At 65.3% G+C, this 230,686-nt stretch carries 211 protein-coding genes, 3 tRNA genes and 2 pseudogenes (2 of these 216 running past the window's edge); 113 read left to right on the top strand and 103 right to left on the bottom strand.

Features of this window, described 5'->3' with window-relative positions; all coding sequences use genetic code 11:
- The 4 genes in view from ACVWWW_RS09925 to ACVWWW_RS09910 are tightly spaced (at most 38 nt apart) and all read left to right on the top strand, a layout consistent with a single transcriptional unit that may run on beyond the window.
- Positions 1-245 carry the end of an MraY family glycosyltransferase gene (locus ACVWWW_RS09925; RefSeq protein ID WP_081671959.1) on the top strand. The gene continues 772 nt to the left of window position 1, outside the view, so only the last 245 of its 1,017 coding nucleotides appear in the window; its start codon lies beyond the left edge, outside the window; it ends in the stop codon at positions 243-245.
- Between the two features lie 13 nt (positions 246-258).
- Positions 259-2,166 carry a nucleoside-diphosphate sugar epimerase/dehydratase gene (locus ACVWWW_RS09920; protein WP_036141401.1) on the top strand — a complete coding sequence of 636 codons (1,908 nt, stop codon included), beginning with the start codon at positions 259-261 and terminating at the stop codon, positions 2,164-2,166.
- 30 nt (positions 2,167-2,196) lie between these two features.
- Positions 2,197-3,108: a UTP--glucose-1-phosphate uridylyltransferase GalU gene (galU, locus tag ACVWWW_RS09915; RefSeq protein WP_036141405.1), complete on the top strand. Its 912-nt coding sequence runs from the start codon at positions 2,197-2,199 to the stop codon at positions 3,106-3,108.
- Positions 3,109-3,146: 38 nt separating this feature from the next.
- Positions 3,147-4,451 (top strand): NAD(P)/FAD-dependent oxidoreductase, encoded by a 1,305-nt coding sequence (locus ACVWWW_RS09910; RefSeq protein WP_027082175.1) that lies wholly within the window; start codon positions 3,147-3,149, stop codon positions 4,449-4,451.
- Positions 4,452-4,560: 109 nt separating this feature from the next.
- Here the strand turns inward: ACVWWW_RS09910 and ACVWWW_RS09905 are convergent, their stop codons facing one another.
- Genes ACVWWW_RS09905 through ACVWWW_RS09895 form a run of 3 tightly spaced genes read right to left on the bottom strand, consistent with a single transcriptional unit; the run spans position 4,561 to position 8,863 of the window.
- Positions 4,561-5,772 carry an acetyl-CoA C-acyltransferase gene (locus tag ACVWWW_RS09905; protein WP_027082176.1) on the bottom strand — a complete coding sequence of 404 codons (1,212 nt, stop codon included), beginning with the start codon at positions 5,770-5,772 and terminating at the stop codon, positions 4,561-4,563.
- Positions 5,773-5,828: 56 nt separating this feature from the next.
- Complete coding sequence (locus ACVWWW_RS09900) at positions 5,829-8,198, bottom strand: 3-hydroxyacyl-CoA dehydrogenase/enoyl-CoA hydratase family protein (RefSeq protein ID WP_027082177.1); 2,370 nt, start codon at positions 8,196-8,198, stop codon at positions 5,829-5,831.
- Between the two features lie 26 nt (positions 8,199-8,224).
- A complete protein-coding gene (locus ACVWWW_RS09895) occupies positions 8,225-8,863 on the bottom strand; it encodes a TetR family transcriptional regulator (protein ID WP_027082178.1) in 639 nt (212 codons plus the stop codon).
- A gap of 215 nt (positions 8,864-9,078) precedes the next feature.
- Between ACVWWW_RS09895 and ndk the strand changes: the two genes are divergently transcribed.
- From ndk to tadA, 12 genes are all read left to right on the top strand, one after another.
- Positions 9,079-9,504: a nucleoside-diphosphate kinase gene (gene ndk / locus ACVWWW_RS09890; RefSeq protein WP_027082179.1), complete on the top strand. Its 426-nt coding sequence runs from the start codon at positions 9,079-9,081 to the stop codon at positions 9,502-9,504.
- A gap of 15 nt (positions 9,505-9,519) precedes the next feature.
- Entirely contained in the window at positions 9,520-10,764 is a 1,245-nt protein-coding gene (rlmN, locus tag ACVWWW_RS09885; protein WP_081671960.1) for a 23S rRNA (adenine(2503)-C(2))-methyltransferase RlmN, read from the top strand.
- Positions 10,751-11,566, top strand: coding sequence for a type IV pilus biogenesis/stability protein PilW (gene pilW / locus ACVWWW_RS09880; protein ID WP_027082181.1), 816 nt, complete (start codon positions 10,751-10,753; stop codon positions 11,564-11,566). Before rlmN ends, pilW begins: the two co-directional genes overlap by 14 nt.
- A complete protein-coding gene (locus ACVWWW_RS09875) occupies positions 11,566-12,342 on the top strand; it encodes a helix-turn-helix domain-containing protein (RefSeq protein WP_456998687.1) in 777 nt (258 codons plus the stop codon). Before pilW ends, ACVWWW_RS09875 begins: the two co-directional genes overlap by 1 nt.
- Before the next feature lie 87 nt (positions 12,343-12,429).
- The gene (locus ACVWWW_RS09870; protein WP_027082183.1) at positions 12,430-13,053 is read left to right on the top strand and encodes a tetratricopeptide repeat protein; all 624 of its coding nucleotides are present in this window, start codon (positions 12,430-12,432) and stop codon (positions 13,051-13,053) included.
- Positions 13,054-13,064: 11 nt separating this feature from the next.
- Complete coding sequence (gene bamB / locus ACVWWW_RS09865; protein ID WP_027082184.1) at positions 13,065-14,264, top strand: outer membrane protein assembly factor BamB; 1,200 nt, start codon at positions 13,065-13,067, stop codon at positions 14,262-14,264.
- Positions 14,265-14,341: 77 nt separating this feature from the next.
- Positions 14,342-15,739, top strand: coding sequence for a ribosome biogenesis GTPase Der (der, locus tag ACVWWW_RS09860; RefSeq protein ID WP_027082185.1), 1,398 nt, complete (start codon positions 14,342-14,344; stop codon positions 15,737-15,739).
- A gap of 48 nt (positions 15,740-15,787) precedes the next feature.
- Complete coding sequence (gene moeB / locus ACVWWW_RS09855) at positions 15,788-16,915, top strand: molybdopterin-synthase adenylyltransferase MoeB (RefSeq protein WP_081671961.1); 1,128 nt, start codon at positions 15,788-15,790, stop codon at positions 16,913-16,915.
- Between the two features lie 36 nt (positions 16,916-16,951).
- A complete protein-coding gene (gene folD, locus ACVWWW_RS09850; protein WP_027082187.1) occupies positions 16,952-17,827 on the top strand; it encodes a bifunctional methylenetetrahydrofolate dehydrogenase/methenyltetrahydrofolate cyclohydrolase FolD in 876 nt (291 codons plus the stop codon).
- 132 nt (positions 17,828-17,959) lie between these two features.
- Positions 17,960-19,417: an IMP dehydrogenase gene (gene guaB, locus ACVWWW_RS09845; protein ID WP_027082188.1), complete on the top strand. Its 1,458-nt coding sequence runs from the start codon at positions 17,960-17,962 to the stop codon at positions 19,415-19,417.
- Positions 19,418-19,511: 94 nt separating this feature from the next.
- On the top strand, positions 19,512-21,080 hold the full coding sequence (gene guaA / locus ACVWWW_RS09840) for a glutamine-hydrolyzing GMP synthase (RefSeq protein WP_027082189.1): 1,569 nt from the start codon (positions 19,512-19,514) through the stop codon (positions 21,078-21,080).
- 118 nt (positions 21,081-21,198) lie between these two features.
- Positions 21,199-21,681: a tRNA adenosine(34) deaminase TadA gene (gene tadA / locus ACVWWW_RS09835; RefSeq protein ID WP_027082190.1), complete on the top strand. Its 483-nt coding sequence runs from the start codon at positions 21,199-21,201 to the stop codon at positions 21,679-21,681.
- Here tadA and ACVWWW_RS09830 read toward each other — a convergent pair.
- Positions 21,678-22,070: a DUF2721 domain-containing protein gene (locus ACVWWW_RS09830; RefSeq protein WP_456998686.1), complete on the bottom strand. Its 393-nt coding sequence runs from the start codon at positions 22,068-22,070 to the stop codon at positions 21,678-21,680. The genes tadA and ACVWWW_RS09830 overlap by 4 nt on opposite strands.
- Positions 22,071-22,196: 126 nt before the next feature.
- Between ACVWWW_RS09830 and orn the strand changes: the two genes are divergently transcribed.
- Both orn and ACVWWW_RS09820 read left to right on the top strand, forming a co-directional pair.
- Positions 22,197-22,766, top strand: a complete 570-nt coding sequence (orn, locus tag ACVWWW_RS09825; protein ID WP_027082192.1) for an oligoribonuclease — start codon at positions 22,197-22,199, stop codon at positions 22,764-22,766.
- Between the two features lie 129 nt (positions 22,767-22,895).
- The gene (locus tag ACVWWW_RS09820) at positions 22,896-23,411 is read left to right on the top strand and encodes a hypothetical protein (RefSeq protein ID WP_155914161.1); all 516 of its coding nucleotides are present in this window, start codon (positions 22,896-22,898) and stop codon (positions 23,409-23,411) included.
- A 36-nt stretch (positions 23,412-23,447) separates the two neighbouring features.
- On the opposite strand, the gene ACVWWW_RS09815 is transcribed toward ACVWWW_RS09820, so the two are convergent.
- From ACVWWW_RS09815 to ppsR, 4 genes are all read right to left on the bottom strand, one after another.
- A tRNA-Glu gene (locus tag ACVWWW_RS09815) sits at positions 23,448-23,523 on the bottom strand.
- A gap of 78 nt (positions 23,524-23,601) precedes the next feature.
- Positions 23,602-23,677: transfer RNA gene (locus ACVWWW_RS09810), tRNA-Ala, on the bottom strand.
- A 43-nt stretch (positions 23,678-23,720) separates the two neighbouring features.
- A complete protein-coding gene (locus ACVWWW_RS09805) occupies positions 23,721-24,227 on the bottom strand; it encodes a DUF1249 domain-containing protein (RefSeq protein WP_027082194.1) in 507 nt (168 codons plus the stop codon).
- 86 nt (positions 24,228-24,313) lie between these two features.
- Positions 24,314-25,135 carry a posphoenolpyruvate synthetase regulatory kinase/phosphorylase PpsR gene (gene ppsR, locus ACVWWW_RS09800; RefSeq protein ID WP_027082195.1) on the bottom strand — a complete coding sequence of 274 codons (822 nt, stop codon included), beginning with the start codon at positions 25,133-25,135 and terminating at the stop codon, positions 24,314-24,316.
- A gap of 130 nt (positions 25,136-25,265) precedes the next feature.
- Here ppsR and ppsA point away from each other — a divergent pair, with 130 nt between their 5' ends.
- Positions 25,266-27,641, top strand: a complete 2,376-nt coding sequence (gene ppsA / locus ACVWWW_RS09795; protein ID WP_027082196.1) for a phosphoenolpyruvate synthase — start codon at positions 25,266-25,268, stop codon at positions 27,639-27,641.
- 69 nt (positions 27,642-27,710) lie between these two features.
- Here the strand turns inward: ppsA and ACVWWW_RS09790 are convergent, their stop codons facing one another.
- From ACVWWW_RS09790 to ACVWWW_RS09745, 10 genes are all read right to left on the bottom strand, one after another.
- The gene (locus ACVWWW_RS09790; RefSeq protein ID WP_456998685.1) at positions 27,711-28,706 is read right to left on the bottom strand and encodes a tetratricopeptide repeat protein; all 996 of its coding nucleotides are present in this window, start codon (positions 28,704-28,706) and stop codon (positions 27,711-27,713) included.
- Positions 28,706-29,155, bottom strand: a complete 450-nt coding sequence (locus tag ACVWWW_RS09785; RefSeq protein WP_027082198.1) for a cytochrome c-type biogenesis protein — start codon at positions 29,153-29,155, stop codon at positions 28,706-28,708. The genes ACVWWW_RS09790 and ACVWWW_RS09785 overlap by 1 nt, the downstream gene beginning before the upstream one ends.
- Positions 29,148-29,699, bottom strand: a complete 552-nt coding sequence (locus ACVWWW_RS09780) for a DsbE family thiol:disulfide interchange protein (RefSeq protein ID WP_027082199.1) — start codon at positions 29,697-29,699, stop codon at positions 29,148-29,150. Before ACVWWW_RS09780 ends, ACVWWW_RS09785 begins: the two co-directional genes overlap by 8 nt.
- Positions 29,696-31,663 carry a heme lyase CcmF/NrfE family subunit gene (locus ACVWWW_RS09775; protein WP_027082200.1) on the bottom strand — a complete coding sequence of 656 codons (1,968 nt, stop codon included), beginning with the start codon at positions 31,661-31,663 and terminating at the stop codon, positions 29,696-29,698. The genes ACVWWW_RS09780 and ACVWWW_RS09775 overlap by 4 nt, the downstream gene beginning before the upstream one ends.
- Positions 31,664-31,675: 12 nt before the next feature.
- Entirely contained in the window at positions 31,676-32,179 is a 504-nt protein-coding gene (gene ccmE, locus ACVWWW_RS09770) for a cytochrome c maturation protein CcmE (protein WP_027082201.1), read from the bottom strand.
- Positions 32,176-32,346: a heme exporter protein CcmD gene (gene ccmD, locus ACVWWW_RS09765; protein WP_081671963.1), complete on the bottom strand. Its 171-nt coding sequence runs from the start codon at positions 32,344-32,346 to the stop codon at positions 32,176-32,178. Before ccmD ends, ccmE begins: the two co-directional genes overlap by 4 nt.
- Positions 32,343-33,092, bottom strand: a complete 750-nt coding sequence (locus ACVWWW_RS09760) for a heme ABC transporter permease (protein WP_027082202.1) — start codon at positions 33,090-33,092, stop codon at positions 32,343-32,345. Before ACVWWW_RS09760 ends, ccmD begins: the two co-directional genes overlap by 4 nt.
- 96 nt (positions 33,093-33,188) lie before the next feature.
- Positions 33,189-33,878 carry a heme exporter protein CcmB gene (gene ccmB, locus ACVWWW_RS09755; protein WP_027082203.1) on the bottom strand — a complete coding sequence of 230 codons (690 nt, stop codon included), beginning with the start codon at positions 33,876-33,878 and terminating at the stop codon, positions 33,189-33,191.
- A complete protein-coding gene (gene ccmA / locus ACVWWW_RS09750; protein WP_027082204.1) occupies positions 33,872-34,510 on the bottom strand; it encodes a heme ABC exporter ATP-binding protein CcmA in 639 nt (212 codons plus the stop codon). Before ccmA ends, ccmB begins: the two co-directional genes overlap by 7 nt.
- Before the next feature lie 32 nt (positions 34,511-34,542).
- Positions 34,543-35,028 (bottom strand): DUF3293 domain-containing protein, encoded by a 486-nt coding sequence (locus tag ACVWWW_RS09745; protein WP_196804327.1) that lies wholly within the window; start codon positions 35,026-35,028, stop codon positions 34,543-34,545.
- A 57-nt stretch (positions 35,029-35,085) separates the two neighbouring features.
- Here ACVWWW_RS09745 and ACVWWW_RS09740 point away from each other — a divergent pair, with 57 nt between their 5' ends.
- Entirely contained in the window at positions 35,086-36,234 is a 1,149-nt protein-coding gene (locus ACVWWW_RS09740) for a pyridoxal phosphate-dependent aminotransferase (RefSeq protein WP_027082205.1), read from the top strand.
- 7 nt (positions 36,235-36,241) lie between these two features.
- On the top strand, positions 36,242-37,069 hold the full coding sequence (locus ACVWWW_RS09735; protein WP_051234822.1) for an amidohydrolase: 828 nt from the start codon (positions 36,242-36,244) through the stop codon (positions 37,067-37,069).
- Positions 37,070-37,081: 12 nt separating this feature from the next.
- Here the strand turns inward: ACVWWW_RS09735 and ACVWWW_RS09730 are convergent, their stop codons facing one another.
- Complete coding sequence (locus tag ACVWWW_RS09730; RefSeq protein WP_027082207.1) at positions 37,082-38,485, bottom strand: GntP family permease; 1,404 nt, start codon at positions 38,483-38,485, stop codon at positions 37,082-37,084.
- A gap of 165 nt (positions 38,486-38,650) precedes the next feature.
- Here ACVWWW_RS09730 and ACVWWW_RS09725 point away from each other — a divergent pair, with 165 nt between their 5' ends.
- Positions 38,651-40,894 (top strand): TonB-dependent receptor, encoded by a 2,244-nt coding sequence (locus ACVWWW_RS09725; protein WP_027082208.1) that lies wholly within the window; start codon positions 38,651-38,653, stop codon positions 40,892-40,894.
- 166 nt (positions 40,895-41,060) lie between these two features.
- A complete protein-coding gene (locus ACVWWW_RS09720; protein ID WP_027082209.1) occupies positions 41,061-44,381 on the top strand; it encodes a hybrid sensor histidine kinase/response regulator in 3,321 nt (1,106 codons plus the stop codon).
- Here ACVWWW_RS09720 and ACVWWW_RS09715 read toward each other — a convergent pair whose 3' ends face one another.
- Both ACVWWW_RS09715 and ACVWWW_RS09710 read right to left on the bottom strand, forming a co-directional pair.
- Positions 44,382-45,047, bottom strand: a complete 666-nt coding sequence (locus ACVWWW_RS09715; protein WP_027082210.1) for a response regulator transcription factor — start codon at positions 45,045-45,047, stop codon at positions 44,382-44,384.
- Entirely contained in the window at positions 45,047-45,826 is a 780-nt protein-coding gene (locus ACVWWW_RS09710) for a 3-hydroxybutyrate dehydrogenase (RefSeq protein ID WP_027082211.1), read from the bottom strand. The genes ACVWWW_RS09715 and ACVWWW_RS09710 overlap by 1 nt, the downstream gene beginning before the upstream one ends.
- 96 nt (positions 45,827-45,922) lie before the next feature.
- On the opposite strand from ACVWWW_RS09710, the gene ACVWWW_RS09705 reads away from it, so the two are divergent.
- Positions 45,923-47,707, top strand: a complete 1,785-nt coding sequence (locus ACVWWW_RS09705) for a 3-hydroxybutyrate oligomer hydrolase family protein (RefSeq protein WP_081671964.1) — start codon at positions 45,923-45,925, stop codon at positions 47,705-47,707.
- Between the two features lie 92 nt (positions 47,708-47,799).
- Here the strand turns inward: ACVWWW_RS09705 and ACVWWW_RS09700 are convergent, their stop codons facing one another.
- From ACVWWW_RS09700 to ACVWWW_RS09690, 3 genes are all read right to left on the bottom strand, one after another.
- Complete coding sequence (locus ACVWWW_RS09700; RefSeq protein WP_027082212.1) at positions 47,800-49,572, bottom strand: pseudouridine synthase; 1,773 nt, start codon at positions 49,570-49,572, stop codon at positions 47,800-47,802.
- Positions 49,565-50,566, bottom strand: coding sequence for an SMC-Scp complex subunit ScpB (scpB, locus tag ACVWWW_RS09695; protein WP_027082213.1), 1,002 nt, complete (start codon positions 50,564-50,566; stop codon positions 49,565-49,567). The genes ACVWWW_RS09700 and scpB overlap by 8 nt, the downstream gene beginning before the upstream one ends.
- Positions 50,567-50,667: 101 nt before the next feature.
- Positions 50,668-51,585: a segregation and condensation protein A gene (locus tag ACVWWW_RS09690; protein ID WP_027082214.1), complete on the bottom strand. Its 918-nt coding sequence runs from the start codon at positions 51,583-51,585 to the stop codon at positions 50,668-50,670.
- Positions 51,586-51,872: 287 nt separating this feature from the next.
- Between ACVWWW_RS09690 and ACVWWW_RS09685 the strand changes: the two genes are divergently transcribed.
- On the top strand, positions 51,873-52,172 hold the full coding sequence (locus ACVWWW_RS09685) for a YciI family protein (RefSeq protein WP_027082215.1): 300 nt from the start codon (positions 51,873-51,875) through the stop codon (positions 52,170-52,172).
- Entirely contained in the window at positions 52,169-52,453 is a 285-nt protein-coding gene (locus ACVWWW_RS09680) for a BolA family protein (protein ID WP_027082216.1), read from the top strand. The genes ACVWWW_RS09685 and ACVWWW_RS09680 overlap by 4 nt, the downstream gene beginning before the upstream one ends.
- Positions 52,454-52,487: 34 nt before the next feature.
- Here the strand turns inward: ACVWWW_RS09680 and ACVWWW_RS09675 are convergent, their stop codons facing one another.
- Positions 52,488-53,243: a 6-phosphogluconolactonase gene (locus ACVWWW_RS09675; RefSeq protein ID WP_051234824.1), complete on the bottom strand. Its 756-nt coding sequence runs from the start codon at positions 53,241-53,243 to the stop codon at positions 52,488-52,490.
- Positions 53,244-53,391: 148 nt separating this feature from the next.
- Between ACVWWW_RS09675 and smc the strand changes: the two genes are divergently transcribed.
- From smc to ACVWWW_RS09645, 6 genes are all read left to right on the top strand, one after another.
- Entirely contained in the window at positions 53,392-56,895 is a 3,504-nt protein-coding gene (gene smc / locus ACVWWW_RS09670; RefSeq protein ID WP_027082217.1) for a chromosome segregation protein SMC, read from the top strand.
- A 19-nt stretch (positions 56,896-56,914) separates the two neighbouring features.
- The gene (zipA, locus tag ACVWWW_RS09665) at positions 56,915-57,643 is read left to right on the top strand and encodes a cell division protein ZipA (protein WP_027082218.1); all 729 of its coding nucleotides are present in this window, start codon (positions 56,915-56,917) and stop codon (positions 57,641-57,643) included.
- A gap of 59 nt (positions 57,644-57,702) precedes the next feature.
- A complete protein-coding gene (locus ACVWWW_RS09660; protein WP_081671974.1) occupies positions 57,703-57,900 on the top strand; it encodes a PspC domain-containing protein in 198 nt (65 codons plus the stop codon).
- A 49-nt stretch (positions 57,901-57,949) separates the two neighbouring features.
- Entirely contained in the window at positions 57,950-58,441 is a 492-nt protein-coding gene (locus ACVWWW_RS09655) for a hypothetical protein (protein WP_036141503.1), read from the top strand.
- 90 nt (positions 58,442-58,531) lie between these two features.
- A complete protein-coding gene (locus tag ACVWWW_RS09650; protein ID WP_027082220.1) occupies positions 58,532-58,783 on the top strand; it encodes a hypothetical protein in 252 nt (83 codons plus the stop codon).
- Positions 58,784-58,854: 71 nt separating this feature from the next.
- Positions 58,855-59,070 carry a hypothetical protein gene (locus tag ACVWWW_RS09645; protein ID WP_155914163.1) on the top strand — a complete coding sequence of 72 codons (216 nt, stop codon included), beginning with the start codon at positions 58,855-58,857 and terminating at the stop codon, positions 59,068-59,070.
- Positions 59,071-59,111: 41 nt separating this feature from the next.
- Here the strand turns inward: ACVWWW_RS09645 and ppk2 are convergent, their stop codons facing one another.
- From ppk2 to metX, 8 genes are all read right to left on the bottom strand, one after another.
- Positions 59,112-59,978 carry a polyphosphate kinase 2 gene (gene ppk2 / locus ACVWWW_RS09640; RefSeq protein ID WP_027082221.1) on the bottom strand — a complete coding sequence of 289 codons (867 nt, stop codon included), beginning with the start codon at positions 59,976-59,978 and terminating at the stop codon, positions 59,112-59,114.
- Entirely contained in the window at positions 59,975-61,660 is a 1,686-nt protein-coding gene (locus tag ACVWWW_RS09635) for a SulP family inorganic anion transporter (RefSeq protein ID WP_051234826.1), read from the bottom strand. The genes ppk2 and ACVWWW_RS09635 overlap by 4 nt, the downstream gene beginning before the upstream one ends.
- On the bottom strand, positions 61,657-61,935 hold the full coding sequence (locus ACVWWW_RS09630) for a hypothetical protein (RefSeq protein WP_027082223.1): 279 nt from the start codon (positions 61,933-61,935) through the stop codon (positions 61,657-61,659). Before ACVWWW_RS09630 ends, ACVWWW_RS09635 begins: the two co-directional genes overlap by 4 nt.
- Positions 61,936-62,243: 308 nt before the next feature.
- Complete coding sequence (locus ACVWWW_RS09625; protein WP_027082224.1) at positions 62,244-62,957, bottom strand: hypothetical protein; 714 nt, start codon at positions 62,955-62,957, stop codon at positions 62,244-62,246.
- A 153-nt stretch (positions 62,958-63,110) separates the two neighbouring features.
- Positions 63,111-63,197 (bottom strand) — tRNA-Leu (locus tag ACVWWW_RS09620).
- A gap of 24 nt (positions 63,198-63,221) precedes the next feature.
- Positions 63,222-63,674 carry a DUF2214 family protein gene (locus ACVWWW_RS09615; RefSeq protein ID WP_036141419.1) on the bottom strand — a complete coding sequence of 151 codons (453 nt, stop codon included), beginning with the start codon at positions 63,672-63,674 and terminating at the stop codon, positions 63,222-63,224.
- A gap of 2 nt (positions 63,675-63,676) precedes the next feature.
- Positions 63,677-64,276: a cysteine dioxygenase gene (locus ACVWWW_RS09610; RefSeq protein ID WP_027082226.1), complete on the bottom strand. Its 600-nt coding sequence runs from the start codon at positions 64,274-64,276 to the stop codon at positions 63,677-63,679.
- The gene (metX, locus tag ACVWWW_RS09605; protein WP_051234833.1) at positions 64,273-65,442 is read right to left on the bottom strand and encodes a homoserine O-acetyltransferase MetX; all 1,170 of its coding nucleotides are present in this window, start codon (positions 65,440-65,442) and stop codon (positions 64,273-64,275) included. The genes ACVWWW_RS09610 and metX overlap by 4 nt, the downstream gene beginning before the upstream one ends.
- 124 nt (positions 65,443-65,566) lie before the next feature.
- On the opposite strand from metX, the gene ACVWWW_RS09600 reads away from it, so the two are divergent.
- The 12 genes from ACVWWW_RS09600 to ACVWWW_RS09545 all read left to right on the top strand — a co-directional run bounded on the left by ACVWWW_RS09600 (position 65,567) and on the right by ACVWWW_RS09545 (position 81,838).
- Positions 65,567-66,358, top strand: coding sequence for a hypothetical protein (locus tag ACVWWW_RS09600; protein ID WP_051234835.1), 792 nt, complete (start codon positions 65,567-65,569; stop codon positions 66,356-66,358).
- Positions 66,359-66,795: 437 nt separating this feature from the next.
- On the top strand, positions 66,796-67,806 hold the full coding sequence (locus tag ACVWWW_RS09595) for an ATP-binding protein (RefSeq protein ID WP_027082228.1): 1,011 nt from the start codon (positions 66,796-66,798) through the stop codon (positions 67,804-67,806).
- Positions 67,807-67,975: 169 nt separating this feature from the next.
- Positions 67,976-68,644 (top strand): response regulator, encoded by a 669-nt coding sequence (locus ACVWWW_RS09590; RefSeq protein WP_036141422.1) that lies wholly within the window; start codon positions 67,976-67,978, stop codon positions 68,642-68,644.
- 119 nt (positions 68,645-68,763) lie between these two features.
- The gene (locus tag ACVWWW_RS09585) at positions 68,764-69,225 is read left to right on the top strand and encodes a response regulator (RefSeq protein ID WP_027082229.1); all 462 of its coding nucleotides are present in this window, start codon (positions 68,764-68,766) and stop codon (positions 69,223-69,225) included.
- A gap of 230 nt (positions 69,226-69,455) precedes the next feature.
- Entirely contained in the window at positions 69,456-70,427 is a 972-nt protein-coding gene (locus ACVWWW_RS09580) for a formylglycine-generating enzyme family protein (protein ID WP_027082230.1), read from the top strand.
- 4 nt (positions 70,428-70,431) lie between these two features.
- Positions 70,432-71,709, top strand: coding sequence for a hypothetical protein (locus tag ACVWWW_RS09575; RefSeq protein WP_051234837.1), 1,278 nt, complete (start codon positions 70,432-70,434; stop codon positions 71,707-71,709).
- A gap of 115 nt (positions 71,710-71,824) precedes the next feature.
- The gene (locus ACVWWW_RS09570; protein WP_155914165.1) at positions 71,825-72,577 is read left to right on the top strand and encodes a transporter family protein; all 753 of its coding nucleotides are present in this window, start codon (positions 71,825-71,827) and stop codon (positions 72,575-72,577) included.
- Positions 72,578-72,629: 52 nt separating this feature from the next.
- On the top strand, positions 72,630-73,439 hold the full coding sequence (locus tag ACVWWW_RS09565) for a DUF2092 domain-containing protein (protein ID WP_196804328.1): 810 nt from the start codon (positions 72,630-72,632) through the stop codon (positions 73,437-73,439).
- Complete coding sequence (locus tag ACVWWW_RS09560; protein ID WP_051234838.1) at positions 73,436-73,951, top strand: hypothetical protein; 516 nt, start codon at positions 73,436-73,438, stop codon at positions 73,949-73,951. Before ACVWWW_RS09565 ends, ACVWWW_RS09560 begins: the two co-directional genes overlap by 4 nt.
- Before the next feature lie 18 nt (positions 73,952-73,969).
- Positions 73,970-76,240, top strand: coding sequence for a patatin-like phospholipase family protein (locus ACVWWW_RS09555; RefSeq protein WP_027082233.1), 2,271 nt, complete (start codon positions 73,970-73,972; stop codon positions 76,238-76,240).
- A gap of 56 nt (positions 76,241-76,296) precedes the next feature.
- The gene (locus ACVWWW_RS09550) at positions 76,297-77,448 is read left to right on the top strand and encodes a response regulator (RefSeq protein WP_027082234.1); all 1,152 of its coding nucleotides are present in this window, start codon (positions 76,297-76,299) and stop codon (positions 77,446-77,448) included.
- A gap of 4 nt (positions 77,449-77,452) precedes the next feature.
- Complete coding sequence (locus ACVWWW_RS09545) at positions 77,453-81,838, top strand: response regulator (RefSeq protein ID WP_051234840.1); 4,386 nt, start codon at positions 77,453-77,455, stop codon at positions 81,836-81,838.
- Between the two features lie 16 nt (positions 81,839-81,854).
- Here the strand turns inward: ACVWWW_RS09545 and ACVWWW_RS09540 are convergent, their stop codons facing one another.
- Positions 81,855-82,430: a DUF4136 domain-containing protein gene (locus ACVWWW_RS09540; protein WP_196804330.1), complete on the bottom strand. Its 576-nt coding sequence runs from the start codon at positions 82,428-82,430 to the stop codon at positions 81,855-81,857.
- Positions 82,431-82,651: 221 nt separating this feature from the next.
- Here ACVWWW_RS09540 and ACVWWW_RS09535 point away from each other — a divergent pair, with 221 nt between their 5' ends.
- Together ACVWWW_RS09535 and ACVWWW_RS09530 are read left to right on the top strand one after the other, a co-directional pair.
- Positions 82,652-82,933: a UBP-type zinc finger domain-containing protein gene (locus ACVWWW_RS09535; protein WP_027082236.1), complete on the top strand. Its 282-nt coding sequence runs from the start codon at positions 82,652-82,654 to the stop codon at positions 82,931-82,933.
- Between the two features lies 1 nt (position 82,934).
- A complete protein-coding gene (locus tag ACVWWW_RS09530; RefSeq protein ID WP_027082237.1) occupies positions 82,935-84,611 on the top strand; it encodes an FAD-dependent oxidoreductase in 1,677 nt (558 codons plus the stop codon).
- 609 nt (positions 84,612-85,220) lie between these two features.
- On the opposite strand, the gene ACVWWW_RS09525 is transcribed toward ACVWWW_RS09530, so the two are convergent.
- Positions 85,221-85,964 (bottom strand): SseB family protein, encoded by a 744-nt coding sequence (locus tag ACVWWW_RS09525; RefSeq protein ID WP_051234842.1) that lies wholly within the window; start codon positions 85,962-85,964, stop codon positions 85,221-85,223.
- 111 nt (positions 85,965-86,075) lie between these two features.
- Positions 86,076-87,008 (bottom strand): DNA-binding protein, encoded by a 933-nt coding sequence (locus tag ACVWWW_RS09520; protein ID WP_027082238.1) that lies wholly within the window; start codon positions 87,006-87,008, stop codon positions 86,076-86,078.
- A gap of 124 nt (positions 87,009-87,132) precedes the next feature.
- Between ACVWWW_RS09520 and ACVWWW_RS09515 the strand changes: the two genes are divergently transcribed.
- Positions 87,133-88,176 carry a site-specific integrase gene (locus tag ACVWWW_RS09515; RefSeq protein WP_456998684.1) on the top strand — a complete coding sequence of 348 codons (1,044 nt, stop codon included), beginning with the start codon at positions 87,133-87,135 and terminating at the stop codon, positions 88,174-88,176.
- Positions 88,177-88,356: 180 nt separating this feature from the next.
- Here ACVWWW_RS09515 and ACVWWW_RS09510 read toward each other — a convergent pair whose 3' ends face one another.
- Positions 88,357-89,355 (bottom strand): integron integrase, encoded by a 999-nt coding sequence (locus ACVWWW_RS09510; RefSeq protein WP_051234844.1) that lies wholly within the window; start codon positions 89,353-89,355, stop codon positions 88,357-88,359.
- Positions 89,356-89,528: 173 nt separating this feature from the next.
- On the opposite strand from ACVWWW_RS09510, the gene ACVWWW_RS09505 reads away from it, so the two are divergent.
- The 25 genes from ACVWWW_RS09505 (at position 89,529) to ACVWWW_RS09385 (ending at position 110,398) form a co-directional block, all read left to right on the top strand.
- On the top strand, positions 89,529-90,383 hold the full coding sequence (locus tag ACVWWW_RS09505; RefSeq protein WP_027082241.1) for a hypothetical protein: 855 nt from the start codon (positions 89,529-89,531) through the stop codon (positions 90,381-90,383).
- A 76-nt stretch (positions 90,384-90,459) separates the two neighbouring features.
- Complete coding sequence (locus ACVWWW_RS09500; RefSeq protein ID WP_456998683.1) at positions 90,460-90,900, top strand: hypothetical protein; 441 nt, start codon at positions 90,460-90,462, stop codon at positions 90,898-90,900.
- A gap of 16 nt (positions 90,901-90,916) precedes the next feature.
- On the top strand, positions 90,917-91,297 hold the full coding sequence (locus ACVWWW_RS09495; protein ID WP_027082243.1) for a hypothetical protein: 381 nt from the start codon (positions 90,917-90,919) through the stop codon (positions 91,295-91,297).
- A 68-nt stretch (positions 91,298-91,365) separates the two neighbouring features.
- The gene (locus ACVWWW_RS09490) at positions 91,366-91,854 is read left to right on the top strand and encodes a contact-dependent growth inhibition system immunity protein (protein ID WP_027082244.1); all 489 of its coding nucleotides are present in this window, start codon (positions 91,366-91,368) and stop codon (positions 91,852-91,854) included.
- A 579-nt stretch (positions 91,855-92,433) separates the two neighbouring features.
- Positions 92,434-93,252 (top strand): hypothetical protein, encoded by an 819-nt coding sequence (locus tag ACVWWW_RS09485; protein ID WP_027082245.1) that lies wholly within the window; start codon positions 92,434-92,436, stop codon positions 93,250-93,252.
- Between the two features lie 1,024 nt (positions 93,253-94,276).
- Positions 94,277-94,990 carry a hypothetical protein gene (locus tag ACVWWW_RS09480; RefSeq protein WP_155914167.1) on the top strand — a complete coding sequence of 238 codons (714 nt, stop codon included), beginning with the start codon at positions 94,277-94,279 and terminating at the stop codon, positions 94,988-94,990.
- Positions 94,991-95,010: 20 nt separating this feature from the next.
- Positions 95,011-95,538, top strand: coding sequence for a hypothetical protein (locus ACVWWW_RS09475; RefSeq protein ID WP_456998682.1), 528 nt, complete (start codon positions 95,011-95,013; stop codon positions 95,536-95,538).
- 122 nt (positions 95,539-95,660) lie between these two features.
- On the top strand, positions 95,661-96,062 hold the full coding sequence (locus ACVWWW_RS09470) for a hypothetical protein (RefSeq protein ID WP_456998681.1): 402 nt from the start codon (positions 95,661-95,663) through the stop codon (positions 96,060-96,062).
- Positions 96,063-96,224: 162 nt separating this feature from the next.
- Complete coding sequence (locus ACVWWW_RS09465; RefSeq protein ID WP_196804374.1) at positions 96,225-96,893, top strand: HAD-IA family hydrolase; 669 nt, start codon at positions 96,225-96,227, stop codon at positions 96,891-96,893.
- Positions 96,894-96,912: 19 nt separating this feature from the next.
- Positions 96,913-97,377 carry a DUF4262 domain-containing protein gene (locus ACVWWW_RS09460; RefSeq protein ID WP_027083196.1) on the top strand — a complete coding sequence of 155 codons (465 nt, stop codon included), beginning with the start codon at positions 96,913-96,915 and terminating at the stop codon, positions 97,375-97,377.
- 110 nt (positions 97,378-97,487) lie between these two features.
- The gene (locus tag ACVWWW_RS09455) at positions 97,488-97,910 is read left to right on the top strand and encodes a hypothetical protein (RefSeq protein WP_155914321.1); all 423 of its coding nucleotides are present in this window, start codon (positions 97,488-97,490) and stop codon (positions 97,908-97,910) included.
- A gap of 86 nt (positions 97,911-97,996) precedes the next feature.
- Positions 97,997-98,524 carry an MAPEG family protein gene (locus ACVWWW_RS09450; protein ID WP_027083195.1) on the top strand — a complete coding sequence of 176 codons (528 nt, stop codon included), beginning with the start codon at positions 97,997-97,999 and terminating at the stop codon, positions 98,522-98,524.
- Between the two features lie 548 nt (positions 98,525-99,072).
- On the top strand, positions 99,073-99,768 hold the full coding sequence (locus tag ACVWWW_RS09445; RefSeq protein WP_081672113.1) for an ankyrin repeat domain-containing protein: 696 nt from the start codon (positions 99,073-99,075) through the stop codon (positions 99,766-99,768).
- Between the two features lie 1,067 nt (positions 99,769-100,835).
- Positions 100,836-101,273 (top strand): hypothetical protein, encoded by a 438-nt coding sequence (locus ACVWWW_RS09440; RefSeq protein ID WP_027083192.1) that lies wholly within the window; start codon positions 100,836-100,838, stop codon positions 101,271-101,273.
- 395 nt (positions 101,274-101,668) lie between these two features.
- Complete coding sequence (locus ACVWWW_RS09435) at positions 101,669-102,166, top strand: lysozyme inhibitor LprI family protein (RefSeq protein WP_027083191.1); 498 nt, start codon at positions 101,669-101,671, stop codon at positions 102,164-102,166.
- A 687-nt stretch (positions 102,167-102,853) separates the two neighbouring features.
- Positions 102,854-103,300 carry a hypothetical protein gene (locus ACVWWW_RS09430; protein ID WP_027083190.1) on the top strand — a complete coding sequence of 149 codons (447 nt, stop codon included), beginning with the start codon at positions 102,854-102,856 and terminating at the stop codon, positions 103,298-103,300.
- Positions 103,301-103,324: 24 nt separating this feature from the next.
- On the top strand, positions 103,325-103,732 hold the full coding sequence (locus ACVWWW_RS09425; RefSeq protein WP_027083189.1) for a hypothetical protein: 408 nt from the start codon (positions 103,325-103,327) through the stop codon (positions 103,730-103,732).
- A 407-nt stretch (positions 103,733-104,139) separates the two neighbouring features.
- Complete coding sequence (locus ACVWWW_RS09420; RefSeq protein WP_155914317.1) at positions 104,140-104,277, top strand: hypothetical protein; 138 nt, start codon at positions 104,140-104,142, stop codon at positions 104,275-104,277.
- A gap of 58 nt (positions 104,278-104,335) precedes the next feature.
- Positions 104,336-104,524 carry a hypothetical protein gene (locus ACVWWW_RS09415; RefSeq protein ID WP_027083188.1) on the top strand — a complete coding sequence of 63 codons (189 nt, stop codon included), beginning with the start codon at positions 104,336-104,338 and terminating at the stop codon, positions 104,522-104,524.
- Positions 104,525-104,582: 58 nt separating this feature from the next.
- Positions 104,583-104,849: a hypothetical protein gene (locus ACVWWW_RS09410; protein ID WP_027083187.1), complete on the top strand. Its 267-nt coding sequence runs from the start codon at positions 104,583-104,585 to the stop codon at positions 104,847-104,849.
- Between the two features lie 37 nt (positions 104,850-104,886).
- Positions 104,887-105,153, top strand: a complete 267-nt coding sequence (locus tag ACVWWW_RS09405; protein ID WP_027083186.1) for a hypothetical protein — start codon at positions 104,887-104,889, stop codon at positions 105,151-105,153.
- 244 nt (positions 105,154-105,397) lie between these two features.
- Positions 105,398-106,033 (top strand): hypothetical protein, encoded by a 636-nt coding sequence (locus tag ACVWWW_RS09400; RefSeq protein ID WP_155914315.1) that lies wholly within the window; start codon positions 105,398-105,400, stop codon positions 106,031-106,033.
- A 598-nt stretch (positions 106,034-106,631) separates the two neighbouring features.
- The gene (locus ACVWWW_RS09395; protein ID WP_036142022.1) at positions 106,632-107,399 is read left to right on the top strand and encodes a hypothetical protein; all 768 of its coding nucleotides are present in this window, start codon (positions 106,632-106,634) and stop codon (positions 107,397-107,399) included.
- A gap of 15 nt (positions 107,400-107,414) precedes the next feature.
- Positions 107,415-108,269, top strand: coding sequence for a hypothetical protein (locus tag ACVWWW_RS09390; RefSeq protein WP_027083183.1), 855 nt, complete (start codon positions 107,415-107,417; stop codon positions 108,267-108,269).
- An 848-nt stretch (positions 108,270-109,117) separates the two neighbouring features.
- The gene (locus tag ACVWWW_RS09385; protein ID WP_155914313.1) at positions 109,118-110,398 is read left to right on the top strand and encodes a hypothetical protein; all 1,281 of its coding nucleotides are present in this window, start codon (positions 109,118-109,120) and stop codon (positions 110,396-110,398) included.
- Positions 110,399-111,067: 669 nt separating this feature from the next.
- Here the strand turns inward: ACVWWW_RS09385 and ACVWWW_RS09380 are convergent.
- Positions 111,068-111,793: an HNH endonuclease gene (locus tag ACVWWW_RS09380; RefSeq protein ID WP_027083180.1), complete on the bottom strand. Its 726-nt coding sequence runs from the start codon at positions 111,791-111,793 to the stop codon at positions 111,068-111,070.
- A gap of 789 nt (positions 111,794-112,582) precedes the next feature.
- Here ACVWWW_RS09380 and ACVWWW_RS09375 point away from each other — a divergent pair.
- A complete protein-coding gene (locus ACVWWW_RS09375) occupies positions 112,583-113,377 on the top strand; it encodes a hypothetical protein (protein WP_027083179.1) in 795 nt (264 codons plus the stop codon).
- Positions 113,374-114,909, top strand: coding sequence for a hypothetical protein (locus tag ACVWWW_RS09370; RefSeq protein WP_155914309.1), 1,536 nt, complete (start codon positions 113,374-113,376; stop codon positions 114,907-114,909). The genes ACVWWW_RS09375 and ACVWWW_RS09370 overlap by 4 nt, the downstream gene beginning before the upstream one ends.
- Before the next feature lie 305 nt (positions 114,910-115,214).
- Here the strand turns inward: ACVWWW_RS09370 and ACVWWW_RS09365 are convergent, their stop codons facing one another.
- The 8 genes from ACVWWW_RS09365 to ACVWWW_RS09330 form a co-directional block, all read right to left on the bottom strand.
- Positions 115,215-115,889, bottom strand: coding sequence for a hypothetical protein (locus ACVWWW_RS09365; RefSeq protein WP_027083177.1), 675 nt, complete (start codon positions 115,887-115,889; stop codon positions 115,215-115,217).
- Positions 115,890-116,070: 181 nt separating this feature from the next.
- On the bottom strand, positions 116,071-117,006 hold the full coding sequence (locus ACVWWW_RS09360; RefSeq protein ID WP_027083176.1) for an SOS response-associated peptidase family protein: 936 nt from the start codon (positions 117,004-117,006) through the stop codon (positions 116,071-116,073).
- Between the two features lie 82 nt (positions 117,007-117,088).
- Positions 117,089-120,163: an error-prone DNA polymerase gene (locus tag ACVWWW_RS09355; protein ID WP_027083175.1), complete on the bottom strand. Its 3,075-nt coding sequence runs from the start codon at positions 120,161-120,163 to the stop codon at positions 117,089-117,091.
- Entirely contained in the window at positions 120,160-121,572 is a 1,413-nt protein-coding gene (locus ACVWWW_RS09350) for a Y-family DNA polymerase (RefSeq protein WP_027083174.1), read from the bottom strand. Before ACVWWW_RS09350 ends, ACVWWW_RS09355 begins: the two co-directional genes overlap by 4 nt.
- Before the next feature lie 9 nt (positions 121,573-121,581).
- Positions 121,582-122,196, bottom strand: coding sequence for a translesion DNA synthesis-associated protein ImuA (gene imuA / locus ACVWWW_RS09345; RefSeq protein ID WP_027083173.1), 615 nt, complete (start codon positions 122,194-122,196; stop codon positions 121,582-121,584).
- Positions 122,197-122,805 carry a transcriptional repressor LexA gene (gene lexA / locus ACVWWW_RS09340; RefSeq protein ID WP_027083172.1) on the bottom strand — a complete coding sequence of 203 codons (609 nt, stop codon included), beginning with the start codon at positions 122,803-122,805 and terminating at the stop codon, positions 122,197-122,199.
- A gap of 333 nt (positions 122,806-123,138) precedes the next feature.
- On the bottom strand, positions 123,139-123,273 hold the full coding sequence (locus ACVWWW_RS09335) for a hypothetical protein (protein ID WP_456998680.1): 135 nt from the start codon (positions 123,271-123,273) through the stop codon (positions 123,139-123,141).
- A gap of 284 nt (positions 123,274-123,557) precedes the next feature.
- Positions 123,558-124,064 (bottom strand): helix-turn-helix domain-containing protein, encoded by a 507-nt coding sequence (locus tag ACVWWW_RS09330; protein ID WP_456998679.1) that lies wholly within the window; start codon positions 124,062-124,064, stop codon positions 123,558-123,560.
- A 138-nt stretch (positions 124,065-124,202) separates the two neighbouring features.
- Here ACVWWW_RS09330 and ACVWWW_RS09325 point away from each other — a divergent pair, with 138 nt between their 5' ends.
- The gene (locus ACVWWW_RS09325; RefSeq protein ID WP_155914307.1) at positions 124,203-124,937 is read left to right on the top strand and encodes a hypothetical protein; all 735 of its coding nucleotides are present in this window, start codon (positions 124,203-124,205) and stop codon (positions 124,935-124,937) included.
- Between the two features lie 58 nt (positions 124,938-124,995).
- Here the strand turns inward: ACVWWW_RS09325 and ACVWWW_RS09320 are convergent, their stop codons facing one another.
- The 6 genes from ACVWWW_RS09320 to ACVWWW_RS09295 all read right to left on the bottom strand — a co-directional run bounded on the left by ACVWWW_RS09320 (position 124,996) and on the right by ACVWWW_RS09295 (position 132,601).
- Positions 124,996-125,589 (bottom strand): hypothetical protein, encoded by a 594-nt coding sequence (locus tag ACVWWW_RS09320; RefSeq protein WP_027083171.1) that lies wholly within the window; start codon positions 125,587-125,589, stop codon positions 124,996-124,998.
- Between the two features lie 32 nt (positions 125,590-125,621).
- On the bottom strand, positions 125,622-125,807 hold the full coding sequence (locus ACVWWW_RS09315) for a hypothetical protein (protein ID WP_155914305.1): 186 nt from the start codon (positions 125,805-125,807) through the stop codon (positions 125,622-125,624).
- Between the two features lie 539 nt (positions 125,808-126,346).
- Complete coding sequence (locus ACVWWW_RS09310) at positions 126,347-126,580, bottom strand: type II toxin-antitoxin system prevent-host-death family antitoxin (RefSeq protein ID WP_155914303.1); 234 nt, start codon at positions 126,578-126,580, stop codon at positions 126,347-126,349.
- A 144-nt stretch (positions 126,581-126,724) separates the two neighbouring features.
- Positions 126,725-127,318, bottom strand: a complete 594-nt coding sequence (locus ACVWWW_RS09305; protein ID WP_027083169.1) for a DUF938 domain-containing protein — start codon at positions 127,316-127,318, stop codon at positions 126,725-126,727.
- Between the two features lie 557 nt (positions 127,319-127,875).
- On the bottom strand, positions 127,876-129,096 hold the full coding sequence (locus ACVWWW_RS09300; protein WP_456998678.1) for an RHS repeat-associated core domain-containing protein: 1,221 nt from the start codon (positions 129,094-129,096) through the stop codon (positions 127,876-127,878).
- Entirely contained in the window at positions 129,062-132,601 is a 3,540-nt protein-coding gene (locus ACVWWW_RS09295) for a DUF6531 domain-containing protein (RefSeq protein ID WP_456998677.1), read from the bottom strand. The genes ACVWWW_RS09300 and ACVWWW_RS09295 overlap by 35 nt, the downstream gene beginning before the upstream one ends.
- A gap of 411 nt (positions 132,602-133,012) precedes the next feature.
- Between ACVWWW_RS09295 and ACVWWW_RS09290 the strand changes: the two genes are divergently transcribed.
- Both ACVWWW_RS09290 and ACVWWW_RS09285 read left to right on the top strand, forming a co-directional pair.
- A complete protein-coding gene (locus ACVWWW_RS09290) occupies positions 133,013-133,900 on the top strand; it encodes an MBL fold metallo-hydrolase (protein ID WP_027083165.1) in 888 nt (295 codons plus the stop codon).
- Between the two features lie 191 nt (positions 133,901-134,091).
- Positions 134,092-134,580 carry a DinB family protein gene (locus ACVWWW_RS09285; protein WP_051235179.1) on the top strand — a complete coding sequence of 163 codons (489 nt, stop codon included), beginning with the start codon at positions 134,092-134,094 and terminating at the stop codon, positions 134,578-134,580.
- 407 nt (positions 134,581-134,987) lie between these two features.
- On the opposite strand, the gene ACVWWW_RS09280 is transcribed toward ACVWWW_RS09285, so the two are convergent.
- The 7 genes from ACVWWW_RS09280 to ACVWWW_RS09250 form a co-directional block, all read right to left on the bottom strand.
- A complete protein-coding gene (locus ACVWWW_RS09280) occupies positions 134,988-135,857 on the bottom strand; it encodes an alpha/beta hydrolase-fold protein (protein ID WP_051235178.1) in 870 nt (289 codons plus the stop codon).
- A complete protein-coding gene (locus tag ACVWWW_RS09275) occupies positions 135,854-136,285 on the bottom strand; it encodes a GFA family protein (RefSeq protein ID WP_027083163.1) in 432 nt (143 codons plus the stop codon). Before ACVWWW_RS09275 ends, ACVWWW_RS09280 begins: the two co-directional genes overlap by 4 nt.
- 24 nt (positions 136,286-136,309) lie before the next feature.
- Positions 136,310-136,945 (bottom strand): LysE family translocator, encoded by a 636-nt coding sequence (locus tag ACVWWW_RS09270; protein ID WP_027083162.1) that lies wholly within the window; start codon positions 136,943-136,945, stop codon positions 136,310-136,312.
- Between the two features lie 10 nt (positions 136,946-136,955).
- Positions 136,956-137,921 carry an alpha/beta fold hydrolase gene (locus ACVWWW_RS09265; RefSeq protein ID WP_027083161.1) on the bottom strand — a complete coding sequence of 322 codons (966 nt, stop codon included), beginning with the start codon at positions 137,919-137,921 and terminating at the stop codon, positions 136,956-136,958.
- 124 nt (positions 137,922-138,045) lie between these two features.
- Positions 138,046-138,471 carry a PaaI family thioesterase gene (locus ACVWWW_RS09260; protein WP_036142014.1) on the bottom strand — a complete coding sequence of 142 codons (426 nt, stop codon included), beginning with the start codon at positions 138,469-138,471 and terminating at the stop codon, positions 138,046-138,048.
- Positions 138,471-138,950: a cupin domain-containing protein gene (locus tag ACVWWW_RS09255; RefSeq protein ID WP_027083159.1), complete on the bottom strand. Its 480-nt coding sequence runs from the start codon at positions 138,948-138,950 to the stop codon at positions 138,471-138,473. Before ACVWWW_RS09255 ends, ACVWWW_RS09260 begins: the two co-directional genes overlap by 1 nt.
- Entirely contained in the window at positions 138,947-139,828 is an 882-nt protein-coding gene (locus tag ACVWWW_RS09250) for a dienelactone hydrolase family protein (RefSeq protein WP_051235462.1), read from the bottom strand. The genes ACVWWW_RS09255 and ACVWWW_RS09250 overlap by 4 nt, the downstream gene beginning before the upstream one ends.
- Positions 139,829-140,050: 222 nt before the next feature.
- Here ACVWWW_RS09250 and ACVWWW_RS09245 point away from each other — a divergent pair, with 222 nt between their 5' ends.
- On the top strand, positions 140,051-141,076 hold the full coding sequence (locus ACVWWW_RS09245) for a helix-turn-helix domain-containing protein (protein WP_051235177.1): 1,026 nt from the start codon (positions 140,051-140,053) through the stop codon (positions 141,074-141,076).
- Positions 141,077-141,078: 2 nt separating this feature from the next.
- Positions 141,079-141,822 carry an SDR family oxidoreductase gene (locus ACVWWW_RS09240; protein ID WP_027083158.1) on the top strand — a complete coding sequence of 248 codons (744 nt, stop codon included), beginning with the start codon at positions 141,079-141,081 and terminating at the stop codon, positions 141,820-141,822.
- 11 nt (positions 141,823-141,833) lie between these two features.
- Here the strand turns inward: ACVWWW_RS09240 and ACVWWW_RS09235 are convergent, their stop codons facing one another.
- A complete protein-coding gene (locus ACVWWW_RS09235) occupies positions 141,834-142,325 on the bottom strand; it encodes a DsbA family protein (protein ID WP_051235176.1) in 492 nt (163 codons plus the stop codon).
- A gap of 163 nt (positions 142,326-142,488) precedes the next feature.
- On the bottom strand, positions 142,489-143,082 hold the full coding sequence (locus ACVWWW_RS09230) for a LysE family translocator (RefSeq protein ID WP_027083157.1): 594 nt from the start codon (positions 143,080-143,082) through the stop codon (positions 142,489-142,491).
- Between the two features lie 252 nt (positions 143,083-143,334).
- Here ACVWWW_RS09230 and ACVWWW_RS09225 point away from each other — a divergent pair, with 252 nt between their 5' ends.
- On the top strand, positions 143,335-143,709 hold the full coding sequence (locus ACVWWW_RS09225) for a nuclear transport factor 2 family protein (protein WP_027083156.1): 375 nt from the start codon (positions 143,335-143,337) through the stop codon (positions 143,707-143,709).
- A gap of 42 nt (positions 143,710-143,751) precedes the next feature.
- The gene (locus ACVWWW_RS09220) at positions 143,752-144,636 is read left to right on the top strand and encodes an NAD(P)-dependent oxidoreductase (protein ID WP_027083155.1); all 885 of its coding nucleotides are present in this window, start codon (positions 143,752-143,754) and stop codon (positions 144,634-144,636) included.
- Between the two features lie 32 nt (positions 144,637-144,668).
- Here ACVWWW_RS09220 and ACVWWW_RS09215 read toward each other — a convergent pair whose 3' ends face one another.
- The gene (locus ACVWWW_RS09215) at positions 144,669-145,205 is read right to left on the bottom strand and encodes a GNAT family N-acetyltransferase (protein WP_196804369.1); all 537 of its coding nucleotides are present in this window, start codon (positions 145,203-145,205) and stop codon (positions 144,669-144,671) included.
- Positions 145,206-145,625: 420 nt separating this feature from the next.
- Here ACVWWW_RS09215 and ACVWWW_RS09210 point away from each other — a divergent pair, with 420 nt between their 5' ends.
- The 3 genes from ACVWWW_RS09210 to ACVWWW_RS09200 all read left to right on the top strand — a co-directional run bounded on the left by ACVWWW_RS09210 (position 145,626) and on the right by ACVWWW_RS09200 (position 147,469).
- Positions 145,626-145,805: a DUF3606 domain-containing protein gene (locus ACVWWW_RS09210; protein ID WP_027083154.1), complete on the top strand. Its 180-nt coding sequence runs from the start codon at positions 145,626-145,628 to the stop codon at positions 145,803-145,805.
- A 113-nt stretch (positions 145,806-145,918) separates the two neighbouring features.
- Entirely contained in the window at positions 145,919-146,833 is a 915-nt protein-coding gene (locus ACVWWW_RS09205) for a DUF72 domain-containing protein (protein WP_027083153.1), read from the top strand.
- Positions 146,834-147,121: 288 nt separating this feature from the next.
- Positions 147,122-147,469 carry a hypothetical protein gene (locus tag ACVWWW_RS09200; protein ID WP_036142005.1) on the top strand — a complete coding sequence of 116 codons (348 nt, stop codon included), beginning with the start codon at positions 147,122-147,124 and terminating at the stop codon, positions 147,467-147,469.
- 619 nt (positions 147,470-148,088) lie between these two features.
- Here the strand turns inward: ACVWWW_RS09200 and ACVWWW_RS09195 are convergent.
- From ACVWWW_RS09195 to ACVWWW_RS09185, 3 genes are all read right to left on the bottom strand, one after another.
- Entirely contained in the window at positions 148,089-148,535 is a 447-nt protein-coding gene (locus ACVWWW_RS09195) for a hypothetical protein (protein ID WP_036142002.1), read from the bottom strand.
- 203 nt (positions 148,536-148,738) lie between these two features.
- Positions 148,739-149,269 (bottom strand): hypothetical protein, encoded by a 531-nt coding sequence (locus ACVWWW_RS09190; protein ID WP_027083149.1) that lies wholly within the window; start codon positions 149,267-149,269, stop codon positions 148,739-148,741.
- Positions 149,270-149,271: 2 nt separating this feature from the next.
- A complete protein-coding gene (locus ACVWWW_RS09185) occupies positions 149,272-149,673 on the bottom strand; it encodes a hypothetical protein (RefSeq protein ID WP_155914299.1) in 402 nt (133 codons plus the stop codon).
- 236 nt (positions 149,674-149,909) lie between these two features.
- Between ACVWWW_RS09185 and ACVWWW_RS09180 the strand changes: the two genes are divergently transcribed.
- The 3 genes from ACVWWW_RS09180 (at position 149,910) to ACVWWW_RS09170 (ending at position 153,155) form a co-directional block, all read left to right on the top strand.
- Positions 149,910-150,068: a hypothetical protein gene (locus tag ACVWWW_RS09180; RefSeq protein ID WP_155914297.1), complete on the top strand. Its 159-nt coding sequence runs from the start codon at positions 149,910-149,912 to the stop codon at positions 150,066-150,068.
- 472 nt (positions 150,069-150,540) lie between these two features.
- Positions 150,541-152,109 (top strand): TOPRIM nucleotidyl transferase/hydrolase domain-containing protein, encoded by a 1,569-nt coding sequence (locus tag ACVWWW_RS09175; protein ID WP_027083148.1) that lies wholly within the window; start codon positions 150,541-150,543, stop codon positions 152,107-152,109.
- The gene (locus tag ACVWWW_RS09170) at positions 152,094-153,155 is read left to right on the top strand and encodes a hypothetical protein (protein ID WP_051235172.1); all 1,062 of its coding nucleotides are present in this window, start codon (positions 152,094-152,096) and stop codon (positions 153,153-153,155) included. The genes ACVWWW_RS09175 and ACVWWW_RS09170 overlap by 16 nt, the downstream gene beginning before the upstream one ends.
- A 199-nt stretch (positions 153,156-153,354) precedes the next feature.
- On the opposite strand, the gene ACVWWW_RS09165 is transcribed toward ACVWWW_RS09170, so the two are convergent.
- Positions 153,355-154,287, bottom strand: a complete 933-nt coding sequence (locus ACVWWW_RS09165) for a hypothetical protein (RefSeq protein ID WP_155914295.1) — start codon at positions 154,285-154,287, stop codon at positions 153,355-153,357.
- Between the two features lie 150 nt (positions 154,288-154,437).
- On the opposite strand from ACVWWW_RS09165, the gene ACVWWW_RS09160 reads away from it, so the two are divergent.
- The 7 genes from ACVWWW_RS09160 to ACVWWW_RS09130 all read left to right on the top strand — a co-directional run bounded on the left by ACVWWW_RS09160 (position 154,438) and on the right by ACVWWW_RS09130 (position 162,425).
- On the top strand, positions 154,438-154,740 hold the full coding sequence (locus ACVWWW_RS09160; RefSeq protein ID WP_051235170.1) for a hypothetical protein: 303 nt from the start codon (positions 154,438-154,440) through the stop codon (positions 154,738-154,740).
- 164 nt (positions 154,741-154,904) lie between these two features.
- Positions 154,905-155,150, top strand: coding sequence for a hypothetical protein (locus ACVWWW_RS09155; RefSeq protein ID WP_027083146.1), 246 nt, complete (start codon positions 154,905-154,907; stop codon positions 155,148-155,150).
- A gap of 89 nt (positions 155,151-155,239) precedes the next feature.
- Positions 155,240-155,974: a hypothetical protein gene (locus ACVWWW_RS09150; protein ID WP_027083145.1), complete on the top strand. Its 735-nt coding sequence runs from the start codon at positions 155,240-155,242 to the stop codon at positions 155,972-155,974.
- On the top strand, positions 155,967-157,835 hold the full coding sequence (locus ACVWWW_RS09145; protein WP_036141998.1) for a hypothetical protein: 1,869 nt from the start codon (positions 155,967-155,969) through the stop codon (positions 157,833-157,835). Before ACVWWW_RS09150 ends, ACVWWW_RS09145 begins: the two co-directional genes overlap by 8 nt.
- Before the next feature lie 73 nt (positions 157,836-157,908).
- Positions 157,909-158,928: an AAA family ATPase gene (locus tag ACVWWW_RS09140; protein ID WP_081672104.1), complete on the top strand. Its 1,020-nt coding sequence runs from the start codon at positions 157,909-157,911 to the stop codon at positions 158,926-158,928.
- 1,788 nt (positions 158,929-160,716) lie between these two features.
- A complete protein-coding gene (pgaC, locus tag ACVWWW_RS09135) occupies positions 160,717-161,967 on the top strand; it encodes a poly-beta-1,6-N-acetyl-D-glucosamine synthase (protein WP_051235166.1) in 1,251 nt (416 codons plus the stop codon).
- Positions 161,964-162,425 carry a hypothetical protein gene (locus tag ACVWWW_RS09130; protein ID WP_027083141.1) on the top strand — a complete coding sequence of 154 codons (462 nt, stop codon included), beginning with the start codon at positions 161,964-161,966 and terminating at the stop codon, positions 162,423-162,425. The genes pgaC and ACVWWW_RS09130 overlap by 4 nt, the downstream gene beginning before the upstream one ends.
- 126 nt (positions 162,426-162,551) lie before the next feature.
- Here ACVWWW_RS09130 and ACVWWW_RS09125 read toward each other — a convergent pair whose 3' ends face one another.
- Positions 162,552-162,746: a hypothetical protein gene (locus tag ACVWWW_RS09125; RefSeq protein WP_027083140.1), complete on the bottom strand. Its 195-nt coding sequence runs from the start codon at positions 162,744-162,746 to the stop codon at positions 162,552-162,554.
- A gap of 279 nt (positions 162,747-163,025) precedes the next feature.
- Here ACVWWW_RS09125 and ACVWWW_RS09120 point away from each other — a divergent pair, with 279 nt between their 5' ends.
- Positions 163,026-163,739, top strand: a complete 714-nt coding sequence (locus tag ACVWWW_RS09120) for a TMEM175 family protein (protein ID WP_196804368.1) — start codon at positions 163,026-163,028, stop codon at positions 163,737-163,739.
- A 193-nt stretch (positions 163,740-163,932) separates the two neighbouring features.
- On the opposite strand, the gene ACVWWW_RS09115 is transcribed toward ACVWWW_RS09120, so the two are convergent.
- Positions 163,933-164,343 carry a GNAT family N-acetyltransferase gene (locus ACVWWW_RS09115; RefSeq protein WP_196804367.1) on the bottom strand — a complete coding sequence of 137 codons (411 nt, stop codon included), beginning with the start codon at positions 164,341-164,343 and terminating at the stop codon, positions 163,933-163,935.
- A 377-nt stretch (positions 164,344-164,720) separates the two neighbouring features.
- On the opposite strand from ACVWWW_RS09115, the gene ACVWWW_RS09110 reads away from it, so the two are divergent.
- The 6 genes from ACVWWW_RS09110 to ACVWWW_RS09085 all read left to right on the top strand — a co-directional run bounded on the left by ACVWWW_RS09110 (position 164,721) and on the right by ACVWWW_RS09085 (position 175,633).
- Positions 164,721-165,800, top strand: a complete 1,080-nt coding sequence (locus tag ACVWWW_RS09110) for an aromatic ring-hydroxylating dioxygenase subunit alpha (protein ID WP_027083137.1) — start codon at positions 164,721-164,723, stop codon at positions 165,798-165,800.
- Positions 165,793-167,070: an amino acid permease gene (locus ACVWWW_RS09105; protein WP_456998676.1), complete on the top strand. Its 1,278-nt coding sequence runs from the start codon at positions 165,793-165,795 to the stop codon at positions 167,068-167,070. The genes ACVWWW_RS09110 and ACVWWW_RS09105 overlap by 8 nt, the downstream gene beginning before the upstream one ends.
- Positions 167,071-167,714: 644 nt before the next feature.
- Positions 167,715-170,471: an Orn/Lys/Arg family decarboxylase gene (locus ACVWWW_RS09100; protein WP_051235163.1), complete on the top strand. Its 2,757-nt coding sequence runs from the start codon at positions 167,715-167,717 to the stop codon at positions 170,469-170,471.
- A gap of 27 nt (positions 170,472-170,498) precedes the next feature.
- Positions 170,499-172,202 (top strand): aspartate-alanine antiporter-like transporter, encoded by a 1,704-nt coding sequence (locus ACVWWW_RS09095; RefSeq protein WP_027083134.1) that lies wholly within the window; start codon positions 170,499-170,501, stop codon positions 172,200-172,202.
- Positions 172,203-172,359: 157 nt separating this feature from the next.
- A complete protein-coding gene (locus tag ACVWWW_RS09090) occupies positions 172,360-173,838 on the top strand; it encodes an OprD family outer membrane porin (protein WP_027083133.1) in 1,479 nt (492 codons plus the stop codon).
- 100 nt (positions 173,839-173,938) lie between these two features.
- The gene (locus tag ACVWWW_RS09085) at positions 173,939-175,633 is read left to right on the top strand and encodes a SulP family inorganic anion transporter (RefSeq protein WP_051235161.1); all 1,695 of its coding nucleotides are present in this window, start codon (positions 173,939-173,941) and stop codon (positions 175,631-175,633) included.
- A gap of 9 nt (positions 175,634-175,642) precedes the next feature.
- On the opposite strand, the gene aqpZ is transcribed toward ACVWWW_RS09085, so the two are convergent.
- From aqpZ to ACVWWW_RS08990, 19 genes are all read right to left on the bottom strand, one after another.
- The gene (gene aqpZ / locus ACVWWW_RS09080) at positions 175,643-176,374 is read right to left on the bottom strand and encodes an aquaporin Z (RefSeq protein WP_027083131.1); all 732 of its coding nucleotides are present in this window, start codon (positions 176,372-176,374) and stop codon (positions 175,643-175,645) included.
- A gap of 97 nt (positions 176,375-176,471) precedes the next feature.
- Positions 176,472-177,380, bottom strand: a complete 909-nt coding sequence (locus ACVWWW_RS09075) for a DUF2950 domain-containing protein (RefSeq protein ID WP_196804366.1) — start codon at positions 177,378-177,380, stop codon at positions 176,472-176,474.
- The gene (locus ACVWWW_RS09070; protein ID WP_081672103.1) at positions 177,377-178,780 is read right to left on the bottom strand and encodes a DUF3300 domain-containing protein; all 1,404 of its coding nucleotides are present in this window, start codon (positions 178,778-178,780) and stop codon (positions 177,377-177,379) included. Before ACVWWW_RS09070 ends, ACVWWW_RS09075 begins: the two co-directional genes overlap by 4 nt.
- Positions 178,781-178,897: 117 nt before the next feature.
- Positions 178,898-179,587, bottom strand: coding sequence for a potassium channel family protein (locus tag ACVWWW_RS09065; protein WP_155914291.1), 690 nt, complete (start codon positions 179,585-179,587; stop codon positions 178,898-178,900).
- Positions 179,588-179,590: 3 nt separating this feature from the next.
- Complete coding sequence (gene cax / locus ACVWWW_RS09060) at positions 179,591-180,667, bottom strand: calcium/proton exchanger (RefSeq protein WP_027083129.1); 1,077 nt, start codon at positions 180,665-180,667, stop codon at positions 179,591-179,593.
- Positions 180,664-182,124, bottom strand: coding sequence for a TolC family protein (locus ACVWWW_RS09055; RefSeq protein ID WP_027083128.1), 1,461 nt, complete (start codon positions 182,122-182,124; stop codon positions 180,664-180,666). Before ACVWWW_RS09055 ends, cax begins: the two co-directional genes overlap by 4 nt.
- Before the next feature lie 3 nt (positions 182,125-182,127).
- A complete protein-coding gene (locus ACVWWW_RS09050) occupies positions 182,128-183,342 on the bottom strand; it encodes an efflux RND transporter periplasmic adaptor subunit (protein WP_027083127.1) in 1,215 nt (404 codons plus the stop codon).
- The gene (locus ACVWWW_RS09045) at positions 183,342-183,899 is read right to left on the bottom strand and encodes a DUF3302 domain-containing protein (RefSeq protein ID WP_196804365.1); all 558 of its coding nucleotides are present in this window, start codon (positions 183,897-183,899) and stop codon (positions 183,342-183,344) included. The genes ACVWWW_RS09050 and ACVWWW_RS09045 overlap by 1 nt, the downstream gene beginning before the upstream one ends.
- Positions 183,900-184,379: 480 nt before the next feature.
- Positions 184,380-184,673: a hypothetical protein gene (locus ACVWWW_RS09040; RefSeq protein WP_027083126.1), complete on the bottom strand. Its 294-nt coding sequence runs from the start codon at positions 184,671-184,673 to the stop codon at positions 184,380-184,382.
- A 71-nt stretch (positions 184,674-184,744) separates the two neighbouring features.
- Positions 184,745-185,095 (bottom strand): HU family DNA-binding protein, encoded by a 351-nt coding sequence (locus ACVWWW_RS09035; RefSeq protein ID WP_036141991.1) that lies wholly within the window; start codon positions 185,093-185,095, stop codon positions 184,745-184,747.
- A gap of 100 nt (positions 185,096-185,195) precedes the next feature.
- Positions 185,196-186,032, bottom strand: a complete 837-nt coding sequence (locus ACVWWW_RS09030; RefSeq protein ID WP_036141989.1) for a substrate-binding domain-containing protein — start codon at positions 186,030-186,032, stop codon at positions 185,196-185,198.
- Positions 186,008-187,831, bottom strand: coding sequence for a PQQ-dependent catabolism-associated beta-propeller protein (locus tag ACVWWW_RS09025; protein ID WP_155914289.1), 1,824 nt, complete (start codon positions 187,829-187,831; stop codon positions 186,008-186,010). The genes ACVWWW_RS09030 and ACVWWW_RS09025 overlap by 25 nt, the downstream gene beginning before the upstream one ends.
- Entirely contained in the window at positions 187,828-188,175 is a 348-nt protein-coding gene (locus tag ACVWWW_RS09020) for a hypothetical protein (RefSeq protein ID WP_027083122.1), read from the bottom strand. The genes ACVWWW_RS09025 and ACVWWW_RS09020 overlap by 4 nt, the downstream gene beginning before the upstream one ends.
- Entirely contained in the window at positions 188,166-188,771 is a 606-nt protein-coding gene (locus ACVWWW_RS09015; RefSeq protein WP_027083121.1) for a cytochrome c oxidase subunit 3, read from the bottom strand. Before ACVWWW_RS09015 ends, ACVWWW_RS09020 begins: the two co-directional genes overlap by 10 nt.
- Positions 188,771-190,666, bottom strand: a complete 1,896-nt coding sequence (gene ctaD, locus ACVWWW_RS09010; protein ID WP_036141986.1) for a cytochrome c oxidase subunit I — start codon at positions 190,664-190,666, stop codon at positions 188,771-188,773. Before ctaD ends, ACVWWW_RS09015 begins: the two co-directional genes overlap by 1 nt.
- The gene (coxB, locus tag ACVWWW_RS09005; RefSeq protein WP_036142617.1) at positions 190,666-191,667 is read right to left on the bottom strand and encodes a cytochrome c oxidase subunit II; all 1,002 of its coding nucleotides are present in this window, start codon (positions 191,665-191,667) and stop codon (positions 190,666-190,668) included. The genes ctaD and coxB overlap by 1 nt, the downstream gene beginning before the upstream one ends.
- 8 nt (positions 191,668-191,675) lie before the next feature.
- Positions 191,676-192,248 carry a c-type cytochrome gene (locus ACVWWW_RS09000; protein WP_027083118.1) on the bottom strand — a complete coding sequence of 191 codons (573 nt, stop codon included), beginning with the start codon at positions 192,246-192,248 and terminating at the stop codon, positions 191,676-191,678.
- A complete protein-coding gene (locus ACVWWW_RS08995) occupies positions 192,226-194,016 on the bottom strand; it encodes a methanol/ethanol family PQQ-dependent dehydrogenase (RefSeq protein ID WP_027083117.1) in 1,791 nt (596 codons plus the stop codon). Before ACVWWW_RS08995 ends, ACVWWW_RS09000 begins: the two co-directional genes overlap by 23 nt.
- A 296-nt stretch (positions 194,017-194,312) precedes the next feature.
- Complete coding sequence (locus tag ACVWWW_RS08990; protein ID WP_155914285.1) at positions 194,313-194,711, bottom strand: DUF4124 domain-containing protein; 399 nt, start codon at positions 194,709-194,711, stop codon at positions 194,313-194,315.
- A gap of 142 nt (positions 194,712-194,853) precedes the next feature.
- On the opposite strand from ACVWWW_RS08990, the gene ACVWWW_RS08985 reads away from it, so the two are divergent.
- The gene (locus ACVWWW_RS08985; protein ID WP_051235153.1) at positions 194,854-196,146 is read left to right on the top strand and encodes a nucleotide sugar dehydrogenase; all 1,293 of its coding nucleotides are present in this window, start codon (positions 194,854-194,856) and stop codon (positions 196,144-196,146) included.
- Between the two features lie 10 nt (positions 196,147-196,156).
- A complete protein-coding gene (locus ACVWWW_RS08980) occupies positions 196,157-197,161 on the top strand; it encodes an NAD-dependent epimerase (RefSeq protein WP_027083114.1) in 1,005 nt (334 codons plus the stop codon).
- 45 nt (positions 197,162-197,206) lie between these two features.
- Here ACVWWW_RS08980 and ACVWWW_RS08975 read toward each other — a convergent pair whose 3' ends face one another.
- The 5 genes from ACVWWW_RS08975 to ACVWWW_RS08955 form a co-directional block, all read right to left on the bottom strand.
- Positions 197,207-198,568, bottom strand: a complete 1,362-nt coding sequence (locus ACVWWW_RS08975; RefSeq protein WP_027083113.1) for a replication-associated recombination protein A — start codon at positions 198,566-198,568, stop codon at positions 197,207-197,209.
- A gap of 44 nt (positions 198,569-198,612) precedes the next feature.
- Complete coding sequence (locus ACVWWW_RS08970) at positions 198,613-199,320, bottom strand: hypothetical protein (RefSeq protein WP_027083112.1); 708 nt, start codon at positions 199,318-199,320, stop codon at positions 198,613-198,615.
- A gap of 213 nt (positions 199,321-199,533) precedes the next feature.
- Positions 199,534-200,157 carry an outer membrane lipoprotein chaperone LolA gene (lolA, locus tag ACVWWW_RS08965; protein WP_051235151.1) on the bottom strand — a complete coding sequence of 208 codons (624 nt, stop codon included), beginning with the start codon at positions 200,155-200,157 and terminating at the stop codon, positions 199,534-199,536.
- Positions 200,158-200,252: 95 nt separating this feature from the next.
- A complete protein-coding gene (locus ACVWWW_RS08960; RefSeq protein WP_081672097.1) occupies positions 200,253-202,553 on the bottom strand; it encodes a DNA translocase FtsK in 2,301 nt (766 codons plus the stop codon).
- Between the two features lie 211 nt (positions 202,554-202,764).
- Positions 202,765-203,832 carry an alanine dehydrogenase gene (locus ACVWWW_RS08955; RefSeq protein WP_027083109.1) on the bottom strand — a complete coding sequence of 356 codons (1,068 nt, stop codon included), beginning with the start codon at positions 203,830-203,832 and terminating at the stop codon, positions 202,765-202,767.
- A gap of 227 nt (positions 203,833-204,059) precedes the next feature.
- Here ACVWWW_RS08955 and trxB point away from each other — a divergent pair, with 227 nt between their 5' ends.
- The 4 genes from trxB (at position 204,060) to infA (ending at position 207,214) form a co-directional block, all read left to right on the top strand.
- The gene (gene trxB / locus ACVWWW_RS08950; protein ID WP_036141982.1) at positions 204,060-205,013 is read left to right on the top strand and encodes a thioredoxin-disulfide reductase; all 954 of its coding nucleotides are present in this window, start codon (positions 204,060-204,062) and stop codon (positions 205,011-205,013) included.
- A 21-nt stretch (positions 205,014-205,034) separates the two neighbouring features.
- Positions 205,035-206,165, top strand: a complete 1,131-nt coding sequence (locus ACVWWW_RS08945) for a GNAT family N-acetyltransferase (RefSeq protein ID WP_027083107.1) — start codon at positions 205,035-205,037, stop codon at positions 206,163-206,165.
- Positions 206,162-206,908 carry a leucyl/phenylalanyl-tRNA--protein transferase gene (gene aat, locus ACVWWW_RS08940; RefSeq protein WP_027083106.1) on the top strand — a complete coding sequence of 249 codons (747 nt, stop codon included), beginning with the start codon at positions 206,162-206,164 and terminating at the stop codon, positions 206,906-206,908. Before ACVWWW_RS08945 ends, aat begins: the two co-directional genes overlap by 4 nt.
- 87 nt (positions 206,909-206,995) lie before the next feature.
- Positions 206,996-207,214, top strand: coding sequence for a translation initiation factor IF-1 (infA, locus tag ACVWWW_RS08935; protein ID WP_027083105.1), 219 nt, complete (start codon positions 206,996-206,998; stop codon positions 207,212-207,214).
- Positions 207,215-207,286: 72 nt separating this feature from the next.
- Here the strand turns inward: infA and clpA are convergent.
- Positions 207,287-209,567 (bottom strand): annotated as a pseudogene (gene clpA / locus ACVWWW_RS08930) (ATP-dependent Clp protease ATP-binding subunit ClpA).
- A 62-nt stretch (positions 209,568-209,629) separates the two neighbouring features.
- A complete protein-coding gene (gene clpS, locus ACVWWW_RS08925) occupies positions 209,630-209,962 on the bottom strand; it encodes an ATP-dependent Clp protease adapter ClpS (protein ID WP_027083103.1) in 333 nt (110 codons plus the stop codon).
- A 175-nt stretch (positions 209,963-210,137) separates the two neighbouring features.
- Between clpS and ACVWWW_RS08920 the strand changes: the two genes are divergently transcribed.
- The 6 genes and pseudogenes from ACVWWW_RS08920 (at position 210,138) to ACVWWW_RS08895 (ending at position 218,332) form a co-directional block, all read left to right on the top strand.
- Entirely contained in the window at positions 210,138-210,614 is a 477-nt protein-coding gene (locus ACVWWW_RS08920) for an NUDIX hydrolase (RefSeq protein WP_027083102.1), read from the top strand.
- The gene (mnmA, locus tag ACVWWW_RS08915) at positions 210,614-211,729 is read left to right on the top strand and encodes a tRNA 2-thiouridine(34) synthase MnmA (protein ID WP_027083101.1); all 1,116 of its coding nucleotides are present in this window, start codon (positions 210,614-210,616) and stop codon (positions 211,727-211,729) included. The genes ACVWWW_RS08920 and mnmA overlap by 1 nt, the downstream gene beginning before the upstream one ends.
- Positions 211,726-212,376 carry a high frequency lysogenization protein HflD gene (hflD, locus tag ACVWWW_RS08910; RefSeq protein WP_051235149.1) on the top strand — a complete coding sequence of 217 codons (651 nt, stop codon included), beginning with the start codon at positions 211,726-211,728 and terminating at the stop codon, positions 212,374-212,376. The genes mnmA and hflD overlap by 4 nt, the downstream gene beginning before the upstream one ends.
- Before the next feature lie 122 nt (positions 212,377-212,498).
- Positions 212,499-215,180 (top strand): annotated as a pseudogene (gene acnA / locus ACVWWW_RS08905) (aconitate hydratase AcnA); the annotation flags it as partial.
- A gap of 460 nt (positions 215,181-215,640) precedes the next feature.
- The gene (locus ACVWWW_RS08900) at positions 215,641-217,323 is read left to right on the top strand and encodes a long-chain fatty acid--CoA ligase (RefSeq protein ID WP_027083098.1); all 1,683 of its coding nucleotides are present in this window, start codon (positions 215,641-215,643) and stop codon (positions 217,321-217,323) included.
- Positions 217,324-217,474: 151 nt separating this feature from the next.
- Positions 217,475-218,332: a crotonase/enoyl-CoA hydratase family protein gene (locus ACVWWW_RS08895; RefSeq protein WP_027083097.1), complete on the top strand. Its 858-nt coding sequence runs from the start codon at positions 217,475-217,477 to the stop codon at positions 218,330-218,332.
- Between the two features lie 2 nt (positions 218,333-218,334).
- On the opposite strand, the gene ACVWWW_RS08890 is transcribed toward ACVWWW_RS08895, so the two are convergent.
- The 9 genes from ACVWWW_RS08890 to carB form a co-directional block, all read right to left on the bottom strand.
- A complete protein-coding gene (locus ACVWWW_RS08890) occupies positions 218,335-220,509 on the bottom strand; it encodes an ATP-binding protein (protein ID WP_027083096.1) in 2,175 nt (724 codons plus the stop codon).
- Positions 220,506-221,558 carry an HD domain-containing phosphohydrolase gene (locus ACVWWW_RS08885; RefSeq protein ID WP_027083095.1) on the bottom strand — a complete coding sequence of 351 codons (1,053 nt, stop codon included), beginning with the start codon at positions 221,556-221,558 and terminating at the stop codon, positions 220,506-220,508. The genes ACVWWW_RS08890 and ACVWWW_RS08885 overlap by 4 nt, the downstream gene beginning before the upstream one ends.
- Before the next feature lie 126 nt (positions 221,559-221,684).
- Positions 221,685-223,202: a lysine--tRNA ligase gene (lysS, locus tag ACVWWW_RS08880; RefSeq protein ID WP_027083094.1), complete on the bottom strand. Its 1,518-nt coding sequence runs from the start codon at positions 223,200-223,202 to the stop codon at positions 221,685-221,687.
- A 97-nt stretch (positions 223,203-223,299) separates the two neighbouring features.
- A protein-coding gene (gene prfB / locus ACVWWW_RS08875; protein ID WP_155914283.1) for a peptide chain release factor 2 occupies positions 223,300-224,428 on the bottom strand; the annotation gives its coding sequence in 2 pieces (ribosomal slippage) (positions 223,300-224,352 and positions 224,354-224,428; 1,128 coding nt in all).
- A 93-nt stretch (positions 224,429-224,521) separates the two neighbouring features.
- Positions 224,522-225,160 carry a YkvA family protein gene (locus tag ACVWWW_RS08870; protein WP_051235147.1) on the bottom strand — a complete coding sequence of 213 codons (639 nt, stop codon included), beginning with the start codon at positions 225,158-225,160 and terminating at the stop codon, positions 224,522-224,524.
- Positions 225,161-225,255: 95 nt separating this feature from the next.
- Positions 225,256-226,977 carry a single-stranded-DNA-specific exonuclease RecJ gene (recJ, locus tag ACVWWW_RS08865; RefSeq protein ID WP_027083092.1) on the bottom strand — a complete coding sequence of 574 codons (1,722 nt, stop codon included), beginning with the start codon at positions 226,975-226,977 and terminating at the stop codon, positions 225,256-225,258.
- On the bottom strand, positions 226,974-227,918 hold the full coding sequence (locus tag ACVWWW_RS08860; RefSeq protein ID WP_027083091.1) for a hypothetical protein: 945 nt from the start codon (positions 227,916-227,918) through the stop codon (positions 226,974-226,976). The genes recJ and ACVWWW_RS08860 overlap by 4 nt, the downstream gene beginning before the upstream one ends.
- A 3-nt stretch (positions 227,919-227,921) precedes the next feature.
- On the bottom strand, positions 227,922-228,398 hold the full coding sequence (gene greA, locus ACVWWW_RS08855; protein WP_027083090.1) for a transcription elongation factor GreA: 477 nt from the start codon (positions 228,396-228,398) through the stop codon (positions 227,922-227,924).
- A 139-nt stretch (positions 228,399-228,537) separates the two neighbouring features.
- On the bottom strand, positions 228,538-230,686 hold the 3' portion of the coding sequence (gene carB, locus ACVWWW_RS08850; RefSeq protein ID WP_027083089.1) for a carbamoyl-phosphate synthase large subunit. 1,094 nt of this gene lie beyond the right edge of the window; 2,149 of the gene's 3,243 nt are visible here — the last part of the coding sequence; its start codon lies beyond the right edge, outside the window; it ends in the stop codon at positions 228,538-228,540.

Genomic DNA, 230,686 nt, shown 5'->3' with positions numbered 1-230,686 from the left:
GACGCGAGCGATGGTGGGAGGCGCATGCGCAACATCTGTATCAGGCGCTCGCGCGGCGCTACGGGCACGGCCGGGTGACGAGCGGCTATGCGCTGTTCACGCTTTGTGCTTCCGCTGTCGCATATGAGGTGTCTTCACGGGTCGTGGGCTTTACCATGGCGTCCGTGGCCCTGTGGTATACGGGCGCGGCTGTGACGTGGCTGCTGGCGCAACGCTGGATCGCGCACGCGGCCGACAGGGAATAACCGAGAAGGATCGATGGCCGGAACGTTGTCCCCATGGCAGGCCCGCCTGCCACGCGTCGCGATCGCCGCGCATGACCTCTCGATGGTGTGGTTCGTCTGGTACGGACTGCAGTGGATGCGGTATGCGGTCGAGCCGAATCCGCCGAGCCTTCCGCTGTGGTCGATCGAGACGGCGCTGGTACTGCTCGTGCAGGGCGCTGCGTTCTGGCACGTCGGTCTCTACCGCGGGCTTTGGCGGTTCGCGAGCGTCCCCGATCTCTGGAACATCCTGAAGGCTGCGGTGATCGGCGTCATCGGCGTCGTTGCCGCGCTGTTCCTCTACAACCGCATGGATACGGTGCCGCGCGTCGTGCTGGTGCTGTACCCGGTGGTGCTGGCCGCCATGCTTGGCGCGCCACGCCTGATATATCGCGCGTGGAAGGACGCGCAGTCCGACAGTCGACGTGTTTCGTCGACGCGCGTTCTGGTCCTCGGCGCGGGGCAGGCCGCGGAAGCACTTGTTCGTGACCTACGCCGCTTCGGAACGTATCAACCGGTCGGTTTCCTCGACGATGCGCCTCGCCTGCGCGGCTCGAAGATGCATGGCGTTCCGGTGCTCGGCGCGATCGAGCAACTCCCGGCGATCGCGCGCGAAACCGCCGCGCAACTCGTCGTCATCGCGATCCCGTCGGCGGACGCCACGGAGCTGCAGCGCATCGTCACCATCTGCGAGCGCAGCGGCCTTCCGTTCCGCATGGTGCCGCGCCTGCAGGACGTGCTCGAAGGCCGCTCGATGCCGGGCGAGCTCAAAGAGGTCGCGATCGAGGACCTTCTGGGACGCAAGCCCGTGCTGCCGGACTGGAAAGCGATCCGCAGCTGGCTTGGCGGTCGTTCGATGCTGGTGACCGGCGCGGGCGGTTCCATCGGCGCCGAACTCTGCAGGCAGTGCGCGCGCCATGGCGCGCGTCGTATCGCGCTCGTCGAAATGGACGAGCTCGCGCTAATGACGACCGAAGCTGCGCTTCGTCGCGACTTTCCCGAGATCGAGATCATCCCAATCCTCGGCGACTGCGGCGATCGCGCGGTGATCGCTTACGCCATCGACCGTGCGCAGCCCGAAGCGGTATTCCACGCCGCCGCTTACAAGCAGGTTCCGGTTCTCGAGTCGCAGCTGCGCGAGGCCGTGCGCAATAACGTCGTTGCGACGTATAACGTCGCGCGCGCATGTCGCGATTCATCCGTCGGTACGTTCGTTCTGATCTCGACCGACAAGGCAGTCGACCCGGTCAACGTGCTCGGTGCGACAAAGCGCATGGCGGAAATGATCTGCCAGGCGCTGGCGGATTGCCCGACGCGCTTCGTGACCGTGCGCTTCGGCAATGTCCTCGATTCGGCGGGCAGCGTCGTTCCGCTGTTCCGCGAGCAGATTCGCGCGGGTGGGCCGGTCACCGTCACCGACCCCGAAGTCACGCGATTCTTTATGACAATTCCGGAAGCCTGCCAGCTCATCCTGCAGGCCTCCGCGATCGGTACGCACGAAGCGGTGTACACGCTCGATATGGGCGAGCCCGTGCCGATCCGTCTTCTCGCCGAGCAGATGATCCGGCTCGCAGGCAAGCAGCCCGGTCGCGACGTCGCGATCGTGTACACCGGCCTACGTCCTGGCGAAAAGCTGCACGAGACGCTCTTCCATGCGGACGAGCGCTACCGCCCGACGCAACATCCCAAGATCCTGCAGGCCGAGCCGCGCAAGGTCGTTGCGACGAACGTCATCGACGCGGTCAACATGTTCAACGAGGCCTGCGGACGATACGACCTCGTGGCGCTCGCGCGATTGCTGCGGGATGCGGTGCCGGAATTCGAACCGCTGACGACTACCGCCAATGGCACGTCGAACGCGACTGTCGTCGCATTTCCTGCACGGCATTCCCGGAAAATCTGATCGGTTTCCGGCTCCCACATTCGAATCTCGATGACATCCACGCCCCCGCGTCGCATCCGCAAAGCCGTATTCCCCGTTGCCGGGCTCGGCACCCGATTCCTTCCGGCGACCAAGACCGTGCCGAAGGAGATGCTTCCGGTCATCGACAAACCGCTGATCCAGTACGCGGTCGATGAAGCGATCGAAGCCGGTTGCGACACGCTGGTGTTCATCACCAACCGCTACAAGCACGCCGTCGCGGATTATTTCGACAAGGCCTACGAGCTCGAACAGAAGCTCGAACGCGCGGGCAAGTTCGAGCAGCTCGATCTCGTGCGCCACGTGCTGCCGGCGGGCGTCAAGACGATCTTCGTGACGCAGACCGAAGCGCTCGGGCTCGGTCACGCTGTGCTCTGCGCGAAAGAAGTGATCGGCGACGAGCCGTTTGCGGTCGTGCTGCCTGACGACCTCATCTGGAACCGTGGCCCCGGCGCGCTCAAGCAGATGGCGGACGCATCCGCGCAGACCGGTTGCAGCGTTATCGCGGTGCAGGACGTGCCGCCGGAAAAGACGGCGAGCTACGGCATCGTCGCGACGCAGGATTTCGCGAATCGCCAGGGCCGCATCACGCGCATCGTCGAGAAGCCGGCACCGCAGGATGCGCCGAGCAGCCTCGCGGTGGTCGGTCGCTACGTGCTGTCGCCGCGCATTTTCTCGCTGCTCGAATCGACCACGCCGGGGGCGGGTGGCGAGATCCAGCTGACCGACGCCATCGAGCGCCTGCTGGCCGAGGAATGCGTCGACGCCTATCGTTTCCGCGGCACGCGCTTTGACTGCGGCACGCACATCGGCCTCATCGAGGCGACCATCCGTTACGCGCTCGACCACGAGAAGCTGAGCGACGCCGCGGCCGAGATGATGCGCAGCGCACTGGTCGAACTGGGCGTCGTCGAAATCAGCTGACGCTGGACAGCCCGCACGCGCCGCGCCACGCTGGCGCGATGCCGCGATATCTAGGCGATTACTACAACGCGAGTGCTGGCCCGCCGCCGGCAGCACGACCTTTGTCGGGGGCCGTCGACTGCGACGTCTGCGTCGTAGGCGGCGGTTTTGCGGGACTCAATACGGCGCTGGGGCTCGTCGAGCGCGGACATCGCGACGTCGTTCTGCTCGAAGCCAAGCATGTCGGCTACGGCGCGTCCGGTCGCAATGGCGGCTTTGTATTCGGCGGCTATTCGCGCGGCGAGGATCGGCTGCTCGCGGACCTCGGCCCAGACGTCGCGCGAGACGTCTACGGCTGGACGCTCGATGCCGTCCGCACTATTCGTTCGCGCATCAACGACTACGGCATCGCCTGCGACGTGGTCGACGGCGGCGTGATCTGGGCGAACTGGTTCGGTGATCCGGCGCCGCTGAAGGCGCGGCAGTCGCTGCTTGCAGGTCAGTACGGCATCGACTGGGCGTGGCTCGACCGCGAAGAAATTCGTCGTCGCATCGTGAGCGAGCGCTACTCCGAAGGCCTTTACGAAGGCGCCGCATTCCACTTCCATCCGCTGCGTTACGCGCGCGGGCTCGCCGGCGTGCTGCAAGACGCGGGTGTGCGAATCCACGAATCAACGCCAGCGCTTGCACTCGATCGGGACGGCCCGGGTTGGCGTGTGCGCACGCCGAATGGCGAAGTTCGCGCACGCACAGTAGTACTGGCCTGCGGTGGCTACCTCGCGAAGCTGCGTAGTCGCGTCGATGCCGCGGTGCTACCCATCGCCACCTACGTGATGGTCACGGAGCCACTCGGCGATCGCGTGCAAGACGTGCTGCGCACGCAGGCCGCGGTGTACGACACGCGTTTCGCGTTCGACTACTACCGCCCGCTGCCGGACACACGACTGCTCTGGGGTGGACGCATCTCCGTCCGCGACCGCGCGCCGGGCGAGGTCGAGAAGCTCCTCGTCGGCGACATGCTGCGCGTGTTTCCGCAGCTTCGCGGCGCCGCCATCGACTACGCCTGGTCGGGTCTGATGAGCTACGCGCCGCACGAGATGCCGCATGTCATGGAGGCGGAGCCCGGCCTGTGGATCGCGCAGGCGTTCGGCGGGCATGGTGTTGCGCCGACGACGGCTGCGGGCGAGCTCGTCGCGTCCGCGATCGCGGAAGGCGATACACGTCACCGCCATCTCTCTCGCTACGGCCTGCAGCCAGCGTTCAAGCCATTCGGTTTCGCGGCGGCACAGGCCAGCTACTGGTGGGCACAGTCGAAGGACGGGCTGAAGGATCGGCTTGCGCGGGGATTGTTCGACCGGACGTAGGCAACCCGCAACGCAGCCGATGCGCATACCCGACGCCGTGCCTTGGCATGGATGGGTGGGAGCCAAAAAAACGGGGCCCGTAGGCCCCGTCGATTCGAAACTCGGACGATCACACCGCTTCGAGAATGCCCGCAGCGCCCATGCCGGTGCCGATGCACATCGTCACCATGCCGTACTTCTGCTGGCGACGACGCATGCCGTGCACGATGGTTGCCGTGCGCACCGCGCCGGTCGCCCCGAGCGGATGGCCGAGCGCGATCGCGCCGCCGAGCGGGTTGACCTTGGACGGATCGAGTTCCGAATCCTTGATCACCGCCAGCGCCTGCGCCGCGAACGCTTCGTTGAGTTCGATCCAGTCGATCTGATCGCGCGTCAGGCCGGCCTGCTTCAGCGCTTTCGGAATCGCCGCATTCGGGCCGATGCCCATGATGTGCGGCGGGACGCCGGCGACCGAGAAGCTGACGAAGCGGGCGAGGGGCGTGAGGCCGTACTGCTTGATCGCCGATTCCGACGCGATCAGCACCGCTGCCGCGCCGTCGCTCATCTGCGATGCGTTGCCGGCGGTGACCGAGCCGCCGAACTGGCCGTTCTTGAACACGGGACGCAGCTTGGCCAGGCCTTCCATCGAGGTATCAGCGCGGGGGCCTTCGTCGGTGTCGACCAAACGCTTGCGCAGCTGGATCGTGTTGCCGGCGAGCTCGGGCACGTGCGACACGACTTCGTACGGCGTGATTTCGTCGCGAAACTCGCCGTTCGCTATCGCGGCGAGCGCCTTGCGATGCGAGGCGACGGCGAACTCGTCCTGCGCTTCGCGCGAGATGTTCCACTGCTTCGCGACGTTCTCGGCGGTGATGCCCATGCCGTAGGCGATCGCGATCTGGTCCTCGTCCTTCGAGAACACGCGCGGATTCAGCGCGATCTTGTGGCCCATCATCGGCACCATCGACATCGACTCGGTGCCGCCGGCGAGGATCAGGTCGGCATTGCCGAGACGCACCTGGTCCGCGGCCAGAGCGACGGCCTGCAGGCCGGACGAGCAGAAGCGATTGATGGTCTGCGCGGCGACGGTGTGCGGCAGGCCGGCCAGCAGCACGCCGATGCGCGCCACGTTCATGCCTTGCTCGGCCTCGGGCATCGCGCAGCCGATGATGGCGTCGTCGATCTGGCCGAGGTCGATGCCCGGCGCCTGCGCCACTACGCTTCGCAGCACGTGCGCGAGCATGTCGTCGGGGCGGGTATTGCGGAAGACGCCGCGCGGGGCCTTGCCCACCGGCGTGCGGGTGGCGGCGACGATGTAGGCGTCCTGGATCTGCTTGCTCATGTCTGTTTTTCTCGGTTCGAGGTCGAAGCGGATTCGGAAGGTCGTGCCTTCGAACCTCAGTTCCGCAGCGGCTTGCCGGTCTGCAGCATGTGCGCGATGCGCTGCTGCGTCTTTTCCATCTGCGCGAGCTCGACGAAGTGCTGGCGCTCGAGCTTGAGCAGCCACTCCTCGTCGACCACCGAGCCGCGATCGACCATGCCGCCGCACATGACGGTGGCGATGCGCGTCGCGATCTCGTAGTCGTGCGCGGAGATGAACATGCCTTCGAGCATGTTGATCAGCATCATCTGCAGCGACGCGATGCCGACGTCACCTGCAACAACCACGTTGCGTGCGGGCAGCGGCGGACGATAGCCACCTTCCGCCAGCGCGCGAGCCTGCGCCTTGGCGACGTGCAGCAGCTCGTGGCTGTTGAATGTCACGGTGTCGCTTTCGCGCGCAAGCTTCAGCGACTTCGCCTCGAATGCGGACGTCGAGACCTTCGCCATCGCGACGCTTTCGAACGGCGCCTTGAGCTGCGCGAACACGTCGCCGCCCGGACCGGCGGCCTGCGACGCACGCACTGCGAATTCCTTGAGGCCGCCACCTGCCGGCAGCAAGCCGACGCCCGCCTCGACGAGGCCGACATAGCTTTCCAGCCCGAACACCGTGCGCGCCGCATGCATCTGGAACTCGCAGCCACCGCCGAGCGCGAGGCCGCGAACGGCCGCGACCACCGGCACCAGCGAGTACTTGATGCGCTGGCTGGTGCGCTGGAAGTTCTCGACCATCGCCTCGAAGCCCGCGACGTTGCCGGCCTGCAGCAGGCCGAGCGCGCCGGCGAGATCGGCACCGGCGGAGAAGGGCTCCTTCGGCTGCCAGATCACCAGCCCGCCGAAGTCACGCTCGGCGATCGAGATCGCTTCCTGCAGGCCGTCGAGCACCTTGTCCGACACCGTGTGCAACTTGGTCTTGAAGCTGACGACCGCGATGTCGTCCTCATCCGCCCACAGGCGCAGGCCGTCGTTCTCGAACAGCGTCTTGCCGGGCGCGAACTTCTCGCCGAGCAGCGCATCGGGGAAGCGCTGGCGCGCATAGACCGGGTTCGACGAGCGCGCGACCGCTCCGTTCTGCGCCGGGCTGAAGCTGCCCGTCGCCTCGTGCACGCCATCGCGTGACGCGACCCATGCCGGCAGCGGCGCATTCGCCATCGTCTTGCCCGCGGCGACGTCTTCCGCGATCCACTGCGCGACCTGCTTCCAGCCCGCCGCTTGCCACGTCTCGAACGGGCCCTGCGACCAGCCGTAACCCCAGCGCATCGCGAAGTCGACGTCGCGCGCCGTGTCGGCGATGTCCTGCAGGTGGAAGGCGCTGTAATGGAACGTGTCGCGGAACACGGACCATAGGAGCTGCGCCTGCGGGTTGTCGCTGGCGCGCAGCGCGGCGAACTTCTTCGCCGGGTCGCGTTCCTCGAGGATCGCTGCGACGTCCGGATCGAGATCGCCCGCGGTCGGCCGGTAATCGCGCGCCGCGACGTCGAGCACCAGGATGTCCTTGCCGCGCTTGGTGTAGAAACCCGCACCGGTCTTCTGGCCCAGCGCGCCCTTCTCGACGAGGCCGGTCAGCCACACCGGCGCCTTGAAGAACGCATGCCACGGGTCGTCCGGCAGCGTGTCCGCCATCGTCTTGATGACGTGCGCCATCGTATCGAGGCCGACCACGTCCGCGGTGCGGTACGTCGCCGACTTCGGGCGACCGATCGCCGGGCCCGTCAGCGAATCGACGGCGTCGAAGCCGAGGCCGAGGCGCTCGGTGTGATGCATCGCGGCCAGCATCGAGAACACGCCGATGCGGTTGCCGATGAAGTTGGGCGTGTCCTTCGCGATCACGACGCCCTTGCCGAGCGTGGTGGTCAGGAACGTTTCGAGGCCTTCGAGGACTTCGGCATCGGTCGTTGTCGCCGGAATCAGCTCCGCGAGATGCATGTAGCGCGGCGGGTTGAAGAAGTGCACGCCGAGGAAACGATGGCGCATCTCTTCCGGCAGCACGCCGGCGAGCGCGTTGATGCCCAGGCCCGACGTGTTGCTCGCGAGCACCGCATGCGCCGGCACGAAAGGCGCGATCTTCTTGTAGAGGTCCTGCTTCCAGTCCATGCGTTCGGCGATCGCTTCGATCACCAGGTCGCAGCCGCGCAGCAGCTCAAGCCCGGTCTCGTAGTTCGCCGGCGTGATGCGCTCGGCGAGCGCCTTGTCGGCAAGCGGGGCAGGGCTGAGCTTGGCGAGGTTCGCGATCGCCCTGGTCACCACGCCGTTGGGGTCGCCTTCCTTCGCGGGAAGGTCGAACAGCACGGTGTCGACACCGGCGTTGGTGAGGTGCGCGGCGATCTGCGCTCCCATGACGCCGGCACCCAGCACGGCGGCGCGGCGGACGAGCAGTTTCTTCGACATGTCGGTGGTAGTCCCGGGTTGGGAGATCAGGAAAGTTCGGCCGGACGGCAGCGGAAGCCGGCGGCGGCGAAACGGATCAGTTCCCGCGCCGCGCGGGCACGGTGGGCAGCCTCGGACGTGCCCGAAGGCCGCTTGATGAGGCCGAAATCGGACATCGCATAGGTCAGCGCGCCGGCGAGGAAGTCCAGGCGCCAGTACAGCTCTTCCTTGGTCAGCTCGGGCACCACGGTCGAGATCGCCTTCGCGAATTCGCGCAGCACGTGGCCGTAGTGGTCCGACAGGAACTTGCGCAGCGCGTCGTTCTTCTCGGCGTAAGCGCGGGCGATGACACGCATGAACGACGCGCCGCCGTGGCGGTCCTGCGCCATAGCCAATGCGGGCTCGACGAACGCGCCAAGGATGGGTTCGAGATCGCTGGTGCCGGACGCGACCGCAGCCTTCAGCGCATCCAGCCGGCGCTCGCTCATCTCGTCCATGCGGCGACGGAAGACCTCGTTGACGAGGTTCTCCTTGCTGCCGAAGTGGTAGTTCACCGCCGCGATGTTCACGTCCGCGCGGCTGGTGACCTGCCGCAGCGACGTGCCGGCGAAGCCGTACTGCGCGAACAACTCCTCGGCGGCGCCGAGAATGCGGTCCTTGGTGGAGAAGGGAGCGGGGGTGGACATGCGGACTACCGAATCAAACGCTTGTTTGATGGTAGACCCGGACCATACGGGGGTCAATGGTCCAGCGGCCGGGCGCGCCCGCCGCTTTCATCGATAGGGCCTGAACGCGTAGAATCTACGGCTGCCAGTTCGGCTAAACCCGCGTAACTACGCGGGTTTTTCTTGTTATCTTGGGCGTCGAGACAGATCGCGCCCGCCAACCCGGAGAGATTCACATGGCGCTGGAGCGCACGATTTCGATCATCAAGCCCGACGCGGTCGCCAAGAACGTGATCGGCCAGATCTATACCCGCTTCGAGCAGGCCGGCCTGAAGGTCATCGCCGCCAAGATGAAGCAGCTCTCGCGCCAGGAAGCGGAAGGTTTCTACGCCGTCCACCGCGAGCGCCCGTTCTTCAACGCGCTGGTCGAGTTCATGGTCTCGGGCCCGGTGATGATCCAGGTGCTCGAAGGCGACAACGCCGTCGCCAAGAACCGCGAGCTGATGGGCGCCACCAATCCGAAGGACGCCGCGCCGGGCACGATCCGCGCCGACTTCGCCGCCAGCATCGACGCCAACGCCGTGCACGGCTCGGACAGCCTGGAGAACGCCGCGATCGAGATCGCGTACTTCTTCGCGCAGACCGAAGTCTCCGCACGCTGATTTGAAGTGAGTGAAATGACCGACACGCCGCGCAACATCGACGCAACGCTCATCGAAACGGCATCCGCCGTCGCGACGAACGCGGCTGCGCGCGCGGACGTGGCGGTCGCCGCGTCGGGGTCGAAGAAGACGAACCTCTTCGACCTCGAACGCGTGCAGCTCGAAGATTTCTTCGAGCAGGTGCTGGGCGAGAAGCGTTATCGCGCGCACCAGGTGATGAAGTGGATCCACCACCGCTACGTCACCGATTTCGCGGACATGACCGACCTCGGCAAGGCGCTGCGCGCCAAGCTCGAGCAGCGCGCGCACATCCACGCGCCGTCGGTGGTGTTCGACAAGGCGTCCGAGGACGGCACGCACAAGTGGCTGCTCGGCATGGACCCGAAGAACGCGATCGAGACGGTCTACATCCCGGACAAGGGTCGCGGCACGCTCTGTGTGTCGTCGCAGGTGGGCTGCGCGCTCAACTGCCAGTTCTGTTCGACCGCAACGCAGGGTTTCAACCGCAACCTGTCGACCGCCGAGATCATCGGCCAGGTCTGGGTCGCGGCGCGGCATCTCGGCAACGTGCCGCACCAGCAGCGCAAGCTCACCAACGTCGTCATGATGGGCATGGGCGAGCCGCTGGCGAATTTCGACAACGTCGTGCGCGCCATGAGCATCATGCGCGACGACCTCGGCTACGGCCTCGCGAACAAGCGCGTCACGCTGTCGACCGCCGGCATGGTGCCGATGATCGACAAGCTCGGCGAGCTGAGCGACGTGTCGCTCGCGGTGTCGCTGCATGCGGCGAATGACGAGCTGCGTAGTGAGCTCGTGCCGCTCAACAAGAAGTACCCGATCGACATGCTGATGGACGCGTGCGTGCGCTATGCGCTGCGCAAGCCCGGCACTTCGGTCACCTTCGAATACACGCTGATGAAGGGCGTCAACGACCAGCCGCAACATGCGCGCCAGCTGGTGCAGCTCATGAAGGCGTTCGATCGCTCCGTGCAGATGAAGGGCGCCGCGAAGGTCAATCTCATTCCGTTCAATCCGTTCCCGGGCACGCGTTTCGAGCGCCCGACGGACCAGGCGATTCGCGCGTTCCAGAAGCTGCTCAACGAAGCCGGCATGATCGCGCCGGTGCGCCGTACGCGCGGCGACGACATCGACGCGGCCTGTGGCCAGTTGAAGGGGCAGGTGATGGATCGCACGCGTCGCAACGCGGAATTCCGCAAGCAACTTGCTCAAAAGGAGCGTGGTGATGCCGCAGCGTGAGCTGTTGAAGGCGACGACGATCCTGGTCGTTCTCGGGTCGCTCGTCTTCGCATCCGCCTGCAGTCGCCTCACCTTCGTACGACAGGACACCGGTCGCGGTGACTACAGGCAGGTCGCGCCCGAAGTCCACATCGATTCCAAGAACAACGCGCGCGATACCGCATACACGATGACGCAGGTCGCGCAGTCGCGACTGGTCAGCGGCAACGCGCAAGGCGCTGTCGACGCCGCGGAGCGCGCGCTCAAGGCCGACCCGCATTCCGTCGAAGCGCACAGCCTTCTCGCACTCGGGCTGGACATGCTCGGCCGCAGCAGTGAGGCCGGCCCGCATCACAAGCGCGCCGCCGAACTCGCACCGGATCGCGGTGCGCTGCTCAACAACTACGGCATCTGGCTGTGCTCGAACGGGCAGGCGGCGGCTTCGCTGGACTGGTTCGATCGTGCCGCCGTCGCGCAGGGCTACGAAACGCCGGACTCCGCGCTCGCGAATGCCGCCGCGTGTGCGTTGCAGGCCGGGCAGGGCGCCCGCGCCGAGAAGGACGCACGCCAGGCGCTCGCGGTCGCGCCGGCCAATCCCTTGGCGCTGCAGACGCTCGCACGCATCCAGCTTTCGTCCGGACATGCGATGGAAGCGCGCGCTTTCATCGAAAGGCGCCTAGCCGCCGGCCCGGCGGACGCGGAAACGTTGCAGCTCGCGTCACAGATTGAACAATCCCTCGGCGACACGGCTGCAGCCGCGCGCTACGGTCAACGCCTGCGGACGGAGTTTCCCCCGGACTCCCGTCCCGTTGGGGAAAAATGATGACGACTACGCACTCGGCCGGCACTGCCGCCGGCGAGCGTTTGAAGCGGGCACGTGAAGCGAGCGGATCGAGTCTGGCCGAGATTTCGGCACGGACCCGGCTTCCGCTGCATGTCCTTACCTCGCTCGAATCCGGCGATTGGGATCGCCTGGGTCCGCCCGTGTTCGTTCGGGGCCAGGCCCGCGGCTACGCCCGCGCGCTCGGCATCTGCATCGACGACGAGACGCTGCCCAGTCCGTTCACGACGACGCAGATCCCGACACTGGTCAGCCACGCCCATGTGCCGCGCTACCGCTACGTCGCCGAGAACCTCGCGCGCCGGGCGGTGTACGCCGTGTTGACGGTCGCGCTGGTGGTGCCGGTCTGGCTGGCGACGCGCAGCCACACCGACGGCGTCCCGCCGGTCGAATCGCTGGATGTTTCGCCTTCGCAGGCGCAGGCCGCCGACCCCGCCGCACGCACGCCGATGGTGGCCTCGCTGGCACCGATCGCGCAGCCGACGCAGGCCATCGCGCCGCTGCGCGTCGAAGTCAGCGGTGACAGCTGGGTGCAGTTGTTCGGCACCGACGGCACCGTCGTCGAGAAGGGCCTGCTGCACGCGGGCGAGTCGCGCGACGTCGAACCGAACCAGATCGCGCGCCTCGTGCTGGGCAACGCGTCGGCCGTACAGGTCACGCTGCACGGCCAGCCTGTCGACCTGACGCCGTATATCCGAGCGAACGTCGCACGCTTTACGTTATCCTCTGACGGTTCCCTCGCGCCGTCCGCGCCCTGATTCCGCCATTCGGCCGGATCATCCGGCCGACACCGCGCGAGGCCCAGTCCTCCAGCGGTCCTTGCGCCCGGCGCAGGGCGAGACAGCATGGCGATCGACGAACTTTTCGACGAACACGAACAGAGCCGGCGCGTCCAGGAATGGCTTCGCCGTAATGGCGGCGGCCTGATCGGCGGCGTCCTCCTCGGCTTGGCCGCAGTAGGCGGCTGGAAGTTCTGGCAGCAGCGCGAAGCGCAGGCCAGGATGAAGCAGGCCGACAGCTACCAGGCTGCGAACGATGCGGTGGATCGCGACGGCGCCAAGGCCGCATCGCGCGTCAACGCGTTGCCGCAGGGCATCTATCGCAGCCTCGCGGCGTTGCGCCTAGCCAAGGCGCAGGCGGACGCGAAGGATTCGGCGGGCGCAATTGCCACGCTTCGCGCGTCGATGCCGGATGACCCGTCGTTGCGCGCGATCGCGCAGCGTCGGATCGCGCAGCTGCAGATCCAGTCGGGCAAGGCCGCCGATGCACTCGCATCGCTGACCGCGAACGACGGCCCGACCGTCGAGCTCCGCGGTGACGCGCAGTTCGCTCTCGGTCAGGTCGACGCGGCGCGCGAGTCGTACCGTAAGGCGCTCGCGCTGACCGAGGTCGGCGCGCCCGAGCGCAAGCTGATCGAACTCAAGTACACCCAGGTCGGTGGCGAGCCCGCCCCGTCGCAGACACCGTGAGGCCCCATTTGATGAAGTCAGTCCACACCTTCTCCCCGTCCGGTCCCGTCGTTCGCGTCGCGCTGCTGGCGGCCGCGCTCGTTGCGATCTCGGGTTGCTCGACGATCGGTGGCTGGTTCAGCGGCAAGGATTCGAGCAAGAAGGCCGCAAAGCCGACCGAACTCGTCGCGATCACGCCGACGATGACCGTTGCGCAGTTGTGGAGCACCTCGGTCGGCGGTGGCGAAGGCCATCTCGGCCTGAAGCAGGGCCCCGTCGTCGACGGCGGCCACGTCTACGCGGCGGCGGTGAAGGGCGGCGTCTACGCGCTCGACCTGCAGACCGGCAAGGCCGTGTGGCACCACGACACCAAGATCCAGGTGTCGGGCGGCCCGGGCGTCGGCGAAGGTCTCGTCGTCGTCGGTGGCCTCGAAGGTGAAGTGATCGCGCTCGACGCCACAAGCGGCGCGGAGAAGTGGCACGCGAAGGTCGGCAATGAAGTCATCGCTGCGCCGACGATCAACCAGGGCCGCGTCTTCGTGCGCTCGGTCGACGGCCGCGTCACCGCGTTCGACGCCGCCACCGGCGAGCGTCGCTGGTTCTGGAACCACGACCTGCCGACGCTCACCGCGCGCGGCAACGACGGCGTTGCCCCGGGCCCGGGCGTGGTCTTCGTCGGTAACGACGACGGCACGCTGACGATGCTGTCGGTCACCGACGGCACGCCGCTGTGGAGCCTGCCGATCGCGCAGCCGGAAGGCCGCAACGAGCTCGAGCGCGTCGCTGACGTCGACGGCACCCCGGTGCTCGAGGGCGGCACGCTGTTCGCCACCAGCATGAAGAAGACGACGGCCGCCATTGATGCGCCGAACGGTCGCCCGATCTGGAGCGCCGAGCACGGCGGCCCGGGTCGTCCAGCGGTCGCCAGTGATCGCGTCGTAGTGACCGAGGCCGACGGTGGCGTGTTCGCGCTCGACAAGCAGAGCGGCGGCGCGTTGTGGCAGCAGCCGGCGCTCCTGCGTCGCGATGTCACGGCGCCTGCGATCGCGGGTGACGCGGCAGTCGTCGGCGACCTCGACGGCTATGTCCACTGGCTGCGACTGTCGGACGGCGCGTTCGCCGCCCGCATGCGCGCCGGCGGTGACGCGATCCTCGCGGCGCCGGTGGTGTCCGACGGCATCGTGCTCGTGCAGAACACCGACGGCCGCCTGACCGCGTTCCGCGCGCAGTAACCTTTGCAGCGGGCCGCGCAGGTGGCGATGCCACCGCGCGGCCCGTTTCGTTTTCCAGGCCCATCCGAGGTCGCACCATGCTCCCGCTCGTCGCCCTCGTCGGTCGTCCCAATGTCGGTAAATCGACGCTTTTCAACGTGCTGACGCGCACGCGCGATGCCCTTGTCCATGACGAGCCCGGCGTGACGCGCGATCGCAACTACGGCGTTGCACGCCCGGAGGGCCGCCCGCCGTTCGCCGTGGTGGACACCGGCGGCATTGCGGGCGAGGACGAAGGCCTTGCAGGCGCCACCGCACGTCAGGCGCGTTCCGCGGCCGAAGAAGCCGATCTCGTGCTGTTCGTGGTCGACGGCCGCGAAGGCCCGTCGTCGCTGGACGACGAGATCGTCGCGTGGCTGCGTCGCATCGGCCGCCCGACACTGCTCGTCGTCAACAAGACCGACGGCATCGACGCGCAGCAATCGCTCAACGAATTCGTGCAATACGGCCTGCAGGACAGCATCGCGGTCGCGGCTGCGCATCGCCATGGCGTGGACGCGCTGCTCGCGCGCGTCTACGAGAAGCTGCCGGAAGAGGGCGCAACGCCGATCCTCGATGACGATCCGACGCGCGTGCGTGTCGCGTTTATCGGTCGCCCCAACGTGGGCAAGTCGACGCTGGTGAATCGCGTGCTGGGCGAGGAACGCATGATCGCGTCCGAAGTGCCGGGCACGACGCGCGATTCGGTGTCGATCGACATGGAACGCGACGGTCGGCGTTATCGACTGATCGACACGGCGGGGCTGCGTCGCAGGTCGCGTGTCGACGAGGCGGTCGAAAAGTTCTCGGCGTTCAAGACGCTCGCGGCGATCGAGCAGTGTCAGGTCGCGGTCGTGCTTCTGGACGCGTCCGAAGGCATCACCGACCAGGACGCGACGGTGCTCGGCTATGCGCTCGACGCGGGCCGTGCGCTCGTCATCGCGCTCAACAAGTGGGACGGCCTGACCGACTATCAGCGCGAGCAGGCGCTGTCGGTGCTGTCGCGCAAGCTCGGCTTCGTCGAGTGGGCGGAGTCCGTGCGCATCAGTGCCAAGCACGGCACAGGCATGCGCGAACTGTTCGCCGCGGTGCATCGCGCACACGCGTCGGCCACGCGCCAGTTCAGCACTAGCGAAGTCACGCAGGCGGTCGAGATCGCCTATGAAACGAATCCGCCGCCGGTCGTGCGCGGGCATGTCGCGAAGATGCGGTTCGCGCATCCGGGCGCGAGCAATCCGCCGACCTTCATCATCCACGGCACGCGACTTCGCACGATCAGCGACACGTATCGTCGCTATCTCGAAAACTTCTTCCGCAAGCGGTTCAAGCTGGTCGGCACGCCAGTGCGCTTCATCTTCCGTGAAGGCAACAATCCTTACGAAGGCAAGAAGAACCCGCTGTCGGAACGGCAGGTCGCGAAGAAGCGCCGCCTGATCCGGCACGTCAAGCGGAAGTAATCAGCGCGCGGCACGTCGTTCCGGTCGCGTATCTGCGAGCGGCGTGCACTGCGGGACAATGCACTCATGATCCCGACCATCGCTCCGTCCGAAGCCCTTGAACGCCAGCGCGCAGGCGCGGTGCTGGTCGACGTGCGCGAGCGACACGAGCGTGCATCGGGCATGGCGACCGGCGCCATCGCATGCGCTTCCGCCGACCTTGCATCGACGCTCACGGACCGCACGCGCGAGATCGGCGTGATCTGCGAATCGGGCGTGCGATCGGCGAAGGCGGCGTCGCAGCTCCTCGAACTCGGCTACGTGCACGTGTTCTCCGTCGACGGTGGCACGCGGCGCTGGCGTGCGGACGGTTTACCGCTCACGCAGCCCGAAGGCGACGCCGATTTCTTCGATCGCTACTCGCGCCACCTGCGGCTGCCGGAGGTGGGTGTCGACGGGCAGGAACGGCTGCAGCATTCGCGCGTTCTCGTGATCGGCGCCGGCGGACTCGGTTCGCCGGTGGCGTATTACCTCGCTGCTGCGGGCGTCGGCACGTTGCGCATCGCGGACGACGACATCGTCGACCGCAGCAACCTGCAGCGGCAGATCCTGCATACCGATGCGCGCGTCGGCGTGCCTAAAGTCGAATCGGCGACGGTGGCGCTGCAGGCGCTCAATCCGCGACTGAAGATCGAAGGCGAGGTCACGCGGGTCACGTCCGACAACGTGGATGCGCTGCTCGATGGCGTCGACGTCGTCATCGACGGTGCCGACAACTTCCCGGCGCGCTACCTGCTCAACGATGCGTGCGTCCGCCACGCCAAGCCGCTGGTCTATGGCGCGGTGCATCGCTTCGAAGGCCAGCTGTCCGTGTTCGACGCCGGCGGCCATCGCGGCGAACGCCCTTGCTATCGCTGCCTGTTTCCCGAACCGCCGCCCGCCGAAGCCGCGCCGAACTGCGCTGAAGCGGGCGTGCTCGGCGTGCTGCCGGGCGTGATCGGCCTGCTGCAGGCGACCGAAGCCATCAAGCTGCTGCTCGGCATCGGCGAGCCGCTGGCGGGCCGCCTGCTGTATTTCGACGCGCTGGCCATGCGCTTTCGCGAAACACGGCTGCGGCCCGACCCCGGTTGTGCTGTCTGCGCGCCGGGCCGCTCGTTCACTGGCTACATCGACTACGCCCGGTTCTGCGCGGGCTGAGGCGATAATGCGCGCCCGCTCCCACGCCGCGCGCCGATGACCGACGATCGCCCGACCGCCCGCATCCTCGACGGCAAGCGCATCGCCGAGACGCTGCTCGACGAGCTGAAGGCGCGCGTCGACGTTCGCCTCGCGGCCGGCAAGAGCGCGCCCGGGCTCGCGGTGATCCTCGTTGGCGATGACCCGGCGTCATCCGTCTATGTGCGCAACAAGCGCCGCGCCGCGCAGAAGGTCGGCATCCGGGCAGTCGACCACGACCTGCCGGCGGACACGTCGGACGCGGACCTGCTCGCACTGATCGATCGGCTCAACGCCGACCCCGCGATCCACGGCATCCTGCTGCAGCTGCCGCTGCCGGATCGTCGCGATGCGTCCGCGCTGATCAACCGCATCGACCCGCGCAAGGACGTCGACGGCTTCCATCCGCAGAACGTCGGGCACCTCGTGCTGCGCGAGTTCGGGCTGCGGCCGTGCACGCCGCGCGGCATCACCACGCTGCTCGGCTATACCGACCAGCCCGTCCGCGGTCGCAGCGCGACGATCGTCGGCGTCAGCAACCACGTGGGCCGGCCCATGGCGCTGGAGCTGCTGATCGCCGGCTGCACGGTCACGTGCTGCCACCGGTTCACGCCGGCCGAAACGCTCGAGGCCGCGGTGCGCGGCGCGGACGTTCTCGTCGTCGCCGTGGGCAAACCCGGGTTGATTCCAGGCGAATGGGTGAAGCCCGGCGCAGTGGTGATAGACGTCGGCATCAACCGGCTGGATGACGGTCGCCTCGTCGGCGATGTCGGCTTCGCCGCGGCGGCGCAGCGCGCGAGCTGGATCACGCCGGTGCCGGGCGGAGTGGGGCCGATGACGGTCGCCACGCTGATGGAAAACACGCTGGACGCGTCCGAAGCGCTCGATCCCTGACGGCGATCGAAGTGCTGGCGGAGAGCTGGCAACTCGGAATTCCTCCCGCGCGCCGGCGCGTTCCAATTATTCGCCTGTGAAGGCGAGCGCGGCGGCGGTACAATGACGCGCTTCATCTTCCCGGGGCCGCCCATGCTGCGCATCCAGGCTGAAGCGCTCACCTTCGACGACGTCTCGCTCGTCCCCGCGCACTCGACAGTCCTGCCCAAGGACGTCTCGCTCGCGACCCGCCTCACCCGTGACCTCACCATCCGCCTGCCGATCGTTTCGGCGGCGATGGACACCGTGTCGGAAGCCAGCCTCGCGATCGCGATGGCGCAGCTCGGCGGCATCTCGATCATCCACAAGAACATGTCGGTCGAGCAGCAGGCCGCGCAGGTCGGGCAGGTCAAGAACTTCGAAGCCGGCGTCATCCGCGAGCCGTTCACCGTCGGCCCGGATACGACCATCGCGGAAGTGCTGAAGCTGACGCGCGCGCGCAACATTTCCGGCGTGCCGGTGGTCGACGAGAATGGCCAGCTGGTCGGCATCGTCACCAGTCGCGACATGCGTTTCGAAACGCAGCTCGCTGATCCGGTGCGCAACATCATGACGCGCAAGGATCGGCTCGTGACCGTGCGCGAAGGCGCGACGGACGACGAAGTACTCGGTCTTCTGCATCGCAACCGCATCGAGAAGGTGCTGGTCGTCAACGACGAGTTCGCGCTGCGCGGCCTGATCACCGTCAAGGACATCCAGAAGAAGCGCGACAACCCGAGCGCGGGTTACGACGCGGGCGGGCGACTGCTCGTCGGTGCGGCGGTCGGTGTCGGCGGTGATACCGAAGCGCGCATCGAAGCGCTTGTTGCTGCGGGCGTCGACGTAATCGTCGTCGACACCGCGCATGGCCATTCGCAGGGCGTGCTCGAGCGCGTGAAGTGGGTCAAGACGAAGTTCCCGAAGTGCCAGGTCATCGGCGGCAACATCGTCACCGGCGATGCGGCGCTCGCGCTGATGGATCACGGCGCGGATGCGGTGAAGGTCGGCGTCGGCCCCGGTTCGATCTGCACGACACGCATCGTTGCCGGCGTCGGCGTGCCGCAGATCACCGCGGTCGACATGGTCGCAGAGGCGCTGCAGGATCGCATTCCGCTGATCGCCGATGGCGGCATCCGCTATTCGGGCGACATCGGCAAGGCGATCGTGGCCGGCGCATCGAGTGTGATGATCGGTGGCCTGTTCGCGGGCACCGAGGAATCGCCAGGCGAAACCGAACTGTTCCAGGGCCGCAGCTACAAGAGCTACCGCGGCATGGGCTCGCTGGGCGCGATGGAGAAGGGGTCGAAGGACCGCTATTTCCAAGACGCGAGCGACGCCGACAAGCTCGTGCCGGAAGGCATCGAAGGCCGCGTGCCGTATCGCGGCCCGCTGCGTGGCGTCGTCCATCAGCTCGCCGGCGGTTTGCGCGCGACGATGGGTTACGTCGGCTGCGCGACTATCGAGGAGATGCGCAAGAAGCCGAACTTCGTACGCGTCACCAGCGCGGGCACGCGCGAGAGCCACGTGCATGACGTGCAGATCACGAAGGAACCGCCGAACTACCGTTCGTAGTTCGCAGCGGCCGCAACACGATGTCGACGGCCGCGATGTCGCGCCGTCGAAGTTCACCGTCCCGCGTGCCGGGACGCACCGGAAGACCGAGCGCGTGCACGACATCCACAGCGACAAGATCCTGATCCTCGACTTCGGCGCGCAGTACACGCAGCTCATCGCGCGCCGCGTGCGCGAACTCGGCGTCTACTGCGAGATCTGGGCGTGGGACCACGACCCCGCGGAGATCGCCGCGTTCGCGCCGAAGGGCATCATTTTATCGGGTGGTCCGGAATCGACCACGCTTCCGGGTGCACCGCGCGCGCCGCAGCAGGTATTCGACTCGGGCCTGCCGATCCTCGGCATCTGCTACGGCATGCAGACGATGGCCGCGCAGCTCGGCGGCGCGACCGAAGCCGCGGATGCGCGAGAGTTCGGACATGCGACCGTCGAACTGGTTGCAGCAGATTCGCTATTCGGCGATCTCAAGGATCATCCGGGCGCGCCGCCGCGCCTCGACGTGTGGATGAGCCACGGCGATCACGTGTCGAAGGCGCCGCCCGGATTCGTCATCACCGCACGCACGGATCGCATTCCGGTCGCCGCGATGGCGAACGAGGAGAAGCGCTGGTACGCGGTGCAGTTCCATCCGGAAGTGACACACACCAAGCAGGGGCAGGCGCTACTGCGACGCTTCGTCGTCGACATTTCGGGCTGCGCCACGTTGTGGACCGCGGCCGGCATCATCGAAGACCAGATCGCGCGCGTGCGTGCGCAGGTCGGCAGCGATGAAGTGATTCTTGGTCTTTCTGGTGGCGTTGATTCGTCGGTGGTCGCTGCGCTGCTGCATCGCGCGATCGGCGACCAGCTGACGTGCGTTTTCGTCGATACGGGCCTGCTGCGTTTCGAGGAAGGCGACCAGGTGATGGCGATGTTCGCCGAGCACATGGGCGTGCGCGTGATCCGCGTCAACGCGCGGGATCGCTATTTCGCCGCGCTCGAAGGCGTGGCCGACCCCGAAGCCAAGCGCAAGATCATCGGCGGCCTATTCGTCGACATCTTCGATGAGGAATCGACGCGGCTCACGAATGCGCGTTGGCTCGCGCAGGGCACGATCTATCCTGACGTGATCGAGTCGGCCGGCAGCAAGACCGGCAAGGCGCACGTGATCAAGAGCCACCACAACGTGGGTGGTCTGCCGGAGCACATGAAGCTCGGTCTCGTGGAACCGCTGCGCGAACTGTTCAAGGACGAAGTGCGCCGCCTCGGCCTCGAACTCGGACTGCCGCGCGAGATGGTGTATCGCCATCCGTTCCCGGGCCCAGGCCTTGGCGTCCGCATCCTCGGTGAAGTGAAGGCGGAATACGCGGAGATCCTCGCCAAGGCCGACCACATCTTCATCGACGAACTGCGGCGCCACGATCTGTACGACAAGGTCAGTCAGGCGTTCGCCGTATTTCTGCCGGTGCGGTCGGTCGGCGTTGTCGGTGACGCGCGTGCGTACGAATGGGTGATCTCGCTACGCGCCGTCGAGACGATCGACTTCATGACCGCGCACTGGGCACATCTACCGCACGAGTTCCTCGGTCACGTGTCGAGCCGGATCATCAACGAAGTGCGCGGCGTATCGCGCGTGGTTTACGACATCAGCGGCAAGCCGCCGGCCACGATCGAATGGGAATGAACCGCCTGCTTGCGAGCCATCGGCTCGCAGGCGGTTCATTGCCCGGCCCGCTGGGCCGGGCCGGGAGTTCGCAAAATCCGGTGCGCGACGCAACGCCTTTGAACACTCCCCGCACCGCATGACCACCCCGGCCACCACCGACGAACACTTCATCCGCGAAGCCCTAAACCTCGCGACACACGCCCGCGACGTCCACAACGAAATCCCGGTCGGTGCGCTGGTCGTCGACGCATCCGGCGCTATCATCGGCCGCGGCTTCAACCGCAACATCAACGACCACGATCCCAGCGCGCACGCCGAGATCGTCGCGATGCGCGAAGCGGGCAGGGCGGTCGGCAACCATCGTCTGATCGGCGCGACGCTCTACGTGACGCTCGAACCCTGTGCGATGTGCGCGATGGCGATGATCCATGCGCGCATCGCACGCGTCGTGTTCGGTGCGTTCGATCCGAAGACGGGCGCCGCAGGAAGCGTGTTCGACCTGCTCGCCGATCCGCGCCACAACCACCGCATCGACGTCACCGGCGGCGTTCTCGCCGACGAAGCCGGCAGCATGCTCACCGCATACTTCCGCGCGAAACGCGGACGACCCCCGGCCTAGGTGCGATGCCGCTGGATCTCGTGGTCCAGTTCTTCGTCGAAGCTGCGCACGGCCAAGCTGACTTCCATACCGAGAAGCAGGCTGGCGCCGAGCAGGAACGCGACGCCGAGAATTGCCAGCACTGTCGGCAACACGTCGAGGTGGTAACGCAGAAATGCGTCGATCGCGAGCGTCAGGCTGGTGCCGACGAAGCACCCCAGCGCGACGTAGAGCATCTGGCAGGCACGCAACACCAAGTGCGCGCGACGGCGATGACGGAGAACGCGCAGGTCACGCGCGGCGGGATCGGGCGCGACGTGCTGCCATTCCACGATCAAGGCGCGCAGGCGATCGACCACCCGCGCGAGCCGCGCATTGGCCGAGACCAGCATCGAGCCCGTGGCTGTCATCAGCAGCGCGCGGGGCGAGCATGGTGGTAAGGATCGCGTAGTGGCCGGCGTTGAGGATCGGGTTCATCGCGTCGTGCTCCGTGATCGCTGGATTATGATGCGCACGACACCGCAAGGACCACGCGCATGAGCGATCTCCGCACCCAGGGCCAGCGCCTCATCTGGATCGACCTCGAGATGACCGGCCTCGACACCGACAACGATTCGATCCTCGAGATCGCCACTGTCGTCACCGATGCGGAGCTCAACATCCTCGCCGAAGGGCCCGAACTGGCCATCGCGCATCCGGTCGAGCGCCTTGAAGGCATGGACGACTGGAACCGCAACCAGCATCGACGCTCGGGGCTGTGGGAGCGCGTGGTTACGCAGGGCGTATCGATGGCTGACGCCGAAGCGCGCACCGTCGAATTCCTCAACCAGTGGGTCGCACCGAGCGCGTCGCCGATGTGTGGCAACTCGATCTGCCAGGATCGCCGCTTCCTGCATCGCTTAATGCCGCGCGTGGAAAAGCATTTCCACTATCGCAACCTAGACGTCAGCACGATCAAGGAACTCGCGCGCCGCTGGGCGCCGCAGGTTTCGTCCGGCGTCCACAAGGAATCCGCGCATACCGCGCTGAGCGACGTCCGCGACTCGATCGCAGAGCTGCGTCATTACCGTCAGTTCATGGGACCGCTCGGCGGCAACGCCGCATAACGCGGAACTTCCGCCGCCGCATCGCATCGAACCCGCGGGATTCGTTGCAGGGATGTGGCGATGGAGCGAACAGACCGACGTGACCGTTTGCTTGCGCTGGTGCTCGCTGCACTGGCGCAGCTTGCATTCGTGGTGATGCTGCTGCGCTTCGTGCCGATGTCGAGTGTGCGGGCCACGAAGGACGATGCGCTGGTCGTCGAATACCTGCCGCGAAAAGAGCGTGTGCCGATCGCGCGAGAAGTTGCATCACACGAGATCGCATCCATCGTGACCGCGCGTCACAGGCATGCCGCCCAGGTCACCGTCGAATTTGATGCGCAGCGCGCCCCGGCCGCACGCGACAGTGAGGAGGTCGCAACCGCGGCAGCGCCGCTTGATCTGCGTGTTCCGGAACCGTCAGTGACCGATCACTTCGCGACGCGTGAGAAACTCAGAGCGCCGCCGATCGACGGGAGACGAACCCGCTTCGCGGATGCTTGGCAAGGCGGCGGTACCCTGCTGGACGAGGCGCGGGCACGATCGGGCGTCGTGCGTATCGCGACGTCGCTGTTCGGCGGGCCGCCGCGTCACTGCAACGAAGTCGAGCGTCGACTCCGCAAGCCGAACTGCCTGCCGGAGCCGGAAGACGAGCCGGTCGACCCCTGAAACGAGCGAAGCCCGCTTTCGCGGGCTTCGAGATAGTGGCGTCCCCACGGGGATTCGAACCCCGGTCGCTACCGTGAAAGGGTAATGTCCTAGGCCTCTAGACGATGGGGACGCTGTAGCAAACTTCGCTAGGCGCGACACCGGGCGTGTTACATCGGCCTATGCCCGGCCTCTAATTTTTACTTCCAGATGGTGGAGCCAGCCGGGATCGAACCGGCGACCTCTACAATGCCATTGTAGCGCTCTCCCAGCTGAGCTATGGCCCCACGCGCTGGAGAGCCGGCATATTAGTGAGCGACCCCGGCACCGTCAAGCATCGTCGACGATTTCTTCACGTTCTTCGACCGGAATCGCGCCTTCGAATCGCAGCGTCGTCGGGCCATGGCCACGTTCGCCGAGGTACTGCAGCCACTTGCCGAGAAACGTGTTCATCCGCATGCGGTGACCGAGCAGCCGTTCGGGCGTCGGGTTGAGCCCGATCACGTCCTGCCAGCGGCGACCGACATAGCAATGGGTCGCTTCCGCTTGTTTGGCGTCGTGATAGAGCCGCACGTAGGCGGACGGATCGGATTCACCAGTGACCGGGTCGCGCATCGCGTAGGTCAGGCGGATTTCGCTCGTGTACGGATGCTGGCCCATCACGTCGACGCGGACGGGCACGCCGTCACCGATATCCGATACCCAGCGACCTTCGCCCAGGTTACGGATATCGAAAAGCCGCCCCAGGCGGCCGTGGTTTTCGGCGTACAGGGCCATCAGCCAGGCGAAGCGGCTGAGTCGCGGAACGAGGCGTTTGCGGGCGACGAGCTGGGACATGGATCGACTCTACACGCCCGTTGTCCACGAGAGTGCGACGGCGTCCGACCCGTTCAGCGAGCGACGGGAACACCGTCACAGCGCAGCTAGAACATCTCGCGCTGCAGGCCGAGCGTGGTCAGCACCTTGCTCGCGATCTCCTCGATCGAGGTGTGCGTCGTACTCAGCGTGGGGATGCGTTCGGCGCGGAACATGGCTTCCGCCGCAGCGACTTCGCGACGGCAGGTTTCCAGCTGCGCATAGCGCGAATTCGGGCGACGTTCCTGGCGGATCTGCTGCAGGCGCGCGGGATCTATCGTCAACCCGAACAATTTGTGCCGATAGGGACGCAGACGCGGCGGAAGACGGTCGTGCTCGAGGTCTTCCTCGGTCAGCGGATAGTTCGCTGCACGCACGCCGTAATGGAGCGCGAGGTAGATGCAGGTTGGCGTCTTGCCTGCGCGCGACACTGCGACGAGCACCAAGTCCGCATCGGCGTAGTCGAGGCTCTGGCCGTCGTCGTGCGTCAGCGTGAAATTGATGGCGTCAATTCGGCGGTGATAGCGCTCAAAATCGACCATGCCGTGCGCGCGGCCGACGTGGCGCTGTCGCGTCTGCTCGAGTTCGCGCTCCAGCGGCTCGATGAAGGGCGCGAACACGTCGAGCATCAGCGCGCCGCTCTCGATCAGCGCGGCGCTGATTTCCGGGTCCACGCACGAGTTGATCACGATCGGTCGGACACCATGGCGTGCTCCGGCCTCGCGGATGCGCGCCACCGTGTCCTGCGCGCGCTCGAGCGAATCGACGAACGAAATGCGCGTGGTGTCGAACCGCGTCTCGGTGAACTGGGTGAGCACGCTGTGGCCGATGGTCTCGGCGGTGATGCCGGTGCCGTCGGAGACGTAGAAAACGGGGCGGACTTCGCTCATCGAGATACGCGCCAGACGTTGGTCGGACAGGAAAAACCCCGGCAAATCAAGCTTGTATGCGCGGGACGCAGCGGCGATCATATCCGCTATTCGCCGGCGGTCGCGCCCGAAAACACCCTTGGAGACGGTCTTGAACGAGAACATCCTGTGGTTGCACGCGCTTCGCCTGTCGGACCTGGCGCGCGTCGGCGGCAAGAACTCCTCGCTCGGCGAGATGATCGGCAACCTGGCCGGGCTCGGTGTGTCGGTGCCCGGCGGCTTCGCGACCACCGCGGAGGCGTTCAAGGATTTCATCGCGCATAACGACCTGCACCAGCGCATCTTCGATCGACTGGCCACGCTCGATGTCGAGGACGTGCACGCATTGACCGCGGCCGGCGGCGAGATCCGTGGCTGGGTGATCGATGCGCCGCTGCAGCCCGAACTTGATCGCGACATCCGCGCGGCGTATCGCCAGCTGTGCGGCGAGAACGGCGGCGGCGATGTCGCCGTCGCGGTGCGTTCGTCGGCGACGGCGGAAGACCTGCCGGATGCGAGCTTCGCGGGCCAGCAGGAGACCTTCCTCAACGTGACGGGCGAGGACGACGTCGTCCACAAGGTCAAGGAAGTTTTCGCGAGCCTCTACAACGACCGCGCGATCGCGTATCGCGTGCACCACGGCTTCAAGCACGAAGACGTGTTCCTGTCCGCTGGCGTGCAGTTGATGGTGCGTTCGGACGTCGGTTCGTCCGGCGTGTTGTTCACGCTCGACACCGAGTCCGGTTTCCGCCAAGTGGTGTTCGTCACCGCGAGCTACGGCCTCGGCGAGATGGTGGTGCAGGGCGCTGTGAATCCCGACGAGTTCTACGTCTACAAGCCCACGCTGCGCGACGGCAAGAAGGCGATCCTGCGCCGCACGCTCGGTGCGAAGCAGTTGCGCATGGTCTATTCCGACGTGGCGGGTGAGCGCGTGCGCACCGAGCCGACGCCGGACGAACTGCGCAACCGTTTCTGCGTCAGCGACGAAGACGTGCAGGAGCTGTCGAAGCAGGCGCTCGTCATCGAACAGCATTACGGCCGCCCGATGGATATCGAGTGGGCGAAGGACGGCGTCAGCGGCAAGCTCTTCATCGTGCAGGCGCGCCCCGAGACCGTGAAGTCGCGCGCGCATGCCACGCAGATCGAGCGTTACCAGCTGATGCAGCGCGGGCCCGTGGTGTGCGAGGGGCGTGCGATCGGCCAGAAGATCGGCACCGGCGTCGCCCGCGTCGTGCGTTCGCTCGACGACATGAGCCGCGTGCAGCCGGGCGACGTGCTCGTCGCTGACATGACTGACCCCGACTGGGAGCCGGTCATGAAGCGTTCGGCTGCGATCGTCACCAATCGCGGTGGCCGTACCTGCCACGCCGCGATCATCGCGCGCGAACTCGGCGTTCCGGCGGTCGTCGGTACCGGCAACGCGCTCGATACGATCAAGGACGGCCAGCAGGTCACCGTGAGCTGCGCCGAAGGCGATACCGGTTTCATCTACGACGGCGAACTGCCGTTCGATCGCAATGTTGCCGACCTCGAGCACATGCCGCCAGCGCCGCTCAAGGTGATGATGAACGTCGCTAACCCCGAGCGCGCGTTCGACTTCGCGATGCTGCCGAACGCGGGTGTCGGTCTTGCGCGCCTCGAGATGATCATCGCCAGCCACATCGGCGTGCATCCGAAGGCGTTGCTCGAATACGGCCGCCAGGATGCGGAAACCAAGAAGAAGATCGACGCGAAGATGGCCGGCTATTCCAGCCCGGTCGACTTCTACGTCGATCGTCTCGCCGAAGGCATCGCGACGATCACGGCGTCGGTCGCGCCGAACCCGGTGATCGTGCGTCTGTCGGACTTCAAGTCGAACGAGTACGCCAATCTCATCGGCGGCGCGCGTTACGAGCCGCATGAAGAGAACCCGATGCTCGGCTTCCGCGGTGCGAGCCGTTACGTCGATCCGTCGTTCGCAGAAGCCTTCGCGCTCGAGTGCCGCGCCGTGCTTAAGGTGCGCAACGAGATGGGCCTGAAGAACTGCTGGGTCATGATCCCGTTCGTGCGCACGCTGGACGAAGGCCGCAAGGTGGTCGAAGTGCTGCGCAAGAACGGCCTCGTGCAGGGCGAGGACGGCCTGAAGATCATCATGATGTGCGAGGTTCCGTCGAACGCGCTGCTGGCGGACGAGTTCCTCGAGATCTTCGACGGCTTCTCGATCGGTTCGAACGACCTCACGCAGCTGACGCTCGGCCTCGATCGCGACTCGGGCATCGTCGCGAACCTGTTCGACGAACGCGATCCGGCGGTCAAGAAGCTGCTGTCGATGGCGATCCAGGCCGCCAAGCGAAAGGGCAAGTACGTCGGCATCTGCGGGCAGGGCCCGAGCGACCATCCTGACCTCGCGCAGTGGCTGATGGAGGAGGGCATCGAGTCGGTGTCGCTGAATCCGGATACGGTGGTCGATACGTGGCTGCGGCTTGCTAAGGCGAAGGCCGCGGGCTGATTTGCAGCGTCGTCGCGATAAGAAAAAGCCCCGCTTCGGCGGGGCTTTTCGTTGCAGCGCATGCGGTGATCAGGGGCGCGCGTGGTCGATCGTCAGTGCGGTCTTTGCGTCGGACGCGACCTGCAACGCGGGTGATTCGAGATCGCCCGATTGTGCATTGGCGACACCGCTTCGGGACGCGCGCGCGATGATTTCAACGTTCTGCAGCTGCGAAAGTCTGCGTGTTGGCATCGGGCTGTCGGCGTCGGATAGCGTGATCGTGGTCGGCAGGTCGCCGACGATAAGGCGCTTGGCCGCGACGGGCATCGGCATCCCGCCGGGTTCGCGCGCAAGCACGAAGACCGCGGCGTCGGCGGGGAGATCGCGACGCAGTGCCGGTGCGATGTCGACGCGGATCGTCAGCACGCGTGCCTTCGGAACGGCGGACTCCGGCAGCGGCGGCAGGCCTGCTTCGCGGCGTGCGTCGTCGATCTGCGTGCGCAGTGCGCCTGCAGTGGCCGGGTCGACCGCGGCGAGCAGTGGTTGCCACGTCACTGCTGCATCCGCAGCAGCACCGGCCTGGCGTTGCGCGACACCGAGGAACCATCGCGAACGCTGGTGTGTCGGCTGGATTTCGAGGGCGCGACGCAGCATCGCGATCGATTCCGGGTCGAAGCGTCGGCCCGGCGCAGCGATCGCGCGCGCTTCGGCGGCCTGTGCGAGCAGGTCGGGATCGCGCGGCGCGTAACGCAACGCCTGTGAGTACGCGCGCACGACGTCGGCTGGGCGGCCTTCGGCGCGGTACGCATCGGCAAGCAGTCGCCAGCCGTCCGGCTGCACGGGATTGCCGGCGAGTTCGCGTTCGAGGCGGTCGACCGCGGACGATAGCGTGTCGACCGGATGCACGTTGGCCGGATCAAGCGCGGCCGGCGTACCGACGAGGAGGTACAAGGCCGACACCGAGACGAGCGCCGCGCCGGCAACCACACCACCCAACGTAGGACGTCGACGGATCAGCGGCCAGAACGCGAACACGAGGACGACGAGACCGAGCGCGAGCGCCGCGACGATGAAAGCGTTCGACATCACCATTCGCCGTTGTCCTCGGAAGCTGCCACGGGCGTGTCGACGCGCGCACGCGAACGATCACGGGCGACGCGCCAGACGATGCCGCCCCCCGCGAGCAGAATGAGCACCGGGCCGAACCACAGCAGCCACGTCGACGGTTCGACTTCGGGGTTGTAGAGCACGAACTGTCCGTAGCGGTCGACCAGGAAGCGACGGATCTCGTCGTCGCTGCGGCCTTCGCGCATCAGCTGCAGGATCTCGCGACGTAGATCGATTGCGATGAGGGCTTCGGAATCGGCGATCGACTGGTTCTGGCACATCACGCAACGCAGCTGATGCGTGAGGTCGCGGAAACGCGTTTCCTCGGCCGCATCGCGGAACTGCAGCGGACGACGGTCGGCGACCTGTGCGGTCGCAGTCCCGATGACGAGCAACGCGGCGAGCAGCGCGAACAGGACCCTACGCACCACGTTCGGTCTCCAGACCCTGCAGCTGCGGGAGCAGTTCGTCGCGGATGATCGCGTCGGTGAGCGGGCCGACGTGCTTCCAGCGCACGCGGCCCTGTGCATCGATCAGAAAGGTTTCAGGCGCGCCGTAGATGCCGAAGTCGATCGCCGTCGTGCCGGCTTCGTCGGCGATGACCAGCCAGTACGGATTGTTGAACTGCTCGAGCCAGCGCAGCGCGTCCTCTCGCGTGTCCTTCACGTCGTAGCCGATCACACGCACGCGTTTGGTTTCCGCGAAGTGCGTGATCACTGGATGCTCTTCACGGCACGCGGGGCACCAGCTGCCCCAGACGTTGAGCACGTACGGCGCGCCGCGCAGGTCGGCTGCGCGCACGATGCGCTGCGGCTGATGCAGCGAAGGAAGTGCGAACTCGGGCGCGGCCTTGCCGACCAGCGGAGACGGCAGTGCTTCGCGATCGGGCTTGCGGCTGAGCCACACGCCGGCGGCGAGGAGCACGGCGAGCACGGCGAACACGGCGAGCGGTATCCAGCGGGCACGCGTCACGGGGTGGCTCCGGCTGTCGCTGCGTCGTCCGCAGGCACGGCAGTCGGCGCGCGTGCGTTGCGGAACCGTCGATCGAACGCCGCTGCGAGTCCGCCCAGCGCCATCAGCAGCGCGCCGCCCCAGATGAAGCGAACGAACGGCTTGACGTGCACGCGCACCGCCCACGAGCCGCCGCCGAGCGATTCACCGAGCGCGACGTAAAGATCGCGCGCAACCCCCGGGCGGATCGCCGCTTCCGTCATGACCTGTCCGCCGCTTGCGTAGGTGCGCTTCTCGGGATGCATGGTGTCGATCGCGCGGCCACCGTCCGAGACGATGACCGTGCCCCGGTCGGCAACGTAGTTCGGGCCTTGGCGACGTTCGACGCCGTCGAAGCGGAATTCATAGCGACCCAGCGCGACGGTTTGCCCCGGCTTCAACGCGAGTTCGTGCTGCTGCGCCATGCCTTCGACAAGCAGTGCGCCCGCAAGGAAGACACCCAGCCCTGTGTGCGCGAGGATCATGCCGACCATTTCGCCGGTGAACCGTCCGCCGGTATTCCGGACGCGCTGCACGACGAAGCGCACAGTGCCGAGCACCACCCAGACGACGCCGACCAGCGCGAGCGCCGACTTCCACCCGCCCTGCGGCAGCAGGACGAAGGCCGCGACGCCCGACAGCACCGCAAGCACCGCGAGCGGCGCAAGGAGCCTTGCGGGCCGCGACGGTTCCTCGCGCTGCCAACGCGTCAGCGGGCCGAACGGAAGCAGCAACGCGAGCAGCGCGACGAGCGGGATGAAGAACGAGGCGAAGTAGGGTGGGCCGACCGAAATCTTGCCCATGTCCAGCGCATCAGCCAGCAGCGGGTACAGCGTGCCGAGCAGCACCATCGCGCACGAGGCGCTGAGCAGGACGTTGTTCACCAGCAGCAGCGTCTCGCGCGAGTACATCGCGAAGTAGCGCGGCGGCGCGGCGCTGTTATCGGGCGCCTTCAACGCGTAGAGCAGCAGCGAGCCGCCGACCACGATGCCGAGGAAGATCAGCACGAACGTGCCGCGCGTCGGGTCGGCCGCGAACGCGTGCACGCTGGTCAATACGCCGGAGCGCACGAGGAACGTGCCGAGCAGCGACAGCGAGAACGCTGCGATCGCGAGCAGCAACGTCCAGCCGACGAAGCCGCCGCGCTTCTCGGTCACCGCCTGCGAATGGATGAGCGCGGTGCCGGCGAGCCACGGCATGAACGACGCGTTCTCGACCGGGTCCCAGAACCACCAGCCGCCCCAGCCGAGTTCGTAGTACGCCCACCACGAACCGAGCGCGATGCCGACGGTGAGGAAGGCCCAGGCGATGTTCGTCCACGGACGCGTCCAGCGCAGCCAGCGCGTGTCGACATCGCCTTCGAGCAGCGCGGCGATCGCGAATGCGAAAGGCACCGAGAATCCGACGTAGCCCGTGTAGAGCATCGGCGGGTGGATGATCAGGCCCGGATCCTGCAGCAGCGGATTGAGGTCGCGACCTTCGATCACCGCCGGCAGCAGCCGAACGAACGGGTTGCTGGTAAAGATCAGGAACGCGAGAAAGCCGACCGCGACGATGCCCATCACGCCGATCACGCGCGCGACGACGTGGCGCGGCAACGCGCCGGAGAACGTCGCGACCGCGCCGGTCCACAGCGCGAGCACCAGTGCCCAGAGCAGCAGCGAGCCTTCGTGCGAACCCCAGACCGCCGAGAAGCGATAAGGCATCGGTAGCAGCGAATTGCTGTTCGAGGCGACGTACTTGACCGAGAAGTCCTGCGTCACGAACGCATAGGTGAGCACGCCGAACGCGATCGCGATGCAGCCGAGCTGCGCGTACGCCGTTGGCCGCGCGAGGTCCATCCACGCGCCGATGCCGCGATGCGCGCCGATCAGCGGAAGCGTCGCCTGTGCGATCGCAACGACGAATGCCAGCAGCAGCGCTAACTGGCCGATTTCAGGCAGCATCGAAATATTCCGTCACTGCATCGCTTCGGCGGGCGCCGACTGTGATGGCACCGCCGCGTTGTCGGCTACGTCATGCTTGCGGTGCGCCTTGCCCATCTTCTCGGCGACTTCCTTCGGCATGTAGGTCTCGTCGTGCTTGGCGAGCACCTGCTCCGCGACGAAACGGTCGCCCTGCATGTGGCCCGTCGCGATCACCGCCTGGTCCTCGCGGAACAGGTCGGGGAGGATGCCGGTGTAGACGACCGGCATGACGCGATCGCCGTCGGTGACGTCGAAGTGCGCTTCCATCGAGCCCTGCGCACGCTTGAACGAACCGCGCGCGACCATGCCGCCGAGGCGGAACTTGCTGCCGCCATCGCGCACCTGCGCACCGGCTTGCCCGCCGAAGATTTCCGACGGCGTATAGAGGTAGGCCACGTTGCGCTGCAGCGCCATCGCGACGAGCGTGGCCGCGAGGCCGGCGCCCAGCACGAGCGCGACGAGCCACATCAGGCGGCGACGACGGATCGGGTTCATTGCGTTTCCATGGAACGTTTCGGACGCGCACGGGCGGCGTCGCGCGATTCGCGTCGCTTGGCGGCGCGAAGGTGACGAATGATCTGCACGCGCGTCGACAGGAAATCCCAGCCGAGCACGACGGCGAAGACGGCGTAGGCCGCAGCGACGTAGTTCGCGTACGTCATCGCGCAGCTCCCGCGGCCTGTGCGACCCAGTGCTTGCCGGACTCGCGACGCAGGTTGTCCGCGCGCGCACGCGCCAGCAGTGCGCCGACGAACCAGATGTGCGTGCCGATCGTCATCCAGATCAGCGGCGCCATCATCGACGCATCCATCGACGACTTGCCGAACAGTCGGATCGTCTGGCCCTGGTGCAGCGAGTTCCACCAAACCACCGAGTAATGAATGATCGGCAGCAGCACGACGCCGACGATCGCGAGGAACGACGCCGCGCGCGCGGCGATGCGGCGGTCATCGATAGCGCCGTAGATGCCCATCACGCCGAGGTAGAGGAAGAGCAGGATCAGTTCCGTGGTCAGGCGCGGGTCCCAGTCCCACCACGTGCCCCACATCGGCTTGCCCCAGATCGAGCCGGTGACCAGAGTGATCAGGGTGAACGCGGCGCCGATCGGCGCGCAGGCCATCGCCAGTATTTCGCACAGCTTGATGCGCCAGATCAGCGCGACCGCCGCGTACAGCGCCATCGCGGCGAATACGGCCATGCTCATCCAGGCCGACGGCACGTGGATGTAGAGGATGCGGAAGCTGTCGCCCTGCTGGTAGTCGGCGGGCACGGTGAACAGCGCGCCGTAGATGCCGACCAGCATCGCGAGCAGACCCAGCCCATAACCCCACGGCGCCCATCGCGCGGCGAAGCGGTCGAAGTAGGGCGGCGAGCCGAGTTGGTGGAACCAGCGGACCAGCGGATTCATGCGGGCATCGGAGCGTGCGGGGTGCCGGTCGAAGCGTGCGGGGCAGTATTCCGGACCGTCGCCGGCGAGCGCTTGATCGGACTCAATTCGGGGGCCTCAGTTCAGGGCGATCCGCAGCGCGGCGGCCGCGGCGACCGGGGCCAGGAGCAGACTGGCGACCAGTCCGGCGCCGAGCAGCAGCAGCGCGCCTGACGGGTCCAGCCCCTGCGACGCGGCGACGACGCTTCCCGCGCCGAAGACCAGCACCGGCACATAAAGAGGCAGCGCCAGCAGGGCCACAAGTATACCGGAGCGCTTCATTCCGACGGTCAGCGCGGCGACCACCGCACCGATGAGACTCAGCAACGGTGTGCCGAGTGCGAGCGATGCCATCAGTACCGGCAGTTGGGCGGCGGGCAGGTGCAGGAGTAGCCCGAGGATGGGTGTCGCGATCAGGAGCGGCAATGCGGAGGTGGCCCAATGCATGGCGGTGCGGACCAGCACCAGCCACGGCAGCGGGACCGGCGCGAGCATCCACTGCTCGAGCGAGCCGTCCTCGGCGTCGGAACGGAACAGGCTGTCGAGCGACAGCTGCCCGGCGAGCAGCACGGCGAGCCAGAGCACGGCGCTGGCGACCCTGGACAGCAGCTTGTCCTCAGCGCCGAGGGCCAGCGCGAAGAGGACGACGACCAGCACGGCGAACATCGCGGGCTGCAGGGCGTCACTGCGGCGGCGCCAGAGCAGGCGGAGGTCGCGACGGATCAGCGCCGCTGCGGATGTGGCAAGGCTCGGGCGCGGCGTCACGATGCGCGCTCCAGATGCAGCAGTCGCGTGCGCACGGGCGGTGCGGCATAGGCGCCGTGCGTGGTCAGCAGCGTTGCGCCGCCGTCGTCGAGATGCCGCCGGATCAGGCGGTTCACCAGCTCGATACCGTCGAGGTCGAGGTTGGCGTACGGCTCGTCGAGCAGCCAAAGCGGCGCCGGCGACAGCCACAGGCGCGCGAGAGCCAAGCGCTTTCTCTGACCGGCGGAGAGCTGGCGCGCGAGCTGGTCTTCGTAGCCCGCCAGACCGACGAGATCGAGCGCTTCAGCCGCATCGAGCCCCGCGCGACGGCCCTGCAGCCCCGCCATGCAATCGAGATTTTCCAGCGTCGACAGGTCGCCCTTGAGCCCGGGCAGATGGCCGACGTAACCGATCACGCCCGCGCGTTCGGCGGGTGTCGCATGGCGGCCATGGATGCGCACTTCGCCGGCGTCAGCGCGGAGCAGGCCCGCGAGCACGCGAAGCAGCGTGGTCTTGCCGGCGCCGTTCTCGCCCTGGACGAGCAGCGCTTCGCCTACGTCCACGGACACGTCGAGCGGCCCGAAGACGGGCTCGTCGTCGCGCGAGAAGGAGAGGCCGGTGGCGTCGAGCAGCGGCGGGCGAGGGGCGTCGGGCATCGGCGTGTCGGACGGCCGATGGCCGCAGCCGCTCATTCTATCCAGTCGACGTCCGCGAGATCGGCGCCGGGCGGGCGCGGCATCAGCATGTGCAGCCGCACCGGTTCGCCGGCCAGCCACGCGAGGATGCCGGCCTGATCGAACTGGCGGCCCAGCGCGTCGGCGCGATGGGGGTCGAGACCGGCGATCAGCCAGCCCGCTTCGCGGTGGCCGCCGTCGGGCGCCTGCGCCCAGGTGCGGCGGTAGTCGACGCCCAATGCGTCCATGCGCGCGACCAGCACGTCGTCGGACTCCGCATTCTCCGTGACCGGGTGCGATTCGGCGTCCGGATTCCATGCGGTGATGAACGCATAGCTCGACGCCGGCAGCCGCGATTCGACCTCGGGCACGCGTTCGCCGACGCCGAATTCAATTGGTTCGCCACCGAGTTCCGCGCAGTAGCGGGCGCTCGCGAATGCGCGTGCGAGGCCGATCGGATCGTCCTGCGATGCACCGTCGTTCGTCCTGTCGTCGCTCATGCCGTCCTCCACGTCCATTACGTAAACTCGAAAGCCCTTCGAACGACCCCGCGCCGAATGACGCCCGACACCAAGCTGCCCAAGGTCGGTACGACCATCTTCACCGTGATGTCCCAACTGGCCGTCGAACACGGCGCGGTGAACCTCGGGCAGGGGTTTCCCGACTTCGATGTTCCCGCACGGCTCGTCGACGCACTGGCACGCGCGATGCGCGATGGCCGCAACCAGTATTCGCCCATGACGGGCGTGCCGCCGCTGCGTGCCGCGATCGCGCATAAAACCGAGCGCTGCTACGGATATCGTCCCGATGCGGATGCCGAAGTGACGGTGACGTCCGGCGCGAGCGAAGCGATCTTCGATGCCGTGCACGCGGTGGTGTGTCCGGGCGACGAGGTCATCGTTCTCGATCCCTGCTACGACTGCTACGAGCCGGCGATCGATCTGGCAGGCGGAGTCGCGGTGCATGTCGCGCTCGATCCCGAGACCTTCGCGCCCGACTGGGCGGCGATCCGCGCCGCGGTGACGCCGCGCACGCGCATGATCATGATCAACTCGCCGCACAACCCGTCGGGCGCGATGTGGACGGCGGACGACATGCAGCAGCTGATCGCGCTGCTCGACGGCACGTCGATCTACCTGCTGTCCGACGAGGTGTACGAGCACATCATCTTCGACGGTCGCCGACACGAGTCGGCGTTGCGTTATCCCGAACTTCGTTCGCGTGCGTTCGTGGTGTCGAGCTTCGGCAAGACGTATCACTGCACGGGCTGGAAGATCGGTTACTGCATCGCGCCCCCGGCGTTGTCGGTCGAATTCCGCAAGGTGCATCAGTACAACACCTTCTGCACGTTCACTCCGGCGCAGTTCGCGTTCGCCGAGATGATCGAAGCCGAGCCGGAGCATTACGAACAGCTCGGCGCGTTCTACGAAGCCAAGCGCGATCGTTTCCGCGAACAACTGCTGACGACGAAGCTGCGTCCGCTGCCGGTGCCGGGCGGCTATTTCCAGCTGGTCGACTATTCCGCGGTGAGCGATCTGCCCGACGCGGAGTTCTGTCGCTGGCTGACGATCGAGAAGGGCGTCGTCGCCATTCCGCTCTCGCCGTTCTACGGCACGCCGCCGGCCGGGCAGCGCCTCGCGCGCCTGTGCTTCGCCAAGAACGAAACCACGCTCGACGCCGCCGTCGCGCGTCTGCAGGCGCTCTGAGGTTCACATGTCCACCGAATACCGCATCGCCGATGCACGCAACCCGCTTCGCGTCAGCCTGGTGCAGGGCGAGACGCGCTGGCACGACCCGGAAGCCAACCGCGAGTACTACGGCGACCTGATCGGCGCGCTGCACAACATCACCGATCTCGTCGTACTGCCGGAAACGTTCACCAGCGGCTTCTCCAACGACGCCATCGACCGCGCCGAAACCATGGACGGCCCGACCGTGCAATGGATGCGCGACTGGGCGAAGGATCTGAATGCCGCAGTGACCGGCAGCGTGCAGTTGCGCACCGACAACGGCGTCAGCAACCGTCTGCTGTTCGTGACGCCCGATGGCGACGTGCAGTACTACGACAAGCGCCACCTGTTCCGTTACGCGGGCGAGCACGAGCGCTACAGCGCAGGCCGCGACCGCCTGACGCTGGACTGGCGCGGCTGGCGCATCTGTCCGCTGGTCTGCTACGACCTGCGCTTCCCGGTGTTCTCGCGCAACCGTTTCGACGTCGAGCGCAAGGAAGATCTCGATTACGACCTGCTGCTCTACGTCGCCAACTGGCCCGGCGTGCGCGGTCATGCATGGCGCACATTGCTGCGTGCACGTGCGATGGAGAATCTGTCGTATGTCGCCGCGGTGAATCGCGTCGGCACCGACGGCAACGGGCTGGTCTACGCCGGCGACAGCGCGGTGATCGATTTCCTCGGCAATCCGCTCAGCGAATGCGCGGACATGGAAGTGGTCAGCACGACGACGCTGTTCCTCGAGGAACTGCACGCGCACCGCAAGCGCTTCCCCGCAATGCTGGACGCCGACCGCTTCGAACTGCTGTAACGCGCGTCGGCCTCAGACGAGGCCGGTGAGGTAGTAGAGCCCGATCACGACGAGCACCGCAGTCGTTTTGATCACGGTGACCGCAAAAATGTCGCGATAGGCCTGGCGATGCGTCAGGCCGGTAACGGCCAGCACCGTGATCACCGCGCCGTTGTGCGGCAGCGTGTCCATGCCGCCGGATGCCATCGCCGCGACGCGATGCAGCACCTCCATAGGAATTCCCGCTGCATTCGCCTGCGCGATGAACTGCTGCGCCATTGCCGCAAGGGCGATACCCATGCCGCCGGACGCGGAGCCCGTGATGCCGGCGAGCGACGTCACCGTGACCGCGGTATTGAGCAGCGGATTCGGAATCGACGAAAGCGCGTTCGACACCACGAGGAAGCCGGGCAGGGCGGCGATTACCGCGCCGAAGCCGTATTCCGATGCCGTGTTCATGGACGCCAACAACGCACCGCTGATCGCCGCACGACTGCCTTCGACGAAGCGCGACGCCACCGGCCGCCACGCGAGCACCAGCACGCTGACGATGCCGATGAGCAGCGCGCCTTCGACCGCCCACACGCCGGCGACCTTCGTCACTTCCTGCACGACGGGTGCGGCGTCGCCGATCACCGCAGGGTCGAACGATGTCGACTTGCCGTAGAAGCCGGGAATCCACGCGCTGAATAGGCGATTCGCGACGCCGACCAGCACCAGCGGAAGCAATGCGACCCATGCGCTCGCGAGGCGATCGCCTTCGAAGCGCACCGGCTCGTTCACCAGCGTTGCGGGGTCGCCATAGCCTTCGCCGGCCGCAGCGGCCTTGCGACGTCGTGATTCGAGATAAAGCAGACCGACGATGAGGATGAACACGCCGCCGAGGCTGCCGAGAATCGGCGCGGCCCACGTGGTCGTGCCGAAGAACGTCGTCGGAATGATGTTCTGGATCTGCGGCGTGCCGGGCAGCGCGTCCATCGTGAACGTGAATGCGCCGAGCGCGATCGTGCCGGGAATCAGGCGCTTCGGGATATCGCTCTGGCGGAACAGCTCAGCGGCGAACGGATACACCGCGAACACCGCGACGAACAGCGACACGCCGCCGTAGGTCAGCAGCGCGCAGACGAGGACGATCGACAGGATCGCGCGGCCCGCACCGACCACGCGGATGGTCGCGGCGACGATCGACCGCGAGAAACCCGACAGCTCGATCAGCTTCCCGAACACCGCGCCCAGCAGGAATACCGGGAAGTAGAGCTTGAGGAAGTCCACCATCTTGGCCATGAACAGGCCGGTGAACATCGGCGGCACCAGCGATGGATCGGTGAGCAGCACCGCGCCGAGCGCTGCGACGGGCGCGAAAAGAATCACCGAATGGCCGCGGTAGGCCACGAACATCAGGAAGGCCAGCGCAGCCAGCACGATCAGGAAGGCCATCTAGGCTCTCGTCCCCAGGATGCGCGCCAGTATCCGGAGCGGCCACGCCGCCGGCATTGTCCGAACGTACAACTGCCGGCCGCGGTGGACGCCGACTACCGTGCACCGCATCAGGGCGCGTCCGCCCTTCGATCACGCCATCCGGTCACTGGGGAGAGTCCTTTGATGCGCCGCAAGAACGTCAGCCGTACCCATCTGTGCCTCGCCATCGCATGTGCGCTGCTGGCGCCTGCCGCGTACGCACAGGACACGACCGCCAACGCGAACGCCGCGTCCGACACCACGAACAGCGATGGCGAGCGCCAGCTCGACCGCATCAAGGTCACGGCACGCAAGCGCGAAGAAACGCTGCAGGAAGTGCCGGTGGCAGTCACCGCATTCACCGCGGATGCGCTCGACAAGCTCGACGTGCGCGACCTCGCCGATCTCGACGCGCAGGTGCCGAACCTCACCATCTACGCGGCACGCGGCTCGACCAGCACGGTCACCGCCTACATCCGCGGCGTCGGCCAGGCCGATCCGCTGTGGGGCGTCGATCCGGGCGTCGGCATCTATCTCGACGACGTCTACCTCGCGCGTCCGCAGGGTGCGCTGCTCGACGTGTTCGACGTCGACCGCATCGAAGTGCTGCGCGGCCCGCAGGGCACGCTGTACGGCAAGAACACCATCGGCGGCGCGATCAAGTACATCTCCAAGGGCCTGCCCAAGCAGCTCGACGGCTTCGGCTCGATCACGGTCGGCAACTACAACCAGCTCGACGTGAAAGCCGGCATCGGCGGCCCGCTGTTCGGCGAAGACAGCGGCCTGCGCGGTCGCGTGTCGGTGGCCAGCATGAATCGCGACGGCTACGGCACGAACCTTTACACGGGCCAGGACGTCAGCGACAAGGAGATCAACGCGGCACGCATCGAACTCGGCGCGTTCGCCAGCGACGATTTCGACGTGCGCTTCGCCTTCGACTGGATGGACGACCAGTCCGGCGTGCGTGGCGCGCAGATGCTCGCACCGAATCCGCTCGCACCGGCCTATCAGCCGATGAGCAGCCGCTACGACATCCGCAGCGGCATGGGCAACGTCAACGACACGGTGATGAAGGGCGGCTCGATCACCGTCAACTGGAAGCTCAACGACAACTTCGCGCTCAAGTACGTCACCGCGAAGCGTGAGTCCGACACCGACACCAACATCGACTTCGACACCACGCCGCTGCCGCTGGTCGACGTGCACGCGCTGTACTTCGACAACCAGGTCAGCAACGAACTGCAGCTCAACTACGACGCGGGCAAGCGCAGCCGCGGCGTCATGGGCCTGTACTGGTTCAACGGCGATGCCGGCGGCCAGGTGCTCAACCACTTCTACAACCCGCTGCTCGCCACGTCGCTGACCAACCCGCTGTTCGGCGACACGCAGGGCTACGTCAACACGAAGTCGTTCGCGGTGTACGCGGACTGGACGTTCGACCTGACCAGCGCGCTGAAGCTCGACGTCGGCGCTCGCTATACCGACGAAGACAAGCACGCCGTCGCGCTCAACCGCTTCTACACGAACGGCAATTACACGACGTCGTGGGGCACCGCGGCGAACTTCGACAAGACGGTCAACTTCAAGAACGTCTCGCCGAAGGTCTCGCTGGATTACCAGATCACGCCGGGCATCATGGTCTACGGCCTTGCATCGCGCGGCTTCAAGTCGGGTGGCTACAACATCCGCGCCAACACCACGGCGGTGCCGCGCTCGGGTGAGCCGTTCGGCGACGAGTCGGTCGACAGCTTCGAGCTCGGCAGCAAGATGTCGCTGCTGGACGAGTCGCTGTTCCTCAACCTCGCGTACTTCCACAACAGCTACAAGGACATCCAGCTCTCGGTCTTCACCTCGTACACGCTTCCGAACGGAAGCCAGAGCTTCTTCGGCGACTTCACCAATGCCGGCAAGGGCACGGTGCAGGGCCTCGAAGTCGAATACCAGTGGTTGCCGACGCAGCACTGGGCGGTCAGCGGCAACCTCGCGTGGCTGGATGCAAAGTACGACGAGTTCATCACCGCCGGCGTCAACGTCGCCGACTCGCAGCGCTTCACAAACGCACCGGATTTCTCGGGCGCGCTGAACCTCGAATGGCGCACGCCGCTCGACAACGGCGGCAACCTGTCGGCACGCCTCGGCTACGCCTACCAGACCGCCGTGTGGCCGACGACCGACCTGAGCCCGGCCATCCGCCAGGGGGCGTACGGCCTGGTCAACGCCGGCGTGATCTGGAAGGCGAACGATGCCTGGTCGCTGTCGCTGCAGGGCTCGAACCTGACCGACACCAAGTACCGCACCACGGGCTACAACATCGCGGCGTATGGCGTCCTCACCGGCTTCTACGGCCCGCCGCGCGAGTATTCGCTGACCGCAAGGTACGACTTCTGACCGACGCCGAAGGCGGTCGGAACCGTGACGGCGGGCCCCAGTGGCCCGCCGTTGTTTTATGCGCGACGTGCGTGCAGCCGCGCCGCGGCGCGACTAAGCTCGCAGGGCAGGGGACGACCGCCCGCGACGCACGCGAGTCCGCACCACACATGTCCACGTCATCGCGATGCTGAACGCCGGCATCGTCACCGCCGCGAGCCTCGCTTGGCTCGGCCTGATGTTCGCCGCGGCGCTGCAGGCCGAGCGCCGGCCCGCGCTCGCGTCGCGACACTGGCGCTACGTCTACGCGCTGTCGCTCGCGGTGCACTGCACGTCGTGGACGTTCTACGGCACGGTCACGCAGGCCGCGCGCTACGGCTGGCCGGTGCCGCCTACGTTCGTCGGCGCGATCCTTCTGTACGGGCTCGGCATCGGCGTGATGTTGCGGCTGTCGCGGCTTGCGCGCGATACGAATGCGGCGTCGCTGGCGGATCTGATCGCGACGCGCCTGGGCAAGGACGCGTGGCTCGCCGCGACGGTGACACTGGTCGTGGCGCTCGGGCTCGTTCCGTATATCGCGCTGCAGTTGAAAGCGGTCGCGATGAGTTTTTCCACGCTGTCGGCAGGGCGCGTGTCGAGCGGCGGGCCGCCGTGGCGCGACAGCGCGCTGTACGTCGCCATCGTGCTCGCCGTATTCGCCATCCTGTTCGGCGCGCGCCATGCGAAGGCGACGGAACACAACCGCGGGCTCGTGTTCGCGATGGCGCTCGAGTCGGTGTTCAAGCTCGGCGCGATGCTTGCCGTCGGCGCGTATGTGCTGTTCGGTCTCGATGGTGCGCACCTGCCGGCGCCGCCGACGGAGCCCGCGGCATCCGGCGGTTTCGCGCCGTTGGTGGTACTCGGTGCGCTGGCAATGTTCATCCTGCCGCACCAGTTTCACGTCGCCGTGGTCGAGTGCCAGGAAGACCGCCACATCCGCACCGCGCGCTGGATGTTTCCGCTGTACCTGCTGCTGATCGCGCTGCCGGTGCTGCCGCTCGCGCGTGCGGGTGCGGCGCTACTCGGCAATAGTGTGCCGTCCGACCTCTACGTGCTTGCTTTGCCGCTGTCGCAGGGGCACGAAGGACTCGCGCTCACCGCGTTTCTCGGCGGCCTCAGCGCTGCGACGGGCATGGTCGTCGTCAGTACGCTCAGCCTGAGCCTGATGATCGGCAACCACTGGTTCGCCCCCGGACTGCTGCGCGGCGCGTGGAATCGCAGTGGCGATGGCGACCTCAGCGGCAGCGTGCTCGCGTTGCGGCGCACCGGCATCGTCGTGGTGATGCTGCTGGCGTGGGCCTACAGCCGCGTCATCGCGGGCAGCGAAGCGCTGGCGGATGTCGGTGCGGTGTCGTTCTCTGCGCTCGCGACGCTGGCACCCGCGCTCGCATTCGCCGTGTGGCGGCCGCAGACGCCGCCTCGCGCGGCGCTGGTCGGCATCCTCGTGGGATTCGCGACGTGGGCATGGGTGCTGGTCGCACCGTCGTTCCTCGATGCCGACACCGTTGTCCATGGGCCGTCGGGCATCGCGTGGTTGTCGCCCGACGGCCTCTTCGGGCTGACCGGGTGGACGCGGCTCGGGCGAGCGGTCGGCGCCAGCCTGTTCATCGGCACCTGCGCGACGCTGATCGGCGCTGCATCGTGGAGCGGCACGCCACGACGTGCGTATCGCGGCCTGGATGCGGCGACATTGCGTGCCGCCGGCCTTCGCTTCCTGCCCCGTGAGCGCGTTGCGCAGTTGCTGCAGGGTGTGGGTGCAGGTCCTGTGCCGGCGCCGGTCGAAGAGCGTGTCGAGCGAGAACTGGCCGGTGTGCTCGGTGCCGCGTCGGCACGCGTGCTGCTCGACGCCGTGCGTCGCGAATCGCGCGATCTCGAAACCGTCGCAACCATCGTCGGCGAAGCCTCGGCGGACCTGCGCTTCAACCAGCGTGTGCTCGAAGCGGCGCTGCAGAACATGAGCCAGGGCATCAGCGTGGTCGACGCGGAGTTGCGGCTCGTCGCGTGGAATCGCCGCTATGCGCAGCTGTTCGGGTTCCCCGACGAACTGCTTCGCGTCGGTCGACCGATCGCGGATCTTGCGCGCTGGGCGATGCGCGGGCTCGCGTTCGACGGCGACATCGAACGCGCGCTCGATCGACGCCTCGCATTCATGCGCGCGGGCACGTTGCATCTCTCCGAGCGCGTGCTCCACGACGGCAGCATCATCGAGATCCGCGGTAACCCGATGCCGGGCGGCGGATTCGTCGCGACCTTCACCGACGTCACTGCGTTCCGACGCGCCGAAGCAGGCCTTCTGCTCGCGAACGAAACGCTGGAACAGCGCGTCGCCGAGCGAACGGCGGCGTTGCAGGTGGCGACGCGCGAAGCCGAGCGAGCGAACCACGCGAAGAGTCGTTTCCTCGCCGCGATCGGCCACGACCTGATGCAGCCGCTGCACGCGGCGCAGCTGTTCGTGGACGCACTCGGCGACGGTCTCGACGATCCGAAGCAGCGCGCGACCGTCGCGCAGGTTCGCGGCGCGCTGGAGTCGACCGTCGAACTGCTGTCCGGCCTACTCGACATGTCGCGGCTCGAAGCGGGCGGGCTGGTGCCGCAGCCGCGTGCGTTTGCTCTCGCCGATGTACTCGATCCGCTCGCATCCGAGTTTCAGGCCATCGCCGCCGCGCGCGGCCTTCGCTTCCGTTACGTGCGCAGCGCGATCTGGGTACGCACCGATCCGCAATTGCTGCGTCGCGTGCTGCAGAACTTCCTCGCCAATGCCGTGCGCTACACGTCCGACGGAACGGTGCTGCTCGGTGCACGCCGCATCGGCAACAGGGTTCGCATCGAAGTGCACGACACCGGCCCCGGCATCGCTCCAGCGCGGCAACGCGAAATCTTCGAGGAGTTCCGCCGCGGTGACGACGCGCCGGGGCAGGGGCTTGGCCTCGGCCTGTTCATCGCGGACCGCATCGCCGCATTGCTCGAGGTGCCGCTCGACCTGCGCAGCACGCCCGGGCGCGGCACGATGTTCGCGATCACGCTCGACGCCACGCCGACGCCGCAACGTGCGCCGGTGCCGGCGATTCCGCAGCGTCTATCAGGCCTGCGCGTGCTCCTGCTCGACAACGATGCCGCAGCACTGTCTGCCACGCGTTCATTGCTCGAACGCTGGGGCTGCGAAGTCGCTGCAGCACGCGACCGTCGCGAAGCCATCGCGGCCTGCGAGGCGATCGATCCCGCGTTGTGGTTGCTGGACTACCACCTCGACGACGGCGACACGGGTCCCGACGTCGCGCGCCTGCTGGAAGGGCGTTTCGGCGCGCGTCCCACCCTGGTCGTCAGCGCGGATGCGAGTCCGGACGTGCGCGGCCGCGTGGAAGATTGCGGCTATCACCTGCTCGCCAAGCCGCTCAAGCCGCTGGCGTTGAAGTCGATGCTGGACCGCCTGGTGGTCGCGGGCGAACGCCCGGTCGCCGCGTCGGACTGATCAGGGCGCGACGAGCCGCGAAGGGTCGCTGAGTTCGAGCTCGCGCAATACGACGCTCGCCTGCGTTCGATTGCGCACGCCGAGCCGTTCGAAGATCGCGGAAAGATGCGCTTTGACCGTTCGTTCCTGCACGTCGAGTCGATCAGCGATCTGCTTGTTGAGCAGGCCCTGCGCGACGAGCGTTAGCACGCGGAACTGTTGCGGCGAGAGGCTCGCGAGACGCGCGGCCAGGTCGGCGTCAGTCGACGAACTCTGGGTACGCGCGACAGACGCACGAAGTACCGCGGGCAGCCACTGTTCGCAAGCCAGCACTGCGCGGATCGCATCACGCAGCTCGTCGAGCCCCGAACTCTTCGGCAGGTAACCCGCGGCGCCGTGATCGAGCGCGCGTCGCACCACGCGCGGATCGTCATTGGCCGAAACGACGACAACCGCGACATGCGGATACTGCGCACGAACCGCCGCAAGTCCCGCAAGCCCGTGATTCCCCGGCATGTGCAGGTCGAGCAGCACGAGGTCAATGTCGGGCTCGCGCTCGAGAACGGACAATACGCCGTCGAGCGAATCCGCTTCATGCACGATCAAACCGTCCACGGCATCGCGCGCCGCACCACGGAGTGCGGCGCGGAACAGCGGGTGGTCGTCGGCGACGAGAAGCGCGGGCATTACTGGACCGTCCAGCCCCCGTCGACATCGATCGTGTGGCCGGTGACGTTGCGCGCGGCCGACGACATCAGGAACGCGGTGATGGCCGCCAGTTCCTCGAACGTGATGAACACGCCCTTGGGCATCGGCTTGAGCATGACGTCGCTGACCACCTGCGATTCCGGAATGCCGCGCGTCTTCGCCTGGTCGGCGATCTGCTTGTCGACCAGCGGAGTCTTCACGTAGGTCGGGCAGATGGTGTTGATGGTGATGTCGGTATCGCTGGTTTCCAGCGCGATGACTTTCGAGAAGCCGAGCAGGCCGTGCTTCGCCGCGACGTACGCGCTCTTGAACGGGCTCGCGACCAGCGAATGGATCGAACCGATGTTGACGATGCGACCGAAACCGCGCTCGCGCATGCCGGGTAGCACCGAACGCGTCAGGCGCGCGACGCCGATCAGCATCACCTGCACCAGCAGTTCCCACTTCTCCATCGGGAAGTCTTCGAGCTTCGACACGTGCTGCAGACCGGCGTTGTTGACCAGCACGTCGATCGGCCGCGAGACCGCAGCCGTCACGGCCGCGACGCTGGCGTCCGAGGTCACGTCGAGCGCATGCGCTTCCGCGCCGTGGCCTTCGTCGCGAATGGCTTTGGCGACCGCATTGGCCGCGTCGACGGACAGATCCGTCACGATCACATGGTGGCCGTCGCGCGCGAGCTCGGTCGCGATGCCGGCGCCGATGCCGCTGCCGGCGCCGGTGACCAGCACGCAACGCTGCGTGGAAGCGAATTGGGTCATGGAGTCCTCCTGCGCCCAGCCTACCAATGCACGGTGCCTGCTGCGTGGTACGAACGTACGATGCCGCGGCGTCGGCCGCTTGCTAGGGTTGGCGTCATGAACACGACCCGATCTTTCGCGACGCTGCTGTGCGCGGGCGCCATGGCGCTGACCGCCGGCTGCGCCAGCCTTCGACAGGACACCCGGATGGACGCCTTCGCCGAACCCCGCGTCACCGTGCACCGCGATGGCGACGACCTGCTGACCGCCGGCCTCGGCCTGACCGGACTGCGCGGTGCCGCACCCGCGTTCGCCGACGCCGCGCATCCGACGCCAGCCGAACTTCGCCGCCGCGCGATCTGGTCGAACTGGCACGGCATTGCTGATCTCACGCCCGCGGGCGGTTACGGAACGTTGTACGGCTCGACCGCGAACGCGCCCGGTCGTGAGTACGCCACGTTCGCGCGCGTGCCCGGCGCATCGCAGCTGCATCGCGTCACCGTCCAGGTGCCGGATTCCTTCGATTCGAAGCGTCGCTGCATCGTCGTCGCGCCGGCATCGGGTTCGCGCGGCGTGTACGGCGCGATCAGCGTCGCCGGCGCATGGGGCCTGCCCAAGGGTTGCGCGATCGCCTACACCGACAAGGGCGCCGGCACCGACTATTTCGATCTGGACGCGGGGCAGGGCATCGCACTCGACGGCACCGTGCAGGCGGCTGGCATCGCGCCGCTCGCCTTCGAGCCGACACAGCGCACGGGTCACGGCATCGCCTTCAAGCACGCGCATTCGGGTGACAACCCCGAGAAGGACTGGGGCCTGCACGTGAAGCAGGCCGCCGAGTTCGCGTTGCGCGCGCTCGACGACGCGTTTCCGCAGCAGGCGCCGTTCCGCTTCGACAACACGAAGGTCATCGCGGTCTCGATCTCGAACGGCGGTGGCGCCGTGCTGCGCGCCGCGGAACTGGATGGCGACTGGCTCGACGCGGTCGTCGCGGGCGAACCCAACATCAACGCGGGCGACGCGCCGCCCCTGTACGACATCGCGACGGAAGCGGCGTTGCTGATGCCGTGTGCGTTGTCGCATCTGCAGGTGCCGCTGCCGCCGACGGCCGGGCCGAAGTGCGGCGAAATCGCGGACGCGGGTCTGGTGAAAGGCGCGACCGATGCCGATCGCGCGCGCGATGCCTACGATCAACTGCACGCGCGTGGCTGGACCGATGACGCGATGCGCACCGGAGGCCTCAGCGTCGCGTTCGATCTGTGGAAGGCGGTCGCTGCCACGTATGCATCCTCATACGGACGATTCGCGCCCGATGCGCATCCCTGCGGCTTCACCTTCTCCGCGATCGATGCGTCAGGCGCACCGCGTCCCGCAACCGATGTCGAACGCGCCACGTGGTGGGCCGACGCCACCGGCATTCCGCCGGGCGTGGGCGTGATGCTTTTGCCGCCGAAGCAGGCGCCGATCGATGCGCTCCGTTGCCTGCGCGGCCTATGGACCGGTACCGGCGACGCGGCCGACCGCGTGCGCGCCGGCATTCGCGAGACACGTGCGTCGCTGCCGCGTGCGGGAATTCCGATCATCGTCGTCCACGGTACCGACGATGGTCTCATCCCCGTCGCGTTCACCAGCGCGCCTTACGTCAAGGCGGCGCAGGCAGCGGGTCGCGACGTGCGCTTCTGGCAGGTGCGCAACGCGCAGCACTTCGATGCGTTCCTGCAATTGCCGCCGGTGGGTGCGCGCTACGTGCCGCTGCTGCCGTACGTCTATGCGGCACTCGATCGCACCTGGGCGCACCTGTACGACGGCGCGCCGATGCCCGGCGATGCGTTGATCCAGACGACGCCGCGCGGTGCGGATGCGGAACTCACCGCGCGACACCTCGCAGTGCCGACGCCGTAATCGCATCGGCGGTCCGACGACGCATCGCGCCGACGTCGAACCACCCAAGCACCAAATAAAACGGCCGCCCTGGGGGCGGCCGTTTTCGTCAATCAGGTTCGCGGACCGCGGTTTCCGCCGCCGCCGCCCGGGCGCCCACCGCCACCGGGACGACCGCCACCACCCGGTCGCGGACCACGCGGGCCGCCCGGAGCGCCACCCGGCGGACCGGAACGCGGCGGGCCCGAACGCTGCGGACGCGGGCCGCGCGGACGGTCGTAACCGCCGGCACCCGGGTTCGCATGATCGGACGGGAAGCTCGGTGCATTGCCGGGATGACCATAGGGATGCGAGCGCTGGCCACCCGGCTTCGGGCCACCCGGCTTGCGTCCGGCGCCTGCACCGTAAGGACCGGCCGCGCCGCCACCGGCACGATCGTCGCGCGGACCGCCCGCTCGGCCACCACCGGGACGACCGCCCGGCTGGCCACCGCCACCGCCGTACGGACCGCCACCACCACCGGCGCGATCGCCGCCGAAGCCGCCACCGCCCGGACGTCCACCGCCACCGGGGCGACCGGCACCCGGACGACCACCCGACGGGTCGCCAGCGCGATCGTTACGGAAGCCGCCACCCGGCGCGCCACCGGGACGCGGACCGCCCGGCTTGGCGCCGTACGGCTTGCGCGGGCGGGCACCGTCCGGATTGCGATGCCCACTCGGACCGGTCTCGACGCCATCCGGCACGTACCACGTGCGGAACGCGGCGGGATTGCCTTCGGGCAGGGCGCGCGAACCCTTGTCGGAGCGCGGCTTGAATGCCTTGTTGGCCTGCTTGGCCGCCGCCTCGCCGCTGACCGTCAGGCCACCGTGCTTGCGCGGGCCGCCACGGCCACGACCGCGATCTTCGCGGACGTGGTCGAAGCGACGCAGCTCGCGACCTTCATCGGCCGACGTGTTGTGCCCACCGACGTAACCGGTCTGCGTGCGCTCGCCGGAGAAATGGATGGTCGACTTGCCGGCACGGCGCTGGCCGATGACGGGCTGCAGCGTGAGCGCCGACGGTGCGCCGTCTTCCAGGCCGAGATCCATGCGCAGTTGTTCAACGCGTGCGGTCGGCAGTTCCTGCGACTGGCTACGCAGCAGTTCGCGCGGCAGCTCGACGCCGCCGTAGCGCACGCGCTTGAGGCGGCTGACCTGGCAACCCTGCGATTCCCACAGGCGACGCACTTCGCGGTTGCGGCCTTCCTTGACCACGACTCGGTACCAGTCGTGCGACTCGCTGCCGCCGATCTTCTCGATCTCGTCGAACTTCGCCGGGCCATCGTCCAGCTGCACGCCCTTGGCGAGGCGCTCGATGACGTCGTCGGCGACGGTTTCCTGGCCTTCCGGTGCACGCACGCGGCAGACGTATTCGCGCTCGACTTCCTTCGACGGATGCATCAGCGCATTCGCGAGTTCGCCGTCGGTCGTGAGCAGCAGCAGACCGGTGGTGTTGATGTCGAGGCGGCCGATCGCGATCCAGCGCGCGCCCTTCAGCGGCGGCAGCGCTTCGAAGATCGTCGGGCGACCCTCGGGATCTTCGCGCGTGGTCACTTCGCCTTCCGGCTTGTTGTACATCAGCACGCGCGGCGGCTCCGTCAGCGCACTCGCGACGAACTGGCGGCCGTCGATGTCGACCTTGTCGCCGCCGCCGATGGACATGCCCACCGTCGCGACTTCACCGTTGACCTTGACCAGGCCGTCGGCGATGCGCTGCTCCAGCGCGCGACGCGAGCCGAGGCCCGCCTGCGCGAGCACCTTGTGCAGGCGCTCTTCCATTCGCGGCGCGGGCGCCGTGGGCTGTTCGCGTCGCAGCGTGAGCTTGCGATTCTTTTCTTCACTCATTTTCGTTTGACTCCGCCGCATCGTTCGATGCGGTCGTTATGTCGGGAACGGTCGTCGTCTCGACGGCGTTGTCTTGCTCGTGATCGTTCTCGTGTACCGCGCGCTCGCCCGGCGCGGCTTCGGGATCGACGTCGCCATCGGCGTCGTCTGAGGTTTCGTTGTCTTCGTCTTCGTCGACATCGCTGTCGTCGAACTGGATGGGGCGTTCGCTGCGGAAGTCGAGGTCCGCATCGTTGTCGTCGTCGCTTTCGTCGTCGGCATCGTCCGCGTCGACATCCGTCGCATCGACGGCATCACCGGCCGCGTCGTCGACGCTGCTCTCGTCAGCAACTTCGCCGTCGTCGTTCGCCGCATCCGCCGGCTGGTTCGAATCGTTGTCGGCCTGCGCGTCATCACCGACGCCACCGACCGCGATCGACGGCGCGACACCCGCCGCATCGTCGAACTGCAACTGCGGCTCGAGCTCGCCGATGTCCTTCAGCTCCGACAGCGGCGGCAGCTCGTCGAGGCGCTTCAGGCCGAAGTAGTCGAGGAACTGCTTGGTCGTGCCGAACAGGGCAGGGCGGCCGGGAACGTCGCGATGGCCGACCACGCGGATCCATTCGCGCTCTTCCAGCGCCTTGATGATGTTGCTGCTCACCGTGACGCCGCGAACCTGTTCGATCTCGCCGCGCGTGATCGGCTGGCGGTAGGCGATCAGCGCAAGCGTCTCCAGCGTGGCGCGCGTGTAGCGGGTCTGGCGCTCGGTCCACAGGCGCGAAATCCACTGGTGCACGTCGGCCTGCACCTGGTAGCGGAAGCCCGAGGCAACCTCCACCAGTTCGACGCCGCGCGTCGCGGACTCGGCCTGCAGGTGTTCGATCGCCGTTTCGATCATGTCGTTCGGCGCCGGCTGGTCCTCGGGAAAGAGGTCGCGCAGTTGCGCCAGCGACAGCGGCTGGTTCGATGCCAGCAGCGCCGCCTCGATGATCCGGTTGATCAGCGTCTGATCCATTGAGGGTCCATGTGACTCGCGAAGGCCACGGCCTCCGGTTTCCCCGTGGCGCGCCGCATCGGCGTCGCCGTGATGTGCAACAGGTGTTTCGACGTCGGCGGTCATGCGCCGTCGTTCGCAGCGTCGGTATCGAACTCGCTGGAGAGTTCGATCTCCGCCGGGTCCTTCATGATCGCCAGCGATTTCACGTAGATCGGCGCAAGCGCCTCTTCCTGCACGATTTCGACGAGCTGTTCCTTGGCGAGCGTGAGCATGCCGAGGAACGTGACGACGACGCCGAGCTTGCCTTCGACCGGGTCGAACAATGACTCGAAGCGATGGAAGCCGCCGTCGGCCAGGCGCTCGAGCAACTCGCCCATGCGCTGGCGCACGCTCAGGGCGTCGCGCTTGATCGCATGCTGCGTGAACAGCTCGGCGCGCTTGAACACGTCGTGCAGCGCCAGCAGCATTTCCTTCAGATCGACCGGCGGCGGCAGTCGCACCGAAGCGCGTTCCGGCACATGCGCCTGCACCACCGTCGTGTCGCGCTCCTGTCGGGGCAGGGAGTCGATGTCCTCCGCGGCCTTCTTGAAACGCTCGTATTCCTGCAGGCGTCGCACCAGCTCGGCGCGGGGATCTTCTTCCTCGCCTTCCTCGGTGGCCACGCGCGGCAACAGCATGCGCGACTTGATCTCGGCGAGCATCGCGGCCATGACCAGGTAGTCGGCCGCAAGCTCGAACCGCATTTCGTGCACCGCGCCGATGTATTCGACGTACTGCTTGGTGATGTCCGCAACCGGGATATCGAGGATGTCGAGGTTCTGGCGGCGGATCAGGTAGAGCAGAAGGTCCAGCGGGCCTTCGAATGCTTCCAGGATGACTTCGAGCGCGTCCGGCGGGATGTAGAGGTCCTGCGGGATCTGCAGCACCGGCTGGCCATGGACCACCGCGAGCGGCATTTCCTGCTGCTGCGGTCGGGCCGGCGATGCCGGTTCTGGCGGATTGTCCTCGGACGCCTGCGGCGCGAGATCGTCGGTCATTCGGGACCGGCCCCTCCGGGCCTGGCACAGCACACTGCGGGTCGGGCGGCGTGGGCCTGCCCTTCGGTGACGCGGACTGCGGAAAACGATGCGGTGCGTCGCGCGCCACGGGGCGGGGCGACGGAAAGCGCGATCGGAATGCCGGACGTGGGAGCGGGGGCTCCACCGCGGCTGTCGCCTGCAGGGCAGGTCGACGGACGGGCTAAGCCTACGGGGGCAATCCGGTGCTGTCCAGCGAGCCCGGTCCCGACCCGTAGAATCGCCGTCTTTGCCGGGAGAGCTGGGCCATGTGGTACGTGATCGACGCACGCGACGGACAGGACGTGCTGCAGCGCCGGCTCGAAGCGCGCCCGCGCCATCTCGCCCGCCTGCACGAGCTTCGGGATGCGGGACGCCTGCTTCTCGCCGGTCCATGCCCGGCGATCGACGCCGAAGACCCGGGCCCGGCGGGGTTCACCGGTAGCGTCGTCGTCGCCGAGTTCGAATCGCTCGAAGCTGCGCAGGCCTGGGCGAAGGCAGATCCGTACGTCGACGCCGGCGTATATGCGTCGGTCGATGTCCGTCCGTTCCGCAAGGTGCTGCCGTGAACCCTGCGGATCGCGTCGAGGCGATCCGCGCCGCGCTGCAGGCCGCGTTCGCGCCGGACGCGCTCGAGGTGATCGACGAAAGCCACAAGCACGCCGGCCATGCCGGTGCGCGCGATGGTCGCGGGCATTTCCGGGTGACGCTGGTGAGTGACGGCTTCGCGGGCATGGCGTCGCTGGCGAGGCATCGCGCCGTCTATGCGGCGCTTGGCGAGTTGATGACCACCGACATCCACGCGCTTTCGATCGAGGCGCGAACTCCGGCCGAGGCGGCGCGTCCCTAGCTCGACGCCGTGGCGGCCCAGGGCTTCGAAGCGATCATGGGCACCAGTGAACCTGCAGCGGCTCGCCGCCCGCCATCCGCACCGCCGCCAGCGACGACGTCGCCGGGTCATTCGACTCCATCGCTTCTTCGAGATGCCGGCGCTGCGCCTCGCCCCTCAATAGAAGAATGCGTGACATGCCGCGTGACAGGCCGAGCGGCGTCGCAGTGATCCGCCGCGTCCACGGGCCTGCGCCCGGGCTGAAAGACGCATCGAGGCTGATGTAGTCCTGCCTGGAAGCCAGCGCCCGCTCGTAGTCGGGCGAGTCGGGGAACAGCGCGGCGACATGTCCATCGTCGCCCATCGTCAGCACCAGCACGTTCGGCAGCTGTCGCGCGTGTGCGTTCGCGATCGCCACGGCGTCTTCGACACGACGCCCGGCCAACGTCAGCGGCTCGAGTCGCGCCGCGGCGGCGTGGTCGATCAGCAGATTCCGGCGCAGAGACGCGGCATGGCTGTCGGGATCGTCGGGCTGCAGCCAGCGTTCGTCGACCAGGCCGACGTCGATGCGTTCCCATGCCAGCGGTGCGCGCGCCAGAGCGTGGAAAACAGGGGCGACGCGATCGCTCGGCGACACCAGCAGCCGGCAGCGCGCATGCGATTCGAGGTCCCGTCGCAGCTCGCCGGCGATCGCCACCGCGGCGGCCCAGGTCCAGACGTGGGCGTCGCGATGGACGTGCAGCGGCCCACCGCCGGCCGGGTCGGGCAGGCGTTCGGTAAGGGGCGGACCGGCCGGTGCTCCGAAGACCATGTCGGGATCATGCAGCTTTCGTGCACCCCGCGCATGCGGCAGCTCGGCAGGGGCCGCCGACCGCCCGCTTTCCCGCCGCTATACTCGCGGGCCGCGTGGGTGCCGCCGTTTCGAGCGCGCCCGACAACGCCAGAGGCCGCTTCGCCGAATGCGTCTTTCCACGATCAAGCTGTCGGGCTTCAAGTCGTTCGTCGACCCGACCACTCTCCATCTTTCCGGCAACATGACCGGCGTCGTCGGCCCGAACGGCTGCGGCAAGTCGAACATCATCGACGCTGTTCGATGGGTCATGGGTGAGAGTTCGGCCAGCCGCCTGCGCGGCGACTCGCTCACCGACGTCATTTTCGCCGGCTCGTCGGCCCGTAAGCCGGTGTCGCAGGCGATGGTCGAGCTGGTCTTCGACAATAGCGACCACACGGTCACCGGCGAGTACGCGGCGTTCAACGAGATCTCGGTCAAGCGCGTCGTCTCGCGTGACGGCCAGAGCCAGTACTACCTCAACGGTACGAAGTGCCGCCGTCGCGACATCACCGATCTCTTCCTCGGCACCGGCCTGGGCGCGCGCAGCTACTCGATCATCGAGCAGGGGATGATCAGCCAGATCATCGAGGCGCGGCCCGAAGACCTGCGCGTTTATCTCGAAGAAGCCGCCGGCATCTCCAAGTACAAGGAGCGCCGCAAGGAAACAGAGACGCGCATCCGCCACACGCGCGAAAACCTCGACCGCCTCAACGACCTTCGCGAAGAAGTCGGGAAGCAGCTGCAGCACCTCGCGCGACAGGCGAAACAGGCCGAGCAATACCAGGCCATCCAGGCCGAGCGCCGCGTGCGCGATGCCGAATGGAAGGCACTGGAGTTCCGTGCGCTCGACCGCAAGCTGCAGGCCCAGCGCGAGAAGCTTTCGCAGCAGGAAACCCGGCTCCAGCAGCTCATCGCCGAACAGCGCGAAGCCGAGCGCCTGCTCGAGGAGGGCCGCCTGAAGCGCGAAGATGCCGCCGAGCATCTGTCTCGCGCGCAGGCGGAAAGTTACGAAGTCAGCGGTGCGCTCGCACGCGTCGAACAGCAGATCCAGCACCAGCGCGAGATGTCCTCGCGCCTGCAACGCGCGCGCGACGAAGCGCTCGCGCAGCTGTCGGAAATTGCGAACCACATCGGCAGCGACCAGGCACGTCTCGATGCGTTGCGCAATGCACTCGAGAACGACGAGCCGCGCCTCGAAACATTGCGCGAAGAAGAAGTCGGTCGCACCGATGCGTTGCGCGATGCCGAAACCAAGCTCGCCGACTGGCAGCAGCGTTGGGACGGCCACGCGCGCGCGCAGTCCGAAGCGTCACGTGCAGCGGACGTTGAGCGCACGCGCATCGAAGGCCTCGACCGCATGGCGCTCGACGCCGACCGTCGTCGCGAGGCCTTGTCGAACGAACGTGCGAGCCTCGACATCGACGCGCTGGCCGAATCCGCGTCGTCGATCATCGAGCAACTGGAAACGCAGAAGCTCGCGGTCGACACGCTGACCGGCGAGCTCGACACCCGCAAGCAGGCGGGCTCCGCGCTGCAGGAACGCCAGCGCGAAACGCAGACGCAGCTCGCCGACGTGCGCAAGCAGGCGCAGGCGGCGCGCGGTCGGTTGTCCGGCCTCGAAGCGCTGCAAGCCGCGGCGCTCGGTCAGGAGCAGGGCCGCGCGATGGACTGGTTGCGTGCGCACGGTCTGCAGGACGCGACCCGCGTCGGCGAAGCGCTGCGCGTCGATAGCGGTTGGGAGACCGCGGTCGAGATCGCGCTGGGTCAGCTCATCGAAGGCGTTCTGGTCGAACGTCCGGAAAGCCTCGCGGCCGATGTCGGTCAGCTGAGCGAAGGCCGCCTCGCGCTGGTTGGCAGGGATTGCGGCGGCAACGACGTGCCGTCGACCTCGCTTGCCGCGAAGATCGAAGGCCCGTCCGCGATCCGCACGATGCTGTCGCATGTGCATGGCGCGGACGACGTGGAAACGGGTCTGCGCCTGCTGCAGACGCTGCCGGCTGGCGACATCGTCATTACGCGTGGCGGTGAGCGTCTCGGCGCTGGTTGGGTGCAGGTGGTGCGCGCGAACACGGCGACGCAGGGTGCGCTGCTGCGCGAACGCGAGATCCAGTCGCTGCGCGAGGAAATCGAATCGCTGGTGGCGCGCGAGCGGGAGCTGGAAGCGCTGCTCGTCGAACTACGCGACCAGTTGCTCGTCGCCGAACAGCATCGCGAAGACGCGCAGCGCTCGCTGTACATGGCGCATCGTTCGGTCAGCGAACTCAGCGGACAGTTGCAGAGCCAGCAGGGGCGCGTCGACGCCGCGCGCACGCGCATCGAGCGCATCGACGCGGAACTCGCGCAGCTCGCCGAGACGCTCGACGCGGCACGCGAACAGGGTCGACTCGCGCGAAGCAACCAGGAGGACGCGGTCGTCCGCATGTCCGAGCTGGAAGACTCGCGGATCGAGCTGGAGAACGAGCGTCGTCGCCTGACCGAAACCCGTGATTCCGCGCGCAATGCCGCACGCGAAGCGCGCGATGCCGCGCATGCGCTGGCACTGACGGTCGAATCGCAGCGTGCGCAGCTGTCGGGGCTGACGCAGGCCCTGGATCGCATGACCGGCCAGCGCGGCCAGCTCGATTCACGGCTCGGCGAACTCGCCGAGCAGCTCGCGGATGGCGATGCGCCGGTGCGCGATCTCGAAACGCAGCGGCAGGTCGCACTCGAGCAGCGCGTGCTCGCTGAGCAAAAGCTCACCGCCGCGCGCACCGCGCTCGACGGCATCGACCACGAACTACGCGGTCACGAACTCATCCGCCAGCAGCGCGACGAGCAGTCGTTGCAGCAGCGCGAAGCGATCGGTCAGCGTCGACTCGAACTGCAGGCGCTCGCGCTCAAGGCGGAACAGCTCTCCGAAGGCATCGTGGAAGCCGGGTTCTCGATCGACGAAGTCACCGCCACGCTCACCGACGAGATGGAGCCGCAGGCGTGGGAACGCACCGTCGCCGAACTGGACGGCAAGCTGCGTCGACTCGAACCGGTGAACCTCGCGGCGATCGCGGAACACGCCGAGGCCGCGCAGCGCAAGGACTACCTCGACGCGCAGAACACCGACCTCACGACCGCGCTCGAAACGCTCGAGGAAGCGATCCGCAAGATCGACCGCGAGACGCGCGGGCGCTTCAAGGACACGTTTGACCGTGTCAATTCCGGTATCCAGGAGCTGTATCCGCGGCTGTTCGGCGGCGGCCACGCTTACCTGGAACTCACCGGCGAAGACCTGCTCGATACCGGCGTGTCGATCATGGCGCGCCCGCCGGGCAAGCGCGTGTCGAACATCTCGCTGCTGTCCGGCGGCGAGAAGGCGATGACCGCAGTCGCACTGGTGTTCGCGATCTTCCGGCTCAATCCCGCGCCGTTCTGCCTGCTGGACGAGGTCGACGCACCGCTCGACGAGGCGAACGTCGGCCGTTTCACGGCGATGGTCAACGAGATGAGCGAGCAGGTACAGTTCCTGTTCGTCACCCACAACAAGGTCACGATGGAAGCGGCGAAGCAGCTCATGGGCGTCACCATGCGCGAGCCGGGCGTGAGCCGCCTCGTGTCCGTCGACCTCGCCGAAGCCGCACGCCTCGCGGGCGCGGCCTGACCAACCCACGGAGCACTGCATGTCCGACATGGCGATGCTGCGGATCTGGATCCTCGTTGCGGGCGTCGTGCTCGTTGCCGCCATCGTGTTCTTCGGTCGACCGAAGAAGCCGGGGCAGGGGCGTCGGGTCGCGCGCGATGGCGACGGGCGTCGCGTCGAGCCCACGCTGGGCGAGCAACTGGCCGCCGAGCTTGCGGAGGGCGATCGCGAGGTCGAGCCGACGCAGGAATCGCTGGCGCTCGAACCTGCCGCGGCATCCGGCCCGAAGGACGACCTCGGCAAGCGCACCACCGACGAGTTCGACAAGATCGTGACGCTCTACCTCGCCGCGCGTGCCGGGCAGTCGCTGAGCGGCTCGGACATCGTGGTCGCCGCCGAGCGCGCCGGCCTTGTCTACGGCCACATGGGCGTGTTCCACCGCCTCGTCGAAGGCCATCCCGAGCGCGGCCCGGTCTTCAGCGTGGCCAACATCATGAAGCCCGGCAGCTTCGACATGGCAAACATCCAGGAACTGCAGACGCCGGCGATCGCGTTCTTCCTGACGCTGCCGGCGCCGGTCGCCGCGCTCGATGCCTGGGACACGATGCTGCCGACCGCGCAGCGCATGGCCGAGCTTCTGGACGGCGTGGTGCTGGACGAGCAGCGCAACGCGATCGCGCGCCAGCGCATCGCCCACATCCGCGACGAGCTGCGTGCCTACGACCGCCAGCGCGAAGCACCGCCGCTGACGCGCCCGTCGCGCTGGTGATCGGCGACGGATCGCTCACGGGCGATTCGTAGACTTCGGCGCATCGAACGAGGCGAATGATGGCGACCACAGGACTCTACCGCTCGCGGCACGACCGCATGATCGCCGGCGTCATCGGCGGCGTTGCCCGTCGCTACGGCTGGAACGCGACGCTGCTGCGCGTGATTTACGTGGTGGTGTCGGTCATGTCGGTGGCGTTCCCCGGCATCCTCGTCTACCTGATCGCCTGGCTGGTGATGCCCGAAGAGGGCATCTGACGCGCCGATGGGGCGACCCGCGAAAACCGCGGAGGGCGTGCGCGGCCCGATGCGCGCAACGTCGCATCCCGCTGCGGTCGAGCCCGTCCCTTTGCCGAAAGCCGCGGTCGCGCTCGGCATTCTCTGGGCGCTGCCCAACACATTGATCGGCCTGCTGCTGGGTGCGCTCGGCATGGCGTTCGGCGCGAAGCCGATGTTGCGATGCCATGACCTCGCATGCGTCTTCCATCGCTGGCCGTGGGGGCCGGGTGGCGCCATCACGATCGGCAACGTAATCCTGCACACGGGGGACGACCTCGACGTCGCATGCGCGACGTATGCGCATGCGGCAGGTTGGGGTGCCGAGCCTGCGGTCTCGCTTGCTCTGCACGAGCGCGCGCACGTCTACCAGTACCTCGTCCTCGGTCCGCTGTTCCTGCCCGTGTATCTCGCCTGCGGCGGCGTCGGCGTGCGCAACCGTTTCGAACGCGCGGCGGATCGCTTCGCGGCGACCGGACGGGGCTGGTGGCCGTGGCCCGCGCCGTGGCCGGGGCGTGAATAAAAGCCGACGAGCGGTCGCGCGGTGACGAGGGTCGACGCGTAATTTCAGTCGCAGGGGCTGCTGCGTCGCACGAGGCGACATGGAGGCGGCGTGGAGTTCAAGGCCTATCGTCGACCGGACGGCGCGTACGTGCTCGTCCCGGATTGCCTTGTGGCTTCACGGGATGCGCAGGGACGCCACGGGCCGCTCGCGCTCGTCGCGCGCTTCGATATCGATTGCCCGGTCGACGACCCGGTCTGGCATCGCGTGCTGGCCGACATCGACCGCCAGTCGTACGCGGTGGTCCGGCGGGACACGGGTGAGCAACTGATCCGCCTCGCGACCGGGCACGCCGTGGTCTAGGCGCGCACCCCGCGTTCACCACCTGGCGCCTAGGGTCGGCCTGCTGCGCGACGCGGCAGGCGAGGCGGCCCATGCGGACTCCGGACGACGCGACCCCGAATACCGATCCATCCCGACCGATCCTCGTCCAGCGACGGGTAATGGCGGACGAGTACGAGCAAGCGCATCACCATGACCGCGAAGCATCGGGGCACGACGACTTCATCGATCGCATCGCCGACTTCGACCATGCGTCCGTGCCCGAACGTCTCGTGCGCGAACACGGCTTTCGCCCGCACGCGTTGTAGGTCGACGCCGCAATGCCAGCCTGATGTTCCAGCGAACCTCGTCAGTAACGCTGCTCGATGAAATGCAGCGGATGGCGTGACTCGACGTAGTCGCCACGCTTCTGGCGTTTCGGGAACTGCACCTTCTCGCGCTCGACCTCGTCGTAAGGCACGTTCGCAAGCAGGTGGCGAATGATGTTGAGGCGACCGCGTCGCTTGTCGTCGGTATTAGCGACATACCACGGCGCGTGCTCGGTGTCGGTGGCTTCGAACATGGCGTCGCGTGCGCGCGAGTAGTCGAACCAGCGCCCGTACGATTTCAGATCCATCGGCGACAGCTTCCACAGCTTGCGGCCGTCGGTCGCGCGCGATTTGAGTCGCTCGATCTGTTCCTCTTCCGACACCTCGAGCCAGTACTTCAGCAGGTGCACGCCGGACGCCACCATCGTTTTTTCGAGCAGCGGCGCGGTCTCGAGGAACTTGCGCACCTGCGCATCGGTGGCGAAACCCATGACACGTTCGACGCCGGCGCGGTTGTACCAGCTGCGATCGAAGATCGCGACTTCACCGCCCGACGGCAGATGCGCGACGTAGCGCTGCATGTACATCTGCGTGCGTTCGCGATCCGTCGGCGTCGGCAATGCAACGACGCGGAACACGCGCGGGCTGACGCGATCGGTGATCGCCTTGATCGTGCCGCCCTTGCCGGCGGTGTCGCGGCCTTCGAGCACGATGCAGACCTTCTTCTGCTTCGCGACCACCCACTGCTGCAACTTGACCAGCTCTTCCTGCAGCGGCACCAGCGCGTCCTCGTATTCGCTGCGCTTCATTCGCGGGCGCGTGCCTTCGCTGCCTCCACCGTTCTTGCGCTTGCCGTTGCCGTTCGATGCATCGTCGTGGTCGGTTTTCGCGTGCGTGTCGTCTTTCATGTCGGTTGCTCCTCGGGTTGCGCGGGCAGGGGCGCCGTCGTCAGCTCCTCCTGCAGGCGCTCCACTGCGGTTTCCACGTTGAAGAACATGTGCTCGTGTCCGACGTGCTCGTCCAGCGGCGAGCGCCGTACGGCTTCCAGCACCTCGGGGTTGAGGCCCGCAAGTGCGAGCAGGACACCTGCACTGCGCGAGCGGTGCTCGGCGTCGATCAGTGCCTTCAGTGCGGAGTACTCGAGGTCGAACACCGCCGACAGATCGAGCACGACGTAACGCGGCCGAGCCTGCGCGATCAGCGGGCGAATGCGTGCGGCAACGCGTTCGGCATTGAGGAAGAACAGCCGACCCTCAGGACGAAGGATGAGCAGGCCCGGCACCGGTTCATCGTCCGGGTGTTCGTCGCTGCGTGGCCGGAAGGACGTGGTGCCACGCTTTCGCACCAGCACGCGCACGGGCGGATCGGCGCTCTGCTGCGCGAGCGCGATCAGCGAGACGATGATCGCGACGACGATGCCCTTGAGAGTGCCGAGCAGCATCACGCCGGCGAACGCGACGATCACCCACACCGCTTCGGTGCGGCGGATGCGCAGGATGTCGAGGAAATCCGCCGGGCTCACGAGTCCGATCGAGTAGACGATGACGACCGCAGCGAGTGCGGCCTGCGGAAGCAGACCGATCATCGGTGCAAGCACCAGCATCGTGACCACCGCCGTCGCCGCGGTGACCACGCATGCGAGTTGCGTGCGCGCGCCGGAGCGACGATTGACCGCGGTCTGCGACATGCCCCCACCCGACGGCATCGCGCCGAAGAACGCACCGGCCAGGTTTCCGGCGCCGGTCGCAAGCAGCTCACGGTTGGCGGTCGGTACCGGCTCGTCGTTCGTCTGGAACGCACGGCCGACGGCAATGGTTTCAGTAAAGCTCATCAGCGCGATGCCGGCAGCGGCCGGCCAGAGTTGCAGCGCCAGCGACAGCGCGGGCATCGTCACGGCAGGCAGTCGCTGCGGAACCGCGCCCACGACTTCGATGCCATAGGCCTGCCATCCGAGCAGACCGACGCCGGCGATTGCGGCAGCAATGGCGATCAGCGGCGCGGGCCATCGCGGTCGGAACCGTTCGATCGCCGCGAGCGCGACGATCACGCCGGCACCGACCGCTACCGTCGCCCACGACAGATGTCCGAACCCGCGCACGACTTCGGCTGCGTTGTGCACGAACGAGCCCTTGTCGAAATGGATGCCGAGGATCTTCGGCAATTGGTCGACCACGATCACCACGCCGATGCCGGCCTTGAAGCCGACGAGCACCGGCGTCGAAATGAAGTCGGCGACGAAGCCGAGCCGCGCGACGGAAGCGAGCAACAGGAACGCGCCGACCAGCACCGTGAGCATCGACGTCGCCGCGAGCAGGCCGGCGAGGTTCGCATCGGGCACCACGTCTGCGAGTTCTGCGCCGGTGAGGATGGCGATGGTGGTTGTCGTGCTGACCGACAACGGTCGCGACGTGCCCAGCCACGCGTAGACGATCATCGGCACGAACGCGGTGTACAAGCCGACTTCGATCGGCAGGCCGGCGATGGTCGCGTAGGCGAGTGCCTTCGGAATCACGACCGCCGCGGTGGTGAGGCCCGCGACGACGTCCGCGCGCAGTGTCGGCCTCGACAGCGCGGCGGATGCGATGCTCACGCACGGTTCTCGTTCTCGGTCGCCACGCGGATGATCTCCGCGTACAACGCGCCGATGCGGACACCGAGCTGGTGCAACTCGGGATGGCGCGCCACATAGGGCGCGGTTTCCTGCGCGTCGACCAGCGCGCTGTGCAGGAACGCGATGTCGGTGTCGCCGAGCTTCTCGCCTGCGTCAACGCGCTTCTTGAGGTCCGTCAGGCGCGGCAGCCGCTGCTTCACCAGACGGTCGAGGAGCGCCTGGACAGTGCCCAGGTCGCTGTTCTGGTCGGACATTCGTCGGCCCTCGACGCCGCCGCGCACGCGCAGCGGGCATGACGCCGCATCGATCGCGGCACCGGCCTAGCGTCGCAGCCGGCCGCGATCACCGACATTGTCCCGAGGGGCAGGCCTGCCGCCTGTTCGTACAGCGAGGCGGACGCGGCCGTGCAATCACGCGGCCAGTAAATGCAGAACGGCGAAGTGGGACGCGTAGCGGTTCCACGTCTGCTACCCGACTGGACAGTTGAGCCGAGCTTGGATAGCACGCCGATCCAAGCTCGATCCGCGTGGCGTCGCGAGCGATGGGAAAACTCAGTGCGCCGTTAGCGCGCCGCTTCGCACAGCTTGCGATTGGTGATGGTCGATTTCGCCACCGTTTCGTAACTATCGGCTTCGAAAGGCGGCAAGCTGTCGCGGGCGTCCTCTACCGTCCTGTACGCCCACGCCATGGTCGTCCGAAGCTCTGCAAGACATTTGCCGGGCTGCTGCAGGTGATACAGCGTGACTGCGATGTCGTTGGTCAGCGAGTCCTTTTCGGGAAACCATTGGAATGCGCCGCACGCGGCGCGAAGCTTGGTCGCGACCGCTAGTGCGTCGCCAAAGCGCTTCGCCTTGTAGAGCCCGTAGAAGCGGTCATGCTCGGCCTGATAGGCCTTCTCGGCGCAGGTCGCTGGTCGGCGGCCATACGTGTAATCGAAGCGACCACGCGCGCCGCACCACTGACGGCATTCGTCCGGCGTCAGAGCCTCGACTTGGTAGCCGCCCGCCACCGGCTTGAATGCAACGCGGCACTCGCCGCTGTCACCGTCTTCGGGCACCACGCCGACGCCGTTGCGCACCGCGCCGTCGAGATCACAGGAGTGCCCGTTCGCACCCATGGAACTGATCACGAAGCGAGTCCCATGAGGTGTCTTCGAAATCTCCATGTCGCCGTGACCGCCCAACGCGTGGTAGGTGCCGGTCGGTGGTTCGGCGGCGAACGCGGCCGATGGCGCAAACGTCAGAAGCAATAGCGCGAAACGGAGGAAAGTCGCCATCGTTCAAATCCTTGAGCTGTGCGTGCGGGGCGAGCCGGCTCGCTTGCAAACGAATTTGCCGCGGGCACCAGGGGTACCGCCGGCGATCGGCGCGACGACCGCGTGCGCAAAACAAAAAAGGGCTAGGCCGCAAAGCCTAACCCTCGTTTGTACTGGTGCCGGAAGTGGGACTCGAACCCACACGCTTTTAAGGGCGGCGGATTTTGAGTCCGCTGCGTCTACCGATTCCGCCATTCCGGCGCGGACGCGAAGTATACCGACGGATCAGAGCGCTCCAAAGCGCGCCATGCCGGCGGCCGCGATCACAATCACGAAGATCAGCCCCAGCTGCACCCGTACGAGCAGGCGTGCGCGCGACCATGCGGCCTCGTCGGGCCGCCATGCGGCGTCGGTCGCCGACGCCTTGCGCCAGCGCGCGAACTGTACGGTCGGCATGATCGAGATCAGCGCCGCGAGCAGGAATGCCGCCAGCTTGGCGTGGAACCACGGGTTATGCGCGTAGAAATCCGCGCCCTTGATCCCGTGGAAGACGCGCGCGAGGCCGACGAGCAGCAGCAGGCCGGCGGTGGTGCCGTAGCCGCGATCGAGTCGGGAGAGGCGCTGCACCGTGATGGCGTCGGGTGCATTGCGCAGCAGCGTCATCTGCGCCGCGAGCATCGTGATCAGGCCGACGACGAGGACGTGGTGCGCCGACGCCAGCAGGAAGTCGCGCCACACGCTCAGCAGGCCTCGTCGGTGCTCAGCGTGCGGTCGACGCGCGCGTACCACTCGTGCTCGCTCTGCGGCGCGAACATCGAGCAGCACTGCATCTCCGCCTTGTAGATGTGCAGCGAGACGGCGACCTGGTCGTCGCTGGCGTTGCGGATCGTGTGGTACTCGTGCGGCGGGATCAGGCTGCCGGCGCTGCCGGGGCCGGCCTGGATGCCGCCGGCGGGACGGAAGCGGAACTGCTCGCCATCGCGGTCGAGCAATTCGTACTGGGTGATCTCGAGTTCGCCGTCCCACACGCCTTCGACGCACCAGAGGCCTGAATGATCGTGCACGGGGGTGCCCTGGCCGGGGCCCCAGGTCATCGCGACCACGCTGTAGCCGTGGATCGGGCTGCGATAGAGCTCGCGGCGCGCGTAGTGGTCGGTGATCGGTTCGTAGACGCAGTCGGGCAGGCGCACGTCGCGGTCGCGGATCAGGTCGCAGAGCGTCTGGCGGACGGCGCGTGTCACGGCCTGCGGGTCGCCGGCGCAGACCGCCGCGTCGAGCGCCGCGATCATCTTGTCGTGGCCGGGAAAGGGGATGTCAGGCAGTGCGGCGGCGGCGTTCATGCGGGGATTCTAGCCCCGCGGTCCTGCACCGGCTCCAACGCGTCCAGGAAACCGCGGATGGCAGGGCCGAAGCGCTCGAAATCCACCAGGAACGCGTCGTGGCCCTGCGGCGACTCCAGCGGGACGAAGCGCGCATCGACGCCGCCCGCAGCGAGCCCGGCCGCGATTTCTTCCTGCTGTTGCAGCGGGAACAGGATGTCCGTGTGCACGCCGATCACCAGCGCCTTGTCGAGTCGGATCGACGCGAGCGCGGAGCGCGTATCGCTTCGTGTGTCACTGGCGGACTCGCCGCAGCAATCACCGATGTCGAACCAGTCCATCGCGCGGCTGAGATACAGGTAGCAGTTCGGATCGAACCGCCGAACGAAGCGCCGCGCATGCGCTTCCAGATAGCTCTCCACCTCGAATTCCAGACCGAACGGGTCGCCGTCCTGACGATCCGAATCCAGCCGCACGCGACCGAAGCGGCCGTCCCATTCCAGCGCGGAGCGATAGGTGATGACGCCCAGCTTGCGCGCCATGCGCATGCCGGATTCGGGATACGTCGAATCGTCGTACTGGCCGTTGTTCCAGTTCGGATCGAGACGGATGGCTTCGCGCTGCAGCGAACGGATCGCGATCGAGAACGGCAGTGCACGCGCCGCACCGGAGATATTGATGTGGTTGCGCGCGAGGCCGGGATACCGCAGCAGGAACGCGAGCGCGACCATGCCGCCCATCGAATTACCGATGAGGCAGGCGAGCTGCTCGATCCCCAGCGCGCGGACGACATGCGCGGCGGCGTCGGCACAGTCCTCGACCGACAGCGGCGGAAACGCGAGGCGGTAGAGCTCGCCGGTATCGGGGTCGATCGATGCCGGGCCGGTCGAACCCTTGCAGCTGCCGAGCGTGTTGACGCAGATGACGAACCAGCGGTCGGTTTCGATCGGCTTGCCCGCGCCGAGCATCGCGTCCCACCAGCCGGGTGCCGGGTCCGCATCGTTCGATGCCGCGTGCGCATCCGGCGAGAGCCCGGTGACGATCAGGATCGCGTTGCTCCGGTCCGCGTTGAGCTGTCCCCAGGTCTCGTACGCCATGCGCGCGCCATGCAGCGCACCGTCCCGACGGGTGGGGAAGGGCGAGGGGAGCTCGGCGAATCGCGTTCCGGGCGGGATGAATTCGGTCATTGCGTCAGTCCATTCGGCAGCGCGGATTGTGCCTGTCGATGCGGCCTGAACGCCAAGCGTATGGGGCACGGCCGCTTGAACCGGCGCTACACACCCCCGCGCCCATTGTCGAAATCCCTTCCGCATGGAGCTTTCCCCAATGGCGAACAAGAACAACGACACCACCGATATGAATCGCGATCCGATCTCCGGCGCGCCGGGCTCGCACCCGGTTGGCACCGGCGTCGGCGGCGTGGGAGGTGCGGCGATCGGCGCGGCCATCGGCAGCGCGTTCGGCCCGATCGGCACGCTGGTCGGCGGCGCCATCGGCACGATCGCCGGTGCGTCCGTCGGTCACTCGGCCGCGGAGCGTGTCGACCCGACCGGCGAAACGGAGGCGTGGCGAAGCGAGTCCACGAATCGTCCGTACTACGACAGCAAGCTCGACTACGACCGCGACTACGCGCCGGCGTACCGCTACGGCACCGAAGCGCGCAACACGAACGCCGACCAGGCGTGGGACAGCGCGGAAACGAACCTGCAGTCCGGCTGGGACAATGCGAAGGGCGATTCGCGCCTGGCGTGGGACAAGGCGCGCGACGCCGTGCGCGACGCATGGGACCGCAGCGATCGCACGTACAAGACCTACGACGCGACCGATCGCTATTACGAGCAGCGCTTCAACCAGGCTGACTACTACAAGTCCGGCTACAGCTTCGACGACTACAAGCCGGCCTACCGCTACGGCACGTACGCGCGCAGCCAGTCGAAGAACGCGACCTGGGACGCCTCGACCGAGCAGGAACTCGAGCGTGGCTGGGATTCGGCGAAGGGCACCTCGCGCCTCGCATGGACCGACGCGAAGGGCGCAGTAAAGGACGCCTGGCACGGCGTCGAACGCATCCTGCCGGGCGACGCGGACCACGACGGTCGCTGATTAAAAGCATCGGGTGAGGGACGAAGGCGCCGTCGATGACGGCGCCTTTTTCTTGCGTGCGAATTTGAGTGCGCAGCGGCATCGACATCCGTATGCATGGTTAACAGGTCGGGCATCGCCTACGCGCCTGACCGCTCGGTGTTCGCGTCCGCACATCCGAAGCGCGACGCATGCAACAACCGCGTAACGGAACCTGTGCTGCACTCCGGAAGCGGTGGACCACGTACGCGCCCGGGCGAGACCGGGGCGCAGGCCACCGCAGAGTCGTCGTGACGGTCCCGGCCGGAAAGCCGGTGTCGGTTCCTGCTTCAAACAGGGTGGCCTGCCGAGTCCCTATTCAGGTTCTTGGTACAGGCGTACGCTCGCGGTTCGACCGGTGGTTCGGGGCAGCAGGATGCGGCCCGTGTTGCGCCACCGGCTACAAGGACGCTCCCCCGATGATCGAAGCGGTCACTGCTCTAGTGCTGCTGCTCGCCTGGCTGGTCGCAGGCGGCGTGCTCTACCTGCGCCGCCCGATCCGCGTCGACGCGTCGCGCGATGCATGGCTCGGCATGACCTGCCTCGCGTTCGCCATCTCCGTGTTGCTCATCGCCGGGTGGTCGCATTCGAACGACCACGTCGCGATGGTCATCGTGCGCGCGCTCAGCGGACCGTCGCTTGTCGCACTGATCATCAGCGTATGGCGCACATGGGCTGCGGGGCGCGACTCCGGCCATGAGCGGCGCGATGACGTCGGCGGTGCGCCGCGTCTTGCAGTCGTAGGCGAGCTCACCGCATCGATCGCGCACGAGATCAACCAACCGCTAGGCGCCATCCTCAGCAATACGGACGCCGCCGAAATCCTGCTGGAACGGGCGTCGCCGCCGCTCGACGACATCCGCCAGATCCTGCGCGACATCCGTCGTGACGGGCTGCGCGCGGGCGGCGTCATCCGCAACGTGCGCACGCTCGCGCGGCAGCGAAAGATCAGCTTCGTCTGCATCGATGCGAATACGCTCGCGGCGGAAACGGTGAAGCTGCTCGATCCCGACGTGCGCGGGCGCGGCATTCCGGTCGAGGTCGCCAAGTCGCGCGATACCGCATTGCTCAGCGGCGACAGCCTGTACCTGCAGCAGATGCTGCTGAATCTGCTGATCAACGGCATGGACGCGGTGGAAGCGCGCTTCGCGTCGGGCGACCTGAGTGCGACGCGACCCGCAGTGCTGCTTGACGTGCGCGAACTCGAGGGTGGGCAGGTGCAGTTCCAGGTGTCGGATGCCGGCGGCGGGATCCCCGAGTCGCGCCTCGCGCACCTGTTCGATTCGTTCTACAGCAGCAAGCCGCACGGCATGGGCCTGGGTCTGTCGATCTCCAGGTCGATCGCCGAAGCGCATGGCGGGTCGATTCGTGCGGAAAACAACAATCGCGGTGGCGCGACTTTCCGGGTGACGTTCCCTCCTTACGCCTGATATGACACTTATGTTTCAGCGCTGCGTACGAGCCCATTGCGCGTGAAACGACCGTTTATCAGAACGCGTTTCTTCACCGCTTCTCTATCAGGAAATTAGGCCTACATTCAGGCACGCAAGTCGGCTTTCAAGGAATGGACTTCCGGTTAAACGCAGTAGGAGACACGACATGGCAATCGCTCCCGTAATCCACATCGTCGATGACGATGATTCGATGCGTGATGCGCTGGGACGCCTGCTCGGCGCCCTCGATTTCGACGTGAGGCAGTACGCATCCGCCGGCGACTTCCTGCTGTCCTGGCCGCCCATGGACGCGCCCGGTTGTCTGCTTCTGGACATCCGCATGCCCGGCCCAAGCGGACTCGACCTGCAACGATCGTTGTCGCGCCGCGAGGATGCACCGCCGATCATTTTCCTCAGCGCATTCGGCGACATCCCGACCAGCGTGCAGGCGATCCGGCAGGGAGCGGTGGATTTCCTCACCAAACCCGTCGAGAAGGAAACGCTGATCAACGCGATCACCAGTGCACTCGAATGCGACGTGCAGCGGCGGCAGCATCGCCAGCATCTGCAGCAGGGCAGGGATCGCCTCGCGTCGCTGACGCCGCGCGAGCACGCGGTGTTCGACCAGGTCATCGCCGGCAGGCTCAACAAGCAGATCGCCGACTCGCTGCGCATGTGCGAGCGAACGGTCAAGGCGCACCGTGCACGCGTGATGGAAAAGATGGGCGTGCGCACCGTTGCCGAGCTCGTGCAGCTCGCCGTGCATCTTGAAGCGGAAGAACATCCGCAGGATGTGCCGCGGCGACTGCACGCGGAAGTCGCGCTCGCGAGCTGAGCTGCGACGACGAAACACCTATGCGCTGAATGCACCGGGCCCGTGCCCGGTGCGTCGCGTCATGCGTTTTCCGCCGATGCCCACAAGGGCAGGCCGCGTTCCCCAACGACCACTTACGCATGTCGCGCCGCGGCGTGGACCATCGATGCACTTTCGACCTGGTGCCTTCGGGCGACACCTCGGCCGCTATCGTGCACATGCAGCAGGAAATCGTGCTTGTGGAAGACGATGGGGCCGTGCGACAGGCGCTCGCGCGCGTCCTGTCCGGCTCCGGCTTCGCCGTCCATGCGTTTGAATCCGCCGAAACGCTGCTTGCCGAGCTGCGCGACGCCACGTGGTGGCCGGCCATCCGCTGCTGCATCTGCGACGTTCGCCTGCCGGGTGCGTCGGCCTTCGAGCTCTACCGTGACCTCGCGCTGCGCGGGCCGATGTCGCCGTGGATCATCATCACCTCGCACGATGCACCGTCGGTTCGCGAACACGCGGAGCGCATCCACGCCGCGTACCTCATGAAGCCGTTCGAAGGCCGCACGTTGCTGGCAATGGTTGCGCGCGTCGCAGCGCCGACGCAGCTGCCCTGAAGGGCAAGAACGCGTACACCGAGGTCCAATTCTCGGTGTTTTGACGCACGCGCAGACTCGATCACGAGTGGATCCATGATCCGAGGAGCCGTCATGCATGCCGTGGCGCGACGCATACCGTCGCCGTCGTCCAGCGCCCGCGCCGGGTGCGACGCCATGCGTCATGACACGACGTGCCATCGCACTTGCAGCGACTCGGCCCATGCGAGCCAGATGCGGGGACGACGTCGATGACCATCACCTCCCGACAGGAAACCAACAGCTGGCTGCCACCAGCCGCGACGCCCGGAATGGCGTGGGTGCCCGGTGGCGTATTCCGCATGGGCGCAGAACATCCCTGCCGCGGCGAGATGCCTGCGCGCTACGTCGGCATCGCCGGCTTCTGGATGGACGCCACGCCGGTCACCAACGCACAGTTCGCGCGCTTCGTCGAAAGCACGCATTACGCGACGCAGTGCGAGCGTGGCCTCGATGCGACGTTGCATCCACGGTCCGGCGAAGGCCAGCTGTATCCGGCGTCGGCGGTATGCATCCTCGACGAGACGCTGCACGACGCGGCGCGTTCGCCTTGGCGGCTCATCGCCGGGGCGTGCTGGAGGCATCCGCGCGGGCCGGGTAGTTCAATCGAAGGGCTGGATGACCATCCCGTCGTGCACGTCACGCTGGAAGACGCCGAGGCCTACGCGGAATGGGCCGGCAAGGCGCTGCCGAGCGAAGCGGAATGGGAGCGCGCCGCGCGCGGTGGCGGCGACGACGCAGAAGACGCGTGGTCCAGCGAACACCTGCATGACGTGCGCAGCGCCGCGGGGGCGTGGGTCGACCATCGCCGCTGGGCCGGCCTTCCCGACGAACACCATATCGGCACCGCACCGGTGGGCGAGGGCGGTGCGAATGCGTTCGGCCTGTACGACATGCTCGGCAACGTCTGGGAATGGACGTGTGACCGGGATGCACTGCGTTCAAGAGTCGATCCACGCGCGGCGTGTACCGTGCCACGCCGCGCGTTGGATCGGCTCGTCGATGCGCAATTCAGCGGTGCGTCGATCGATGGATTGCCGCGTAACGTAACCAAGGGCGGCTCGCGCCCGGGGCCTGCGGAACATTCGCCGCACGACCAGTTCGCGTCGCGCTTCTCGCTTCCAGTCGACACATCGATGTCGCACCTGGGCTTCCGCTGCGTGGTGCGGATCGGTGTGGCGTGACGCGATGGCCGCCGCGAACGCGACCTGGGCGGGCGACGTCTACAGCGTCGACGCCGCGCAACGGAATCCTCGCATGGTGACCGCGGCGCCGCCGCACGTGGGCGCTGCGGCGCCGTCGCACTACCACGCCGATTTCTCGCTGGTGGTCGGCGGACCGCTGTACCAGCTCATGCTCAAGGCACGAATGGCCGACGCGCAGCTGCACGGCGTAGTGCGGCGGATGGTCGTGATCTCGCTGGTGGCGTGGTTGCCCCTGCTGCTGCTGTGCCTCGCTGAAGGAACGGCGTTCGGCGGCGTGCGGCTGCCGTTCCTGCATGACGTCGAAGCGTACGCACGCTTTGTGGTCGCGTTGCCGCTGCTGATCTTCGCGGAGATTCCGGTGCACCAGCGCATCGGCGTCGCGGTGGACCAGTTCCGCGAACGCTCGATCGTCGCAGCCGCCGCCGTACCGCGTTTCGAAGCCGCGATCACCAGTGCGCGCCGGCTGCGCAATTCGATCCTGGTCGAAGTCGCGTTGCTGCTCGGCGTGTTCGTGCTCTCGCCGACGCTGTCCTCGCGTGCGCTCGCACTGCCGATCGACACCTGGTACGCGAGCATCACGCCCGCCGGCACGGTGCTCAGCGGCGCGGGCTGGTGGATGGCGCACGTCAGCATCCCGGTCTTCCAGTTCATCGTGCTGCGCTGGTGGTTCCGCATCGGCATCTGGTGGATCTTCCTGTGGCGCACGTCGCGCCTGCCACTGGATCTCAAGGCGCTGCATCCGGACCGCGCGGGCGGGCTCGGCTTCCTCGGCGGAAGCGTTCTCGCGTTCGCGCCATTGCTGTTCGCTCAGGGCGTCGTGTCATCCGGCGTACTGGCGAGCCGCGTGCTCAGCGGCGGGCACAAGTTCATGGAATACCGCGCGCAGATCGGCGTCGTGGTCGCCGTGCTGGTCGCGATGGTCGTATTCCCGCTGGTGTTCTTCGCGAAAGCATTGCTCGACGAACGCCGTCGCGGGCTGCGTCGCTACGGCGAACTCTCCATGCGCTACGTCACCGAATTCGAGCGCAAGTGGCTCGACGATGCGCGACCTGACGAAGCATTGATCGGCAGCGGCGACATCCAGTCTTTGGCCGATCTCGCAAACGCGAACTCGGTCGTCACCGAAATGCGCCCGCTGCCGATCGACCTTCGCGCGATCGCGCGGCTGGTGATCATCACGCTCGTGCCCTTCAGCCCTCTGGTGCTGACCGTGATTCCGTTCGCCGACCTCGTCGAACGCGTCTTCAGGCTGCTGCTGTGACGGCGCGCGCCTTGATTCGTTCGTGCAGTTCCGCCGCGACCGCGGCTTCGCATCGTGCCGTCATGCGTCACGACGCATTCGTTCCGCCGACCCACGGGCTTTCGGGAGACCCACGATGACACGCCATTCCTCCATTCTCGCCATCGCGGCAATGTCGCTGGCCACCGCACCGCTGATGGCATCGGCCGCAGACGGCGACCCGTGGACGTTCACCGTCACCCCCTACGTCTGGGGGGCTTCGTTCAACGCGGAGATCAACGACAACGGCCCGCCGCCGTCGGGCTCCGTCATTACCGACAACCACTTCAGTGACGTGCTCGACAAGTTCGACGGCGCATTCATGATCCACGCCGAAGGGCAGGGCGATCACTTCGGTGCGCTCACCGACTTCCTCTTCCTCGGCCTTTCGCAAGACCGCGACGGCACGCGCCTGCGCAGCGAAACCGACTTGGACGCGCGCCTGTTCGACCTGGCGGCGGTATGGAGCCCGGGCGACGACCGCTTCAACGGCTGGGACATCATCGCCGGCCTGCGTTATGTCGATGCCGACTTCACCACGTCGATCATTCCGACTAATCCCGCATTGCAGACGCGCTCGCTGAAGGTCAGCAAGAGCTTCAGCGATTTCCTCTACGGCGCGCGCTACACGTGGCATACGAGCGACCGCTGGAGTTTCAGCCTGCGCGGCGACGGATCGAGCGGCTCGACCAACGGCACGTGGAGCGCGAGCGCGATGGGTCAGTACCGCATGAACGTCGGTCAGTGGGTATTCGGCTACCGCTACATGGATGCCGACTTCGGCGACGGCGACATCGATACGCGGATCACGCTCAACGGCCCGATCGTCGGCTACGGATTCACGTTCTAGCGGGGCCGCGTGGCGGCGTCGCATGCCCGGTTGCGTTCCAAAGGAGATCGACATGAGAGCACTTCGCATGACATCGCTCGCGGCCGCTGTCGCCGCGCTTGCGATGCTTCCGCAACTCGGCGCAGCTGCACCGCAGGACGACGCCGCGGCAAGCACCGCGGTCGCGCCGGCACCCGGCGCGATTTCGCCCGACGCACGCGCCGCGCTCGAGCGGATGAAGGCGTACCTGGCGCGTCAGCAATCGTTCCAGGTGGACGCCGACATCTCGCGTGACGAGGTGCTGCCGTACGGCTACAAGCTGCAGCACAACGAGCGCACGCGGCTGATCGTGCAGCGCCCGAACCGCTTCCGTATCGACGTCGACGGCGACCTGCGCCATCGCGAGTACTACTACGACGGCGCCACGCTCACGACCGTTGCGCCCGACGCCGACGCGTACGCGAAGTTCGCCGCGCCGGATTCGGTGAATGGCGTGGTCACCAAGCTGCTCGACATGGGTGCCGAGATGCCGCTGGTCGACGTGCTGCGCCAGGGCTTCGGCGGCACCTTGCTCGACGGCGTCCGCGTCGGCCTCATTGCCGGGCAAAGCCCCGTCGAGGGCGTGATGACCGACCAGGTGCTGTTCCGGCAGGCGGCCGTGGACTGGCAGATCTGGATCACCAAGGAAGGCCAGCCGCGAAAGATGGTGATCACCACGCGCTACGAAGTCGGTGATCCGCAGTACCAGGCGGTGATGCATTGGGATACGACGCCGTCGGTGAGCGCGAACACGTTCAAGTTCACGCCGTCGAAGGGCATGCACGAGATTCCGTTCAACACGACGCCGGCGGTTGCGACGACCACGGCAGGAGGCACGCCATGAACACCTCGAACCGCTGGGCACGCCGCGCGCGCTGGAGCCTGCTCGCACTCGTACTCGTTCCCCTGTTCGCCGATGCTCAACGCGGCGGCGGCATGGCGCGCAGTTCGGTCAGCGCGTCGAACAGGTCGAGCCAGATGGCGATGGACAAGGGCCGCCAGAACGCGGCGCGCACGCAGCCGTCCTCGGGCCGCAACAGCACGGCGACGCGCCCGAACGGGAACGGCGACCGCTCGACGACGCGCCAGACGAACATCAACAACAACACCAACGTCAACATCGACATGGACGGCAACGACAACAACTGGGGCAATGGTCAGATCGATCGCCCCTTGGCTGCGACTGCGGTGGTGGCAGCGACGACGGCAGCCGTCGTCGGCTCGTTCTATCCGTCGGTTCCTGCAGGCTGCCCGATCGTCAACACGTATTCGGTACCGTACTACCACTGCAATGGCGTGTACTACGAGCAGCGCATGCAGGGCGACGACGTCGTCTACGTCGTCGTGAACCCGTAGCCGCAGGCGCGACATGCCGTGCGCGTGCGTCTCGCCCGTGGTCGGCGGCGCGGCGCATGGCGGATCGCGTTGCTGTGGCTTGCGTTGTCGATGTGCGCAGCGACGGCGACGGCCGCTGTGCAGGCGCCGCCGGACCGCGGCAAGGCCTGTGGCGAACGTCAGCCCGGCGACACGCGTCCGCGCATCGGCCTGGTGCTCGGTGGCGGCGGCGCGCGCGGCATCGCGCACGTGAGCGTGCTCAAGCAGCTCGAGGTCCTGCACGTGCATGTCGATTGCATTGCCGGAACCAGCATGGGCGCGCTGGTCGGCGGGTTGTACGCGTCGGGCCGATCCGCGGCGGACATAGAGCAGCTGGTGCGTTCCACCGACTGGCCGCAGATGTTCGATGACTCGGTGCCGCGCCCCGAGCGTTCCTATCGACGCAAGCTCGACGATCGCGACAGCCTCGCAACACTGGGCGTCGGGCTGAGCAGCAAGGGTCTTCGTGCATCGCCGGGGCTGATCCAGGGCGAGCGCATCCTCGCGTTCTTGGAACGCGAGACGCTGCAGACGAGCACGATCGATCGCTTCGACGACCTGCCGATCCCGTTCCGCGCGGTCGCCACCGACATCAACAGCGGCGGCGCCGTGGTGCTCGACCACGGAAGCCTCGCGATGGCCATGCGCGCCAGCATGTCGCTGCCTGCGGTCTTTCATCCGGTCGAGATCGATGGTCGCCTGCTGCTCGATGGCGGCCTGGCCGACCAGGTGCCAATCGACGTCGCACGTGACATGGGCGCCGACATCGTCATCGCCGTCGATGTCGGCACGCCGCTCGGCACGCTCGGCCCGGACGCCGGCGCACTGCAGGTGCTGTCGCAGATCGGCGGCATGATGACCACCGCCAACACGCACGCGCAGCTTGCGACGCTCGGCCCTAGAGACGTTTTGATCACGCCCCAGCTCGGCGATCGCATCTCGACCAGCGATTTCGACAAAGCGCTGGAGGCACTCGACATCGGCGCCGATGCCGCAAAGGCCGCAACCCCGGCGCTCGCGCACCTGTCATCACCGCTCGACACCGACCGCGCGGCGCGGACCGCGGCGTTGAAGCGCAGCGGTCCGCCCGTCATCGAGTTCGTGCGCGTCGACAACAGCACTGCGTACTCCGATGCGTTGCTGCTCGATCGCCTGCACGTCGAGGTCGGCAAGCCGCTCGATATCGACCGTCTGGAATCACAGACGCTCGATGTCTACGGGTTCGGCACGTTCTCGCGGGTCAGCTACGAGGTGGTCAACGAGAGCGGCCGCACCGGCGTCGTGCTGCATGCCAGCCCGAAGACGCAGGGCCCCAACTACCTGCAACTCGGCCTGACGCACAGCTCGGATTTCGACGGCGACTACGACACGACGATCCGCGCCGCCATCCTGTTCGCACCGCTGAATGCGCGCGGCGGGGAAGGGCGAGTCACTGCTGCGATCGGTAGCGAACCGGCACTGATTGGCGAGTACTACCAGCCGCTCGACCTCGCGGGCCGGAATGTGTTTTCGGGGCGCCTCGCGTACGAGAACCCCAACCTCAATGTCTTCGACGACGGCGGCAATGCGATCGCCCGGTACGACATCCAGGCACTGCGCCTGAAATTGCAACTCGCACATGAGTTCGGTCGCGTTGGTGCCGCGGGGTTCGGTATCGAAGTAGGAAAGGGGCGCGCGAGCGTCGAGGTCGGCGATCCGACACTGCAGTCGTTCGATTTCCAGGAGGGCGTCGCCTACGCATTCGCGAACGTCGACCGTCTCGACAGCCTCTATTTCCCGCGCGACGGCTACTACGCCAATGCGCGGTATGCCGTATCGCGCACCGGGCTTGGCGCCGACACTGATTACGCACAGCTCGAACTCGATGCCGTCGCCGCGCACAGCTTCGGCAAGCATGCCCTGCAGGTCGGTACGCGCGTGGCCAGCACCGTCGAAGGCGAGTTGCCGGTGCAGGCGCGATACCGTCTCGGCGGGCTGACGCGGCTTGCCGGCTTCCGCATCAACGAATTGACGGGCCAGCAGTACGCGGTCGTCTTCGTCGGCTACACGTACCAGCTCGCGAAGTTCTTCGGGCGCTCGGCACTCGCGGGCTCGACCATCGAATACGGCAATGCTTGGGAGCACCGCGGTGACATCGCATTCGATGACGGCGTGCTCAACGGCAGCCTCTATCTCGGATTCGATTCCTGGCTCGGCCCGATGACGTTCGGCTACGGCTGGCGCGAGGCCGGCGAAGGCGCCCTGTTCTTCGAAATCGGCCGGACGTTCTGACGTGGCAGCGCACCGGCACACCGCTCCGCCTGCACCACCCATCGCAGAGGTGCTCCATGGATGACATCGACCATCGCGCCACCGTCCTCGTAGTCGACGACACGCCGGACAATCTCGCGCTCATCAGCGCGCTGCTGCGTGGCGAGCATCGGGTCAAGGTTGCCAATAGCGGCGAGCGTGCGCTGCAGATCGCGCGCGACGCGCCGCCGGATCTGATCCTGCTCGACATCATGATGCCGGTGATGGACGGCTACGAGGTCATGCGTCGCCTGACGACGGACGCGGCGACACGCGACATCCCGGTGATCTTCCTCACCGCCATGAGCGGCACGGACGACGAACGCGTCGGCCTGGAACTCGGTGCGGTCGACTACATCACCAAGCCGATCAGCCCGTCGATCACGCTGGCGCGTGTGCGCAACCATTTGCAGCTCAAGCAGGCGCGCGACTTCCTGCGTGACCGCAACGACTATCTTGAGCAGGAGGTCGCACGGCGCACGCGCGAGGTCACGCGCATCCAGGACGTGACGATCCGTGCGATGGCGTCCCTCGCCGAGACGCGCGACAACGAGACCGGCAACCACATCCTGCGCACCCAGCACTACGTACGACGTATCGCGGAGCAACTCGCCACGCATCCGCGCTTCGCCGACTTCTGCACGCCCACCAACATCGACGCGCTGTTCAAGTCCGCACCGCTGCACGACATCGGCAAGGTCGGCATTCCCGATCGCATCCTGCTCAAGCCGGGGCGGCTGACCGAGGACGAGTTCGAGGTCATGAAGACGCATACGACGCTGGGCAAGGAAGCGATCGAGCGCGCTCTGGAAGACGCGGGCGAGGATCTCGGCTTCCTGTCGATGGCGCGCGACATCGCCTACAGTCACCAGGAGAAATGGGACGGTTCCGGCTATCCGCAGGGGATCTCCGGCGAAGCGATACCCACCAGTGCCCGGCTGATGGCGGTCGCCGATGTCTACGACGCGCTGATCAGTCGCCGGGTCTACAAGGACCCGATGCTGCACGAGGACGCGATGCAGATCATCGTCAAGGGTCGTGGCCAGCACTTCGACCCGGACGTGGTCGACGCGTTCGTCGTGCTCGGCGATGAATGCCGGCGCATCGCCGAGCACTTCGTGGACGGCGAACACGAGCGCGAGGTGGAGCTGCAGCGGCTGCGCGATGCGACCGGCGTCGCCAACCTGTGACGTCATGACCGGCCTGTCCGCCCTGTCCGCCCGCATGGAAGAGCTGACCGTCCGCGCGAAGTTGCGGATCGCGTTCACCATCCTGCTGCTGATTGCCTTCGGCATCGGTGTGCAGGGGCTGCTGAGCCAGCACGCGATGCAGTCGCGCATGAATGCGCTCTACGCGAAGCATCTGCTCGGCATCGCCGACATCAAATCGTTGCAGACCGACCTGGTGCAGTACGACCAGGGCGTACGCGCCGCCGCATTCGCCGGATCGCGAGCCGGAGCGGATGCCGCACGGCGGCAGGCGGTCGCAGCGCGTCTCAATCTGTGGGCGCATATCCCGGAGACGCGCGCGACGCTGGTGAACCCGGAAACCAAACATTCGATGGGCGAGTTCGAAGCAAGCGTCTTGAGCTTCGATCGCGTCGCGGGTGACGTGCTGACCCTCGTCCAGCAGGGCGAAGGCGCGAAGGCATCCGCGCTCGAATCGGGCGACGCCTACCAACAGCCTCTTCGCAGCGCCAACAGCGCGCTGATGCATGTGCTCGACCTCAAGAGCACACATGCCGCGGAGGCGGTGGAGCAGTCGAAGGAAATTGATCGCCGCGGCGCGCGATTCGCGATCGCGCTCGTGCTCGGCGGCCTGCTGTTCGGGATCGTGCTGTCGCGACTCGTTGCGCGGTCGATCCGGATGCCCGCGGAACGGCTGCGACTGGCAACCGAGCGCGTGGCGAAAGGCGAGCTCGACGTCGAGATTCCGTGCACGGCCTACCCGAACGAGATCGGCACGCTCGCCCGCTCGATCGTGCTGCTGCAGCGACAGGCGCGCGAGCTGGAAGACCAGCGCTGGGTGGTATCGAACGCGTCGACTGTTTCCGCAGCGCTCATGGAAACCGCGTCCCATCGCGATGCGGCGGACGGCTTTCTGTCGTCACTGGTCAGCGTGTGGCCTTTGGCGCGAGCGGCGTTCTACGTGTCGAATGCAGGCGGTGCGCTCGAGCTGCACGGCAGCTATGCGGGCGATGGCAGCGTTCGAGAGCGTATCGAAGTGGGGCAGGGACTGGTGGGCCAGTGCGCTGCGGACGGTCGGCCGATCGTGCTTGACCCGGTCCCGGCCGATTACGCCGCCGTCGGATCGGGGCTCGGCGATCTGCGAGCGAGTGTCGTCGAGCTGTGGCCGGTGGTTCGGGGCGGCCAAGTGCTCGCCGTGGTCGAAGTCGCGGCGCATCGTCCACCGCAACCGCGTGAGCGCGCGCTCGCGGCCGCGCTGCTCGCTCCGCTGGCCTCGCATCTCGAGATCCTGCAGCGCAGCCGGCGTGCGGAAGAACTGCTGGAGGACATCAACGCGAATCGTCAGCGGCTGAAGGCGCTGTTCGACGCGCTGCCGGTGGGCGCCATCCTCTACGACAGCGCCGGCCGGGTGGTCGAAGCCAACGACATCAGCGCGCAGGTGCTGGGGATGGATGCGGACGCGCTGCGGCATTGCGTGCTGGACGGCACCGGCGGCGCAGATGCCGCATTGCCCGACGCGTTCCCGGCAGCCGAGGTGCTGCAGACAGGCAACGCGCTCCACGGTGTCGAGATTGCGCTGCCGTCAGCCAATAGTGAGCCGACCTGGATCCGCGTCAGCGCCGCACCAATCGACGCGGCCTCGGGTGGCGGCGTCGCAGTCGCGGTGGCTGACATCACCGATCAGAAGCGTGCCGACGAGGAGCTCAAGCGCGCGAATTTCCAGTCCGACATCGCGCTCGAACTGACGCGCTGCGGGTACTGGCACGTCGACTACCGAATCCCCGACGTTTATTTCGCTTCGCCGCGCGCTGCCGCGATCCTCGGCGAGATGCCGAAGCCGGACGGCCGCTACAACCTGCAGAACGAATGGCTGGCGCGTGTCATCGATGTAAGCGACGAGGCGGCGGCGGAGGTGGTCGAGCGCTACCAGGGCGCGGTCGAAGGCCGTTACGACGCCTACGACGCCGTATATCCGTACCGCAGTCCGACGGATGGCCGAATCGTATGGGTGCACGCCGCCGGCAAGCTCGTGCGCGACGCGGACACGGGCGAGACGCGCTTCATGTACGGCGTCTACCAGGACGTCACCGCGCAGAAGATCGCAGAGGACGAGCTGCGCGGCGCGCGTGAGCAGGCGCTGGAGGCGACGCGCGCGAAGAGCGAGTTCCTGGCCAACATGAGCCACGAGATCCGCACGCCGCTCAACGCCATCATCGGCATGTCGCATCTCGCGCTGGGCACTTCGCTGGACACGCGCCAGCGCAACTACGTCGACCGCATCCAGCGTGCCGGCGAAAGCCTGCTCGGCGTGATCAACGACATCCTGGACTTCTCGAAGATCGAAGCCGGTCGTCTTGATATCGAGCGCACCGACTTCCGACTCGAGGACGTGCTCGATCATCTCGCGAGCCTGCTTGCGCTGCGCGCCGAGGAAAAAGGACTGGAGCTTTTGTTCGACGTGGAGCCCGATGTGGCGACGTCACTTGTCGGCGATCCGCTGCGGCTGGGCCAAGTGCTGGTCAATCTCGGCAACAACGCGATGAAGTTCACCGAGCGCGGCGAGGTGGTCGTTCGCGTGCATGAAGAGCACCGCGTCGACGACGTCGCGACCCTGCACTTCGAAGTGCGCGACACCGGCATTGGCATGACGCCCGAGCAGTGCGGCCGCCTGTTCCAGAGCTTCAGCCAGGCTGATGCATCGACCACGCGTAAGTACGGCGGCACCGGGCTCGGGCTCGCGATCTCCAAACGCCTGGTCGAACTCATGGACGGCCGCATCTGGGTCGACAGCGAAGCAGGGCAGGGGTCGACGTTCCACTTCGTCGCGAATTTCGGACTGCAGGCCGAGCCGCAACCCCGCCGCATGCGGCACGCGGAGGAGCTCGCCGGCTTGCGTCTTCTTGTCGTCGACGACAATGCGGCCGCGCGCGAGATCCTCTCGGGCATGGCGCGCTCGTTCGGTTTCGACGTCGACGTCGCGCGTGATGGTGAGGATGCGTTACGACAGGTGGCCGATGCCGACCATGCCGACACGTCGTTCGATGTCGTGCTGATGGACTGGCGCATGCCCGGCGACGACGGTGTCGCAGTCATGCAGCGCATGCAGGCGGGCGCTGTCGCGAAGGTGCCCCCAGTCATCATGGTCACGGCATACGGTCGCGACGACGTTCTGGCGGACGCGACGCAGCGCGGTGTCACGCCGCGTGCGGTGCTGACGAAACCGGTGACGCCGTCTACCTTGCTCGATGCGATCGCAGGCGTGCTCGGCCACGGCGTGCCGGTCGAACGGCGTGCGGACGAGCGCAAGGCGGACGAGGCGAGGGCGGTCGCGAGTCTGAAAGGCGCACGCGTACTGCTGGTTGAGGACAACGAGATGAACCAGGTGCTCGCGACCGAACTGCTCGGCCAGGCCGGCATTGACGTGCTGCTGGTGGAAAACGGCCGCGAGGCCTTGGACTTCCTCGCTCGCGACGCCGCATTCGATGGCGTGCTGATGGACTGCCAGATGCCGGTGATGGACGGCTACGAAGCGACGCGTGCGATCCGTGCCGACGCGCGTCTGGCGAGTCTCCCCGTGATCGCGATGACGGCGAACGCGATGGCCGGTGATCGCGAACGCGTGCTCGAAGCGGGCATGAACGATCACATCCCCAAGCCGCTACAGGTTGCCGAGATGTTCGCGACGATGGCGAAATGGATACGGCCGTCGCGTGCGAACGACGCTGCGGAGTCGACGCCGGAGGCTGATCAAGTGGATGTCCGCCCCGGCGAGATCGGTCCGTTTGAACACATCGACACGAAGATCGGATTGGCGACCACGCTCGGCAACACCGATCTCTACCGTCGGATGCTGACGGCGTTTGTCGCGGGGAGCCGCCGATTCAAGGCCGACTTCGGCGCCGCGATGGAGCAGGGCGATCGCGAGACGATGCTGCGTCTGGCGCATACGCTGAAAGGCACCGCGGGCACGATCGGCGCGGTCGGAGTGCAGCGCGCTGCAACTTCGCTCGAGGCATTGGTGCAGGACGGATCGACGAACGCGGAAATCGCACCGCGGCTGAGTAACCTTATCGACGCACTCGATGCCGTACTCGCAGAGCTCGTATCGTTCGACGCAACTGCGGCAACGCCTGCCCTGAACGCGGCCGCGACACCCGTAAGCATCGATACGCTCAAGCCGCAGATCGACCGTCTGGTGGGGTTGCTCCAAGACGACGATGCCGACGCAGTCGACGCGGTCGAGACGTTGCGCGCAAATGCGGCCGGAACGCCGTTCGCCGCACAGCTCGAACCCATTGCACGCGAAATCAACGCGTTCCGCTTCGCCGACGCGCTCGCACGCGTCGAAGCACTCGGCCTAACTTCCGCCGAGCTTTCGACACGCGCGATCTAGCGGACTCGGACGACCGCTACGGCGTCGCGCGGAACGGGTACTGCTTGAAGATCTCGGTGACGGCCGCACTCAACGCGGTGTCCGGATCCTGGCGATGCTTGTCGGAAACGCGACCTACCGCAATGCCTTCCCACACCAGCTGACGCTGCCGCGCATCGACGAGGTCGACGTTGAGCGTGCCTTCGGTGTACTGGTTGACGTCGGTGTAATAGCCGCCCCAGCCGCCGTAATAGCCGCCGCGATAGCCGTAGTAGCCCATCATCGGCGGGCCCATCGGCATGGTGCGCACGTCGACCTGTTTCTCGAGCTTGCCGTTGAAGTTGACCAGAAGGTCCGGTGCGTTTTCGTTGTACGTGTAGCCGCGCGATTCCATTTCGCGCCGCGTCGCGTTCTTCAGCGACTGCGTGACCAGCGTCGAATAGCCCGTCCGGTCCGTGCCGAGCGGCGAGAAGAATCCGAACGTGCGGTAGCCGCCGAAGTTCGCGCTGTGGTCGTAGTTCGACGTAATCGTCGGCGTGCTGGCGCAGCCTGCGGCCAGCAGCACCAGGCTCAGGCATGTGGCGCGGAAGACCGGTCGGAACATGTCGCGCATGGCACGGCTCCTCGACTCGGACGGCTCGTCCATCGACGATTCTGGTCCTGCGATATCGGAACCGGCATTCGCCTTGGGGGAAGACGCGGTTGCCCTTGGGGACAGGTCAGGCGGCGCGATCGCCCGTGCGATCCAAGCACGGGGCTCCGCGGCCGTCGCGCCTTCCGCCGTTGCTATGCTCGCCGTGCCACGCACGACGTGGTGCGAATGGAGGACGTGCCATGGCCGCATGCAGCCACCTCGACCAGATCCGCACGGTCGGTTCGCCGGGGTCGGTATGTCCCAAATGCGTCGCGCTCGGCGACGACTGGGTTCACCTGCGCCAATGCGTGGTCTGCGGGCACGTCGGCTGCTGCGACCAGTCGAAGAACCGCCACGCGACGGCGCATTTCAAATCGACGGCGCACCCGCTGATCCGTAGCGCGCAACCCGGCGAAGACTGGGGCTGGTGCTACGTCGACACTGTGTTCCTCGAGCCGATGCCGGACGCGGACGGTCGCTGACGTGGCGGACCCGGCATCGCAACGCCGCGAGCAGACGTTTCCGACGCTGTCGCCGGAAGATATCGAGCGCATCCGACGCTTCGGCCAGCTGCGCAGCTTCAACGGCGGCGAGCAGCTCTACGCCGCCGGTACACCCGGCGCCGGCATGTACGTGCTCATCGACGGACGCGTGCGCATTACAAGGCGCGACGGGCTCGGCCATGTCGCGCTGGTGGTGGAGCAGGGGCCGGGGCAGTTCCTCGCCGAGATCGGGCAACTCGCCGGGCGCCCTGCACTGGTCGACGGCCATGCGCTCGGCCTGGTCGAGGCGCTGCTGGTCGAGCCCGAACGGCTGCGCGCACTGATGGTGGCCGAGGCCGACCTCGGCGAACGGATCATGCGCGCGCTCATCCTTCGCCGAGTCGGCCTGATCGAAACGGGCGCGGGCCTGACGCTGGTCGGCTCACCGGCCGATCCGGACATGGTCCGCTTGCGCAGCTTTCTCGCACGCAACGGCCAACCGCACGTGGTGTTCGACCCGGCCGACGACGCCGACGCCGCGGCGCTGGTCGCCAGCCATCCGCAACAGCGCGATGCATTGCCATGGGCCGTATGTCCCAACGGCGGCATCCTGTTCAATCCGACCATCGAAGAACTCGCCGAATGCGCAGGGATGGTCACCGACCCTGACCCTGACCGTATCTACGACGTCGTCGTGGTCGGCGCCGGCCCAGCGGGTCTGGCGACTGCCGTGTACGCAGCGTCCGAAGGCCTCAGCGTGCGTGTCTTCGATTCGCGTGCCTTCGGCGGACAGGCCGGCGCGAGCGCGCGCATCGAAAACTACCTGGGCTTTCCGACCGGCATCACAGGCCAGGCGCTGATGGCGCGCGCGTTCAACCAGGCGCAGAAGTTCGGCACTGAATTCGCGATACCGACGCACGTGATTTCGATGTCGCGCGGCGCCGACCGTCTACATCGGCTCGCGCTCGACGGGCATCCGGATGTGCGTGCGCGCACCGTGGTCGTCGCCAGCGGCGCACGTTATCGCCGGCCGACGTTGCCGGATCTCGAACGTCATGAGGGCAGGGGCGTCTGGTACTGGGCGTCGGCCATCGAGGCGCGCATGGCCGCCGGCCGCGAAGTCGTGATCGTCGGGGGCGGCAACTCGGCTGGGCAAGCCGCCGTGTTCCTTGCCGCGAGCGCATCCCGCGTGCACGTGGTCATCCGCGGCCCGGGTCTGGCGGCCAGCATGTCCTCGTACCTGATCGAGCGGATCGCGGCGCAGCCGAACATCGAATTGCACACACGATCGGAGATCGTCGCGATCGAATCCGGCGAGAACGACCTGCGGTCGGTCACGTGGGCCAATCGCGATACCGGCGCCACGCAGACGCATCCCGTGGCGCACGTGTTTCTGTTTATCGGCGCGGACCCGGCGACGGAATGGCTCGGTGGCTGTGGCGTGGCGACCGACGACCGCGGCTTCGTCGTGACAGGCAGCGCCGCGGACGATACGCGTTCGGACCACGAGACCAGCGTGCCGGGAATCTTCGCGATTGGCGACGTGCGCGCAGGATCGGTGAAGCGCGTGGGCGCGGCCATCGGCGAAGGCGCGACTGTGGTGGCGGAGATCCACGCGCATCTGGCGAGCCTGGGGTCTGAGGCTGCCACGAAGGCGGTAGTAGCGACGGCGACCTGATCCTCAGCCCCAGGGTGCCTGCTTTGACATAATAGGCATTATGCGAAGTACGCAATAGGCCTGCCAAAGGCCTTTGCCCCGAGGTTCAATAGCTGATGTCCGACGAGCTATCGCCCCAGATTTCGGCGTCGATCCGCCTCTTTGCTCGCGAACTTCGCCCCACACTCCGATCGCCGCCGAGAATGCACCTCACCGCCCGATAAGCCGACGGCAACGTGCCTCACGGCGGCAGCTCTGGCACCTGCGTCGAGGCAACGCTGCGGCGATCGATCCGTTCGGAAATCGGGGCGACGCGAGCTGGTTTCGCGGGTCGCCGTCGACCCAGACGACAAGGCGCCGCAGGCTTTCCCGAGCTGACGACAAATCACCCTTAATCAGGTGTCCAGCGCACTCAATTGTGCCCCGATGCCGGACTTCGGATGTACAACTCGCGCCGTCTCGTGTGTACAGCGATCTCCACCTCGCGCTTCTGCGGGTACAGCGGTCGCAGCCGCGCTGTCACACAGGTACAGCGATCGTCGACCCGCATCCACATGTCACCGTTAACAAATGGGGTCGCTTCGCCGCCGGCAAAAGCATCGGCGGCAACGCGCACGTCCTGCCGAACTCTCAATGTGGCGCCTCGTTTGCCGCCAATTCGACCGTCCAAACTCGCTTGAGTCCTGCGGTACGGGCGATCGCGAGTGGCTCCTCCGGCCGATAAAACGTCAAGTCCAGCGGGAGCCGCAGCTCCTCAGGCGAGACCGAAATGGCGATCGCGAGCGCCCTCGCAACCCGTTCCCCAGCGCGCTCAGGCGCAGCAACGATCGCTAACAATCGATCGGGCGCCGCAGTGCTGCCTTCTGGGCGAGCGAGCGCCAAATGGAGCCGCACTGCTCCATCAACGGACCGTAGCGCGTGCGCGAGGCAGTCGAGAACCCACAGGTCCTCCGCCTCGGGCGTCAGCAATTCAAGTGACGGGCCTTCGAGTGCCACCGGCGCGATCGTGGCATTGCCGCCGTCCAGAAGCGCCGCAACTTCCTCCGGGTAGAGGGTCATGGTGGTGTCGTTGGGGTCCAGCATCAGGGTGGCGCCACGGGTCGCCGCGAGCAGGCTGCGACCACGCAGTTCGACAACGCGGGCGCCCGTACCAGATGCGGCCAGGGCCTTCGTGCGGTCGCTGAAAAACGGAATGACCGTGAGCCCGTCCGGCCGCGTAAACGTCATGAGTCGAAAGCGTCCGCTGTCGTCCGAGCGCGGTGCGTGGGCGTAGAGCCGAGCGCCAAGCATCGCCCGAAGCATCTCGGGCTCGAGTTGGGGATCCTTCTGCGCTAGGAGCAGCAAGCGCGGGAAGTCGGATTCAAGATGTGCCACGGTTGGTACCGATTAAACGATGTTTAATGGTACGCGCGCCGACCCTGAAACGCTGACGACTACGATGGTGCGCTCCCTACCGCCTCGCGCGGGGCCGACAGGGTCCTCGGCTCAGTCGCGTCGGGCTGCGGTCTTGGCAGGTCGCTTCTTCGGTGGCGCCTTTCGCGCCGGTTCTCGTTGCGCCTTCGCGCGTAGCGCCTGCTCGAGCAGTGTCCTGAGCGACTCCACCTCGGCGACCAAGCGGTCGCGCTCCGCCCGGACGACGGCCGCGGACTGAGCCGTTTCCCCCTGATGCCGCGTCATCTCGGCCAATTCCTCCCGTAGGCGCCACTCGGTCTCGGCCGACTGCGCCTGGACGCGCCGAAGGGCGTCCTCGGCCGCCTTCTGCGCCTGCCGAGCACGATCGACCTCCGCATGCGCTCGATCTTCGAGTGCACGTATGTGCGCTTGGGCTTCGGCGTCGTGCGCGGCCCACTCGGCCCTCGTCGTCTCGGTCTGGGCGCGCGCGGTCGAAAGGGCGTTTTGCAGGTCCGCCTGAGCACTCGTGGTGGCTTCGAGCCGGGCAATCGCGTCGGCTAGGCGTTCGCCGGCGGTCGTAAGCGCGAGCTCCAGGCCCACGCTTCGGGCCTCGGCGTTCGCGCGGCCTTGGTCGGCCTGCGCACGTGCCGCTCGAGCTGACGCGAGTTCGGCGTCCAACGCGGTGCGCTCGGCCGCGAACGCGTCGCGGTCGGCGTTCAAGGTGGCTCGCCGCTGCGCAATTTCGGCCTCCGCGGCCTCCGCCGCCGCCTGCAGCGCGCCCCGCCAGATCCGCTCTGCGGCGTCCTGCACGAATCCGGGCACCTCGGGCTGCCGGCTCGCGACCGCAGCGGTCTCCAGACGAGACGCCAGCCCGGCCCACCAGACGTCGATCGAGCGCTGAATCGTGGACATCGAACCGGTACCCAATCGCGCGCGGACGTTCTGCTGCGTCGGACGCTCGCCGACGCGAAGCAGGGCATCGCACACCTCGAAAACGTCGTCCTGCGTGAGCCCCAGCCGTCCCATATCGCCTCCCGATGTCGCCGCCCTACCCTGATAGATCCGATATCGTGATAATTTATATTTATCACGATATCGCGCCCTATTTCGTATCGTTCGGAGTGTATTACATATGATCCGATACGCTTTGATGACGATGCCACCGAGTACCGAGTTGGCGGCAACGGCGTCGCACGCCGTTCGGGAGATCCTGGCGGAGGCCGCGTCGGCGAACACCGTTCGGAGCTACAGCACGGCATTGCGCTATTGGGCCGCGTGGCATGAGATCCGTATCGGTCAGCGCTTCGCGCTCCCACTGACGGCCGACGCGGTAACGCAGTTCATCGTCGACCACGTCGAGCGGACGCGGCCCGATGGCTCGCTCGCGTTCGAGCTGCCGGCCGCCGTCGATGCTGCTTTGGTCGAGGCCGGATTCAAAAGATCACGCGGGGCATTGAAACTTGCGACCGTAGTTCATCGAGTGGCGGCGCTCTCGAAGGCACACCAGCTCGCTAAGAAGCCCAACCCTTGCGAGCACCCAGAAGTCCGCCATCTGCTCAGTCGCGCGCGGCGCGCCGCTCACAAACGCGGTGAGCGGCCCAACAAAAAGACAGCGATTGCACGACGCGATCTCGAGGCGATGCTCGCGACCTGCGATGAGACCCCCGAGGGGCTGCGCGACCGCGCCCTGCTCTACTTCGCCTTCGCCAGCGGCGGCCGACGCCGTAGCGAGGTCGCCGCCGCCGATATGCGGGATCTTCGGCGCGAGGGCGACCGGTCGTTCGTGTATCGGCTCAGCCACAGCAAAACCCAGCAATCGGGGCCCAAGCGAGATTCGTCTCCGGATAAACCCCTCGTTGGCGCCGCCGCGGATGCCCTCGCCCGCTGGTTGGAACTCGCGGGAATTACAGAAGGTCGCATTTTTAGGACCGTGTGGAACTCGACGATCGGGCAATCGCTCACCGGCGAGACTGTGGCCGAGATCGTCCGACGTCGCGCAGTCGCTGCGGGACTGTCGGGGGACTTTGCAGGCCACAGTCTTCGGTCCGGCTTTGTCACTGAGAGCGGCCGGCAGGGCGTGTCCCTTCCCGCCGTGATGGCGATGACCGAACACCGGTCCGTTCAGAGCGTTGTCGGCTATTACCAGACGGGCTCGGCCACCGAGAATCCTGCCGCGCGCCTATTGGAGGATTGAAGGTAGCGCGCGCCGCTTACCTCAGCCGCCACCTTCGACTCTGGCCCTGTCGATGGGGCGTAGCGCCGGCCTTGCCGCGATTATCGTAGCTGTAGTGTTCCGATCGAATTGGTCAGTAGCGGCGCCCTGCTCTAGCCACTCCGCTGCTGGCGATCGTGTCCTTTCGGCCAGTAACGGACATCAAAGCGGCGCGTCCAGCGGGCTGAGCACGCCATTTGCGCCGCGCCCGAGGACGTGCGTGTAGATCTGCGTCGTGCTCAGGTCCTTATGTCCCAGCAGCTCCTGCACCGTCCGGATGTCGTGTCCCGTTTCGAGAAGGTGCGTCGCGAAGCTGTGCCGCAACGTGTGGCAGCTCATCGGCTTCTCGATGCCCGCCTCTCGGCGCGCATTACGCACGGCCCGCTGAAGGATGCCTTCGTTTACGTGGTGTCGCCGGCGATCTTCGGTCCGCGGATCCACCGAATACCCCTTAGCCGGAAACAAGTACTGCCACCCCAGCTCGGTCGCCGCGTTCGGGTACTTGCGATCGAGCGCATGCGGCAGCCAGACGCGCCCGGAGCCTACGGCAAGATCTCCCGCGTGAAGTACACGAACGCGATCGACCTTCTCTCGCAGATGAGGCTCAAGTGTTTTCGGCAGCGGCACCCGGCGGTCCTTGCCGCCCTTGCCGTCGCGAACGACGATCTCACCGCGCTGGAAATCGACGTCCTTTACGCGCAAGCGGATGCACTCCATCAACCGCATGCCGGTGCCGTAGAGCAGCGCTCCCATAATCCAGGACTGCCCCTCCATGGCGGCAAGCAGTCGACTGACCTCTGTGCGCGAGAGCACGACCGGCACCCGCCGGGGCCGTTTGGTCCGGACGATATCGCCCAGCCACGGCAGGTCGAGGCCGAGCACGTGCTGGTAGAGGGACAGCAGCGCAGACAGTGCTTGGTTCTGCGTGCCCGCGGCGACGTTGCCATCGATCGCGAGCGAAGTCAGAAACGCGGTTACCTCGGCCCCGCCCATGTCTCGAGGGTGGCGCCTGCCATTGGCCAGCACGAACTTTCGTGTCCAAGACACGTACGCCTGCTCGGTCCGAAGGCTGTAGTGCCGAACGCGGCAACAGGCCCTGACCTGGTCCAGGAGTCGCACTGGCGGCGCTGTTACAGGGTTCCCTATCACTACGTAATCCATTACGCATTCATCCGTCCATGTATTGAGGCAGTCTCCGTCCCGAGGTGTGGTTCGGATATCGGCGAAGTCCTTGAAGGAACGTCGGATTTTTCCGTTGACGCCGCGACTCGGCGCCCCGACCATCGCCTTATACGGCCCGTTCCTGAGGCCTACTTGGTGTTAGGCCTCAAACGATGCTCTATTGCGAACTCCACCCATCGCTCTTTGCAATTTGGTCGGCGATCGTCGGCTTTCTAAACTCTGCGTTCATTAGCGCATTCCTGTCCGCGCTGGCGGGTGCCGGATTAGGCGTATGGGCAGCACAAAGAATCGCCGAGCGCGCTGCAAAGCGCTCGGAACTACTGAGCGCTCTTAAGCAAGCTAACGCCCTCATCGTGCTGGCGTATACCGTTGCCAACAACACACTCGGTCTGAAGAAGCAATACGTCCTCGAGTTAAGTGATACTTACGCCGTTGACCGAGCGGCGGCTCAGACCGCTATCGAGCGTATAGCGAACGGGGAAGCGATCGATCTGCCGCCGGCACACGCGGACATGACCAAGATCACGCCTCATTCGCTACCACTCGATGCGCTAAAGAACTTGATGTTCTCCGGAAACGTAATGCCTGGAAAGGTCTTGGCGCTCGCCACCATGATTGATCAATCAGCAGCCGAACTCTCGCATGTAATCACGTTACGCAACGAGCTCATAGACGACTTCAAGGCATCAGATGCTCCAGCTCACATTCGCTGGCATGACTTCTTTGGAATAAAGCGCCCTGACGGCAACACGAATGCGCTTTACGCAGACGCCATGAGAGCGATCCGGCTGTATACGGACGATTTGATTTTCTACAGTTCTGAGCTATCGGCTGAGCTCGGGGCCTTCGCAAAGCTCGTGAAGGGTAAGCTCGATGCTGAAAAGGTCGAATGTCCCAAAGCAGCATCGGTTGACTTCTCCGATGCGGAAGCGAAAGGGCTAATGCCCGATCGCGCCGAGTACGAGTCTTGGTTATCCGGGGTCCAAGTCGCAAATGATGCGAGTTGAGGCCTAACAATTCGTCCAAGCCGACGCCGCTTCGCGGCGCGGCTTAACTCAGGTGTTAGGCGGCGATCCAGCAATGATGCGACTCAAGGCTCTCTTCGTCCTGTTTCCGCTCGCACTAGCGGGATGTTTTGACAGCGATCCAGCACACACTGAATACTTCCCCGAGGCCGATGGCAACAGGCCCGACATATTTAAGATCGGGTTTGTGCAAGTGTGCGAAAGCCGTCAGAACGCGCTTGGCGGCGCCATGCGTTTTGCGCGCCGGTACAACATGTCGCAAGAGCGAATCTCGCACCCCGCGAAGCATATTGTTGCGGTCTACACCTCGGGCCTTCCAATGCGAGCACACCTCATGGTGGAGCACATCTACGAAAGGCGCTACGGTGTCAGTGTGTCCACGTTTGGCGGTTTCCCAACAGATATCGTGCTTGCGGCACGAAGCTTTGACTTCTGCGGCGTCACGGGCTCGCCGCCTAACAATTCGTCCAAGCCGACGCCGCTTCGCGGCGCGGCTTAACTCAGGTGTTAGGTGCGTGGAAGAAGATCTGCAGCAACTCGTGGCCAAGTGCTCAGCGCCGTACGCGACTAACCCGCTTAGTGAGGCGGAGATAAGCCGCTTCTGCGGTGAGCACGCTGTCAGTCGCCAAGATTTCTTTGCGGCCTTTGCAGGCCTGGTCGCAAAGGAGTTTGCCGGTGGCGTGCTGCCGTTCTGGTCCGGCAATCACGCCATGAATGCTTTGGGCGGGGCCGCGCTCGAGGAACTCGAAGGGTTTTCCCTGGCCATCTTCTATGCCTTCGATCATGGCGAATATCTAGAGGACGGCGATCCTGAAGGCACCATTCCGTGGCAGCGCTACACTCTTCCACATGTAATGGAGGAGCTGGCGAGTGCGGGTCTGTCGCCAAGCACCTAACAATTCGTCCAAGCCGACGCCGCTTCGCGGCGCGGCTTAACTCAGGTGTTAGGCATCACAGGTGAGACATGAGCGACTTTCTAGAACGGCAAGGGAAGCAAGCTTCAGTCGCGCTGTGGCGCACTCGGCTTCTCGTCATGCCGCTGTCTGGCCGAGGCTTGGTTAAGGAAGACCGCACGCTTCTCAAAGTGCTACCTGAGGATGCCGCAGACGCAGAAATAGCCGACGCGATCCTCTCCACACTTGAGGCAAGCCGCGTCCTTTCGATTCACGAGGCGCAGGGTTTCCTGCGATACGACAAATCGGATGAGAGCAAGCGCCGCTTGGTCCTTCAACAGGCAGTTGGCGCCCCGGAATCTCGGAGGTTGTTCGCCGGTATGCTCAAGTGCAACGTAAAACAATATTTGGGCAAGGTCTCAATTTCACCCACCCGACGTCTGAGAGGAGATTCTTGGGAGGCGCTCGGACAAGAATCCATTGTTGAGATTCCCGTTACGGCGATGCCGCAAGAGGTTGTCGCCGGCTTGCGTCGCGCGTTTGCGATGTGCGTCGGGTGATGCCTAACAATTCGTCCAAGCCGACGCCGCTTCGCGGCGCGGCTTAACTCGGGTGTTAGGCCCTATGCGAAGAATGCTCGCAGTCGCGGTGGTCGTCCTGTGCAGTGGTTGCGCTCGCGAGCAGGATGACGCAATTGCGGCAATCTTCGACCGCAACCCGAAGCCGCCTGTCTACGTTTGCCTTTCGGTAGCGAACGCTGATCCATCAGCTCGCCTGTTGAACTTGGCGAAACGTCACAACCCAAAGGTCTTGCCCGCAAGCCAATGCCACCGTGGCCGCACCGGCTACCAGACGGCGTCGGGGCAACCTGCTGAGGCGTGGGGTATTGATTCGCTTGAGTGGCATGGCCGCAATAAGGTGCGCATCACTCTTACGTCCGGCAGAGGCCAGTCGTTTGGTAGCTCTGGCTGGAGCTACACCGTAGAAAAGCTCAGTGGGGTCTGGATCGTCACCGCCGAGGATATGGAGTGGATATCCTAGGGCCTAACAATTCGTCCAAGCCGACGCCGCTTCGCGGCGCGGCTTAACTCAGGTGTTAGGCCTCAAGGGGAGTCAATGAGCAACCGGGGAGAGGAACTGTGAGCGACGGCGGCGGTAGCGCACTGATAGAGAAGAAGGAGCCCACGGCGAACGTAGCCCGGGTGATTGCCACCCTACAAGATCTAAACGGCAACAAGATCACTCAGATCCTTGCATCACAAAACGACTTTGTAATTTACGAGATCGAAACGGACGATCCGTGCAACCGACTCAAGGTTCTCATTGACGGTCACACCGAAGTATCCGAGCGCCGACTGATCCAGAGGTTTGACGCAGTCAAGCAGGAATATGTCAAGGCAAAAGGCATGCTCTACCGCTCAGCAAACCTCGGCACCATGAAAAACCGGGTAGGTCATGCGCTGGCTAGCTGTCTATCCAATGACGACCCAGACTTTGACGGCCGCGCGCTGTTCCAAGCTCTTTGCAGAGACGTCGAGAATGAACAGAAGCGAGTAATCACCAATCGCTTCCTATACTTGATTCCAGTCGTACTGAGCATCTTCCTGTGGCTTGTCGTCTGCTATGCGCTTCGCGACGAGCGGATAACGAGCACTCCTGACTGGCAGATAGCGTCGGGCTTTTTGGCTGCGTCACTCGGAACGGGTGTGAGCCTTTTTACAGGCGCCAAGAGCTTGCACTTTGAGGAGTTCCCACTGTCGCGGTTCTATGGCCTCCTTGGCGTCGAACGCGTGCTGTTCGGATTTATAGTGGGCTCGGTCTCCTACATAGCAATCAAGTCCGGGCTAATCAGTTCGTCCATATTGCACGGGTCGTACTGGGCGAACCTAATGGTTCTGGTCGCGGCCGGATTCTCCGAGCACTTCGCACCCAGCATCATTCGTAAGGTTGAGGCCTAACAATTCGTCCAAGCCGACGCCGCTTCGCGGCGCGGCTTAACTCAGGTGTTAGGCCACTGGCGGCAGTGTGTTGGATATTGAAGCAGTCATCCGCCAGATCCACGAGGCGAATGCCGAAGTTCTGGTGCACCAGCTGCCTGTCATACACCCGGGCGTAGATGACAACGGGCTGTGGTTCTTTCGGCTGGGCGCGGGGCCAGAAGTCCAGCTGGAATCAGCCACAGGGAATGCGCCCTTTCTCGTCGAGCATGATCGTGGTCGTGAAAGGCGCTCAGCCGCCACGGTGCAAGAGGCAGTTATGCTCGTGCTGGAGGGCGTCCGACCATCAAGGCCAGTGGCCTAACAATTCGTCCAAGCCGACACCGCTTCGTTCCGGTAGACATAGGGCAGGAAAAGCTTGCCCTATGTTTACCTCCACTACGCGGCGCGGCTTAACTCAGGTGTTAGGCCTAATGGGTAAGTATGTCGCTCTCACATAAGGCGTTCTTGTTTAGCTGGCAGTCGTTTGAAAACGAACTCCTTCCGTTGTTCGCTCGGGCCCGCGCGAACGAAGACGCAACTGAGCTTCTCCGCTTTGTGGATTCGAACCTAGCGGAATGCAAGAGCCCATACGACGGGTCTCCGCTCGATGTCGACTGGCGTCAAGATCTCGAAACCGGCTCAGTACTTGAACTCGTTGATTTCGCCGCAACCAAGTTCTATGAGCCGGCGCTTGACCTCGGCTTAGGTCCTGCTTGGTCGACGTTGCAGGCAGGGCTCCCTCCGCAGCACAGCACGCGCTACTAGGCGTTCCGTTGCCGGGATTCGATCCTGGCTATCAGGGCTCGTACTTCCAAAGCCCAGCAATGGTCGTGGAATCCATTGCGGCGCTGCAGCCCTACCGTGAGACCATCCAGTTTCTGGAGCTCCTCACCGCCGCACATGCGCACGGCGCAGGCATCTATGTCACCTTTTAGGCCTAACAGTTCGTCCAAGCCGACGCCGCTTCGCGGCGCGGCTTAACTCAGGTGTTAGGCCCCAGGTGATGGATCCAGCGACGCTCTACCTTCGGACTGCCGAGACAGCGCGGACCTCTTTGGCGTCGCTTGCACGTGAGCCAGCCAAGCGTGCTTACGTCCCGATCAACTACCGCATCTACCTGCAATCGGCTTCGGGCTACAGCCTGCACGCGTCCTCCGACATTCAAAGCTATGTCGCGGAGCTGGAGCGTTTTAAGCCGGTGGACACGTTCACGTCCATGCTTGAGTTCGTCGAAAGTGGTGAATTCCCTGCGCTTTTCGCCAGTTGCTCCGCGAATGACGTAGACCTTTTGGCTGTCCCTCTTCTGCTCGGCCGCAACGATCTCGCGCGGCGATACCTGGAAGGATTCTTATTGACGAGTTCGTCCGGTCCATTTTGGTCAAGCTATGTGCAAGGTCTTGGAGCATTGGCCCGCGGGCTCGCGTTTGATCCCAACTTGCCCACTAAACCAAGAGGCATGGAGAAACATTGGCTGCTCTATGTGCAGCTTATGTCTGCAATGACTGGCGGTGATCCTACTGTCGGTTCCGCCAAAGCAAACATCGAAGCTTCGTTCCGGCACTGCAATCGCGACAAGCGACTGACGATGACGAGCCACATTGACCCTAACGGGACGCATCCGGTGTCGTGGGATTTGCGGCTGGCTTATGTTCTTGCGGCAGCCGGCTTGGGGCCTAACAATTCGTCCAAGCCGACGCCGCTTCGCGGCGCGGCTTAACTCACGTGTTAGGCACCCCGATGTCGATTCCTGCCACTCGTGAAAACCTCACTGCCGCTCTTGCACGGGCCGACGAATCGTCGCGAGCCGCTCGCGTGGAACGGATCGAGTGGCTGGCTCAGCACTACTTCCATCCGGGTGCCGTGATGGGTGAGCTCGCCGTGCTCCACATGCTGGAAGAAGCTCGGCTCTGTTTCATCTCCGGCCACTTCGTCGGTGCGTTGCTCCTCGCCACGTCCTTCGTAGAGCAGACCCTTAGCGAAGAACTTGAAAACGTGGTGCCTGCACAAGAGCGGCGCACATTCGAGCTCATGATTAAAGCCGGCCGGCAACACCTGCCGCTCCCTAGCGACCTGTTTGATCGCACTGACAGGCTTCGCCTACTCCGCAACCCGTTCACTCACCGGAAGGCGCCTGATCACCCCGAGGCGTTCGGCACGCGATTCCTGGCCACCAAAGCGCATCCCGCTACAATTCTGGAGGCAGATGCGAAACTGGCGATGGGGGTCATGTATGAGTGGTTCCGGCGTACGCTGCGGAGTGCCTAACAATTCGTCCAAGCCGACGCCGCTTCGCGGCGCGGCTTAACTCAGGTGTTAGGCCCCAGAGGCGGCTGCACGTCTCCCCAACGGCAAAGCATTCAGCAACGAAACTTTTTTGAGATTTAACAATGCACTTTACCGTTGCAGAAAGGGTGCTTTCGCTGCTGCTGATAATTATTCCCTTAGCTGGACTCATGAGTAGAGGATGGATCGCCGCGTTCTTGCTCTCGACTGAGTCGATCAACAGCCCCACTCTTGTGACCCGATGGTTCTACCGGGGCACGCTTTTTGGGCTTTATTTCACGGCTTCGTTCCTCGTGACTCCCGCCGTCTCGAGTGGCCTGGGGATTCCGCTGATTCGGTGGGTGAAGAACGCGCCTCCATTGTTTTTTCTTGCGCCCTTGCCCATCGCGTTGCTACTTCTCCTATTGGATGGCGGCTTCATTCGGTGGGCCGACAAGATTAAGGTCGCCGCTCGCAAGCGTGCCGCTGCTTACGGTCGTCGCGTCGCTAGAAGAGCCGAATCCTGACCACGCGGGCATGCGCCTTAACACCAGTTTAGAACGCGGCTCCCGTGCTTCCCAAGGTTGGGGCCTAACAATTCGTCCAAGCCGACGCCGCTTCGCGGCGCGGCTTAACTCAGGTGTTAGGCGTCACAGCTAGTTTTTCGCGGCATGCTTCCGGAGCCTCGTGTGATTAAGGCGGTCCTGTTCGACTTCGACGGCGTGCTGACCACCGACAAGACCGGGTCGGTGAGCACGATCAAGTATCTGAGCCGCAAAACGGGCTTAGGTGAAGCTGCGCTCTGGGATGCCTTCGCGCCGTTCAACGAGGAGCTCCTGAGCGGTCAAACGACACACAGTGCAGTCTGGCCGGAGATCTGTACCCGGCTCGGTCGCCAGCTTGCGCCATCCCTCTTGGTCCAGGCCTTCGAAAGCACTCCCATTCGCCACGACATGCTCCGCTACGTAGACGCACTGAGGCCGCGCTACGCTACCGCCCTAATCACCGATAACAAGGCTGACCGCATGCGATGCCTCGGTGATCGCCACTCGCTGACGAGCATCTTCAACCTGATACTGGTCTCGGCGGAGCACGGATCGGGCAAGGAACACGCGGGAATATTTGAGCGGGCAATGGAGTCACTCGCCGTTGAGCCTGCACAATGTGTTTTCGTGGATAACAGCCGGCGAAACCTTGTCGCGCCCGCAGCCATGGGCATCCATACCGTGTACTTCAACGAAGCGACTGACACGGCAGAGTCCTTGGCCGAAGCGTTGAGCCGTCGCTATGGCGTCCTCGCACCTCGGGTGACGCCTAACAATTCGTCCAAGCCGACGCCGCTTCGCGGCGCGGCTTAACTCAGGTGTTAGGGCGCTGATGAACGAGTACGAACGCAATCTGCTTCAACACATCGAGCAACACGGCTGCAGTGTCACATCGGTGTTCGATCCCGATGCGAGCGACCCGCCCTTCTCCTATTCCATCGGTATCGCCAAGTCAGAAGGGGCTTCGGAGTTCATTGTGGTCGGGTTGAACTCCGAGTTGGGCCACTCGCTTATCAACCTGTGTAACAGCCGAGCCCGCGAAGGTGAGCGCTTCGTTTCGGGCGTTCCTTACCTCGGCTTTCTGGAAGGTTTCCCGGTCCAGTTCGTGCCCGTAGCTCGCGAACACCGCCAGGCCATGATGCTGTCTGCGTTCTGGTTGCACGGCGGCCCAGACTTTGCCGCGCTGCAGCTAGTCTGGCCTAGCAAAACCGGAGCGTGGCCTTGGGATCCTGAGGCGACGGACTGGCTGAAGGAGAATCAGCCCGTACTATCCGAGGCTCCGGGGCACGCGCCCTAACAATTCGTCCAAGCCGACACCGCTTCGTTCCGGCAAACATAGGGCAGGAAAAGCTTGCCCTATGTTTGCCTCCACTACGCGGCGCGGCTTAACTCAGGTGTTAGGCGCTAATGGAAGCTTCTGTCGCTCTCGATCCCAATAGCGGAAATATCTTGATCGGGGCTTTCACGGTCACCCGTTGTCTGAAGCCGTCGGAGCTACCAGAAACTTTCTCACTGGGCCCAGAGCGCACGGTGCATGTCGTACGCAAATCAGCCGCTTGTCAGTTTGCGGTAGCCCAAACTACGTATCACGGCAAGGTCGTCCGGGTTGAGCTCCGCTTCGAAGACAAGGTACTGGTGAGTTGCTTTCTCTCATTCCCGGGCTTGGCACCAGAGGAAGAGCGTCGCAGTTGCACGGAATGGCTGGTGCGCCAGATTGGCTTCGGTGGCGCCCTCGCCCGCTTCCCTTGGGGCGGCGCGGGCATCGCCACGGATCGCAGCGGAAACAGCCACGTCTTCATCCACAATGCCAACAATAGCTGGGCGCACTGAACGGTTAGCGCCTAACAATTCGTCCAAGCCGACGCCGCTTCGCGGCGCGGCTTAACTCAGGTGTTAGCTGACATGGGAGACCGACGATGAGCTTGTCCAAGCCACAACGCGGCGTTGCTCTCGGGGCCGGGTCTGCGCTCGCTGTTACTGCGGTAACGCTGTTGGTCGCTGCCTTGCGGCACACCGAAGCCTTAGGGCTCGATGCGCGCTTGCACCTCTTCGCGTTAAGCGTCTTGGCCCCTGCGCTAGCGCTCCTGGTCTGTATCGGCCGGCTTGCCAACCACCGGTTCGATACCCCGGAAGATCTCGACGGCAGCGGGCTCACCGTTGGGTCAGCCCGGGCAAAGTTGCTGCAAGCGCTGTTGCAGAACACGCTCGAACAACTCGCCCTGGCCCTTCCGGTCTATGCCGCCTGCACCCTGTTGGGCTCGCCGTGGCTCGTGGCCCTAGTTCCTGTTGCGTCCGTGCTTTTCCTGGTGGGCCGCGGGTTGTTCTTCTGGGGCTATGCTCGTGGCGCACCGGGGCGTGCAATGGGCTTTGGGCTCACGTTCTACCCCACAGCCATTTTGCTGGTGTGCGCTCTTGTGGCTTCAGCGCGTCACGCTGTCAGCTAACGATTCGTCCAAGCCGACGCCGCTTCGCGGCGCGGCTTAACTCAGGTGTTAGGTGCCAATGGACACTGGACTGGTTGCCAAACAAGAAGATGCGCTAGCACATGTCGTGGCGTCCGCGCCGCGGCACTGGCAGGTCTTGTTTCTGAATTACGAGCACCGGGACCGCTTTACTGGAACAGTCTCGGACTCTGCCTTCTATGCTGTCGTTGAGCCGTTCTTGAGGCGCGCCCGAGCCACGCAAGTAAACTTATCAACCGACGCGCTGCTAGCGCTCGATGCATTCTGCACCGCGCTTATCAAGCGTTCGAGTGTCTCCGAATTAACTTTGGACTTCATCGTTTGGCGCGCAGGACGCTTTCAGGCGCATGTAGACTACGAACCACCCCATCGCCTGAATCTGGAAACGCTCGCAACTCTTCACGAGCGGCATTTGCGGTACTTGGAGCAGGAGCCTCGGCTAGCACTGATTGGCACCTAACAATTCGTCCAAGCCGACGCCGCTTCGCGGCGCGGCTTAACTCAGGTGTTAGGGCGCAAGTGAGACCTTTATGCGTATTGTTTTGAGAGCCTTGCTCTGCTATCCAAATCAGCGCCCGGAAGGATTTGGCCCCGCTTCTGTAGGCCGCTTCTTTATCCCGTTAGCTGCGTTGGTGGCGGTCTTCTCGTTTCCGACGAAGGCCGAGCGTTTCGTTGGGGCGCTAAGCACTTCTGGCGTCACGCATGAACAAGCCGCGCCGGTCGCCTGCGCCGATGGCGCTGTACCGCGCGACTTACTCGACCACATGGTGTCGGTACTAACGAGCGGCGGAGACGCTTGGGATGTCCAGGACGCCCAGAATCGGCCAGTCGTTGAGGCCATGGTGTCGAACGGGTGCACTCAGGCCTTGGGCGATCTACTCTCAAGCGGCCTCGACCCTAATCACAGCACCAGCTATGCGCCGGATGTCAGCCTCCTAGCTATCGCTGCAGAGAATGGTCGGTCGGATATCGTGCGTTTGCTGCTGGCGAGCGGTGCCGATGTGAATAAGCGCGGTGCTGGTCCGTTTGAAACGGCCGCCACTTCTGCGGTCACAGCTGGAAACTTTGATATTGCTCTAATGTTGTTGGATAGCGGCTACTCCGTCGAACTTCCAGCACTCCTGAATCTGGCGCGCGCAAGTCAGGTGGACGACTCCCAGTCGTCGCCTAGGCGTCGTCTGATTGAGCGGCTCATGGCTTGGTGTTCCGCGCACGGGTGCCAATAATCAAGTTGCGCCCTAACAATTCGTCCAAGCCGACGCCGCTTCGCGGCGCGGCTTAACTCAGGTGTTAGGCCCCGCATGAAGCGCCCTCGGCATTTCGTTGCTCTCGCTCTGGCAGTCTCGTTGCTGCCGGCGTGCGCATCGAAGGAGTACGCCGAAGCGAGTAAGCGCTGCGCGGCTGTCCGCCCCGGCATGAGCGTTGCGCAAGTCGAAGCACTCATGGGCGAGCCGCAGATGGCTCTCAGGCCAAGAGATCAACCCCAGTACCTGCATCTACACTATTTTCTGGGGGGGCGAACTTGCGCCGATCGTTGTCAGCTTCAAGCAGGCCCCGACCAGATGGCTAGTCCAGTCAGCTTCTTGCGGGCCCTAGCAGCGGGGCCTAACAATTCGTCCAAGCCGACGCCGCTTCGCGGCGCGGCTTAACTCAGGTGTTAGGGCCCAATGGAAGCTTTCTCGCATGCGGCATGAGAACTCAAGACGCACGGTGGCGGTCATCTGCGTAGCGTTGGTTCTGTTCGCGCTCATCGGTGCATTGTGCGAACGATGGACTGTCTTTATACCGTCGTCGCAAGTACTACATGCAAAACCTTACCTTCATGCCGCATGGGGTGTGGTCCTGCTGCTCTTTCTCGTGAAGGGTGCATTGCACCGTCGGCGCACCTTGAAGGAAGTCGCGCCTGCCGTGCTTGGTTTTTGTCTTATTACTTGGCTCTTCGGACAGGTCACCTACAACCTGGTCGGCCTTAGCAACCGCTTCTCTCACCATCAACCCGAGCCGTTATGGACACGCGTTGTGCAATCCGGTGCGAGCCCTGAGGGGCTGGTGAGTAGCGTTCACACCGCTAGGGTTGCGCTTGCTAGCGATGCAAACAGCGTAAGCCGGTCCGTGCGCTACCGTTATCCGCTCTTAGATCTGCGCTCTGCGTCACCACGTGATAGCGTCTGCTTGTGGGTGCGCCCCGGCTGGGCCGGGTATACGGTGTTGGGCGTGTGCGACTTGCGCCCTAACAATTCGTCCAAGCCGACGCCGCTTCGCGGCGCGGCTTAACTCAGGTGTTAGGCCCCACATGAAACGCTCACTGGTCTTTGCGGTCTTCCTGCTCGCTGCCACTGCGGCTACTGGAGCGCGCGCCGCGGAGCTTGTGCTGTCCGAGCCAACGGTCGTCGTCCTGTACCCGCCGCAGCGGGAGCTATCCGCGGCGGAAATGAACGAGCCCGACTTCACTAGCTTTATCGGCGACTTCCAGACCTATGAGTCGGCGGTTGCATTGGCGCTCAGAGGCAACCCCAAAGTCCGGTTCCTCAGCACGTCAGTCGATCGCATCCATCTCAAGGGTGTGCGTCAGCCAGTGGTTCGCAAAGCTTTGGGTGGCTATGGCTTCATCGTATATGTCCCACGCAAGCCGCCTGCCATATTCCAGGGCGTCGCGACCGATCAGGACGTCCTCTGTGAGCTTCATCGCAGGCTGCCCGGAGCGGTTGTAGTTCACGGCTGTGGGGCCTAACAATTCGTCCAAGCCGACGCCGCTTCGCGGCGCGGCTTAACTCAGGTGTTAGGCCTCAGAACAATCATCTAGGTGTACGTATTTATGAAATGCCCACATTGTTCTTCGCGAATCGGCATCTTTTCGGAAGCGATGAAAACGCTCGGCAAAGACGGGCTGTGCCCTGTGTGTAACAAGCGCGTCAAGGTCGGTTTGATCCATCTTAGGTTTGCGGCTGCGTTTGTACCTGTCGCCGTAGCTTCCATCTTGCTCGGTGTCAGCGGTCCAATTGCGGCAGGCCTGGCCGGTGGAGTGGGAGCTGCGTTTGGCGTCGGGCTGAAGCGAGCTGAGGCCTAACAATTCGTCCAAGCCGACGCCGCTTCGCGGCGCGGCTTAACTCAGGTGTTAGATTGCTGATGAGATACGTCTGCCTGCTTGTTACTTTGTCTTTCATGTTTGCCGGGTGCGCGGAAGCTCAGACTCGCATTTCCCATGGCGACACGTTGGATAATCCGATCGATGTGACGTTCGCCGAATGCGAGAACGATTGGGATGGCTCACAGCTCGCGGACTGGTCGGCTTGTGTCAGCCGAGCGGATGAGCAGTGGCGTACGTCCATGAATTCCAGTTACCGCGAATTGATGGCCAGGCTGCCTCGAAAAGACGGCCTGTTACTTGCCAAGTCGCAGGCGGCATGGAGCGAAGCTGTCGCTGCGGAACGTGCCTTTGTCGAAAGCCATGGAGACCTAACGGTGCTCTACGGTGCGGAGGGGGCGATTTCCTACCGGCGCGGGCTCATGCTTAAAACTCGCGCTAGAGCCTTGGAGTTGGCGGAGCACTTACAGGTGTTCGCGCACAGTCGCACGCAATCTAACAATTCGTCCAAGCCGACGCCGCTTCGCGGCGCGGCTTAACTCAGGTGTTAGGCCGTGGAAATGAGATTAGTGATGCTTGCAGCGTTGTTAACCATTTCCCCCGCGCATGCGGAATCACGGCTGCACGTCAGCGATATTTATGCCGGCGACTGTGTTTCGTCCCGGATCAAGGCCATTGGATCCAGCACTGTTTTCTTCTCAGATCGCTGTTCTGGCGATCAGTTTTTCATCGGTCTGAACGGTCGTACGTACGAGCTTCGTCGCGTTGGCAAAGCACCGCGACACAGCGTGGATTTCGTAGGTGCTTTCGCGGGGCCCGGCGTGCACGTCCGCGTACGAGACACGGGTACGTTTCGTAGTCGCTGCGATGCAATTCCAAAGGTACAGAGGTCGCGGCGCTTGCATGTCGTCGCCGTCCACGTCCAACGGGGCCAAGACTCAGTGGTCGTTCGCGGCGTTTATGACGATTGCTTGTGATTACCAGCCACGGGCCTAACAATTCGTCCAAGCCGACGCCGCTTCGTTCCGGTTTTGCACTGGCAGGTAGAGCTTGCCACTGCAAAACCTCCACTACGCGCCGCGGCTTAACTCAGGTGTTAGGGGCACAGGCGCGGTTCCCAGGAAAGCGGTGACGATCGGTTCCGCCTCGATCCTCATTGGCCTCGCGCTGCGCTTCTTTTTCAAGATTTAACCGTGACCATTTCGGACGGAACACGAACGAGCCTCATGAAGATCGAAAAGATGTCTTCTCCCGTCGCGCTTGCCATCACCGTGGGCGTCAGTGCATGCGTTCTAGCGGTCGTCGCGCACGTGCCGCAGGCGGCTGCAGCCGCGCCGTCGCCGTCGGGTCGCGACAGCATTCCCCTCGAGCTCGCGCAGCTCGAGCCCGTGGCCGATCACCAGCTCGTGGTGTTCCGCGATTGTCGCGGCGACGTCTGCCTCAACACCTTCCATCTGCGCAAAGTCGAGATGAACGGCGTGGCTGAACTCATCTGCAAGGCGCCGATCGCCGAACTCAATCGCGGCGCGTTCCAGCTCGACGCGATCACGCCCGTCGCCGGCGGCGATGCGCTGCTGCTGCGCTTGGTCGAGATCCGCAACGAAGAGTCGCTGCCCGCGGTGACGCGCACGCTGACCGTGTCGGGCAATTGCCGCTACACGCTCGCGAAGTGATCCGCGACGCGATCGGTTGACCCCGTGAAACTCCCCGGAATCCTCGTCGCGCATGCCGCCCTGACGCTGTTGTTCCTGTTTCCCATCATGCTCAATGCGTACTACGACCCGCCGCGAAAGCCGCTACCGAAGCGCCCATTGAAGTCATGGCTGATCGTCTGCTTCGTGATGGGCGTGTTGGCGCTCTTCGACGCCCTCCTGTTTGTGAGCAGGGAATGGGCGCCCGCGGTGTCGGGCCAGCTGCTAGTCCACGACAAGGGCTCGCCCACGTCGTACCTGATCACGCCGCAGGACAGCCCGTTCATGTTCTGGTTCGACATGAGCTTTTTCGTGCTCATGGGGGCCGCGCTGTCGGCCGCGATTCTGCTATTCGTGGGCCTGCTCGTGAGATCGTGGTTCGACCGCCGGCGGCAGGCGCGGCTCAAGTCCTAGCCTCCACGCTCGACGGGCGCTTCGCGCACGGCAGAGCCAAGGATGGCGACGACTAGCAGCGCGCCCAGGCGGTGGGACGTTGCACACACGCGCGGGCGTCAGCGCCGGGAGCGCCGCAGCATCTCGCCGCGTGGATCCTCAAACGCATTTTCTCGCGTGAGAAAATCCAGAGTTGAGGACTGGAGCCGGTCGACGCGCGCCTCACAGAGAACCGCCTCCCGCTTGGTCGTGTGCAAAGTCCAACCGGCGTGCCGGCCCAATGCCGCAGGTGTGTGCAAAGTCCCACCGCGAAGAGCGCGTGGGGCTTGCCGGCCGGCGTGTGACCTCTGGACGCCGACGGGAAGTCCTCGCCGACGGGAATAACCGCTTTGCCGGGGGCGTCCACATCGGACGCGTCGGAATGGGGCGTGTCCCCTCGCCTGCCCACCGTGCTGATCGTTCTGACGCTCTGCGCCTGCGCCGCGGAGCGCGACGCCACGCGCTTGGGCATGGACGGCACGAAGCTCGATGCACCCGCCGCGGCTGAGCATCACCGGCACGCCTAGGCGCTGACGCAAAGCGATCGCGCGGCGCTTGAAGTGAACCGCCAGCGCGCAGCAGGTCATGGACGCGCTTCATCGCGATCGCATCCGGCTGCTGAAGGCGCGCATCGACGCGGCGTCACGCCGCGGCCGCTGTGACATCGAAGGCTGCGAGGCTGACGTCGCACCCATGTCGGTGTTGAGCTACACCGCGGCCGCGCAGGTCGGGGCGAGGTCGGCCGGCAAGTCACCGGATCCCGGCGGCGGTTGAGCGACGGCGCCGCGGCGGCGTCGCGGATAATGTCGCCATGCCAGCCCCGATCCCACCCATGTCAACGCAGACGCCCGTTGCGGGCAACGCCCCTTTGACCACCGTCCAGAAGGCACTCATCACGCTTTACGCGGTCATGTCGGTCAGCCATGTCGTGCATTTCGTCCACGAGGGGTATCCGGCGTACGACGCCCTGATGGCGGTCGGGTTCGCGCTCCTCGGATTCGCATTCTGGCGCTGGAGCCGCGGACGATCCGCGCGCGTGCTCTTCGCAGCCGGGCTCCTGAGTGCAGTCGTCGGGTTCGCGATGCGCCAGTTCGCCTAATCGACCGTCCCGCTGCCGGCCACAAATGGAATCACCGATGTCCGCACCGAAGCCTGTTCAAAACAAAGCGGCGGCCCGACGATTCCGCCCTGTTCTCGGGCTGACATATGCCGCCCTCGGCGTCGCCGATATCATCCGGTACGTGCGGCACGGCTATGAACTGCACGCGCTTGTTTCCGGCATTGGATTTGTTGCCACGGGTGCCGGCTTCTCCATCGGTTGGACCAAGCTCGGCGGGCAAGTCGCGATCATCCTCGGCTGCGCGGCGTTATTCGTGAGCATCGCGCTTAGCGCAATGGCGTGATCGATTGCACTGTCGTACCGGCTTGATATTGTCGGTGGGCCGATATCGCGGCATGCGGAAAGGACGAACTTCGGTGGATCTACGGAACGAAGGGAAGCACGCTTCAATGCTCATGCGCGCTGCCGTCTCAATTTGCTCGGTCGTGTGCTCTGCGCTCCCGAGGCCGTCGATTGCTGCTGACAGCTGCAGTCGGTACGAAGCAAGACTGGAGGCGATGCGGAACCCGATCGCGGATGCGTCGAACATGACGCATGAAGATCGTGAGAGGTTCATCGGTGCCGCGGAGCGTTGCCCGTATGCGGCGCCGATCGTTCTCTTCGCCGCACAGATCGCGACCAACCAGGGCGAGCTCGACAAAGCGTTGCAGTTGTCGGTCAGGCCGTTCACGGCACCGGCTGACGAACTAGCACGACTGCAAACACGTTACTGGATTCTTTACGCTGCGGATAAGCCTGTCGCCGAACGCTCTGCCGTCGTGGCTGCCGCGACGAAGGTGGACGCCACCTCCGCGAGTGCGCGCATGTTGCGCGGCGTCGAGACCTGCTTGAGCGGCAACTGCAAAACGCCGCTCGCAGATCTGGAATTCGCTGACGCCCGGCTGCACTCGATCGAACCGCTTCCATTCCTGTCCGCTGCCCGGCTCAACAACGGCAACACCGAAGGCGCCGTCGAAGCATTTGATCTCTACATGGACAACGGCGGCGGGCAGCGTCTCGACGACGGGATCGTCTATGCCGGAGTGTCGGCCTACAGCGCGGCAGGAAGCCTGGATAAGGCGCGACTGGTTTACCAGATCGGCGTAGAGTCTGGCATCGACGAATCCACCGGGTACATGCGCAAGGCGATCGCGATCATTCGTAAGGCCGAGGCCCAGCACTGACGCAACTCGGGTCGCCGCTCTCAAGGCGACGGCCGGACACGGTGCAGCTGCAGCGGGGCGATACGAACGCGGTCTTACGGGGGATCTCATGACAACGTCGACCACCCGTCTCGTTGCCGACCGTTCCGACATGCCGACCGTGCGTTCGTGCAGGAGTCGCTGCGCGCCGCGGGATTGCCAGCTTCCCGTGCCGACGATGCTGCATTGGATCCGGTCTCGTGTCGGGCGCCGTGCTTGCTTGCATTCGTCCAGACCAGCAGTGCTATCAGCACAGCTAACACCAGACTGGAAGTCGTGCCAGCCGCCGTCACTCAGCCGGCCACGCGATCAGGTTCGCCGCCGGCGACCGCTAGCAGCACGTTATGCCGAAGTCGGCTCAAGTAGAGAAAGTTGCGCACGACTCCAACCGTCAATGGGGGCGGGAACGCGACGCTGGAGCGCGTTAGGTGCCGGCGCAGGCGCGTTGCGAGGCCTGAGTCCCGATTGGACACCGACGAACCCAGCCGGACTCCACGTCAGCCAGGTCGGCCGTAGCGCTGGCGGCGCAATACACGGATGATTTGCCGCCTAACAGGGAGGTTTCATGTCAACACGGTCCTTGCTTCTCGTCGCTGCCGCCGCTCTCTCGCTGTGCGCCGCCGGGTGCCAGAACGACGCAGCGCCCGCTGGGACCGCAACGGCACCCGCTCGTGCAGAGCAAGCAAAGGCGCCGACGCCTGCCGCGGTACCCGCGCCATCGAATGACGCGCCGGCAGGGGCTGGCCAGCGAAATATCGATCGCATCATCGCGCGGGATTCCATTGGCACCACCAAGGAATTTCTCGAGCGCTCGCTGGGCCAGTCCACGTACGAAACGCCGGATTCGGCCGAGTACACCGTGGACGGTTGCGACGTGACACTGACCATCAAGAACCGAGCGGTCGAATCGATATCTGTAAGGCTTAAGCCGGCCTGTCATTTCGATGCACGTGACCTGCTCGCGACCAGCGATCCGGTCCAGATCGCGGGCGGTATGACATTCGCTCAACTCGACAAACTCTTCGCGGAGCTGCACTACGTGTCGCCATGCCTGACTCTTTGCGGCAATGCTTATGACCCGTACGTTGACGCCGTGATCGTCGGTTATCCGGCGAACGGGTACATCGATGTAAGTGGGCACGCGACATTCCTCGGCGATGTCCTCGATGCCGCGACGGTGTGGGAGGACGAGCTCGCGAAGGTCGAGGACGAGACTTACATCGAGAACACGAAGTTCAACTGCGACAAGACCCATAACGACATCCCTCGCGCAGCGTTCGCCAAAGTGGCTGTCGAGTCCCTTCAGTTCGGCCACCTCACCGACCCCGGCACCACCGCCTGCGAATAACCCAAAGGAAACGACATGCATCGGAAGCACTACCTGGTCGCCGTCGCGATCGCCTTCGTCGTCACCGCGTGCGCGAAGACCGATACGGCACCGCCCACCGCCAAGGCATCCGAACTCACCTCGCCCGCCGCTCCCGCCAAGCTCGCCAAGCTCCTGGCCGTCGATAACATCGGCCGCCGCGTCGACATCTACGAGCGCACGTCGGGTCCTCCGGTCGACGCGACCGCGACGAGCTCAACCTATGACGTCGATGGCTGCACGGTCGCGGTCGATTCGAAGGACCACGCCGTCCAGTGGATCACCCTGCAGCTCGGGCCGAAGTGCTCCGTCGATCTGGAACCGATCCTGCACGTGCATCGGGTGGTCGACGCGAAGCATCCGCTGACGTTCCTCGAGTACGAAAAGCTCATGGCATCGCCCGCCCAGTACCAGACGATGTGCCTGGGTCCGGCCTGTGGCAACGAAGGTGGCGACACGTTCGAGGCGGTCTACCCCGCTGCCCATGCGAACAATTACATCGAGGTAGCCGGGGGTGCGTATGTCGACAGCCCGGGCACCGACGAGAAAGTGGTTCAATGGAAAGACGCGATCCTGAAAACCACTCACGGGGACGATGAATACCTGTCGATGGTGTCGTGCGCTACGCAGAAGTTCGACAAGGAGGCGCGCGCCACTGTCGGCAGCGCCAAACTGGACTACATCTCGTTCGGCACGCGGGACGGCATGCAGTGCTACGACGGCGACCCAGTCGGTGAAGACGCCGGTGACAAGACCGCGGACACGGACGATGAGGATCCGGATGCGGTAGGCAGCCCTTACGCCGCGGCTGACGCGGATGCCAAGGCGAGCGCGGACACATCAGCGAAGTAAGACAGAACTGGCGAAAACCGGCTCCTTCGCATGCAGCCCAACTGTGGTGCGGCGGCGATGTCCGCTTTCGGCCAAAAGCGGACATCGCTGAGCCGCCGTTTGAATTCGCGGCCCCGACGCGTCAATGCTCGACAGCGCGCACGCCCTACGTTTTGCAGGTCGCCTCGCGTCGCTAGCACCAGAGTGTTGGCGGGCGGTATCACCCACGGATTGCACAGCAGCGGCGACATCCCTAGCCATCCTCAAATTGCGGCCGCCCACTACAGAGGTTAGAGATCGAAATCGTTCGCGATCCGTGGCCACTCAACCGCTGAAAGATGCGCATTGATTGCCCCGCCCAGGTCACGGGGAAGCTCGTCAGAGAACCACAGAAGAATGAAGCCGGACGCATAGTTTGCGGCGCCCGCCGCGTACACGCTGAAGAGACACGCTGCGACCCAGTAAGTTGGCAATCGGTGAACGCCTGGTTCGGACGTGTCGATGACCGGATGAATCATGTGCACGGGGAGCGCGTGATCGATCTTGTCCCCAACTTGCTCAAGTACTTGTCGAAGGTGTCGGTCATTAAGGGCAGGCGTCCGCCGGCCCTCAAGCAGCCCAGCGTACGTTGGGCCGCAGTGGAGTTCATCGACTTGTACTTTCCGCCCGCACGACGAGACCAGCTCGGCAATCACGATCCACCCCTGCCCTGCATTGCGCGAGGAGGATAACGCACGCGATCCATACCACCGCTGCATTGCCCATCCCGCCGCACCGGGTCAAGATCAGGCCTGCATGCTTCCCACCTTGGCAGTTGGATGACTCACTCACGCCTGGAGCTCCTTCGCTTTCGGAATTACAGCGATGCCATGGCCTACAAGGCCAGGCTCCGCACTTTCGCTGGAAACTTCCGTCTGACTGGTGATACCTCATCGCAGGGCATTACGTTCGCGACGTCAGACAGCACGGAATTTCCTTGGCAAAGCCGGGGAGCTCTGCCTCTTAGGGAGTCTGCTATTCGTCAGCTGGTTGAATGGGGATACGACGCCTATGTTGTCGAATCTCCCTTTTTCGGCGCGCCATTCGTCACCGACGTCGTGTGCTCCCTAGTCGCCAACGGGTGTCGACTTGAGGCACTATTTCGTTCAAATAGTGTCGAATTCCAGGTAACGATCAAGCAGCCTTTTCACGAGGTGCTAACCCTCAGCAAGACGTGGTCGCTCGACGTAATGCCGTGGGATCAAGAACCTATCACTGAGTCGCGTCCGTCGATACTAGATTTTGTGTTCGACGGCTGGGGCAGCTATGCCCGAATGTATGGTCGGATCGTTGAAATCGCTCGGTCCTTGTCGCTTAACCGCGGGATTGGCGGTTTGCAATGCGTGCTCGCGGCACCGGCAGGCCTCAAAGACAATGGACTTACGGGCACGACGCTTTCCACGAGTGACATAGAGCAGTTTGCTTCGGTGATGGCGTTCCTTTCGCTCCATGATTCCGATTCTCTGAATGCACCCAGAGAACTGCCGATAGAATTTGACCTGCCGTATCAAATTCAGCAGCAGCGGGAGCTTGACGCTCGGCTACGAGGAGAATTTCTAGCTGGCTACGAGCGTACGCATCGACGCGTCGACTACCGCCTTGCAATTGTGCCGGAAGCGACACGCAAGGTATGGCTTAAACACGATGCAGTAGCGCGAGCCTTCAGTGTCGACCCATCACCCGATGCCGACGGCTTTTCCATCTATGCCGACCTCATGTCTCGATCCCAGATCGAAGCGCCACCGAAGCCGCTAACCCGGGACGCTATTAAGCGGTTACAGGCAATTGGTTATCAGCTTCGGTTCGGGCGCCAGCCCTACGTCCCGTACGAATCGGGTCACGCGATTCGGTTTGTTCTGGCCGACAATTGGTCACCCATCACGTGTTCGCCTGACACAGTCTCATTCCAAGTCTATCGCGAGGATCACGGGCGTGCGGAAATCGCTTGGGTCAGCTTGACGTTGGCCGAGATCTCATCGCTGTCGGCTGATTCCGTCGGCCTCATCTGCGACATTGGCGCCGCGTATAAAACGGAAGGCACCGACCCTTCGGTGCTCGCCAGATTCATCCCGCGAGCCCTGTGGAACGATCTGGAGTGGTGTGAGGCGTAACGCCGCATCTACGCGCCAAAAAGGTCAGGCAAGTCGTGCCGACGCCGCCGCCCCAAACGACACGAGTCAGGCGCGACAAACAGGTGCGCAACCCAGGGACGCGAGGTCGGAGTCACCGCGAACGATATGTTTTATGTCGCCGCATCTACGCGCTCGACTGGACTGCACGAGTTCTGCTCGGCGCTACTGGCTTGCCCCCGTTGAGTCGACCATCCAAACGTTCAACGCTGATGGCCGAGTGCGAACAATTGCGACCTGCCCGGAACCTAATGCGAGAAGTGAGCACGCATTCGTGAGCCTCGCTCCCAGGCTTGGGCTGGTCTCTGACGATCGCGACGAAGACCCAATCCCGCAGCTCACGACACGTCGGGTTTGCGCTGGGAACGCCCGCTGCCGTCCGAACCTCGGACTGATTGCACGCGACTTAAGCTACAGCTCGCGTAAGACCCATTCGATGATGTCCGCTTCGGGTCGAAAGCAGACGCAAGTTCGTTTGTCCAAGTGCGCTGATCATCGACAAGCCGAGGTGTGACACACAGGCATCGGCGCCCAAATTTGCGCGAAACTGGCTGCGCAGGTCGCGGACCGTTGTTACGGGCGCTGCAAGCAGCTCGGTTCGTGACAGCTATCGAAATAGCTTCAAGCCAAACGGGACTTCCCTTTCCCGCTTCAGGAGTGGAGAAGCGCGGCCATCGGCCCGGCAACCGAGCAGCCGTATTCTCGCCGTAGCCGAGAAAGGTACATCGCGGCTCGGGTACGGAGAACGTCGACGTAAGCACTCAGGGGCGCCGGATCACGCGAGGTCTCGTTCATAACCTCACGGGCGGCATGGATCAGGCCGTTACAGATATCTCGAAGCCTCTGGTCCAGCTGGATCGCGCGCAGGCACCGCTGGAGGTCTTTCCTCATACCGTCGATAGACGCGATTACGGCATCGCGGTCTTCGATCGCGTGCGGCTGGAACATTACACCGCGATTGGCAACGGCTTCGACCATTTCCTGTGCCACTGCCATATTTTCGCTATGACGGCGCAAGAGCGGAAGCGGACTTCGATGAGTCCGCAGCAGCACACCGATCAAGTCTTCATGGGAACGCTTCCATTCCAGAAGGACGTCTTTCGGGTAGTCCGCGCCCTTATTTTTGTCGACGATCGTGTGGCACGAGACGCAAAGCCAGATTCCGTTATCCGCGCTCCCCGCCGCCGCCGCGGTCATGTCTTCCCAGCGAGCAGCGCCCATACCCTCACCGATGATGTGTGCGGCTTCACCGGCCTTCGAGCGAAGGTCGGGGTCCGACAATGCAGGCCCCACAGTCAACACATTGCAATCGGGGTTGTTGCAGATGTACCCGGAACGGTAGGCGAGGAGCTCTGCAGTCTTTGGTGGAAATGCCATGTGGGCCTTTGTGCTTGGCTGCTGGACGATATCTACAGCAAACTGTCGGCGCCGTGCAATCGAACGTCTTCGTTCGCTCATCGCGCAGTCTTACTTGCCGGCTTTGCGCCTTGGCCGTGATCGCCGCGGAACTACTCGCCGTTAGTGTCGTTAAGGTTAATCGACCGCAGAAATTTGACGCTTGCTGTCGGGTTCGCCAAGAGACATCGGCGGTGCGTGTCGCAAGGCCGCGCCTTGAACACCGCCGCCGCTTGGTTCCGGTCGAGGGGAAAGCCGGTAGATCGCGCGAGCGTCTGGCTCAACTTCAGTGGCAGGGGCTGCTACCAGTGCGGTTAATTCGCGCTCCAATCCCCTTAGCACGTGCTACCGAACCGAGCTCCCCGGTTCGATGTCGTTCGGAGGTCCGCTTTCGGCCAGAAGCGGACGCCCTGCCTCGCGGGGCGCCGGATTCAACGCGCCGCGCAGTGTGACTAGCCACCAACCGGCATCCTGCCGACCCGAGGCCGCCTTGGTTCCCGGCCGCCCGACCGTCCAGGGGGCGTCGCGGCTTTGCGGGCGCCGCACGGCGTCGACGAATGTTCCGTCCTTGCCACCCCGTGATCGGCGCAGCCTGCGGTCGCAGCCGCTGAGAAGACCGGCCGCCATCGTCTTCATTCACTGATCTGGGAGGCACCTCATGATTCGCGACGTCCTTGCTTTCGTCGGCCTGTGCATCATCATTGCAAAGGCCCAACAGCTCTGCGCGAAGATCGTTGCGTAGAGCGGTAAGGGACAAACGGGGGGAACACCATGCTTTGGAGAGTCATCTCCATCGCCGCGGCGCCGGGCGTGGGATCGGCGTCGCAGTTGATGGATGAAATGCGCCGATTGTGCGACGTGGGCAAAGCGACAGCAGCGGACGCGATGACGGATACGGGGGGCGCTTCCGTTGCTGGGCCGGACCGCGAGGGATCCGCATCGCACGTCGCATCCAGCGTGTCCGTGATGACGAGCGTTCGCGGTCAAGTCGTCGAGACGGTTACCGCCACCGTCGTCAGCGTTTCGGGCGCGGCGGCCGCGGCTGCGGATACGACTGCCCAGGCTGCATCGAAGGCGGCCCTGGCGACGCTTTACGCAGCGTCACGCGCCGCTGTGTCGACGCGAGAAGCCGTTGCTTCGCTCGGGCGGCAGCTGGCCAACACGGACCGCATCGCCGAGCTGCGGGCAGATGCTGACGTTCTGGCGGGCTTCCACGGCAGCCGGGAGTGGCGTGACCAGATGCGCGCCCTCTTTGCGGTCGGAATCGCCTTGGCCGCGGCCGACGGGGAAATCACTGAGTCCGAACGCCAGGACATTGAGGACTACGTGGGAGGCGCGGGCTACTCAGCGCTTCCCGTCGGTATCCGTGCGGACGTACAGGGCTGGCTCGAAGCGCCCCCGAGCATCGAAGAAGCCTTTGGCCTGGCCGCACAAGGGGGTGACAAGAGCATGGCACTCGTCGACAACGTCATGGAGGTCATCACCCGGTCCGACGACTTGGAGCATCCGGCTGAAGCGGCTTTCAGGAAGCGTTGGCAAGAGCTGCGCCAAGGCCTAGCGCCATGAGTTCCCCCAACCGATTCGCGAAGCGGAAGGCGCTCGGGCTTCCGCGCGTCATGAGCGAGACATCAGGGCAGCTCGAGCCGCGGGCAGATGTTTTTGTCACCGCAATCGACCAGATACTGGACGCCCGCGCGCGGCAGCGGTTCGAAGAGCGGATGCACGAAAGCAAGATGGTGCTGCTGCGCACCGTCGCTGTTCCATTTGGACTGGGACACCTGGTATCGGCTTACGATCGCGTAGGCGGCGACGTCAACACGATCCACAACGCTCGCAATGGCGTATACGCGACTGCGGAAAAGCAGCAGGAGTACGAGAATCGCGGTGCTTTCAAGCCCGTGGGAGCGGCGTGTCGCAAGACTGAGGAATACGAGGCCTCAAGGAATGCTGCGAAGGCTGCACAGAAGAGCGGCACCTTGGTCGACGCGTACACCGGCCGGCTGATTGCGCCTGACGACATGGTTCCCGATATTGACCATACGGTTTCCGCACACGAACTATTTCACGACGCTGCGCGGGTTCTGGCTGGCATCAAAACCCAGACGCTCGCGAACATTCCGGGGAATCTCAACCCGACCCACATGTCGATCAATCGCTCGAAAAAGGCCAAGAGCACGAAGGCATACCTTGCCGAGCTCGAGGTCGAGAAAGAGCACTCGATCTCGCGTGTCGCGGCGCTCGAGGGGAAAAGCGAGCTGTTGCACGGGGAACAAATGGAGCTGCGGGCGCGGAAGGCTAAGCTAACTGTAGACCCGGACATGATGAGTGAGCGAGAGGCCGTTGCGCGCTCGGCGACGGAGGGTAAGACTCATCTCGAGTGGTATGGCGGCAAGACGTTTGCCTATGAGGTGCTGACTGCGTCCGTATCGTCGGCCGCCAAGACAGGTGTCATGGCAGCCTTCGGCGAGTTCCTCGTTGAATTCCTTGCAGCTTGCTACGACGAAGCAAGCGACTGGTACCTCAACGGGGATGCGGGAAAGCCTATCTTCGAGGATCTTGAATGCCGTCTCGCACGCGTGGCCGACAGGGTCATGGCTCGAAAGCAGGCGGCCTGGGATGCCCTTAGAGCAGGATCTCTTGCCGGCTTCGTCGCATCCTTGATCTCGGTCATCATCAACGTTTTCAGGACCACGCAAAAACGCGTCCAGAAGATGCTTCGCGAAGGCGCGGAGGCTGTCGTTCGGACGGTCACCCTGCTCGTGCGGGGAGCCGACGGTATGTCCACGCGTGAAGCGGTCTACGCAGCGACCCACCTGGTGACGGCTTCGGGCATAGTGATGGGAGGCATCGCGCTCGAGGAAATCCTTGAGAATGCGATCAAGGTCCAACTGCCTCCGCTCGTAGTCATCGCGGAACCGACCGCCGTCGTATTGTCCGGCGTGGTGTCCGGGCTTGCGGTCGTACTCACCGCTTCGCTCTTGGACCGGTGGGATCCGTACGGGGTGGTAGAGGAAGGCGACCTGCGTCGCGCCATCGGGCAACTGTCGTCCGAGCTGGAGGATGTCTGGGGATCGGGCCGTGGCGTCGAGGCTTATTGAGCCCTTGGGAGCGCCATCCGTCGCTGCGTGGCTTGGGTCGTCCGCGGAAAAAAGCTCGCCACTTGCGCGCACGCTCGCCACTCACGCGAACCGGAAGTGCAGGTAACTGCCTTCAGGTGAGTCGATCCAGCGCATATCGGGGTGTGGGAGCACCCAGCCGTTGTCCTCGTCGTCATCGCAGTTGTTGAGAACGGCTCGTGGGCCTCGTCATCGCCCCCCCTTATGTCCGCGTTGGGTCGGAAGCGGACGTCGCCGCGACCGAACCACCGCGCCTCCAGTCACACCAAGTGGCGCTGGATGGAGCGCTACTCAGGTAGCGGAATTGCGCCCCACAGAAACCATCCCTCACCGCAGTCCTTCCAGCGCTCTGCCTTCGTGACGAGCGCAGAGCCTCGGTTTTCGGGCGCGAATGACCGATGTAGCTTGTAGAACCCGGTCGGCATCCCGGCCTCGTCAGGTTCAGGTCGGTCGGATGCGTTGCGATAACCCGACATCAGCCGTTGAAACTCAGTCTCATCGCGCGACGTCCAAGCTTGGGCGATCTCGCTGCCGCGAAAGCTCTGAATCAGGATGATCCCCCAGCGTTGCTTAGCTTCTGACCACCAAGGCCGGGGCGGCTCGCCACTGGAAAGGTTTCCGGTCAGCGAAGGACGAAAGTCTCTCATCCGCTCCAAGTCCTTGAGTGCCGACTGAGCCTGCCGATTGATGGCCCCGAAATTCTTCGCCTCGACGGCCAAGGCGGTTTCGCCATCGAAAGCCATCATGTCAATCCTTCCACCTGCGCACGTCCCCTCCGCATAGATGTCATAGGGCTTCGGCTGTGCCTGGAGATAGAACATGAGGTTGATCAGCGCATTGATCTCGGCGGGCGCTGCCTCTTTCCCGCCACTAGGCCATTCAAGGTGCTCCAGCGCCCGCCCAAGACGGGCCGCGGCTTCTGTGAGGCAGGTTTCAATAGCTTTCGGCAGTGAATCAGGCATGGCAGGCCCTCGGTACGTGCGGCCTTCTACGGTACATCCGCAAACGGCGAACTCGTAGCTGCGGCCTAACAGGAACGATTGCCCACGAGGCTTCGCGGCCACGCCGCCTGCGTCGAGCTCGATGTCCGCTATCGGCCAATAGCAGACCTTTCGAATTTAAGTTCGTAGTGCGTGCCCTGCGTTACGCCGCCTCTCTGTGCTCGTAATACGGCCGGCGCCGATCATCGAACATGTCGTAAAACGCTGACAGCGGCTGCGACTCTGGAGTAAGCCAAGCATCGATATATTGCGATTTGAGATTTACGATCGTTCGATCGTGCCCAGCCGCTGCGACTTCAGGCTCCGGCTCGTCGGTGATCGCCGCAAATGAATACAGGTCGGGTGCCTCGCCTGTCGGATCCGACCATTTCGACCACAGGCATGCGACGTACATGGGCTCGCCCGTTTTCGGTCGAAACTCCAATACCCGGTTCTGGCCGTCAGGACCTTCCACGTTCTCGTAGAAGCGTTCCACGACCATGACACCGTGGTGCCGCCCAAACTGCGCACCCCAGAAGCCCTCCAAGCTTTCGCGCCGCGCGTTGTAGGTTCCCGGATATCGCGTATCCCACGTCGCCGGCTTGCCGGCAACGCGACATTGATATCTCATTGGGCGAACGATCTTGCGCCCGTCTTCAACGATGAGCACAGGTGCGTAACCGCCTGGGAAAATGCGCTCGTCCTTGTCCGGCTTTGCCTCGGTACGTCGCAGGTCCGCGAGCTTCGCGCGGATTTGCGCGATCTTCGATGTGGCGATGCGCTGGTCTTCGAGCGCCTTTTTTGTCGTCTTGGATTTAAGCGTGCGCTCGGCATCGTTGAGGCGCTTGATCTGCTTGAAGAGTTCTTGCTCCTGCACCGCAGCTTGCTCGCTGGTCCAGTCATCGATGAGCGCCTTGATCTCACGCTCAAGATCCGATTTCGGATGATCGAAATTGCGGTCCATCCCCTTCGGGATCTTCGCCTTGCGGGTTTCCTTGCGAAAGCCGTAAAGCTGCGCGAACTCGTGAATGTCGATGACCGCGCCGAACTCGCGCACGTACGCATCAAACGCTTGCCAACATTGAGCCGAAAAGCACATCGCGGACATCTCCTTCGGATTGCCGCATCGTTTCACCGTGCGCTAGGTGAATGACCAATCGCGTCGAGGCGGCACGTCCAGCCTAGTGGAAGTCGCGACTACGCGCGTCAAGCCCGCCGATCAGCTCGCTCATGTCATAGAGCCGGCGCGCTATCAGATTGCCCACGTTGTCGACCGTTTCCCACTGACCGTCCACCGCCAGGAGCCGTGATCCCAGCAGCTCCTTGCGCTGCCGGCTTCCCAGATCCGGCCACACGATGACCTGGATAACGCCCGCCTCGTCTTCAAGCGTCAGAAACGTTGTGCCGTTAGCCGTCGACGGTCGCTGGCGCAGGCTCACGATCCCCGCCATCCGGACGCGCGCTCCACTCCGCCGCGTCCAGACCTCAGAGGACGTCAGGCAACGGCGTTGCTTGAGGCTCGGCCGCACGAGCGCGATGGGATGAATGCCCAGCGTAAGCCCGAGCGACCCGTAGTCAGCCAACAGATCCTCCCGTTGGGTTGGCTCTGGGAGAGCAACGCGGATTTCGTCCGGGCTTCGATCGAGCAGCGGCGTTTGCGCCTCGACACCAGCAACCGACCAACGTGCCTCGTTGCGGTGGCCGACCAGCGCTTTCAGCGCGCCGGCTTCGACCAGCGTAGCGCGCGCGCGTCGATCAAGGCCCGCGCGGTGACAGAGATCTTCCACGGATCGAAATGCCGCAACGTTGCGTGCGGCTTCAATGCGACCGGCGGCCGCCTCATTGAAACCCTTGATCTCGCGCAGCCCCAAGCGAATGGCCAGCGCGTCCGCGTCATTGGCGTGCTCGAGCGTGTTATCCCATCGACTGCTCACCACACACACAGGCCGAACTTCGACGCCCTTCCGCCGCGCGTCCTGTGTGAGCTGGCTCGTCGAGTAAAACCCCATCGGTTGGGAGTTGAGTAGTGCACAGGTGAACGCCGCCTGCTCATGGCATTTGAGCCAGCAACTTGCATAGGTCAGCAGTGCGAACGACGCCGCATGGCTCTCGGGAAACCCATATCCGGAGAACCCCATGATCTGCTGGAAGGTCTCCTGCGCGTACTCCAGCGTGTAGCCGCGCTCCAGCATGCCCTTGATGATCTTGGCTTCGTGCTGGTCCATGTTGCCGTGGCGCTTCCACGCCGCCATCGAGCGCCGAAGCTGGTCCGCTTCACCGGCGTTGTAGCCGGCGGCGACCATCGCAACGCGCATCACCTGTTCCTGGAACAGCGGCACGCCGAGCGTGCGCCCGTAGATCGCTTCGATGTCCTTGTTGGGGTACACCGCGAATTCCCTACCCTGCCGCCGCGCCAGGAAGGGATGCACCATCTTTCCCTGGATAGGACCTGGGCGAATGATCGCGACTTCGATGATGAGGTCGTAGAAGCACCGCGGTTTCATTCGCGGCAGCATGGACATCTGCGCGCGGCTTTCGATCTGGAACACGCCGACCGTATCGGCTTGGCAGATCATGTCGTAGGTGGCCTCGTCCTCTGCCGGGATGCTCGACATGCAGTAGTCGCGGCCCCGGTGTTCGCGGATCAGATCCAGCGCCTTGCGGATGCACGTCAACATGCCGAGCGCCAGGCAGTCGACCTTGAGCAGTCGCATGCTGTCGAGGTCGTCCTTGTCCCACTGGATGATCGTTCGATCGTCCATGGCCGCGTTCTCGACCGGGACCAGGGTCGACAGCGGTGCGTCGGAGATGACGAAGCCCCCGACGTGCTGCGACAGGTGGCGCGGTTTACCCAGAAGCTCGGCGGTCAGCGCGACCACGCGCCGCATGACGGGCGAATAGGGATCGAACCCGGCCTCGCGAAGCTTGTCGTCCATCGGATCGTCACCCGACCACCAGCCGAAGCAGTCGCTCAGCACCTGCACCTGGTCCTCGGGCAGGCCGAGCGCCTTGGCGACGTCGCGCACGGCGGACTTGCCACGATAGGTGATCACCGTCGCGGCCAGCGCGGCGCGTTCGCGACCGTAGCGTTGGTAGATGTACTGGATCACCTCCTCGCGCCGCTCGTGCTCGAAGTCGATGTCGATATCGGGTGGCTCGTTGCGCTCTTTCGAGATGAAACGCTCCATGAGCATGTTCATGCGCATGGGGTCGACTTCGGTAACCCCGAGCACGAAGCACACGGCGGAATTGGCGGCCGAGCCCCGGCCCTGACAGAGAATGTTGCGGCTGCGCGCAAAGCGGACGATGTCGTGCACCGTCAAGAAGTACGGCTCGTACTCCAGCTCTCGGATCAGCGTGAGTTCGTGCTCGATCTGCGCGCGGACCTTGTCGCTGATCCCATTGGGCCATCGCCACGCCATGCCGTCTTCGGTGAGCGCACGCAACCAACTCGCCGGCGTGTGGCCGTCGGGTACGACCTCGCTCGGGTAGCGATACCGCAGCTCATCCAGCGTGAACGTGCAGCGCTCGGCGATTCGCACGCTCTCCGCCAAGAGCGGGGCCGGAAAGATGTTCGACAGCGCTACCCGCGATCGCAGGTGACGCTCGCCGTTACGAAACAGGTGCCGCCCCGCGAGCCCGACGGTGGTGTTGTGGCGGATCGCCGTCATGACGTCCTGCAAGGCACGACGGCGGCGGACGTCCATGTGTACGTCGCCGTCAGCGACCAGAGGGACCTCCAACGTGCCTGCGACGTCCGTCAAACGTGCGAGCCGCTGGGCATCGTCCTGATCACGATGCAGCCCCACACCCATCCACAGCCGCCCGGCAAAGCGCTCGCGTAGAAACTCGCCCTCCTCCAGGTTGACCGTCGCGCCGGGCGACCAGATCGCGAGCACGCCGGGCAGTTCGCCCAGGTCCGCCCGCGTCAACCGATACATGCCTTTTTCTGCGGCACGCCGTCCACGTGTGATCAGCCCGCAGAGGGCTTCATACCCGGACTTGTTCTCGGCGAGCAGGACCAGCTTCAGGCCGTCGAGTAAGCGCACTTCGGTGCCGACGATCAGCTTGACGCCCGTTTCCTTGGCCGCTTCATGCGCCCGCACGATGCCCGCCATCGAGCACTCGTCGGTAATGGCCAAAGCGGTGTATCCGCAGGTCTGGGCGCGTGCAAACAGCTCGCGGGCCGTGGCCGCCCCGCGCTGAAATGAGAAGTCGCTCAGGCAGTGCAGCTCGGCGTAGGCCGGGAGGCTCATGCGAACCAGCCCTGGAGCATCCAGTGGTCTCGGGTCCCGACGGGCGTAAACGCCCATGCGACCTGGCCTTGGGCGGTGCGAACGACGTAGTAGTCGCGTCGTGCATCGCGGTCCCACCATCCACTTTCTAGGCGTTCGGGGCCCCGCAGGATCTCGGTAATGCGATCGCGCAGTGGAACCGGGCGGCTCAGCAACCAGACCGGGCGCGCAGAACCCGCAGGCGCCTCCGAGCGAAGCGTCGGCCGCCCTTTAGTCCATGCATGCTCCGGGCGCGGGTCGTCACACCGCGCCACTTGATAGACGGCATCGGGCCCCAGGCGCGCACGCAGGCGTTCGCGGACCTGGTCCCACGGCATCATGTGCGCGGGGCGTTCGTCGAAGAGGTCCCGTGCCTCAGGTACGAACGGCGGCAGGTGCGACGCGACGAGGCGAACGCCCACCGTCGCCTTCGGCACCTGTGCGCGTTCCAGACAGCCTTTCGCCAGCTCGAACAGGATGGCGGCGTCGCGTTCGGCACCCAGTAGACCGACCTCGATCTGCGTCGCGGGCATTCCTTCGTGCTCGAGATGAATCACGAAGTGCTGAACCCCACCGTCGCGGCCCGCGAGATACGCGGCAAGGTCCGCCGTGAGCCGTCGAATGGGGAATACCAACGCCTGGTGGTTCTCGACTTCGTAGGCCAGTTCAATGCGCACGTCGAACGTGTCGGGCGGCGTGTAGTACTCGAGCAGCTCGGGCGCATCCCCGTGCATCCGGTCCAGCGTGTCGACAAGCTCGGCGCCGAAACGTCGGCGCAGACCATCTCGAGGCAGCGTCATGACATCGCGCAGGTGCTTGACGCCCATCGTGTAGAGCCGCAGCGCGGTGTCGCCCGGCAAGCACGCACGGCGTACGGGAACGCGGGCGAGCGTGGAGCGCAACTGGTCGAACGCCAGCACGCCGATGTCGTCCTGAACTCCTGCGAGCACACGTGCGCCCAGAGGCGTTGGTGCGAGCGCAATCCGATGGCGAAATCCAAGTGCAGTCAGCTCTTCGCGCAAGCGCGCCTGGAAGACACGCCACTCGCCCATGATCGAGAAGCTGCGCCCCACCTCGAGAACGACCGACCGGTCCCAGCCCGCATAGACCTGGGACGAAAACCGGTACGCCCACGCCGCGAGAAAGCGCTGCCAGCGCGCGTCTTCCTCGGGGTCATGCACGTGGGTCGCGAAACGCGGACAGATCGCCTGCGCCGCGACCAAGCGTTGCCCCGGGCGGAGACCCTCTTCGAAAGCCGCGTGGTTTACCGAAACGATTTCGCGTCGCTGCGCGTTACCGCCGATCAATGCGAACGGCTGCTCCGGCGTCGGGTGTCGACGCAGGACGCAATCGATTCCCAGATGCGGAAGATAGATGCAGGCCCAGAGCACGGCAGGACCTCAGCAATGCGCGGCAATGGGAAACGCGTGAGCGGGCGCCACTCCGCCTCGACATTTGCGCACCCGCAACTGACGGTCGCGCTCTACCTCCACACGCAACGCCGCGGGGCTTGGATTGCGTGCGCACTTCGCGTCGCGGAACACGAACGCCAAACACCGCCCGGCATCGGCCGCGACTTGAAGTCGGCGCAGTCCGTGGTCGTCCACCTTGCGGGGCCATCCGAGCACGGCGGCGCATGCGCCTGATCGAAGGCATTGCTCGAACGCCCATAGCTCGCGCGCGGGCTCCGCCTCAACGACGTGCAGAAAGCGCAGGTCAAGCCCGCGATCTTCGAGTGCTTGCGGAAATGGAATGTAGGGCGGCGCCACGAAGACGATCGCTTGCTTCGCATGCGTCAGGCGCGCAAGCGTCGGAACGAGCAGATCGAATTCCCCTACCCCATCCGCCGGAAACAGAACCTCCGTCAACGCGTGCTCCGGCCACCCGCCCAGCGGCAACGCTGCATCCAGCGGTACCAGCCCAGTGGGCTGCCGGCTTGGCGGGAGTGGCGCGGGTTGTCCGCGCCAAATCGTGCGCGCTGTCAGCAACTCATCAAGGGCCACGACCTGACCCATTCAAAGCACCCGGATCAAGCCGCAGAACAAGCCTTCAACGGCAAAGTCATCCGTCGGATCAGGATCAATCGGCGCAAACGCCGGGTTACACGGAAGTAGGCGCAGCGTGTTGCCTTTGCGGTAGAGGCGTTTGACCGTCAGTGCTTCCTCGCCGAGGCGCGCCACAACGATCTGCCCGTGTTCGGCATTTCGGGTCGGATGCACGCCAATCAGATCGCCGTCCTGGATACCGGCGTCGATCATCGACTGGCCTTCGACGCGCAGCAGGTACTTGGGCTGAGGCTTGAACAGACTGCGGTCGATCGCGACACGCCTCTCGACATACGCGTTGGAGAACAGAGGCTCGCCTGCGGCGACGTGCCCCACCAATGGCAATTCAAGTGTCGTGATCGGCTTGGCCTCTCCGACCAGCCGAATGCCGCGCGCACCGTCGAGCAATTCGATGTGACCCTTGTCTCGCAGCGCCTTCAGGTGCTTGGCGGCACCCGTCGTGCTGGCGATATCGAACGCATCGGCAATCTCTCGCAGCGTCGGGGGGCGCCCACCCTTCAACATCGCGCGGCGCACGAAATTGAGGATGGCTTGCTGGCGAAGCGTCAGGTCGGACATAGGTGCAAATATTTGCACCTCGCGTCGTCGTCGTGTGCAGCAATCTGTCCGCAGGAATCGCCGGGGTCCATGAGACGCAAGCGCGTCAAGGAGTTGCGCCTCGCCCTTCATCCTCGACCGCAACTGCTCGCCGCGGCAGGAACGCGACAAACTGCGCGGGTCAAGTTCGTTGACGACGTATTCGGCGTCATCCGACGAATGGATGTTCTCGTCTCCCCATTGGCAGAGACGCCGCGGATTGAGACGTCTCGATCGATAGCACGAGCGCGTTCCGAAGCGCGCCCCGTGCCTAGGAGGAGCGCCCGTTCGCACTGCGTGCGGACGGCCGGGCCGTCAACGCCGCGACTGCGTCGGGAACAGTTGGCTCCGCAAGTGCGCCAGCAGCATCTGCGCCGTTAGCAGTGCCTCAAGATCGCCTCGTGTAGCGGCATCGACCGCGGAAGCCATCAGTGCTTTGAACTCGTCCATGGGTTCGCTCCATTCATTGCAGGGCGATGACGAACGACGACAACAAGCTTACGACCGCGTAGATGATCCCAACAGCGATCAGCAGCGCGGTTCGGTTCCGTTGGCGACGTCGCATCGTGTTCATGGCGCCAGTCTCGTACACGAGACCAACGCGAACGATCAGCGGCTACCGCGGGACGTCGTAGGAATTTTCCGGTGCGTCGCATGCCGAGTGCCACCGACTGCACAGCGCGTTCGCGGTTCTCTTCGATGGTCAGAACGTTGCGCGTCGAGCAGCAGTCTCGTTAGACAGCCTTTTTCGCGACGCGACCACCAGGCCGTCGTGCGCCCGCCGTGCTCGCCGCCCCCTTCTTGGCAGCAGCTTTAGCTTTGGGCACCGCCTTGCGGACCGCACGCCGCTGCTCGGACCAGCCTTCGCGTGCACGTTCGATGCGTTCGCTTGTCGCCCGGCTACCCGGGTGCCCCGCTTCCCGTGCCCGCGCTTCCAGCTCGCGCGTCACCTGGATCCGGTCCTTGGCAGGCGCGTCGGACCACGCACGGAGCATGCGCAGCAGCGCCGCGTCCTTCGTGACCAGCGCCGCCGCGGGCAGGCCCAGCGCATCGGCGAGACGCGCGAGATCGTCAACCGACGGCTCCGCGCTGCCCCGTTCGTACTGGTTGATCCGCGGTGCCGCCACGTTAGCCGGCAACCCCATGAGCAGCCCGACTTCGCGCTGGGACAGGCCCAAGCGCTTCCGGGCTGCACGAAGGCGCTGGGCAAGTACGGCGTCCGGATTTACAGGCCGTGCCACATCGGGACCTGGGGTGCGTGGAGTGCGCCATAGGATGTGGAAAAACGGGCCGGGGCGATAGCCATTAAACTATATTTAATACCCTGCCCGTGCAACCAACCGATGCCTTTCGCACCACCAACGATCGAGGACCTCGGCGTGGATGGCGCCCTGTTCCTGCTGGCGCTGCTTACAGCCCAGTCGGAGCGACGGCCCGTCGCGCCTACTCGTCGTATGACGCTCGAGGGGCTTGGCCTGCTGCGCGATCACGCCGTTATTGCCCTTCCCTCGCCGTTGCCCCGCTGGGAGGCCGAGCCTCGTGCGGAAGAGACGCCCATGGAGGGTCTTCAGTGGCGCTATGACTGGAGCGCTTACCAGCGCGCTGATCTGGTAGCCGCGCTTAGCGACTACTTGGAGTCTATTTCGACCGACGAGGAAGCCGTCGAACTGCGGCTGACGACATGGCGTCAACTCGTGAAGGCCGAGTGTCAGCAGTACTTCGAGTTTTACCTCACACGCATTCATTTGCCCGTGGACTGGGCGGCCGACGTCGAGTTCCTGCTCGGCAATTCCGCGGTGGAGCTCAGCCTTGCGCAGTGGCGCTACTGCCTGTGGGCCGCGGCACGCCAAGGCGGCTCAATGGCCGCGCAAAAGGCGTATGCCGAGACGGCTATTCGGGAGGCGATGTTCGAAGATGCCAAGCGACGTGCGGCAGCGATCGCGTCCGGGCGATGGACGACCACCGGGTTCGACGCGCGCCCCGGCGAGCCGGCAAGCGCGCTGACGCGCGTGTTCCTCAACCATTTCGCGCGCATCGGCAACATCTTCTACATGCAGCCGCCGAGCCCACGGCCATGGCTGACACGCAGCCGTTCTTCCGGCGTGGGGGATTGATGCGGGACTCTGCAACACGATGCAACGCTGCGATTCGGCGAGAGCCGGCCCGAGCGGCTTATCTCTCGAGCGCGTTGAGCTGAGCTTTCGTCGCCGCGACGCTGGCTGCTGACCCTTCGGTGTCTGCCAAAGCGGAGAGCGCGCTGATGAGTTCCACGACACCGCCCGCGCGTGACTTCTCGCCGGGGCTCCACGTCGTCGCGCAACCGTGGTCGGGGATGTCGACGTAGTAGTTCGTCCCGTCAAGACCCAACACGGGCGATGCGGCGGCGTGGTCCACTTCACGGGTGAGCAGAGCCACGACGCGGTCGCTCAGACCCCGCGGGATGCGAGCGCTCGCCCGAACTGTCGTTTTGAAATGTCCGTGCATATTGTTGGATGCAGCGGGCACCCACTCCAGATCGAATCGCGCCACTTCGCCGTCAGCGATACCGAGCGCGGTCGGGCCGCGGAAGGCAGGAGTGACAAGCACGACAGCGCGGTATTGCGCAGAGAGCGCCGCCGGCAACATCGACACTGCTTGGGCACCGTCGGGGTGGCACGGGCTCAGACCGGTCGTGTCGCCGTCTCCACTGGATCTGGGTGAAGCGGCCACGTCGCCATGGAAAGCGGCGATCAAAAACACCACGGACAACACCGCGTCAAACTTCATGCGAACACTCCGATCCAAACGTATTGCTTCGGTCAACGATCGAGGGGTAGCTGCTGCACGATGTCGTGCAGCGTGGTGCTTCGGGTAGGTATCGACCACTGGTGCTGTCGCGCCGTCCCCTCGTATTCGTACACCTGCACACTGTAGCCGCGCCCACCCTGTTCGATGGCGATCAACCACAGCCCTCCGGCATGCCCCGCTACGAGGAACCGTCGCATCGGGAGGTCGCCCCCCGTATCCGAGGCACTGAACGGCGCGTCCCTGTCCGCCATCCGGCCCGGACCTGGGGCGTCTGCGCCCAGATCCGCGCGAATCGCCCGCGGCAGCTGCGCGAGCCGCTCCACCTGCTGGAACTCATGACCCCGCCACCGCACGGGCGGTGCCGCAGTGACTGCGTGCGACGCCGCCAACATGGCGACGAGCAGAAGTGGTCGTTTCAGCATTCGCGCATCGCTCGCGTTGATGGATAGCCGGTGAAACGGACCGGTCGGGCGTTCGGGGTTAGCGCAGCTGCCGAGGGGTTGTCGCGCTGGTCGCCGAGGGCCGCGGCAACTAACGGTGCCGCGTTGACATAGGTACCTCGGGGTTCGACACCTCGCAGCGCCGACTCTCCTTTGCGAGGAGGGAGCAACGTTGTCGAATTGGAGGCGCCTCTCGTTCTTAATGAAAGCGGACGTAAGCACCCTGCTTGTGGGCGAGTAGCAGGGGCGCGGTCGTCCGCATTTGGCAAGAGCCGGCCTAGCGAATGAACGTCGCGCTACGTCGGGTCGGCGCGCCGGGACAGATCCTCGCGCAGCGTGGCCAGCTCGCGTTCCACCCCCTCGAGTTCTGCAGCTCTGGCAATCGAAACCAGTACTGCGATCGGCTCACCGCGGCGCGTCACCTGGACATCCGCGTGCGGCAAATCACGGCGGACGATCGACCGGTACTCTCTTCGCGCTCGAGCCTGCGGGATCGACAACAGCGGGCGAAGACGACTTGGATGTTCCACGCGCGCTCTCCTCATCTGAATGGTCGTACTGCAGCTTTTAGGAGGGTACTCCCCGCCTGCGACCGTCCCCTTCGGGTCGATAACGGCCGGTCCAGCTATGCGTGCTGGTCGCGCAGGGCTACACGCCTTAACTGACGCATGGCATCAGCTGCGCCGCCACACCAAGCACTGGTTGTTGGCCGGCATCGTGATTTCGTTGACGGCTCGCAAGCCGGCTTGCTCGGCGAGTGCCCGCACCGCCTCGACGTCCCGAATTCCAGAGCGGCGATCGCGTGCTTTCAACCAGGCATCGAAGTCACGATTGCTGACGCTCGTGTAGGTTCCATTCGCGTTGAACGGTCCGTACACAACAAGCGTCCCGCCAGTGCCCAGCACGCGAGCGACGCCATTGAAGAACGCCTCGACCGCCCGCCAATCGACGATGTGCAAGAGATTGGCGCTGAACACCGCGTCGTATGGACCCATCGGCCAAGCCCCGCAGACGTCAAGCACCAGCGGTGCGGGCGTGTTCGGTAGGCCAGCGTCGTCCAGCCACTGTTGGATGCCGGGTAATCGTGGCGCAAGGTCGGCACACTGCCAGGTCACCCAAGGCAGCGCCGCAGCAAAGTGCACGGCGTGCTGCCCGGTGCCGCTGGCCACCTCGAGCACGCTCCTGCAGCCGACGAAATGCCTACGCAGCACCTCGAGGATCGGATCACGGTTGCGCTCGCAGGCGGGCGCGAAGGGTTTGGCGTCCATTCGGTGAGCATGCCGGAGCAGGCGTCATGCGTCATGCGGCGGCTACGCGCGCGACATGTCGGCTCTCGGCCAAAAGCGGACATCAATGAGTGACTGCGTTTCCCGAGGCGAACATAGAAACGTGTTGCGTTACCTCTCGAACGGTGACCGCTGCCCCGGTGCGACTCACCTGCTGGGGACCGGAGGAGACTTGAACGGATTTACACAGCAGAACGACAGGTCCGCCCTCATGTGCTCCCCGACCACAATCTTATCTTGCCCGTAAAGCGCGAAATTTACGCCATGGGAAATCATGGCCGGCGACAGCAGAGCAAGGAAAATTGGAACGACCCCGCCAAGCAGCTGCAGTCGGGTTGCCCTAACGCGAGCGAATCGCTCCACTAGGCTTGGGCGAGTGTTAGTCATGAGAAAGGCGCCGACCGCGACCATTGCTTGAGTGGCAAAGCCGGTGGCCGTCAGCCAATGCAGAGGGATGGAGAAGCGCCTCGTTAGGCACGAGTCGAGGAGCACCAGCCAGCCCAATGCAAGAACCAACAGGCAGTTGAAAAGGGCTTTGCTCATTGGGCTCCTTCACGGTTGCACTGGCACATCTCGAACTTCTTGGACATCAGATAGCTCTGCCCACTGCCTGACGACGCGTCAATCATGCTGGTGCTCGCACTCCATCCGCTAGCGTCGCCTTGTGCGCCTCCCAATGTGATGGGCGCGTACGCGCTGTAGAACACCGTTCCAAGATTGCGAAAAGAAAATTCCCCATTAAAAACTTCGGGATGTATTTGAGAAAGGTGATCCTCAAACGAAACGGTACTCGCACCGATAGAAACCGGGCCGAAGACGCTGGCGCCAAGCCCAAACCCCACCGCTAGGGTATGGACGGTAACTTGCGCTCTTTTTCCATCAACGCAATCCGATTTGAGGACGAAGTCGAACCCAGCAACTGATGGGCCGACGCCGGACTTGGAGAATCCGCCGGACGTTACATTATAGACGCCAGACCAATGCACCCATCCGGTGGGATCGACGCGCAGTAGAGGGTTTGCTCCCGCGTAGCCGTAGGTGGCTATGCCACCACGCTGTCCAATTGGATCACTTTCCGCATACCGCCCCGCTCCCGAATCGTAATCGCGGAAGTAGTTGTAGTTCAGCCCGCTCCCGCTGTCATAGCGCTGCCCCGGAACGCGCATGTCGAGCACGAACGTGTTGCCGTCGGCGTCCGGATCCTGCACGGGATTGCTCTTGCCGAATGCTTCGTTCTGCAGCGGCCACGACCACACCGCCTTCTGACGCGTCGCATCGATCACCGCACGCGGCGTGCCTAGGTGATCCGCTTGCACCTGATAGACCTGGTACGCGGTCGTCGACCCCGGGCTCAGTGCATACACACCGATCGGCAGGTCGCCCAGCCAGATGAACTCCTGCTTGCGTGCGCCGGTCGAGTCGTACTCGCCGATCCAATGGCCGGCTTCGTCGTAAACCTCGTAGGTCTGCTCGGTCGACGTCGTTGTCGGATACCGCCGGACCTGTTCGCCCTTGCCGTTGTAGCCGTAGTTCATCATCACGGTCGAGCCGTTTTTTGCAACGCGCATCCGGCCGGTGACGTCGTAGGTGAACGTCTTGGCCACATTGTTGACCGTGCCGGTGAGCATGTTGCCCATTGCGTCATACGTGCGGGCGGTGCCGACCTTGGTCAGGCGATGGCTGCTGGTCGGATACGTGTAGGCCGTGGTGCCCGTACCGGTGACTTTAGTGTCGCTGAGCCGGTTGCCCAGTGGCGTCATACAGATAGCCCTGCTGGACCGCGCCCGCCCCGTCCTTCGCGAACACCAGGCGATTGAGGCCATCGTACTCATAGCCGCGAAGCGGCACGGAGATGTTCGGGTTGCTGGCGGTGTCACCCAGCGACGTTAGGTTGCCGACCTCGTCCCAGCCCAGCAGGTAATGCAAACCTGCGGCCGTCGAGTCCTGCACCAGGATCGGGCGGTAGTTCTTGTCGTACTGGCGCGTCAGCACGCGGTCTTCGTTGCCGTAGTGCAGCTCGGCTACCGGACCGAAGGGGTAGTAGGCGACGCTGCTGAGCAGCGGCTCCTGCACCTGCCCAGGGCGGGTGACCTTGACGCTGTTCGGCCGGCCGGCCGCGTCGTACGCGTAGTTGACCTTCAGCCCGCTCGGGTATGTCATTGCCAAGAGCTGGCCGCTGACCGCGTACTGGTAGGCGGTGGTGAACACCTTCGCATTGGTGGTCTGCAACTTGCGGACCATGCGGCCGAAGCGGTCGTAGCAGTACTGGGTGCTGCCGCTGCCGTCGGTCATCTTGGTCAGGCGACCAATCGCGAACGTCTCGCCGGCCACGCACACGCTGTTCTTCGCGTCGTACGTATAGGCGACATTGAGGTTCGGGCTGGTCGTCGCGTAGCTAATGCCCGTCAGGCGATTGAGCACGTCGTACGTGTACGTCGCCTGCTTGGTCGAGCCGCGCGCGTCGATCTTCGTCTTGAGATTGCCGACGCTGTCGTAGGTGTACGTCGTCGTGCCGGTGTCCGGGCTGACGAGCTGGGTCAGATCCCCGAGCCCGTTATAGGTGTAACCAGTGGTCAGACCCTTGGGGTCGACGACCGAGGTCAGATTGTCCAGCGCGTCGTAGCCGAACTTGGTATCGGCCTTGATGCCCGCGGTGTCCTGCAGCGTGTGGGTCAGGCGGCTAAGCGGGTCGTAATCTGCGTCCGCAACGCGATTCTTCGGATCTGTTGTCAGGTCACCGTTGCCCGATGCGTCGTAGGTCATCGACGTCGCGTAGTTATAGGCATCCTTAATTGCCTGCAATTGACCGAGTTGGTTGTAGACCCGCGACAGCGTGCGGCGCAGGGTGCCCTGCCCGTCCTTGGTCGACTCGGCCGTACGATTGCCCGCGTTGTCGAGGGTGTACTCGATGCGGTCGCCGACGTTGTTGGCGATCGCGGTCAGGCGGTGGGCAGCGTCGTACTCGAATGTGGTGTACGTCGCGTCTGGCTGGGTGATCTTCTGCACCAGGCCGGTCGGGAAGTAATCCATGCGCGTGATGACGTCGTCGGTTTCGACCGCGCTATTGGCACCGCGCACCTTGGAGGCGGTCAGCCAGCCGCGGGCGTTGTATTCCATGTCGGTCACGACGCCGTTGGTGTCCTTGACCGAGAGCGGCCGGCCGGCGCCGTCATACGCTAGCGTTTCGACGACTTGGCTTTTCGCGTTGGTCACCTTCCACAAGTCGCCCTTGCGGTAGGCGCATGCGGCCGGGCTCGGGCCACAGCCCGCTGCATCGGTCATTCGGTAGGTGTAAGTGGTGACATCTCCGGGGGCTGGCAGGTCGGTGCGAGCTCCGTCGACCTTCAACAAAAGACCGACCCGCGGACAGGCGCCGGCATCGACGTCAGCTTGCTCGCAGTAGGTATTCGTCGACGTGCGCGATACCGCCTGCGTACCATCTATGACGGTCGACGACAGCGCTTGACCGCGGCTGTTTAGCGTCCACGTGGCCTTGCTTGCGAGCCCGCCGCTGGCGTCGTAAATCCGTCGCTCCGTTGGGACTCGGAAGGACGAGTCCCAGTCTGTTTCCGTTGACCTCTGGTTCGCGGTTCCCACTGCGTCGACGCGCTTCGACATCAAGCCTTCCGGCGTGTTTGTAAACTCAGTGCGCACCCCATCCACCACGGCGGCGCTTCTAAGCCCCGTTGCATCGAACGCGAAGCTCTGGGTATGCGAAGTGCATCCGTCACACGAGCGCGTCACCGACGTCAACTTCCGCACGCCGCCAACGTCCGCGTACGTGCGAAGGACCGATGCGCCGTCCGCGTCGGTCTGGTAGGACTCGCGCCCGAACCGCCAGTAGTCGAGCCCGTAGCTCAACTTGTTTACACCGCCCGCCGGCATGTCGGGACCAAGTTCACTGCTGTCGAGCGCCCCTTGGACGTAGCCCTCCTCATACACGAGATGCGCATAGCGCCCACCCGATTCATCGAAGATGTCGGTGATGCCGCCTGACGTGTAGGGATTGGACAGCTGACCATATCTGTAGCTGCGTTGTGTGCCCGCAGCATTGCCAACAATTGTCAGCTTCTGATCTTCGTACGCGTACGTTACCGAGCGCCCATCGGGCCCCACAACTTCCCCCAATAGCCCTTCGCTGTCGTAATGAAACACGAGCGTGCGTTGAGTTTCGCTCCGCGCTGTTGCCAACCTTCCGGCCGTGTCGCGCTCGAGCACAACATAGCGCCCGTCGCGATATTCAACTCGAGCCAAACGACCGTCGGAGTCATACGACTCGACCACTCCGTCCGGGAGATGCAGGCGCCACGTCGCAGCGCCACCGTCATGCCCGACCACTGTCTCCAAGAGCGACTGCTCGCCCTCGAACTTCTCAATGGGCACGCCCTGTGCGTCGAAGGTGATTACCTTGGTATCGGGACGGAGCGCTAACACAAAGTTGCCAGCCGATCCGGAGACCGGCACGAGCCTGCCTTCGAAGTTATGGCGCCAGTGCGTCCCGAGATCTCCAACCCGGGCCTCGACACCCGCTCCGGCCGGCGTGTAGAAGCCTGAACTGCTGTAAGTGCGTTGCAACTGCAGCGCGCCCCCAGTCGACGGGATATCCACCTCGGTGAACGTTTCACGCCCCGAATCCGGGTGGCACGGCTTACCCACGGGACATGTGCCGGACTGTTTGAAGTGACAGTACGTACGCCCGTTCTCAACTACCTGATCGGCATTCTCAGGACAAAACAGGTTGCGGTCCTTACGCCACGTGACGCGCTCGGTTTTGCCCTGCTGGCCGACGTAGTCGAGATTCTCGAAGGAAAGAACAAGAACCTGACCGTTATACGTGTCTTGGCCAGTCCAGCAGCCCCACGAATTGACAGCGACCCCCCATCCGGAGTCGGACACTAACGTCGCGCCGGGTCCGATGCGTCGGTCTGCAAATGCCTGCGTTCGCGGCTTGTAATTGCCGGAGGTGCTCGGAGTATTGCCACCACAAGTCTGCGGACCATATTGGTTGGGTGTACCGCCCTCGACGGTGCACCAGTCGAACCAAGCATTGCTGCCTGACCACTCTTCCTCGCATTGGCTGTAGACCCACTGGCCGATCCCGGGTTCCGTACAGAGGTCTGCACCCCCGTTTTGCTCGCAATACGCGGCTGCGATTGGCGACATGGCCATAGGAGCAGCGTGGACCTCATTACCAGAGAACGCTCCGGCCCACAGCGCAACGAAAACGACGAACGCGAACACGCGTCCCTGCGTCGAAAGCTTCATCGATGATCCCCAGCCGGCCAGCCTTGGCCGTGCTTCATTCTGTCACGGCGTCGTCGGCAGCGGCGACCACCGGTCAGTGTGCAGCTCTCGACGGGTCTCCGTTGTGTTCCGGTCACTCGCATCCACCTCACGGGATAAGCACTGAGGAGAGCGCTCCCGTTGAGGTCCGCTTTGGACTTGGAATTGGCCAGCACCATCAGGCCGACGACGCACGACCGGAACCGTAACGTAGCGGAAACGGAGCACGTATTGACGGTGCCCCCGGGCGCATTCGGTGCCCGATCACGATACTCAAACGCTCGAACGGCCAGCGGCACAATTCGCTCGATTCGCGACATTCCCGACACTAGTGGGATTCGTCACACGCCGGTGCAATAGTGGTATCTCGACGTTCTCTTCCGGAGTTTACGAATGCGTCCTCTGCTTCTGGCGCTGGGTATTGCCCTTTCCACCGCATCGGTCGCCGCGTTCGCTGCCGGGCCGTCGCCGGTCAAACCTGGCGAACGCACGATCGCCGTGGGTGCGCTGAAATTGACCTCGCTTCGCGACGCACAGTTCAACGCGCCTAACGACGGCAAGGTGTTCGGCGTTGACGTCGGCGCCGCCCCGGTGACCAAGTTCCTCGCCGCCCGCAACCTTCCGACCGACGTGATCCCGCTCAGCGTCGACGCTCTACTGGTACGCGGCATCCCCGGCCATGTCGTGCTGCTCGACACCGGAGTCGGTCCGAGGGCCGGCGGTGTGCTGCTCAAGAGCCTTGCACAGGCCGGCGTGTCACCGAGCCAGATCACAGACGTGCTGATCACGCACTCCCACTCGGACCACGTAGGCGGACTCGTGAACAGCGACGGCAAATCCGCGTTCCCGCGCGCGTCCATCCGAATGACCGACGCGGAATGGACGTGGTTCAAGGGACAAGTCGACAACAAACCTTTGGTAGACGCCATCGCTTCGCAGGTCAAGACATACGCGCCGGGCGACACGGTCGTGCCCGACATTGTCTCGGTTCCGTTCAAGGGCCACACGCCCGGGCACGTCGGATATCGCATCGGCTCAGGTCGCTCGAGCGTGCTCGACATCGGTGATACCGCCCACAGCTCGGCGGTGTCGCTCGGTCACCCGGAGTGGACGATGGGCTTCGACAGCGACCCCGTGGTGGGCCGGCAGACGCGCGCGACCGAGCTGGGTGTTCTCGCGAAGGACCACACCCTGATCTTCTCGCCGCACTTCCCTTACCCCGGCACAGGTCGCGTCGTGCGTACGCAGGACTCCTACAGCTGGGTGCCGTACTCGCCATGAGCCTGGGCCTCGCTGGGGCCGAAGTGGGCGCTTCGGCTCGGAGTTCGCTGGGCACATGGCCCACCGCGCTTGTTGCGCATGTCCCGATAGCAGTCGCGTCGGCGGGCAGCAAGCTGAAGACTTGGGCATTCCTCAATTGCCGCTACCCGTAGGCCTTCCTTGTGAACTCAGCGAACGATGCCGTGGCTCGTATGACCCGGTACAAGCAATGGGCCGACGACCTCTTCTTCGAAACGGTCGCCCAGGTTCCTCGCGACGCCCTGGTAGCGCCCCGCCCCATCCTCTTCGGAAGCCTGTTGCGCACGTTGAACCACAGCTGCGCGATGGACTACGTGTGGCAGTGCCACCTTCTCGGGGTTCCCCACGGGCTGACCACACGCAACCCCGAGTTTTGCCCGGAGTTCGACGCGCTTCGAATGCGCCAAGCGGAACTCGATGCCTGGTACGTCGAATACGCCTCCGGCATGCAATCGCCTGATCTCGATCACATCGTCGAGTTCACGTTCATCGGCGGCAACACGGGGCGTATGAGCCGACGGGACATCCTCCTCCACGTCGTGAACCACTGCACCTATCACCGCGGGCACGCGGCTGACATGCTCTACACGCTGGGGATCTTTCCTCCGACGACCGACCTGCCCGTGTTCGTGAGTCAGCCCCAGGCGACAAGCCCACCGTAGTCGACCGACCCGCTTCCGTTGTCGTAGCGCGGACCCAGCCAATGCGGAGACGCAAGGGAAGCGACCACGCTCATGCTGCCGCCGCCCGGGCGCGGACTGGAAGCTTCGCTGACTGAAACTCCTCCGGGCAGAAGACGTTGGCGCTGAAGTGTTTCTGCATGGCTCGATTGCGGTGAAAGACATAGATTCCACACGCTGAGCAGAAGTAGTGTTTTGCGAGACCGCATTTCCACGTGTAGCAGGACAGACGGGCTTCGCCGAAACGACGGTGGGCGCGTCTTCCGCCACAATCGCCATGACCGCGTCGTGTCGCGCGCACAACGAGCAATCGCACGTCGTCAGCTCCGTGACATCGGCCTCAACCCGGAAGGTGACTTAACCGCGGTGGCAGCTGCCTTCGTATCGGCTCATCGCGGGTGATTCCCCAACGTATCGCCGCGGCCGCTATTCCGTGTTGCAAAGCCAAAAGTGTCCGTCAGGAGTTGCTCCTCCATGCCGCGATAGATGTTGTCGTGGCGAAGGTCGGGGCGAGGCACGTAGTGCCAAAGCAGCCCTTTAGGAGCCGCGCGGGAGAGCGAATCCGAAAACGCGTCGACCTCAGGCCGATTGCTTTGTTCGCCGCCCGCGGTCAGCAGCACACGTACGTGCCGTTGGCCGAAGGCGGCAAGCCGTTCGGGCAATGCCCTTATCGCTTCGCGGCGGTTCCACCAGAGGCTCGGATCGATGGCAACGTAGGCGTCGAACAGGTCGGGTTCCTGCATCAGCGTGTCGATCACGAACAGCCCAGCAAGCGATTCGCCGATGACGGCGGATTCGCGGGTCAAGCGGTAACGCGACTCGACAACCGGAATCAGCTCAGAGGCGAGGAACCGCCGGAAGGACGGTGCGCCGCCGGGACTCGACGTGACCTTCAGGTCTGCGGCGTCCTGGGTGGGCCCCGTCATGTCCCGGCGGCGGACCGTGTTCTCGATGCCGACGATGACGAACGGGCGCACTGCGCCTTGGCGGATGAGTCGGTCGGCCGCTCGCGTGACGTGCGGGAAGTCTTCGGCTTCGCCCCCATCGAGCATGTAGAGGACCGGGTAACGCCTGCCCGGATCAGCATCGTAGGACGGCGGCAGGTAGACGTTGATCCGACGCACTTCATGGAGCGCCGCGGACGTAAGGGTCAGCCGTTCGTGGGGTGGCGACGTCTCGTCTGCGCTCGCTATTTCCTTCGCCAGCAAGGCGGCCAGCAGTAGGAATGCGACCCGAACCCGCGGGGCGACCGACTTCATGGCCTTTGCGGCGGCCAACGATCGAACTTCGGCAGCTGCGGATCCATCGCGTCCCACGCGGCGGCCTGCGAGACGAAAACATCAGCTTTCGGCCTGTAGAGCGACGGGTCGTCCAGCGTGCCCGCGCGGATCGATAGCAGCGTGCCGACCACGTCGGCGTCACCCAGTATCTGCGCGCCGCAGTTAGCGCAAAAGCCACGCGCGATGCTATGTCCGCTGCCGCCCTTAATCGCGTAGTAGGTGACCTCGCCCGACACCCGCAAGGCGTCGCGGGCGAAGAACATGACCGGGGCATAGCCGCAGCCGGTGCTTTTCTGGCAGTCCCAGCAGTGACAGTTGAACTGGAAGACTGGATCACTGACTGACGCGTAGGACACCTGCCCGCAAAGGCAACGGCCTTCGCATTTCGCACTGCTATTTTGGTTCACGGTTGAGGGGCCTTGCGAATCGACTTAATGCGACGTGGTTTCGAGCAGAAGCAGACGCAGTGCGATGCCTAGGAACACGACGGCCTGCAGTCGATCGACCCATTTCACCCGATTGCCCTGCCCTTCGGCCCACCCACGGGCCCTCGCGCTCGCGACGCCCAACAGCGCATGGAAGACGAATGCGATGGTCGCGAGTACCGCCCCGAGCAGTGCCAGCTGCATAGCGACTCCTCCCCGTTGGGGTTCGACGAACTGGGGTAGAAACACCATGAAAAATAGCAAGGCCTTCGGATTGAGCAGGCTGGTCAATACTGATAGCTGGACGATCGCACGAGTACTTCGAGGCTCGGATATGGGGAGGTCACTTTCACGTCGCCGGCGCAGCGACTTCAGCGCGAGCCACACGAGGTACGCGACGCCAGCGAAGCGAAGCATGTCGAGCGACGGCGGCCATGCAGCGAGCATGGCCGCCACACCGGCAACGACCAGCGTGGTCAGCACGAGGTCGGCGATCATGATTCCCGCGGCGACGGCCACGCCGCCGCGGGGGCCATAGGCAAGCCCCTGCGACACCACAAGCGCCATATTCGGCCCGGGTGACACCAACAGGCCGGAGCACGCCGCCACGAACAACAGCAGAGTCTGTGCGCTCGGGCCCATGGGTCGCGGATTACGGGGAGCGCAGCGCGTCGAGCACGCCGTCCACCGCCTCTATGACAGCCTGCGGCTGGTCGACCTGGATGTTGTGCCGGGTCATCGGCACCACGTATTCCTTGCCGCGCGAGGACAGCTTCGCCGTGAGCTGATGGGCGGTAACCCACGAGATCCAACCGGTTTCGCCAAACGGCGGCGTCATGTCCCAGATGCTGTGCGTCAGCACCACGAGCGGCTTATTACCGAAGGGCTGGCGCGAGAACAGCTTCGCGTAGCGAGCATCGGCGGCCTTGTCCGGCGCGAACATGCTGTAGGCGAACTCGTCGGCCTGCGCGGCCTGGTAGGCCGACGACGGTTGCAGTTTGCGGCGCTCGTCGTTGATCACGGTGCCGAGCTGCACGCGCACAGGATCAGAGCATTGCTGGTAGGTCGCTTCATCCAAAGCCCCTGTCCGCGCCTTGTCGGCGCAGTCCTGGAAGTGCGCGATCCCGCCCTTGATGCTGTCCGCGTCGTCGGCGCGTGCTTCTTTGACGAGCTTGCTGCCAAAGCGAGGTGCGAGCAGCGTTCCGACTCGATCCCATAGGCGTTCCTCCGAGGGGTCCACCAGCACGATGCCCGCGACCTGACTGGGATAAGTGGCCGCGTAGAGCTTCATGTAGAAACCGCCGAGCGAGTGGCCGACCAGCACCAACGGCCCCTTGATTCCCGCGCGCTCCAGCAGCGTGTGCAGATCCTTGACCGCGTTCTGCGCAGTCGGGTGATGCGGCGACGGATCGCTGTAGCCCATCCCCGGGCGGTCATAACTGCAGGCGCGCGTGCGTGTGGCCACCGCAGGTTGAATCAGTGCCCAGGTATTCGACCAGTCGCTGAGGCCGGACTCGAAGACCACCGTGGGGCTGCCGGTGCCTTCGCAATAGAGGTTCATTTTGCGGCCCGGCTCGACCTCGATCCGATCGTGCGGGCGCACATACGCGTCCTGCACCTTCTCGATCGAGATGACGTCCGGCGGTGATGCCCAAGTGGGAGTTGCGGCAAGAAAAGCGCCGAGTACGAGTAGCCGTGATCGCACGTGTTCAATCCTCAGGTCGAAAGGGGACGGCACGCCCTCAGCCGTCGTACAAAACCAATTGGGTGCAACGAAACAGCGCGAGGGTCCGACCGCTTTCCTCGTGCGTGAGCTCGGCTTCCCACACCTGCGTACTGCGCCCTAGATGACGCGCGCTAGCTACACATCGCACTGTCCCGTAACGAGCTGCACCGAGATGATTCGACTTCATCTCAAGCGTTAGGAAACCTGCGGCGCCGACTGGCAGCGTCGCGAGTGCGCCGTATCCGGCAGCCGTGTCGGCCAGCACCATAAATGCGCCGCCGTGCAGGCAGTCGGTCGGCGCCATCAGTTCACGCCGGACTGCCATGACGGCTTCAACCCGTGCCGACGCTGCGTCGACCGATCGAATCACGACGCCCGCCTGACCGGGCAGGTAGCCCGCGCCGAACGCGTTGAACTCGGCGGCCGTCGCCGGTGAACGCATCAGTACGGCGTCCCATCCTTGTGGGTGAAACGCCAGTTCCCGGCCGTGCCGGTAGCGACGAGATCGTCGTCCGGATAGCTGGCTGAGTCGCCGGGCGTTCGATCACCCACTTCCAGATACACGACGTCGTTTTCGCTCTCGTTGACCAAGTGATGGGCGTCGCCTGTCCCGGCCTTGAACCCGGCGCACATCCCCGGCGACATTAGCGTCGAACCGCGATTGGTCACGAGCGTTGGCGTGCCCTCGAGCACGTACACGAACTCGTCCTGTAACGCGTGCGCATGCCTGAGCGCCGAGACGGCACCGGGCGCCAGCCGCGTCAGATTCACACCGAAGTTCGATAGCCCAAACAGTGAACCCAGTGGCCTCTTGACCCGGCCCGCCATCCGGCTAGCGAAGGGCTCTGGATAGACGGACGGAACAACGCGCTCCGGCGCGGCTGCAGCCGCGATCGTCAAGGGTGGGCCGATCTCGCTCATATGATGGTCTCGGGCGAATACGGCGCCTCGCCATGAAGGGTCGTTTTCAGGAAGCGAATGACCTCGTCGCGGGCTTGCAGCGTCGGCTCACCTTCTGCATCGATGAGGTGGGCGGTCAGGACGCTATGCGGAACCCTAACGACATCCCGAAAGAACGGCGGTGGATTCGGGTTCGCCGCGGTATCGGGCAAGACGCGCGCGTCGAACCGCTCGCCGAGTGCTTGTCGATACGCAGCGAAGCGGGCGGCCGGACAATGAACGTCGCCCTCGAATCGGACGGCCATAACCTTCAAGTCATCGCGCTGCATGCGCGCACGTACTTGTGCGAGCACTTCGGGCTCCATGTCGATGCCGTCGGGCTGATCCAGCGGAAGCGACGGCTGCGCCAGCACGGGTGCAATCACCGACGGCTCGAGCACCATGGATAAGGCGAAGTTGCCCGTGAAGCACATTCCCACCGCGCCGACGCCGGGGCCGAAGCACTCCGCCAGCGCCAAGCGCGCCAAGCTGCGTAGCCACCGCGTGATCGGCCGATCCCCCCGCCCGGACAGGGCGCGAAACTCGGCGCTGACACACGTCTTCCGGAACACGTCCACGGCTTCAACCGCGTCCAACACAGCGCCGTCCCGCCCGAACAACGAAGGGAGGTAGACGCTGAAGCCCGCGTCCCGAACCCAGCGTGCGAATCGTGCGACTTCCGGTGAAATGCCCGGCATCTCCGGCATCACGACGACCGCCGGCCCGTGCCCGCTTACAAACACGCGCTTAATGATGCCGTCGAACGCGATGTCGCGCCGCCGAAAGTCCGCGAGCGAGTCATCAGCGGCCGTTCTCGAAGCCGGATCCGCGACTCCAATCGTCTGGTCGTTCAGCGCCATTTTCGCCTTCATCCGTCATGAGCCATCGCCGAGCGCCGAGCGCGTTTCCACGCTCGGCACAAGCGCGTGTTCGACGTATTTGACTCCACTACCCGCCCAGTCGGCGAGCGCCGCAAACGACACCTTTCGAGCCAAAACGGACACGTACATTGGGCGCGCGGAATCGGCTAATGTCGACACAAGCCGCCCTACCCCGTCCCGAAATTCGCAATCGGTGGAGCCATGAAGGACTTCGAAATCCTGGTGCTCCAGGGCACCAACCCGAGCGGCGTTGCCATGACGCGGGACATTCTCGAAGCGGCGCGCCTGTTCGCCGTTCGCACGGGACACGCGCTCCCGACGTGGTCGTTTCACTCACCCACTGGCGGGGCCGTCCGGCTGCAGGGCGGAATGTCCATCGACACGCTGCGATTGCCCGATCGAAAGGTGTCTCAGGGCGCCGTTCTGGTCATTCCCGGCATCTGGGTCGAAAACGCACGCGGAATCAGGCAGCGCGTCGAGCAATCGGATGCCCAGCAGGTCATTGCCTACCTTCGCCGACGAGGCAAGGCCGGCGCGGCTGTTGCTGCATCGTGCTCGGCCGCCTTTCTCCTGAACGCTGCAGGTCTGCTCCACGAACGTCGGGCAACCACAACGTGGTGGCTCTCGCCGGAGTTATCACGCATCGCACCGGACGCCCATATCGACGGAAGCCGGATCCTGTGCATCGATGGACCCGTGATCACCGCGGGTGCTGCCTTCGCTCAACAGGACGTGATGCTTTATCTACTCCGCCAGCGATTCGGTGCCACGCTCGCTGAAGGTGTCTCGCACGTACTCCTGCTGCACGAACGTTCGGAGTCCGCGCAGTTCGTAGTGCCATCCATGCTCGCGACCGGTGATGCCCTCGTTTCGAAGTTGACCAAGCGGATTGAGTCGGCACTACCAGACATTCCGTCCGTTGCCGAGCTCGCAAGCGAGTTTCGTGTATCCGAGCGGACGCTATCGCGGCACGTCCGCCACGCCACCGGCATGGGGACGAACGCGATGATCCAAAGCGTCCGCGTCCACCGAGCGCGCGCCTTGCTTCGCACGAGCCGGATGACGATCGAACAGGTCGCGTTTGCTGTGGGCTACCGCGATTCGACGGCGCTGCGACGCCTCATGCAGAAGGCGGTCGGGACCACCCCGGGCCAGGTGCGCGCGACGGCGTCCGTGGCAGCGCAACGACAGCGTGCGCCTAAAAAACTGTCGACGACGAAGGGCTGACGATGGCGTCGGTGTTGCTCGTGACAGGTGGCTCCCGTGGAATCGGCGCAGCGACCGCGCGCCTGGGTGCACAACGCGGATATGCCGTGTGCGTGAACTATCTCACCAGTGCGACCGAAGCTCGCTCGCTGGTTAACGAGATCTGTTCTGCCGGCGGGCGCGCAACCGCGGTTCAAGCCGATGTTTCCATCGAGGGCGACGTGATGCGTTTGTTCGAGGCGTCGGATCGAATGGGCCGACTCGCCGCGCTCGTTAACAACGCCGCGATACTGGAGCGCCAAGCGACGCTTCTGGACATGGACGCCGTCCGCCTCACGCGAATCATGGCGACCAATGTTGTGGGGCTCATGCTTTGTGCCCGCGAAGCCGTGCGTCGCATGTCGACTGCGCGGGGCGGCGACGGTGGCTCCGTCGTCAATGTCTCATCTGCCGCTGCCCGAAGTGGCTCGCCGAATGAATACGTGGACTACGCAGCCAGCAAGGGCGCGGTGGATACCTTTACTCGTGGACTCGCGGTCGAGGTGGCCGCACACGGAATCCGCGTCCATGGAGTACGACCCGGCTTCATCCACACTGATATCCACGCCCGTGGCGGCGAGCCGGACAGAATCGAGCGGCTAAGGACGAGAATCCCGCTCGGCCGTGGCGGCACCCCGGAGGAAGTCGCACGCGCGATCCTCTGGTTGACCTCCAACGAAGCTTCGTACTCCACCGGCTCGATTCTCGACATCGCTGGCGGTTGCTAGCGCTGCCTCGACTAGCCAGTACGGCGCGCCTGCCCGATCGGGAGATTTGCGACGCGCGCAAACGCGCCGGCAGCGAATATGCGTGGATCCCGCTGGTAGGCCACGAACATGCCGGTTGCATCGTCACCCCAGAAGACATGACCGTCGCAAACAAGTGTGGGAACACCGAACACGCCGTCTTCAATTGCTTGAGCAAAGTTCGCGCGCAACGCCAGTTTCGTGGCCGGGTCTGCCAGTGCGGCCCCGGCATCGACTAGACCGAGTCGGCACGCCAGCGCGTTTACTTCTTGCTCCGGCTCGATCGCGTTGCCCTCCTCCCAGAGATATCGGAACACCGTGTCGATCGCCACCTCGGTTGTGCCGGCCGCAACGCAGAGCCGCAGTGCCGGCAGCGGATTGAAGGGGTGCGCGCGAGGGAAATTCAGCGCGATGCCCTCTTGCTGAGCGCGCCAAGTAACGTGTCTGTACGTGAAAGTGCGTTTGGCGGGATCTCTGCCGGGCATTTCGTCCCAAGCTCGTTCAACAGACCGGCGAACAGGATTGGTCGGTACGTTAGTCCCTCGATTTTTGCCAGCTGCAAGCGTCGCCACTGTAGGTATGCGAACGGAGAAACGAAGTCGAAAGACCATGCAGCGCTGGCGTTCATGGTGGCCAGCCCACCCAAGCTCACAGGAACACCAGCACGCAGGAAAGCCCCGTCGCTACCGCGAGCGTTCTCCCAACTCTGCGCGACGTCGCCGGGTCGCTAATCGCGGCGCGGAACGTACTCCCGAATACCGCCCAAACGGACATCAAGGGCATGCAGATCACGAGAAACAACGCGACGAGGTTCCCCACTGAGGGCCAGTACGCGCCGCCCGGCAGCGTGTAAGCCCCTACGGCGCTGACCGTCATCATCCATGCTTTGGGATTGATGACCTGAAACGCGGCGGCTTTATAGAAGCCGATCGGTCGTGACATCGAAGCGGCGCCCCCGGAACTCGAGCGCCACAGCTTGTAGGCGAGGTACAGCAGGTATGCCGCGCCTGCAGCCTTCAGCAGCCACTGCAGGTGCGGGTAACGTTCGAACAACAGGCCAGCGCCCGCGGCAACAGCGATCAGCAATGCCTGGAAGCCAATCTGGATGCCGCACAGCAGCGGCAGTGTTCTTCGAAAGCCGAACGTCAGACCGGATGACGCGAGCATGAGGTTGTTTGGCCCCGGCGTGATCGCTGAGACGACGAAGAACGCAATACTGGCCGCCAGCACACGAGAGTCCACGCAACGAGCCTCATTCAAAGGGAGCGAATTCGTGCGCTGCCATTGGGCCGATCTCGCCCGCGTTTCGCCAGAGCGTGCCCCACCGGGTTTCGAGCTGAAAGAGACATCCGAGCTCACGGATGGCCAATTCCGCCGACACGTCACGCGCGAACGAGCGGAGTGTCCAATTCCGCTCGAATAGTGTCGTTCCGCGCGCTCGCCACTCACCTCATCGGGCGCTTCAATGTGGCCATCGAGTGAGAGGAACTAACCATGGACGCCTTCAGCGCCGAGTGGATCGCCGACGACTGGATAGACGCGTGGAACGCGCATGATCTTGAGCGAATTCTTTCGCACTACAGCGAGGACGTGACGCTGAGCAGCGAGATGGTGCGAACGGTCACGGGTCGAGACGACTTAACCGTTATCGGCAAGCCCGCACTGCGCGAGTACTGGCGGCAAGGACTCGCGCGTTTTCCAGACCTTCACTTCCAGCCGATACACGCCTTTCCGGGTGCGCGGAGCCTGGTGCTCGTGTACCACGCTGTCTCGGGTTTGATCGGAGCGGAGTTCATGCGGCTCAACACGGATGGAAAAATCTGCGAGGTCCACGCCCACTACCGTTCGGGCGGCGCAAATGAGCGCTAGCTGCTTCCTGGCATTTACCGGTTGAACTCCAAGGGACATCGTATGAGCATCGGTTTTCTAGGCATCGGGACGATGGGGCTGCCGATGGCGACCCGCCTGCTCAATGCCGGGGTGCCGCTACACGTTTGGAATCGCACGCCCGAGCGGTGTGCCCCGCTGACTGCACGCGGTGCAATCGAGTCCACAAGCGTCGATGATCTTTTTGCCACATGCACGACGGTGTTCGTCATGCTTCTCAACCAAGAGGCTATCGACGCGACACTCGAACGTAGTCTCCCTTCCTTCAGCAAACGTGTTCAAGGCCGCACTGTCGTCATGCTCGGCACCACATCCGCCGCGTACTCGCAGGCGCTCGAGAGGGATGTGGTCTTAAGCGGTGGCCGATATGTCGAAGCGCCCGTCTCGGGTTCGCGTGGGCCAGCCGAGGAAGGTGCGCTGATCGGCATGCTCGCCGGTGATCTCGAGGCAGTGGCCGAGGTGGAACCGCTGCTTACCCCGCTCTGCCGGCAAACGGTTCGTTGTGGTGCCGTACCGTCTGCCCTGCGTTTGAAGCTTGCGGTGAATCACTTTCTAATCGTGCTTGTCGCCGCCCTCGCCGAAGCGGCAAAGGCCGCTGCGGCTGGTGGTGTGGATCTGCAGCTGTTTCAGCAAGTACTGGACGCTGGGCCGATGGCGAGCCCGATATCGCGCGCAAAGCTCCAAAAGCTCATCAGCGGCGACTTCAGCCCGCAAGCGGCCATTGGCGACGTAACCCAAATTGCTTATCTCGTACGCCAGCAAACGCACGCTTCGGGCGCGCAATCACTATTGATCGACGTCGCGACGCAAATGTTCGCGACTGCGCGCTGGCACGGGCTGTCGGCGCTCGACATGTCGGCGGTCCTTCAAGTTGATTCGCCAGCGCCTACTGCCTTAGCAAATTACTAAATCGCCGCACCCGAACGCTCGTTTCGCGGTCACTAGGCCCGCGGCTGCGTCTCGTCGCGCAAGCCTGAAGTCCAGCCGTACTGCAGTACCGGGGCCGCGTGCCTGACGTATTCGAACGAGTCTTCGAAAACAAAGCCGAGCTTGTCCAAGACCCTAATTGAGCCGTGATTGCGGGGATCGACGAGACCGATCACACGCTTCAACCTTAGCGTTTCACGTCCAAAGTTCATGACAGCGACGGCGCTCTCCGTCGCATAGCCCCGCCCCCAATACTCTGGAAGGAAGCGGTACCCAAGATCCGTTTCGCTGATGTGTGGGAGATACTTGAGGCCGCAGAAACCGATGAGCGCGCCCGACTCCCTTTCTATGCAGGCCATACGGCCATAGCCGTAGCGCGCGTAATCGTGGAGCGGCTTCTCCTGCAACGCAATGCGTGCCTCGTCGAGCGACCGGACCGGCTTTTCGCCGGTAAAGCGGAGAACATCCTCATCGGCCACGAGCCGCGCGAAGGCGTCGAGGTCGTCCAGTCGAAACTGCCGAAGGTGAAGCCGTGCGGTCTCGAGCTCCATCTTTTCCACTCTACGCATTGGTGTCGTAATTGAACCAGCGGGCCCGCCACGCGGCCACTGTCGGAACCGACCCATTTCAGGCTCCCGTCGACACATGCGCGCCCAGCGCGCGCCAAACCACGCTTATGTCGCGCCCTGCCCGGGTGGCACGAAGGCTGCCAGCTATCCGCGTACTGACTCCGGGCTGATGCGCGTGGTGGGCCACGACGTCGCAGCACGCTTAGGAGCAATGCCCGCGCCGCCGGTCCGAGCCTAGGCGCGCACTCACGTGTTCGCCAACTCCCATGTCTGCTTCGGGTCGAAAACAGAGACATGCCAGAACGGCCCTTTGAACAAACCGCAGCGGGCGACCTCGGCTGGGTGCACGCTCAGCTCATACGCCGAAGGCTAGCTTTTGGCTTTCCCCAGCCGAGACCCAACATGAGCGACAACCTTCAGGACCGCGGAACGCCCGACAGGAAGCTGATCGCACTTGGTGAAGAGCACGAGGTCCGGTATTGGACCGAGCGCTTCGGAGTTAGCGAAGAAGCGCTCCGTCGCGCGGTAGAGCGCGTGGGCCATTCGGCGGACGCCGTTGAGAAGCAGCTCCGGACCAACTGACGGCAAGTCCCTCAGTGCTGAGCTCTGAGGGCATCGACAACCTCGAGTGAGGGAATGAACGGGTACGGGTGCGCGTATGCCCGGTGCTCACGCCGAATGTCGACGATGCCGTCATGACTATCCGCGTGGGCACGGCAGGCTGGACCGATCCCAGCCTCATCAAATCCAAGCTGTTCTACCCCAAGGGCGTCACGACGGCGGAAGAGAGGCTGCGCTTCTACGCGACCATATTTCCCATGGTCGAGGTCGACTCGAACTATTACGCGCTTCCAAGCGACTCGAATGCCAGGCTCTGGGTGGAGCGCACGCCCGAAGACTTTGTGTGGAACATCAAGGCGTTCCGGCTCTTTACTGGACACCAGACGCCCGTCACGGCGTTGCCTAAGGACGTTGTAGAAGAGCTGGCACCGCACTTCGAAGGGAAGCGCAATATCTATTACAAGGATGTGCCGGAGACGATCCGGGACGAGCTCTGGACGCGGTACGAGCGCGGCGTGCGGCCGTTGCGGGAGGCAGGCCGGTTAGCAGCTCTGCACTTTCAATTCCCCAAATGGGTCACGCCCGCCCCGAACTGGCAGCGTCATCTCGAGGAGTGCGTCGGTCGGCTTCCTGGATATCGACTTGCCTTCGAGTTTCGCAACCGGACGTGGTACGACGGCAAGAACGACCACAAGACGATTGCGATGGAGCGCGACTTGCGCGTTGCCCATGTTGTCGTTGATGAGCCGCAAACCGGTGCGTCGTCGATTCCCCAAGTATGGGACGTCGGGTCGCCCGAGCTCGCCATCGTGCGTATGCACGGGCGAAATCACGAGACGTGGGACAAGAAGGGCCTCAAAGCCGCGAGTGATCCTTTCGACTACGACTATGCCGACGACGAGCTGCGGGAAATCGTCAAGCCAATCAAGAAACTTGCTCGAGAGGCTAAAGAAGTGCACGTCGTGTTCAACAACGACCGCGAGGACCAAGGCCAGCGGAACGGCATGTCGCTGATGAATATCCTGGGCAAGCTAGCCAAAAAGCCCTGATTAGATCGGTGGATGTCCGCTTCCGGCCAGAAGCAGACCTAATTTAGTTATGCAGGTAAAGACCAAGAGCAAACGTGACCGCTGATGCATCATCGCTGTAAGAGCAGATCCGCGATCCCTATGAACTCTTTCGCGATCATTTTCACCTGCGGCGCCACAATGGGCGCGCTTGCCGCGTGCACGCACGACGCTGCAACCGTGGCAAATGGCCGGGCGTCGGTACAGCTAACCACTCAACCTTCGGCGACATCCACGGCCCTGAGCCCAATATCGCCTCAGGTGATCACGATGGAGCAGGTCGACCGCTATTTCGAGGCGAGGTCGGCATTGTCGAAGGCGGCAAAGAGCGACAAATCGCTTGCGGATCTTGAGGCCGTCGAGGCAGAAACCGAGGCCCAGCACGCGACGCGCGTGGCGGCCAATTCGAAGGCTGTCGCCATCCTGGCGCGAGCGGGAACTACACCGGAGGAGTTCGCTCACATGGCGCGGCTGCTTCCCGCTGCATACGTTGCGTACAGCATGCTTCTGTCGGGCCCTGTCACCAAGTTGCCCGAGGGCATCGATCCCGCGCTGGTTGACTTCATGCGTATACACGGTGCGGAGGTCGCAGCGAAAGCTAAAGCCTTGATGTATTGAGGCAACGTGACCTGCCCTAGGGCGAGCCCGCCTAGATCAAGTAATGGGCGACGCTGGTTGTTGCAAGCATGGCCGCACAACAGTCGTCCACTTGGGGTCGAAAGCGGACACTTCGGCTATGGTCGTCTAGCGCCGAGCAGGGGGCGCCTTGTCCGCTCGCCCCATCCGCGGCTGCATCACGCTCGGGCGATTCTTTGCGAACGATGCTGGGTTGGGAAGACAGTGGCACCTTGGTCAAAGCGTTGCTCGGTTTTGGCGTTGGCATGGTCGTCGCCCTCACCTTCAGGATTCCTTTGGTGTTGCTAGCCATCCACGGTCATTTCGCGAGGAGCACCGCCCTGTGGAAGAACATGGAGCGGTACGCGCGCCCCAGCGGCTTCGCAAGCGGCGCCCCGCCCCCTGCTGACACCAGCCAAGACCGCGACGCTCGCGGCAGTGGAGCTAGCTTTGGCAAACGTGCCATCGCGCGGGGCCCGCTTGCTAGCGTCGGTACCGGGCGCGACGCGGGTTGCACGCATCGCGCGTCGCAACGCTTCGGCACAACCACATGCGCTTCCGCCGGAAGCGCATGCGTCCGACGCACTTGCCGGCCGGCGGCGGCTGTCCTCCTCGCCCTCTACTAGAACTGCTGCTTAGGCTCCACGTAGGGCTTGCAGGTCCCTTGCGTTAGCTGCGCCAGCACCGTGTCGGTGTGTTCGATGTTGTAAACCCATCGAAACGCTCCTGTGCGCCGGTTGATGGTCACTCGATCGATATCGACGTTGTCGCAGCCGGCGTCGGCCAAACAGAACGACACGGAGTCGGGAGTGATATTGACCGCGTCGCCATTTGCATGGACGGGAGGCAAGTTCACTGGAACGAACTCGACCATACGCGCAGAGTTCTCGGCCTCGTCAAAGGCGACTCGCCAGATCCGCTTGCCGCCAAACGCTGTTAGGTCGCCCGCAAATTCACCAGTGAAGACGGTCACCTCGCAGCTCAGCTGCTTTTCAGCAGCATGGCCGGCAAGCGGGCACAGCGCCACGACGGCTAACGTTGCATGTGTCACTACTTTAATTGCATTCATGGTGATTCCTTGATGGAAAGATGCGACGCCGCTCTAGCAGCGTCGCCTCAGCCTTCGCCGCGGCAAAGAGTGCAAATGGCGGTCGGATTCTTGACGCAACGGACAAGCACGAAAGCGCCGACGCGTGCCCGAAAGCGCGGCGCCGCCTTCCGAAGGGGCAACTCGACGCGCGGAAATGAATGTTGCGGCCAGAGCGAATGCTGTTAGAACTTTGGCTTGGGTTTGGGTGGCGCCTTATTGCACGTGCCGTGATAGCCGAACTGGAGCGACATGTAGGAGTGGTTTTCCTGCACCGCCATGCTGAGGGCACCTGACGTGCGATCAATTGCCAAGACACTAGCTCGCGTCGTTCCGCCCGAGTCGGTCACAACATCTCGGTTGCACCCGCCAGGCCAAGCGCAGAAGCTGATGGCATCAGGTGTGATGTCCAAGTCACTTACCGTCAACGGCGCGTCGCTGACGCCGCCCGAGCGAAGTTGGGCGCCGGACTTCCAGGACAGCTGCTCTTTGTCGGCATCAAGAAAAAAAACCCAGTCGCCAACTCGCTCTTCCTGTGGCCCGCGATCTAGATTGCTGGCGCTCGCTGTAGCGGTCACGTTGCATACCAACTCCATCGGAGCGGCGTGCGCTGCTCCCGTCGACGCGACTAGCGCGATCGCGGCATATGCAGACTTGGCAAACAGATGAAACATCGCGGGCACAACGTGCCCCGGACTGCGCTTAATCACCGTCATGATCAGTCCTCGATGGAGATGGCGACATCAGCATTGAGCGAATCCGCGCCCAGTCCGGCACAGGCCGATTCACCAAGAAACACGTACTCGTCATTCGGTCGGACCGTCGCGCTCTCACCAGGAGCAGACGTTGTGCCGACATTGGACGAGCCTGAAAAGCAGTTGTAAACCTTGCTTCGACCGGCACCCACCGAACAAGACTTGGCAGTGCTCGAAAGGTTTTCGCATCGCCAAGCAACACGAATTTCGTCTTTATTGACTTTGGTTTTGTACGACACGACGACTGGCGACATCGGCGTGGCCTGATTGATCGGCACCCAGTCTGACCAAGCATCTTGAGCGGAGGCGCTGCTGGAAGATGCAACAGCCACGGCAAATAGAACGAGTCCCAAAGGCTTAACCATGATCCCCCCTGTGCCGGTGCGTCCGGCGCGTGCCGACTTTATCAAGCCGGCAACGCCACGGAAGGCCTTTCTCAGACCGCGGCGCGCGGGAACGTGGAAGAGAGGTCCGAGTCACAGTAGCTCGGAGCTAACGTGCGACTCGGAGGTGTCAACAGCCCGAGTCGCCTCAAGGGACGGCCGTTGATATTGGGCGCGATTGAAGTCCCTGGGCGCACGTCTACCGAGAAGCACAGCGCATGTTGAAGAGGAATGCGCCCGACGACGTGTGCCAAGCCGGGCGGCCAGCAGAACGTTCGCCGATCCGAAATTTCCGCTTCCCGTCGAAAGCGGTCGTCAATGTCGAACCGGGCTCTCCAGCGCGGCTTTTGGCTTTTGGTATTCACCTCGACCGCTGACAGCGCGCCGTCCAAAACTCGCCAAATCGTCGACCCTGTTGTCTAAGCCGGCAGGAGGAACGTGTCCAGATGCTCTCTGAGGCGCGCCAGATCCTGTTCCGTCACTTCAGCTTTTAGGACGTCGTGTAGCCCCGGTTGTCCGGATGCGGATGGGGCCGGGTGATCGACGGGGGTCGCTGGCGGGAAACGTTTCGTCCAGCGCCTCATCGCGTTGAGCGTCTTCCGCGAGCCGCTCCGCCTCGTCGTCACGATTACGAGTCGGGTCTGGCCCCGGTGAGGCGGGCGGCACTGGCCGCTGCGAACTAGTCATTTGGGTGTCCTTGGCCCTGCCCCGGGCAGCCGCCATTTTTACCGGTTCGATCTTCGCAACGTCCGCGTGAGCCGGGGAAGCGTGGGGCAGCGTCCGGCCGTTGAAGCGGCACGCAGCCGGTCGGTCTAGGATGCGGGGCGGGGAGTTACTTCGGAGGCGCAGGTGCCTTGTATCGAACGAGTGGTTCTTTCGAACTTCAAGCGTTTTGACCGAAGGCTTGATCTCAGGTTGGCGCCGGACCTCAACGTCCTGATCGGTGACAACGAAGCGGGCAAAAGCACGATCTTGCTGGCGATCGACCTTGTGCTGTCGGCCAGCCGATCTCGGGTCGAGCACCTCGGGATTGACACGCTTATGCCCGTTGGCGCCGTGAGAAATTTCATGAGCGGGCCGAAGGAGTTCGGCAGGCTGCCTGAGATCCGCGTGGAACTCTTCCTCAGCCCTGGCGGAAATTTCGACTACAACGGGAAAGGCAATAGCGAGCGTATGGAATGCGATGGGCTCAAGATGGTCTGCGCAGTCTCGGACGAGCACTCGCGTCAGGTCGCCGAACTTTTGAAGGACGAGTCAGCGCCCTTCCCCTTCGAATTCTACTCGTGCGTATTTACGACGTTCGCGGAGCAGACCTACTTCGGCGCCCGAAAGCACGTACGACATCTGGTGCTTGACAGCTCGAGGATTGACTCCGAACACGCGACGCGCGAGTACACCCGCTCTCTTTTTTCCGCCCACAGCCAGCCGCATGAGCGCAACCGGCTGCACAGCGCCTATAGGCAAGCGAAGAAGTCCTTCGAGCAAACACATCTTGCCGAGCTGAACGAAAAGACGAACGGCTTCGCTTTCAGCCTACGCACAAGTTCACGGTCAAACCTCGAAACCGATCTCGTGATCCACGAGGGCGAGCTTCCGGTCGAGCTGCGCGGCAAGGGCCGGCAATGCCAGATCAAGGCCGACTTTGCGATGAAGCGAGGCACGGGCGACCGTCTGGACGTGCTGCTTCTTGAGGAGCCCGAGAACCATCTCAGCCACACCGCGACGCGCCAACTGGTCCGAAGCCTGGCCGGCGGCGAGGACCGACAGGTCGTCATTGCCACGCACAGCAGCTTTATTTCCGCTCGGCTCGATCTCCGCAACGCGCAGTTGCTTTCCCCCGCGGGCCGCGGCGTGATCACACTTGCGGAGCTGTCGTCCGACACCGCCAGCTTCTTCATGAAGGCTCCAGACAACAGCATCCTTGAATTTGCATTGTCCGAGCGCGTCATCCTTGTGGAGGGTGACGCTGAGTTCATTCTGATCGAAGCGCTGTACGAAAAGCACTCGGGCGGCACGACCCTGTCCGGCGACCGCGTCCACGTGATCTCTGTCGGCGGCACGAGTTTCAGGCGCTACCTGGAGCTCGCCAAGCTGCTGGGTGTGCGAACCGCCGTCATCCGCGACAACGACGGCGACCCCCAACGCCACTGCATCGACAACTACGCGGACTACGTGGACGAGCGCATCCAGGTCTTCACTGATCCCGACCCGGACAGAAGCACATTCGAAATCTGCCTGTACCGCGACAACACCTCGCTGTGCGAAGTGCATCTCACCTCACCGAAACGACGACTGCCGATCCAGGACTACATGCTCGCCAACAAAACCGATTCCGCGTTCGAGCTGCTGAAGAAGGCCGGAACCGAGCTGGTAGCACCTGCCTACATCAAAGAAGCGATCGCGTGGGTAAGACAGTAGCGTTTGCCGTTGCGGGCTCCGGAAAGACGGAAAGCATCATCCGTCGGCTTAGCCCTGAAACCCGGACGCTCGTTCTCACGTACACCCAAAATACGGAGGAAGACCTCCGCCGCCGAGTGATCAGGCGATTCGGGTACGTCCCGGAGGGCGTTCGCATCGCGACGTACTTTTCCTTCCTGGTGACCTTCTGCCAGCGTCCATTGCTGCATTCGATAATGAACGACCGCGGCATCAGCTTCGATCGCCCGAGCGACTTCGCCAACCGCTTTCCATTAAGCAGCCACAAGCGATACATGGATGGCGCTCGCCGGCTCTACCATTGCCGTCTGGCCAAGCTGCTCGAACGTGAATGCCTGGGCGAGCTCATCCGCCGTCTCGAGCGGTATTTCGATGCGGTGGTAATCGATGAGGTCCAAGACTTTGGCGGGTACGACTTTGATCTTCTGATGGCGCTGTCGTCCGCCAATGTCGACTGGTACATGGTGGGCGACTTCTACCAGCACATCTTTGACACCAGCCGCGACGGAGCGATCAACAAAGCGCTCCACGCCGACGCGGACGCCTACAAGCGCTGCTTCGTTGCACACGGATTCGACCTTGACACGCAGACGTTGAAGGGCAGCCACCGGTGCAGCGTGGAAGTTTGTGCATTCATCCGTCGCGTGCTCGGCGTTCCCATTGAGCCGGCCCGATTGCACTCAAGCAATGTCGTCACGATCAAGACTGCTGGCGAGGCGCGGGAACTGCACGCCGATCCGGCCGTGCTGAAGTTGTTTTACCAAGAGCACTCTCGCTACGGATGCAACTCGTTGAATTGGGGCGCTTCGAAGGGCCTGGATCACTGCGAGGACGTATGTGTGGTACTCAATAAAACGGCATGGACGGGTTACACAAAGAACACGCTCATTGAGGCCAAGCCGACGACACGCAACAAGTTATACGTCGCGGTCTCGAGGCCCCATCGCCATCTCTACGTCCTTGATGAACAACTGCTCGCGACGCTGAAGACGCCCAAAGCCCCGTCCCGGTTGCTGGCGAAAACCTAGTCGGACCCGACGAGCGCACGGGCTCCGCATCCCGCCCGGCCGGTCAGGAGCGGCATGGCACATCGCTCGCTTTCTTGGGAATCTCACCGAGAGTCAATGGCATTCGACATCGTCCATGGTGAACGCACACGTCAGTACGGCACCTCTCAGATTTCGCCCAGAGGCCGTCGGGACACCGCCCTTTGCACCAGCGGAAACCCTAGTGGTCGCGTGGTGATGGCCCGAGAAGTCGCGCAATCTCGGGGTGCGCCATTACTCGGCGACCCAATGGCCCAATTTGACCTAGAACCTGGGCGAGTTCTTGCCGTAGCGCGTCTTTGTGCATGTGTGCGTAAAGGGTGGCGACCTTGATCTGGCGCTCGGGATCCGCGCCCGCGTAAGGAAATGGTTTGGCGGGCTCAAAGGCTTCGACCATCGTTCCGCATCGACGTAGCGAGAGCAAACGCGGTCTCGTCCGTCGCAGCGCGACATGACGCATCAAATCGGGCGCGTCACGGGGCACACGATCATCGCGTGCGTACAGCGGGCAAAGAAAATTCGGCTCCATCGCCTCAACGAGCCGCTCTGCACACCGCATCGGCAGGTTCTGCTGCAGTACCGCCTGCGGTAGCACGTCGTAGATCGCGTCGCAGGCCCAGTTGAAGCAACGTTCGTGCGAGCGCCACACGGCAATTCGTGCGACAGCCATCAACGCGACGAGCGCGTCGAACGTTCCCAGATCGCGTAGCCGAACCACGTCCGTTGGAGCGACCTTGAAATGCGCGCTAAGCGCGCTGAATCGCCGCGCCTCATGGAAGCAACTGCGCGTACAGTCCTCACGGACGTCCAGGCACGCTTCGCACTCGAGCGCAGTGTGGGGTCGGGCGCGACATAGAAAGAGCACGTCGTGTTCCACCCATCGCTTGAAGTCTACCGATCGCTCGGTGTGTTCCAGCGCACGCGCGCACAATTTGCGGGACGGCTTCCCGCCCTTTTCGCACCATCGATAGAAGACATGGGCGACGTCGCAGTCGCGCAGGTCGGGATCCGCAGGCACGAGCCCACACTTCATCGCGAGCTCCAGGTCTGACAGACCTTCGCCGAAGCATTTCGATGCCTCCGCGCGGCACAGCTCCCCGCGCAGCCGATCCACCGCCCGTGCATTCGCGGCGGCGACGGTCTGCTGCGATGTGCGAGCGGCAGTAATGCGAACCTCCCTGGGCACAACGGGCGCGCAGTCAAGGTCAAACGTCGTCGCCGATTTGACCTCGCTCGGAGGGGTGCTGTCGACTAGCGTCGGGCGATGAGCTCTGACCCGGACCAACCCGTCCTGAGCCGGACACCGCCGCTTTCCTCGGGTCTTGCGACCTACGAAGAGCAGCTACTGCGGCTTTACGGTCCGATGCTCGGCGGGCGCGACCTGGCACGCGCCTTGGGCTACCGGAGCGGGGACGCCATGCGCAAGGCGCACAAGCGCGGCCGCTTGCCAATCAGGACGTTCGAACTTGAAGGCCGGCGCGGCCGGTTCGCCGCCACCGCCGATCTCGCGGCGTGGATCTGGCGCCGGCGTGAGGACGTTGAACCCCATCCCATCCCCCCCTGCTGAAGGAGGCAGCCGTCGCTAGACCCGTGGTTTTTCACATCCCGGAAAAAGCTCGAGGCCCGTGCAGGGGCCTCGACGAGGGCGGCTTTCGCGAACTCTCACTCCCGACTGTACGCCGTTTCCGGTCTTCGTCAAGCGCACATCCGTGCGCCCTTTGGGAGTCCGTTATGTCTCGGTCTACTGAACTTCTGAACGCGGTCCAGGTCCTCGATCCCGACCAACTGCCGCTGCCGCTGCCGTCGCACCTGCCGCTGGCCCACAGCGACAAGTACGCCTCCGCGCCTCCACCCCGTCACTTCTGTGTGGGCGTCCACGTCCCCGGCGGACCGGTGTTGCGTCTGGACGTGTTCCTGCATCCGCGATCGAGCGATGTGCTCAGCCATCGCCTGCGGCCGCTCGAGCCGATGCACTAACCGGCCCTCGTGCCTTCCCGTGTCTACGCCGACCCTTTCCGGATCGGCCCTGCGTCGCGCGCCTATCGGGCGCGCCGAGGAGACGTGTCATGCCTGCAGGAACCGCCGCTACAGCTCCCGTCCATGACCTGGACACCCCGCTGCCGCCTCCGCCCCTCGATCCGCGTCTGCCCTACCAACCGCGTCAGCTCACTCGATCCGAACGCAATCGCCGCCTCACAGTGACTTATGAGTCCCCGCGCAACAGGCGGACAATCGTCATTGCCGACGCGCCGAACGTGGCATTGGCGATGCAACTTGAGTTCGACCCGAGCGTCGTGTTCTACATCGAGCGGCCGCGCCGCCTGCAACTCACGCCGAAGCACCAGATCGACGTCAGCTTCTGCGTGCGCTACGCCTCCGGCCGAGAGGAGCTCGTCCTTGTAATTCCGGCCGCCGGACTGGTCGGCAGCACGGGCGGCCTCGTCTCGGTCCGTGACCGCCAGGCGCTTGAGGAGTGCGCGGAACGGCACGGCGTGGCCCTCACCTACATCACCGAAGCCGAGCTGCTGTCGCATCAGAACGCGATCCAGACCGCGTTCGAGATGCTGCCCTGGGTGTGGGCCTACGGGCGCCTGACGGGCCGCTCCAGCATCCGCCACCGCGTGAATGCGCACATGGACGCCGTGCCGCGCGCAACGTTGTCTGGCCTGCTGCGCTCGATCGACGCCAAGCCCAGCCACATGCGCGCGGTCGTCGCCGCCATGGTCCACGACGGTGCCCTCAGGCTGGTCGACTACGTGCCGGGATCGGCGGACGCCATGCTGGAGGTGCGCCATGCGTGACCCCGTGATCTACATGGAGGACCACGAGTTCGACGCGTGGCCCAAACCGCACCTGCCCAGCATCAAGCCGGCTTGGCAACAGCGCTACATCAACGGCCATGACGCGCTGAAAGCCGTGCTCGGCGGTACAGCCACGATCACGCGCGCGGCCGAGAACCACCACCTGTGCCGTAAGCGCCTGAAAGAGATGGTCCGGCGCGCGCCGAAAATGGCGCCCGACGGGCTGCCGTACGGCTTTCGCGCGTGCGTGCCGTACGGGGCGTACTGCCAGACGCAAGCCGCGAATGACGATGCCGAGCCGGCGGAGATGCCCAAGACGGGCGGGCCGCACGCGATGGCGCAGCTGCTGGCGGCGCAGCCCACGATCGCGATCATGGTGGAGGCGTTCACTACGCCTGTTCCCCCGGGCCGTCCGCCCAAGGCGTTCGACAAGCTGCACACCAAGATCGTCAACGAGCTGACGCGTCAGGACTTGGGTGAGTTCTACCCCCTCAATCAGCCCGACGAGGGTCGACAGGCGCTGATGCGCTTCATTCGTCGCCGCCGCATTGATGGCGCACCGGCCGGCGACCTCGACGTGGTGGAGCCCGCCGCCACGTTCGAGGAGATGTTTACCTCAGGCCTGTTTGCCCGTGCGGAGGTCGACGCGCACCGGATTGACATCGAGGATCAGGAGCTCGCGATCCAGATGCCCAATGGCGCGATTGCCAAGCATGCGGTCACGACGTTGTGGGTCCTGATCGAGGTTGAGCGCCAGTCACGCGCCGTAACCGGCTGGTCGCTGCGTTGCGGAGGCTCGTACAACAACTTCGACCTGTGTATCTGCATCGCACGAAGCTTGCGCAACTGGGCACGCCGGGACCTTACGATTCCCGGGCTGCAATACGCGCCGGGCGCGGGCATGCCATCCGGTTTGCTGGGCGAGCGCTCCACGCTTCGCGTGCGTTCGCTCGCGCTCGACAATGCCATAGCCCATTCAGCGCAGGCGTTCGTGCAGGCGTTCTGCCGAGCCCACGGTGGAATGCTCTTTGCGCATCGAGCGCACGAGCCCCGCTCGCGGCCGATCATCGAGCAGCTCTTCTCCCGCCTGGAACGCGGCGCCTTCCGCAAGCTGCCGGGCGGCTTCGAGCCGGCGACGCGGCTCGGCGAGAACCGGCTGCGGATCAGCAATACCTCCGGCAAGGCGCAGCCGATCCTTCTGTCGGCCTTCGAGGAACTGATCGAGGTGTTGGTTGCCAATTACAACGCGACGCCCCACCCGTCGCTCGGCGGGATGAGTCCGATTGAATACTTGCAGATGCAGTCGACCAAGGCGTGGGACTTCATGCCCGACACGGGCAACGACGACGCGGACGACATGGCCAGCAGTCTGGTGCGCTTGCAGGTGCACGGAAACCGCGCCGACGGGGTCATGCCGCACGTGAACTACAAATACGCAAAGTACCGCTCGCCCGAGCTCGACCAACGATGGGAGCTGGTGGGCAAGGAGGTGCTGCTTCGCGTAAACCGGCATGACCTGCGCACGCTCGTCGTCATGCGTTCGGTAACCACGCCGATGTGCGTCGTACGTGCCGCCGCACCCTGGAACCGTACCCCGCATGACGAGACGACGCGCCAGCTGATCATGCAGTGGAGCAAGCTCCGCAAGAAGTTCAGCCTGGTGGGCGTTGATTGCGCGATCGCTGCGTACGTCGAGTTCTTGCGCCGGCACGCCTCGGAGGATGCTCGGTGCGTCGATGAGCTCGGGCGACTTGAGCAGCAGGACCGCGATGCGCTTTCGCATGGCCTCAAGTTGGAGGACATGCCCGCCAAGATTCCCGCGTCCGGATGGTGCTCGTTGGACGACGACGACGAGTTCTAGCTCATCTCACATCCACCACGTCCCTTCTAACCAAGCTGGCCGCGCGGCCGTACTGCGCTGCCGGGAGAACGCCATGACGAACCACCAGGAGCACCCGCTGTGCGTCGAGGACGGATACGCGATCTACACCAAGCCGGTCGAACACCTCGCTAACTTCTTGCTGGCCAACATTGCGGAAGGCCATCACGGCGCGACGGCGGAAGCCGGTGGCGGCGTTGGCAAGAGCACGGCGCTTCGATTTCTTACCGACAACGCGTCTCGCTGGCTCAAGGACGCCCATGGCAACCCGATGGGCGTGGCAGCGCGGATGATCATGCCCAGCGGACAGCGCCGCGGCGATCGCCAGTTCTGGGGCGCGATGAACTCGCGGCTCAAGCTCGGAAACGCGATCCGGTTGGATGCGGGCGTGGCGCTTGAGCGGTTGGTGAACTACATCCGCACGCGGTGCGGCGAGGCCCGACAGCGTCGGATGGTGCTCTTTATCGATAACGCCCAGCGCATTACGGACGCCGAGTACGACTACCTGGAAGACCTCGATGCGCTGATCGCGGAAGAAAAGCTCAGCCTTTTCATCCTCCTCATGCGCCAGAGCGATGCGACCGGCGTCAAGATCAGCGACGACTGGACGAGCCGCCCGTCCCACACGGTGCGGCGGTGGTTCATGGACACCACCTCGTTTCGCCCGCTTATCGGAGTTGCGGACGTCGTGCACGCGCTCGGCAAGTACGACCGGAAGATGACGTTTCCGACGCCCGACACGTCCTTTACGCGGTACTTCGCGCGCGACGCGTTTGACCGTGGGTGGACGCTCTCGAGTCAGGCCGCGCTGATCATTGAAGTCATCAACAGCTTGCGTCGTAAGTACAAGCTGCCGCCGACCGACGCGTGGCCCATGGCGACCTTCACTCTCACCGTGCGCTACCTCCTTGCGGATATCGCGGCGCGTACTCGCGACTTTCGCGGTTTTGACGACAACCAGATCCGCCAGGCACTGGTCGCGAGCGGCTATCTCAGATTGGAATTCGTCCGCGCCAAGCTCTGCCTGCCGGACAACATCGAGCGTGCGCCGGCCCCGGAGCAGAGGGCGGCGTAATGGACTGGCAATCCGTCCTGGCCGGCCGTCGAGCCTGCCCCCTCCTGGGGGCAGAGCTTGACCCGTTCCCGTACATCTCAGGCTACGGCTGCGCGCTTCGGACTACCCGGCTAGGCGTGCTCACCTCGCAAGAAATTACGGCGATGGGCCTTCGGGGAAGTTCTCGCCTAGACGTTCTTGTTGCGACGCAGCAACGGCGTAGCGCGAAGCTGCGGATGCTCCGGGCGTTGGGCCTCGGCGCAACCGCCGTGGGCGCCTTGTGGTCCACAGAGGCATGGTCGCCAGCCCAGCTGGGGGGAAAGCTCGACGCGGCGGCGAGGCCCCTCCGTCAGTGCCCAGGGTGCGCGCAGTACGGCTATCACAGCGCACTCTTCCAGCTACCGACGGTGACCTACTGCCCATGGCACCGCGACCGCCTGACAGACGCATGCCCCTCGTGCGGGAACGCGACCTGGGCTCGTTTCGATCAGCTCCATCGCTTGGCACGTTGCGCGTGCGGCCACGATCCGTTTGACGCGAGGCAGGCATCAACGTTCATGTGGGACTTCCCAACGACGGCGGCGGATCGCTGGTGCAGCCAGTACTTGGAGTGGGCGCGCGTCGAGCGCGAGCGCCGCTGGATCCTGCTTCCGGATCTGCAGCACGCCTGGTCCGAAGGCCTATCCAGCCTAGCGCCGCTCCCAAAGGTTCTCGAGCCCGCCGCCGCGAGTAGGAATACCGAAACGTTCCACGGCGAAGGACCTGACGGCCGCCGTGAGGACTTCTGGGGGTGGACCCAGCTGGGAAGCGACCGGCCGTTGACATTCGTGCCGCTTCGGGGGCAACTGAAGGGCCTGCTTGAAACAGCCACTCTAGGCGCCGTGGCAGCCCTGCCAGAGGACTTTGATACACCCGCCGAACTGGTGCATGGCCGGGGGTTCGAACCCGACTGTGCCCTTGGGGCCAACATTGAGAATCGCGCGGACTGCCTATTCGAACCTTTCGTGGGACGCGACGACGGCAGCGTCTGGCTGAATCTCTCGGCAGTCGACCCCGCGACGCCACTCTATTGCGGGCAACTCATCGAGCTGGTGACGCGGGCGCTCGCCCCCGAACCCGCGGATCCGTTCGAGGATCGTTCTGCACACGTCCTGCGTGCCGAAGCCCTTGCTTCCGTGCAGGGAAGCAGGCACCTGCTGCACGCTTTGGAGGCGCTCCTGACCCAAGGGTTCCGTCAGGGCTTGGAGGCCGTCCTACTCGCAATGGCCCGGGCCAGCGCCGCGGTAGAGGCATCGCGCTGGCTAGCGCCCGTGGTCGAGATTCAGGGTGAAAGGGGAGCGCTCTTTCAGTTGTCCCTAACCTGGGTCCTGGTGCCGCCGCCGAAGCTGCGACGTACGGTCGACGTTCCGGTCGCGACCCGCGCGTCTTCGAAACAGAGATCCGTCAGTTCACGCCGGCTTGGTCGAGCTCGTCGAAGACAAGGTGCCGCGCCGCGGCGTCGCTCCCGGGCCGGGGCACTTTGTCGTCCGACGCGATAAAGATGGGGCGAACTTCACCAGACGGCCCTCGGCTGGGGCCCGTTGTCTTCGGCGGCGCTGACGACTGCGAGGGCAACACACCTACGCAAATGTCGAAAATCCACAACTTACAGGCGGGGCGGTTTATAGTCGTCAATCAATAGCCCCGCCGTCGCCGCCGTGCCACTACGGACGCCCCGGAACCGTAATTCCCGGTTAGCTCCCGGCCGCTGCAGCGTTCGCAGACTCGGTCGTGACGGATTGCCCGGGTCGCCGCCTCGGACCGCCTGACGTGCTCAGCCCGCTGCAAACCGTCCTCGGCGCCGTGTGCTTCGGTTATCCGTTCGTGGCCACGTGGTACTGGGTCGTCGGCGGCCTGATCTTCCACGTGGTGCGCGAGCGCTCCGAACCGCCGTACGACCAGCCACCGGTGCTGGACGACTATCCGCCGGTGTCGATCCTCGTGCCGTGCCACAACGAAGAACGTCAGCTCGACGAGACCTTCGCCGCGCTGGCGAACATCACGTACCCGGATTTCGAAATTGTCGCGATCAACGACGGCTCGCGCGATTCCACCGGCGCGATGCTCGACGCCTTCGCCGAGCGCATCGAGCGTCTCCGTGTCGTCCATCTCGCCGCGAACGCTGGCAAGGCCATGGCGTTGAACGTCGGCGCACTCGCAGCGCGACACGAGCTGCTGGTCTGCATCGATGGCGACACGCTGCTCGATCCGCATGCGGTCGTGTGGTTCGTGCGCCGACTGCAGAACGACTCCGGCATTGGGGGCCTCACTGGCAACCCGCGAATCCGCAATCGAAGCAGCCTGCTGGGGCGCCTCCAGGTCGGTGAATTCTCCGGCATCGTCGGGCTCATCAAGCGCGCGCAGAACGTGTATGGCGGCCTGTTCACCGTCTCTGGCGCCGTGTGCGCGTTCCGCAAGAGCGCGTTGCAGGATGCCGGCTGGTGGACGCATCGAACGCTTACCGACGACGTCGACGTGACATGGCGCATGCAAATCGCGGGCTGGCGCGTCGCATTCGAACCGAAGGCGCTCGCGTGGATCCTCACGCCGGAAACGTTGCGCGGCCTGTGGCAGCAACGGCTGCGCTGGAGCGAAGGCGGCAGCCGCGTCGCACTCGATTCGGCGCGACACGTCTGGCACGGCCGAGGATTGCGCATGTTGCCGATCTGGCTGAACTGGCTGATGGCGAAGATCTGGGCGTATTCGATCGGCCTGATGGTGCTCGCCGGACTCTCGCATCGCGTCGGCATTGACTTCGGTTACGGCGTGCAGGGCATCGGCACCTTGCCTCACGCGGCAGGCCTTCTGCTTACCGTGCACTACGTGGTCCAGGCACTGGTCGCCGCTGCGCTGGATCGCCGCTACGAACCGCAGTCATTCCGATGGGTGTTCTGGATCGTCTGGTATCCCGTCGTGTTCTGGTTGCTGCAGGCGATCACTGCGATCGTCGGCCTGCCCCGCGCGATTTTTCGCCAGGACAGCGGACGCTGGAGCAGCCCCGATCGTGGTTACGTCGAATGAAGTGGCCCCCGCTCGTCGACGATGGACGCGTGCCCGATGGGGTGGCCGCCCGCGATTTCGTGCTGACGTCTGCCGCATGGTGCGTGCTGATCGCGCTAGCCCACGACCTGATCGCGATGTCGCACTACTGGCTCGCGCTCGTGTTCGGTCGCGTGCCCCCTACCCCGCCCTGGCCCGCCGGAACGCTGCTGGTGCAGATGACGCCGTACCTGCGCGTCGTCGCGATTCTCGTCGCGTGGCTGCTGTTTTTAGCCGCGTTGCGATGGCGACGACTGGTTCGTGTCGGCCCGTCGCTACGCGTCCCGCTGCCGGTGAACGCGGTCGACTATGGGCAACATTTCGGCGTCGATGCCTCGACGCGTGCCGTGCTGCAGTCGGCCAAATGCATGACCGTGCGCATGCAGGGCCGAACCGTTGTTCGTGTCACCGTCGATGCGAACGATCGGGCGTCGAGCTAGTACGTTCGCGACGGCTGCGCTCCACACCACCTGCGATGATGCGCGCTCCTGTAGGCACAGGGCGTGTGTGTCTCCTGTCTGCCGGCGTTGTCGTTTCGATGTTCGCTACACCTCGTTGGACGTCCTTCAAAAAAAGAAATGTGCGCGCTTCGCGATCAGCCAAAAAGCCGTGTCGGACAGCCACGCGACCGTCGGGGTGGCGGACAGAGTTCGCATCAAACCAAAGTGAGCCGCCGCCTGCTTGATGCCGCAGAGGTCAGCGCCCGTCAGTTCGGTGCAGGCACCGGCGAAGCTTTTCTCCAGCCGATGTGGACTCGTCATGCGGTGATTCGAACGATCCACCGTCGCTGTCGAAGCGGCTACGCGAGAGCTGTGCGTCCGTTCGCGTGATGCCCTTCTCGGCTGCAGCGCGCTTGCCCAGACGAAGCCGCTTTGCCGCGCGCTTAACTCAGGTGTCAGATCGCCTGAACGTGACCGTAGGTAATTAGTACTCAGTGCGCGATTGCATATCGTCCTAAAACGATTGCACGCGACTGGCAACTAATCGTGTCGGTGCGCTAGCGACCGTTGCGCCGCGAAGATTGGATCGTGCATGGAGATATGGATCACATGACGGTAGGTAAGGAGATCGATCAACGCACCGGCACACAAACGCACGGTGCCGAGCGCGGGCTGAACCGCTTCGAGGGATTCAGCGACGCCGTTTTCGCCATCGCACTGACGCTGCTGATCGTCGAGATCAAGGTTCCCGGGTCTCCCGACGGCCCGCACGGTTACAGCGATCTGGTGTCTGCCATGTCGGAGCAGTGGCGCGAATTTCTTGCGCTGGCCCTCTGCTACATCGTGATCGGAGCCTACTGGGTGCAGCACCATTACTCGGGGCGCATCTACTCGAAGAGCGATCACTGGTTCAGCGTGATCAACCTGCTCTTCCTGCTGGCGGTCGTCGTCATTCCTTATCCGGTTCGCGTCTGGTGCTTCCACCTTGGCACGCGCTTCGAGCCGGTCGCGTCGGTGACTCTGGTCGCTGGTCTCGCAGCGACCGCCTGCACCTGGATGGCGAAGTGGTTCTACGGAATGGCAGGCCGCCGCGTAATGGATGAACGGCTGGCGCCGGATTTCCTGCGGCAGATGACGCGCCGCTATGGCATCGCGATGCTGATTCAGATCGCTGCGGTACCGGTCGCGATTGTTGCGCCACGCCTCGGAGTGGCCGTCGCGCTGCTGTGCGTTGCCCTGTTCCTGCTGCCGCAGCCCAAGCCGCGCTACAAGCCTGGGGAAGAGCCGGATGAGGCTGAGAAGTTGAAGGAGTAGCGGCTGCGCGAAGTTGAGCTGGTGTGTAGCGTCCTCGTGGATGCCCGCTTTGTGTCAGAGCGGACGTGGACCCTAACGGTGGGTGGAACACAGGTTGCTGGGGCGCGCACGCGAAGCGAACGGAACGCTTGCGAGCGAGCCTCGCAGCGGGCGTTTCGACACACCAACCCGCGCGTCGCCGCACCCGTGCCGCTCAGACGTCCACGCGGAAGTGGAAGCAGTTCACCGTCATGGCTTCACGGAAGTAGAAGCGGTGCGCGGCCGCGCGCTGCACGCCGGAGTCCAGATGCAATTCCCTGCAGCGGGCTGCGCGCGCTTCCGCCTTCAGCCAGTCGAGCAGCGCGTGGCCAAACCCCTTGGAGCGAACGCGCTCGTCCGTCGATAGATCGTCGACGTAAAGCAGCCGCCCGGCGTAAAGCATTTCGAAGACGCGGAACCCGGCAACTGCGCGTACCTCATCGCCATCGAACAGAGCGGCCTGACGATAGCCGCCGTCCATCATCCGTCGCACGGTCGGCAGGTAGTCTTCGTCCGCGATCGATGTTCGCAGTTGGCGCATTACGTCGCGCGCGCTGAGTATCTCGCTGTCGGTCTTCAGCTCCACGATTTTCACGGCTCACCCCGGCGCTGACGGAACAACTCTCGGTTGGTCGCTCGTCGGCCACTGCGCCCTGCGCAGCTCGCAGCGATTGCGATCCGGAAGTGGAACCGAGCCTAGCGTCGACCAGGCAGCGCGACGAGCCGCCGGTCATCTTTGCCCGCATGGGCATACGGAAGACGCGTCGACTGGTCGGTGGCCGGCCCATGCCGCGTGGCGGAAGGCAGGCTGGTCATCGAACAGCGCGCGGAAGGTCAGCGTCCGCCAGCACCACCGGCTACGCCGATCAGCTTGACCAGACACACCGCTCGACCGTCGACCAGCGGCGCCGCTCTCCAGCCCCAGCGCAAGCCAACCTCGATCTTCGAAGCCATACTCGGCGCATGACCACCCTCCCCCTACTCGACCCGCAACCGTTGAGCCACGCCACCGCCCTGCCCGCGAGCTTCTATGTCGGCGCGGATATGCCCGCACTCGACCGCGCGCTCGTGTTCGACCGAACGTGGCAGCTGATCGCACACGTCTGCCAGTTGCGCGGTGCAGGCGACCACGTCGTCGCGGATTTCGCTGGATTGCCGGTGATCGCAGTACGCGGTGCGGACGGCGACGTTCGCGTATTCCACAACGTCTGCCGACATCGTGCGGGCCCGATCGCGACATGCGATGGCTTGGCCGCAAAGTCGCTCCGTTGCCGCTATCACGGCTGGACATATGGACTTGACGGCGTGCTGCGCTCGGCGCCCGAGATGGGCGGCGCGCAGGATTTCGAAGCGTCGGATGTGCATCTTCCGCAGCTCGCGGTGCGTGTGTGGAACGGGCTGGTGTTCGCTGCGGTCGATGAGGCGCACGCACCGGACTTCGACGCATTCGTGGCGGGCATCGACGAGCGTCTCGGCCCGACGCGCGGGCTCGAGCGCTACGGTCACCATCGGCGAGTGAGCTATGACGTGGGATGCAACTGGAAGGTCTACGTCGACAACTATCTCGAGGGCTACCACGTCCCGCACATCCATCCGGGACTGAACCGGTTGCTGGACTACCGCAGCTACATCACGGAAACGGCCGAGTGGTATTCGTACCAGTGGAGTCCGCTGGAGAGCGGCGACGCGCTGTATGGCGACGGCGACGCGCTGTACTACTGGATGTGGCCGAACACGATGCTCAACATCCTGCCGGGGCGTCTACAGACGAATCGCGTCGTGCCGCGTGGCGTCGACCGCTGCCGCGTCGAGTTCGATTTCTATTACGCGATGGACGACAGCGACCAGAGCAAGTCGCGACGCGAGGCTGATCTCGTGTTCAGCGACGAAGTGCAGCTCGAAGACCTGACGATCTGCGAAGACGTGCAACGCGGGCTTGCATCGGGCTCCTACGTTCCGGGGCGACTGAATCCGCTGCGCGAGAACGCGGTGCATCACTTCCAGGAGTTGTTGCGCGGGGCGTATCGGTCGTCGCGTGAGTAACGCCCGTCCGCTCGGCCTGTGGTCGGCGACTGCGCTGGTCGTCGGCAGCATGATCGGCTCGGGTGCGTTCCTGCTGCCGTCGGCGCTGGCGCCGTTCGGCACGGCAAGCCTCGTCGGCTGGGCCGTCACGTTGTGCGGTGCGTTGCTGCTTGCGTCGACCTTCGCGCGGCTGTCGGCACAGTGGCCGCAAAGCGGCGGGCCGTACATCTACGCACGCAACGCGTTCGGGGAGCTGGTCGGTTTCACCGTCGCGTGGAGTTACTGGATTTCGGTGTGGTGCGCGAACGCCGCGATCGCGGTGGCGTTCGCCGGCAGCCTCGGTGCGCTCGTACCAGCAGCGACCTCGACGCCTGCACGCAGCGCGGCATGTGCGCTGTTCGCGTTGTGGGCCTGCACGTTCGTAAACCTCGCGGGCGTTCGAGAAGCCGGGCGGATGCAGGTGGTCACCACCGTGCTGAAACTTCTGCCGCTGCTGTTGTTCGGCGGCATCGCGGTGTGGGCGGTCGATACGTCATCGCTCACGTTCAATCCGACCGGTCAGTCGCTGCCCTCCGTCGCACAATCGACGGTCGCGCTGACGCTGTGGGCGCTGCTTGGTCTCGAAGCCGCGACCGTGCCGGCAGGCGCTGTCGACGATGCGGAGCGCACGGTGCCGCGGGCGACGCTGATCGGCACGCTGCTGGCGGGCATCGCGACCGTACTGGCGTGCACGACCGTCGTCGCGCTGCTGCCGAGCGCACAGCTGGCGAACTCGTCCGCGCCGATGGCCGACACCGCACGCCTGCTGTGGGGCCCGACCGCAGGACGCGTGCTCGCCGCAGTGATGGCGGTCTCTTGCTTCGGCGCGCTGAATGGTTGGGTGCTGGTCTGCGGGCAGGTGTCGCTGGCCTCTGCTCGCGACGGCGTGTTCCCTGCCCTGTTCGAGCGATGCGACAAGCGCGGTACGCCTGTGGCCGGCCTGCTGATCGGGTCGGCGCTGTCGAGCGTGCTGGTGATGTCGAACTACAGCCATTCGCTCGTGCAGGTGTTCACGTTCTCGATCCTTCTGTCGACGGCGGCGACATTGCTGCCTTACGTGGTGAGCAGTGCGGCTTGGCTGCGACAACGTGGTCGTCCAGGACGTGTGATTGCAGCGCTCGCCCTCGTCTACGCGCTGTATGCGCTCAGCGGCATCGGCGGTGAAGCGCTTGCATGGGGCGGCGTGCTCATCCTTGCGGGGATGCCGCTGTATGCGTGGCGACGATTCCTGTCGCAACCGCAGCGGCGCTGACGCATCTGCGGAGTTGTGGGGTCGCTTGCTGACTCGGAACCGAGGAGGCCTGCGCCGTGCTCCGCTCACCGACCACGCCGCCAAGTCGCACGGCGCCGACCCGTCACCACGGTCGCGCCCGGTCCAGAACCCGGCGTCGATGACCAAGCAAATACGGTTCCGACGAACGTCGCCCGCTCCGGCGGCCTCGCGGGACTCAATCGTGCTATCGCCGATATCTGGGGTCGCCACGGCGCTTCGTACCCCCGACGTCGAGCGCGCTCGTGTGCAGGAGGTCTCGAACATCCGCCTCTTCGATGCCGCCCTTCGTCGCGGTCCCGGCGTCGATGCTGCAGCCCCCCGTCCGGTAACGAAATACGCCCCGTTCGCCACGCGCGGCGGTGCTCATGTGACGCTCCGCACTACCGAGACGACGACCTGGCCGAGCTCGCCACCGATCGTCTGAGCGCTGCAGCGAGGCCTTCATCGCTAGCGCGCCGAAAGCCTTACGCGCAACCGCGAATCCATGCCCTTTCGGGCAGCGCGATGTGGCACCAGAGCCAATAGTCGTGCCGAAGCGTGCGTCCTACGTTTCACGGGCAGCATCCGCGCGCCCGCATGGCGCGGGTGCGATTTGCACACACGCGAATCCACGAGGCGCACCCATGAACGATGTCGCTCACACGGACAGCAGCGGCCTGTCGCACGTCTTCTCCGCCGCGAGCTCGCGCTCCGATCAATGGCGCGAACTCAATGCCCTCGCCCGTGCATGGGCGGACCAGCGAAGTGCCGGTGAACAGGGCGAGCGTTATCGCGGCCAATGCCGCACGCTGCTCGGCCGCATCACGCGGCTGGAATTCTGCTGGGCGTATCCGGGCACGCGGCTCTTGTCGTCACTCGACGGCGCGCTCGATTCCGGTGACGCCACGGGTTTTGCGCGCCTCGTGCAGCGCATTTCGGCGACGCTGCTGTCCGGCGATTTCCGGCGCGATGAACAGGCGTGGGACGCGAACAGCGAAGGCGACGGCACCTTGCTCGACAGCGCGCCTCCGGATGTCGCGGGTGCGCAGATCCGCCCGTATTTCGAAGTGCTGATCGTCTCGCCCACCGATCCCGCGTCGTGGCCGCGCGCCGCTGACGAAATGCGACGCCTGCGTCGCCCGGACGACCCGTTCCTGTACACCACCGTGCATGTCGGCAGCTTCGAGGACGCCGCGCTCGCCGCGATGGTGAACTCGAACATCCAGAGCGTGATCCTGGTCGACGGGTTCCAGTACGCATCCAAGCACCAAGTGCCCGACCTCAAGGCTTACCTGGCGCGTCATATCAACGTCGAACAGGGCACGGCCGCGCCCGGTGCGCTGGCTACGCGACTTGCGCGTGGGCTGCGCAACTTCCGTCCGGAACTCGACCTGTTCCTGCTCACCGATCGCTCGCCGGAGCTTCTCGCCGGCAGCGATGAAGCCGCGCCGGTGCGTCGCGTGTTCCACCATGTGGAAGAACCGATGGAGCTGCACCTGGCGATCCTCGACGGGATCAAGGATCGCTACGAAACGCCCTACTTCGACAACCTGAAGAAGTATGCGATGCGTCCCATCGGCACGTTCCATGCGCTGCCGATCGCACGCGGCAAGTCGGTGTTCGGATCCAACTGGATCCGCGATATGGGCCACTTCTACGGCACGAACATCCTGTTCGCCGAGTCGTCGGCGACCACCGGCGGCCTCGACAGCCTTCTCGAGCCCACCGGCAACATCAAGAAGATGATGAACGCGACGGCGCGCGCCTTCGGTGCGAAGCGTGCGTATCTCGGCACGAACGGAACGTCGACGTCCAACAAGATCGTGGTGCAGGCCATCTGCAAGCCGGGCGACATCGTCATCGTCGACCGCAATTGCCACAAGTCGCACCACTACGGCTTCGTGCTCAGCGGTGCCCAACCCTATTACGTCGAGGCGTTTCCCCTGACGCAATACTCGATGTACGGGGCGGTGCCGCTGCGCACGATCAAGAAAGCGCTGCTGGACTGCAAGGCCGAGGGCACGCTCGACCGCGTCAAGGTCATCGACATGACCAACTGCACGTTCGACGGCCACATGTACAACCCCAAGCGCGTGATGGAGGAATGCCTCGCCATCAAGCCCGACCTCGTATTCCTGTGGGACGAAGCCTGGTTCGGTTTCGCGCGCTTCAGCCCGTTCCATCGCCGGCGCACCGCGATGGGCGCAGCCGCAGCATTGTCGGAGCGCTACAAGAGCGAGGCGTATCGCGAGCAGTACAAGGCGTGGTCGGCCAAGCACGCGAACCTCGATGACGCGGCGCTGCTCGACACGCGGCTGATGCCCGACCCGGACAAGGTGCGCATCCGTGCGTATCAGACCAACTCGACGCACAAGTCGATGTCGGCATTCCGGCAGGGCTCGATGATGCTGGTCTGGGACGACGACTTCCACAAGGTCGAAGGCCCATTCGAGGAAGCGTTCTTCGCGCATACCTCGACCTCGCCCAACCTGCAGCTGATCGCGTCGCTGGACCTCGCGCGTCGGCAGATGGAGCTCGAAGGCTTTGCGCTGACCGTGCAGATGACCGACCTCGCGATCCGCCTGCGTCGCACGATCAATACGCATCCCCTGATCTCGAAGTATTTCCGCGTGGCGACGCCGGAAGACATGATCCCGGCCGAGTTCCGCGAATCCGGCATCGTCGATTACGGCCCGCCCAATGCATCGTGGGCGGATACGGTCGAAGCCTGGGATGACGACGAGTTCGCACTCGACCCCACGCGCCTCACCCTGATCTGCGGCGCGGCCGGGTTCGACGGCACGCAGTTCAAGGGCATGCTCGCCGAGCGCTTCGACATCCAGATCAACAAGACGTCGCGCAACAGCATCCTGGTGCAGACCAACATCAACAACACGCACAGCGATGCGGCGTTGCTGATCAAGGCACTCGCCGATCTGTCGCGTGAGATCGATGCAAAACTCGCGGACGGCGGCGAAGCCGGACAGGCGAAGTTCGATTCGCGCGTGAAGTCGCTGATGACCGACGTACCGGACCTGCCGAATTTCAGCCGGTTCCACGACGTCTTCCGCGACAACTCGAAATCCGAAAGCAACGAAGGCCACATGCGGCCCGCGTTCTTCATGGCCTACGACGAAACCAACTGCGAATTCGTGCGCCTCAATAGCGACGACGTCGAACGCCGCTTGAAGGACGGGCCCGAGATGGTGTCCGCGAACTTCGTAATCCCCTACCCGCCCGGCTTCCCGATCATGGTGCCGGGGCAGGTCATCACCGACGACACGATTGCGTTCATGCGCAAGCTCGACGTCAAGGAAATCCACGGCTACCACGCGGAACAGGGCATCAAATTGCTCAAGCCCGACGTGCTCGCGACGTGGTCCGCGTCCTCGATGCAGTAAGCACTTCGTCGCTACCGGAGGCCTGCCATGCAAGGGTTATTTCAGTTCCTCTCCGACAACCCGTACATCCTGCTGTTCCTGACAGTGGGCTTGGCGGTACTGGTCGGAAAGTTCTCGGTGAAGGGCTACGGGCTCGGCATGGTCGCCGCGGCCGTCGTCGTCGGTGCGGCACTTGCGACGTGGGCGTCGACCTACGGCGTGAAGCTGCAACTCGACAACTTCGCCAAGTCCCTCTTCTACTACCTCTTCATGTACGGCGTCGGCCTGCGCGTCGGGCCCGCGTTCTTCAACAGCCTGAAGAAGGACGGCATCACCTTCACCATTTTGGCGGTGATCTGCTCGTTCCTGGGCCTCGGCCTCGTGGTGTTGATGTCGGGCCCGGTGTTCCATCTGCCGGCGGGTGCGGCCGGTGGCGTGCTCGCGGGTTCGCAGACCATGTCGGCGGCGATCGGTACGGCCGAAATGGCCATGGAACAAGGCGCGTACAAGGTGCCTGCCGGAAGCACGCCCGAATCAATCTCCGCGATGATCGCGCTGGGTTACGGCGTAACGTATCTCTGGGGCACGGTCGGCATCATCCTTGTGTGCAAGTACCTGCCGCGCTGGTGGGGCGTCGATGCGAAGAAGGCCGCGGCGGAATATGAAGCGACCCATGGCGTTGCCAACGTCGACGACACCGGCCTGACCGGCTATCGCCCGGGTGGCCTGCGTGCCTATCGCGTCGAAAACGCGACGACGGCCGGCCAGAGCATCGCGCAATTCCGTTCGACGTATCCGCAATACCGCATCGTCAACGTCGTGCGTGGCGACGAGGTGCTGGGTGCGTCGCCGGATGTGGTCCTTCGCCAGGGCGACGTGATCGCGCTGGGCGGACGACTCGACGACCTGACGTCGAACCTCGGCCTGGTCGGCAGCGAGATTCCCGATTCGCGCGCGCTCAACATAGCGCTCGACCAGGCGGAAATCCTCGTCACCGAAAAGTCGATGGACGAGAAGCCGCTGCGCTCGCTCGCGCAGACCGACTTCGCGGGCCAGCTCGGCGTGAGCCGCATCGAACGCAGCGGCGAGACGATTCCGCTCGGCGCCGACACGCTGATCAAGCGCTTCGACGTGCTGTACGTCACCGGCCTCAAGAGTGCGGTCGAGAAGGCCGGCGCGCTGCTGGGCAAGGTCGCGCGGCAGAGCACGTCGACCGACCTGCTCACTCTGTCAGGCGGCATGGTGCTGGGCCTGCTGGTCGGCAAGATCAACGTGCCGGTGGGCAGCTTCTCGGTCGGCCTCGGCAATGCGGGTGGACTGCTGCTGTCGGGCATCCTGGTGTCGTCGATCGTGTCGCGCCTGCGCTTCTTCGGCAGCACGCCGAATGCGGCTCGCAACATCCTCGAAGACCTCGGGCTAGTGACGTTCATCGCCATCGTCGGCATCAACGCCGGTGCGACGTTGCTCGAGCAGCTGACGGGTTCGATCGCAATCAAGATCTTCCTGGCCGGCTTCGTCGCCAGCACGATCCCACCGTTCGTTACGTGGGCGATCGGCTACCACATCTTCAAGATCAATCCCGCGGTGTTGATGGGCGGCGTCGCGGGTTCGCGTTCGCATTCCGGCCCCGCGCGTGAAGCGTCGAAGGAGATCGGCAGCAGCGTCCCGTGGGTCGGATTCCCCGTGGGCTATGCCGTATCGGGCGTGCTCTACACCGTGTTTGGCTACTTCGCGATGGTGCTGTCGCAGTAATGGAAAAGAAGTCCACGCCGAAGAAGCGTCCCAAGCCGGCTCACAAGACCGTGCAGTCGGCAAGGGAACGCATCGAGCAACTGGATGATCGACGTATGCGTCGGGAGGGCCGCCCGCTGACCGCAGCGCGGCGGACCACCCCACTCCGGGAGGACGTATGAGCCGTCACGACCACACCGGTGCACGCCGGTCGCTCTACCTGATGCTGGCCGCGGTGGGCGCGATGCCCGCCGCGGCAGCGTTCGCCGCCACGCCGCATGGCTCGCCGGCATCGATGACCGCGCAACAGCTCGACGCGCTCGCGCTCGCGCCGTTCGAACCGCAGGTCAGTGCGGCGACCGGGGGCACCACGGACCCGGCTCTCGAACGCAACGGCAACGACAACGCGGACGGCGAAGGGCCGCCGTCGTCACTCGAACAGGGCCAGGCGCCGCTGTCGGAAAGCTTCGGCCCGCCGACGCATGAGGACTGGGTGCGCGAGACGCGTCGCAAGGCGTGGCAGGACACCAAGTTCGATGTGCAGGCGCGCACCTACTACCTGGACCGCAGCAAGTACGACGACAGCGAAAGTGCAGCGTGGGCAATCGGCGGATCGGCCGGTTTCAAGACCGGCTACTTCCGCGATCGTTTCTCGTTCGGCTCGACAGTCTATGGCTCCGACAAGCTCTACGGCCCGGAAGACAAGGACGGCACCACGCTGCTGAAACCCGGCCAGCATGGCTACGCGGTGCTCGGCGAGTTGTACGGCGAATTCCTGCTCAACGACGACACCAAGCTCACCGTCGGCGCGCGCGGCTTCGATACGCCGTACATCAACCGCAACGACAGCCGCATGACGCCGAACACCTTCACCGCGGCGGTCGTGCAGGGTCTGTACGGCGGCGACGGTCGCCCCGAATGGCGCTTCGGTGCGGGGTACTTCGACGAGATCAAGGAGCGCAACGCCGATCACTTCGTGTCGATGGCGCAGGACGCGGGCGCACCGCGCGGCGTGGACCGCGGGGTGTATGCCGCAGGTTTGAATTACAAGTTCAACGGCTGGTCCGTCGGTGCGATCGATTACTACAGCAACGACATCATCAACATCTTCTATACCGAGGGTAAGTACGACCACAAACTCTCGGACAAGACCAAGCTCGGGTTTGCGCTGCAGTACAGCGATGAGCAGAACGTCGGCGACAACCTGCTGCGCGGCGGCGACTTCAAGTCGCACCAGTGGGGTGGAAAAGCCGAACTCGGCTGGGGCAACGCGCTGTACACCGTCGCGTACACCAGCGCCGGCGGCGACACCAACATGCAGAACCCGTGGAGCAGCTATCCGGGCTACACGAGCGTGCAGGTGGAGGACTTCAACCGCGACGGCGAAGACGCCTGGATGATGCGCGCCGGTTACAACTTCCACAGCGTGAAAGGCCTGAGCATGTACGGGCTGTATGTCAACGGCAGTACGCCCGACGCGCCCGGCCAGTTCTCGCGGCAGGAAGCCGACGTCAACCTGCAGTGGAATGTGCCGGAAGGCGCGCTGAAGGGCTTCATGTTCCGCGTGCGCTACGGCCAGGTGTCGCAGGATGATCCGGCGAGCCAGGACCTGCGCGACCTCCGCGTCATGATCTATTACGACCCGCCGTCGCTGTAACCGCGACGACCGTCGTGGTCGTTCCGCGTTCTTGCGGATGGTTGGTTCGCACGACTGCGATGCATAGCGCGTCGCAGCTGCGTGCCGAGCGGGATAGGTCGTGAATCGCGCGACCACGCTGCTCGGCGGCTGGCGCGACTACCGGATCGGCTGGCTGCGTGGCGATGTCGTTGCCGGCATCACCACCGCCGCGATCGTGCTGCCGCAGACGCTTGCCTACGCGGCGCTTGCAGGACTCCCGGCGTACGTCGGCCTCTACACCGCATTCGTTCCGATGTTGGCGTACGCGCTGTTCGGAACATCCCGCGCATTGAGCGTGAGCACCAGCGCGACGGTCGCGATGCTGACGGGCGCGGCGCTAACTCAACTCGCGCCCTACCCGGACATCGCGACGCTGCTTCGGGCGTCGGCCACACTCACCGCCCTCACGGGCGCGATGTTGCTCATCGCGAGCGCATTGCGCTTCGGCTTCCTCGCGAACTTCATCTCGGCACCGGTGCTGACGGGCTTCCGGTCCGGCGTCGCCATCGTCGTGCTGATCGAACAGTTGCCACGACTGTTCGGACTGCATGTACAAGGCGACCGTCGCGTCGACGAGCTGGTATCGCTGGCGACGTCGCTGCCCGACACCTCGATGGCGACGTTCATCGTCGCCCTGCTCACCATCGCGTTACTGGTCGCGTTGCATCGATGGAGCCCACGAATGCCGGCGCCGCTGATCGCGGTGGTGCTGTCGACGGTGACGGTGATCGTGTTTCGTCTGGATGCCGCGGGCGTCGAAGTTGTCGGACGCGTGCCAACCGGCGTGCCGTCACTCGTGCTGCCGGACCTCCGCATGGCGTTGCAACTGTGGCCGGCCGCGATGGGCATCGCGTTGATGAGCTTCATCCAGTCGCTAACGGCAGGGCAGACCGTTGCGACCGCGAACGAGGCCTACCCCGACGCCGATGTCGAATTGCGTGCGCTTGGGATCGCGAATGCGGCCGGCGCGTTCGTCGGTTGCATGCCCGCGAGCGGCCAGGCGAGCGCGACGATGGTGAACCGCCGCGCGGGTGCGCGCACGCAACTAGCGGGACTTGTCGCATCGCTGCTCGCACTCGGCGCGATGCTCTGGCTCGGTCCGTTGCTCGAGAGCGTGCCGCGGGCGACGCTCGCGGCGATCGCCATTGTCTTCGCCACCGGCCTGATCAGCCTGCAGGAGTTCGCGGCGATCCGTCGCGTGCGTCGCACCGAATACATCTGGGCGCTGGTCGCGCTCGTCGGTGTCATCGCGATGGGCGCGCTGCGCGGCATCGTGGTGGCGATCATCGTGTCGTTGATGTCGCTGGCCTACCAGTCGCTGCATCCGCGCTTGCACGTATTGCGACGCAAGCCGGGCACGCGGCGTTTCCGTCCGCCTTCGGAACGTAATCCGGACGACGAACACGTGCCGGGCCTGCTTGTGTTGCGGCCGGAAGGCAGGTTGTTCTTCGGTAACGCCGCCTACTTCGGCCAGCGCATCCAACCGATGCTGGCGGAGAACCGCCCGCGCGTGATCGTGCTCGACCTGCGCGCGGTGTTCGACATCGAGTACACCGCGCTTCTCGCGCTGTCGGATGCGCAGGTCAAGCAACACGCCGCCGGCACCGAGATCTGGCTGGCGGCGATGAGCCCGGACGTGCTGGAAATCGTGCGCCGCTCGCCTCTGTACGAAGCGATCGGCGCCGACCATGTATTCGCGAGCGTCGCCGATGCGATCGAAGTCTGGGACGAGCTGCCGCCGATCGCGGATGCGCCGGTCGCCATCGACGACTGACGCATCGCATCAAGCGACGGGTTCGATCTCGCCCTCGTGCCCCAGCCAGCGATACAGCGCGCCTCCGACGACACCACCCGCCAGCGGCACCAGCCAGAAGAACAGCAGCTGCGAGATCGCCTCTCCGCCGACGAACACCGCAACGCCCGTCGACCGCGCGGGGTTCACCGAGGTATTCGTCACCGGAATGCTGATGAGGTGGATCAGCGTGAGCGCCAGGCCGATCGATACCGGCGCGAGCGCTGCAGGCGCGCTGGGCTGGGTTGAACCCATGATCACCATGACGAAGAACGCGGTGAGCACGAACTCGCAGACCGCCGCCGCGCCCATCGAATATCCGCCGGGCGAATGCGTGCCGTAGCCGTTCGTTGCGAACGCGCCTGCCGAGTCCGGGTCGACCGCGAAGCCCGCATGGCCGCTGGCGATCTGGAACAGCACGAAGCCGGCCAGCAACGCGCCCAGCGTCTGCGCGATCCAGTACGGCACGATCTGCGACGGCGGGAATCGGCCGCCCGCCCACAGTCCGGCGGTGACCGCCGGATTGAAGTGCCCGCCCGAGATGCGGCCGAACGCGTACGCGCCGGTGAGCACCGTCAGGCCGAACGCGAGCGACACGCCGACGAAGGCGATGCCCAGCGGATTGCCGGGCCCGCCGAAATTCGCGGCAAGCACCGCGCTGCCGCAGCCGCCGAGAACCAGCCAGAACGTTCCGAGCAGCTCGGCGACGAGTTTCTTGGTCATGGTGTCGCTCCTTTCCGATGGGCATGAAACGGCGCGCCGCCGTGGCACGCCGTGCGCCGGCGACGCGACGATGCGCGCGTCGCCGGCTCGTCTGTCGCTACTTCGACGCGGCGCTGTCGCCCACCTGCATCCAACCGCTGTCCGGATCGAACAGCTTCATGCCCTCGGCCATGCGCGCGGTGTCCTTGCCGAGGTCGCGCTGGAACACCACGCCGTCCTGGCTGATCACGAACGTGGTGACGCCGGTCTTCCCGTAGTCCGCGGGCCACGCGACCAGGCCGAACCCGCGCACCATGTTGTCGCCGAGCCGATAGTCGTACGCGCCACCCGGTGCCGAGGCGCCCTGCCCCGTCAGGATCCGGTAGTGGTAGCCGAGAAAATCGGCCTTCGGCTTGTCGTCACCGAACAGCGGGCCGAGCGGGCTGACTTCGTTGCTGTCGTCGTCTGCCCAGAACAGGCCGTCGTGCTTACCGTCGGTGCTCACCACCTTCTGCGCGAACTCGAGCACGCTGTCGCCGTCCCGGTCTTTGTCCGCGTATTCGAACTGCGCGACGCGATACGCCTGCAAGGCCTTGATGACGTCGAGTTCGTTGCGCCCGATCGCGCGCGCACGTACTTCCGCCGCGCCCGACGTGGTGTCGAAATGCCAGCCGTCGGACTTCTTGACGAGCGGGATCGGGAACGTCCAGCCGTCGTCGCCGACGGTCAGCATGGTGTTGCCGCCCGACGTGGTGAACGCATGCTTCTGCCGGTACTTGGCGAGGAACGCATCCACGTCCGCACGCTTCGGGCCGCCCTGCGCGGGCACGTAGTCCTTCCAGTTCGAACCGAGCACCTGGCCAAGCTTGGCGGCGTCGGCGGTCGAAGTGCCGAGTGCATCGACGAGCGCGGACGCACCGGCATCCGGCGTCGGATAGGCCTGCTGCGCCCAGGCCATGGGCGATGCTACGAGCGCGATGAGCAGCAACGCGCGCGGCATCGAACGCAGTGATTTTGAAGTGTTCATCGACGACGTCCTCCACCGCCACCACGACTCATCGGCGGGCGGCTCATCGAGCGCGATGCGCCACCGCCACGGGATCCACCGTACGAGCCCGAGCTGCTCGACCGCCCGCGATTCGATGCCGCGTTGGTATCGCGCATGCCGCTGCTCGCACCGCTGAACGCATCGCCGCGGCCCGAACTGCCGTAGTTGCTGCGCGCCGCATCACGCGACTGCATGTTGTTCTGGCCGCGTTGCTGGTAGCTGTCGCGGCTTCCGGGCGGGCTGCCCTGCCGGTTCTGCATCGAGCGGTCGTTCGACGCCGAACGCGCGCGGTCCTGCGCTTCCCTGTTCGAGCGTGCGGGCGAATCCATGCCGCGGTTGTCCATCGACTGCCGCGCCTGGTCGCGTGCCTGCGCACGTTGCGGTGTGTCGCCACGCATGCGGTTGTCGGCGCTCGCGCGCTGGCCTTCGAAGCGATCACGCGTGCCCTTGTCGCGATACGGCGTGCCTTCGCGATGCGCACTGTCGTGGCGGAACTTGTTGTCGCCGGCCTGGCGTTCGCTCCGGCGGGTATCGCGATTGCCCTGTCGATCGCCGCGATTGGCTTCGCGATCGATGTTGCGCTCGAAGTTGTTGTAGCGATCGACATCGATGTTGATGTCGCCACCGTTCCAGGCGATGTCGCCCCACAGGCCGCCGACGATGCCGACGCCAATGCCGAACATGATCCCGGCACCGAGCGCATAGCCCGGATACCAGTACGCGCCCGGCGGGTAGTAGTACGGCGGATATGCGCCCCAGCCGTAGCCCGGGTATGCGTACGACGGGTCGTAAGCCGGCACGTAGATCACATCCGGGTCGTTCGACTCGATGACGATCGTCTGTCCCTGCTCTTCCACCTTCTGGTACTCGTTGGACGCGAGGTGCCCGCCCTTCTGCGCGGCGTCGCGCAGCCGCTGCACCGAGTCCATGACGCGATCGGGTTCGGCGAGGAACGCGTCACCGAGACGCGTCACCCAGTTGCTGTCCTGGCCGAGCGACGCGAGCACCTGCGGGAAGGCGACCAGCGCCTGCACGCTCGGGTCCCAGGGCTTGCTGGCGACCTGCTTCACCGCGGCGTCGCCTTTGACGCTCGGATTGGCTTTCGACCACGTGGCGGCGTCCATGACCTCGCCGGGATAGGTCGATGCCATCAGCACCTGGGCGAGCAGCGAATCGGGATACAGCGCGATCGGCGCGAGCATCTGGTCGAGCTCGGCGCTGGAAAACACCGCGCTGCCCGAAGTTGCACTGGCGGACGACGACTGCGGCGCGGCCGTCGCGAAGCCGCCGGGCATCGAGGCGAGCAGCACGCAGGCGAAGGCCACTGCGGTCGCGACCCCGGACCGGCGGGGTCGGTCGTAATCACGAGGGGCGTTCATGACGGATCACTCCTGAAAGTTGGGCGAAGAGCCGCGGCACTCGCCGGACCGCGGCCGCATGGCCACGGGGACAACCACGCGCGATCGCATTCGCGAACGCACTGGCACGACGGCAACTCAGCCCGGACGCGCGCCATCGCCCGTCGCCGCGACCTGGCGCAATCCCACCAGCCGCGCCACCAGCACGGCCAGGTAGAACTGCCCGACGATCGCTTCGAATACCGCCAGCCCGCGCGCGATCGGCGTAATCGGCGTGATGTCGCCGTAGCCGAGCGTCGCAAGCGTGACGAAGCTGAAATAGATGCCGTCGTTGAGCGACATGCCGTTCGCGAACGGCTGGCCCGCGACCAGCAGCGAACGTGGCATGCCTTCTTCGACGGCAACATAGATCGCGCCCCAGAACACGCCGACCAGCAGATAGGCGCTGAGCGCGGCCATCATGTGGTCGGTGTCGACGGGCACGTTGGTGAGTGCGTAGTTCAGTGCGCGATACGCGGCGAACAGCGCTATGACGGCCCACAACGCGTAGCTGATGGCTTCGGCGTGGCCTCCGACCGCGCCCGACGGCAGCAGGCGTAGCAGCACCGCCAGCACCACCAGCGCGATCGTCGCGCCGCGGGCGGTGGAGGACTGGGCTGGCCACACGGTCGAGAGCAGCGTGAGCCCGAGGAACACGTCGAGCAGCGTCGAACCGAAACCGAATTCCTCGGCGAGTGGGCCGATGGCGATGGTGGCCAGCAGCATGCCGAACAGCAGCAGATAGCGGCGTTCGCTCAGGCGCGGGCTGATCCTGGTGAGCACAGGCACGGCTTAGCCCCCCGTGTCCGGCGCGAAATAGAACACGCTGCCGAGGATCAGGTACACCGCTAGCAGCTGCACGCCGCGCAGCCAGTCCGATCGGCCGTCGCGCGCAACGCCGTTCACGATGAGCACGGAGAACAGCACGCTGATCACCAGCCCGCCGCCGAACAGCAGACCCATCGGATGCGGCCCGACCACGTAGCTCAGCAGCACCAGCAGCGGCGCGATCAGCAGCGCCAGTTGTACGCTGGAGCCGAGCACGATCGACATCGACAAGCCCATGCGGTTGCGACGCGCCATGACCACGGCGGTCGCGCCCTCCGCGGCGATGCCGAGCGCGGCAAGCAGGAAAACGCCTGCGAAGGCGTCCGATAGCCCGAGTGCATGCGCGGTCGGTTCGATGCCGGCGACGAGTAGCTCGCTCATCCACACGACGGCAAGTGTCGCGAGGCCGAGCATCACGGCCGCGCGCCGCGTCGACTGCGGCGGCCCGTGCGCGTGTGCGACCTCGCCTTGCGACGGCTCCGCGCCGTCGTCCTCGAACATCGATCGATTGGTGACCAGGCTGAACACCGCGTACGCGGCATAGACCGCGATCAGCACACACGAAATCCACACGCTGATCGAGTTCAGCGCACCGGAGTCTTCCGGCGCGACCGAACGGAACGCCGCCGGCATGATCAGCGCGATGACCGCGAGCAACAGCATCGTCGCCTGCGAACTCGCGGCCAGCGCGTTGTAGCTCTGCGACGATCGACCGATGCCGCCCAGCAGCATCGACAGGCCGAGCACCATCAGGATGTTGCCGATGATTCCGCCGATCAGCGCGGCTTTGACCATGCCGTACAAGCCCTTGCGCAACGCGGCCAGCGTGATGATCAGTTCCGCGGCATTGCCGAACGTCGCGTTGAGCAGACCGCCGATGCCCGGGCCAAAGCGCTCGGCCAGCGTCCCGGTCGAATGCGCCATCGATGCGGCGAGCGGGATGATCGAGACGGCCGCGGCCGCGAAGATCACCATCGGCCTGCCCGGCATCAGGAACTCGAGCGCGATCGCGAGCGGAACGAAGAGCAGCAGCCACTTCATCGCCGCGCTTCCTTCGCACTCGACGCTGACGCGGGCAATGTCGCCGCTGGCGCGTCATCGAAACTGCCGCCGAGTGCGAGGTGCAGGTCGACGCGCTGGTTGAGCCGTTCGCGACGCACGTGCAGGAGCGTCACTTCCGTCGCGTTCGCAGTCAGCAGGCTCTGCGTCACCGTGCGCATGTCGACCTTGCCGACGCGGTACGCCTGACGCTGCAGGTCGACCAGATGGCGGCTGTCGCGCGCGGCACCAGCGAGCAACGTTTCGCGCGACGCGAGTATCTGTTCGCCGTTGAGCGCGTCTTCCGCCTCGTTGAACGCCTTCAGCGCCATGCGGCCGTAGTCGGCGATCGCCTGTTGTTGTTCGGCATTGCTCGCGCGCAGTGACCCGGTCAGCGCACCGCCGGTATACAGCGGCCCGCTCAGCATCGCGCTGCTGCTGTGCGTATTGCGCGGCTCGTCCTGGAAGCCGTTGGTGTTCGATTGCAGCCGCCCTGCGCCCAGCAGGATGGACAGGCTCGGCAGGAACGACGCCTTCGCCTCGCCGACGCGGTCGAACGCTGCGGCGACGCGGTCTTCGGCGGCGAGGATGTCGGGGCGTCGTGACAGCAGATCCGTGGGCAAACCGACCGCGGGCGTCGTTCCGGGGAACGCAGGCAGGTCGTCACGTGATGCGATCTGCGCCGCGGGATAGCGGCCCAGCAGGATCTCCAGCGCGCGCAGCGACTGCGAATGCGCAAGGTCGACCTGTCGCGCGGCGTCGGCGTAACTCGCCGCATTGGTGCGGGCGATCAGCAGGTCGTCCTGGCTGCCCGCGCCGATCTTCAGGCGATGCTCGGCCAAACCGACCAGCGATTCGGCGTCCTTCGCCATTTGATTGGAAAGGTCGCGCTGCCGATTCGTCTCCGCGGCCATGAACCACGTGCGCGCCACCGCCGCAGCGATCGACTGCTGTGCATAGCGATAGTCCGCACCGCTCGCGTCATGCATCGCACGCTCGGCATTGCGCGCATAGCGCAGGCGGCCCCAGAGGTCGATCTCCCACGCGAACCGCACGATCGCGCCGGCGGCCATCGCGACGAAATCCGACAACGGCTTGCTGCTCGCGCGGCCGAGAATCCCGATGGCGGGCTTCAGTCGCGAATTCGCGATGTCCACCTGCGCCGCAGCTTCTTCCATGCGCGCCGCGGCGATGCGGAGGTCCGCGTTGTGCGCGATCGCTTCACCGACGAGGCGATCGAGTTCGGCGTCACCGAACGTCGCGACCCAGTTGTCCGCGACGGCGCCCGCCGGCACGCCGGACGCCCAGTTCGCCGGCACATGTGCGTCGCCCAGCGCTTCGCGTGCGATCTCATCGCGCGGCGGCGGTGGCGACGTCGCACATCCCTGCATCGCCAGCGCGACCGCCAGCGTGGCAGCGAGTCCGCCGATGCACGATCCCGGAAGCGGGCGGGCGGCCATGGCTCAGTGCAGCTTGAGGACGAGCCAGTCGAGCTTGGTCGACACGCGCAGGATGATGCGACGCACGATCTGGATCAGCGTGATGTGGTCGGTGTAGACCGCGCCGATGCCCTGCGCGCCCATCGGCAGGAAGGCAGTTGCGTCCTTGCCGATCGGCCGCAGCCGCACGGCGTAGCGAACGGGTGCACCGACAGCAGTGACCGGCGCACCGGTGCCCTGCAGCGGAACCGCGGCCGTTTGCGGCGTCATGCCACCAATTGGCAACTGCCCGGTGCCCGACGCCCACACGATCGAATCGACCTTGCACTTGATGATGCGATTCGGGAACGTCTTGAGCGCGATCTCCGCTTCATCGCCCGGCTTGACGTAGCGCAACTCGTTCTGCGCGAACATCGCGATCACCCACTGTTCCTTCTCGACGAAGGTCATCACCGGTGCCAGCGGCAGGTTGCTCGCATACGAGCCTTCGCGCAGCTGCAGGTTGACGACGGTTCCGTCGGCCGGCGCGTAGACGGTGCTCTCCTTGAGCATCCACTCGGCCTTGAGAATCTGCGCGCGCAACTGCTCGAGCGCTGCACGCGCTTGCGCGACTTCCGACAGCTCGCCGCCGTGCGTCGTCGCCGACAGCTTCTGCTGGACCTGGACAACGCCGGCATTGTTGTTCGCGACGTCGGCTTCCAGCGCGCGTGCGTCCGCCTGCGCCTGCTCGTAGTCGAACTTCGGGCCGGCACCGGAATGCGCGAGATCGCCGGTCTGCCCGACGCGCCGCTTCGCAAGGTCAAGCTTGGCGCGTACCGCGGTCTCACCGGCACGTGCCGCACGTAGTTGTGCACGCAGTTCGCGCTGGTAGGCCTCGGCGCTGGATAGCTTGGCGATCAGCTCGGGTTCCTGCGCCCGCAGCTGCGACAGGTCTTCGCGGTACGGCGTCGGGTCGACACTGAAGAGCACGTCGCCCTTCTTCACCGGTCGGTTCGCTTCGACCGGCACGGAGGTGACGCGGCCGATCGTTCGCGGAATGACCTGGACGACGTAATTGATGACGCGGACGTCGGACGAGGACGGCGCGACGATGTTCAGCAGCAGGATCAGCAGCGTCAGGCCGATGATCGGAATCGTCACCACTATCACCTGGCTGACGAAGGTCCACGGCAGCCACTTGAACTTGAAGAAGATCAGCCAGACGAAGAACGAATAGATGAGGAGCAGGATGATTTCCATCAGATGCTTCCTCGCGGTGCGTGCGACTGCGCGTCGAGCTGCGCTTCCAGTGTCGCGATGCGCTGTCGGAGCACGCGCACATCGTCGTCGGCACGTGGTGCTTCATGCGCATCGTCGATCGGCGTGAGCGCTTCACCGTGATGCGGCGTGTCGTCGACGTCGGTGCCGTAGGCGAGCTTGTGAATCACCGGCTTGGTGTAAGCCCACAACCACGCGATCGGCCAGAGCATTCCGCCGAACACCAGCGACAGCAGGCAGAGCGTCTTGATCGCGGACAGCTGCGGATGCCGGCGCTTCTCCGCGATCTTCTCCGGCATGATGTGGACGATCCAGAACACCGCGATCAACACCACCGGCACGATGATCAGCGCGACCCATGCGACGCCGTTCGCGAGCGAGTCGAGCGCCTCGCCCTCCAGGAACGACGCATGCGCGGCCGGGATCCACGCGACGAGCGACATCGCGGTCGCAAGGCTGCGACGACGTGCCCCGCGCGACGCGGTGGAATCGGCGGTCGCGGGCGTCACAGGCGTTACGCGTGCGAACTGTCGATTCATCGATCCGGTCCAGTACGTCCGCACCGATCATCCCAGCGGGTTCAAGGGCGCGGAATCGACACTGGGGGTATCCAGCCCTGCCCCTTCGGGCAGGAATGCGCATGGAGCACCGTGGTTTACGGGGCTGCAATGCACGCGGGTGGTGAATATGCACGGCGAGCCAGCGAGCTCATGCCGACGAGGCCGCAGTGACAGTTCGCGTGCGAAGCGACGACACGGCGTAATGGCCGCCGGCGTGTGGCCTAAGTGTGCGCGAGGGGTCTTTAGCGGAGACGGGCGTCGGCTTGCTGCTTCGAACGCTCGCTGCGTCGTGTCGCGGCGCGTTGTCTGTGACCGACAAGTACGTCGACTAGCAGCGCGTGTTTACGACGACATGTTTGTTGCTGCAAATTGCGATTGGTACGCCCCCCACGCTTTGATCGCGAGCAGCGACTCGCCCGTTTCGCGACTCCGCGTCACACGATCGAAACTGACCCGCGATCAGGGATCGCCCGGAAAGGCCCGCGCCACTTCGGCGAACAACGTAACGATGCGCTCGGAAAGCCGATGACGATCCGCCGCGCTCATGCGCGCGAGCGCGCCGTGCACGGAATCCGCGCCGTAGGCAATGTCGGCCACGAGTTCCTCGAAGCGGAAGCGGAGGTGTTCCGGCAGGTGCGCGGCAGGATCGAGCGTCTCGAGGACATCGTGCGCACGCGCAAGGCGTTCGACCAGGCCGACCTCGTCGCTGAGGGCGAGCACGGCATCGCGTGCGACTTCGTAGGCGAGTGACATGTCGACAGGTTACGCGTTTCGTACGGGCGAAAAAAAACCGCCGGCCTGGTGGCCGGCGGCTTGGAGGCGTATCAGACCGCCGCGTCCTTGAGCTTCTTCAGCGGACGTGCCTTCAGCTTGACGGACGCCGGCTTCGCGGCGAACCACTGCTCTTCCTTCGTGAACGGGTTGATGCCCTTGCGCTTCGGCTTGGCCGGGACGTCGACCTTGGTCACCTTGAGCATGCCCGGGAAGGTGAACGTGCCGCAGCCCTTCTTGTGCAGCGAGCCGTGTGCAGCCTCCTCGAGTGCGCCGAGCACGGCGCGGACGTCGCGCGCGGCCACTTCGGTGCGCTCGGAAATGAAGTTGACCAGACCGCTCTTGCCCAGCGGTTCGGTTACCGGCTTGATCTTGGAGGCACCGCTCGCTTTCTTCGTCGCCATGGTTTGCAGGTTCCGGGTGGAAGGAATGCGCGTTATCGCGCGACCGCGTCCCGGTTGCAAGTGGTTTTCGCCATTTTCGGCTTGAAAACCCGGCTTTTGGCTATTTTTGCGCCGCCGCGGGCAATTCTGCGGCTGCCGGATCGACCGACGGGCGCGGAATGCCGTAGTCGTCGAGGATCTTCGCGATCGCGGGCGCCTCGCGTTCCAGCGCGTTGTCGAGCTCGCGGCGCAACGCTCGATCGTCACGTCGAACGCCCATCGAAATGTCGAAGACCATGGGTTCCGCACCGTCCAGCCAGGGCGTGACCGGGGTCAGAAGCAAGGGCGCGGCGGCCTGTTTCGCGTAGTAACCGGCGGTCGGGCCCCAGACCAGCGCGAGGTCGATTTCCCCGCTCGCGACCGCATCCAGGATGGGCTTCTGCGGCGTCGAGTCCGCGTAATCGCCGTAGACCGTGTAGCCGCGGATGTGCTCGTGCAGCCCACGGCGCGCGAGTGCGTGCGCGGGCGGCGTATTCGCACCATCGTCGCCGATGAGCTGCACGCCGATGGTCGCGTCGCGCAGGCGCGGGTCGTCCAGCGACGACACGTTCGTCCACGACGACCCCTGCTTCGCCACGAAGACGTAGGTCGACCGGTAGTACGGCTGCGTGGTCGACAGCATGTCCACGCCGCTGGCGACACCCGGCACCACGTCGCATTCGTTCGCGTTGATCGTGCTGCGCACGTTGCCGCGGCGCTGCGCCCACCAGGTGTAGCGCACGTCGGCGCCTAGATCCTTGGCGATGAGCGCGACGATCTTGTTCTCGAACCCGCTGCCATCCGACTTCGAAAACGGCAGGTTGTTCGGGTCCGCGCATACGCGAAGCTCCCGCGCCTGCACGGCAGGCACGGCGAGCAGCATCGCGATGAGCATCAGGGCCCGACGGCGACGCCCCATGGCTTGCCTCCGGTATGGATGGTGGTGATGCTGCGGCCCGTCGCCAGGTCGACCACGCCGACGTCGCCCGACAGGCCGTTCGCGGTGTATAGACGCTTACCGTCGTGCGACAACGCGATGCCCCAGACGCGATGGCCTGCGGGGAGGTAACGCAGGATGCGGCCGGTCGCGGTGTCGACCTCCCCCACCCGGTCGCCGCGGCCCAGCGCGACGTAGAGGCGCGAACCGGACAGCGCCATGCCGACCGCCTGCACCGTGTCGGTCGCGCCTGGATCGCGATCGAAGTCGACCACGCGGCTCGGCGTTCGGGTGCGCATGTCGAACAGCGTCGCGGTGGCGCGGGTTTCCGACGTCACCCAGAGCCAGCGCCCGTCCGGAGTAAACAGCGCATCGCGCGGGCGCGTGCCGACCATTCGACTATCGACCACCTTCATGGTCGCGGCGTCGATGAAGTGCACGAGGCTCGCGGTTTCCGACGTCGCGACCACCCAGCGACCATCCGGACTCGTTGCCATGCCCTCCGGCTCCGCGCCGACGCCCGCCTGCCCGACGATGCGCTTGCCGGCGATGTCGACGGCCGAGACCTTGGCGTCGGCTTCGTTCGCGACGTAGAGCCTGCGGCCATCCGGCGACAGCGCGAACCGCTCGGGGTCTGGGCCTGACGGCAGATGGTCGACGACGCGCTTGGTGGCGACGTCGACGACATCGATACGGTCGTCATCGCCCGCCGCGACCAGCAGGCGGCGACTGTCGGGGCTCATCCGCAGCCCGCGCGGACGTTTGCCCACGGCGATGGTCTCGTGCGTCCACGACGGCGAATGGATGACGTGCACGACGTTCGCCTGTTCGTCGCTGACGTAGATCGTCTCGGCGCGGGCCTGCGGGATCGCGACCAGCGCAGCCGCGGCAACCGCGAGCGACCCGATCGCACGAGATGGCGCATCGACGAGGCCACGCGCCAGCAACGCGATGCCCGCCGCCGCATGCACGAGTCCACCCGGCACCCACATCAACAAGCCGGCGAGCTGCTGGTCCTCTGCCGGGCTCAGCCCGAACGCGTCCAGCCGCAGCGACGCATAGCCCGCGTACCAAGGACTTTCGGAGAACGCCATCAGGGCACCCAGTGCGCCGCTCGCGGTCGCGGTAAAGAACAGGCAGCCGACCACCAGCCCGCGTTGCGCACGCGGGGAATGCAGCATCGACCACCAGAACAGCAGCGCCGTGACCAGGAACGACAGGTGCTGCGCGATGTGCCAGCCGGGATTCGCCAGTGCGCGATCGAACGCAGGCGGCGCATGCCAGCCCCAGAGCGCCGCCATCTGCAGCAGGCTCGCAGGCACCGGCGACGTCAGGAAATGCCACGTGCCCGACACCGCCGACGTCTTGCCGGTCGACGCCAGAGCGACACGCCACGACGCCGGCAGCGCCCACAGCATCACGCCGAGTGGCCGCGACATCACCAGCATCGGCGCGGCGACCAGCATCAACAGCTCGTGTTCGAGCATGTGCGCGGCGAAGGAGCGTTCGCCGGCCTGATGCAGCGGCGTCACCACCGCCGCGGCGAGCACGAGCCAGCCCGCGAGATACCAGGCCGCCCCGCTCCGCCACGTGGCAGTGGTCGCGCTGCGGGATGCGAGCCGCGTCAGCCCGATCAGGTACCAGACCAGCGAGATCGCGAGCGGTACGGTGACGCCGGCATCGAAGGTCCAAGCCGGCGTCGACAGGCGATCTGCTGCGTCTCCGTGTGCGAATGCGACGAGCGGAACGAGTGCGGCGACGATCGCTACCGCCCGCTTCATGGCGCGCACGCAGGCACCAGCATGGTCGCCGTCGTCTGCCAGACGATGCCGACCGCCAGCAACGCGGCCATCATCATCGCGACATGCGCGATGAAGCGTCGCGTCTGGAAATGCGGTGCTTCCGGATCGGCGCCGCGCGTCGACGCCCACGACAGCCACGCACCTAGCGCGATCAGCGCAATCGCGGGAATGCCGACCGCAAGCCCTGAATTGCCGTTACCCAGCCGGCAGTCATAGCGCAGCATGTCGCTGAGCAACTGGTGGTGCACGATCTCCGCGACCATGCCGGCGATGAGGCCGGCCCACGGCGCGAGTCGCGAGCGATGCAGTCGGCTCACAGCCATCGCGGCGTCCAGTAGATGACGAGGTAGAGGACGATCCAGCTGCCGACGATGAAGTGCCAGTACATGGCGTTGTCGGACGCGTCGGAGAATTTGCGGCCGTCCCATTCGCCCTTCCAGGCGAGGACGGCGATCACTACGCTGTCGTAGACGTCGGTGAGCGTGTGCACGGTATGCAGCACGATCAGCGCCCACACGATCGAACCGTAGGCGCTGCGCTGCCAGAGCACGTTGAGCGCGTCGAACTCGAACCAGCGGATCACCAGCATCGCGAGGCCGGCGATGATCGTGAGCGTCAAACCGATGCGCACGCCCTGGAGGTCGAGGCGCTTCGAAGCGCGTTGCGCCATGACGTTGGGAATCTCGCTGAGCAGCGCGACCGCGACGAACAATGTCGACCAGAACAGCGGCGGGACCGGCGACGTCGGTGGCCACACGTCTTCGTTCGGCAGCAGGAAGTAGTAGGCACCGATCGCGAGAACGAAGCCCATCCCCTCGATCAGCATGAAGCCGACGACGCCCCACCAGCTCAGCGTGGTCGGACCGAAGCCGTAATCCTTCAGGTCACGGACGTTCGCGACGACGCGGGTCGTGCGCATCAAGATTCCCCCTTGAGGCTCGGCTCGGAGTCCTTGGGCCAGAACCATGCGGTGAGTGTGATCGCGACCGGGATCGAGCCCCAGACCACGCCCCACTCCTCGAACACCGACCAGATGAAGAGCCCGGTCATCGCGATCGCGGCGAGCAGCGGCCAGATGGTCGGCTCGGGCATGCCCCACCGGTGCGACGGAATCGCGTCCACCGGCGACGTCAGCAGCACCTCGCGTCGATCGCTACGCACGCCTTCGATGACAGGCAGTTCGATGGCCGGCGTGGCGTCCTGATCCAGCCAAAGCGGATGGCGGTTGGTGACGACATGGATCTGCGCGAAGTTGTACGACGGTGGCGGCGACGGCACCGCCCACGGCAGGTCGGGCGCGCCCCACGGATCATCGGGCGCGATCTCGCCGCTGCGCAGCGACTTCAGGCCGTTGATGACGTAGAGCAGCACGCTGATCGCGATCATGTACGAACCCAACGTCGCGATCAGGTTCGGGATCTCCCAACCCAGGCCCGGCAGGTAGGTGTAGACGCGCCGCGGCATGCCGACCAGCCCGAGGTAATGCATCGGGAAGAACGTCACGTTGAAGCCAATGAAGAGCAGCCAGAACGACCACTTGCCGAGGCGCTCGCTCATCATCCGGCCGGTGATCTTCGGGTACCAGAACACGATCGCGCCCAGCAGCGGAAACACCGCGCCACCGATCAGCACGTAATGGAAATGCGCGACGACGAAGTAGGTGTCGTGCACCTGCAGGTTGAGCGGCACCGAGGCCAGCATCACGCCGGTCATGCCGCCGAGCACGAACAGCGCGAAGAAGCCGAGGATGTAGAGCATCGGCACGCGAAGCACGGGTCGGCCCGTTGCGATCGTCGCGATCCACGCGAACACCTGGATGCCGCTCGGAACCGCGATCAGCATGCTCGCCGCGGTGTAGAAGCTGTTGCCCATCGGCGGCAGGCCGGTCGCGAACATGTGGTGTACCCACAGGCCGAACGCGAGGAAACCGGTGGCGACCAGCGACAGCACCATCGCCGGATACGCGAGGATCGTGCGCCGCGAAAACGCCTCGACGATCTGCGAAATCATCCCCAGCGCGGGCATGAAGATGATGTACACCTCCGGGTGCCCGAAGAACCAGAACAGGTGCTGCCACAGCAGCGGGTCGCCGCCTTCAGCGGCGTTGTAGAACTGCGTGCCGACCAGTCGGTCGGTGATGAGGAACGTGCTCGCGAGCATCACCGACGGCATCGCGAAGATCACCATCAGGCTGGTGACGAGCATCGACCACACGAACAGCGGCATGCGGGCCAGCGTCATGCCGGGCGCGCGCATGGTCATCACCGTCGCGACGATCTCGACCGCGATGCACAGCGCCGCGACCTCGGTGAACGTGATCATCTGCGCCCAGAAATCGGTGCGTTTGCCGGGCGAGAATTCCGAACTCGACAGCGGCGTGTAGCCGGTCCAACCCGCTTCCGGGCCGATGTCCATCAGGAAGCAGACGAAGATCAGGATGCCGCCGAACAGGTACATCCAGTAACTGAAGGCATTGAGCCGCGGGAACGAAATCGCGCGCGTGCCGACCATCAGCGGAATGATGTAGACGGCGACGGCCTCCATCACTGGCACTGCGAACAGGAACATCATCGCGGAGCCGTGCAGCGAGAAGACCTGGTTGTAGCGGTCCGGCCCCAGCACCGTGTTGTTCGGGATGATCAGCTGCGTGCGCATCAGCAACGCAAGGATGCCGGCGAGCGCGAAGAACACGAAGGCGGTGACGATGTAGCGTCGCCCGACGCGCTTGTGGTCGACGGTGGTCAGCCAGCCGATGAAGCCCGGCTTGTCGGCCCAGACGCGTTCCAGCTCGGCGATGGACGGGTCCTGCGCCATCACTTCAGCTCCATCAGGTAATCGACGAGATCGCTGACGTCCTGCGGCGACAGCGGAACGGCGGGCATGTTCGCGCCCGGCTTGGGATGCTGCGGGTCGATGATCCACGCGGCCAGGTTTCCGCGATTCATCGGCAGCGTTCCCGCGGCGATGGTTCGACGGCTCGCGAGGTGCGTGAGGTCCGGACCCGTGCGTCCGCCGGTTGGCGTACCGACGATCTGGTGGCACATCGCGCACGCGGCCTGCGTAAAGATCGCCTGTCCGTGCACCGCGGACGGCGTGGTCGGCGTCGCGCCGGGCTGGCGTTGATGATCGGCCCATGACTGGAACGCGGCGATGTCCTCGACCTGCACGTCCATCGCCATTTTCGCGTGCTGCAGGCCGCAGAACTCCGCGCACTGGCCGCGGTAATAGCCGTTGACGCGCGGCGTCAGCAGCAGCGCGTTGGTGCGGCCCGGAATGAGGTCGTGCTTGCCGCTCAGTGCGGGCACCCAGAAGCTGTGGATGACGTCACCCGACACGAGTTCGACGTGCACCGTGCGGTCGCGCGGCAGATGCAGTTCGTTCGCGGTGGTGAAGTGGCGCGACGCATCGCGGTCGAGATATTCGACTTCCCACCACCACTGCTTCGCGGTGACGCGCACGGCGAGATCGGCCTTGCCGTTGCGGATGCGGCGGTCGGCGATGTAGCTCGACGAGACCAGCACCGTCAGCAATCCGACGACGAGCACCGTCCACGCGACCAGCGCGATCGACAGCGCGCGATCGCGCGTGGTGCCTTCGCGCTGAAGCGTGCGGCGGCGACGAAGGATCGCGACGCCGAGACCGATCAGCACGACGACGTACATCGTCCCGCAGACCGCGACGAGCAGGTTCCAGACCTGACGGATCGTCGCGCCCTGGTCGCCCGCGCCGACCAGCACCGACTGCACGCCGCTGCAGCCCGAGAGCGCGAGCATCGCGGCGAGTGCGACGCCGGCGATACGCAGCGATCGCGTCATGCGTGGCATCACGGCGGAGGCGCCTGCACGCCGCTTACGTCGCCGCCCTTCTTCGGCTGCGTCGGCATCTGCGTCGGGGGCGGTGCGCCGAGCATCGAATCCGGTCGGCTCGGCGCAGCGTCCTTGCGGACGTTGCCCGACAGCGACAGCACGTATGCGGCGAGTTGCCACGCCTGCTGGTCGGTCACCTTGCCGCGGAACGACGGCATGCCGTTCGGTCGGCCGTCGAGGATGGTCGCGTGGATCTGGTCGATGCGGCCGCCGTAGCGCCACTCGTCGTCCATCAGCGCGGGGCCCATGCCGCCGCCGCCATTGGCATGGCAACCGTTGCAGTTGAACCAGCGGAACCAGTGGCCGCCCTGCGTGATGTGGTACGCGTTGTCCTGGTAATGCAGGCCGACGGGATCGATCGGGTCCGGCATCGGTTCGCCGGGTTGCAGGTCGGTCAAGCGCGGGCTGTTGCGCACCGTTGCCGACGGCGACGAGTGATATTCGCGACGCTCGCGCTCACAGCCGACGACGAGCAGTGTCGATGCCGTGAGCACGGCGACCGCCAGTTCAATGCGGAAGCGCGAAGACATAGAGCGTCCCTCCCGCGGTCGTCTTCTGCTTGAGGTCCGGCAGCGCGGCGCCCCAACCCGCCGCCGCCGTGGCGTCGCGCGTGTCGAGATTGTTCGTGACGATCGCACCCGGCCAGCCGCCGACACCCGACAGGATTGCGATGTACTGATGACCGTCGGGGCCGCGATACGCGATCGGCTGGCCGATGATTCCCGAGCCCGTCTTGAACTTCCAAAGCAGCGCGCCGGTGCGCGCGTCGATCGCCTTGAACCAGCCATCCATGGTTCCGTAGAACACGACATCGCCGGCGGTCGACAACGTGCCGCTCCAAACCGGCAGGTCTTCCTTGATCTTCCACATCGCGCGGCGCTGCACGGGATTCCATGCGGTGACGACGCCGCGGTTTCCGCCGGGACCGGCGTAGTACTTCTGCTCCGCACCGATGTAAGGCGTACCGGCGATGTAGTTCACCTCGCTCGGCTGCCAGTCCATGCACAGGTTGTTGTGCGGGATGTAGACGAAGCCCGTGCGCGGCGAGAACGACGACGGGTTCCAGTCCTTCATGCCCGGCGCGGACGGACACACCTGGCGGCTCGTGTGGCCCGTCTTCGGCCACTTCTCCGCGTTGAACTGCGGACGCCCCGTCTTCATGTCGACCTTCAGGATCGAATTGACCGGGCCGTAGGGGTCCGCGGAATAGACCTGACCGGTCGCGCGGTCGAGCACATACATGAAACCGTTGCGCTCGGGCCGCACGATGACCTTTCGGCGTTTGCCGGCGATGGTCATCTCGAGCAACAGGTTCTCGTTGATCGCGTCGTAATCGAACAGGTCGTGCGGCGTGAACTGGTAGAACCAGCGCGCCTCGCCCGTGTCCGGGTCGCGCGCAAACATGCCGGCCGTCCACTTGTTGTCGCCGGGGCGCTGGTCGGCATTCCACGGCCCGGCGTTACCGGTGCCGTAATAGATCAGGTCGAGTTCGGGGTCGTAGGAAATCCAGCCCCAGACGTTGCCGCCGCCGATCTTCCAGGCGTCCGCAGGCCAGGTCTTCGAGCCCAGATCCTTGCCCTTGTCGCCGGAATAGAAGGGCTTGAACGATGGGCCGATGAGCACGTCCTTGTCGGGACCGGTGCTGTACGCCTTCCACACGATCTTTCCGCTGCCCGCATCCAGTGCAGCGATCCAGCCGCGTACGCCGAACTCGCCGCCGGAGTTGCCGACCAGCACTTTGCCCTTCACCACCAGCGGCGCCATGGTGATGGTCTCGCCCTTGTTGATGTTGCCGAGCTTCGTGCGCCACGCGAGCTGCCCGGTCGCGGCGTCCACGGCGATCGTGTTGCCGTCCAGCGTGTTGAAGTACACGCGTCCGGCCCAGTACACCGCGCCGCGGTTGACGACGTCGCAGCAGGCAACGCCCTGCGACGCGGGCTCGGGCTTCGGCTTGTACGACCACTTCGCCGGCGCGCCGGGCTTGGTCAGGTCGAGCGCGTAGAGCACGTTCGGAAACGGAGTGACCACGTACATCGTGTTGCCGACCACGATCGGCGCCGCTTCCTGCCCGCGATCGACACCGGTGGAGAATGTAAACGAGACCTGCAACTTGCCGACGTTCGCCGTCGTGATCTCGTTGAGCGGGCTGTATCGCGTGCTCGCGTAGTCGTGCGCGGGCATCGTCCAGTCGCCGGATGCCTGCGGTGCCGCGGCGCTTGCGGTCGCGGTGGCGAAACCCAGGACGAGGCTCGCCAGCGCAGCCATCATCGTCCGCAGGCTCCGATCAGAATCGTGCACGGTCGCATCTCCATTTAAGCGCGCCGCGGCGTATTCCTCGCGGCCGTGGCCGGCACGCTAAACAGCCGCTGGTGAACGCCGAGTCATGTTTCGAACACGAAACATGCACATGCGGTAACGCACGGAAACGGGTTCACCGGAATGATTTCGCGGTGTCGCGCGGGCGGCTGATTCACAGGTCGCGAGCGCTCGATGGTGCAGTGCATTAAGTCGCGTACGAACGCGGGAAAGGCTTCGTTTTCGCGGGTTCGTCGCGCGGATGTACCGGCGAGCAAACCGCAAGCGTTCCCGACCGGTCATCGGCAGGCGCGGTACACGCGCTCCTGCAGGGCCGACAACAGATCGTAGTTCCGCGCGAGTCCGGCGCGACGCTCGACCGCGTCGCGATAGTCACGCGCCTGCGCGCAGTCATCGTGCGTGTCGGTCATCGCGACAGTCGTTCGCGCGCTTCGTCGCGTCGAACGCTTCCGCGTTGTTGCACGGGTCCGCGGACGTGGTTCGTCGCTGGCCGGTACCACCGGGTCCGGCGTCGCGTCCCAGATTTCGGCGGTGCGTTCGCCGCGCGCGCAGGGCTCGCTCTGGTAGCGCTCGTGACCATCGCGCGTCACGCACTTCTGCACCGTCTGTGCGTCCGCGGCGCTCGCCGCGCACAGCATCGCGACGGCCAGCGCCGCCGTCCACATCCTTGTCGTCATCGCGAATCCTCCTGTCGTGGCGACAGGATCGGGGCGTGCCCGCGTGCGTTGAATCGGCCGCAGCCGCGACGCTGTGTCGGACTTCTCCGAGACGGATGAGGGGCGACGGGGCATCATAGGCGGCCGCCCCGGGAATCTCCGCATGCACGACACGCCCCTGCCCGTCCTCGCCGAAGCGCGCATCGCCGTGGTCGGCCTCGGCTACGTCGGCCTGCCCTTGGCGACAGCCTTCGGGGCGACGCACGACACGGTCGGCTTCGATATCGACGCGGGCCGCATCGACGAACTGCGCGGCGGTCACGACCGCACGGGCGAGGCGGACGCGGGCGACTTCCAGCGCGCCACACGTCTGCGTTTCGATTCCGACGCGCAAGCCCTTGTCGACCGCGATGTCTTCATCATTACCGTCCCAACCCCGGTCGACGCATTCAAGCGCCCCGACCTCAGCCCGCTCGAAGCGGCAAGCCGGACCGTCGGCCGCGCGCTGAAACGCGGCGGCGTCGTCATATACGAATCGACGGTGTACCCGGGCGCGACCGAAGAAGTCTGCGTGCCCATCCTCGAGCGCGAGTCGGGCCTGCGTTATCGCGAGGACTTCCACGTCGGCTACAGCCCGGAGCGCATCAATCCGGGCGACCGCCGCCACAAGCTGCCCGACATCGTGAAGGTGACGTCCGGTTCGAGCGACGCTGCAGGTCAGTTTGTCGACGCGTTGTACCGATCGGTCGTGCCCGCCGGCACGCATCTCGCGTCGAGCATTCGCGTCGCCGAAGCCGCGAAGGTGATCGAGAACATCCAGCGCGACGTCAACATCGCGCTCGTCAACGAGCTCGCGCTGATCTTCGAACGCCTCGGCCTCGACACGCTCGAAGTGCTTGAAGCCGCCGGCACCAAGTGGAACTTCCTGCCGTTCCGGCCCGGTCTCGTCGGTGGGCACTGCATCGGCGTCGATCCGTATTACCTGACGCACAAGGCACAGGGCATCGGCTACCACCCGGAAGTGATCCTTGCGGGGCGACGCATCAACGACACGATGGGCCAGCACGTCGCGCAACGCGTGCTCCGGCTGATCGCCGCGCAGGACACGCCGCCTCCGCATCCGCGCGTGCTCGTGCTCGGCCTCGCGTTCAAGGAAAACTGCGGCGACCTGCGCAATACGCGCGTGGTCGACATCGTGTCGGAACTCGCGGCATACGGCGCGCATGTGGACGTGCATGACCCGCGCGTCGATGCCGAGGAAGCGCGTCGCGAGCACGGCCTTCGCCTGATTGATGCGCCGAGTGCCCGTGCCTACGACGCGGTCGTGCTCGCCGTGCCGCATACCGAGTTCGTGCAGGACGGCGCGGAGTCGATCATTCGCTTCGGCCGCGATAACGCCATCATTTTCGACGTCAAGGGCGCCCTGCCCCGCGACCTCATCCACGGTCGCCTCTGAGGACTTCGCCATGCGCGTGCTCGTAACCGGCGCGGCCGGCTTCATCGGTTCCCACCTCACCAAGCGCCTGATCGAGCGTGGCGACGAAGTGCTGGGCTTCGACGACCTCAACGATTACTACGACCCGCAGCTCAAGCGCGATCGCCTTGCGCGCGTCGTGCCGGGCCACGACTTCGAGTTCGTGCACGCCAAGCTCGAGGATCGCGACGCGATGGACCGCGCGTTCTCCGCCTTCAAGCCGCAGCGCGTGGTGAATCTCGCCGCGCAGGCCGGCGTGCGTTACTCGCTCGAGAACCCGCGCGCGTACATCGACAGCAATCTGGTCGGTTTCATCAACGTGCTCGAAGCCTGCCGACATGGCGGCGTCGAGCATCTGGTGTACGCATCGTCGAGCTCGGTCTACGGCGCGAATCGCGAGCTGCCATTCGCCGTCGAGCACAGCGTCGACCATCCGGTCAGCCTGTACGCGGCGACGAAGAAAGCGAACGAGCTGATGGCGCATACGTACAGCCATCTGTACGCGCTGCCGACGACAGGCCTGCGCTTCTTCACCGTCTACGGCCCGTGGGGCCGGCCGGACATGGCGCTGTTCCTGTTCACGCGCAAGATCCTCGCGGGCGAGCCGATCGACGTGTTCAACCACGGCCGCCACAGCCGCGATTTCACCTACATCGACGACATCGTCGAAGGCGTGATCCGCACGCTGGACACCGTGCCGCAGGCGTCCGACGACGCGTCGCTGCTTGCGTCACCCGCGACATCGACGGCGCCTTACCGCGTCTACAACATCGGCAGCCACCGCCCGGTCGAACTGCTGCGCTACATCGAGGTGCTGGAGCAATGTCTCGGGCGCAAGGCCGAGCGTCGTCTCGTGCCGATGCAGCCGGGCGACGTGCCGGACACGTATGCCGACGTCGAGGCCTTGCGTCGCGACACGGGCTACGCACCGTCGACACCGGTCGAAACCGGCGTCGAGAAGTTCGTCGAGTGGTATCGCGGGTACTACGGCGTGTGATCGGCTGACAGGCGCGTCATGGCGACACGCTACGGACTGCAGCGGTTAGCTGTCGCCGCCTGATGATTCCCCACGCGCATCGGCACGCAGCTGACGCAGACGTGCGAGCTTCTCGCCGAGCTTGATTTCCAGCCCGCGGTCGACCGGTCGGTAGTACACGCGCTCGCCCATTGCATCCGGGAAACCGGTCTGGTCGAGCGCGATGCCGCCTTCCGCGTCGTGGTCGTACTGGTAGCCCTTCGAATAGCCCAGCGACTTCATCAGCTTGGTCGGCGCGTTGCGCAGGTGCAGCGGCACGTCCTGCGTGCCGAGTCGGCGCACATCGTCGCGCGCTTCGTTCCAGGCGACATAGCCTGCGTTCGACTTCGCCGTCGTCGCGAGATAGATCACCGTCTGCGCCAGTGCGAGCTCGCCTTCCGGGCTGCCGAGGCGATCGAACGTCTCCCAGGCATCGATCGCCATTTCGAGCGCGCGCGGGTCGGCCAGCCCGATGTCCTCGACCGCCATGCGCGTGATGCGCCGCGCGAGGTAATTGGGGTCGGCGCCACCATCGAGCATGCGTGCCAGCCAGTAGACCGCCGCATCCGGGTTCGAGCTGCGCACCGATTTATGCAGCGCCGAGATCTGGTCGTAGAACTGCTCGCCGCCTTTGTCGAAGCGACGCGTGCGATCGGCCAGCACCTGCACCAGCGTCGCCTCGGTGATGCGCCCGCCCTCGCCCGTCGCGAGTTCGGCGGCGATTTCCAGCAGCGTGAGCGCGCGCCGTACATCGCCATCGGCCGCAGTCGCGATCTGTCGCAGCGAATCCTCGTCGACCTGCAGGCCCTGCCCGCCGAGCCCGCGCTCGCTGTCGTTCAACGCGCGATGGAGCGCTTCAACGAGGTCGTCGACGGCGACCGCTTCCATCACATGTACGCGGCAGCGCGACAGCAGTGCGGAGTTCAATTCGAACGACGGGTTCTCGGTGGTCGCGCCGACGAAGACGATCGTGCCGCGCTCGATCGCCGGCAGGAACGCGTCCTGCTGCGCCTTGTTGAATCGGTGAACCTCGTCCACGAACAGAACGGTGCGACGACCGTCCGCGAATCGTTCGGCGGCTTCGGCGAGCACCTGCCGCACTTCCGGCAGTCCGGAAAGCACGGCGGAAATCGCACGAAATTCGGCGTCGGCATAACGCGCGAGAAGCAAAGCAAGCGTGGTCTTGCCACAACCGGGCGGCCCCCAGAGCACCATCGAATGCACGCGCCCCGATTCGACGGCGCGTCGCAGCGCGGAATTCGGCGCCAGCAGTCGTTTCTGCCCGACCATCTCGTCCAGCGTGCGCGGGCGCATGCGCTCGGCGAGCGGGCGCAGCGAATCGACGGCGGGGTCGTCGTCGCGGGCGAAAAGTGTGGGACGTCGGGCCACGGCGTGCGATGCGGGGACGGGCCCCGCACCTTAGCAGCCGCCCGTCAGAGGCTCGCGATGCCGGTCGTGGTGGCCGACCACTCGCTGCCCGGGCCGAGTTCGTAATGCACCCGCACCCAGCGATGCGCAGCGCTGTCGTACAGGCCCTGCACCTGCGCCGGCGTGGAGCCGTCGGCGCCGAAGTCGACCAGCCCTTCGCCATTGACGCGCACGAAGCGTCCGATGTTGGTGGCGTCGACGTTGCCGGACGTCCACTTCACCGGCTGGCTCTGGAACTCGCCGTGCAGCGCCTTGGCGACCTGCTGGTCCAGCGAGACCGCGAGCGACGAGCCCGCAACAACCGCCTTTCCGTCGCCGCCGCCGAGTTCGAGCTGCGGGTACGTGACCTCGGTGCTCGTGGTGTCGTACATCGCCGCGAAGCGGAACGGGATCCACTCGCCCTGCCCGTCGATGCGGAGGCGGCCGTCGCCGGTGACTTCGCGGTCCTGGATGCTCGCCGGGCGTACCTGCACCTTGCCGAGCTGGACGACGACGTCGGACGTGTCGAACTGTCGCGTGATGCTGCCGATGACCGCGGCTGCGACCGAGTCGTCGATCTGTTCGCGCGCTTCCAACCGCGACGTCGCAGCCGGTGCCACGGGCGCGGCAACGAGCGGCGCGGCGGCCGCGGTCGTCCGATGTCCAGCGATGAGCGAGGTGGCCGCAAGTGCGGTGAAGGTGCCCACGGAGAGGAGCGTGCTGCGAAGCGGCATTGCGATGGCCTTGCGTGACGCGACCGCGTCGTGTGAAGGCCACTCTCGGCACGCCGGCGTGGATGATTCGTGATATCGCGAGCCGGAAAACCTCAATCGTTCCAAACGGTTAAGGCTTGTTTGCACGCCTTCACCGAACGGTCGGAATCGCTTGATCGGCGGCACGAAAAAGGGGCGGTTGCCCGCCCCTTCGATCGTCGAACCGTTGCGGCCTCAGCCGCCGATGACGTCCACGCCCTTCGGTACCGCGAAGCGGAAGGTGCCGGCCGGCAGCGGTGCATTGCGCTTCAGATCGCTAAAGCTGATGTCGGTGCGCTGGCCGAGCTGGTCGACCACCTGCATCTTCGACAGGCCACCCGCGGCGAAGCCGAGCTTCGCGCTACGGAAACCGGACGACGTCGCGTCGCCCTTCGGCGTCAACGTCAGCCACTCGAGGCCGTTCGTTGCGCCAGCTTCCTGCACCTTGAACTGCGCGTCCAGACGCGACGGATTGGTCAGCGCGGTCAGCGGACTGGTGCGTTCCTCGGCGCCCTGCGGACGCTTCGTCACCTGCTGCAGGTCGGGCTCGTAGATCCAGACGGTCGTGCCGTCCGCGACGATCTGCTGCGGATACGGCTTGGCATACTCCCAGCGGAACTGCTTGGGCGCCGACAGGGACACGCGGCCGCTGCTGGTCTCCTTGAGCTTGCCGCGGGCATCGAACACCTGCTGGGTGAAGCGGCCATCGAGCGTCTTCAGGCCCTTGGTGAACGTGTTGAGCTGGTCGCGCGCGCCAGCGCTGGCGACGCCCGCGAAGAGCATCAGGCCGGCGGCGGCCAGGGTCGTCATGGAACGCATGGCGATCTCCAAAAAGGTCTGCCGCGAGTCTGTGCGGCGTTTCATGAACAGGGCGCGAGTATTACCGGAACCGCGATGTCGCCTTCAGCGCGACCTCAGTTCTTCGGCGGCGGCGGCGCGAGCACGCTGCGGTCGCCGTTGTGTTCCGGCGGCGTCACGACGCCCGCGGCTTCCATCGCTTCGATGAGTCGCGCCGCGCGGTTGTAGCCGATCTTCAGGCGACGCTGGACGCCGGAAATCGATGCACGACGGCTCTCGGTGACGATGCGCACCGCCTCGTCGTACAGCGGATCCGATTCATCGCCACCCCCACCGCTGCTCTCAGGCAGACCAGTCGGGCCGACGACCACGCCGTCGCCCATCGTCTGGATTTCCTCCAGCACGCCTTCGACATAGTCCGGCCCGCCGCCGATCTGCTTGAGGTGCTCGACGACGCGATGCACTTCCTCGTCGCTGACGAAAGCACCGTGCACGCGCTCGGGCATCGACGTGCCGGGCGGCATGTAGAGCATGTCGCCGTGGCCGAGCAGCGTTTCCGCACCCGACTGGTCGAGGATGGTGCGCGAGTCGATCTTGGACGACACCTGGAACGCGATGCGCGTCGGGATGTTCGCCTTGATCAGGCCGGTGATGACGTCGACCGATGGCCTCTGAGTGGCGAGGATCAGGTGCATGCCCGCGGCGCGCGACTTCTGCGCCAGGCGGGCAATAAGTTCTTCGACCTTCTTGCCGACGATCATCATCATGTCGGCGAATTCGTCGATGAAGATGACGATGTGCGGCAGCGGCTCGAGCTGGCGCGGCACCTCGCCGGCCTCGGCGTTCGGGCGGAACAGCGGGTCCATCAGCGGCTGGCCGGCGTTGATCGCGTCGGTCACCTTCTTGTTGAAGCCGCCGAGGTTTCGCACGCCGACCGCGGACATGAGCTTGTAGCGGCGCTCCATCTCGGCAACGCACCAGCGCAGGCCGTTCGCGGCCTCCTTCATGTCGGTCACGACCGGGGCCAGAAGGTGTGGAATGCCTTGATAAACAGACAGTTCCAGCATCTTCGGGTCGATCATGAGCAGCCGCACGTCCTTGGCCGACGCCTTGTAGAGCAGCGACAGCACCATCGCGTTCACCGCGACGGACTTGCCCGAGCCGGTCGTACCCGCGACGAGCAGATGCGGCATGCGCGCCAGATCGGCGACGGTCGGCCGGCCCGCGATGTCCTTGCCCAGCGCCAGCGTCAGCGGGCTGGTCGACTTGTCGTATTCCTTGGACCGAAGCAGCTCGGAGAGATAAATCATTTCCCGGTTGACGTTCGGGATCTCCAGACCGATCACCGACTTGCCCGGAATGACGTCAACGACACGCACAGACTTTACTGAAAGTCCGCGCGCTATGTCCTTGTCCAGGCTGGAAATCTGACTGACCTTGATGCCCGGCGCGGGTTCGATCTCGAAGCGCGTGATGACCGGGCCCGGATATGCACCCACTACGTGAGCATCGATCCGGAAGTCCTTGAGTTTGAACTCAATTTGCCGCGACAGGGTCTCGAGCGTCTCCGGGTCGTAACCCTTGGGCTGCGGCTTCGGGTCGTCCAGCAACGCCAGCGGCGGAATGCCGGTGCCGTCGGAGACGTGGAACAGCGGAATCTGCTGCTCGCGCTTGGCGCGCTCGCTCTTTTCCACGACCGGCGCCGGCGGCGGCTCGATCTTGACCGGCGCGCGCTTCTCGCGCTTCTCGGTCTCCACCTTGCGTACCTGCTCACGCTCCTCGCGCAGCACGCTGACCTCGCGACGCTCCACGACCTCGCGGGCGCTGCGGCGGAATAGCGTGGACACGAACGGCCCGGCAGACATCACCCACCCACCGACGCGGTCCATCACGTGCAGCCATGAAAGGCCGGTCGCCAGCGTCACTGACGTGAGCAACAGCGCGAGCAGGAACAGGTTGCCGCCGAGCTGACCGAAGCCACGCGCCAGCGATCGACCGACCAAGCGACCGAGGATGCCGCCGGCACGCGAAAGATCCGCGTCGACCGTCCCGAGCCGCAGATGCAGCAAACCCGTCATCGCGATGAGGAACGCGACCAGCCCGACAAGCCGCAGCGCGGGCGTCAGGTCGCTCTTCTCGACGTCGGTGTCCTTCTGGAACATCGCGATCCAGACGATCGCGCCGAGGATGACCGGCAGCAGATAGGCCGCGTAGCCAAGCAGGTTGAAGATGATGTCGGCGATGATCGCGCCGACCGCGCCGCCCATGTTGTGCAGCGGCGCCGTCACCGCGCCGGAGCTGGTCCAGCCCGGATCCTGCGGCGAGTAGGTGAACAACGTCGCCACGAGATAAAGCATCGCGGGGACGATGAAGATCAGCGCGATATCGCGCGCCATGCGCTGGCGCCCCGGGGACATTCCGGGACGGGGCGACTGGGATGCGGCCGCGTTCGCGGCCTTCTTGCGGGTTGCAGCTGGCGCCTGCGCCACGTGAGATGCAGCCTTAGGTCGAGCGTGTTAGTCGTTGAATATACGTGAAAACCGGCGCTGCATACGGCCAGCGCCGGTTCCGAACGGCCGCGAATCGCGACCGGTCCCGCGGATTGTGCGGACGTGCCGTCTCAGTCGATCAGAGCACCATGTCCTGCAGCGCCGGGTGGACGATCTTGCCGCCCTCGACGTTGATGCCGCGCACCAGCGCCTGGTTGTTGCGCCAGTCGCCGCCGGCAAGCTTGTTCACCCACGGCAGGATCGCCGCGCAGATCGCCTGCGACGAGGTCTGCGGCACCGCGCCCGGCATGTTGGTCACGCAGAAGTGGGTCACGCCCTCCTCCACGTAGGTCGGCTCCTTCCAGGTGGTCGGGCGCGAGGTTTCGAAGCAGCCGCCCTGGTCGATCGCGATGTCGACGACGACCGAGCCGTCCTCCATGCCCTTGAGCATCTCGCGGGTCATGACATGCGGCGCCTTCGCACCGGTCACGAGTACCGCGCCGATGACGAGGTCCGCAGAGGCCACTTCACGCGCCACGACGTCGTGGTACGGGTACAGCGCGGTGACGTTGTTGCCCAGGCGCATCATCTCGTCCATGCGGTCTTCGCGCATTTCGAAGACGGTGACGTTCGCGCCACCCGCCGCAGCGAGCGCGGCCGAGGCACCACCGGCGCGACCCGCGCCGAACACGACGACCTTGCCGCGCTCCGTCGCAGACAGGCCGCCGAGCAGCTTGCCCTTGCCGCCCATGGGCTGGTGCAGCAGGTGGGTGCCGACCTGCACGCCGATCTTGCCGGCGATCACCGACATCGGTGCCAGCAGCGGCAGGTCGCCGTTCGGGAGTTCGACCGTTTCGAACGCGACGCCGGTCAGGCCGATGTCGAGCAGCTGCTTCGTGAGCGTCGGCTCGGCGGCAAGGTGCAGATAGCAGAACAGCAGGTGGTCCTTGCGAAGGTGCGCGAGGTCGCCGGCGATCGGCTCCTTCACCTTCACGATCATCTCGCCCTTCTCGTACAGCGCCGCCGCATCGGGGGCGATCTTGACGCCCAGGCGGGTGTACTCGTCGTCCTTGAAGCCGCTCTTCAGGCCTGCGCCCTGCTCCAGCCACACCTCGTGGCCACGCTTGACGAGGTCACCGGCCGCAGCCGGCACGAGCGCGACGCGCCCTTCGAGGGTCTTGGTTTCCTTGGGTACACCGATGCGCATTGCTGTCTCCGGAGCGCGCGTCGCGAATCGCTTGCGCGCGGGTCTGCAGGGGTGGGGGCGGCGCGGCTGCGGAACACTGTCTCCGCCGGTCGCGCCTTGTGCTGCCGTCATGCGACCGCCAAGCTATGGCGCTTCCGGCGTTCAATCGCGGCCGCGGAATGATGCCTTCGACAGCGCATCGATCCGCGTGCCGAAATGCACGCATCACATAACTCGCCATTATATCCATGACCCTTTCGAAGCACTCGCGGCTGATCATCCTCGGCTCCGGCCCTGCCGGCTGGAGCGCCGCGGTGTACGCAGCCCGCGCGAACCTCAAGCCCGTCGTCATCACCGGCCTGCAGATGGGCGGCCAGCTGATGACCACGACCGAGGTCGACAACTGGCCGGGCGACGCGCACGGCCTGATGGGTCCGGACCTGATGGCGCGCATGCAGGCGCATGCCGAGCGCTTCAACACCGAAGTGATCTTCGATCACATCCACACGGCCGACCTCTCGCAGCGCCCGTTCCGCCTGCGCGGCGACAGCGGCGAGTACACCTGCGACGGCCTGATCATCGCAACGGGCGCGACCGCGAAGTACCTCGGCCTGCCGTCCGAAGAGGCTTACAAGGGACGCGGCGTGTCGGCGTGCGCGACCTGCGACGGCTTCTTCTACAAGGACCAGGATGTCGCGGTCGTCGGCGGCGGCAATACGGCGGTCGAGGAAGCGCTGTATCTCTCGAACATCGCGCGCAAGGTCTACCTCGTGCATCGCCGCGACACGCTGCGCGCCGAAAAGATCATGCAGGACAAGCTGTTCGCGAAGATCGAGGCCGGCAAGATCGAGCCGGTCTGGCACCACGCGGTCGACGAAGTGCTGGGCAACGAAGCCGGCGTCACCGCGCTTCGCGTACGTTCCGTGCTCGATGAATCGACCCGCGAAATCCCCGTGCACGGCTTCTTCGTTGCCATCGGCCACACGCCGAACACGGCGCTGTTCGAAGGCCAGCTGGCGATGCGCAACGGCTACATCACCGTGCAGTCGGGCATCGAAGGCAATGCGACGGCGACGACGATTCCCGGTGTGTTCGCGGCCGGCGACGTCGCCGACCAGCACTACCGCCAGGCGATCACCTCGGCCGGTTCGGGCTGCATGGCCGCGCTCGATGCGGAGCGTTATCTCGACAAGGCCGGCTGACGCCGGCAGGCGTGCGCCGCGATGACGCTGCGCACGCGATGGATCGAGCGGCTGGCGGATGTCGACGCGGCCGCGTGGGATGCACTGGCCGGGGACGCGAACCCGTTCGTTCGCCATGCCTTCCTGTCGGGCATGGAGTCCACGCGCTGCGTGCAACCGCGGCTCGGCTGGACACCGCGACACCCCACGCTCTGGCGCGGCGATGAACTCGTCGCTGCTGCGCCGTGCTACGCGAAGCGCAACTCACACGGCGAATTCGTGTTCGACCACGCCTGGGCGCACGCGTACTCGCGTTACGGCCTCGACTATTTTCCGAAGCTGCTCTGCGCGGTGCCTTACTCGCCTGTAACGGGTCCGCGATTGCTCGCTCGCGACCTCGATGCCAAGTGTGCATTGATCGCTGCATTGCGCGACGCCTGCGACGACGCGTTCTCATCCGCGCACGTCAATTTCCACGTCGCTGCTGACGACCGAGCATTCGACGACGATTGGCTCGAACGCGTCGACGTCCAGTACCACTGGGAAAACACCGGCGACTGGCGCGACTTCGACGCCTTCCTCGCCGCGATGGACCACAAGCATCGCAAGAACATCCGGCAGGAACGCGCGAAGGTCGCGCGCGCCGGGATCACGTTCCGCATCGTGCATGGAGACGAAGCGTCGGACGCCGATCTGGAGGCGATGCATCACTTCTACCTGCAGACGTTCGCCGAATACGGCAACCGTCCTGCCATCACGCTCGAATTCCTGCAGCACCTGGCGAACACGATGCCGCGCTCGCTGGTGATCGTGCTCGCCGAGCGCGACGGTCGACCGATCGCCGGCGCCCTTTGCCTGCGCGGCGGCGACACGCTCTACGGTCGTTACTGGGGCTCGATCGAACAGCACGCCGGCCTGCATTTCGAGACCTGCTACTACCAGGGCCTCGACTACTGCCTGCGCGAAGGCCTGCGACGTTTCGAACCCGGCGCGCAGGGCGAGCACAAACTCTCGCGTGGCTTCCTTCCGACGCTGGTACGCAGTCGCCACTGGATCGCCGAGCCTGCATTTCGCGAGGCACTCGCCGGCTGGTGCGCGGAGGAACGCGAGGCGGTGACTGCGTACGCCACCCGACTCCGCGCAAGCAGCCCCTTCCGGGACGCATCGACGTGAGTCCGCTGCGAATCCCGTGGCTCGACGACGAACCGGACGCGCCGTTCCCCGATCCATCGACGGCGCTGCGCGACCCGGACGGGCTGCTCGCGATCGGTGGGGACCTCGACCCACGACGCCTGCTGGCCGCCTATCGCGCCGGCATCTTCCCGTGGTTCTCCGACGGCGAGCCGCCGCTCTGGTGGTCGCCCGATCCGCGCATGGTGTTCCGCACCCACCGAGTCGCGACGTCCCGGCGTTTCCGCCGTGGCCTCCGGAGTTGCGACTGGACGGTACGAGCCGACACCGCTTTCGAAGTCGTCATCGACCGCTGCGCCACGATCCCGCGCGCGGGCCAGCCCGGCACGTGGATCACCTCGGGCATGCGCGACGCCTACATCGAGCTGCACCGTCTAGGCCATACGCACTCGGTCGAGGTCTGGGACGGCGACTCGCTGGTCGGTGGGATCTACGGCGTCGCGGTTGGGCGCATGTTTTTCGGGGAAAGCATGTTCAGTGCGCGCACCGGGGGCTCGAAGGTCGCGATCGCCGGACTGGCCCATCGCCTCGCCGAATGGGGCTGGCCGCTGCTCGACGCCCAGGTCGAGAACCCGCACCTGCTGTCGCTTGGCGCCGAGCGTTGGCCGCGGGCGGATTTCCTCGCCGCGGTCTCCGGGTTGGTCGAAAGCCCCGGGCTTGAACGTAGCTGGACGGAGCCTTTCGGCGACCTGCCCGCCCGGGAACTGGCGTACACCTACGCCTGAGCGGCGGACCTTTTTGCGCCCCTTCCGCCCCGCGTGGCACAATCCACGGCTTCCTACGCCCGCTCCACAGAATTCTTCAAGGACCCCATGGCAAAAGACGACGTGATCGAATTCGAAGGCACCGTGTCGGAAACACTTCCGAACACGATGTTCCGCGTTCGCCTCGAAAACGGCCACGAGATCATTGCCCACATCTCCGGTCGCATGCGGAAGAACTACATCCGCATCCTCACCGGTGACCGGGTCAAGGTCGAAATGACGCCGTACGACCTCACCAAGGGCCGCATCACGTACCGCATGAAGTAATCGCGGCGGTGCGACCCAAAAGAAAGGCGACCCGAAGGCCGCCTTTTTCGTTTCCGATGTTCCGAACGTCCGTCAGTGTTCGACGGTCGCCGGCAACAGCTTCTCCGGCTCGGCCGTCGCATCGACGACCAGCTTGTCGTCTCGCACGTCCACCGTTACGCGGCCACCGCCCACCAGCTTGCCGAACAGCAGCTCGTCCGCCAGCGGACGCTTGATGTTCTCCTGGATGATGCGGGCCATCGGGCGCGCGCCCATCGTCGGATCGAAGCCGTGCTTGGCGAGCCAGTCGCGGGCTTCGGGCGTCGCGTTGAGCGTGACGTTCTTCTCGTGCAGCTGCGCTTCCAGTTCGATGATGAACTTGTCGACCACGCGCAGGATGTGATCCATCCCCAGCGCCTGGAACTGCACGATCGCATCGAGACGGTTGCGGAACTCGGGCGAGAAGCTGCGACGGATCACTTCCATCGCATCCGACGCGTGGTCCTGCTTGGTGAAGCCGATCGAGCGACGCGAGGCCTGCGAAGCGCCGGCGTTCGTCGTCATCACCAGGATCACGTTGCGGAAGTTCGCCTCGCGACCGTTGGTGTCGGTCAGCATGCCGCGATCCATGACCTGCAACAGGATGTTGAAGATGTCCGGATGCGCCTTCTCGATCTCGTCGAGCAGGAGCACGCAGTGCGGCGTCTTGACGATCTTCTCGGTCAGCAGGCCGCCCTGGTCGAAGCCGACGTAACCCGGAGGCGCGCCGATCAGGCGGCTCACCGAATGCGCTTCCATGTATTCCGACATGTCGAAGCGCACCAGCTCGATGCCGAGCTGCATCGCGAGCTGCTTGGTCACTTCGGTCTTGCCGACGCCGGTCGGGCCGGCGAACAGGAAGTTGCCGATCGGCTTGTCCGGATTGCCGAGACCCGAACGCGCGAGCTTGATCGCGGACGTCAGCGAATCGATCGCCGGGTCCTGACCGAAGATCACCATCTTCAGGTTGCGCTCGAGGTTGCGCAGCACGTCCTTGTCGGTCGCCGTGACCTGCTTGGCCGGGATGCGCGCCATCTTGGCAACAATGGTCTCGACCTCTTCGACGTCGATGATCGTCTTGCGCTTGTCTTCCGGAAGCAGGCGCTGGCGTGCGCCGGCTTCGTCGATGACGTCGATGGCCTTGTCGGGCAGCAGGCGATCGCCGATGTGCTTCACCGACAGGTCGACCGCCGCCTGGATGGCGTCGTCCGCATAGCTCACGCCGTGGTGCGCCTCATACCGCGGACGCAGGCCACGCAGGATTTCCACGGCCTCGCTCACCGTCGGCTCGACGATGTCGATCTTCTGGAAGCGACGTGCAAGCGCACGATCCTTTTCGAAGATGCCGCGGTATTCCTGGAACGTGGTCGAGCCGATACAACGCAGCTCACCCGACGAAAGCGCGGGCTTGATCAGGTTGGACGCATCCATCGTGCCGCCCGACGCCGAACCCGCACCGATGATGGTGTGGATCTCGTCGATGAAGAGCACGGCGCCCGGAATCTTGCGCAGCTGCTGCAGCACGGACTTCAGGCGCTTTTCGAAATCGCCGCGGTACTTGGTGCCCGCGACGAGCGCACCAAGGTCGAGCGCGTAGATCGTCGCGTCCTGCAGAACTTCCGGGACGTCGTTGTCGACGATGCGCTTGGCCAGGCCTTCGGCGATCGCGGTTTTGCCCACGCCGGCCTCACCCACGTAGAGCGGGTTGTTCTTGCGACGACGGCAGAGCACCTGGATTGTGCGCTCGACTTCGTCGGCGCGACCCACGAGCGGATCGATCTTGCCTTCGCGCGCGAGCTGGTTGAGGTTCGTCGCGAACTCGGTGAGCGCGTCGCCCTTACCTTCGCCGTCTGCCGGCTTCCTGGCCGCCCTGGCCTTCCTCGCGACCGCCTTCCTCACCGCCCTGCTTGCTGATGCCGTGCGAGAGGTAATTGACGACGTCGAGCCGCGCGATGTCCTGCTGGTTGAGGAAATAGACCGCGTGCGAATCCTTCTCGCCGAAGATGGCGACGAGGACGTTCGCGCCCGTCACTTCCTTCTTGCCGGACGACTGCACGTGGTAGACCGCGCGCTGCAGGACGCGCTGGAAACCCAGCGTGGGCTGCGTGTCGCGATCGCTGTCGTCGGGCAGCACCGCGACCGACGTGGCGATGGCCTCGTCGAGTTCGCGTCGCAGTCGCGGCGTGTCGGCCTCGCAGGCGCGCAATACGCCCTCGGCCGACGGGTTGTCGAGCAGTGCCAGAAGCAGGTGCTCGACGGTCATGAATTCGTGTCGAGCCTCGCGGGCGCGCTTGTAGCACTGCCCGATGCTGTACTCGAGATCCTTGCTGAACATGTGGAAGCCTCCGAAGCGTCTGCGTTACCAGATGGGGGCCGGTAGCGCGGTTTAAACCGCTTTTAGGCCTTTTCCATCGTGCACAACAAGGGATGCTGGTTGATCCTTGCGTATTCGTTCACTTGCGACACTTTCGATTCGGCAATCTCGCGCGTGAAAACGCCGCATACGCCACGACCGCGGGTGTGCACATGGAGCATCACCTGTGTCGCTTTTTCGATGTTCATCGCAAAAAACCGCGTCAGGACATCCACTACGAAGTCCATCGGCGTGTAGTCGTCGTTCAGCAAAAGCACCGAGTACATCGGTGGCGGCGCGACTTCCGGCCGGCTGGTCTCGACCGCAAGGCCGTGCTGACCGTGTTGTTCCTGATCGTGCGTGGTGTGTTTCGGCATCGCACCAGTATAAGTCGCGCGACATGGACGGCCGCCGCGCGGCCCCGGCAGAATGCCGCTTTGGGTTCATGGGAACGATGATGCTGCGCAGCCCTGGTCGCACCGTTCCGACGGTGACACTGTGCATCCCGCGCGTCTCGCGTGGTGCGACGTTCGTCGCACGGGCCGTATTCGCGTGACGGCCGATCCGCGCTTCTGGCAACCGGACGTTACGGTCGCGACCGTCGTCATCGATGGCGGGCGCGTGCTCGTCGTCGAGGAACAGGTCGCCGGTCGGCTCGTCCTCAACCAGCCCGCAGGCCATCTGGAACCGGACGAGCCCATCGTCGAGGCCGCCATCCGCGAAACCCGCGAGGAGACCGGGTGGGACGTGCGGCCCACCGCGTTCGTCGGCGCCTACCAGTGGAAGGCGCCCTCGGTGAGCCTGGCGGGCGCCGAGCGCACCTACGTGCGGTTCGCGTTCGTGGCGGAGCCCCTGCACTTCGATCCGGCGCGTGCGCTGGACGAAGGCATCGTCCGCGCAATCTGGATGACGCCAGCGGAGCTCCAGGCCGAGTCCGCCCGCCATCGCAGTCCACTGGTCTGGCGCGTGGTGGCCGACGCCCTGGCCGGCCGTCGCTATCCGCTCGAACTCGTGACCGCGGTCGGCTGATGACGCAGGCGCGCACCATCGTCGGGATGTCGGGCGGCGTGGATTCGTCGGTCGCCGCACTACGCCTCCGCGATGAGGGCGAGCCCATCGCCGGGCTCTTCATGTCGAACTGGGCCGACGATGGCAGCGGCGACTGTCGCGCCGAAGACGATCGCCGCGACGCGGTGGCCGTCTGCGGACGCCTTGGACTGCCGATCCATTTCCGCGATTTCTCGAAGGAATACTGGGCCGGTGTGTTCGAGCATTTCATCGCCGAGTACGCCGCTGGTCGCACGCCCAATCCGGACGTGTTGTGCAACCGCGAGATCAAGTTCAAGCATTTCCTCGACGCCGCACACGAGCTTGGCGCCGAGCGCATCGCGACCGGCCATTACGCGCGGGTCGACGAGCGCGATGGCCGCTGGCGACTGCTGCGCGCGATGGATCGCAGCAAGGACCAGTCCTATTTCCTGCATCAGCTCGGCCAGCCGCAGCTGTCGGGCACGCTGTTTCCGCTCGGCGAGCTTCCGAAGACCGACGTCCGTCGCCTGGCCGCCGATGCCGGCCTGCCGACGGCCGCCAAGAAGGATTCCACCGGCATCTGCTTTATCGGCGAGCGCGACTTCCGCGAATTCCTCGGCCGCTACCTGCCCGCCCGCGAGGGCGAGATGCGTACGCCGGAAGGACTCTCGGTCGGCCGTCATCCCGGCGTCTTCTATTTCACCCTCGGCCAGCGCGAGGGTCTGGCGATCGGCGGTGTGCGCGGTCGCGAGCAGGCGCCGTGGTACGTCGTCGGAAAAGACGTGGCGACCAACGTGCTCTACGTCGAACAGGGCATCGATAATCCGTGGCTCATGTCGACCCGGCTCACCACCGAAACCGCGCACTGGATTTCCGGCGCCCCGCCCGCTGGCGAATTCGAATGCACCGCGCAAACGCGCTATCGCCAGAATGACGAGCCATGCCGCGTCGTCGTTCGCGCGAACGGCGCGCTGGACGTCGTGTTCCAGCGACCGCAACGCGCGGTGACGCCGGGGCAGTCGCTGGTGCTTTACGACGGCGACGCATGCCTCGGCGGCGCCGTGGTCGACACGACCGACGCGCCGCTCGACGCCTCACGCAGGGCCGCCGCATGACCCGCGCCACTTCCGAAATCGCTGCGTCGCTTGCGTCGGTCGAACCGATCTACGACCGCGTCGTCGCGCTCGCCGGGCTGCTGCAGGCGCTCGCTCAGGTGCGACGCATCGCCGACACCGGCGAGTCGAACGAGGAGATCCTCGAGACCTGCATCGGCTCGCTGTTCCGGTTCGATGCGCGCACCACGGCCGATGTCTATGGCGGGCTCGAAAACGTGCGTCCCGGATTGCTGCTGCTACGCGATTACCTCTCGGGCGCACAGCGCGACGAAGCACTGCCGCGCCTCGCGATGCCGGTGATGCAGCTCGAACGCCGCTTCGTGCGGGATGACGCCATGACCGAACGCGTGCGTCGCGGCCTCGAAGTGCTGGCGCCGCGCGCGGAAACGTCCGGCGTCACGCATCCCGACATCATCGCGCCCATCGGCCAGCTGTATTCGCAGACGCTCAGCACGCTGCGGCCGCGCGTGCTCGTCCAAGGCAATCCGCACTACCTCGGGCAGCCGCGCGTGGTCGGCGAAGTCCGTGCCGTGCTGCTGGCGGCCGTGCGATCGGCCGTGCTGTGGCGGCAGCGCGGCGGCACGTTGTGGGATTTCGCGTTCCAGCGGCGTGCGATGTCGGCCGCTGTCGACGCGCACCTGGGTTGAGCCTGCCCGTACGACGCCGGATGCGGCATAATTAGCGGGTTTTCCGGGGCGATTCGTTCCGGCCGGCCTTTAGCGCCGCCGATGCAGACCGCCGCGTTCCCTGCCGCCTCCACGGAGCCCTCATGGCCGACTCCTTCGCCACCCGCGCGCAGCTTGCCGTCAATGGCAAGTCCTACACCTACTTCAGCCTGCCGACGCTGGGCCAGCGCTTCAACCTGGCGCACCTGCCCTACTCGATGAAGATCCTGCTGGAGAACCTGCTCCGGCATGAGGACGGCGTCACCGTGCTCCCCGAGCATGTCGAGGCGGTTGCGACGTGGGATCCGAAGAGCGAATCGGATACCGAAATCGCCTTCATGCCGGCGCGCGTCGTGCTGCAGGATTTCACCGGCGTTCCCTGCGTGGTCGACCTCGCCGCCATGCGCGACGCGGTGACCAAGCTCGGCGGTTCGCCCAAGCAGATCAATCCGCTGATTCCGTCCGAGCTGGTGATCGACCACTCGGTGCAGGTCGACGTCTACGGTCGCCAGGACGCGGCCGACATCAACGGCCGCATCGAGTTCGAGCGCAACATGGAGCGTTACAGCTTCCTGCGCTGGGGCCAGAAGGCGTTCGACAACTTCAAGGTCGTGCCGCCCAACACCGGCATCGTCCACCAGGTGAACCTCGAGAACCTCGCCCGCGTCGTGGTCGAGCGTGAGGTCGATGGCGTGCTGCAGGCGTTCCCGGACACCGTGTTCGGCACCGACTCGCACACCACGATGATCAACGGCATTGGCGTGCTCGGCTGGGGCGTCGGCGGTATCGAGGCCGAGGCCGCGATGCTGGGCCAGCCGTCTTCGATGCTGATTCCGCAGGTCGTCGGCTTCAAGCTCAAGGGCGCGATGCCGGAAGGCGCGACCGCGACCGACCTCGTGCTTACCGTCACTCAGATGCTTCGTGCGCTGGGCGTTGTCGGGAAGTTCGTCGAGTTCTTCGGCGAAGGCCTGCAGCACCTGCCGCTCGCCGACCGCGCGACCATCGCCAACATGGCGCCGGAATACGGCGCGACCTGCGGCATCTTCCCGATCGACGCCGAAGCGCTGAACTATCTGCGCCTGTCCGGCCGCAGCGACGAGCAGATCGCGCTGGTCGAGCAGTACGCGAAGGCGCAGGGCCTGTGGCACGACGCCGCGACCGCCGAAGCCTCGTACTCCGCGGTGCTCGAACTCGACCTCGGCGACGTCAAGCCGTCGCTGGCCGGGCCGAAGCGCCCACAGGACCGCGTGCTGCTGGAGAAGGTCAAGGACAACTACAACGCGAACCTCGGCGGCCTTACGTCGAACCGCGATGCGAAGAAGTCCGAGCTCAAGCGTTTCGACGCGGAAGGCGGCGACCAGCCGCAGGCCGATCACCTGGCCGCGAAACCGCGTTCGAAGATCCGCATGAAGGAGCAGGACGTCGAGCTCGTCGACGGCGCGGTCGTCATTGCTGCGATCACCTCGTGCACCAACACGTCGAACCCCGCCGTGATGCTCGGCGCCGGCCTGCTCGCGCGCAACGCGAACCGCCTCGGCCTCAAGAGCAAGCCGTGGGTCAAGACGTCGCTCGGACCGGGATCGCTGGTCGTCACCGACTACCTGCGCAAGGCCGGTGTGCTCGGCGATCTGGAGCAGCTCGGTTTCGACGTCGTCGGTTATGGCTGCACGACGTGCATCGGCAACTCCGGCCCGCTGCCGGACGAAGTGTCGCGCGGCATCGCCGAGAACGACCTCGTCGTGACGTCGGTACTGTCCGGCAATCGCAACTTCGAGGGCCGCGTGCATCCCGAAGTGAAGATGAACTACCTCGCTTCGCCGCCGCTGGTGGTCGCCTACGCGCTCGCCGGCACGGTCGACATCGACCTGACGACGGAGCCGCTCGGTACCGGCAGCAACGGCCAGCCGGTGTTCCTGCGCGACATCTGGCCGAGCAACAAGGAAATCGGCGACACGATCGCCGCGACCGTCGGCCCCGAGTTGTTCAAGCAGAACTATGCGGACGTGTTCAAGGGCGATTCGCGCTGGAACGAGATCGCGTCGCCGCAGGGCGAGTCGTTCGAGTGGAGCGAGGCGTCGACCTACATCAAGAACCCGCCCTACTTCGACGGCATGTCGATGGACGTCGGCCTGATCAACGACGTGCACGGCGCGCGCATCCTCGGCCTGTTCGGCGACTCGATCACCACCGACCACATCTCGCCGGCCGGCAACATCAAGAAGGATTCGCCGGCGGGCCGTTTCCTGATGGAGCGCGGCGTGCAGCCGGCCGACTTCAACAGCTACGGCAGCCGTCGCGGCAACGATGACGTCATGGTGCGCGGCACGTTCGCCAACATCCGCATCAAGAACCTGATGCTCGGTGGCGAGGAAGGCGGCAACACGCTGTACTACTCCGACGCGCAGCCGGAAAAGCTGGCGATCTACGACGCGGCCATGAAGTACAAGGCCGCCGGCGTGCCGCTGGTGGTGTTCGCGGGCAAGGAATACGGCACCGGTTCGTCGCGCGATTGGGCGGCGAAGGGCACGAACCTGCTGGGCATCAAGGCCGTCGTCGCCGAGAGCTTCGAGCGCATCCACCGCTCGAACCTGGTCGGCATGGGCGTACTGCCCCTGCAGTTCATGGCCGGCGAGAACGCCCGCGTGCTGGGTCTGGAAGGCTCCGAGACGATCGACATCGAAGGCCTCAACGACGGCGCGAGCAAGACCGCGACCGTGGTGGCGCGTCGCGGCGACGGTTTCGAGAAGCGCTTCGAAGTGCGCGTGCTGCTGCTGACGCCGAAGGAAGTCGAGTACTTCCGCCACGGCGGCATCCTGCACTACGTGCTGCGCCAGCTGGCTTCGAAGAAGGCGGCGTAACGCACGTTGATCGGGCGGAAGCCCGGCCCTCGCGGCTCAGCGGCGAGGGCGCTCGACGAAGCGCGCGGCCGCGCCGCGCAAGCGCTTCGCCTCGCCCACCACGGCGGCATCCTGCATTACGTGCTTCGCCAGCTGGCTTCGAAGAAGGCGGCGTAACGCACCGCCTGACGCCGCAACGGACGGGACGCTTCGGCGTCCCGTCTCGTTTCCGGCATTCGCCAGACGCCCGAGCCCGCTGAGCCGTACAGATTCGGCTTTTGCGGCCGATGCCTTTTACGCTGCACCGCGCCTTGCGACGCTCGCGAGGCGTGTGATCCAATCCGGCGACCGTACGGGGCCGCATCCGACGGCGCATCATCAGAAGCGGCGAAAACGAAGGGGAAATCGCATGACGCAAGACCGGCCCTGGCTGGCGAGCTATCCCGCCGGTGTACCGGCCGAGGTCGACGTGGATGAATTTCCGTCGATCGTGTCCGTCCTGCAGAGCGCCATCGCGAAGTACCGCGACCGCCCCGCGTTTTCCAGTCTCGGCAAGACCATCACGTATGCGGAAGTCGACGCGCTGAGCGCGCGCTTCGCGGCCTACCTGCTCGGTGAGCTCAAGCTCAAGCGCGGCGATCGCGTCGCGATCATGATGCCGAACTGCCTGCAGTATCCGATCGCTCTGTTCGGCGTGCTGCGCGCAGGCCTGACGGTGGTCAACGTCAATCCGATGTACACCGCGCGCGAGCTGCGTCATCAGCTCGACGACGCGGGCGCGGTCGCCATCCTTGTGATGGACAACTTCGCGCACACCGTGCAGGAAGTGCTGCACGACACGCCGCTCAAGCACATCATCACGACTGCACTCGGCGACTGCCTCGATTTCCCGAAGCGCACCGCGGTCAACTTCGTCGTCCGCTACGTCAAGAAGATGGTGCCGGACTACGACATCCCGCACGCGATCCGCTTCAACGACACCATCGATGCCGGCGAGCACCTGCCCTTCAAGGATGCGGATGTCGACATCGAGCCCGAGGACATCGCGTTCCTGCAGTACACCGGCGGCACGACCGGCGTCGCGAAGGGCGCGATGCTCACCCATCGCAATCTCGTCGCGAACATGCAGCAGGCCGCAGCGTGGATCGGCACGAACGTGCGTTACGGCGAAGAAACCATCGTCACCGCGTTGCCGCTGTATCACATCTTCGCATTGACGGCGAACGGGCTCGTCTTCATGAAGTTCGGTGGTTTGAACCACATGATCACGAACCCGCGCGACATGCCGGGCTTCGTGAAAGAACTCAAGAAGACGAAGTTCACGGCGATCACCGGCGTCAACACATTGTTCAACGGCCTGCTCAATACGCCGGGCTTCGAGTCGATCGACTTCTCCGGTCTGCATCTCACGCTCGGCGGCGGCATGGCCGTGCAGCGTTCGGTCGCCGAGCGCTGGAAGCAGGTCACCGGTTGCACGCTCGTCGAAGCGTACGGGCTGACGGAAACGTCGCCGGCGGCGTGCATCAATCCGATGGATCTGAAGGATTACAACGGCGCGATCGGCCTGCCGATTCCGTCGACCGATGCATGCCTGAAGGACGACGACGGCCACGTGCTCGGCACCGGCGACATCGGCGAGCTCTGCATCAAGGGCCCGCAGGTGATGCGCGGCTACTGGAACCGTCCCGAAGAGACCGCGAAGGTCGTCGACGCCGATGGCTGGCTGCACACCGGCGACATGGCGCGGATGGACGAGAATGGTTTCTTCTACATCGTGGATCGCAAGAAGGACATGATCCTGGTGTCCGGCTTCAACGTGTATCCGAACGAAGTCGAAGATGTCATCGCGATGATGCCGCAGGTGCTCGAAGTCGCCGCAGTCGGCGTGCCGGACGAGCGTTCGGGCGAAGCGGTGAAAGTGGTGATCGTGCCGAAGGATCCGTCGCTGACCGCCGAACAGGTGATCGCGCATGCGCGCGAAAACCTCACGGGCTACAAGCTTCCGCGCTACGTGGAGTTCCGCAAGGAGCTGCCGAAGACGAACGTCGGCAAGATCCTGCGTCGCGAATTGAGGGAAGCGGTACCGGCGTGACGTTTTTCCGCCGCGTATGACGCATACAGGCCCGCTTCGGCGGGCCTGTCTTTTGCATGCGGGGCCGGGTGTAGGATCGGCTGGTGGGCACCACCTGATCGCCCGCGCCCACCAGCGTCCGCGGGCGGTTCCCCTTCAAGGACCCGCAGAAATGAGCACGATCGAATCGTTGCACCGCGCACGACTCCACCCGACAGTCCGGGTGGACGCCGACATCAATGGCGCCGGCGACTGGCTGTACATGCACGCCGACCACGCCGCCGGCATCCGCCCCTGCTTCCGCGTCGAACTGATGCACGACATGTGGTCGATGCTGTCGGAAGTATCCGCATCGTCGTCAATCAATAGCCCGTTGCGTCACGTCGTGCTGGCGTCGGATGCGCCGGGCGCGTTCAATCTCGGCGGCGATCTCGCCTTGTTCGCGAGCCTGATCCGCGCGGGCGATCGCGATGGATTGATGAGCTACGCGACACGTTGCATCGATGGCGTGCATCTTCTGCATGACGGGCTGGGTGGCGACGTGCGCACGATCGCGCTGGTGCAGGGCGACGCGCTCGGCGGCGGCATGGAACTCGCGTTGGCGTGCCAGGTCATCGTCGCGGAGGAACGCAGCGAGATGGGCCTGCCGGAAGTGCTGTTCGGCCTGTTCCCGGGCATGGGTGCGTACTCGTTCCTGAGCCGTCGCGTCGCGCCGCACCAGGCCGAGCGCCTGATCCTCGAGGGCCGCATCCTGCCCGCCGAAGAACTGCATCGCATGGGCATCGTCGACGTGCTGGCGCCGAAGGGCCAAGGCGAGCGCGTGGTCCGCGAACTGATCCGACAGGAGCAGCGTGCGCCGCATGCCCATCTCGCGCTCAACCGCGTGCGTCGCGCCGCGCGTTCGGTCAGCTACGACGAACTGCTCGAGATCACCGCGATCTGGGTCGACGCCGCGCTTCAGCTCGACGATCGCTCCCTGCGCACCATGGAGCGCATCGTCCGCGCGCAGGCGCGTCGTTCGGCGCGCTGAGGTCAGTCCGACCGCAGCGCGGGATCGTTGCGTCCGTCGCGGCTTCTGCGGGCCGCGAGGATGTCGCGACCCTGCGTGAGGCGTTCCCGCAGGCTGTCGAGGCGCAGCCGCCATTCGCGGGAAAGCTGCCAGTCCGGCAAACGCATCATCTCGCCCGCGAGCAGCGAGAGCCGGACCAGGCCGACATTGCCCGCCACGCCTTTCACGGCGTGGGCGTGCTCGCGCATTTCCGTCCAGTCGCCGCGCGTCGCGCATTCTTCCATCAGCGTGATGCCGCGTTCCGCGTCCGCCATGCATTCGCTGGTGAACTCGCGCTCGAACGCATCACCCATGCCGATCGACGCAAGCTCGTCGAGTACGGCGGGGTCGAACACCGTGTCGTCGTTGCGTTCGGCTACGGGCGCCGCAGGTTTCGCGGCTCGCGTTGGCATGCCCTCGCGCTCCGCGACGTCGCCGAGCATGTCGAGCAACTTTGCGGTGGAAACGGGCTTTGCGAGGAAGCCCCAAGCGCCAGCGTCGTGGCAGCCCTGGATGGCCGACGGCGTGACGTCGGCGCTGAGGATGACGACCGGCGTGCGCGAGGTGCTGCCGGCCTCCATCACCCGCAGATGGCGCAGCATGTCGACGCCGCTCATGCCGGGCATGTGCAAGTCGCAGATCACGAGGTCGAAATGGGACTCGGCGAGGAGGTCGAGCACCTCCTCCGCGCCGTCCACGCAGGTCGAGCGATGGCCGGCTTTCTGCAGCAGGCGCTGCAGCACCATGCGGTTTGCGGCGTTGTCGTCTGCCACCAGCACGTGCAGCGGACGGACGCGTGCACGGTGGCGCAGGAACGGGTTGCTGAAGGCGATGACGTTCTTGCCGAGCGGCGCGGGTTCGCCGTTCGCTGACGCGACGTCGGCAGTCATCGGCTCGGCAGCGGGCGCGACCGTCTGGAACGGCAGCTGCACCCAGAAGCGCGTGCCCTCGCCTTCCGTGCTCTCGAAGCCGATCGTGCCACCCATGGCCTCGGTGAGGCCCTTGGCGATCGTGGTGCCCAGGCCCGTGCCACCGTAGCGACGCGCAAGGCCGGCGTCGGCCTGTTCGAACGCATCGAACAGCCGGCGACGCATCTCGGTCGGGATACCGATGCCGGTATCGATGACGGTGAAACGCAGCCGCGTGCGGTGCCCGTCCTGCAGCACGCTCTCGACCTGCAGCGCGACCGAGCCGCGGTCGGTGAACTTCACCGCGTTGCCGACGAGGTTGATCAGCACCTGGCGCACGTGCGCGACGTCGCCGGCCACGCGCTCTGGCACGTCGTCGCTGACGGAGACGCGGTAGTCGAGGTGCTTCGAACGCGCCTGCGGTTGCAGGATCAGGCCGATGCTCGCGACCAGTTCGCGAACGTCGAAGTCGGCGTTGTGGAGCTTGAGCTTGCCGGCTTCGATCGCCGAGATGTCGAGCACGTCCTCGACCAGGCCCATGAGCGTGCGCGTGGACGCCTGGATCGTGTTGAGGCACTCGCGCTGTTCGGCGTCGAGATCGGTCGCCGCCAGCACTTCGGTCATGCCGCCGAGGCCGTTGAGCGGTGTGCGGAACTCGTGCGACATGTTCGCGAGGAAGCGGCTCTTTGCCTCGTTCGCGCGGCGCGCCTCTTCCGTCGCGCGCGTCAGCGCGGCGAGCAGGCTGGTGAGGTACATCGGTATCGCGACGAGGCCGACGAGCAGGCCGACGCCGAGCGGCAGGTTCGCGTGCCAGTAACTCGACTTGGCGAGCACGAGCCCGAAGGACAGCGTCGCCGCGGCAACTGCGCCATGCAGATAGCGACGCCCGAAGCGAAGGCCGTTGCCGACCGTCACCCACATGATCAGGATGTAGACCCAGGCGATCGGCTCGCCCATGCGGATCATCGCTGCGGCCATCAGGCCGTAATCGGCGGCCATGCCGACCAGGCGTCGCGCGTGGTTGCGGCCCGGCGACGCGTACATCCAGCCGAGGATCGCGGCGCCGATCACGAAGCCCGCCACGACCATCGCCATGACGTCGTAGTACGCGTTCGACTGGCTGTCGTGCGGGCCGATCAGCAGGTAGGCGAGCACGACGCCGAGCGCAGCGATGCGCACCGTCGCCTGGCCATGCTCGCTGTCCTCGCGGGCCGCGAACCGCTGGCGGACGTGGCGCAGCGCGGCGATCATGACAGCCGGCCCCGCGGCGAACGGAAACTCTCGCACAGCGCTTCGAGCTGGCGCCGCGCCGACACAAGGACCTGCACGCACTGCGGATCGAACAGGCGACCGCGCTGGGCGTAGAGATGCGCGAGCGCCGCGTCGATCGCCCACTCGTGCTTGTACGGCTGCTCGGAGATCAGCGCGTCGAAGACGTCGGCGACGGCCACTATGCGCGCCTCGATCGGAATCGCGTCACCGACCAGGCCATGCGGATAGCCGCTGCCATCGAAACGTTCGTGATGGCCGAGCGCGATGCGCGCTGCGAGTTCGAGGAACGGCGTGCCGCTGCCCGAGAGCAGGTCATGACCGATTTCCGGGTGACGGCGCACCAGCGCCATCTCGTCGTCCGACAGCGGGCCGGGCTTGTGCAGCACCGCATCGGGTAGCGCGATCTTGCCGATGTCGTGTAGCGGCGTCGCCTGCTCGAGCAGGCTGACCTCGTCGTCGAACAGCCCGACACCGCGCGCGATCATGCCGGCCACGGCCGACATGCGCTGCAGGTTCGGATGCGCGCCGCCGTCGCGGTATTCGACCGCTCGCGCCAAGCGCGTCAGCATCTGGCGTTCGCGCTCGGCGATCTGCTGGAGCGTCGTCTGCAGGCGATGCTCGAGCGACAGCGCACGCTGCTTCACGTTCTCGGATTGCTGGCGCAGCTGGAGCAGATTGCGGCAGCGCGCGCGCAGTTCGCGCGGGCGAACCGGCTTGACCAGGAAATCGATGACGCCAGCATCGAGCGCGGCCTGGCGGATCGGCTCGTCGCCGACCACGGTGACCAGGATGATCGGGATATCGCGATGGCGCGGCAGGCGACGGAAGCGGCGCGCGAATTCCAGCCCGTCGATGCCGGGCATGCGGTAGTCGAGCAGCAGCAGATCCGGATCGTTCGAGGCACACCAGTCCAGCGCGGCCTGCGGTTCACCGAAATCGTGGACGCTCAGCTCTGCGCCGATGTCCTCGATGATGTGGCGCAGCATCGTGCGTGCGCTGGTCTGGTCATCGACGATGACGACATTCATTGGACCATCCGTTGGCGAGACACCGGTACGGCGGCTGTGGGCCGAGGATAGCGCGGTGGCCAGCCGGTGGCACCGCGCCCTGCTCCTCGTTTATCGGCCGCCCAGCCGGCGTACTTGAGCGTGGGGTCAGCCCGCCTGCTCGGGCCGCATGTACGGGAACAGCAGAACGTCGCGGATGGAGGCGCGATCCGTGAGCAGCATCACGAGACGATCGATGCCGATGCCCAGACCGCCGGTCGGCGGCAGGCCGACCTCCAGCGCGCGGATGTAGTCGGCGTCGAAATGCATGGCTTCGTCGTCCCCGCCCTGCTTCTGCTCGACCTGCGCCTGGAAGCGCGCAGCCTGGTCTTCGGGGTCGTTGAGCTCCGAGAAGCCGTTGGCGAGTTCCTTGCCGCCGACGAACAGCTCGAAGCGGTCGGTGAGTTCCGGGTCCAGGTCGTTGGCGCGCGCCAGCGGGCTGACCTCGACCGGGTGATCGGTGATGAAGGTCGGCTGCACGAGCGTGTGCTCGACCGTCTTCTCGAAGACTTCCAGCAGCAGCTTGCCCCAGCCGTACGACGGCTTGACCGGGATGCGCAGCCGCGCGCAATGCGCACGCATCTCCTCGAGGTCGCGCAGGTCTTCGCGTGCGATCTCAGGGTTGAGTTCGAGTACCGCATCGGTCATCGACCAGCGACGGAAGCGCGGGCCGAGGTCGATCGGCGCGCCTTCCCATTCGATCGACGTCGTCCCGAGCACGTCCTGCGCGCAATGGCGGATCACGTCTTCGGTCAGGTCCATGATCTCGGTGTACGTGGCGTAGGCCTCGTACAGCTCGAGCATCGTGAACTCGGGGTTGTGTCGGGTCGACACGCCCTCGTTGCGGAAGTTGCGGTTGATCTCGTACACGCGCTCGAGGCCGCCGACAACGAGGCGCTTGAGATAGAGCTCAGGCGCGACGCGCAGATACAGCTCGAGGTCGAGCGCGTTGTGATGCGTGACGAACGGCTTCGCAGTCGCGCCGCCGGGGATGTAATGCATCATCGGCGTCTCGACTTCGAGGAAGCGCCGCGCGTCCAGCCATGCGCGCATCGCACGGATGATCTTGCTGCGCTTGACGAAGACGTCGCGCGATTCCGGCGTCACGATGAGGTCGACGTAACGCTGGCGATAACGCTGCTCGATGTCCGCCATGCCGTGGAACTTGTCGGGCAGCGGACGCAGCGCCTTGGTCAGCAGGCGCAGCGACGTGGCCTTGATCGACAGCTCGCCGGTGCGAGTGCGCGTCAGCTCGCCTTCGACCGCAACGATGTCGCCGAGGTCGAGTTCCTTGAACACGTCGAACGCATCGCCGAGCAGGTCCTTCTTCAGCCAAAGCTGCACGCGGCCCGATTCGTCCTGGATCTGTGCGAAGCCGGCCTTGCCCATGTCGCGCTTGAGCAGCACGCGGCCACCGAGCGCGACGCGGCGCGGCGCGGCTTCGAGCGCTTCCGCGGTCCACTGTTCGGCATTGGCGAACTCGCCCTGCAGGTCACCCGCGTAATGCGCTCGCTTGAAATCGTTCGGGAACGCGATGCCATTCGCGCGAAGTTGCGCGAGTTTCGCGCGCCGCTCGGCGATCAGGAAGTTCTCGTCGGTCGGCGGCGTGGCGGTGCTGTCGGTCATCGTGGCGTTCGCTGGGGCCCGCATTTGGCAGGCCAGGAGTTCAAGGGATAAGGCCGATGGTAGCGGCCGTGCGCCCCGCAGTGCGCGGGGCGTCGGATCAGGCGGCGTCGGTGCGTTTGGCGCCGACTTCGAGGCCTGCTTTCAGGCTCGCCTCGACGAACTCGTCGAGATCGCCGTCGAGCACCTTCTGCGTATCGCTGCGCTCGATGCCGGTGCGCAGATCCTTGATGCGGCTCTGGTCGAGCACGTAGTTGCGGATCTGGCTGCCCCAGCCGATGTCGGACTTGGTGGCTTCGACCGCGTCGCGTTCGGCGTTGCGCTTCTGGATCTCGAGCTCGTACAGCTTCGCGGCGAGCATCTTCATCGCGTTGTCGCGGTTCTGGTGCTGGCTGCGACCGGTCTGGCACGCGACGACGATGTTGGTTGGAATGTGCGTGATGCGCACGGCCGACTCGGTCTTGTTGACGTGCTGGCCGCCGGCGCCGGACGAACGATAGACGTCAGTGCGCAGGTCCGCCGGATTGATCTCGATGTCGATGTTGTCGTCGACTTCGGGCGACACGAATACCGAGGTGAAGCTCGTGTGCCGGCGGTTGTCCGAGTCGAACGGCGACTTGCGCACGAGGCGATGCACGCCCGTTTCGGTCTTGAGCCAGCCGTAGGCGAAATCACCTTCCACGCGCAGCGTCGCGGACTTGATGCCCGCGACGTCGCCACCGCTGGCTTCCATCAGTTCGGTCTTCCAGCCGCGCGATTCGCACCAGCGCAGATACATGCGCAGCAGGATTTCGGCCCAGTCCTGCGCCTCGGTGCCACCCGCGCCCGCCTGGATGTCGACAAACGCATTCGCCGTGTCCATCTTTCCGGAGAACATGCGGCGGAACTCGAGCTGCTCGACGTCCTTCGCGTAACGCTCGACGTCGTCGACGACCGCCTTCGCGGTGTCCTCGTCGTCTTCCATTTCCGCGAGTTCGAGCAGCTCGCCGGCGCCGACGAGGCCGTCGGTGAGGCTGCGGATGCCGTGGACGACCTTCTCCAGCGACGAGCGCTCGCGGCCCAGGGCCTGCGCGCGTTCGGAGTCGTTCCACACGTCGGGGCTCTCGAGCTCCCGGTTTACTTCTTCAAGACGTTCGACCTTGTGGTCGAAGTCAAAGATACCCCCTGAGCGAATCCAGCCGACCGCGGAGGTCGGCGATTCGCTGGCGAACGGGATTCAGCTCGATCATGTCGGTGCGGTTGAATCGAAGGACCGGCAATTCTACCAATGCCGGTGGCCTTCGATGCCGAATGCCGCGCCCGAAATGCGGGTTCTCGTGCTCTCAGCGGAAGCGGAACGCCGAGCTCCGCCCGTTCGACGGCGAGTACGGGCGGATCGGCCCGTAGCCGCTGCTGCTGCCGTAGCCGGTGCCGAACCCGCTGCCGAAACCGCCGCTGAAATCGCGCGAGCGGCGGCGGCGCATGCGGTCCTGCAGTTCCTGTCGGCGGCTGTCCAGCCAGTCCGCGCGACCAACCGCCGCAGCGTCCATGCCGCGACGCTCGGCCTCGCGATCGCGGAACTCGGTGAAGTCGTCATAGGCGTCGAGTTCGTGGCGCAGCTCGCGCGCGCACAGCTCGATCATGATCGCGTCGTCGACGAAGCCGAGCACCGGCACGGTGTCCGGAATCGCGTCCGATGTGGCGGCGAAATACACCAGCGCCGCGCGCACGTTCGAGGCATCGTTGTCGCCGAGCGCCCAGCCTTCGTCGCGCATCATCGCGATGAGGTTGTCGAGCACGAGCAGGCGGTCCTTTACGAACTGCGGCGGGTTGCTGTCGTGCGCCTTGCGCAGCATGTCCGTGGCGGCGCTCACCACCTGCTGGTTGGTGAGGTCGGCGCCACGCTGGCGCGCGATGTCGGCCGCACGCGCGAAGTGCTTGAGGTCATCGTCGGATAGATCGATGTTGACGGTCAGCGGCATCGCACGTTCTCCGGGAGGGACGCCGGCTCAGGTTATGGGATGCCGCAGGTCGCGCCAATTGCCCCTTGGGGCAGCGCAAATGCACGCAAATGCGCCTAAACGGCGCCTTCGCGGTGGACGACGACCAGCTGGACGGCGTCGCCGCCGCGGTAGTCGTCCGGTTCGAGTCGATAGGCGATGCGCACGCGGTTCGGCGGCGCATTGCCGCGCCAGCCACCGAACTCGATCGCGTTGAGACGCAGGCCGCCAAGGCTCAGTTCGAGCTTGAGGTGGCGCTCGCCGACGATCCGCCAGTTCAGCACTTCGAACTCGCCGTCGAACTGGGGCTCCGGGAACCCCTGCCCCCATGGCCCGCCGTCCCGCAGCGCTTCGGCGCAGGCGCGCGCCATCTCGCCGGGCGCGAGTTCGCCGTCGCTCAGCACCTCGGCCTGCAGCAGGTCGGGCGTGAGCAACCCGGCGGCGACGTCCTGCATCAGCGACGAGAACTCGGCGAGCCCGTCCATGCGCAGGCTGAGCCCCGCCGCCATCGCGTGGCCGCCGAAGCGGTCGACGAGTGAAGGACGACGCGACGACACGGTGGCCAGCGCGTCGCGGATGTGGAAACCCGGCACCGATCGCGCGGAACCGCGCAGCAGGTCGGAACCCGGCGCGGCGGGCGCGAACGCGACGACAGGCCGGTGCAAGCGCTCCTTGATCTTCGACGCCACCAGGCCGACCACGCCCGGATGCCATTCGGGGTCGAACAGGCAAATCGCATGCGGCAGATCGCCGCCAGGCAGCTCGACGCGCGCCAGCGCCCGCTCCGCCTCGTCGACCATCTGTTGTTGCACTGCGCGACGCTCGCCGTTGATCTCGTTGAGCATCTGCGCGATTTCGCGTGCGCGCGAGAGGTCGTCGGTGAGCAGGCATTCGATGCCGAGCGACATGTCTTCCAGTCGGCCCGCGGCGTTGATTCGCGGCGCGACGGCGTAGCCGATGTCAGTCGCACCGAGGCGCGCGAGTTCGCGCTGCGAGACTTCGACGAGTGCGCGTAGCCCGGCGCATACCTGCCCCCCGCGCATACGACGCAAACCTGCGGCCACGAGCGCTCGGTTGTTGGCATCGAGCTGCACAAGGTCCGCGACGGTGCCGACGGTGACCAGGTCGAGCAATTGCGAAAGATCCGGCTCGTTCGACGGCAGTTTCCCCTGCTCGCGCAGATGCTTACGCAGCGCGAGCAGCACGTAGAAGATGACGCCGACGCCGGCGAGCGACTTGCTCGCGAATCCGTCGCCGCGCACGTTCGGGTCGACGATGGCATCGGCCGGCGGCAACGCTTCGCCCGGCAGATGATGGTCGGTAACCAGCACCTTCCAGCCGCGACCCTTTGCCGCGCTCACGCCGGCATGGCAAGCGATGCCGTGGTCGACGGTGACCACAAGATCCGGCTGCATCGGCGCAAGTTCGTCGACCATCGCCGGCGTCAGGCCGTACCCGTGCACGATGCGATTCGGCACCGCGAACGACACGCGTCTCGCGCCGAGCATGCGCAGGCCACGCACGCCGACCGCGCAGGCCGTCGCGCCGTCGCAATCGAAGTCTCCGACGACCACGATGTGCGCGTCGTTCGCGATCGCATCGGCCAGCAGGCGCGTCGCGGCATCGAGGCCGCCCATCGTTTCCGGCGGGTGCAGCTGCGCGAGTTTCGGACGCGCCTGTTCGAGCGATGTCGCGCCGCGCATCGCGTACACGCGTGCAAGCACCGGGTGCAGGCCGTGCGCCCAAGGGCCGGGAATCACCACGGGACGACGCACGAGTCGGGCGGTAAAGCGGCTCATTCGTCGTCGCGTTCGGCCAGGACGCGCAGTGGGCGCTTCCAGAATCGCAGCGACTGCGACCGGCGCACGTCGAAGCGCGTGCCCTCGGCCCACATAAGGCTGAACGTTGCGACCTGCTTCTTCGCGATGGCGTCCAACGCGGGCTCGATCCAGTCGGCGGACAGCCGGTCGAGCCGGCGTTCGTAGCGCAAGTCGACGGCGAGGTTCTGCTCGGGCGTGGTCCACGCGCCCGGCGGCGCGATCGACGCACCTGCTAGCTGCGCGAATGCGCCGACCGTCGCGTCATGCGAGCGAATCGCCGCATAGCGCGTGGTGACGTGATCGGGCAGACGCCCCGCGCCCCAGAACCAGATCGAATTGACGGGCGCCACTCCGCGATTCAGGCGATCGGCATTGACCGGATGGTGATGCAGCAGCACCTGCGCTTCGGACATCAGTGCACGCCAGCGCTTGCCTTCCGCGCCCTGCGGCATCTGGTCGAACAGGTCGCTGCCGAGCGCGTCGTCGGGCGAGATGAACGCGGGCAGCGGCGAACCCGCAGCGAGTCGCAGGTACCAGGCGTTCGGACGGCCGGCGTCGATCGGCATACCCGCGTCGCCGAACAACGGACGCAGCGGGCGCAGCAATGTTTCCGCGGTGTCGGCGTCGAGCCCGAGCATGTCGCCGACCGCGAGCAGTCGCGCGCCGTTGATGTCGGCGCGTACGTAAGCCGGATCTGCGCGAAGCCAAGAAGAATCGCGCGCATCACCCGCTTCGACCTGCCGCGTCACCGCAGCGGCAGGCCAGCCGCGCGGCAGCACGTCGAACAGCGCTTCGACGCCGGTTTTCGCATCGAACCGATCCGCACGACCCAACGCGCGCGCCACCGACGCAGGCAACGCTTCGCCCGCGAACCGCGAGCGCGGCGGCAGGACGAGCGCGACGTCGACGGGCGCGATCACGGGTCAGCCGACGTAGCTGACGCTCAGGATCTCGTATTCGCGCGTGCCGCCCGGCGCTTCGATCGTCACCGTGTCGCCCTCGCTCTTGCCGATCACGGCACGCGCGACCGGCGACGAGATCGCGATCAGCCCCTGCTTGATGTCGGCCTCAAGGTCGCCAACGATCTGGTACGTCTTCTCTTCGTCGGTATCGACGTCGGCCAGCTTCACCGTGGCGCCGAACACCACGCGCGAACCCGCGTTGAGCTTGGCGACGTCGATGACTTCCGCGTGCGACAGCTCGCTCTCCAGCTGCTTGATTCGGCCTTCGATGAAGCCCTGCTGCTCGCGGGCGGCGTGGTACTCCGCGTTTTCCTTCAGGTCGCCGTGGGCGCGCGCTTCGGAAATCGCGTTGATGACCGCCGGGCGCTGCACGGACTTCAGGTTCTCGAGTTCGGCGCGCAAACGCTGCGCACCTTGGGCGGTGATCGGAGCTCTCATGGGATTCCTTGGTGGCGACCGGCGTCGAGCGCCGGCGTCAAAATTCGATGGTCGATTGTGCCGCGTCCGGGCCGGGATGCGGGGCCGGGAAACGCGACCGGCCGCACGTGGCGGCCGGCCATGGGCGATTTCAGGCGGGTCAGACGATGCTGGCGTGCAGTTCCTGCAGCGACCAGACCGGGCCGGTGCCGCGGTATTCGAGCGACTGCAGTAGGGCGCGGGCACCCGACACGGTCGTCGAATACGTGACGCGATGTTGCAGCGCTTCGCGGCGGATCGAGAACGAGTCGGCGATCGCCTGACGGCCTTCGGTCGTGTTCACGATGTAGGCGATCTCACCGTTCTTGATCAGGTCGACGACATGCGGCCGGCCCTCGATCACCTTGTTGATGATCTCGCAGGCGACGCCGTTTTCCTGCAGGAAGGCACCCGTGCCGCGCGTCGCGACGAGTGTGTAACCACGCGCGACGATCTCCGCCGCCACCGGCAGCACGCGCTGCTTGTCAGGATCACGCACCGAGACGAACACCTTGCCCGCCGACGGCAATGCGCGGATGCCCGCGGCTTCATGCGCACGCGCGATTGCGGCGCCGAAGTTGCGGCCGACGCCCATCACTTCGCCGGTCGAACGCATCTCCGGCCCGAGGATCGGATCGACGCCCTGGAACTTCGCGAACGGGAAGATCGCTTCCTTCACCGAGAAGTAGTCGGGGACGATTTCCTTCGTCGCGCCCTGCTCCGCCAGCGTCATGCCGGCCATGCAGCGCGCGGCGATCTTCGCAAGCGGCATGCCGATCGCCTTCGACACGAACGGCACGGTGCGCGATGCACGCGGGTTCACTTCGAGCAGGAAGATGGTGTCGCTGCCGTCGGCTTCCTGCTGGATCGCGAACTGCGTGTTCATCAGGCCGATGACCTTCAGCGCACGCGCCAGCGCGACAACCTGCTCGCGCAGCCGATCCTGCGTCGCCTTCGACAGCGTGTACGGGGGCAGCGAGCATGACGAGTCGCCGGAATGCACGCCGGCTTCCTCGATGTGCTCCATCACGCCACCGATCAGAACGTTGCCGTCCTTGTCCGCGATGATGTCGACGTCGACTTCGACCGCGTGGTCGAGGAAGCGGTCGAGCAGCACCGGCGAATCGTTCGACACCTTCACTGCGTCTCGCATGTAGCGCGCGAGGTCGCTGTCGGCGTGCACCACTTCCATCGCGCGGCCGCCGAGCACGTAGCTCGGGCGGACAACGAGCGGGTAGCCGATCTCGCGCGCGAGCACGAGCGCTTCGTCCGGATTGCGGGCCGTGCGGTTCGGCGGCTGCCTCAGGCCGAGGTCGTCGACCAGCTTCTGGAAGCGTTCGCGATCTTCGGCGAGGTCGATGCTGTCGGGCGACGTACCGATCACCGGCACGCCGTTCGCTTCGAGCGCGCGTGCGAGCTTCAGCGGCGTCTGCCCGCCGTACTGGACGATCACGCCGAAGGGCTTCTCGAGATCGACGATCTCCAGCACGTCCTCAAGCGTCAGTGGCTCGAAGTACAGGCGATCGGACGTGTCGTAGTCGGTCGAGACGGTTTCCGGGTTGCAGTTGACCATGATGGTCTCGAACCCGTCGTCGCGCAGCGCCAGTGCGGCGTGCACGCAGCAGTAGTCGAACTCGATGCCCTGCCCGATGCGGTTCGGGCCGCCACCGAGCACGATGATCTTCTTGCGATCCGTCGGATTCGCCTCGCATTCGTCCTCGTAGGTCGAGTACATGTACGCGGTTTCCGTCGCGAACTCGCCGGCGCAGGAATCGATGCGCTTGTAGACCGGACGGACCCCGAACGCGCGGCGTAGTGCACGCACTGCGGTTTCGTCGGTGCCGGTGAGCTGTGCGAGGCGCGCGTCGGAGAAACCCATGCGCTTGAGCGCGCGCATGCGGCGTGCGTCGAGCGCCGCAAGGCCCGCGGTCGCGACATCGCTTTCGGCCTGCACGATCTCCTCGATCTGGTCGAGGAACCAGCGGTCGACGTGCGACAGCGCGTGGATGTCCTCGACGCTCATGCCGGCGCGGAACGCATCGCCGATGTGGAACATGCGCTCGGCGCCGGGTTCCTTCAGCTCGCGACGCAGCGTGGCCATGTCCTCGTTGCTCGAAAGGTCGAGGCCGGTGGGATCGAGGCCGACCTTGCCAGTCTCCAGCCCGCGCAGCGCCTTCTGCAGCGATTCCTGGAAGGTGCGGCCCATCGCCATCACCTCGCCCACCGACTTCATCTGCGTGGTGAGACGCGCGTCGGCCTGCGGGAACTTC

It is taken from the genome of Lysobacter sp. HA18 (assembly GCF_054057595.1).
The sequence above is the reverse complement of the archived record's forward strand: the minus strand, read 5'-3'. Positions and strand labels throughout refer to the sequence as shown.

Coding starts and splice junctions, on each gene's coding strand:
- ACVWWW_RS09040 (WP_027083126.1), bottom strand. CDS start 184,673: ATGTCACTCGCCTACGAAGTCGCACGCGATGCCGTGCTCGCCCTCAGC.
- ACVWWW_RS09745 (WP_196804327.1), bottom strand. CDS start 35,028: ATGAGCGACGACAGGACGAACGACGGTGCATCGCAGGACGATCCGATC.
- ACVWWW_RS09470 (WP_456998681.1), top strand. CDS start 95,661: ATGCACTTTACCGTTGCAGAAAGGGTGCTTTCGCTGCTGCTGATAATT.
- ACVWWW_RS09775 (WP_027082200.1), bottom strand. CDS start 31,663: ATGCTGCCTGAAATCGGCCAGTTAGCGCTGCTGCTGGCATTCGTCGTT.
- hflD (WP_051235149.1), top strand. CDS start 211,726: ATGACCCGCGCCACTTCCGAAATCGCTGCGTCGCTTGCGTCGGTCGAA.
- ACVWWW_RS09250 (WP_051235462.1), bottom strand. CDS start 139,828: ATGGCGCTGAACGACCAGACGATTGGAGTCGCGGATCCGGCTTCGAGA.
- ACVWWW_RS09710 (WP_027082211.1), bottom strand. CDS start 45,826: ATGACCCAATTCGCTTCCACGCAGCGTTGCGTGCTGGTCACCGGCGCC.
- scpB (WP_027082213.1), bottom strand. CDS start 50,566: ATGGATCAGACGCTGATCAACCGGATCATCGAGGCGGCGCTGCTGGCA.
- zipA (WP_027082218.1), top strand. CDS start 56,915: ATGTCCGACATGGCGATGCTGCGGATCTGGATCCTCGTTGCGGGCGTC.
- lolA (WP_051235151.1), bottom strand. CDS start 200,157: ATGCGTTCCATGACGACCCTGGCCGCCGCCGGCCTGATGCTCTTCGCG.
- ACVWWW_RS09125 (WP_027083140.1), bottom strand. CDS start 162,746: ATGACGAGTCCACATCGGCTGGAGAAAAGCTTCGCCGGTGCCTGCACC.
- ACVWWW_RS09440 (WP_027083192.1), top strand. CDS start 100,836: ATGAAACGCTCACTGGTCTTTGCGGTCTTCCTGCTCGCTGCCACTGCG.
- ACVWWW_RS08870 (WP_051235147.1), bottom strand. CDS start 225,160: ATGCCGCTGACCGTCAACATCGATCTATCCGACGATGACCTCAAGCAC.
- ACVWWW_RS08885 (WP_027083095.1), bottom strand. CDS start 221,558: ATGAATGTCGTCATCGTCGATGACCAGACCAGCGCACGCACGATGCTG.
- ACVWWW_RS09515 (WP_456998684.1), top strand. CDS start 87,133: ATGACGATGCCACCGAGTACCGAGTTGGCGGCAACGGCGTCGCACGCC.
- pilW (WP_027082181.1), top strand. CDS start 10,751: ATGCCGCAGCGTGAGCTGTTGAAGGCGACGACGATCCTGGTCGTTCTC.
- ACVWWW_RS09180 (WP_155914297.1), top strand. CDS start 149,910: ATGTTGAAGAGGAATGCGCCCGACGACGTGTGCCAAGCCGGGCGGCCA.
- ACVWWW_RS09390 (WP_027083183.1), top strand. CDS start 107,415: ATGCATCGGAAGCACTACCTGGTCGCCGTCGCGATCGCCTTCGTCGTC.
- greA (WP_027083090.1), bottom strand. CDS start 228,398: ATGAGAGCTCCGATCACCGCCCAAGGTGCGCAGCGTTTGCGCGCCGAA.
- ACVWWW_RS09200 (WP_036142005.1), top strand. CDS start 147,122: ATGGAGCAGGTCGACCGCTATTTCGAGGCGAGGTCGGCATTGTCGAAG.
- ACVWWW_RS09725 (WP_027082208.1), top strand. CDS start 38,651: ATGCGCCGCAAGAACGTCAGCCGTACCCATCTGTGCCTCGCCATCGCA.
- ACVWWW_RS09235 (WP_051235176.1), bottom strand. CDS start 142,325: ATGCCCGGCAGAGATCCCGCCAAACGCACTTTCACGTACAGACACGTT.
- ACVWWW_RS08970 (WP_027083112.1), bottom strand. CDS start 199,320: ATGCCGCTTCGCAGCACGCTCCTCTCCGTGGGCACCTTCACCGCACTT.
- rlmN (WP_081671960.1), top strand. CDS start 9,520: ATGACCGACACGCCGCGCAACATCGACGCAACGCTCATCGAAACGGCA.
- ACVWWW_RS09045 (WP_196804365.1), bottom strand. CDS start 183,899: ATGAATCGACAGTTCGCACGCGTAACGCCTGTGACGCCCGCGACCGCC.
- ACVWWW_RS09730 (WP_027082207.1), bottom strand. CDS start 38,485: ATGGCCTTCCTGATCGTGCTGGCTGCGCTGGCCTTCCTGATGTTCGTG.
- ACVWWW_RS09870 (WP_027082183.1), top strand. CDS start 12,430: ATGGCGATCGACGAACTTTTCGACGAACACGAACAGAGCCGGCGCGTC.
- ACVWWW_RS09685 (WP_027082215.1), top strand. CDS start 51,873: ATGTGGTACGTGATCGACGCACGCGACGGACAGGACGTGCTGCAGCGC.
- trxB (WP_036141982.1), top strand. CDS start 204,060: ATGACCCTTTCGAAGCACTCGCGGCTGATCATCCTCGGCTCCGGCCCT.
- ACVWWW_RS09090 (WP_027083133.1), top strand. CDS start 172,360: ATGAGCCGTCACGACCACACCGGTGCACGCCGGTCGCTCTACCTGATG.
- ACVWWW_RS09445 (WP_081672113.1), top strand. CDS start 99,073: ATGCGTATTGTTTTGAGAGCCTTGCTCTGCTATCCAAATCAGCGCCCG.
- ACVWWW_RS09365 (WP_027083177.1), bottom strand. CDS start 115,889: ATGCCTGATTCACTGCCGAAAGCTATTGAAACCTGCCTCACAGAAGCC.
- orn (WP_027082192.1), top strand. CDS start 22,197: ATGAGCGATCTCCGCACCCAGGGCCAGCGCCTCATCTGGATCGACCTC.
- ACVWWW_RS09790 (WP_456998685.1), bottom strand. CDS start 28,706: ATGTCGAACGCTTTCATCGTCGCGGCGCTCGCGCTCGGTCTCGTCGTC.
- ACVWWW_RS09430 (WP_027083190.1), top strand. CDS start 102,854: ATGAAGATCGAAAAGATGTCTTCTCCCGTCGCGCTTGCCATCACCGTG.
- ACVWWW_RS09055 (WP_027083128.1), bottom strand. CDS start 182,124: ATGGCCGCCCGCCCGCTTCCGGGATCGTGCATCGGCGGACTCGCTGCC.
- ACVWWW_RS09205 (WP_027083153.1), top strand. CDS start 145,919: ATGACTATCCGCGTGGGCACGGCAGGCTGGACCGATCCCAGCCTCATC.
- ACVWWW_RS09500 (WP_456998683.1), top strand. CDS start 90,460: ATGCGACTCAAGGCTCTCTTCGTCCTGTTTCCGCTCGCACTAGCGGGA.
- ACVWWW_RS09875 (WP_456998687.1), top strand. CDS start 11,566: ATGACGACTACGCACTCGGCCGGCACTGCCGCCGGCGAGCGTTTGAAG.
- ACVWWW_RS09355 (WP_027083175.1), bottom strand. CDS start 120,163: ATGAGCCTCCCGGCCTACGCCGAGCTGCACTGCCTGAGCGACTTCTCA.
- galU (WP_036141405.1), top strand. CDS start 2,197: ATGACATCCACGCCCCCGCGTCGCATCCGCAAAGCCGTATTCCCCGTT.
- ACVWWW_RS09570 (WP_155914165.1), top strand. CDS start 71,825: ATGACACGCCATTCCTCCATTCTCGCCATCGCGGCAATGTCGCTGGCC.
- ACVWWW_RS09895 (WP_027082178.1), bottom strand. CDS start 8,863: ATGTCCACCCCCGCTCCCTTCTCCACCAAGGACCGCATTCTCGGCGCC.
- aqpZ (WP_027083131.1), bottom strand. CDS start 176,374: ATGACCAAGAAACTCGTCGCCGAGCTGCTCGGAACGTTCTGGCTGGTT.
- ACVWWW_RS09270 (WP_027083162.1), bottom strand. CDS start 136,945: ATGGGCCCGAGCGCACAGACTCTGCTGTTGTTCGTGGCGGCGTGCTCC.
- ACVWWW_RS09075 (WP_196804366.1), bottom strand. CDS start 177,380: ATGAACACTTCAAAATCACTGCGTTCGATGCCGCGCGCGTTGCTGCTC.
- ACVWWW_RS08980 (WP_027083114.1), top strand. CDS start 196,157: ATGCGCGTGCTCGTAACCGGCGCGGCCGGCTTCATCGGTTCCCACCTC.
- coxB (WP_036142617.1), bottom strand. CDS start 191,667: ATGACGCGATCGCTGCGTATCGCCGGCGTCGCACTCGCCGCGATGCTC.
- ACVWWW_RS09900 (WP_027082177.1), bottom strand. CDS start 8,198: ATGTCGAAGAAACTGCTCGTCCGCCGCGCCGCCGTGCTGGGTGCCGGC.
- ACVWWW_RS09110 (WP_027083137.1), top strand. CDS start 164,721: ATGACCACCCTCCCCCTACTCGACCCGCAACCGTTGAGCCACGCCACC.
- metX (WP_051234833.1), bottom strand. CDS start 65,442: ATGACCGAATTCATCCCGCCCGGAACGCGATTCGCCGAGCTCCCCTCG.
- ACVWWW_RS09305 (WP_027083169.1), bottom strand. CDS start 127,318: ATGGACGCCAAACCCTTCGCGCCCGCCTGCGAGCGCAACCGTGATCCG.
- guaB (WP_027082188.1), top strand. CDS start 17,960: ATGCTGCGCATCCAGGCTGAAGCGCTCACCTTCGACGACGTCTCGCTC.
- ACVWWW_RS08895 (WP_027083097.1), top strand. CDS start 217,475: ATGAGCACGATCGAATCGTTGCACCGCGCACGACTCCACCCGACAGTC.
- ACVWWW_RS09490 (WP_027082244.1), top strand. CDS start 91,366: ATGAGCGACTTTCTAGAACGGCAAGGGAAGCAAGCTTCAGTCGCGCTG.
- ACVWWW_RS09145 (WP_036141998.1), top strand. CDS start 155,967: ATGCGTGACCCCGTGATCTACATGGAGGACCACGAGTTCGACGCGTGG.
- ACVWWW_RS09585 (WP_027082229.1), top strand. CDS start 68,764: ATGTCGCGCCGCGGCGTGGACCATCGATGCACTTTCGACCTGGTGCCT.
- ACVWWW_RS09400 (WP_155914315.1), top strand. CDS start 105,398: ATGACGCATGAAGATCGTGAGAGGTTCATCGGTGCCGCGGAGCGTTGC.
- ACVWWW_RS09645 (WP_155914163.1), top strand. CDS start 58,855: ATGCGGACTCCGGACGACGCGACCCCGAATACCGATCCATCCCGACCG.
- ACVWWW_RS09015 (WP_027083121.1), bottom strand. CDS start 188,771: ATGCGCACGACCCGCGTCGTCGCGAACGTCCGTGACCTGAAGGATTAC.
- ACVWWW_RS09245 (WP_051235177.1), top strand. CDS start 140,051: ATGAAGGACTTCGAAATCCTGGTGCTCCAGGGCACCAACCCGAGCGGC.
- ACVWWW_RS09580 (WP_027082230.1), top strand. CDS start 69,456: ATGACCATCACCTCCCGACAGGAAACCAACAGCTGGCTGCCACCAGCC.
- ACVWWW_RS09740 (WP_027082205.1), top strand. CDS start 35,086: ATGACGCCCGACACCAAGCTGCCCAAGGTCGGTACGACCATCTTCACC.
- ACVWWW_RS09510 (WP_051234844.1), bottom strand. CDS start 89,355: ATGGATTACGTAGTGATAGGGAACCCTGTAACAGCGCCGCCAGTGCGA.
- ccmA (WP_027082204.1), bottom strand. CDS start 34,510: ATGCCCGACGCCCCTCGCCCGCCGCTGCTCGACGCCACCGGCCTCTCC.
- ACVWWW_RS09700 (WP_027082212.1), bottom strand. CDS start 49,572: ATGAGTGAAGAAAAGAATCGCAAGCTCACGCTGCGACGCGAACAGCCC.
- ACVWWW_RS09660 (WP_081671974.1), top strand. CDS start 57,703: ATGGCGACCACAGGACTCTACCGCTCGCGGCACGACCGCATGATCGCC.
- ACVWWW_RS09520 (WP_027082238.1), bottom strand. CDS start 87,008: ATGGGACGGCTGGGGCTCACGCAGGACGACGTTTTCGAGGTGTGCGAT.
- ACVWWW_RS09410 (WP_027083187.1), top strand. CDS start 104,583: ATGTCAACGCAGACGCCCGTTGCGGGCAACGCCCCTTTGACCACCGTC.
- ACVWWW_RS09280 (WP_051235178.1), bottom strand. CDS start 135,857: ATGAAGTCGGTCGCCCCGCGGGTTCGGGTCGCATTCCTACTGCTGGCC.
- ACVWWW_RS09905 (WP_027082176.1), bottom strand. CDS start 5,772: ATGAGCAAGCAGATCCAGGACGCCTACATCGTCGCCGCCACCCGCACG.
- ACVWWW_RS09295 (WP_456998677.1), bottom strand. CDS start 132,601: ATGAAGCTTTCGACGCAGGGACGCGTGTTCGCGTTCGTCGTTTTCGTT.
- bamB (WP_027082184.1), top strand. CDS start 13,065: ATGAAGTCAGTCCACACCTTCTCCCCGTCCGGTCCCGTCGTTCGCGTC.
- ACVWWW_RS09830 (WP_456998686.1), bottom strand. CDS start 22,070: ATGACAGCCACGGGCTCGATGCTGGTCTCGGCCAATGCGCGGCTCGCG.
- ACVWWW_RS09100 (WP_051235163.1), top strand. CDS start 167,715: ATGAACGATGTCGCTCACACGGACAGCAGCGGCCTGTCGCACGTCTTC.
- ACVWWW_RS09475 (WP_456998682.1), top strand. CDS start 95,011: ATGTCGATTCCTGCCACTCGTGAAAACCTCACTGCCGCTCTTGCACGG.
- ACVWWW_RS09720 (WP_027082209.1), top strand. CDS start 41,061: ATGCTGAACGCCGGCATCGTCACCGCCGCGAGCCTCGCTTGGCTCGGC.
- mnmA (WP_027083101.1), top strand. CDS start 210,614: ATGACGCAGGCGCGCACCATCGTCGGGATGTCGGGCGGCGTGGATTCG.
- ACVWWW_RS08900 (WP_027083098.1), top strand. CDS start 215,641: ATGACGCAAGACCGGCCCTGGCTGGCGAGCTATCCCGCCGGTGTACCG.
- ACVWWW_RS09160 (WP_051235170.1), top strand. CDS start 154,438: ATGAGCTCTGACCCGGACCAACCCGTCCTGAGCCGGACACCGCCGCTT.
- ppk2 (WP_027082221.1), bottom strand. CDS start 59,978: ATGAAAGACGACACGCACGCGAAAACCGACCACGACGATGCATCGAAC.
- ACVWWW_RS09565 (WP_196804328.1), top strand. CDS start 72,630: ATGAGAGCACTTCGCATGACATCGCTCGCGGCCGCTGTCGCCGCGCTT.
- ppsR (WP_027082195.1), bottom strand. CDS start 25,135: ATGAGCGAAGTCCGCCCCGTTTTCTACGTCTCCGACGGCACCGGCATC.
- lysS (WP_027083094.1), bottom strand. CDS start 223,202: ATGACCGACAGCACCGCCACGCCGCCGACCGACGAGAACTTCCTGATC.
- ACVWWW_RS08985 (WP_051235153.1), top strand. CDS start 194,854: ATGCACGACACGCCCCTGCCCGTCCTCGCCGAAGCGCGCATCGCCGTG.
- ACVWWW_RS09505 (WP_027082241.1), top strand. CDS start 89,529: ATGCTCTATTGCGAACTCCACCCATCGCTCTTTGCAATTTGGTCGGCG.
- ACVWWW_RS09545 (WP_051234840.1), top strand. CDS start 77,453: ATGACCGGCCTGTCCGCCCTGTCCGCCCGCATGGAAGAGCTGACCGTC.
- ACVWWW_RS09155 (WP_027083146.1), top strand. CDS start 154,905: ATGTCTCGGTCTACTGAACTTCTGAACGCGGTCCAGGTCCTCGATCCC.
- ACVWWW_RS09120 (WP_196804368.1), top strand. CDS start 163,026: ATGGATCACATGACGGTAGGTAAGGAGATCGATCAACGCACCGGCACA.
- ACVWWW_RS09455 (WP_155914321.1), top strand. CDS start 97,488: ATGGAAGCTTCTGTCGCTCTCGATCCCAATAGCGGAAATATCTTGATC.
- ACVWWW_RS09675 (WP_051234824.1), bottom strand. CDS start 53,243: ATGGTCTTCGGAGCACCGGCCGGTCCGCCCCTTACCGAACGCCTGCCC.
- ACVWWW_RS09735 (WP_051234822.1), top strand. CDS start 36,242: ATGTCCACCGAATACCGCATCGCCGATGCACGCAACCCGCTTCGCGTC.
- ACVWWW_RS08945 (WP_027083107.1), top strand. CDS start 205,035: ATGACGCTGCGCACGCGATGGATCGAGCGGCTGGCGGATGTCGACGCG.
- ACVWWW_RS09255 (WP_027083159.1), bottom strand. CDS start 138,950: ATGAGCGAGATCGGCCCACCCTTGACGATCGCGGCTGCAGCCGCGCCG.
- ACVWWW_RS09380 (WP_027083180.1), bottom strand. CDS start 111,793: ATGGCATTTCCACCAAAGACTGCAGAGCTCCTCGCCTACCGTTCCGGG.
- tadA (WP_027082190.1), top strand. CDS start 21,199: ATGACCACCCCGGCCACCACCGACGAACACTTCATCCGCGAAGCCCTA.
- ACVWWW_RS09625 (WP_027082224.1), bottom strand. CDS start 62,957: ATGGCGACTTTCCTCCGTTTCGCGCTATTGCTTCTGACGTTTGCGCCA.
- ACVWWW_RS09210 (WP_027083154.1), top strand. CDS start 145,626: ATGAGCGACAACCTTCAGGACCGCGGAACGCCCGACAGGAAGCTGATC.
- ACVWWW_RS09715 (WP_027082210.1), bottom strand. CDS start 45,047: ATGCCCGCGCTTCTCGTCGCCGACGACCACCCGCTGTTCCGCGCCGCA.
- ccmD (WP_081671963.1), bottom strand. CDS start 32,346: ATGACGTACGCGAACTACGTCGCTGCGGCCTACGCCGTCTTCGCCGTC.
- ACVWWW_RS09480 (WP_155914167.1), top strand. CDS start 94,277: ATGGATCCAGCGACGCTCTACCTTCGGACTGCCGAGACAGCGCGGACC.
- ACVWWW_RS09050 (WP_027083127.1), bottom strand. CDS start 183,342: ATGGAAATCATCCTGCTCCTCATCTATTCGTTCTTCGTCTGGCTGATC.
- ACVWWW_RS09550 (WP_027082234.1), top strand. CDS start 76,297: ATGGATGACATCGACCATCGCGCCACCGTCCTCGTAGTCGACGACACG.
- ACVWWW_RS09560 (WP_051234838.1), top strand. CDS start 73,436: ATGAACACCTCGAACCGCTGGGCACGCCGCGCGCGCTGGAGCCTGCTC.
- ACVWWW_RS09535 (WP_027082236.1), top strand. CDS start 82,652: ATGGCCGCATGCAGCCACCTCGACCAGATCCGCACGGTCGGTTCGCCG.
- ccmE (WP_027082201.1), bottom strand. CDS start 32,179: ATGAACCCGATCCGTCGTCGCCGCCTGATGTGGCTCGTCGCGCTCGTG.
- ACVWWW_RS09450 (WP_027083195.1), top strand. CDS start 97,997: ATGAGCTTGTCCAAGCCACAACGCGGCGTTGCTCTCGGGGCCGGGTCT.
- ACVWWW_RS09030 (WP_036141989.1), bottom strand. CDS start 186,032: ATGGGGCGTCGCCGTCGGGCCCTGATGCTCATCGCGATGCTGCTCGCC.
- ACVWWW_RS09035 (WP_036141991.1), bottom strand. CDS start 185,095: ATGGCGACGAAGAAAGCGAGCGGTGCCTCCAAGATCAAGCCGGTAACC.
- ACVWWW_RS09150 (WP_027083145.1), top strand. CDS start 155,240: ATGCCTGCAGGAACCGCCGCTACAGCTCCCGTCCATGACCTGGACACC.
- ACVWWW_RS09130 (WP_027083141.1), top strand. CDS start 161,964: ATGAAGTGGCCCCCGCTCGTCGACGATGGACGCGTGCCCGATGGGGTG.
- ACVWWW_RS09655 (WP_036141503.1), top strand. CDS start 57,950: ATGCGCGCAACGTCGCATCCCGCTGCGGTCGAGCCCGTCCCTTTGCCG.
- ACVWWW_RS09690 (WP_027082214.1), bottom strand. CDS start 51,585: ATGACCGACGATCTCGCGCCGCAGGCGTCCGAGGACAATCCGCCAGAA.
- ACVWWW_RS09415 (WP_027083188.1), top strand. CDS start 104,336: ATGGACGCGCTTCATCGCGATCGCATCCGGCTGCTGAAGGCGCGCATC.
- ACVWWW_RS09220 (WP_027083155.1), top strand. CDS start 143,752: ATGAGCATCGGTTTTCTAGGCATCGGGACGATGGGGCTGCCGATGGCG.
- ACVWWW_RS09610 (WP_027082226.1), bottom strand. CDS start 64,276: ATGAACGCCGCCGCCGCACTGCCTGACATCCCCTTTCCCGGCCACGAC.
- ACVWWW_RS09590 (WP_036141422.1), top strand. CDS start 67,976: ATGGCAATCGCTCCCGTAATCCACATCGTCGATGACGATGATTCGATG.
- ACVWWW_RS09375 (WP_027083179.1), top strand. CDS start 112,583: ATGCTTTGGAGAGTCATCTCCATCGCCGCGGCGCCGGGCGTGGGATCG.
- ACVWWW_RS09140 (WP_081672104.1), top strand. CDS start 157,909: ATGACGAACCACCAGGAGCACCCGCTGTGCGTCGAGGACGGATACGCG.
- ACVWWW_RS08960 (WP_081672097.1), bottom strand. CDS start 202,553: ATGTCCCCGGGGCGCCAGCGCATGGCGCGCGATATCGCGCTGATCTTC.
- ACVWWW_RS09315 (WP_155914305.1), bottom strand. CDS start 125,807: ATGCGACGGTTCCTCGTAGCGGGGCATGCCGGAGGGCTGTGGTTGATC.
- ndk (WP_027082179.1), top strand. CDS start 9,079: ATGGCGCTGGAGCGCACGATTTCGATCATCAAGCCCGACGCGGTCGCC.
- ACVWWW_RS09460 (WP_027083196.1), top strand. CDS start 96,913: ATGAACGAGTACGAACGCAATCTGCTTCAACACATCGAGCAACACGGC.
- ACVWWW_RS09600 (WP_051234835.1), top strand. CDS start 65,567: ATGGAGCTTTCCCCAATGGCGAACAAGAACAACGACACCACCGATATG.
- ACVWWW_RS09020 (WP_027083122.1), bottom strand. CDS start 188,175: ATGGCTGTGAGCCGACTGCATCGCTCGCGACTCGCGCCGTGGGCCGGC.
- folD (WP_027082187.1), top strand. CDS start 16,952: ATGACCGACGATCGCCCGACCGCCCGCATCCTCGACGGCAAGCGCATC.
- ACVWWW_RS08955 (WP_027083109.1), bottom strand. CDS start 203,832: ATGCGCATCGGTGTACCCAAGGAAACCAAGACCCTCGAAGGGCGCGTC.
- clpS (WP_027083103.1), bottom strand. CDS start 209,962: ATGCCGAAACACACCACGCACGATCAGGAACAACACGGTCAGCACGGC.
- ACVWWW_RS09300 (WP_456998678.1), bottom strand. CDS start 129,096: ATGACGCCACTGGGCAACCGGCTCAGCGACACTAAAGTCACCGGTACG.
- ACVWWW_RS09240 (WP_027083158.1), top strand. CDS start 141,079: ATGGCGTCGGTGTTGCTCGTGACAGGTGGCTCCCGTGGAATCGGCGCA.
- ACVWWW_RS09285 (WP_051235179.1), top strand. CDS start 134,092: ATGACCCGGTACAAGCAATGGGCCGACGACCTCTTCTTCGAAACGGTC.
- ACVWWW_RS09760 (WP_027082202.1), bottom strand. CDS start 33,092: ATGAATCCGCTGGTCCGCTGGTTCCACCAACTCGGCTCGCCGCCCTAC.
- ACVWWW_RS09805 (WP_027082194.1), bottom strand. CDS start 24,227: ATGTCCCAGCTCGTCGCCCGCAAACGCCTCGTTCCGCGACTCAGCCGC.
- ACVWWW_RS09195 (WP_036142002.1), bottom strand. CDS start 148,535: ATGAATGCAATTAAAGTAGTGACACATGCAACGTTAGCCGTCGTGGCG.
- ACVWWW_RS09215 (WP_196804369.1), bottom strand. CDS start 145,205: ATGGAGCTCGAGACCGCACGGCTTCACCTTCGGCAGTTTCGACTGGAC.
- ACVWWW_RS09575 (WP_051234837.1), top strand. CDS start 70,432: ATGGCCGCCGCGAACGCGACCTGGGCGGGCGACGTCTACAGCGTCGAC.
- ACVWWW_RS09920 (WP_036141401.1), top strand. CDS start 259: ATGGCCGGAACGTTGTCCCCATGGCAGGCCCGCCTGCCACGCGTCGCG.
- ACVWWW_RS09385 (WP_155914313.1), top strand. CDS start 109,118: ATGGCCTACAAGGCCAGGCTCCGCACTTTCGCTGGAAACTTCCGTCTG.
- ACVWWW_RS09910 (WP_027082175.1), top strand. CDS start 3,147: ATGCCGCGATATCTAGGCGATTACTACAACGCGAGTGCTGGCCCGCCG.
- infA (WP_027083105.1), top strand. CDS start 206,996: ATGGCAAAAGACGACGTGATCGAATTCGAAGGCACCGTGTCGGAAACA.
- cax (WP_027083129.1), bottom strand. CDS start 180,667: ATGAAGTGGCTGCTGCTCTTCGTTCCGCTCGCGATCGCGCTCGAGTTC.
- ACVWWW_RS09595 (WP_027082228.1), top strand. CDS start 66,796: ATGATCGAAGCGGTCACTGCTCTAGTGCTGCTGCTCGCCTGGCTGGTC.
- ACVWWW_RS09320 (WP_027083171.1), bottom strand. CDS start 125,589: ATGAAGTTTGACGCGGTGTTGTCCGTGGTGTTTTTGATCGCCGCTTTC.
- ACVWWW_RS08990 (WP_155914285.1), bottom strand. CDS start 194,711: ATGACGACAAGGATGTGGACGGCGGCGCTGGCCGTCGCGATGCTGTGC.
- ACVWWW_RS09630 (WP_027082223.1), bottom strand. CDS start 61,935: ATGTCCGACCAGAACAGCGACCTGGGCACTGTCCAGGCGCTCCTCGAC.
- ACVWWW_RS09000 (WP_027083118.1), bottom strand. CDS start 192,248: ATGTCTTCGCGCTTCCGCATTGAACTGGCGGTCGCCGTGCTCACGGCA.
- smc (WP_027082217.1), top strand. CDS start 53,392: ATGCGTCTTTCCACGATCAAGCTGTCGGGCTTCAAGTCGTTCGTCGAC.
- ACVWWW_RS09335 (WP_456998680.1), bottom strand. CDS start 123,273: ATGGACGAGTTCAAAGCACTGATGGCTTCCGCGGTCGATGCCGCTACA.
- ACVWWW_RS09360 (WP_027083176.1), bottom strand. CDS start 117,006: ATGTGCTTTTCGGCTCAATGTTGGCAAGCGTTTGATGCGTACGTGCGC.
- ctaD (WP_036141986.1), bottom strand. CDS start 190,666: ATGGCGCAGGACCCGTCCATCGCCGAGCTGGAACGCGTCTGGGCCGAC.
- imuA (WP_027083173.1), bottom strand. CDS start 122,196: ATGGGTCAGGTCGTGGCCCTTGATGAGTTGCTGACAGCGCGCACGATT.
- ACVWWW_RS09260 (WP_036142014.1), bottom strand. CDS start 138,471: ATGCGTTCACCGGCGACGGCCGCCGAGTTCAACGCGTTCGGCGCGGGC.
- ACVWWW_RS08890 (WP_027083096.1), bottom strand. CDS start 220,509: ATGATCGCCGCGCTGCGCCACGTCCGCCAGCGGTTCGCGGCCCGCGAG.
- ACVWWW_RS09025 (WP_155914289.1), bottom strand. CDS start 187,831: ATGAAGCGGGCGGTAGCGATCGTCGCCGCACTCGTTCCGCTCGTCGCA.
- ACVWWW_RS09095 (WP_027083134.1), top strand. CDS start 170,499: ATGCAAGGGTTATTTCAGTTCCTCTCCGACAACCCGTACATCCTGCTG.
- lexA (WP_027083172.1), bottom strand. CDS start 122,805: ATGTCCGACCTGACGCTTCGCCAGCAAGCCATCCTCAATTTCGTGCGC.
- ACVWWW_RS09435 (WP_027083191.1), top strand. CDS start 101,669: ATGAGATACGTCTGCCTGCTTGTTACTTTGTCTTTCATGTTTGCCGGG.
- ACVWWW_RS09705 (WP_081671964.1), top strand. CDS start 45,923: ATGAACACGACCCGATCTTTCGCGACGCTGCTGTGCGCGGGCGCCATG.
- ACVWWW_RS09290 (WP_027083165.1), top strand. CDS start 133,013: ATGCGTCCTCTGCTTCTGGCGCTGGGTATTGCCCTTTCCACCGCATCG.
- recJ (WP_027083092.1), bottom strand. CDS start 226,977: ATGAGCCGCTTTACCGCCCGACTCGTGCGTCGTCCCGTGGTGATTCCC.
- ACVWWW_RS09540 (WP_196804330.1), bottom strand. CDS start 82,430: ATGCGCGACATGTTCCGACCGGTCTTCCGCGCCACATGCCTGAGCCTG.
- der (WP_027082185.1), top strand. CDS start 14,342: ATGCTCCCGCTCGTCGCCCTCGTCGGTCGTCCCAATGTCGGTAAATCG.
- ACVWWW_RS09225 (WP_027083156.1), top strand. CDS start 143,335: ATGGACGCCTTCAGCGCCGAGTGGATCGCCGACGACTGGATAGACGCG.
- ACVWWW_RS09070 (WP_081672103.1), bottom strand. CDS start 178,780: ATGAACGCCCCTCGTGATTACGACCGACCCCGCCGGTCCGGGGTCGCG.
- ACVWWW_RS09405 (WP_027083186.1), top strand. CDS start 104,887: ATGTCCGCACCGAAGCCTGTTCAAAACAAAGCGGCGGCCCGACGATTC.
- ACVWWW_RS09190 (WP_027083149.1), bottom strand. CDS start 149,269: ATGACGGTGATTAAGCGCAGTCCGGGGCACGTTGTGCCCGCGATGTTT.
- ACVWWW_RS09185 (WP_155914299.1), bottom strand. CDS start 149,673: ATGGTTAAGCCTTTGGGACTCGTTCTATTTGCCGTGGCTGTTGCATCT.
- ACVWWW_RS09370 (WP_155914309.1), top strand. CDS start 113,374: ATGAGTTCCCCCAACCGATTCGCGAAGCGGAAGGCGCTCGGGCTTCCG.